The sequence below is a fragment of the Kribbella flavida DSM 17836 genome (assembly GCF_000024345.1).
Lineage (GTDB): Bacteria > Actinomycetota > Actinomycetes > Propionibacteriales > Kribbellaceae > Kribbella > Kribbella flavida.
In genome coordinates this window covers 6,499,861-6,722,156 of record NC_013729.1, presented here as the reverse complement: position 1 = coordinate 6,722,156, position 222,296 = coordinate 6,499,861, and the positions used below count along the sequence as shown (strand labels likewise).

Below are 222,296 nucleotides of genomic sequence, written 5' to 3'. Positions count from 1 at the left end.
GAGGAAGACGTTCGCCGCCGCGCCGACGACGCCCGCAAACTGCTCACCGACCTGCCCGAGGGCATCGCCCGCTCCGCCCTGGAATCCCTCTGCGACCTGGTGGTCACCCGCTCCGTCTGACCCCACCCACCCGCCCCCGCCGCCACCTGCACCCGCCCGCCGCCGCACCTCCGCACCCCCCGCATTTTGCGGGGATAACCCCGCAAGTTGTGGGTTCACCCGTCGTCATATCGGGGGATAACCCACAACTTGGCGGTCAGAGGGTGGGGGTGGGGGCGGCGGGGGTGAAGGTGAGGTGGTGGAGGTTGTTGGCCTGGGGGCGGGTGAGGACCACTGCTGAGGCTGCGCCCGGTACGACGTGGCTGGGGTCGACCGAGGCGAGCTCGACGAGTCGGGGCCAACGTCTGCTGTGCTTGGCCATGCTGCCGGCGCGTACGACGCGGTTGCGCGCCCGCTGTCCCAGCCGGGCCACGTCCTCCGGCACGTCCAGCATGATCAGGTGGACGGCCAGCCCGTTGTGCGACGCGGCCCGGCCGATCAACTGCCGCACCCACGGTCTCGTCGCGCAGTCGTGGATGACGAGCGGCCCGCCGTCGCGCATCGCCCGCAGCACCTGCACGTAGTACGCGAGGTGCATCAGTGGGCGCCAGAGCGGGTACGGGATCGCGCCGAGCGCCGGCTTCCACCGTGCGCGGACGGCGGCGGAGTCGAGCACTCGGACGTCGCTGCCGGCCGGGAACAGCCGGGCCAGCAGCGTGCTCTTGCCGGCTCCGGGAATCCCTGCCAGCACCACGAGCGAGTCCGCCGGGTAGCGCAGTTCGCCCGGGTCCGGATGCCCGGCCCGGTGCACCTCCGGCGCGACCATCAACTCTGTCAACGGAACTCCTTTCCTGGCCCGCAGCTCGCCGGTGACACCCGGACGTCCGCGCGGACCTTTCCATCGACAACGGCGGAGACCGCGAGCGGCGTTCCGCGAAACGGCGCGCGGGCGATAAGAAGCTGCTGTGAATCCGCTGAGAGCCACGTCCGATCCGTTCAAGACCGCGGCGGCGACGGCCGGATAGCGTCGCGGTCATGACGTCGATGACCCGGCACCTCAGCACTGTTGTCGATCGCCCGGCGGAGGTCGTGTACGACTACGCCTCCGACCCGGCGAACCTGCCCGCGTGGGCCGCCGGACTGAGCAGCTCGGTCGAGCGCGTCGGCGACCGGTGGTTCGCCGACTCGCCGATGGGCCGGATCGAGCTCAGCTTCGCGCCCCGCAACCCCTTCGGTGTGCTCGACCACACCGTGACGCTGCCGACCGGCGAGGCGACGTACAACCCGATGCGGGTGATTGCCGACGGCACCGGCTGCGAGGTCGTCTTCAGCCTGCGCCGCCGGCCCGGGATGACCGACGCGGAGTTCGAGGCCGACGCCACCGCAGTACAAGCCGACCTCGAAACCCTGAAAACCCTGCTGGAGAAGGACTGACCCGTACGCGCGCCCTGTCTATCCGCGCCGCCCACCGAATCTGAACCCGGCCCCGCCACTACCGCAGCCCACACCCGCCGAGGCCGCGCCCGGCCCGCCACCATCCGAACTCCGTACCCCACCTATCCGAATCCCGCACCCATCCCACCCACCATCCGAATCCCGCACCCCTCGCACCCCTCGCCCGATCGGCCCGCTTTGAGCACGGGCCAGTCGCCGTTTGAAGCTTGTGGTGACTGGCCCGTGCTCAAAGCGGGGTGGGATGGCCGGTGGAGGTGGAGGTCGCGGGCGGGGTTGCGCGGCACGGGCGGGGCCAGTGTTGTCGGGGCAGAGGCGAGGGTGGCCGGGGCCGGGTGGAGGCGAGGGTTGCCGGGATCGGGCGGCGGCAGGGCGGCGGGGGTTTGCCGGAGTGCGGGACTTTGGGCATCGGCTGGTCATCGGTGAAGGCGGTTGGTGGCTGGGTGGTGCTCAAGGTGGGGCGGGGTGGCTCGGGGTTTGCCGGAGTGCGGGACTTTGGGCATCGGCTGGTCATCGGTGAAGGCGGTTGGTGGCTGGGTGGTGCTCAAGGTGGTGCGGGGGTGGCCGCGGGCCTCGGGGGGTCGGCTGGCGGTAGGGGAGTGACGGGGTGCTCATCCGCTCCAGTGCGCCGAAGAAGAGGGCCGGACTGCCTCGCGTCGGCAGCCGCGTCCGAGCGCGACGAGGAAGTCGCGGGCCTGCGAAGGATCTGCTCGAACGTCCGCAGGGCCTGCTCCAGCGGGAGTACGGGGCTCAGCGGTTCTTCCAGGTCGGGCTGTCGACGTAGTGGTTGTCGAACTGGTCGCTGGTGGTGGCGAGTACCGCGGGGTCGGTCTCGCCGCGGTAGACGCCTTCGAGCAGGCGGTAGTAGTCGAAGCGCGGCTTGGCGTGGGTGAGTACGAAGAGCACCTCGGTCTGGTCGCCGCCGGCCGCCTCGAAGGCGTGCGGCGTGTTCGGCGGTACGACGAGGAAGTCGCCCTGGTCGAGCGTGATCAGCTGCTCGCCGGTCAGTACGCGCAGGCTGCCGGACAGGATGTAGAACAGCTCGGACGCCTCGCGGTGCAGGTGCGGGGGAGCACCTTCCTTGCCCGGCTGGAAGACCGACCGGTGGCTGGTCAGGTGGCCGTCGGTGGCGGGGGTGTCGGCGAGCAGCGTGACGCCGCTGGCGCTGAGCACCTCGGCCTGGGCGGCGCGGACGACGATCGGGGTGGTGGTCATGACAGTGCTCCTTAATTGGATATTGGATGTCCAGAATCGAGTCCTGAAACAGCTCAGGACTTCAGGTTGGCGAACCAGGCGCGGGTGCTCTCCGGCGACCGCGGGAACTGCCGCTCGACGTCGGCGACGATGTCGGCGATCGTGCGGGCGGCCAGTTCGCGCCGGTAGACCAGCTCGGCCTGGCGCATCGCCTGGGAGATCAGGCAGGTCGTGCGGTAGTCCTCCCGCGGGTCGGCGCCTGGTCCGGCCTTGAGGATCTCGGTGCAGCGGAACGCCTCGTCGGGTCCGTCGATGGCGACGACGATGTCGAGCAGGGTGATCCGGTCGGTCGGCCGGGCGAGCTGGAAGCCGCCTTTGGGGCCGGAGGTCGAAGAGAGGATTCCGGCCCGGGTGAGCGCTTGCAGCTGCTTGTTCAGGTACGCCGTGGGAAGCTCGTAGAAGGCGGCGAGCTTCTTGGCCGGCAGTGCCTCGCCGGGCATCCAGCTGAGGTTCACGCAGGTGTGCATGCCCCACTCGACGCCCTCGTTCATCTTCATAACCTAGATACTAAATGTCCAGGATCAAACCGTCAAGACCGCGTCGAGCGACCGGCGCTTGCTCCGACGTACCGGGCATGACGCAGCAAACGAGCACAGACGATGTCATCGCCCTGCCGCCGGTCGCCGACCGCGCCGCGTTCGAGGCCGAGGTCGCCCGGTTGCGGGCCCGGGAAAAGGCGCTTACGCGGGAGGAGGTCGCGATCGCGGCGGACCGTCGCCGGCTACCGATGGTCGAGGTGGACGCGACGCTGGAGCTGACCGGCCCGGACGGACCAGTCACCCTGCTCGACGCGTTCGAGGGCCGCAGGCAACTCATCGCCTACTTCTCCATGTGGCATGCCGGTCACCCCGCCCACGAGCAGTGCGCGGGCTGCACCTGGTGCAACACCCAGGTCGCCGAACTGGCCTACCTGCACTCGCGCGACATCACGTACGCCGTGTTCTGCCAGGGTCCGTACGCCGAGAGCAGCCGGTACCGGGACTTCATGGGCTGGACCATGCCGTGGTACTCCGCCGAGCCCTCCACGGAGAAGCTGCTTGTCGGGCGGGTCGTCGGCATGATGCACCTGGTCTGCTACGTCCGTGACGGTGACCGGGTGTTCGAGACGTACTGGACCACCGGTCGCGGCGTCGAGGTGATGGACAACAGCTACGCGCTGATGGACCTCACCGTGTACGGCCGGCAGGAACCGCACGAGGACTCCCCGAGTGGCTGGCCCCAGTCGTGGCGCAACGGCGACGGCGCCCACTACCACCGCATGAACGGCCGCCCCATCGCCCAGTGGTCCCGCGTGGAAGCCGGCCGCTCGGACGACCTCGGCACAGCAGGTCCGGCTCAGGTGAACCTGCACCACTCACCAAAGCCCGCCTAGTGCTCGACACGCCGCCTCCGCGGCGCTCGGGGCGGGTTGGTGAGTGGTGCAGGTCCTGGCTGGGGAGCGACGACGCCGTCGCTCCCCAGCCGGCCAGCGGTTCGGACGTCAGCTGCCGACGCGCCCGTTGTCCTTGCGCCACACGCAGGAGATCGCCGGTCGCGGGAACCGGTCGGTGTGCGGCCAGGTCGACGCCGGCTTCTCGAAGGTCGCGTCGTCGGTCTCACCCGGGTGCTGGACCGCGACGAACGCCGTCTTGTCGTCCTCGCTGATCAGCGGGCCGCAGGCCTCCGCGCCGAACGGCACCGACAGGAACTGCTTGACCTGACCACGCTTCGGGCCGGCGACGGGCACGGTGAAGATGCCGTCGTTGGAGCCGAGCACGTTGCCGTCGGTGGAGATCCACAGGTTGCCGGATCCGTCGAAGGCGACGTTGTCGGGGCAGGAGATCGGGCTGACCTTCGACTTGTCGTAGCCGCCGAAGTAGGTCTCCTGCGCGGCCGGGTCGCCGCAGACCAGGAACAGCGTCCAGAAAAAGCCGGTCTTGGCCGCGTCGTCACCCTCCTCGGTGAGCTCCAGGATGTAGCCGTTGCGGTTGCCGGACTTCTCCACCAGCGGTCCGCCGAAGGTGTCCCGCACGTGCGACTTGGCCAGCGGGTTGGCCTCGTCGACCGCGAACGTGCCGCCGCGGTTGGAGTTGTTGGTCATCGCGGCGTACACCCGGCCGTTGACCGGGTTGCGCTCGATGTCCTCGGGCCGGTCCATCCGGGTGGCGCCCACCTTGTCGGCGGCGATCCGGACGTCGATCAGCACGTCGGCGACCGACATGCCCTCGATGAACGACTTCTTGTCCGAGGTCAGCGGGATCCAGGTGCCGGTGCCGTCGTACAGGCCGTCCTCGGCGCCGTCGCCGGTGAACTTGGCGACGTACAGGGTGCCCTCGTCGAGCAGGCCGAAGTTGCGCTTGCGGTTGTCCGGGTCGTACTTGCCGGTGGAGACGAACTTGTAGACGTACTCGCCGCGCTCGTCGTCACCGAGGTAGACCGCGATCCGGCCGTCGGCGGTGATCGTGGTGGTGGCGCCCTCGTGCTTCATCCGGCCGAGCATGGTGAGCTTGCGCGGCGTCGCCCGCGGCTCGTACGGGTCGACCTCGACGATCCAGCCGGCGCGGAACGCCTCGGTCGGGTTCTTGCTCAGGTCGAAGCGCGGGTCGACGATGCTCCACTGGCGCGAGGACTTGGTCACCGTCGTCGGGACGCCGTACCGCTTGTAGCTGGTCGCGTACTCCGCCGGCACCGTGCCGGTCACGTCGAAGTAGCCGTTGAAGTTCTCCTCGCCGGACAGGATCGTGCCCCACGGGGTGACGCCGCCGGCGCAGTTGCCGAAGGTGCCGTAGGCAACCTTTCCGACGCGCTGGTCGGCGGCGGCCGGGCCGGACACCTCGAACTTGGTGGCGGCGGTGATCCGCCGGTTGTAGCGGCTGCCCTGCTTGTCGCGGCGCCACTGGCCGCTGCGGCCGACGCGCTCGATCTGGACCACCGACATACCGTGCGCGGCGATGCCGATCTTCGCCACCGTCTTGGCGTCGTACCGGCCGGTCGGCAGCATCAGCTTCTCGTCGGTGTACTCGTGGTTGCAGACGAGCAGCGCCTTCCGCTCGTCGCGCAGCGGCACGATCATCGTGTAGTCGTTGTTGTAGCCGAACTGCTTGGCCTGCGCCTCGGGCGTCAGCCGGTTCACGTCGAACCGCGGCGCGCCGTACTCGACCGGGTCGCCCCAGGCGATCATGACGGCCTGCTCGTAGCCCTTGGGCACGACGATGTCGTCCTTGCGGTTCGGCGGGACCACGCTGTGGGTCAGTTCACCCTGCGGGCCACCGAAGCCGGGGAAGGCGCCGTTGCCACGGTCGCCGCTCGCGGCGGTCGAGAAGTCGGCGGCGGCGGGCACGTTCGCGGCCAGTGTGGCGACACCGGCGACAGCGGCTCCGGCGGCACCGGCCTTGAGCATGTTGCGCCGGGAGAAGGCGGTCTGCAGCACGGTCTGGATGTGCTCGTTGCCGGAGGTGTTCGGCTCGGGGTGGTCACACTGGTTCGCGCACTTCAGCTCGCAGGTGCGGAACGACCGGGACCCGTGACGGGTGCCGATCTGGCTGATCAGCGGCAGCAACTTGGGGCTCACTCGCGGTACTCCGGTTCTCGCGTGAAGGGGTTCAGCAGTCGCCGCGAGGCTAGGGATCCGAAGCGGGAACGGGGTGAAGGTCAGGTGAACGTCACAAGGCTTAGGTTGACCTCAGTAGCGAAGCGCTGTGGAACGATCACGCAGCGGTAGCAGCGACCTCGAGCGAGACCGTCCGCCGGCGGCGCGTCAACCCGTCCAAGGTGAACAGCACCAGTGCGATCCAGACCAGCGCGAACCCGGCCCAGCGCATCGACGACATGTGCTCGTGGAACACCAGCACCCCGACCGCGAACTGCATGATCGGCGCGATGTAGTTCAGCAGGCCCAGCGTGGTCATCGAGATCCGGGTCGCGGCCGCACCGAACAGCAGCAGCGGTACGGCGGTGATCGGCCCGGTCAGCAGCACCAGGACCAGGTAGCCGGGTCCTTGCCCGGTCACCGTCGACTGCCCGTGCAGCGCCATCACCACGATCGCGATCAGCGCGACCGGCGCCATCGTGGCCGACTCGACCGCCATGCCCTCCAGCGCCCCGGCGCCGGCCTTCTTCTTCGCCAGCCCGTAGAAGCCGAACGACAAGGTCAGCGCGAGCGCGATCCACGGCGGCTGCCCGGCCTCGATCGTCAGGCCGACGACGGCGACGAAGGCGATCGCCAACGCGGTCCACTGCAGGACGCGCAACCGCTCGCCGAGCACGAAGACACCGAGCAGCACGGTGAACAACGGAGTGATGAAGTAGCCGAGCGAGGTCTCCACGACCCGGTTCTGCTCGACGCCCCAGATGTAGACGCCCCAGTTGACCGAGATCAGCACAGACCCGGCGATCAGCGGCCACCGGCGGCGCGGCTCGGCCAGCAGTGCCCGGACCTGACCGAAGCGACGCAGTACGACGACGAGCAGGGCGATCGTGACCAGCGCCCAGACGATCCGGTGGGCCAGCAGCTCGATCGCGCCGGACTCGTCGAGCAGTCGCCAGTACAGCGGGAAGAGGCCCCACAGCAGATAGGCGCTCAACCCCTGGATGAACCCTCTGCGCTGTTCCGGCACGGTGGCAGTCTAAGCGCGGAGTCAGGGACGTCCAACATTTTTGCTCATGACGTGAGATCGGACCGGGGGCAGCGCTGGTGCGATGGGGTTGGATGGACAGTGAGCACGAGGAGGCGTACGTGAGTGTGAGGACCGGTCTGGTCTCGGTGACGTTCCGGCAGCTGGGCGTCGAGCAGGTCGTCGAGGTCGCGGCACAGGCGGGGCTGGCGGCGATCGAGTGGGGCGGTGACGTGCACGTTCCGCTCGGCGACCTTCCGGCCGCGCGCAAGGCTCGCGCCCTCTGCGAGGACCACGGCCTGGCCGTCGCGGCGTACGGGTCCTACCTGCGGGCCGGCAGCGTCGACCGCGAGGAGATCCGGACGGCGGTGACCACCGCCGCCGAGCTCGGCGCACCCCGGATCCGGGTCTGGGCCGGCACGGTCGGGACCGCCGAGGCGGGCGTCGGCGACCGGATGGCGGTCACCCGCGGCCTGGCCGAGCTGGCGGACGTGGCGGCCGGGGCGGGCCTGGAGATCGCGATGGAGTTCCACCGCGGCACGCTGACCGACGAGGTCGACTCCACGATCACGCTGCTGCTGGACGTCGGCGCGCCCAACCTCACGACGTACTGGCAGCCTCCGGTCGACCTGGACGACGCTGCCTGCCTGGCGCAGCTGGAGTCGCTGATGCCCTGGCTGAGCACGGTCCACGTGTTCTCCTGGTGGCCGTCGAACAACCGCCTCCCGCTGTCCGGCCGGGAGTCCCTGTGGCGCCCGGTCCTGCAGCGCCTGGCCGCCGAGCCCCGGGAGATCAACGCGCTGCTCGAGTTCGTCGCCGACGACTCGGTCACCCAGCTCGCCGCCGACGCCGCCGACCTGCACGCCTGGGTCTGACCGCCTGCCTACTTCACGGGGGTGTAGATCCCGAGGATCAGCTTGCCCTTGGTCGGGCTGCCTCGGGTGATCTTGAGCGTGAGGGTCGTGCGAGGGCCGGGCCAGTGGCCGTCGGTGGACATGTCCCACCGGGGGCTGACGACCCCGCCGTGGTCGGTGCTGAGCATGGCTTGGCTGGACAGTCCGTCGAGCAGGCCGGACACGACTCCGGTGCCGCCCAGTGCGGAGCTCCCGTAGGTCACCAGGAACGGCGTGTCGGCCGGCGTACGGAGGGAGACCTCCCGGGTGCCGGCGGCGTCGACGGCCTTGATCTCGGCGAGTTCGTACGTCGTGCCGAGGTACTCCGTCCGCTCGTCCACGGCGACGTCGTCGTAGACCCGTTGCGGGCCCTTCTCGTAGACGGCGAAGCCGATCCGGGCGCCGGGTACGGTCACCTCGCGCCCGGCCTTGTCGACGAGTGTGACGGTCACGGCCACCGTCTCGCCGGGTGTGCCGACGCCGCCGATGCTGCCACCGGGGACCTTGCCGAGATCGGTCGAGAAGGCCGTGCAACTCGAGATCCGCGTCACGCCGTCGACGAGCACGCGCAGGTCGTAGCGGAAGTCCGGGACGCTGTCGTTCGCGGTGCAGAACTCGTGCACGGCGATCGGTCGGCCGGTGGCCGAGAAGCTGCCGGAGAGCTGGTTGACGCCGGGCTTGCCGCCGGCCGCGGCGAGCAGCGTGTCCCCGCCGACGGTGCCGCGGAACCGGAGTCCGTTCTGCTCGCGATCCCCCGGGCCCGGGGTCGGTGTCGCCTGGGTCGCGCCGGGCAGGTTGCGCTTGGCGGCGCGGTACAGGCCCACGCCGAGCTGCGCGCTGCTCGCCTCGATCACGCGGCCGTCGTCGTCGGTGAGCTGCACGGTCACCGTGGTCGGCTGGTTCAGCGGTACGTCGAGCCAGAGTGGCGAGTCCGGGCGGAACAGGGCGCCGTTGTACGGATCGCTCCCGGCTCCGCCGCACGCACCGGTGGCGGCGTTGCGACCACCGATCTGGACGGCGTACCGGGCGGTGCCTGGCGCGGCGCAGTAGGCGTACACCGCGATGTTCTGGGTCGTCGGCGTCCAGCTGAAGCTGCCTCTGGTCTCACCGAGGTTGCCGACCCAGGCCTTGTCCAGCCGGTCGGCGCCGAGCGTGCCGCTGATCCTCACCGAGTCCTTGACGTAGTCGGGCGGGGTGCTGTCGGCCGGCTCGGGGCCGGTCGTGGTCAGGCCGGGCGCGAGAGCGATGCCCAGGGCAACTACCGCGGCGAGGGCGGTGACCGAGCCGGCCACCCGGCGGCGCCTCGTGGTGCGGATCCGGCGCCGTACGCCGGGCAGCAGGTCGGGTGTCTCGACGGTGCCGGCACGCTGGGAGAGTTCGTCGCGCAGGTCGGTGAGATTCATCGCGAGGTCTCCTCGTCGGCGAGAGCGGCGGGGCGGGCGGCATCGGCGGAGCGGACAGTGGTGCGGCCGGTGGCGGGGCCGGGCTCGACCAGGTTGGGGTCGAGCCGGAGCTTGGCGAAGGCCTTGCTGGTCTGGCTCTTCACCGTGCCGATCGTGCAGCCGAGGATGCGGGCCGTCTCGGCCTCGCTCAAGTCCTCGTAGTAGCGCAGTACGACGACCGCGCGCTGCCGGCGGGGAAGCTGCTGCAAGGCGCGCCACAGATCCGTGCGCTCAGCCGTGCCGGCTCCGTCCGGTCCTACGGACTCGGGCAGGTCCTCGGTCGGCTGCTCCCCGTTCCACCGGCGGCGCCACCAGGTGGCGTAGGTGTTCACCAGCACCTTGCGCACGTACGGCTCCGGGTCGCCACCCTCGATCCGCGACCAGGCGAACCACACCTTGGCCAGCGCGGTCTGCAGCAGGTCCTCTGCCAGCGCGTGGTCCTGGGTGAGCAGGTAGGCGGTCCGCAGCAGTCTGCCGGACCGCGCGAGCACAAACGCGTCGAAGCTGTCCGCACCGGTCACCGATCGCCCCGTTTCACCGGCACGCAGCGTGAGCGTGCTCTCATCGATGGTCACATGATGGCTGACCAGTCGACCCGTGAGATTGGTTGCCTGTTGGGCGAAAAGTTTCCGGTGAGGACTGGTCAAGCGGTAGATAGTGGCGCGAAACTGGCCCGGACAGCGCGATCCGCCCCTACCGCGTCCCGGAGGTCCTCCGATGTCCGTTCGAACGTTCCTGTCCAAGCCACTGCCCAGAGTGCTGGCGATCCTGGCCCTGTTCGCCGCCGTCGCCGGTACGGCGGTCACCACGCAGGTCGTCACCGCCACCAAGGCCCACGCCGACGGCTGCTACACCTGGAGCCGCACGCTCAGCGAGGGTGCCAGCGGCGAAGACGTCCGCCAGCTCCAGGTCCGCGTCGCCGGCTATCCCGGGTACGGCGGCCACCTCGCGGCCGACGGCGCCTTCGGGCCGGCCACCAAGGCCGCGGTGACCCGGTTCCAGCAGGCGTACGGCCTGGCCGCCGACGGCATCGCCGGCTCGGCCACCTTCAGCAAGCTCTACGCGCTGCAGGACGACGACTGCACCCCGATCCACTTCACCTACGCCGAGCTCGACGACGGCTGCGGCGGCTCCGGGTACGACGGCGGCCCGCTGTCCGAAGCCGCCACCCGGGCGAACGCGCTGCAGACCATGTGGCAGCTGGAGGCGCTGCGGCACGCCCTCGGCGACCAGCCGCTGACCGTCACCAGCGGCTTCCGCAGCTACTCGTGCAACAGCTCGGTCGGCGGCGCCAGCAACAGCCAGCACCTGTACGGCCGGTCGGCCGACCTGGTCGGTGTCCACTCGCTGTGCACGCTGGCCAAGCAGGCCCGCTACCACGGCTTCGGTGGCATCTTCGGCCCGGGCTACGCCGGTCACAACGACCACACGCACCTCGACATCCGGACCAGCAACTCCTGGGCCGCCCCGAGCTGCGGGATCTGACCGTACGCCGGACGCGCCGGCTCAGCTGGTCGGTACCAGCTGAGCCAGCGTGACCCCGGCGGCCCGGTCCAGGTGCTCGGCGGCCAGCCCGGCCGCCCGGGCACCGAGCACGTCGAGCTCCAGGTTGTCGCCGATCATCAACGTGTCGGCCGGATCCACCCCGAGCTGCCGGCAGGTCAGCAGGTACGCCTCCGGCGCCGGCTTGCTGCAGCCGAGCGTCTCGGTGGTCGCGACCACGTCCACCAGCGGCGCCAGGCCGATGGCAGCCAGCTTCTTGTTCTGCTGGACCGTGCTCCCGTTCGTCAGCACGCCGACGCGCCAGCCGTTGCTGCGAGCAACTTCCACCGCCGGCCGGGCGTCGGGGAAGGCCGACCAGCTGGCCTCGTAGTGGCGAAGGTAGCCGGCGAAGACGTCGTCCAGTTCCGCGTCCTCGGCGGGGACCTGCTGGCCCAGCAAGGGCAGGAACGCCCGCAGCCGCGCTCGGCGCTGCCCCTGATGCGTCGTACGCCCGCTCAGCCAGCCGTCGTAGGCGATCCGCTCGATGGCGAACCAGTGGGCGATGAGCTCGTCCGACCACGGCACACCCAGTTCAGGGACCCACGCGCGCAGTCCGGTGACGGCCGACGCGCTGTGGTCGAACAGGGTGTCGTCGAGGTCGAAGATGACAGCTTTCACGCCCGGACCACCGAGTCGCGGTTCAGCTCGCGGTGGTTGGCGTAGCCGGACAGAGCGAGCGTGAGGTCGAGCTCGGCCAGCAGGCAGCGCAGGACGTGCTCGACGCCCGCCTGGCCGGCCAGCGCCAGGCCGTACAGGAACGGACGGCCGAGCAGGACGGCCTTCGCGCCCAGGGCCAGTGCCTTGGCGGCGTCGGCGCCGGTCCGGACGCCGGAGTCGAAGAGCACGGTGACCTGCTCGCCGACGGCGTCGGCGATCGCCGGCAACGCGTCCAGCGCCGCGATCGCGCCGTCCACCTGACGGCCGCCGTGGTTCGAGACCACCAGACCGTCGACGCCGTGTTCCGCGGCCAGCTTCGCGTCGTCGACCGAGGTGATGCCCTTCAGCACGATCGGGCCGTCCCAGTTGTCGCGCAGGAAGGACAGCTCGTCCCAGCCCAGCCCGACGTTCGGGAACATCTGCGCCCAGTGCATCACCGCGGCCGCCGGATCCTCGGCGACCGGCTTGGCCAGCTTGGCCCGGAACGCCGGATCGGTGAAGTAGTTCGCCAGCCCGTCACCCTTGAGGAACGGCAGGAACCCGCGGTCCAGGTCGGCCGGACGCCACCCGATGGTGCCGGTGTCCAGCGTCACCACGAGCACGGCGTACCCGTTGGCCCTGGCGCGTTCGAGAAAGCTCAGGCAGACGTCGCGGTCGGTCGGCCAGTACAGCTGGAACCACTTGCTCGCGGCCTCGATCTGCTCGAACGCATGGCTGGCCTGCGTGCTGTGCGTGTAGGTGAGCCCGAGCGCGTCCGCGGCCCGGGCGGTCGCCAGCTCACCGTCGGGATGCGCGAGCGTCTGCACACCGATCGGCGCGATCACCACCGGCGCCGGCATCTTCGTCCCGAGCACGGTGCAGGACAGGTCCCGCTCGGTCGACCCGCGCAGCATCCGCGGCACCAGCCGCCAGCGCTCGAACGCGGCCAGATTGGCCCGCGCCGTCGCGCCGCTGCCGGCACTCGGCACGATGTAGCCCATCGCTTCCGCGGACAGATTCGCGGCGGCCTGCGACTCCAGCCGGGACAGGTCGGTGGTGATCTCCGGGCGGGTGTCCTGGAACATCCCCTGCACGTAGATCGCAAGCTGGTGGTCACCGAAGTTCGCCATGGCGGGATGTTTTCACGGATCGGTGGTCGGGGGACCGAGTCGGGGGGTGTGGAGGGGGTGAGGGATCAGGTCGCGACCCGCCATCGCGAGCTTGAGGTCGTCCTCGTTCTGCGCCGGCCATGAGCGACGGCGGCGTGCACTGCGATCAGCGGGCCGACGTGCTCGTACTGGTCGGTGAACGCGCCGGTCCGCGGTGACAGCAGTGTGGTCGTGGAAGGTGATGGTTCAGTTTCCGGAGCCGACGATGGCGGTGACACGGATCTCCACGCGCATGGTGGCGAGGCCGAAGACGGTGACGCCGGTCTCGGTCCAGATCGGCGCGCGGCCGCCGAGGCGCCGGCGGAACTGCTCGGCCATGACCGTGTTGTGGTCGTCGCCGATGACGTCGTCTCCCGGGGCGACCTTGTGGTAGGAGTTGACGTGGATGACGTCCTTCCAGGTCGCGCCGACCGTGGCGAGCGTGCGCTCGACGTTGTCGAAAGCCCGGACGATCTCGTCCTCCAGCGAGTCGGGGATGACCAGATCGTCATCCACCCCGGCCTGGCCGGAGATCTCGACCCGGTCGCCGACGCGGACGGCGCCGCTGTAGCCGAGGGCGTCGTGCAGCTTCTGGCCGAAGCCCGGAGTGATGCCGAAGGTGACGGTGCTCATGATGCCTCTTCTTCCTGTCGCGGGTGTCACGTTCGCTCGGCTATGAGTTCACGCGTAAAGTGAGGCTAGCAGGTGATGACTTCAAGCTCAAAGTGATAGCGGCGTCGTCGGAGGGCGGAAAACATTCATGAGCAGCACGGGTGAGTCCAGCAGCGGTACCGGGAAGGGCGAGGGTGGTGAGGACGTGCGCTGGCTCGATGAGCAGGAAAAGGCGGCCTGGACGGGGCTGATCTCCCTCGTCCTGCTGCTCCCCGGCAAGCTCGAGTCGCCGCTGCGGCAGGAGCATGGACTCACCCTGTTCGAGTACCTCGTGCTCAGCCACCTCTCCGAGGCGCCGCAGCGCAAGCTGCGGATGGGAGAGCTGGCATTCCTCGCCAGCGGATCGCTCTCCCGTCTGTCCAACGTCGTCAAACGCTGCGAGCAGCGCGGCTGGGTCGTACGGTCACCCGACCCGGCCGACGGCCGGTACACCCTCGCCGCACTCACCAACGCCGGCTTCGACATGGTGCACCTGGCGGCACCCACCCACCTGCGCTCCGTACGCCGCATCGTCCTCGACTCGCTCACCGCCACCGACCAGAAGAACCTCGCCCGCATCGCGCAGAGACTCCACATCGTCCCCGACGACATCGGCTGACAGTCGTTCCCCCGCGGCGACCCGAGGTGAGCGGGCACCGAGATGCCGGGCCTGTTGCCGGCCAACGTGCGACGAAGCAGGCCGCGTGGGGCGACGTGCCGTCTCCAGCACAGTTTCGGCCCCACCAACCCCGATGCGACAATCAGGCGTGACAACTTCGGTGACTCCTGACACCCGCTCCCGTCACGTCGGGCTGGCTCTGCTGGCGCTGGCGACCGGTGGGTTCGCGATCGGGACGACCGAGTTCGTCACGATGGGTCTGCTGCCGCAGATCGCCGACGGGGTGGACATCTCGATCCCGACCGCCGGGCACGTCATCTCGGCGTACGCGGTCGGGGTGGTGGTCGGGGCGCCGCTGATCGCCGCGCTCGGTGCGCGGACCGGGCGGAAGCGGTTGCTGCTCGGGCTGATGGCCGTGTTCGTGCTCGGCAACCTGCTCTCCGCCGTCGCCGGCAACTATGAGCTGCTGATGGCCGCGCGGTTCCTCACCGGCCTGCCGCACGGCGCGTTCTTCGGCATCGGCGCGGTGGTCGGCGCCTCGCTGGTGGCAGCGAACCGGCGGGCCTGGGCGGTCTCGATGATCATGGTCGGCCTGCCGATCGCCAACATCGTCGGCGTGCCCGCGTCCACGCTGCTCGGGCAACGGTTCGGCTGGCAGATGCCGTTCCTGCTGGTCGGTGTGCTGGGGACGCTGACCCTGGTCGCGGTCTGGTTCTGGGTCGCGCCGCAGCCGGTCGGCAGCGAGGTGAACGTGCGCAGCGAGCTGAGCGCGCTGGCCCGGCCGCAGGTCTGGATGGCGTTGCTGGTCGGCATGGTCGGCTTCGGCGGCATGTTCGCCACCTACACCTTCATCACGCCGACGATGACCGAGCTGGCCGGCTTCAGCGAAGGCGCCGTCACGATCGTGCTGGCCGTGTACGGCGTGGGTATGACCGGCGGCACCCTGGTCGGCGGCCGGCTCGCCGACCGCGCCCTGATGCCCAGCCTGTACGGCGGCCTGGTCGCGGTGACGATCGTGCTCGGCACGTTCGGGTGGCTCGCGCAGAGCAAGCCGGGCGCGCTGCTCGGGGTGTTCGCGATGGGCTTCTCGGCCAGCATCCTGATCCCCGCGCTGCAGACCCGGCTGATGGACGTCGCGCACGAGGGCCAGTCGCTGGCCGCGTCGCTGAACCACTCGACGCTCAACGTCGCCAACGCGCTCGGCGCCTGGCTCGGCAGCGTCGTGCTCTCGGCGGGCTACGGGTACGAGTGGCCGAGCCGGGTCGGCGCGGTCCTCGCCGTCGCGGGTCTCGCGCTGGCGATCGTCTCCGGCGCGATGGACCGCCGGCCGGCCAAGGTCGCCGGCGCGGCCTCGTAGTACCGGCTCGAGGGGCGCGGCGGTACGGCGTACGGCGGAAGCGTCAGGGGGAGACCCGGCGGTTTCCTGACCCGGTCGTCACCGTGTCCTTGGTTGGATAGGGGCATGGCGACGACGATGACCTTGAGCGGGCCCGACCTGGTGCGGCGGCGGGGGCTGCGGCAGATGCGGGCGGTCGCACTCTCGCTGCTCGTGCTCGCGGCGATCGTCTACGTGCTGACTCTGCACCGCGACGGCGCCTGGGGGTACGTGAACGCGGCGTCCGAGGCGGCGATGGTGGGTGCGCTGGCCGACTGGTTCGCGGTCACCGCGCTGTTCCGGCACCCGCTCGGGCTGCCGATCCCGCACACCGCGATCGTGCCGACCCGGAAGAACAGCCTGGCCGAGAGCCTGGAGCAGTTCGTCACCGAGAACTTTCTGGCCGAGTCCGTGGTCGCTGAGAAGATGACGTCCGCGCAGGTGAGCCGCCGGGCCGGGGAGTGGCTGGCCGGCGGCAACCACGCCGAGCGGATCGTCGCCGAAGGCGCTCGCACGGTCGGCGTCGTGCTGCCGAAGCTCGGGGACGCCGACGTCACCGCCTTCGTCCGCAGTTCGCTGCTGCCGCGGTTCGCGCAGGAGCCGTTGAGCCCGATCGCCGGGCACTTCCTGGAGTCGGTCGTCGACGACGGCGCGCACCACGCGTTGTTCGACCTGGTCGTGGACGAGGCGTACGCCTGGCTGCGGGACAACCGCGACACCCTCGCCGACGTGGTCGGGCCGCGGGCGCCGCGCTGGTCGCCGCGCTGGGTCGACTCGCTCGTCATCGACCGCATCCACCGCGAGGCGCTGACCTGGCTGGCCGACGTCCGCGACAACCAGGACCACGCCGCCCGGCAGGCCGTCGACCGGCTGCTCGGCCAGTTCGCCGCGGACCTGCAGCACGACCCGGCGATGATGGAACGCTTCGAGGCGTTCAAGCGCCGGATGCTCGAGCACCCCGACCTCGCCCCCAGCCTCACCGCCGTCTGGGACGCCGTCCGGACCGCCCTCATCGACGCGATCGCGGACCCGTCGAGCACCTTGCAGACCCGCTCGGTCCAGGCGATCCAGGACCTCGGCAAACGCCTGCAGACCGACGACGCCCTCCGGGCCAGGGTCGACACCCGCGCGGCCGAGGCGGTCGGCTACGTCGTCCGCACCTACGGCAGCGAGATCGTCTCGGTCATCTCCGACACCATCGAACGCTGGGACGGCCGCGAGGCCTCCGCCCGGATCGAGCTGCACGTCGGCCGCGACCTCCAGTTCATCCGCATCAACGGCACCGTCGTCGGCGCCCTGGTCGGCCTGGTCATCCACACCGTTAGCGAATTCCTCTGACCAGGTCATAGCACATGTGCTACATTGCGAGCTGTGGACGCCTTGGGACTGCGCGAGCTGCGGCAGAACGCGAGTGACCTGGTCCGCCGGGCGGAAGCCGGGGAACATCTGGTGATCACCGTCTCCGGCCGGCCGGCCGCCGTGCTCGGACCGGCTGAGCGAGACCACTGGCGTCGGTACGACGAGGTCGCGGACGTCCTTCGGGTCCGGTCCGATGACGAGTGGGCCGCCGACCGCGAGCTCGTCGACGACGAACTGCGCGATCCCTGGACGGCGGTGGAGGACACGTGAGGGCGGTGTTGGACACCAGTGTCCTCATCGGCGGCCTTGCGGAACCGGTCGACGCCGAGCTGGCGATCAGTGCGATCAGCCTGGCCGAACTGCACTTCGGTGTTCTGGTGGCGAAGACCCCGCAGCTTCGGGCTGAGCGGCTGCGGCGAGTGGCCGCGATCGAGCGTGCCTTCGAGGCGCTTCCAGTCACTGCCGCTGTCGCCCGGACGTACGGCGCCCTGGCCGCGGCCGTCGTCGCCGCCGGACGGCAGCCCGGAGGCCGGTCCTTCGACCTGCTGATCGCGGCCACGGCCGTCACCCACGAGGCTGTGCTCTACACCTGCAACCCCAAGGATTTCCTGGGGCTCGACGACCATCTTCGGGTCGTCGCCGTCTGATCACCCGTACCTGGTGAGGACGCCGGTATGACGCTCGAGATTCCGCGGACCGAGTTCACCCGCCGGATCGGCAAGGTGGCGAACCGGGAGCTTGCCCTGAACGGGTACACGACGTACCAGGCGCTGACCCGGGTCAGCGCCGAGGAGCTGCTGAAGATCCACGGGATCGGCCCCAAGGCGATCAGGATCCTCGACGAGGAGCTGACCGCCCGGGGGCTGCGCTTCAGGTCCTAGCGGCCGGCGCGGACGGACTCCACGATCCGGCGGGCATGGGCCAGGTGGAGAAGCGCTCCGGACGGTTCCAGCAAGGCGACGGCTTCCCGGGCTGCTTCCTCGGCCGCGTCGGTGAGCTGCGCTGCCCTCCGCACTTCGGCCAGTGCGCTGAGGACCCGGCCACGCAGGACAGGCAGGTCCAGCTCGGCGGCGCGGGCAGCGGCGGCTTCCGCCAGGGGCAGCGCCGTTTCGACATCGGTCAGGCTCAGCCTTGCGGTGGCGTGGCCCAGAAGCGCCCGGACCTCGATCTCGGCCGAGCCGATACGTTCGGCGATCGACCCCGCGACGTCGTACTGCGTGATCGCGGCCTGCGGGCACCCCGCTCCCTGCAGCGTGTCGCCGAGGGTGGCCCGGGCGTGACACTCGACCAGCTGGTCGTTTACGTCGACCGCGGTGTCGACGGCCTCTTGGGCGATCTCCCGGGCCTGCTCGTACTCGCCGCGGTCGCGGTGGATCGCGGCCAGCCGGTCGAGCGACTCGCCCAGCGCCTGCCGTAGCTCGTGACGGCGTAGGGCGGCGACCTCCTCCTGCTGGAGGGCCAGGGCCTCGTCCAGCTCGCCGCGTTCCTGGTGGATGTGGGCGGCGGCGTGCAGGACGTACTGGCCGGGGAGAGGTCCCACCTGCTCGAACAACCGCATGGCTTCGCGCACCGCCGGCAGGGCCTCGTCCAGCCGTCCGGTCTGCCGCAACATCGCGGCCACGTTGAGCCTGGTGGTCGCCGCGTACCGCAGGTCGCCGGCCCGCGTGGCCAGCTCGGCCGCGTGTTGGAAGTAGCCGAGGGCAACAGAGCCGGACGACAGGGTGGCTTCGACGATGCCGAGATGGTTCACCGTGCGGTACTCGCCGACCAGGTCACCGGCTCGCCGGTACTCCTCCAGCGCGAGCAGCGCGGTCTCCCGGGACGACCGCAGGTCGCCGGTGCCGGAGAACATCATCGCCAGGGACCGGTGCATCGCCCCGAGCGCTTGGGTGTGCCCGGCCGCATCGGCGGCCCGCAGCCCGGCCTCGGCCGCCGTCCGCCAGTCCCCGGCGTGGCCTCGTCCGCTGAAGTACCCCATCAGCCGGTCCGCCAGTTGCCAGCCGAGCTCGTACGGCCCGTACCGCGAGGCGTCCGCGGCCGCCGCGACCAGGTTGGCCCGTTCGGCGTCCAGCCAGGCAAGCGCCTCGCCGACAGTACGCCGTACCGGGGGTGTTGGGCGCTGGACCGGCAGGAAGGCCGCCCTGGGTGCTATCACCGCGACTGCAGCCACCAGGTTGTCGAGGTAGTGGTGCAGCAAGCGAAGCCGCGCCGACTCACCGCTGGGGAGCGCCGCGACCTGTTCCTCGGCGTAGCTCCGGAGCAGATCGTGCATCACGTACCGGCCGGGGCGGTACTCGTCGACGAGCGAAGCCTCGGCCAGCTGCTGGAGCACCTCGGCGGCCGTCGCGTCCTTGGTGGCGAGCAGAGCGGCTGCCACGTCGACCGTGAAGTCCGGGCCGGCGACGAGCCCGAGCAGGTTGAAGAGTCGTGCCGCCGACGACCCGAGACTGCGGAAGGAGACGCCGAACGCAGCCCGTACGGCGATGTTCGGATCGTCGTCCAGAACCAGTCCGTCCAGCCTGCTGCCCTGCCGCAGGTCGTGCAGATGCCGGGACACGTCCGTCTCCACCAGCAGACGGGCAGCGGTGATCCGCAGCGCCAGCGGCAGATGGCCGCAGAGCTCGGTGAGCTCGTCCACCTCGGCCGGGTGAAGTCGGCCGGGCCCGACGAGCCCGGTGAGCAGAGTCGCCGACTCCTGGGCGGTCAGCTGGTTCAGATGACGTCCACGGGCACCGAGCAGCGCCGTCAAACCACTCAGCCGCCGACGGCTCGTTACGATCACGGCGGACGACTTCGTCCCCGGCAGCAGCGGTCGGACCTGGTCCGGATCGGCCGCGTCGTCCAGCACGATCAGGACCCGGCGGCGCGCCAGCCGGGCCCGCAGCAGCGCGGCCCGGGCGTCCAAGCCCTGCGGCACCTCGTGCGGACCGATCCCGCCGGCGGTCAGCAGATCGGCCAGCACCGGCCCCGGCTTCCGCGGCTCGCGACCCGCACCGCCCAGCGGCACGTACCACTGACCGTCCGGGAACAGCGGCGCCGCCTGGTGGGCGACCCGGATGGCCAAGGCCGACTTGCCCACTCCCGGTACACCGGACACCACCGCCACCGGGATGTCGCCGTCGGCGCCGGTGATGACGGCCTGCAGCTCTTTCGCCTCGTCCTCACGGCCACTGAAATGCGAAGGTGCCATCGGCAACTGGTTGCACACCTGCCAGTTCGCCGAGGCCGGTAGCTCGGTGCCGCCGGCAGCTTCCGACTCACCCAGCAGCACGGCCTGATGCGCGTCCTGAAGCTCACGCCCCGGCCGGATCCCCAGCTGGTCCGCAAGCAGCCGATCCACCTCCCGGTACGCTGCCAGCGCGTCGGACTGCCGCCCGCTGCGCGACAGTGCGAGCACCAGGTACGTCCACAGCCGTTCCCGCATCGGGTACTTCGCGGTCAGCGATCGAAGCTCGGGCACGATCTCGACGTGCCGCCCCAGGCCGAGGTCGAGGGCGATCCGCCGTTCCAGGGCGGTCAGCCGGCTCTCCCGGAGACCGGCCACCTCCTCCCGCTCCAACACGTCGGAGTCGAAGCCGGTCAGCGCGTCGTCGTCCCAGAGACCGAGGGCCGCCTGCAGCAGCTCCGCCTCGTGCTGCTCGTCACCGCTCGCGCCGGCCGAGGCCAGCAGCCGCTGGTACCGGAGCAGGTCGAGTTGGTCATCGGCCAGGGCGACCAGGTAGCCGCGGTCGGAGCTTCGAACCACCTCGCCGTGGTCGCCGAGCGCCGATCGGAGCCGGGACACGAGAGTCTGCACCGAGGCACGGACGTGCCGCGGCAACCGCTCACCCCACAGGATCTCCGCGAGCCGGCTGACCGGCACCGGCGTACCGGCTCGCAGCAGCAGGCCGAGGAGCAGCACCCGCGGTTTCGCCGCCAGGACGACTTCCGCGCCGTCGACGGTGACCAGCGGCGACCGGAGGACCTGGAAACGCAGCTCGCCTGTCACGAGAACCCCCAGCCACCTCGCCTGCGTGCCGCCGGCTCAGCGCCGGCCCCGAGAAGGGAAGAACCCACTCTAGGGGCACGGCGTCCAGGCCGCAGCCGCCGGCTTCCAGGTCGCGACTACCGCAGGCGGAGCGGTGGGGTCCTCAGGCGACGGTCCAGGTGTCCGAGCCGTTGACCAGGGCCTGCAGGTCGCCGTGGCCCTGGGTCTCCTGCGCGGTCTGCACCTGCTGGCGGACCAGGTCGTCGTACGCCGGGCGGTCGACGGCGCGGAAGACGCCGATCGGGGCCTGGTGCAGCACGCCGCCGTCGGTCAGGCGGGACAGCGCGAAGGCGTACGCCGGGTCGTCGGTGTGCGCGTCGTGCACGACCAGGTCGGCCTCGCCGTTCGGCAGGTCGGCGATCTCCTTCACCGCGAGCGAGGCGAAGCCGTCCCGGACGACGCCGAGCCGGCCGTCGGTGCCGAAACGGATCGGTTCCCCGTGCACCAGCGGGATGATCGCGTCGTCGCGGGTCTCGGGGTTCTTGAACGCGTCGAAGGCGTTGTCGTTGAAGATCGGGCAGTTCTGGTAGATCTCCACGAACGCCGTACCGCGGTGCTCGGCGGCGGCCCGCAGCACCGAGGTCAGGTGCTTGCGGTCGGAGTCGACCGTGCGCGCCACGAACGTCGCCTCCGCGCCGAGCGCCAGGGAGACCGGGTTGAACGGGTTGTCCACCGAGCCCATCGGCGTCGACTTCGTCACCTTGCCCGGCTCCGAGGTCGGCGAGTACTGGCCCTTGGTCAGGCCGTAGATCCGGTTGTTGAACAGCAGGATCTTCAGGTTCACGTTGCGCCGCAGCGTGTGGATCAGGTGGTTGCCACCGATCGACAGCGCGTCGCCGTCACCGGTGACCACCCAGACGCTCAGGTCCGGCCGGGCCACCGCCAGGCCGGTCGCGATCGCCGGCGCGCGGCCGTGGATCGAGTGCATGCCGTACGTCGACAGGTAGTACGGGAACCGCGAGGAGCAGCCGATCCCGGACACCATCGCGACGTTCTCGCGCTTGATCCCGAGCTCGGGCAGGAACCCCTGGAACGCGGCCAGTACGGCGTAGTCCCCGCAGCCGGGGCACCAGCGGACCTCCTGGTCCGACACGTAGTCCTTGCGGCTCTGCGGCTCCGTCGCGGCCGGGACGCCCCGTAGACCGCCCGGCAGGCTCGGCAGGCCGAGGTCGACCGTACTCATCTTGCTCCCTCCGAAGAGAACTGCTTCATTGTGCCCTCGGTTCGCTCGGTTCGTTCCACTACCGGCAGCGTCAGGTCGACCGTGCTCATCGTGCTCACTGTGCTGTCTGCTCCAGTTGTTCGCCGTGCTTGAGGTTGGCGGCGGCCTCGCCCAGGTGCCGGGCGTCGTCGTCGATGCCCTCGGTCTGCTCGACCAGGTTGCCGATCACCTCGGCCAGCTCCGCGGCGCCCAGCGGCATGCCGCGGACCTGCGCGTACGAGACGACGTCGACCAGGTACTTGGCCCGCAGCAGCATCGCCAGCTGGCCGAGGTTCATCTCCGGGACCAGCACCTTGTCGTACGCCTTGAGCACCTCGCCCAGGTTCGCCGGGAACGGGTTGAGGTGCCGCAGGTGCGCCTGCGCGACCTTGCCGCCGACCTTGCGGACCCGGCGCACACCGGCGCCGATCGGCCCGTACGTCGAACCCCAGCCGAGCACCAGCACCTTCGCGTCACCGTCCGGGTCGTCCACGACGATCGGGTCGATGCTGCGCGCGATGCCGTCGACCTTGGCCTGCCGGGTCCGGATCATCAGGTCGTGGTTGGCCGGGTCGTAGGAGATGTTGCCGGTCTTGTCCTCCTTCTCCAGCCCGCCGATGCGGTGGTCCAGTCCGGCCGTGCCGGGCACCGCCCAGGCGCGCGCCAGGGTTTCCGGGTCGCGCAGGTAGGGCAGGTAGACCGGCTCGCCCTTGTCGTTGGTCGCGTTCGGCGCGGTGGTGAAGTTCGGGTCGATCGTGACCAGGTCCTCGATCACCGGGATCCGCCACGGCTCGGAGCCGTTGGCCAGGTAGCCGTCGGACAGCACGATCACCGGGGTCCGGTAGGTGACCGCGATCCGGGTCGCCTCGATCGCGATCGCGAAGCAGTCCGCGGGGGACTGGGCCGCGAGCACCGGCAGCGGCGCCTCGCCGTTGCGGCCGAACATCACCTGCAGCAGGTCGGCCTGCTCGGTCTTGGTCGGCATCCCGGTCGACGGCCCGGCGCGCTGGATGTCGCAGACCACCAGCGGCAGCTCCAGCATCACGCCGAGGCCGATCGTCTCGGACTTCAGGCTGATGCCCGGACCGGACGAGGTGGTCACGCCGAGCGCGCCCGCGAACGACGCGCCCAGCGCCGCGCCGACGCCGGCGATCTCGTCCTCGGCCTGGATCGTGGTGACGTCGAACCGCTTCAGCTTCGACAGCTCGTGCAGCACGTCGGAGGCCGGGGTGATCGGGTACGCGCCGAGGACCAGCGGCAGGCCGGCCCGCCGGGCGCCCGCCACCAGGCCGTACGCCAGCGCGAGGTTGCCGGAGATGTTGCGGTAGGTGCCGACCGCCATCTGGGCCGGCTTCACCTCGTACCGGACGGCGAACTCCTCGGCGGTTTCACCGAAGTTGTAGCCGGCCCGGAACGCGGCGATGTTGGCGTCGCGGATGTCCGGCTTGCCGGCGAACTTGGTCTCCAGGAACTCGATCGTCGACTCGATCGGCCGCTGGAACAGCCAGGAGACCAGGCCCAGCGCGTACATGTTCTTGGCGCGGGAGGCGTCCTTGCGGGACAGCCCGAACTCCTTGACCGACTCGACCGTCATGCCGGTCAGGTTCAGACCGACGACGTGGTACGCCTCCAGCTCGCCGGTCTCCAGCGGGTTCGCGTCGTAGCCGATCCGCTTCAGGTTGCGGGCGGTGAAGTCGGCGGTGTCGACGATCAGCGTCGCGCCGCGCGGCACGTCCGGCAGGTTCGCCTTGAGCGCCGCCGGGTTCATCGCGATCAGCACGTCGGGCGCGTCACCCGGCGTCAGGATGTCGTGGTCGGCGAAGTGGAGCTGGAAGGACGAGACCCCCGGCAGGGTGCCGGCTGGTGCCCGGATCTCGGCCGGGAAGTTGGGCAGGGTCGACAGGTCGTTGCCGAACGACGCCGTTTCCGCTGTGAACCGGTCCCCCGTGAGCTGCATCCCGTCGCCGGAGTCGCCGGCGAAGCGGATCACCACGCGGTCGAGCTGCTTGACCTCGATGGCCATCTGTTCTGTCATCTCCAAGTCGAGCTTGGGCCGGCGGTCCTCCGGGGTCGAAGAAAGGCCGATCCCCCCAAGTCAGGGCGATACCTCAATGTTAGTTCGCCCTTAGTACAGAACCAGCCGCGAGCCCCGATGGTCCACAGCCTGGGACAGGTGGTACCGAAACCCACCAGTGTGACGTAAAGCAGTCGCTCGCTTGCCTTCCGCAGTCATCCCCGGCAGGGTGTCTTCATCAACTTGTGATCCACCCGGGCCATCCGTCCGGTCTCGAGGGAGTTCCACCATGGGCATGCGTCCCTTCCGCGGTCTGACCCTGGCTGTTTCCACCGGTACGACGCTGGCGGTGCTGCTGGTCGCCGGCTGCGCCGGCGCGATCGCACCGGCGCAGAGTGCCCTGATCGCCACCGAGACGGCGAAGACCGCCCAGGCGGCGCAGGCGGCCCCGGTCCGGACGGTCAAGATCACCAGTCTCCGGACCACCGACTACACCAAAGGCACGCTGACCGTGAGCGGCACGCTGACCCCGGCTCCGGCCGCCGGCTCGCGGGTCGCTCTGCAGCGCTGGGACGCCACGAAGGGCTGGCAGGAGATCGGCCACGGCACCCCGTCCGGCACAGCCGTCACGATCTCGTCGAACCAGCCCGGCTCGGTCCGCACCTACCGGCTCGCGATCGGCCCGCAGGCCCCGTACGCCGCGGCCGCGTCGGCGCCCGCGGGGTACTCGCACTACGTCTGGCGGGGCATCTTCAAGAAGCCGCTGCTGGCCTCCGGCGGCACGGGCCACCCGGCCTTCACCGTCGTCCCGCCGGCCGAGAGCCCGCGCCGGGCCGAGGCCGAATTGCTCGCCGACAAGGGCGGCGTGGTCTGGGGCGACGTGAACTCGGCCGGCTGCTCCTGGGTCAAGAACTGGCTCGGCAACCTCACCGACGGCACCGTCCGGACCTCCCTGCTGAACGGCGCGACCGTGCTCGGCAGCGTCGACCAGCCGCAGGAGAGCGAGACCTGGCTGAACCGCCAGATCCCCGGCGTCAACCGGCTCCGGGTTCAGGTCGCCGACCTGAGGTCCGGTTACGGCCCGCAGGTCGCACTCGACGCCATGCTGCTCTGCACCAACTGAGCGCCCGGCTGGCTTACAGTGAGCCACGTGTCGGAGGCCTACGGAGTTGTCGCGGCGATCATCGTGCTGGGTCTCGGCGGCCTGGTCGGCGCCTTCGCGCTGAACCGCGCCCTGACGATCACCTACTCGACGCCGGAGAAGCTCACGACGTACGAGTCGGGTGTCGACCCGGTCGGCGAGGGCTGGGCGCAGATCCACATCCGGTACTACCTGTTCGCCTACCTCTACGTGATCTTCGCCGTCGACGCCGTCTACCTGTTCCCGTGGGCCACCGTCTTCGCCGCCGTCGGCACGTCGTCGCTGATCGAGATGTTCGTCTTCCTCGCCTTCGTCACCGTCGGCCTGCTCTACGCCTGGCGCAAGAAGATCCTCACCTGGACCTGAGCGCCGCCTGACCGTCACCACGCCCTGGTCCCGCGTCCCGGACCGGCTCGCCGCCCACCACCCGGCGACCACCGCGCTGATCCATCCCGCCGGGGTGGCGGGCATCGGCGCCGTCGGAGTTGGACGACGGCTACCTGCGCTGGTTTCACGGTGTACGACTAGCCCTTGCTACAGATCAGTAGATTGCAATCGGCGAGGCTGAGTGGTCGGCTGGGCGGGACCTACGCTGGGGAGGCCGGATGAACGAGTTGCACCGGGCCGCGATCGTGGCCGACGCGCACAACGACCTGCTGATGCTGGTGGCCCGCCGCCCGAAGGAGGTGTGGGCGAGCTACTTCCGCGAGCACTGGGTTCCGCAGTTGCGGGCCGGCAACGTCGACGTGCAGGTGCTGCCGGTATTCATCGACGAAGAGTTCCGGCCCGAGGGCGCGCTGCGGGAGACGCTGCGGATGATCGAGGCGGCGCACCAGGTCGCCGAGGCGAACGCCGACGAGGTCGCGCTGTGCCGGACCGGCGAGGAGATCGACACCGCGGTCGCCGCCGGGAAGATCGCGCTGGTCCTCGCGCTCGAAGGCTGCCCGCAGATTGACAACGACCTCGAGCTGCTGCACACCCTGCACCGGCTCGGCGTCCGGATGATCTCCTTCACCCACTTCGGCCGCAGTGCGCTCGCCGACGGGTCCGGCGAGGACGCGGCCGGCAGCCGGCTGACCCGGGCCGGCGTCGAGGCGGTCGGGTTGCTCGAGCAACTCGGCGTGCTGATCGACGTCTCGCACGTCGGCCGTGGCGGCGTCGAGCACATCCTGGAGCTGGCCACCCGGCCGGTCGTCGCCTCGCACTCCAGCGCGTACGCCCTGCGCCGGCACCACCGCAACCTCACCGACGAGCAGCTCCGCGGCATCGCGGCGACCGGCGGCGTGGTCTGCGCGAACTTCTTCGCCGGCTTCCTGACCGAGGACGAGAAGCCGCAGCTCGGGCACCTGGCCGACCATCTCGAGCACCTGGTCGCGGTGGCCGGCGAGGACCACGTCGGACTCGGCAGCGACTTCGTGCAGGAGCTGTTCGCCGAGAAGATCCCGGTCTGCGACCTGCCGCTGATCATCGAGGGCCTGAACGCGCACGTCTACGTGCCGGGCCTGGAAGGTCCGGCCGGCCTGCCGCTGGTCACCGACGCCCTGCAGGACCGCGGCCTGCCCGAGACCACGATCCGCAAGATCCTGGGCGGCAACCTCGTCCGGGTCCTCGGCGCGATGCGCTGACGGTCGAGCCCTAGCACGGCGGGCACGAGCTCCTGCTGTTCCGGGACCCTCCGCGGTGACTGACAGTAGCGAACGGTGACAACCGCCGGCTTGTTGCTCCGGCCCCCCAAGTGATTGCGCTGGTCAACTGTTGTCGTCGGCAACGCCTGGAAAAGTCACGGATTGCGATGGAGCTATCGCCATCTTGTCAGGACGCGGTTACAGTGACTACTGGGGGGAACGGGGCGAATACGGGGTGGTGAGGTATGTCTTGGCAACTCTGGGTATTGGTTGCGGTGGCAGTCGTCGGAGCGGTGATGCTGCTGGTACTGCGGTTCCGGCGCGCGCAGCAGGTCTTCGACGGGCTGGTCAGCTCGGTCGACCACCGCGTGCACGAGGCCGATCCGCCGCGCGACACCCCGCCTGAGCACGGGCCGCAGATCGCTCCGCGGCCCGGCGACGAACTGTCCCGCCGGCGGGGCCGGCGCCATCCGCGACCGACGCTCAGCCCGCACACGGTGCACAGGCAGCGCACCGGTCACTGACCGGCCGCACCGTGGGCTGACCCGCCCGCCGCCGCAGGAAGGCCCTCAGTCGAGCAGGCCCCTCAGTCGAGCAGGCCGTCGCGGCGGGCCACGGCGGCGGCCTCGGTCCGGGAGCGGACTCCCAACTTGGCCAGGATGTTGGAAACGTGCACGCTCACCGTCTTCTCGCTGATGTAGAGCTCGCGCGCCAGTTGCCGGTTGGTCCGGCCTTCGGCCAGCAGCGCCAGTACTTCGGTTTCCCGGGCGGTCAGCGCGGCGGCCCCGGCCGGCTCGGCGGCGCTGCCGAGCTCTTCGAGCAACGGTTTCGCACCGAGCTCGCGCGCGGTCTCGGCCGCCAGCTGGGCCTGCTCGTTGGCGTCCGCGACCCGGCCGGCGGCCCGCAGCGCGTCCGACAGCCGCAGCCGCGACCAGGCCTGCTCGCTCACGTACCCGAAACCGAACGCGTCGACGGTCCGCTGCCAGGTGGCCACATGCTCCTCCGCGGTCGGCGGGTCGATGCCGGCCAGCCACCGCAGGCGCTCCCACTCCGCCTCCAGCCGCGCCAGCCAGGCGATTCCCTCGACGCCCAGCACCCGGCCCGGCGGCAGGCCCTTCTCCGCGGTCGCGTGGCCGTCGGCGAGCAGGTCCTGGCCGCGCGCCACCAGCTCGGCCGCCGCCGTCGGCTCGCTCACCACCCGCTGCGAGAGCAGCTGCAGCCCGAGCGTCGAGAACCGGATCCGGGCCATGAACCACTCGCTCTGGAACACGTCGGTCAGCAGCGCCGTCACGTCCGCGATCAGCTTCTCGGCCTCCGCGACCTGCCCGAGCTGCCGGTACGCCTCGACCGCGGGCTGCAGCCCGATCAGCGGCACCATCACGTCGAGCGTCCACCACTTGCGCAGCCGCTGCAGGTCCTCGGCGACCGAGGTGTCGCCGCGGCCGCCGCGCACCGTGAGGCCGACCGACCGCAGTCCCGCCTCGGCCGCCGCCGGGGTCATCGCGTCGGGCCGCGCGGTCGCCGCCGCCTCGTCCCACTCGCCGAGCGCGAAGTGGGTCAGCGCCAGCATCCGGCGCGCGTCGAACCCGTACGCCGCCCACTGCCGGCCCAGCTCGCCGGCCCGCCGCGCGGCGTACTGGAGGGCCGTCTTGGCGCTGACCAGGTCGCCGAGATCGTAGTGGTTGGCGCCGAGCAGGTAGCGGCTGCGGACCTCGGCCGCGGCGTCGCCGGACAACTGGGCCCGAACCGCGGCCTCCTCGAGCTGCTTCGCGGCGGCCACCGGGTCGCCGGCCCGTTTGCGCAGCTGGGCGAGCGTGATCCCGGCGTCGCCGGCCGCGGACTCCTGGCCGATCTCGCGGGCGATCTGCAACGCCTCGTGCGCCCACCGCTCCGCCTCCATCGGCCGGCCGAGCGCGTCCGAGACCCGCGCGTACAGCGCGACGACCTGGGCCTTGAAGACGCCGGCCGGTTCGTCGGCCATCAGCCGGAAGGCCTGCGAGATCGCCTCGTGCGCCTCGTTGTCGTGGTCGATGATCAGCGCGATGTCGGCCAGCGGGAGCAGCAGCTGGGCACGCTGCAGCTTCGGCGCGTCCGGACCGAGGTCGGCCAGCGACTTGCGCAGCAGCTTCACCGCCCGCAGGTGCTGCGACGACAGGGTCGCCGCCGTCGCGGTCTGCACAACCAGCCAGGTCTTGTCGATCGGGCTGTCGGCCGCTGCGTTCGGCAGCAGCTCCAGCGCCATCTCGAAGTGCTTGAGCGCCTCCTGCGGCGCCGCGACCGAGATCGCCTCCTGGCCGGCCCGGACCCGCGCCTCGAAGGCGGTGGCCAGGTCGTGCGACCGGGTGGCGTGCCCGGCCAGCTCGGCCGCCGTACCGGCGACGGTCTGGTCCTGCAGGGCCTTCGCGTACGCCGCGTGCTGGCGGACCCGCTCGCCCGGCAGCAGGTCGTCGTACACGGCCTCGGCGAGCAGGGCGTGGCGGAAGTAGTAGCTCGCGTTGCCCGGGTGCTCGATGATGTGCGCGTCGATCAGCTCGCGCAGCGCCGTCTCCAGCTCCCGCTCGGGCAGCCCGGCGACCGCGGTGAGCAACTGGTGCGACACCCGGCGGCCGGCCACCGCGATCACCCGGGCGACCTGCCGCGCGTCGTCGGACAGCGGGTCGAGCCGGACCAGCAGCAGATCGGCCAGGTCGGGCGGTACGGCGTCCGCGTCGCCCATCGAGGCGGCCGCGACCAGCTCCTCGGTGAAGAACGCGTTGCCGCCCGCGCGCTCCAGGATGCGCCGCGCCTCGGCCTCCGGCAGCGGCTCGGTGAGCAGCGCGGTCAGCAGCGCACGCGACTCGTCGGCGTCCAGCGGGTTCAGGCTGACCCGGCGGACCCGCGGGTTGCGGGACCACTCGCCGATCGGGCGACGCAGCGGGTGCCGCCGGTGCAGGTCGTCGCTGCGGTAGGAGACGATCAGCGCGAGGCGCTGCGAGGTGAGCCGGGTGAGCAGGAAACCGATCAGGTCCCGGGTCGAGTCGTCGGCCCAGTGCGCGTCCTCGATGATCACCACCAGCGGCTCACTGGTGGACAGCGCGGTGAAGGCGCCGAGCACCGCGTCGAAGAGCGCGGCCCGGTCGAGCTGGCCCTCCTGGGGCGACGGCTGGGCGCCGATCAGCCGGTGGGTGGGCAGCAGCCGGCCGATCGCCGGGAAGTTGGTGAGCACGCTGTCGACCAGGTCCGGGCGCTCGCCCGCAAGCCGGCCGAAGATCTCGCTGAACGGCAGGTAGGGCAGGCCGGCCTCGCCGAAGTCGGTGCAGTGCCCGACCAGGACGCCGAAGCCGCGCTCGTGCGCGCCGGTGGCCACCTCGTCCAGCAGGCGGGTCTTGCCGACGCCGGCGTCACCGGACAGCAGGATGGCGCCGGCGCGACGGGTCTTCGCGTCGTCGACGGCACTGAGCAGGGCGGCCATCTCGGTCGAGCGGCCGACGAGAGGTGTCGAGGTCCAGGGCACGTCGTCCATCTTCGCCCCTGGAGCCGACACAATTCGACGGCAGCCCGCCCGACGGCCGCCGGCCGCGAGCAGTACGTCCGGATCGCCGCCCGTCCGGCGACCGCCCGGGCGCTGGTCCGCGGACCAGGAAACGCTGTTCGGGGAGCCGTCCCCGGCCTCCGGCCCGGAAGTGCCGGTCACGGGACCTGAACCGCCCACGGCCGGTCCGGAACCGCCGTCCGGGGCAACGGAAACGCCGTCCCTGACCGGAAGCACCGGATCAGGGACGGCGTGCACGGCGGTCACGCCGCGGTGTTGGGTCGCAGGGACCGGCGCGCGTGCCGCGGAGCGGCGTGGTGCTGCCCCGGGGCGGTGCGCTGCTTGCGGGCGAAGGCCCGGAAGTCACGCTTGATCCGCTCCTGCCGGTAGCTGGTCTCCGCCTGGATCGACTGCTGCGAGATGAAGATCGACATGGTGTTTCCTCCTCTCAGGCGTTCCGGGTGAACAGGTGGACGAGGTGCCGGCGGGTCCCGGTGGTCCGGGCGGTCCGGCGGTAGTCCCGGGCGAGGCGCTCCCTGCGGTAGCTGACCTCGGCCTTGACGGACTCGGTGGTGAACATCTGGTGCCTCCTGGCTGGTGTGTCCTCGACTGGTTGTCGATGGCCCTAATCTGCGCGGCTGAGGAGGGCCGGCACATCGGAGTTCCTCCCTATCCCTGACCGGTGGGCTCCCTATCCGGTGCCTAGGGACCTCGTACGGCGGTCTAGGGAGGCCCGAACGCGGCAGCGCGACCGGGTTCCGGAGAACCGCGGTCGCGCTGGGTCGCAGGGGTCAGGGGGTGGCCGGGCCCTCACATCGCGTGCCGGCTCGGGACCAGGTGCAGCTTGGCGACGGGCTTGTCCGCCTTCTCCGCCCGTGAGCGGCGCAGCCAGCCCGGCCGCTGGAAGTCCCGCCTGAGCCGCTCCTGCCGGTAGGTGATCTCGGCCTGGACGGATTCGGTCGTGTGGAACAACATGCTGTCCTCCGGGAGTTCGTCGATGGCTCGACTGTGCTCGCCTGAGCAGTCCCGGCACATCCGCACTACTCCCTAGGCGGCCGCTCCCGACCCCTTAGAAACGACTCCAGCTCCGCCCGAGTGGGTCCGGTCGCCGGACCCCGCCGAGTCACCGCCAGCGCCGCCGCGGCGTTCGCCCACCAGGCCGCCTCCAGCGCGTCTTTGCCGTAGGCAAGTCCGGCCAGGAACGCCCCCGCGTGTGCGTCACCGGCCCCGTTGAGATCCACGGCCTCGACCGCGAACCCGTCGACCAGCCGGACCGGCCGCCCTCGCTCCCCGACCAAGCACCCACCGGCTCCCAACCGAACCAGCACGCCGGCGCCCGTGGGCAGGTCGTGGAGGAGGGTTTCGGCGGCGTCGTGGGGGTCCTGGTGGGTGGCGAGGGCTCGGGCCTCGGGGAGGTTGCAGCTGAGCCAGTTGGTTCGGGTGAGGGCGGTGTTCAGGGCGGCGCGGGGGATGTCGGCGACGAGCGGGCCGGGGTCGAAGAAGACGGTGGCGGGGGTGTGGGCGAGCCAGGGGACGACAGTGGCGCGGTTCGTGGGGTGGAGCAGGCTGTAGCCGGAGAGGTAGACGAGGTCGTCCGGCGTGGTCTCCGGGAGCGCGTCGGGGGTGAGAGTGGCTTCCGCGCCTGGGCTGGTGACGAAGGTGCGCTCGCCGGAGGGTTCCACGAGCGCGACGACGAAGCCGGTGTCGAGGTCGGGGCGGACCGGTCCGGAGGACTCGATGCCCTCCGCCCGGAGTGCCGCCCGGGCCTGGTCCGCGAAGGGCCCGGTGCCGAGCACCCCGCAGTACTGGGTGGGCAGGCCGAGGCGAGCGGCCGCGGCCATCACGTTGAAGCCGCCGCCGACCGCGTGCGTCGTACTGGACGCGAGCACGTCACCGCCGCGCACGGGCAGGGCGTCGACGGTGAGGACGAGGTCGACGACGACGTTGCCCAGGTGCAGCAGCCTCATCCGCGGCGGACCTCCAGCAGGTCGCGGGCCAGGCTCTCCAGGTCGAGGTCGTTGACCTCGGCGACCGTACGCCGTACGTCGGTGGGGAACGCGTCGATCCCGTGGCACGCGCCCGCGACGGCGCCGGCGATCGCGGCGATGGTGTCGGTGTCGCCGCCCAACGACGCGGCCAGCCGGACCACGAGCCAGGGGTCGTCGGGGAACGCGCTCAGTACGGCGAACGCCGCGGGGACGGATTCCTGGCTGGCCAGGCTGGTGCCGACCAAGTCGTGGACCAACACCGCCACAGCTGCCGGATCCGGAGCTGCCGCCGCAGCCGGATCCGGAGCCGCGGCCGCAGCCGGACCGGCGGTCGGAGAGGGAGGGGCGGTCAGGGAGGTGGACCAGGCGATGCGAGTGGCCACGTCGGCGCCCGCGACCCAGTAGCCGCGGGAGGCGGCGAGGCTGGCTGCGTCGATGGCAGCGGCGACTGCTTCCGGAACCGTGGCGCCGTCGACTCCGGCGCTGACGGCTGCGGCTACCGCGGCGGCGGCGGACAGGGCGAGGCCGGTGTTGTGGGTCGGCGCGCTGGCCGTGACGACTCGGTCCAGCAACAGAGCTGGGTCGGAGGAGGGCGTGGCGATGCCGACCGGAGCGATCCGCATAGCAGCGCCGTTGGTGGTGCCGTAGCGGCCGGTCCGGGTGATGTCGCCGCCGGCCAGCAGTTCGTCGAGAGCGCGTTTGGTGGACGGGCCCAGCAAGTCGAGCGAGCCGCGGGCTCGCAGGTCGTCCTCCCAGGCGATCAGCCGGCGGGCCAGCTCGGGCGCGTCGACCGTCCCATTGCCCTCGACAACGAGCCGGGCGAGCAGCAGCGCCTGCTCGGTGTCGTCGGTGACCGCTCCGGCCGGCATCCCGGCCGCCAGTGGCTGGTCCGGGGGAGCGGGGTGCAGGCCGTCGAGCAGTTCGCCGTACAGCTCGACGATGCGCGCCCTGGGCAACGACTGGGTCGGCATCCCCAGCGCGTCGCCGATCGCCAGCCCGTACATCGCCCCCGCCGCCCGCGCCTCAATGCCCGGGGTCACGGGGCGGGCTCGCTGTACGAGAGGCTCAGCTCGAAGTGCTGCGGGTCGAGCAGGCTGTCGACCTGCTCGGCGAAGCGGTCGTCGGCGGTCCAGCTGATCCGGCGGCTGTGCAGGAACCACGTACCGCGGGGGCGGTCCAGCAGTGCCGCCTCGGCGTCGTCCAAGGGCCGCCCTCGCAGGCGCTGCTCGCAGTGGTCGAGATGAAGCCCGGCGCGGCCCAGCGTGACGGTGATCGAGCCGTCGTCCAGCCCACGCTCGGGCAGGTCGCGCAGTACGCCGGTCGCGGGAAGGCAGCTGCGCTCCATCGAGATCGGCTCGCCGCCGACGATCGAGCGCAACCGTTCGACCACGATCACCTCCGGCGAGTCCAGGTCGACCCGCGCGGCCAGTTCGGGGTCCTCGGTGAGCTCCAGGCGCAGGACACGGACCTGCGTCTGGACTCCCTGCTCGGCCAGTGCGTGCGTCCAGCCGAGGTGGTCGTCCAGCGGCCGGCCGTCGAACAGCACGAACGATCCCTTGCCGGTCCGGGTGGTGATCAGCCCCTGCTCGCTGAGGACGGCGAGCGCCGAGCGCACGGTGTTCCGGCTGACCACGAACCGTTTGGCCAGTTCCACCTCGCCGGGTAGCCGGCTGCCGTGGCCGACCTGGCCCGAGCGGATCTCGCGGGCCAGGATCGCGGCGATCCGCTCGTGCTTGAGGGCGATGCCACGCAGCGCGCGGGACATCAGCGGCCGGCGCCCCGGGAGCGCAACTCGTCGACGGTGACGATCTCCAGCATCGGCGCGTACAACCGCATGATGTCGATCGCCTGGCGGTGGGCCTGCTCGTCGACCCCGGCGCAGGCGTCCTCGACGACCTGCACGTGCGCCCCGGCGTCCACCGCCGCGAGGGCCGTGGTGAGCACGCAGCACTCGGTGGTCACACCGGCCAGCACCAGCCGGCGCTCCGGCCCGGCCGCCTCGGCGAGCTCCTGGCCCCACTTGCCGAAGGTCGGTTTGTCGAGCGTCGGCGCGCCGCGGAACTCGTCGACCAGTTGGTACGCGTACGAGTCCGGCGGCTGCAGCGCGAACGGCCACTGCTCGTAGTACGGGACCCAGGAACCGGTCGGTTCCCCGGCCGGGGCGACGAACCGGGTGAAGACCACTCGCGGGGAGAACAGCTCGACCAGGTCCTGCGCCGGCTTCACCACCCGCTGGAAGTCCGGCGTCGCCCAGCCGCTGTCCGGTTCGGCGAAGATCCGCTGCAGGTCGATCAGCGCGAGCACCACCTCAGCTCACCTTCGCCCGCGCCGGCCGGGACGGCTGCGACTCCTGGCGCTCGACCGTCCGGCGGCCGGCCAGCAGCTGGACCAGGAAGCTGCCGACCAGCGCGACCAGGACGCCGAGGTTGGCGAACGCCCAGGCGCCTTCCTTGCCGCCGAGGCCCAACGGCTCCAGCAGGTAGCCCTGCCAGGTCAGCCAGTCGGCGCTGCCGTTCGTGACCAGGCCCCACCCGATGCCGGTGGCAACCAACATGATGCCGATCGGCAGCCACCGGACGTCGCCGTACCGGCCGCGACGGTCGAACAGCTCCGGGTCGGCGTAGTCGCGCCGGCGGCTCGCGACGTCGGCCAGCATGATGCCGCACCAGGCCGCCACCGGGACACCGAGCGTGATCAGAAAGCCCTGGAACTCGCCCAGGAACTCGTCGCCGAAGAACACGACGTACACGGTGCCGGCGATCATCACCAGACCGTCGACGAACGCCGCGACGTACCGCGGGACCGGGACGCCGAGGGACAGCAGCGCGAGGCCGGAGGAGTAGATGTCGAGCACCGCGCCGCCGACCAGGCCGAGCACGGCGACGATCACGAACGGCACCAGGAACCAGGTCGGCAGCGACTGGGCGAGCGCGCCGATCGGGTCGGCGGCGATCGCCGCGCTCAGGTCGGTCGAGGACCCGGCCAGCAGCAGGCCGAAGATCAGCAGCACGATCGGCGCGACCGACGAGCCGAAGGTGGTCCAGCCGACGACGCCGCGGCTGGACGCCGTGCGCGGCAGGTAGCGGGAGTAGTCGGCGGCCGCGTTCACCCAGCCGAGGCCGAAGCCGGTCATCAGGAAGATCAGTGCACCGATCAGTTGCTGGCCGGAACCACCCGGCAGCGCGGAGACCGTGCTCCAGCTGACCTGGTCGGCGACCAGCGCGATGTAGACGACGGTGAGCACGCCGGTCACCACGGTGATGATCGTCTGCATCCGCATGATCAGGTCGAAGCCGAGCACACCGCAGGCGACGATCAGGCTGCCGACCACGGCCAGCGCGACGACCTTGGTGACCGTGCCGCCGCCCCAGCCGAGCCGCTCGAACACGGTCGCGGTGGCGAGGGTGGCCAGGATCGTCAGCACGGTCTCCCAGCCGACCGTCAGCAGCCAGGACACCAGCGAGGGCAGTTTGTTGCCGCGGACACCGAACGCCGCCCGGCTGAGCACCATCGTCGGCGCCGACCCGCGCTTGCCGGCCAGCGCGACCAGGCCGCAGAGCAGGAACGAGAAGACGATGCCGACCAGACCCGCGACCACCGCCTGCCAGAACGAGATGCCGAAACCGAGCGCGAAGGCGCCGTAGCTCAGGCCCAGCACCGAGACGTTCGCCCCGAACCACGGCCAGAACAGCTGGCTCGGCCGGCCTCTGCGCTCGGCGTCGTCGATCACGTTGAGCCCGTTGCTCTCCACCGCCAGCGCCCGTGGTTCCGGCGCCCCCGTCTCCAGCATCTCGGCCATCGCCGTCTCCCGCCGCCAGAATGAACCTGTCCAGTCCTGTCCACTCGACGCTACGTCCGGCGCCCGGACGGGTCAAGGAACGTGCCGTCGCTGATCCGTTCCGCGCGGAAGCGGACCTGCACCACTCAGCAAGGGCGTCCGGAGGGGGCAACTCGCTGACCGCGAGCGTGCACGGTCCGGCGGCGGGTCTCTTGGTGAGTGCTGGACGCTCGCCTGCGACCTGGCCGGAGGCCCTAAGCTGACGTCATGGCTGATCATGCGGTCCATCTGCCGATGCCGACGGTGCGGCCGGCTGTGGGTGCGCTGGCCAAGCTCGCGCCCGAGCCGGTCCGGTACCTGCTGAACTGGGGCCGCAAGTACTCGCTCTGGGTGTTCAACTTCGGGCTGGCCTGCTGCGCGATCGAGTTCATCGCGGCGTCGATGGGCCGGCACGACTTCATCCGGCTCGGGGTGATCCCGTTCGCGCCGGGGCCGCGGCAGGCCGACCTGATGGTGGTGTCGGGCACCGTGACCGACAAGATGGCGCCCGCGATCAAGCGGCTGTACGACCAGATGCCGGAGCCGAAGTACGTGATCTCGTTCGGCTCCTGCTCGAACTCCGGCGGCCCGTACTGGGACTCGTACTGCGTGACCAAGGGCGTCGACCAGATCATCCCGGTCGACGTGTACGTGCCCGGCTGCCCGCCGCGGCCGGAGGCGTTGCTGCAGGGCATTCTCAAGCTGCAGGAGAAGATCGCCGGCGAGAACGTCACCAGCCGCTACGAGCCGTCCGCGCAGGCGCTGACCCGCGGGCTGGTGGAGCCGCGGTGACCGACCAGCCGGCCGCGGACCACCTGCTGACCGCGCTGACCGACGCCGGGATCGCGGCGACCCGGACCGACAGCTTCGGGCCGCCGACCCTCGACGTACCGGTCGAGGCGTGGGTGGTGGCGCACGAGCTGCTGCGCGACGAGGTCGGGATGACGTTCTTCGACTTCCTGTCCGCGAGCGACGAGCTGACCGACGGGTTCCGGGTGGTCACCCACCTGGCCGACTTCTGGGGCGGCGCGCACGTCGAGCACGTGCTGGTCCGGACGCTGGTGCCGCGGGCGAATCCCGAGCTGCCGACGCTGTCGGAGGTGTACGCCGGGGCGAACTGGCACGAGCGCGAGACCCACGAGATGTTCGGCATCGGCTTCGACGGCCACCCGAACCTGCTCCCGCTGCTGCTGCCCGACGAGTTCGAGGGCCATCCGCTGCGCAAGGAGTTCGTGCTCGCCTCCCGCGTCGCCAAGCCGTGGCCGGGCGCGAAGGAACCCGGCGAGTCCGACCACGCCCCCGCCGCCAAGGCCGGCGCCCCGTCCCGCCGCCGTACCCTCCCGCCCGGCGTCCCCGACCCCGAGACCTGGGGCCCCCGCCCACCCGGCTCCCCGGACCCCGACCCCCTCGCTCCGGCCCAAGCCGCCTCCACCCCCGCCCGCCCCCGCCGCGCCCCCGGCGACCGCCGCGCCCGCAAGCAGACTGCGCCTGCACCCGAAGCGGGCGACAGCGCGGCAAGTGGCACGCCGTCGCCCGGACCTTCGCCAGGTGACGAGCCGGGCGACCGTCAGACCTGAGAGAGACGTTCGACCGGTTGCCCGGTGATACCGGCGATCAGCTCGAAGTCCTCGTCGAGGTGCAGGACGGTCAGCCCGGCCAGCTCAGCGGTCGCCGCGATCAGCAGGTCCGGCACCGACGGAGCGCGATGTTGCCCGGTCGCGGCCAGCAACGCCTGCACGGCCACTGCCCGGCTCTCGATCGCCGGGGTCGAGTTGACCACCGGCATCGACGAGAGGGGCGGGAACTGCAGCGTCATCCGGTGCTCCTCGGCCGACCGGGTCGAGAAGCCGACCTCGAGCAACGTGACCGGCGTGATGTGCACCAGGCCGCGATCGATCCGATTCGCCCACTGGTCGATCTGTGGCCCGTCGCCGAGCCGAACGAGCGCGGACTTGTCGATCAGCCAGGTCGTCTCGGTCACGACCAGGCCTGGTCCATCACGTCGGGATCGTCGAGATCCCGGATCGCGTGCGACAACCGCCGCAGATGCGCGGCCGTCACGGTCTCACCGGACCTCTTCGCCTCCTGGCTGAGGCGGCGTCGAAGGTACTCGTTCCTGGACAGACCGAGGTGACGCGCGCGGCTGTCGAGCACCGCCAGTACGTCGTCCGGCACGTCGCGGATCAGCACATCGCTCATGGTGGACCTCCTTGATATCCCACGATATCAACCCAGGTCACGTGCCCGTCGACGCACGCGGAACGCGTCGAGGTGCTCGCGGACCCACGCTTCGTAGGTTCGGCCCGGGCGGCCGGTGAGTTCGGTGTACGTCGTGACGACGGGTTCCGGGTTTTCGACCAGCGACTCCCAGTACTGGATCGCCGAGTCGACGAACGCCGGGTCCGCACCGGCCGCGGACATCGCCTGCCGCGCCTGCTCGGTCGACTGCTCCTGCACGCGGAGCTCCTTGCCGAGCGCCGCGCCGATCGCCGCGATCTGCTCCTCCTGCGTCAGCACCCGCGGCCCGGTCAGCACGTACTTCTTGCCGCTGTGCGCCTCGTCCAGCAACGCGAGCACCGCGACGTCGGCGATGTCCCGCTCGTGGATCAACGACCGCCCCGCCCGCGGCGACGGCATCGTGACCACGGTCCCGGAGCGGATCTCCGCCGCCCACTCCAGCGTGTTCGCCGCGAACCCACCCGGCCGCAGAAACGTCCAGTCGGCGCCGGACTCCACCAGCAGCTGCTCGACCTCGCCCCAGACTCCGTTCAGCTCCGCCGGCTGCGAGTCGTCCACGTTCATCGCCGACAGGTACACAACCCGCGGCACCTGCTCGGTCAGCGCCGCGACGACCGGTGCCGCCCCGTCAGCGCTGTACGACGGCCAGAGCAGGAACGCCGCCTCCGTACCCGCAGCGGCCTTGCGGACCGCCTCCGGGTCGGTGAGGTCGCCGACGACCGGTTCCACGCCGTCGGGCAGCCCCGCCGGCATCGGCTGCCGGACCAGTGCCCGTACTTCGGCGCCTGCCGCCAGCAGCCCGGCGACGACGTTGCGTCCCACCTTCCCGGTGGCTCCGGTGACCAGAATCATGTCCACTCCTTCGCTTGATGGCCCCCAGCCTTCGACCTGAACGGTGGTTGAGGTCAAGCCGGACTCGATAGGGTGCGCACATGGTCGAGTTCGTACTGCGGGTCGCCGGCGTGCTGGTCGCGTTCCTGGTCGCGCCGCTGGTGGTCGGCCAGGCCGAGCACAAGGTGATGGCGCACATGCAGTCCCGGCTCGGCCCGATGTACGCCGGGGGCTTTCACGGCTGGGCGCAGCTGGTCGCCGACGGTGTGAAGTTCGTCCAGAAGGAGAGCGTCACCCCGGCCGCGGCGGACAAGCGGGTGTTCGAGTGGGCGCCGGTGGTCGCGATCCTGCCCTACATGGCCGCGATGGCCGCGATCCCGCTCTCGCCGGCACTGGTCGGCGCCCACCTCGACTCGGGCCTGTTCTTCGTGCTCGCGGTGATGAGCGTCGGAGTGCTCGGCTCGCTGATGGCCGGCTGGGCCAGTGGCAACAAGTACAGCCTGCTCGGTGGCCTGCGGGTCGCCGCCCAGCTGATGAGCTACGAGCTGCCGTTCGTGCTGTCGGCGGCCAGCGTCGCCGTCGCGGCCGGGACGCTGAGCCTGACCGGCATCGTCGACCAGTGGAACCCGTGGTGGCTGCTCTGGCAGCTGCCCGCCCTGGTGGTCTTCTTCATCGCCGGGCTGGCCGAGCTGCAGCGGCCGCCGTTCGACATGCCGGTGGCCGACTCGGAGGTCATCTTCGGCCCCTACACGGAGTACACCGGACTGCGCTTCGCCCTGTTCCTGCTCGCCGAGTACGCCGGCATCGTGGTGCTGGCCGGTCTGGTCACCGTGCTGTTCCTCGGCGGCTGGAGCGGCCCGGGCCCGGACTCGATCGGCTGGATCTGGTCGGTGCTGAAGATCGCGGCGGTGTCCTTCCTGGTGATCTGGGTCCGGGTCGCGTTCCCGCGGCTGCGGGCGGACCAGTTGCAGAAGCTGGCCTGGCAGGGCCTGGTGCCGGTGGCGCTGATCCAGCTCGCACTCACCGGCATCGGCGTCGTCGTCTTCCACTAGGACCTTGGTCCCAGGCCCGCCTACGGCGTGGCCAGCGCCTCGGTCGGGGAGAGCCGTGAGGCCCGGATCGCCGGATAGAGTCCGGCGACTCCACCGATCACCAGCGTCGCCCCGAAACCGCCGGCGACCGCCCAGAGCGGGATGACCGTCAGCCAGCCCTGGTACGCCGCGTAGCCGGCGGTCACCGCACTGCCCAAGGCGGCTCCGCCGAGTCCGCCGAGAGCCGACAGCAGCAGCGACTCGGTCAGGAACTGCGTCCGGATCTGGCCCCTGGTGGCTCCGAGCGAGCGCCGCAGACCGATCTCCGCGCGGCGTTCGAGCACGGAGATCACCATGATGTTGGCGACGCCGACCCCGCCGACCAGCAGGGCGACCGCGCCGAGTCCCAGCAGCAGACCGGTGAAGGCCTCGCCCGCGGCCTGCTGGGCGGCCAGTGCGTCGGACGGGCGCGACACCTCGACCTCGTTCGGCGCCTCCGGGTTGGCGGTCGGCCCCAGCACGGTGCGGACCGACTCGACCTGGCGGTCGGCCGAACGGGTGTAGATCTTGGTCGGGTGCCCGTCGAAGCCGAGCGTCGTACTGGCCGCGGGCCACCCGATCAGCACGGCCGCGTCCAGCTCGGGCGCCAGCGCGGCCGGGGCCAGGATGCCGAGCACGGTGAACCACTCGTCGCCGATCAGCACCTGGACGTCCGGGCCGGCGCGGCTGATCCCGAGGCGTTCGGCCGCACTCGCGCCCAGCACGGCCGCCGGGTAGGTGCCGGTCGCCGCGTCGAGCCACCGACCGCTGCGGACGGTGCCGCCGATGGTGTCCAGCAGGTCGGTCCGGGCCGCGTACGGCACGATGCCGTTGGTCTCCACCTCCGGGATCTTGTCGCTGCGGTAGACGTTCGCGTCGTCGACCCGGCCGATCGCGGACTGCGCCTGGACCGGGCCGATCCGCTCGACCATCGACTCGGCCGCCAGCGGCAGCTCGGCCTCCTCGCCGGTCAGCCGGGTGCCCGGCTGGACCGTCAGCAGGTTGGTGCCGAGGGCATCGAGCGTCGCGTCCAGCTCGGCCCGCGACGACGAGGAGATGCCGACCACCGCCACCATCGCGGCGATCCCGATCGCGATGCCCAGCGCGGACAGGAACGCCCGCATCGGCCGGGTCCGCAACCCGACCGCCCCCACCTTGACCACGTCACCGGGCCACAGCTTGGCCGGTCTCAGCCCGTCGTTCCTCCGCCGGGGCATCAGGCCACCTCGGCGGTGATGCGACCGTCGCGCAGGTGGATCTGCCGGGGCAGCGAGGCGGCGATGTCGCGGTCGTGGGTGATGACGACGACGGTGGTGCCGGCGGCGTTCAGGTCCCGGAACAGCTGCATGACCCCGGCGCCGGACCGGGAGTCGAGGGCGCCGGTGGGTTCGTCCGCGAGCAGGACCGCGGGCTCGCCGGCGACCGCCCGGGCGACGGCGACGCGCTGGCGTTCACCGCCGGACAGTTCGTGCGGCTCGTGGTCCAGCCGATGGGCCAGCCCGACCCGCTCCAGCGCCGCCGCGGCCCGTTTGCGCCGCTGCGCCGCCCGCAGGCCGGAGTACAGCAGGCCGTCGGCGACGTTGTCGACGGCCCGGACGCCGGAGGCCAGGTGGAACTGCTGGAAGACGAACCCGATCCGGCTCGCCCGCAGCGCCGACAAGCCGGCGTCGGACAGCTTCGCCACGTCGTAGGTGTCGATCCGGACGCTGCCCGAACTCGGCCGGTCCAGCGTGCCGAGCACGTTCAGCATCGTCGACTTGCCGGACCCGGAGGGCCCCACGATGGCGACCAGTTCGCCCTGGCAGATGCGCAGCGACACTCCGCCGAGCGCCGTCACCCCACCGGCGTACACCTTCGTCACGTCGGTCAGCTCAATCACTTCGGCACCCCCACCGCGAGGCCGGCCTTGATTCCCGGGCCGGAGATCTCCACCCGGCCGCCGGCGAACAGCCCGGTCTTCACCGGCACGTACTTCGTCCCGGTGTCGTCACTGACCTCGACGCCGAAGCCGCCCTCGCTGAGCGCGAGCAGCGCGGCGACCGGCACGGTCAGCACGTTTTTGCGCTCGGACGCAGTGAAGCTCACGTCGACGGAGGCGGTCGGGTAGCTCGCCAGCGCCTTCTGATTGTCGATGGCAACGATGACCTCGAGCTCGGTGGTTGCCTCCTCCTGACCGGACGCCGGCACGGCCTGGGTCGACACCTTCTCCACCCGGCCCTTGACCGTGCTGTCGTCGGGCAGGGTGACGTCCACCGCTGCGCCCTTCTTGGCCAGCCGCAGGTCGGCCGCCTCGAGCTTGACGGTGACGGCCTTCTTCGTGCCGCTGTAGCTGAGCACCGGCTGTCCCGGGCCGATCTGGGCGCCTTCCTGGGCCTGCACGCTCTCCACCCGGACGGCGCCGGCCGCAAAGAGCACCTGTCCCAGCTCGACGCTGCCGGTCTCGGCCAGACCGCGATCCTCCTGCCACTGCTCAACGGCTTCGGCGGTGTACAAGGTGTACTCGTCGTCCGCCGTGAACCCGTCGTACCCGAGCGCCTGGAGGTTCTGCTCGAGCTGGAGCACGTCGGGCCCCTCACTGCCGGAGGTGAGCCGCCGGTACGCCGGCAGTGCGCCGTACATCAACGTGGTCGGCTTGTTGTCGATCGAGTACAACGTCTGCCCGCGGTGGAACTGCTGACCGCTCTCGGGCAGTCCGGTGACGGTCCCAGGGCTGCGGCTGGAGGCTTTGCTGGTGGTGCCGTAGCCCAGCTCGCCGTCGGCGTCCTCGGTGTCCTTCAGCGTCTGCTGCGTGACCTTCGCGGTGTTAACCAGAGCGGCCGGACCGGACTGGTCCGTCGCCTCGCTGTTGTCCGTACGGGTGAGCAAAAGGGCAGTGAGCACTCCACCCGCGGCCAGGAGGGCCATGGCGGTCAGAGCGGTTCTGCCGCGACGGCGACGGGGCATCACCGGCCTGCCAGGATGCTCTGGCAGGCAGCCTGCGCCTTGTCCAGGTCCGGATCGCTGCCGGTCTCCTTGTCGATCTGGATGCCGCGCTGCCCGGGCTTGGGGTCTGGGAACTTCTCCACGCCGTTCGCGCGCATGCACTCGGCGTACTTGCGGCCGTTGGCCTCCTGCTCCGGGTTCGGCTTGCTGTCCGCCTGCGGGTTGTACTTGCGGCACGCCTCCATCGCCTGCTCCACCTTCTCGCGGCTCATCCCGGACTCCGGCCCGAACTTGAGCATCACGCCCTTGCCCGGTTCCGGGTCCTTCACGTCCAGCCCGTTCTCCCGCAGGCACTGGGCGAACTTGACGCCCTTCTCGTCCTGGCTCAGGTTCTCCACCGCGGCGTCGCCGCCACCGGTGCTCGCCTCCGGCTGCGCCGTGCCGCCCGAGGCGACCCCCTCGGCCTCGGGCTCGGCGCCGCAGCCGGTCAGCGCCAGGGCGGCCGTCAGGGCGATCGCGGCCAGCAAGGACTGTCGTCTCATGGTGTCTCCTCGAACGGGTTCGGTTTCGTCCCAGCCAAGCCAGCCGGCCGTTTCCGTGCCGTTTCGCCGATCGCAAACAGCACGGAAACACCGCGGTCGGCGATGATGGGTCCAACGGCGGAAGGCGGTGGGCGTGCGGGTGCTGGTGGTCGAGGACGAACCGTTGCTGGCGGCAGCGATCGCCGAGTGGCTCCGGGACCAGACCCATGCGGTCGACGTCGCCGAGCACGGCGCCGCGGCGCTGGAGCGCCTGGACGTCAACGAGTACGACGTGGTGGTGCTGGACCGGGACCTGCCCGTCGTGCACGGCGACGAGGTGTGCCGCCGGCTGGTGGAGTCCGGGTCGCCCACCCGGGTGCTGATGCTGACCGCCGCGGCGGCGGTCACCGACCGGGTCGAAGGGCTCGAGCTGGGCGCCGACGACTACCTGACCAAGCCGTTCGCCTTCGCGGAGCTGGCCGCCCGGGTGCTGGCTCTCGGCCGGCGCAGCCGCCCCGCCGATCCGCCGGTGCTGCGGCGTGCCGGGCTGACGCTGGATCCCGCGCGGCACGAGGTGTTCCGGGACGGGCGGTACGTGCCGCTGTCGAAGAAGGAGTTCGCCGTCCTGGCCGAGCTGCTGAGAGCGGACGGAGCGACCGTGTCGGCGGAGCAGTTGCTGGAGAAGGCGTGGGACGAGCACGTGGACCCGTTCACCGGAGCGGTCCGGCTGACCATTCTCAAGCTGCGCCGGAAGCTGGGCGAGCCGGGCCTGGTCGACACCGTCACCGGCGTCGGGTACCGGATCGCATGAGGCGGCTCACGCGGAAGCTGACGCTCAGGGCCCGGCTGACACTGATCTACGGCGGGCTGTTCATGGTCGCCGGGGTGCTGCTGCTCGGTGTCACGTACGCCCTGTTCAGCCAGCAGCTCGGCAGGGAGCAGCGAGTGCTCGTCCGGGGCACGTGGCAGGCACCGCCGACCGCCGCGCCGCCCGGCTCGCCCCCGACACCTGGGGCGACCGCGGCGCCGAAGACCCAGCGGAGCGGGCCGCCCAACCCGGTGGTCGTGCTCAACCAGAACGGCGACGTGCTGACCGGCCCCGCCGCCGAGCAGGTCTTGGAGGACCAGCGCCGGACCGTGGAGGCGGCGGCGACCAAGTCCCTGCTGGTCCAGGGCGGCATCGCGCTGGTGCTGGTCGGTGGTCTCGCGGCCGGCTTCGGCTGGCTCGTCGCGGGCCGGGTCCTGGCGCCGCTGCACCGGGTCACCGACACCGCTCGCCGGATCGCCGCCGCACCTGCGGCCGGGCGCGGGCTGCACGAGCGGATCGCGCTGGACGGCCCGGACGACGAGGTGAAGAACCTGGCCGACGCGTTCGACACGATGGTCGAGCGGCTGGACCACTCGTTCGACGGTCAGCGCCGGTTCGTCGCCAACGCCTCGCACGAGCTGCGCACACCGCTCACGCTCGGCCGGGCGCTGGTCGAGATCGCCATGCACCGCAAGACCGCGTCGCCGGACGTGCAGCAGCTCGGCGAGAGCTTGCTGGAGATCAACGCGCGGCACGAGCAGTTGATCAGCGGGCTGCTGGTGCTCGCTGACTCGGAGAAGGTGCTCACCGCCGTCTACCCGGTGAACCTGGCCGACGTGATCACCCATGTCGTCGCCCAGCTCGCCGATGAGGCGAGCGCGGCCGGCGTACGGGTGACGGCGGAGGCGGGGGACGCGCCGGCCATCGGTGACGCGCTGCTGCTGGAGCGGCTCGTGCACAACCTGGTCGAGAACGCCGTACGGCACAACGTCGCTGGCGGCGGCTGGGTGCGGGTGACCAGCCGGGCCGGCGCCGGCGACCGGGTCGAGGTGGAGGTGGAGAACACCGGGCCGGACGTTCCGCCGTACGAGGTGGAGGGGCTGTTCAAGCCGTTCCGGCGGCTGGGAGAGGATCGGTTGGTCGGGGCGAAGGGGGCCGGGCTGGGGTTGTCGATCGTCCGGTCGGTGGCGGAAGCTCATGACGGAACGGTGCAGGCGACGCCGCGGGACGGCGGCGGGCTGACGGTGGTGGTGTCGCTACCTGTCGATCCGGGCTGAGCCCGTTCGTGTAGTGGGTGACAGCACTCGCTCTTGGAGGTCGGGATGACGCAGTACCTGCTCAGCATCTACCAGCCGGACGGACCGGTGCCGGACGACGAGTTCCTGGCGCCGGTGATCAAGGAGCTGGCCGCCTGGAACGACGACCTGCGCGCGGCCGGGGCCTGGGTCTTCAGCGCCGGCCTGCACCCGCCGGAGTCGTCCACCGTCCTGCGGCGGCAGGGGGACGAGCTGCTGGTGACGGACGGGCCGTTCACCGAGGGCAAGGAGCACCTCGGCGGCTTCACGGTGATCGAGGTCGACGACCTGGACCAGGCGTTGTCCTGGGCGCGCCGGCTGGCCGAGATCCTGGTCGCGCTGCCGGTGGAGGTCCGGCCCTTTGCCGGCTGACAGCAGCACGCCCGCGGCCGTCTCGGCCGCTGACGTCGCGGCGGTCTTCCGGCGTGAGCACGGCCGGGCCGTGGCGGTGCTGGCCCGTGCCTTCGGCGATCTGGACATCGCCGAGGACGCCGTGCAGGAGGCGTTCGTGGCGGCCGTCGTCCGCTGGCCCGAGCTGGGGCGGCTGCCGCCGAGCCCGGCCGGCTGGATCATCACCACCGCCCGCAACCGGGCGATCGACCGGCTCCGGCGGGAGGCCGCGCGGGAGGACAAGCACGCCCAGGCGGCGCTGCTGCACGCTCAGGACGAACCAGTGGAGGAGGGACCCGTGCGGGACGACCGGCTGCGGCTGATCTTCACCTGCTGCCACCCCGCCCTCGCGCTGAACGTCCGGGTCGCGCTCACCTTGCGGCTGCTGGGCGGGCTGAGCACGGCCGAGATCGCCCGGGCGTTCCTGGTGCCGGAGCCGACGATGGCGCAGCGGCTGGTCCGGGCGAAGACCAAGATCCGGACCGCGGGCATCCCGTACCGGGTGCCGTACGAGGCGGACCTGCCTGAGCGGGTCCGCGGCGTACTGGCCGTCGTGTACCTGGTCTTCAACGAGGGGTACGCCGCGTCGTCCGGCGACGAGCTGATCCGCACCGATTTGTGCGCGGAGGCCATCCGACTCGGGCGACTCCTGGTCGAGCTGATGCCGGACGAGCCGGAGGCGGTCGGCCTGCTCGCGCTGATGCTGCTGCAGGAGTCCCGCCGGGCCGCCCGCACGACGGCTGACGGCTTGCTGGTTCCACTGCCGGAGCAGGACCGCAGCCGCTGGGACCAGCAGCTCGTCGCCGAAGGCCAGCAGCTCGTACGCCGCTGTCTGCGCCGCGACCAACCAGGTCCGTACCAGCTGCAGGCGGCGATCAACGCCGTGCACAGCGACGCCGCCACCGCAGCCGAGACCGACTGGGGTCAGATCGTCCAGCTCTACGACCACCTGATAGCCCTGACCGCGAGCCCGGTGGTCGCCCTCAACCGGGCTGTGGCCGTCGCCGAGTTGCGAGACCCCGCCGAGGCGCTCGAACTGGTCGACGCCCTGGACCTGGACAACTACTACCTTTTCCACGCCATCCGGGCGAACCTGCTCCACCGGCTGAACCGCCCGGCGGAAGCAGCTGCGGCGTACGAGTCAGCGCTGGCCCTCACCACCAACACCGCCGAACGCACCTTCCTGCACCACCGCCTCGCCGAGCTCGCCGACCAGTAAGGTCGTCGGTCATGGACGGCTTCGAGCTCATCTGCGAGGTAGAGCCACCGACCCGGCCGGACCTGACGAAGGTGCGGCACCAGATCGGTGTGCTGAGCCCGATCGCGGACGACTTTCTGATCCCGGACAACCACATCGGCCGCGCGACCGTCTCCAGCGTCGCGGTCGCCAACGAGGTCCAGGCGATGGGTGCGCGGGGAATCGCCTGCCTGAACTCCCGGGACCGCAACCTGCTGGGGCTGCGGCGTGACCTGCTCACCGCCGCGGCGTACGGGGTGGAGCAGTTCCTGTTCGTGCACGGCGACGACCCGAGCGAGGGCGGCCGGACCAGCCAGCTGACCGTCCGCACGATGATCGAGGAGACTCGCGGCACCAGCTTTCCCGGCTGCGGCCCGTTCCAGGTCGGAGCGACGGCCCGGCTCGGCAAGGTCCCGGCCTGGAAGGCGGAGGCCGACTTCCTCTACGTGCAGGTCAGCTTCGACCTGGACGAGCTGCTGCGCTGGCGGGACAGCGTGGACCTGAACATCCCGGTGTACGCCGGGGTGATGGTGCTGGCCAGCGCGAAGATGGCCCAGAACCTGGCCGGGCTGCCGCAGCTGGCGATTCCCGATGCCCTGGTCGAGGCGGTCGAGCGGGACCGGGACGCCGGGGTCGACGCCGCCTGTGAGCAGGTGCTCCGGATTCGCGAGAGCGGGGCGTTCGAGGGAGTTCACCTGGTGCCGGTGAGTCGCTACCGGCAGGTTGCAGCGCGGCTCGAGCGGGAACTGTGACACCGCTGGCTCCGTGCACGGCCGGAACCGGTTAGTGTCAGCGTTCAGAACCCACCGGACGGAGGAGGAGGCGTGGCACTACCTGGCAAGGGTCTGATCGACGGCCTGAAGGTCACCGCCAAGACGCTGTCCCGCCGCGCCGTCACCGAGCAGTACCCCGATGTCCAGCCCGAGCTGCCGCCGCGCAGCCGGGGCGTGATCGCGCTGATGGAGGAGAACTGCACCTCCTGCATGCTCTGCGCCCGGGAGTGCCCGAGCTGGTGCATCTACATCGACTCGCACACCGAGACCGCGCCGTCGGTCGGTGAGCAGGCCCGGGAGCGCAGCCGGAACGTGCTGGACCGGTTCGCGATCGACTTCTCGCTGTGCATGTACTGCGGAATCTGCATCGAGGCCTGCCCGTTCGACGCGCTGTTCTGGTCGCCGGAGTTCGAGTACGCCGAGACCGACCTGCGCAACCTGACCCACGAGAAGGACCGGCTCCGGGACTGGATGTGGACGGTGCCCGCGCCGCAGCCGATCGACCCGGGCCCGAGCGTGGTCGAGCCGATCGCCGCCGACGCGGCCGGAGCCGAGCTGTCGGAACCTGTGCCGCCGTCAGGATCTGTGCCGCCGGCCGGACCTGCGCGGCCGGCCGGACCTGCGCGGCCGGCGGGACGTGCGCGGCCGGCCGGGCCGCAGGCGGGGAGCTCGGCGCCGACCGGGAGCGACGAGTGACCACAGCGCTGTTCTCCGTCGCGGGAGCGGTGGCGCTGGTCGCCGCTGTGCTCGTGGTCACCTCTCGCCGGATCGTGCACGCCGCGCTCTGGCTGGTGGTCGCGCTCGGCGCCGTCGCCGGCTGCTTCGGCGCGCTGCACGCCGAGTTCGTCGCGCTGGTGCAGATCCTCGTCTACGTCGGTGCGATCGTCGTGCTGGTGCTGTTCGCGCTGATGCTGACCAAGGCGCCGACCAACCCGCTGCCCGCGCTGACCACCCGCCGCAGCCCGTTCGCGGCGGTGGTCGCCGGCGCGCTCGCCGTGCTGCTCGGCGCCGGCGTAGTGATTGCCTTTGGCAACGAGAAGATCGGTCCGGTGCCGGCCGGTTCGGCCGAGGCCGTCGGAACCTCGGTCTTCCGGATCTGGGTGCTGCCGTTCGAGGTGCTGTCGGTGCTGTTGCTGGCGGCCCTGATCGGCGCGATCGTGCTGTCCCACCGCAAAGTGTCCGAGCCGGCTGAGAAGGTGTCCTCCCCGGGGAAGGAGGACTGAGATGCCACTGGTTCTCCCGCTGCTGCTGGCCGTCGCACTCTTCTGCCTCGGCGTGTACGGCGTGCTCGCCCGGCGCAACGCGATCACGATGCTGATGTCGTTCGAGCTGATGCTGAACGCGGTCAATCTCAACCTGGTCGCCTTCGACGCCTGGCGGCTGGACGGCCTGGCCACCGGTCAGACGCTGGCGATCTTCGTGATCACGCTGGCGGCGGCCGAGATCGGCCTCGGGCTGGCGATCGTGCTGCTGCTGTTCCGCGGCCACGGGCACGTCGACGCGGACGCGGCCCGCGACCTGGTCGAGCAGGACCCGGCGGCACGGCTCGCCGGCGAGGGCCCGGCCACCGTCGCCGGGTCGACCGCCGGTGCGGATCCGGCCTCCGTCGAGAAGGCGGGCGGCCGGTGATCGCGACGGCCTGGCGGGTGGCCGGGGTCGGCTTCTCGCTGCTGGTGATCCTGAGCGCGATCCTGCTGGCGGGCGCCGATCCGCAGGTGACCTCGTTCCCGGGCACCGGGGCGGGTGACGCCTTCTGGACCTACGACCTGCGCACCGATGACCTGACCGTGCTGCTGCTGGCCGTCGTCGGCGTGGTCTCCGCCTGCGTCCAGGTCTACTCGATCGGCTACCTGCACGAGCGCGCGGCGTCGTACACGGCGCTGGTGACGCTGTTCACCGCCGCGATGGTGACCGTGGTGGTGTCGGACAGCCTCTTCCTGCTGCTGATCGGCTGGGAGGTGATGGGCGCCTGCTCGTACCTGCTGATCAGTCACTACTGGGAGCGACGCGACGCCCGCTCCGGAGCCGTCAAGGCCTTCCTGATCACCCGGCTGGCCGACGTCGCCTTCCTGTTCGGCATCTTCGTGCTCGGCCTCGGCTACGGCACCTTCCGGATCTCCGAGCTCGGCTCGAGCCCGATCTCCCCGGCCGCGCTGACCACCGGGACCGTGCTGCTGCTGGTCGGCGTGGTCGGCAAGTCCGCGCAGGTCCCGCTGCAGACCTGGCTCCCGGACGCGATGCCCGGTCCGAGCCCGGTCAGCGCGCTGATCCACGCCGCCACGATGGTGGCCGCCGGCGTCTTCCTGATCGCCCGCCTGTACGACGTGTTCGTGGCGGCCGGGACCACGTTGACCGTGCTCGCTGTCATCGCCTGCGTGACGATGCTGTTCGCCGCGCTCTGCGCGATGGCCGCGGTCGAGGTGAAGCGGGTGCTCGCCTGGTCGACGGTGAGCCAGCTCGCGATCATGTTCGCCGGTCTCTCGCTCGGCACGGCCGACGGACGGCACGCCGCGCTGTTCCACCTGGTCACGCATGCCGCCTTCAAGGGCTTGCTGTTCCTCTGCGCCGGCGTGCTGCTGCACCAGGTCGGCAGCGCAGCCTTCGTCGTACTGCGGCGCCACACCCGCCTCGGCGCGTCGCGCAAGGCGATGCCGGTGACCTTCGGGACGATGACGATCGGGTTGGCCGCGCTGGCCGGCGTCCCGGGGTTCGCCGGGTTCTTCTCCAAGGACGCGGTGGTGGAAGCTGCCTGGCACCAGGCCCGGGACGGCTCGGCCGTCGGCTGGGTGGTGCTGGTGTCGGTCTGCCTGACCGCCGCGCTGACCGCGTTCTACTGCGTGCGGCTGTGGCTGTGGGTGTTCTTCCGGACGCCCGCGCTGGCCGGGGCCGTCGACGCCTTCGAGGACGACGCGCCGATGGCCGATGTCGACGACCCGGCGACGGCGAAGCTGCGGGACGCCCCCTGGGTGATGCTCGCGCCGCTGATCCTGCTGGCGCTCGGCGCGATCGTGCTCGGGTACGCCGACGGCCTGCACCTGAACTGGGTCGTCGCCGCGCTGACCACCGTGCTGGCCGCGCTCGGCGCCTTGCCGGCGTACTCGCTGTGGCGGCGCGGAGCCGATCCGCGGCCGGCGGTGGTGGAGCGCGAGTTCGGTGTGGACGCGGCGTACGGGAAGGCGGTGGTCGTTCCGGTGCGGTGGTTCGCGAAGCTGGCGGTGCTCGGTGACCGCGACGTGATCGGCACCTACGTTCGCGCCGCCGGACGGACCGGGACGCTTGCCTCCCAGGGGTTCCGGCTGCTGCAGACCGGCAACGTGCAGACATACCTGACCTTCGCGGTCGCCGGAGTGGTCGCACTGGCGATCCTGGCGGGGGTGATCGGCGCGTGAACGGCGTCCTGCTGAGCATCCTCGCGTTGCCGCTGCTGGCGGCGCTGGCGTTGTGGGCGCTGCCGTCGTCCACCGGTGACCGGATCGCGGCGCTCTACGGGTCGGTGATCTCCGGGCTGGTGCTGGCCGGGTCGGTGGTGCTGTGGGTCGGTTATCTGCGGCGGCCCCGTGGAGCCGGCACCCTGGAAGCCGGCGTCATCGACTCCGACTCCGCCGACCGGGGTGAGGTGCCGGGCCGGCTGCAATCCTGGGCCGAGACCGACCTGACCTGGATCCCGGCCCTGGACGTGCGCTTCCACCTCGCGGTCGACGCCATCTCGCTCCCGCTCATCCTGCTGTCCGCGCTGCTGGTCTTTCTCTGCTGCCTGTACTCGCTGCGGATCACCCCGCGGATCGGCCGGACCCGCTCGCTGATCGCGCTGCTGCTGGTGATCGAGACCGGCGTGATCGGGACCTTCGCCGCCGCCGACCTGGTGCTGTTCTTCCTGTTCTTCGAGGTCGTGCTGATCCCGATGTGGCTGATCATCGACGTCTGGGGCGACCACCACGACCGGGCCGGCCGGCGCCGCGCCGCCACCACGTTCGTGCTGATGACCGTGCTCGGCTCGGCCGTCATGCTGGTCGGCTTCCTGCTGGTCTACCGGCAGGCAGGCACGTTCGACCTCGAGCTGCTCGGGCAGGACCCGGTCACCGGCGGGCACGGTGCCGCTCTGGCCGCGGCGATCCTGATCGCGCTGGGCCTGGCGGTGAAGATGCCGCTCTGGCCGTTGCACATCTGGCTTCCGGACGCGCACGCCAAGGCGCCGACGGTCGGCTCGGTGCTGCTCGCCGGGGTGCTGCTGAAGCTGGGCAGCTACGGCCTGGTCCGGATCCTGCTGCCGGTGCTGCCCGACGCGACCGTCACCATCGCGCCGTACCTGGCCGGCTTCTCGACGGTGGCGATCGTGGCCGGCTCGCTGGCCTGCCTCGCGCAGACCGACGTGAAGCGGCTGATCGCGTACTCCAGCGTCGGACACATGGGTTTCATCGGGCTGGGCATCGCGACGCTGTCCCCGGAGGGCGTCGCCGGCGCCCTGTTCGCGAACATCGCGCACGGCCTGATCACCGGCCTGCTGTTCTTCCTGGCCGGCGCGATCAAGGACCGCCACGACACCAGCGAGCTGCGGGCGATCGGCCGCGCCCTGTACGCCCGGCTGCCGCGGATCAGTGTGCTGCTCACCTTCGCCTGTCTCGCCTCGCTCGGCCTGCCCGGGCTGGCCGGGTTCTGGGGCGAGATGCTCGCGCTGATGGGCGCGTTCCGCCCGGCTGACGGACTGCCGCGCACGACGTACCTGGTGCTGATGGTGATCGCCGGTCTCGGCACGGTGCTCACCGCGGCGTACTTCCTCCGGCTCGTCCGCAACCTCTGCCAGGGGGACCCGGCCGAGTACCCGGCGACCGCGTTCGCCGTCGACCTGAGCCGGATCGAGCTGGTCGCCTGGGCGCCGCTGGTCGTGCTGACCGTCGTGCTCGGGCTGTGTCCCTGGCTGCTGCTCGACCACTGGACGTTGCTATGACGATCACCTGGACCGACTGGCAGGCGGTCGCCGTACCGCTGGTGCTCGCGCTCGGCGCGGTCGCCGCGTTGCTGGTCGACGGCTTCTGGGGCGCGGGCGGCAAACGGCTCCGGCACCTGAGCATCTCGCTGGTCAGCACCGGCGCGATCGGCTTCGGGCTGGCGTTCGTGCTCACCCAGCGCAACGCCTACCGGGCCGGTTTCTGCCGTCCGGCCGTCGAGGGACCGGCCGAGTGCAGCCTCATCTTCGAGCCGCTGACCGCCGGGCTCTGGGCCGTCCTGCTGATCGGCGGACTCGGCGTCGTCTGGCTCTCGGCGTACCAGTTGCTCGACCGCGACATCCCGGTGGGGGAGTACCACTTCCTCCTGCTCAGCGCGCTCACCGGCGCCACCGTGCTGGCCGGTGCCCGCGACCTCGGCACGGTTGTCATCGCGCTCGAGGTGGTCTCGCTGCCGAGCTTCGCGATGGTCGCGCTGCGCCGGGACCGCCGTGGCTCGGAGGGCGCGCTGAAGGCGTTCCTGGTCTCGGTGCTGTCGACCGCGGTGATGCTGTTCGGCATCTCCTACCTGTACGGCGTGACCGGCACGCTCTACCTGCAGACCCTCGCGGCCCGGCTGCCGGGGCTTGACCCGGATCTGCGCCGGGTCGCCTTCGCGGCCGGGTTGTTCGTGCTGGTCGGATTCGGCTTCAAGATCGCGGCCGTGCCGTTCCACGGTTGGCTGCCCGACACGTACGCCGGGGCGCCGGTCGAGGTGGCCGCCTTCCTGGCCGTCGTGTCGAAGTCCGCGGGCGTCGCCGGGTTGCTGGTGCTGGTCACCTACGGCGTCGCGCCCAGCGGTTCGGACCTGCGGATCGTGATCGCGATCCTGGCCGCGGTGACGATGACCGTCGGCAACATCGCGGCGCTGCGTCAGGTCGAGGCGGTCCGGCTGCTCGCCTGGTCGTCGATCGGGCAGGTCGGCTTCCTGCTCGCACCGCTGGCGGTCGGGGACGCGCAGGTGGTGGTCGCGTACCTGGCGGCGTACGTGGTGGTCACGTTGGGCGCCTTCGGAGCGGTCGCGGTGGTCCAGCGGCACCGGCCGGCGGGTGTCCTGGCCGACTACCGCGGCATGGTCCGCTCCGAGCCGGGGTTGGCCGTTGCGCTGGTGTTCTTCCTCGTCGTGCTGGCGGGTCTGCCGCCGGGGCTGGCCGGGCTGTTCACCAAGCTCGCGGCGTTCCAGTCGGTGATCGACGCGGACCTGCTCTGGCTGGCGGTCGTGATGGCGCTCAACGTGATGATCGGCCTGGCCGTCTACCTCCGCTGGATCGCCGAGCTCTTCCGGCTCCCCGCCGACAACCCGTTCTCGGTCAACATCGAGAACTCCGCCGTCACGGTCATCACCACCTGCACCGCCGTCGCGGTCGTCTTCTCGATCCTGCCCGCAACCCTCTTCGCGCTGCTCAACTGACGGCCTGGAGCTTCAGCCCCCGCGGATGACGGCGGCTACACCAACCGCCGTCCCGCGCTGGACGCGTACCTGAACCCGTCGACCTGCAGCCCCTCCCAGTCCCGCTACCCCCACCCGACCCGACCCTTGCCCTCCCGTCCCGTCGCAAACCACGCGCGCGGCCGGCCGAACTCTCAAGGGTTAACCCACCGGATGCAGGGTTGGCCAGTGGGAATTCGGTGGGCCAACCCTGCATCTGAGAGGTCAACCCGTCAGAGTTCCGAACCTGAACGAGACGCAGACGCGCAGCATGCTCAAGGGGTTCGGAGCCGAGGGCCGCGGTGGCGCGGGGGAGCTCGTACCTGCGGCAGCCCTGGTCAGCCCTGGTCAGCCCAGGCCGGCGCCTTGCACGGTGATCTCTGGGCCGGCAACGTCCACCTGTGCTCGATGGCGCTTGCCAGCATGGCGCCGTTCCTGTTCCGAACGCGGCGATGTTCGGCGCTTGCAGTGCGCGCATACCCAGTCACGGGGCCGCTGCCCGGGTCAACAAGGAGTCCCTCGTCATCGGCGGGCCGCTGGTCACCCGCCCGGGAGCGGGCGCCGTGCGGCACGGGCTGCTCTGCGGTGAGCGCCCGGGTGAACGTCGACGCGGCGCCCGCTACCCAACCTGCGGCCGGCTCAGCGTTCCTCGTGGAGGGCGGCTTCCTCGGCGGAGAGGCCGCCGCCGGCGGCGCCGGTGTCCTGGGCGATCTCGGTGCCTTCGCGGTCGGGGTGCGCGCCTTCGTCCGGGGCGACCAGGCGGCCGATGTCGGAAGGTTCGTCGTCCCACCGGGCGTCGGTGCCGTCGGCAACGACATCGCCGTCGGCGGGCAGCTCGTCCGCGGCGGGCAGTTCGTCCGCGCCGAGCAGCTCGGTCGGGTCCGGGATGGTCTCCTCGGAGCCGCCCAGCTCGTCGGTGTCGGTCGGGTCCGCCCCGGTCACGTCGACGAGGCCGTCGCTCGGGGCGCCGGTCAACGTGCCGTCCGGGTCCGGGCCGTCGCCAACGGCGTCAGGGCTCTCCGACAGACGACCAGCGCCCGCCGCGTCCACTCCGCCACCGGCCGCTCCGCCGGAACCCCCGCCAGTCCCGCCGGACGCGCCCGTCGTGTCGTCGAGGCCCGGGCTGGCACCAGGGGCGCCGGTGACGGCGATCGCGCCGCCTGCTTCGGGGTCGTAGTCCGGGTCGCTCGGGTCGACCGTGTCGTCGCCGGGATCAGGCCGGTCGGACACGTTTGCCGGGTCGGTCGGGTCCGTGGGGTCGGCCGCCTCGGCGTACGGGTCGGGCTCGGGAACTTCCCGGTCGAGCCGGTCGCTCAGCGGTTCGGCCGTCCGGGCCTCGGCGGGGGTGGTGCCGTAGTCGAGGGACGCGACCGGATGGTCGGCGGGCAGCGCCGCCGGGTCCGGTCCGTCCGCGACCCGGGCCGACTCGGTGTCGTCGTACGCCGTGGAGTCGTCGTCGGCCGTGCTCGGCAGGCCTTCGGCTTCCGGGTCGACGACGGGCGTGGTCTCGTTCTGTGCTTCGGACAACGGAATCTCCTCGTAGGGTCGTGATCGGCCTGGTCGCGGGAAACCGATCAGGTTCGCGGCTGCGACGGGTTCGTCGGGTCACCGTGCGCCGGCGGGTTGATCGCGGGACCGGACTCGGCCCCGACCACCGATCCACTGTCCGGCGGTCCCGCCGTCTCCGGCATGAACGCTGTCGGTGAACCCGAGGTCGGCTCGGCGCCGGCCTTCAGTTCGTCGCGACGGTGTTCGAGCAGCTCCAGGACCAGGATCCGCTGCGCGTGGTTGCGTTCGTACCCGATCAGCTGCTCCAGCTGCTGGATGTCCAGCGTCCGTACGCGTGCCGCCAGCGATCCGAACGGGATGTGGTCGTAGTCCGGCAGCGGCAGTGCGCCCTCGGGCCGGGTGGTCACGACGGTCCACCTCCCGGCCGGGCGTCGTCCGCGCTGCCGATCACACCGGACGCCGCAGCCGACGGTGGCTCACCCGACGGCGGCTCGGCCGGGCCGCCGCCGCTGACCTCTTCCGGCGCCCGAACTCGGTCGCCGTCGTTCTCCTCGTCGACCCGCAGCGTCTCGCCCACGGAGTCGACGATCTCGGTCTCGCTCGGATCGGCGGAAACCCGGACCCTGTCGTCGACGGAGTTCACCGCCAGCGCACTCGGATCGACGTCGTCCACGGTCGGGCGGTAGTCGTCGTTCTCGGACTCGCTCATCGCCTCGTCCTCCTCGGTCTCGTCGGCGTCCACAGGCCCTGGTAGTGCCCACCCGAGGCCCCTGAAAACTTCGCCGAGGCAACCATCGGTGGGTGTGGTTCCCGGCCGGGCCGGATGGGTACCCGCACGCATGACCGCGATGCACGAGAAACCCTGGTCCGTCCGCGCCCGGGCCCAAGCCCGGCGGCTGGCCGACCAGTACGGCGCCGAGCAGTCGCTGCGCGGCTACGCGGGCGCGATGACCGCGTTCACCGCGTACTGCGGGGCGCTGGCCGCCGCGGGACGGGTGGCCGGCCGGAAGCTCCCGGCCCGGGTCGAGCCGCTCGATCTGCTGGTCGGTGCCGCGGCCGTGTTCCGGGCGAGCCGGCTCGCGGCGAAGAACTCGGTGACGGCTCCGGTGCGCGCCCCGTTCACGCAGTACCGGGGGCCCGGTGCGCCGGCCGAGACCAACGAGGAAGCCCGGGGCACGGGCGTGCAGCGCACGATCGGCGAGCTGCTCACCTGTCCGTTCTGCGTGTCCGTGTGGGCCACGGCGACGTACTCGGCCGGACTCGTACTGATGCCGCGGGCCACCAGATTCACGGCGGCGGCGCTGGCCACGCTGGCGGGCGCGGACCTGCTGAACCTGTCCCACGGATACCTGACCCGGTTGGCGAGCGGTGACGACTGACCAACGACTACGACCGACAGTTCTGGTCGCGCCGCTGCGTTCTGTGGTCGGCGCGATCTTTCACACCCTGGCCCGGGTGCGCCGCGCGCCGGCCGTTCACCCGCGGGCGCAGAGCTTCGACGCGACGCTGGTGCTCGACGAGCAGGCGCACCCGTTCCCGACCGGCACCCATCGTGCCCTGGCCAAGCTGTCGAAGGGCGCGGGTACGCCCGGCTCCCGCGCGGACGTGCTCGGCATCGCCGTTCGGGCCGATCTCGGCACCGGCCTGTGGGACATCCTGTTCTCCACGGCCGGCCAGGGCCGTTTGACCCGCTGGCTGCCGCGCCCCGCCCGCAGCTGGGACAGCACGTCGTACTCGACCCTCAGCCCGTACGCCGTGGGTGATCGCCGGCTCTGGATGCGCCTGACGGCGACCGGCTCGGACCTTGGGCACGCCTCGGTGGAAGCGTTGACCAGGGAGGCGCCGAAGGAGTTCACCGTGTCCGTCGCCGGCCGGCGCGACGGCTGGAAACCTGTCGGTGTCCTCCGGCTCAGGTCACCGCGCCCGGACCATCCGGTGATCGACCCGGTGCTCAACCACCCGGCAGGCCTGGACCTGGCTCCCGCCTGGCTGCGGGAACTTCGCGAGCTCGCCTACAGCTCCAGCCGCCACGGCCGCAAAGCCGAGCTCTGACCCGGCTCAGTCCGGGATGAGGATCGTCGACAGCACCCGCCGGGTGCGATCCGGAGCGGGCGAGTGGGCGACGTACGGCGCCAGGAACTCGCCGAAGGCGGTCAGGAACTCGGCGAGCTCCTCGTCCGACAGGTTGAGCGCGGTCTGCCGAAAGGCGATGCCGTCGGCCAGCGGGTCGATCTGCTCGCGCTCCAGGTACTGGTCGAGGTGGCCGCCCACCCCGGCGACGAACACCGTGAACATCGTCCGCAGCCGGTCCGCGTCGACGCCGTCGTGGTCGGCGTCACCGGCCTGCGTGTTCAGGGTGTACGTGCGCTCGACGGCGCCGCGGACCTGGTGCTCGGCGGTCACCATCAGCACGCCGGCCTTCACCAGGATCCCGACCTGGCGGTAGAGCGTCGTCGTCGCGACGTCCGGCAGCAGTTCGGCGAGCTCGCGCGTCGTCAGCGAGCGGCCGATCAGCAGCTGGGTGATCCGCCACCGCAGCGGGTGGTGCAGCAGGTCCACGAGGGAAGAGGTCGCCGGCATCTGGCCTGTGGTTTCCATTCCTGGTAATGTTTCCACTATTGGAAACAATGTAGAGGAGCAGCGGACATGGCGACAGTACGTGTGCACGACCGAACCGTGATCATCCAGCTGGCCTGGTGGGAGCGGTTGTTCGCCGCCGGCCGGTCCCGGTTCGTCGTACCGGCCGACCTGATCGCCACCGTCGGCGTGGTCGACCAGCCGACGCGGTGGACCGCCACGCCGGGGGCTCGGTCGGGCCTCGTGGTGACCGGCGTGCTGAAGGTCGGCCGCTGGGGCATCGGTACCGGCGTCCGCCATTTCGTCAGCGTGCGGCGCGATCGGCCGGCGCTGCGGCTCACGACGACGGCGGAAGGCGCGGACCTGATCGGCTACCACGTGCTGCTCGTCAGTACGCCGGAAGCGCCCACGCTGGCGGCCGACCTGACCTCCGCGACACAGTCCACGTCCTGACCCGAGGATCGATAACCTCGAGACGTGAACCTCGAGGTACTCGACCAAGCAGCGACGTTGGCGGCCGCCGGAGAGCTGCGGCGTGTGTACGCGTCGGCTTTCGGAGCGCCCGGGTACGACGAGGATCCCGCGGCGGCCGACAGGTTCGTCACCGAGCAGTTGCCCCGGCATACCGAGCGGGACGGTTTCAAGCTGGTGGTCAGCCGACGTGCCGCGGACAACGCGATCACTGGATTCGCGTACGGCTACACGGGTGATCGGGGCCAGTGGTGGTCCGACCGGGTCGCCGAGCACGCGCCGCCGGAGATCGTCGCCGAGTGGGTCGGCGGCCACTTCGAGTTCGTCGAGCTGGCCGTCGCCACCGAGGTCCAGGGGCAAGGTGTCGGGGCCGGTCTGCACGACGCCCTGATGACGGACCTGCCGCACGCCCGGGCGCTGCTCACCACCTACACCGACGACCGGCCGGCTCCCCGGCTCTACCTGCGCAAAGGCTGGCAGATCCTGGTTCCCGAGCTCTGGCCCGACTCGGCCCTGTACGGCAAACGGCTGAACGAGTGAACCGCCAGGACCTGCTCGAGCGGATCACCGAGTGGCTCGAGAACGACGAGCGGGTGCGCGGCCTGTGGGTGATCGGCAGTACGGCCCGCGGCACGGACGACGAGTTCAGCGACCTCGATCTGGTGGCGGTGCTCGCTGACCACAAGCTCGAGGAATTCGTGGCCGGCTGGCCTGCGCTGGTTGAGCGGTCGCTGCCGCTGGTCTTCCACCAGACGATGACCTTCGGCCGGACGACCGTCTTCAACCAGGTCGTCGGCGAGGACTGGCTGCGCTTCGACCTGACGGCCGGACCGGAGGACGTGCTGCGCGGCCGCTCCCGGCGTACGGCGCGGGTGGTGTTCGACCGGGACGGCCTGGACGCGACGCTTCCGCCGACCGGGCCGATCGCCGGTCCGTCGCCGGAGGTGGTCGGCCGGCTCGTCCCGGAGTTCCTGCGGGTGGCCGCGTTGCTGCCGGTCGCGCTGGGCCGCCGAGACTACGTCGTCGCCGCATCCGGCTCGACGCTGCTGCGCACGATGCTGATCCAGCTCATGGTCGAGTCGGTCGAGGTGGAGGATCGAGGTGGCGCCCTGCACCTGTCGACGCTGCTCACCCCCGAACACTTCCACCTCGTCGAGTCCCTCCCGCCGATCGCCGCCACTCGCGAGTCCGCGATCGCCGTCCAGCAAGCCTGCCTCGATGCGTTCCTCCCCCTGGCCCGCGACCTCTGCCACCGCACCGCCGTCCCCTGGCCCACCGACTTCGCCAACGCCGTACACCGCCGCCTCGCCCCGTACTTCGCTGAGCAGCCCCCGCGCTGAGCCACCCACCCAGCTGCTCAAGAGACCTCGAACACCAACCGGAGGCCTTGAACAGGTCATGTCTTGGTCAAGGACCCGGCTTGGTGTTCACAGTTCCGCTGAATCGTCCGGATCGCGACCGCCTGCGGGTGCCGAGGACCGGCGGACCTGGCAGGGTGGGGGGATGACTTCGGAGCGGATCTACGTCGGGAGCTACACCAGTCAGGACGGCGGGGGGACCGGGATCGGGGCCGGGACCGTCGAGGCGATGGAGGTGGCGGTCGAGACGACCGATCCGTCGTTCCTGACCCGGTCGGCGGACGGGCGGTTCGTGTACGCGGCGAACGAGCTGGACGCGGGACGGGTGAGCGCGTTCGCGGTCGGGGCGGACGGTGGGCTGACGTTGCTCAACGACCAGCCGACCGGTGGCGCGCACCCGTGCCACCTGCAGATCGACCCCTCCGGCAACTACCTGCTGAGCGCCAACTACGGCTCCGGCTCGGTCGCGGTCCACCCGATCGCGGCCGACGGGTCGCTCGGCGAGGCGACCCAGTTCCTGCAGCGCGAGGGCACCGGCCCGAACGCCGCACGCCAGGAAGGCCCGCACTCCCACCAGGTCACCTTCGACCCGGCCGGGGAGTACGCCTTCGACGTGGATCTCGGCTCGGACTCCGTGCACGTCTCCAGGCTCACCCCGGACGGCCGGTTGGAGGAGGCCGGGCGGCTCGAGGTGCGCCCGGGCGCGGGACCGCGGCATCTGGTCTTCCACCCGAGCGGCGCCGCGGCGTACCTGATCACCGAGCTGGACTCCACCCTGATCGTCTGCAGCTACGCCGACGGCAAGCTGGCCGTCACCCAGACCGTGTCCACCCGCCCGGACGGCGCCGAGGGCGACAATTTCCCGGCCGAGGTGCTGGTCTCGCCCGACGGCCGGTTCGTCTACGGCTCGAACCGCGGCGACGACACGATCGCGGTGTTCGCGGTCGCCGGCGACGGCCTCGGCGTCGAGCTGGTCCAGACGATCGGTTCCGGCGGGAGCTGGCCACGGCACCTCGCGTTCAGCAAGGATGCGACCCAGCTGTACGCCGCGAACGAGCGTTCCGACGCCGTGGCGGTGTTCACCGTCGACCAGTCCAGCGGCGCCCTCACCGCAACGGGGACGCCGCTGTCCTGGCCGAAACCGGTCTGTGTCCTGCCGGTTTAGGCCTGCACCGTGACGAGCTTCTCGAAGAAGAACTCGTGCTTGAGGAACGACACGTCGTACTCGTGACCGGGCTGAGGCGGCAGCAGTTGCGCGGCCTGGAACAGCCGCCAGCCGTCCTTCAGCGCCTCCAGCCCGCTCGCGTACGGCGGAACGTCGGAGTCACCGGTCGTCGGTGCGGTCGCGCCGGTGCCGTCGTACGTCGACCAGCCGACCGTGCGCGAGTCCAATGCGGACGAGGCCAGGTAGAGCACGAGAACCTGCTGGCGGACGGTCTGCTGGCTTGTCTCGGGGGCCTGGACAGTCATGACATCTCCTTCGCCGCGTGCGGGTTGAGGCTGCGCTGGGCGACGACGCGCTGCGGGCGGTTCGACACCCGGGTGACCCAGTAGTCCGGGTCGAAGGTGTCGTCGCCGGTGAGTGCCTGCCAGAGCTTGATCCGGTTGTAGATCTCCAGCCGCCCGGTCGCGTTCTCGTACCAGGGGAAGGTCTGGCCGAGCTCGGCGGCCACCTGCTCGTCGTACAGGTCGTCGGTGTTCCACAGCCGGACCTGCCGGACGGTCGGGTTGAACCGGATCTTGAACATGTACCGGTCGATCGCGCTGTCGTTGCGCCGGCCGCCGTGCCAGATGCCGTGGTGCAGGAAGACCACTGTGCCGGCCGGGCAGGTGAGCCGGGTCTGACCGAGCAGGTTCTGGTACCGGCCGGTGTCGGACTCGTTGGTCCGGCGCAGGTGGCTGCCGGGCACGCTGAGGGTGCCGCCCATCTCGAGCGTCACCTCCTGCGGGTAATACATGAGCTGCACGTCGAAGGCGTCCGGCCGGACGTCGATGATCGCGTCGCCGTGCAGGTTCTGCGCCTCGCCCTCGTGCGCCTTGCGGATGTGCACCGCGTGGTGGTCGACGGTCGGCTCCGGGCCGACCAGGCTGTGAATCGCGCCGGCGACCTCCGGAAGCTGCACCAGCCGCTGGACAAACTCGCTGTCCACGAACGCCTCCGACAGCGGGGTGCCGTAGGGGACGCCGGGGATGCCGGCCTGGAGCACGTCGAGCGCCTGCTGGTTCAGCTCGGCAGGCACGACGGCGTCCATCCGCAGCGCGCCGGTGACGACGAAATGGGCCATCTGAACCGAGGTGAGCAGGTTCTTGCGCTGGGGATGAGGCATGTATCTCCCTGTCGGGGCGCCGGGTCCGTGGTGGTTTCTACTCGTCCAGGCTAGGTTCGGATGTCGTTGTTTCGCGTCGGTTGAGATCACCATTGGTGGTAGCTTTTCACCATGCTTCGGTTGCCGTTGGGCCTTCCGCCGGAGGTGGTCAACCTCGGCGCGGGAGTGCACGGCGTGCGCCACAGCCGCGACGTGTTCCGCCTGCCGGACCTGTGGCAGCTGCATCTGTACAGCTACTCCGCCGACCTCACCGTCGACGGCACGACGTACGCCGTCGCGCCGGGCTACGTCAGCCTGACGCCGGCCGGGGTGCCGGTGCAGTTCGACTACCGGGGCCGCTCGGAGCACCTCTACGTGCACTTTCGCCCGCGCCCGGGCGGCGACCCGTCGTACGTACCGGTCGTGCAGGACGCCGGCCCCGCCGCACCGCTGCTCACCGACCTGCTGCGCTCCGCGATCGAGGCCTCGCCGAGCGGCTCCGCCCGGGTGGCCGCGGAGGTGTGGACGGCGCTCTGGCGGATCGCCGAACTCGGTACCGGCGACGAGGACGGCCGCACCGGCACCCATCCCGCCGTGGCCGCCGCGATCGCGTACGTCGAGGCCAACCTGGCCCGGCCGTTGACCGTCCCGGAGCTGGCCCGGGTGGCCGGGATCTCGCACAACCACCTGACCCGGTTGTTCCACGCCGAGATCGGAACCACGGTGGTCGCCTACATCCGGCGCCGACGCCTGGCCCGCGCCCGGCACCTGCTGGTCGCGTCCACGCTCTCGATCCCGGCCGTCGCCGCCTCGGTCGGCATCCCTGATCTGCAGGCCTTCAACAAAGCCTGCCACCGCGAGCTGGGCGGATCACCGCGGGCGGTCCGAAATGCGGTGGTGGCGGGCGGCGCGTCGGCTTAGCGTCGAGCGCATGGACCAGCTGATCCGCGTCGCCGAGGCGCCAGAACTGCACACGGAGGCCGGTCGGGTGTTTCGTGAGGACTGGCCGGAGTTCATTTTCCACGACGAGGGCGTGCCGCCGTACGCCGATCGCCGGGCCGAGTACTTCGCCGACTGGGAGTTCTACCTGGTCGCGCAGGAGCAGGAGGACGCCGAGCCGGATCCGGCCGACGGGTGGGCTGGGACGCCGGGAGATGCCGACGCGACGGTAGGCCCGGGGACCCGGGGGCCGGATGATGTCCCGGCCGGCCGCCGCCTGATCGCCGGCTGCTGGGGTGTCGCGCTCGCCTGGGACGGCACGGTCGCGGATCTCCCCGGCGGCTACACCGACTCGCTCGCGCGCGCGGTCACGCAGTACGAGCGCGGCGTCGTGCCGAACACCTTCGTCCTGATGGCCGCCGCCGTCCGCACCGACGAACAGGCCAAGGGTCGCGCCGGCCAGCTCATCACCGCCGTCCGCGACCGCGCTGTCGCCGCCGGACTCACGCAGGTCATCGCGCCCGTCCGCCCCACCCTGAAGTCGCGCTACCCCCTCACCGACATCGCGACCTTCATGACCTGGATCCGCGCCGACGGCCTCCCGCTCGACCCCTGGCTCCGCACCCACGTCCGCCTCGGCGCCACCCTGCTGGCCCCTGCTCCGACCAGCCAAACCATGACCGGCACCGTCGCCGACTGGGAATCCTGGACCGGCATGCCGTTCCCCTCGACCGGCACCTACGTCATCCCCGACGGCCTCTCCGTCCTCCACATCAACCACGACCGCAACACCGGCGACTACCAGGAACCCAACATCTGGGTCCGCCACGCGTGACGCCTACAGCTGAGAGCTACACGCCTTCGGAGCAAGGCCGTCCGGGCCGAGTACGCCGCGGAGGATCGTGAGGGAGTCGGCGCGGTCCGGGCCGGTGATCGCCTGTTCGGCCCACAGCGCCACGTCCTCGAGAGCGCGAGCGTGGCGGTAGTACTGGAGGTTGTCCGGGTCGAGCTCCACCGGTCCGTAGCCGGCGAAAAACGCCTCCCGTTGCGCAGGCGACGTCGGGCCGAGCGAGCCCATGCCGCCGAGCAGGAAGAGCAGGTCCTGCTCACGCGGTGCCAGCACGACGTCGTCCCAGTCGATCAGGTGGATCGCTGTGCCGGTCGTGATCACGTTGCCCAGGTGCGGATCCGCGTGGCAGATCACCCGAGTCGTCTGCGGCGGCTGGAGCGTCGCAGCGAGCTCCAGCAGCCTGGCGATGGTGTCGTGGTTGGCGGCCCACACATCAGCCAGCTCAGCTTCGATCTCGTCGGCCGGGGCGGCAGTCGTCAGCCGTTGGTGCAGCTGCCGAGCTAGGGCCGGCATGCGCGCGTTGATCGGGTTCAGTCGGGGGAGTACGCGCTGAAGCTGCTCCGACGGCCCTGTGGAATGCACCTCAGCCAGCAGTACGCCGTACGCGGTCCACTGCTCGTCGCTGAGACCTGTCTCGGCGGCCTGGCGTCCCTTGACCCACGGCGCGACCGTGAGCCGCCGTCCCTCCCGCATGCTCCACAGCTGCCCGTCGCGCGTCCGCACCGGGGCCGGGACACCTTTGACGCCCCGGTCAGCCAGGTACGCCGCCGCGAGTGGCCCCGCGTCCGTGCCGCCGCCGGACCACTTCACGGCGTACAGGCTGTCGGTGGTCAGCGCCTTCCAGACGTCCGCGGCGAGGTCCGCCCCGGTATGCACCGGCGTGAGTTCGACCACAGCGAACCCGAAATCCTCACGCATCCATCGCCGCACCGCCGGGTTCTCCACGGCGCCAGGATGCCCGGCCGAGCGCCGGCGAGCGAGCGGTTTTGCGGCGGCAGGACGCCCGGCCGACGGTGCGGCCGGGCCGGCCCGCGGCCGGGTCAGCGGTAGTTGACGAACTGCACCGCGAAGTCCAGGTCCTGGCCCTTGATCAGCGACTGGACCGCCTGCAGGTCGTCCCGGCTCTTGCTGGACACCCGCAGCTCCTCGCCCTGGATCTGGGCCTTGACGCCCTTCGGCCCCTCGTCGCGGATCAGCTTGGACAGCTTCTTCGCGTTCTCCTGCGTGATGCCCGCGGAGATCGTGGCGACGATCTTGTAGACCTTGCCGGACAGCTTCGGCTCGTCGGCCTCCAGCCCCTTGAGCGAGATCTGCCGCTTGACCAGCTTGTCCTTGAACACGTCGAGCACGGCGTTCACCCGCTCCTCGGTGCTGGCCTGCATCTCGATCGACTCACCGGACCACTTGAGCTGCGCGTCCACGTTCTTGAAGTCGAACCGCTGGCTGATCTCCTTCGCCGCCTGGTTCACGGCGTTGTCCACCTCCTGGCGATCGACCTTGTTCACGATGTCGAAGGAGGACTCCGAAGCCATGGGCAGTTCCTTTCCGATTTGCTGTCAGGGGCACTGTCTGTTGTATCGTCTCTCACGCCGCTCTTCGGAGCAGCACCACCCTGGCAGGTTGCCCGAGCGGCCAAAGGGAGCAGACTGTAAATCTGTCGGCTTATGCCTACGCAGGTTCGAACCCTGCACCTGCCACAGGGCGTCAAACCGCCCCTGACCTGCGGAAACGCGGTCAGGGGCGGTTCTCGTTGTGGCCGGCCCGGTCAGCGACCTGAGTCGCCGGGCAGGCGGTCAGTCGGGGGAGGTTGTAGCCGGGGGCGTCGTGCGGGGTAGGCGTTGGGCCGTCAGGAGGAACAACGCGGTCAGGGCGATCAAGAGTCCGGCGAGGGTGGCGGTCAGGTCGATGATCGCGGTCTGGCGGGTGATGAGGTCCGACATCGGAGCGCGGGCCGCGAGGCTGAAGGTGCGCATCAGGCCCCAGGCGAAGAGTGTTGCGCTGCCGAGCCAGGTGAGGGCGACCGCGTGCCGGAGGCGGGGCAGCAGTCCGGCCAACGCCAGGACGCCGACCCCGGCGGCCAGCGCGAAGGCTCCTTCGGTGGCCTCGCTGAAACGGCTCGCGAAGGTCCAGTCCGACGCACGCCAGTCCGCCGGAGCCGCGATCGCCTCGAACAGCCGTGCCGCGCCGACAGCGCCCGCAGCCAAGGCGCCCCCGATGGCGACCACCCGGGCGCCGGGGACAAGTACAGACGTTCGGGTCTCGGTGAGCAGGTCCGGCCAGCGCCGGCGGGCGTGCAGTGCCAGCCCGATCGACAGGAGAGTTCCCTGAATGGCGAACGAGCTGTAGACGAGTGTGTAGGTCCAGGGTTCCACCAGACCGTCCCGCATGACGACTGGCTGTCCCTCGGTCAGCAGGCCGTGGGCGAACCCGGCCGTGACGATCAGGACCGTCGGTGCCAGCAAGCCCATTCCCGTCCACCCGGGAACGAGCAGCAGCCAAGCCGGCCACCGCCGGGCCCGGTCGGCGGCCAGTGCGAGTGCAGTCGCCACGGCGGCGAGGTCCAAGGCCAGCGTGACCAGGTTCGGGATGACGAAGTCCATCGCCGGCGACGTGTCCGGAATGCCGACCGGGTAGCCGAGAAGCCAGCAGACCTTGAGCACGGCGTACGGCGCAACGGCGACGATCATCCCGTAGCCGCAGCACCATTGCAGCGCGGCGAGACCCGGTCGGCCATGCGTGGCAGTGGGGGTGGCGAGCAGTCGCATGCGGACTCCGAAGTTGGTCGACGATGGGCTTCAGCGTCGCTCAGCCCGGCATGCGGCCGGTTCCCTCGTGCGGGTGAACCGCCTCCCTCGACCGGGTGATCGCGCCGCGGCCACCGGGTGGTCCGACGTTCGCAGGTGGCAGGTCCCGGACAGCGAGGGATGACGGCAAGCCGGTCGTCGGAGACTGGCTGTGACGAGGCCCGCCAGTGCGAGAGAGGGATCGATGAGTTACTCGCCGTACGCCGCCTGGCAGCCGCCGCAGCCGCAGCCGGCTCCCACACCTCCGGCGGACCCGCTTGCCGTTGCGGTCGGCAACGGATCGCTGCTCGGCATCGGCTATCTGATGCTGAGGCGCTGGCGTATGGCGACCGTCAACCTGATCGTGGTCGGCGCCCTGGTCGTCCTGCTGCTGGTCCTGAAGAAGCCGTGGTGCGAGAGCGCCCTGGCCGGATGGTGGGTCCTCGCCATCGCTCACGGCTGGTTCCTCGCGCACACCCAGCCCCGGAAGGCGACCGACGTCACCAAGCGGGTGCTGGCGCTCGGGATCACCGTGCCGCTCCTGCTGGCGGTGGGCCTGATCCGGTACGACGCCGGCCGGGTGGAGGACAGAGTCTCCGCTGCTCGGAAGGCGGGTGATTGCGCGGAGCTGACCGAGGCCCAGCGGGAGTTGTGGTTCGGTCACCGGATCGTCGACGCGCCAGGCACAGCGCAGGGAGCCGAGGAAGTCCGGTTGTGCAAGCGCCTGGAGGACGCCAAGGCCAAGTTGGAGACCGGGCTGCTCGGCGACCAGACCGCGCTGCGGCAAGGGTTCGACGTGCTCGGATCGGTGCTGGCCGCGCCGGGGCATGACAGGACCGTGGAAGTGACGTTGAGGGGCTGGCTCGGCGACCTGCCGGTCAAGGATCCGTGCCGGACCGTGCGGATCACCGACTGGCTGCGGCAGCGGAAGGCGACGAACGACGTTCTGGACCAGTCCCGTGCCGTTGTGCCGCAGTTGGCGCCGGCGGCGATCGCCGGGTGTGCGGGTCGGCTGATGACTCAGAAGAAGTGGGCGGACGCGAGGACGGCGTACCAGCAGCTGGTCGGTCAGTACCCGAAGGACGGGCGGGTCGCGAAGGCCAAGGCGGGGATCCGGCAGGCGACGTTGGCGCTCGAGCTGTTGAAGGTGCGCGACCTGCTCGCTCGCGACGACTACTGCTCGGCACCGGCGAGGTACAGCGGTGCGGCGCCGTACCAGCGCGGGCTGAACCGTGCGGTGTTCGAAGGCAGTGATGAGTACACCGCGCGGCTGCCGGCGAGTTGGCGGGCCGGGGACGTGAGCACCGCGGTTCTGGTGGTCTGCACGGAGCAGTCCACGCAGGGCGCCCCGGTACGCACCTGCCCGTACCACAGCGTGACGAGCCCGATGAACACCAGTGACGTCACGTTCTACAAGATCGCGGCGCCGGTGAAGGCGTACGAGTTGCGCACCGGCCGGCTCGTGTCGAACACCCGCGTGCAGATCAACGGCGCCGCGTGCCCGAGCCGCTTCTCGTACACGACGTACCTCCCCGGCTGGGACTACCCGCCGTCGTCCCAGCCGGTGAAGCCGTCGAACGCGAATGTGCAGGCAGCCTTCCGGTACCTGTTCGTGCGCTGAGCCGACAACCCGGAGGCCTGCCTCGGGGCGAGAGAAATCACCGGTCGGAAGAGACCGACGGAGCGTCGACGCATTGCAGGACGGCGTCGACGACTTCGTCGAGTGGGCGCGCGGTATTGATGATCGTGCCGTGGGGAATGTCTTCTTTGGTGGCGTGCAGGCGGAGTATCTGCGCTCGTTGGTCCTCGGTGCCGCCCCAGTCGTCGGCGGCTCGGGTGGCCAGTCGCTGCGTGAGGGTCTCGGTGTCCACGTCCAGCACGATCACCTGGTCGAACACGTCCAGGAACTGGTGGAAGTTCCGCGAACCGCCGCAGAAGAAGGCGACCTCGTCGTCCTGGTTCCCGGCGATTTCCCTGACCTTGGCGACGTCCCAAAGGTGGTTCTCGTGGCCGCCGACGCCGTGTAGTGGCCGACCGGTCTCCGGGTCGCCCTGATAGGCGAGTTCGTTGTCGCCGTCGACGGCCTGGTAGCCACGTTCGCGCAGCGCACGGAGTACGGAACTCTTGCCGGTTCCGGAACCGCCTTCGACGAGGTAATTGCGTTTCGCCACGGGGTCAGCGTAGTGATGATGCTCAACGAAGCGAGCCGATTTCTCCCCGACGGCCGCTCGTCCGGCGCCATACGGCCGCCTCGGTACGATGCCACCGCGACCTCCACCGCGTGCTGCCTGCGGGGAATAGGCCCGGCACGGCCGGGAGTTGGTGGTTGACGAGCGGGTTGTCGAGTGTGATCGAGGAGAGCGGGCGGATGAAACCCACCGAGTTCGTGAAGGTGAACAGTCAGTTCTGGGGGGAGCACCTCAAGGGTGTGAGTGACCACCTTCCCACCAGTCACCGGCGCGAGCTGCCCGGGCCGCTGCTGTACCCCCGGATGATGGTGCTGACCGAGACGCCGGACTGGAACATCCTCGAGCTGGTCGGGGTGAGCCGGGAGTACCGGTCGCTGGAGGTCAAGCGGCAGAAGGCGGAGAGCATCGACGAGTACTTCGGCGCGGGCGGGTCGTCCGCGGCCGAGGCGGTGGTGGTGCTGCCGGACGAGAGCTTCGTCAAGGACGCGACGATCGCGAGCGAGCGCGGGCGCAGCGTGTTCGGGGACAACTTCGTCGAGGCCGCGCGCCTGATCGGCAACGAGCTGGTCGGGCCGAGCGAGAAACTCCTGCAGTTCGCGCCGGGCAACTACGTGACCCTGCAGCGGGTGCTGCTCGCCCAGAGCGCGGGGTCGGCGGTGCGCCTGCACTGGACCTTCCTGGCGATCGCGATCCACCGGTCGGAGCCGGCCGACAAGTACCGCGAGTTCCTGCAGCGGCTGGTCAACTCGGCGGAGCACCTCGACCCGGTCGGCACGTTCAGCGTGGCGGGTGGTGAGGCCGAGCAGCTGCTCAAGGCCGCGCCGTTCGCGAGCACGTATCTGCACGACCTGCAGAAGCTGACGACGGCCGAGTTCCTCAACCAGCACGAGGAGATCCTGTTGTCGGCGTTCGGCGCGACCCGGGTCATCGCCGAGCCGTTCCTCGAGTGGCAGGACGGTACGCCGGGCGCGGACGAGGTCGCGGTGACGCCGGACTTCATCCTGGAACGTGCTGACGGCAGCCACGTCGTCGGCGACCTGGCCCTGGCGGTGCTCGAAACCTCCGGCGGCAAGAAGCGGCGCCGGTCCCTCGGCCTGCGCGACGGAGCCGAGCGCCTCGCCCGCTTCCAGGAGTACTTCGCCGGCCCCGAGAACCGCGCCTTCGTCCAGGCCAAGTACGGCGTCGAGGTCACCGACCCCCGCACCGTGCTGATCGTCGGCAGCCCGGACCTCCCCGTCGACTTCCACGAGGCAACCCACGCGACCGCCGTCGAGGTCGTCGACTACGACACCCTCCTCCAGATCTACCTCGCGTCGAAGTCCTGACCCTCACCCCACCAACGGCCGGGCACCCGCCCGGCCGTTGGCATGTCAGAAAGCCATTCAAAGCCAAAGCCGCGCCGGTCAGTGGTGGGTGGCGGTCAGGTCGAGGGTTCGCGGGGTGAGGTGGAGGACCAGAGCGGCGACGGCCAGAAGGAGTAGGCCGCCGGCCAGGCCGAACCACGTGAGGGAGTTGGTGAAGGCGGTTTGGGCGGTGGTGGCCAGGGTGGGGTCGCCGAGGGTGAGGGCGCCGGCGAGGGACTCGCGGGCCTGGGTGGGGGCGTCGCCGGGGAGGCCGGCGCGGTAGATGGCGGCGGCGAGGCTGCCGAGGATGGTGATGCCGAGGGCGGCACCGATCTCGTAGCTGCTCTCCTCGATGGCGGCGGCGCTGCCGGCCTGGTCGACGGGGGCGCCGGCCATGATGACGGCCGAGGCGACCGCGAGCGGGGCGGTGCCGATGCCGATCAGCGTGAGGGACGCGGCGATACCGGCGTACGTCAGCGGCTGGGGCAGGACGAAGAGCAGCAGGAAGCCGAGGGCGCCGACGGCCAAGCCGCCGACCAGGACTGTACGAGCGCCGATGCGCTGGGCGAGGGCGGGCGCGAGCGGCGAACCGATGAGCCCGCCGGCGGCCATCGGAAGCAGCGCCACACCGGAGGCCAGCGCCGACCAGCCCTGGACGAGCTGCAGCCACTGGGAGATCAGCAGCAGCGCGGCGACCATCGCGAAGCTGGTGATCAGCGCCGTCAGCACACCGGCGGTGAAGCCGCGACCGCGGAACAGGCGGATCTCCAGCATCGGTTCCGGAGCGCGCAGGCAGCGGCGTACGAAGGCGAACAGCAGAGCCGCCCCCAGTACGCCGACCAGCAGCACTTCCGCGGTGACCCCGTGCTTGCCGAGCTGCTTGATCGCGTAGACCAGGCCGACCATGCCCGCGATCGACAGCACCGTAGCGACCGGGTCGAGCCGGCCCGGGCGCTCCGAGCGGCTCTCGGGCAGCAGCAGGAACGCGGCGACGACCGCGGCGGCCATCACCGGCACGTTGACCAGGAACGCCGAGTGCCAGCTGAAGTTCTGCAGCAGCGCGCCGCCGACGATCGGTCCGAGCGCGCCGCCGACGGCCGCGGTGGCGCCCCAGATGCCGAGCGCGGTGGCGCGTTCGCGGGCGTCCGGAAACAGGGCGCGGATCAGCGACAGCGTCGACGGCATGATCATCGCGCCGCCGACACCGAGCAGCACGCGGACGGCGATCACCGTCGCCGGGCTGTCGGCCAGCAGGACGCCGAGCGAGGCGGCGCCGAAGATGACGAAGCCGGTGATCAGCATCCGGCGACGGCCCAGGCGGTCGCCCAGCGAGCTGGCCGTGACCAGCAGGCCGGCCAGCACCAGCGAGTAGATGTCGACGATCCAGAGCAGTTCGACCGAGCTCGGCCGCAGGTCCTCGGCCATGGCAGGCAGGGCCAGGTTGAGGATCGTCATGTCCATCACGACGAGCAGCAGGCTGGCGGACAGTACGGCGAGACCCGCCCAGCGCCGACGGTCGGCCCTCTGCGCGGTGACACGCTCGGGGGTGGTCCGGGTGGTCATCGGGTCTGCCTTTCGGATGCTGTGGGGGTCGCTCCCGTGCCGGTCAGGAACGTGGACAGGACGAGGCCCTCCAGGTCGCGACGTGCCACGTCGCCTCGGCGGAGGCCTTCGCGGGCGGCGATCATCAGCCCGTAGATGGTGTGCTCGATCCAGCGCGCCGGTACGTCGGACCGCAGGACGCCGGCTCGCTGGGCGGCGGCGTAGAACTCGACCTCACGGTCGGCCAGCACGTCGGCGCGCTCCACCAGTTCCGGCATCGCCTCGAGCCGGTTGTTCGCGAGCGCGTACGCGAACTCCTCCGCGTTCTCGACGAACCAGCGAGTCAGCTCGCGCAGGCAGTCCCGGATCGCCTCCGGGTCGCCGGACTCGGCGGCCTCGGCCATCCCGCTCTCCCGCTGGCTGCGGTCCCAGTGGTCGAGCGACCGCTCGCCGATCTCGCGCAGCAGCGCGTCGCGGCTGGCGAAGTGCCGGTTCAGCGTGGCCCGGCTGATGCCGATGGCGGCGGCGAGGTCGGCCATCGACGTGGTCGGGTCGGAGTTCAGCCGACGGACCGCCGCGTGCAGGACCTGGTCGCGAGTGAGCATGCCACCAGTAGACCAAATTGCCTCAGGTGAGACAAGATCGTCTCAGGTGAGGCATTGATCACTCAGGCGGCCTGGTGATTGTGGCGACGGCGGCGACGATCGCGTTGCGCTGCCCTGCCGGCAGGTTTCCGGTGAGCTCGGCGATGCGGTCCGTGTACGCCGAGTGCGCCTGGTCGGCCAACTCGGTCCCGGGCCCCGTCAGTGCGATCCGGCATGCGCGACGGTCGGCCGGATCCGGCAGCCGCTCGACCAGGGACCGCCGTTCCAGTCGGTCGACCATGCTGGTCAGGCTGGACCGCTCGATGCTCATGATCCGGCTGAGCTCGGTCATGCCGAGCGGGCCGGCCAGCAGTACGCAGAGCAGGTGAGCCTGCTGCGGGGTCAGGCCTAGCGGCCGGCTGGTCTCGGCGTACAGATCTTGCAAAACGTACATCAGCTGGACCAGGGAGCCGACGAGCTCCGTGTCCTGCGTTGTTCCGGCGGCCATGCCCCCATCGTAGTCCGATCAGCGGAATGTCAGCAGGCCGTATAGTCCGGCCTACTACTATTTAGATCTACGAACTAAATTGGAGGCCCTGATGACTGTTCACTTCGGCTACGGATCACCGCTCGACACCCGCTCGTTGCCCGACCTGCTCCGGTTGGCCGGGCAGGCCGACCGGGACGGCTTGGACCACGTGTCAGTGGCCGACCATCCGTACGGCGCGCACGCCCTCGACGCCTACGCGGCGATCGGGTTCGTGCTGGCCCGGACCGAGCGGCTTTCGGCGCTCGTCAACGTGAGCAACCTGCCGTTGCGTCCGGCCCCGATGCTCGCCCGGACGGCGTCCTCGCTGGCGGCGTTGTCCGGCGGCCGGTTCGTGCTCGGCTTGGGCGCCGGCGGCTCGCCCGACCACATCATGGCGATGGGCGGGCGGCGGCAGACTCCGCGGAAAGCGGTGGAGGCGTTCGAGGAAGCCATGGTGCTGATCCGTTCACTGACCACCGCGGGGCCGGCGGTGACGTCGGCGGGTCCGCACTACCCGGTGCAGGGGATTCCGCCGGTCGCGACGCCCGAGCTGCGGATCTGGACCGGCTCGGTCGGTCCGAAGTCGCTGGCCGCGACCGGGCGGCGGGCCGACGGCTGGATCCCCGGGCACGCGGCGGACTGGCTGAGCGAGCCGTACCGGACGTCGCGGGCGATCATCGACGAGGCGGCCGCCGCGGCCGGACGCAAGCCGAGCGAGATCGCCACGCTCTACAACTTCCCGGGCGCGATCACCGAGCACCCCCTCGACCGCCCGCGCGACGCCGAGGGCCGGTGGGTCGGCGGCTCGGTCGGCCAGTGGGCGGAGGAGCTGACCGGCGCGGTGCTCGAGCACGGCGCCGCGGGTTTCACGTACTTCCCCCGCGGCGACGCCTCGTTCGAAACGTCGCTCGCCCGCTGGTCCCGAGAGGTGGTCCCCGCTGTGCGCGCCGCCATCTCCTGAGGTCACGGTCCACGGCCGCCGCCCGCTCGGCGCCGGGGCCGGCCTGCGGCTCAGGCCGGTCCCGGTGAGGCGAGCGTCAGTTCAGGCCGGCGAGTTCTTCCGGCGTGAGCCGGAGGCCGGCCGCGGCGATGTTCTGCTCCAGGTGGGCGGGATTGCCGGTGCCGGGAATGGCCAGCACGTGCGGCCCTTGATGCAGCGTCCACGCGAGCCGGATCTGCTGCTCGGAAACGCCCTTCGCCGCGGCCAGCCGGCGTACGGCGTCGGCGTGGTCGGTGGTGGCCTGGCCTTCACGTGCCGGACCGGCGATGGCGAAGAACGGCACGTACGCGACACCGCGTTCCCCGCAGACCCGCAGGAACGTGTCGTCGTCGCGGTGGGTGTCGAGCGCGTACGAGTTCTGCACGCAGACCACCGGCGCGATCGCCTGCGCCTCGTCGAGGTGGTCGGGCCGCACGTTCGACAACCCGAGGTGCCGGATCAGCCCGGCGTCCCGCAGTTCCGCGAGGGCGCCGAACCGCTCGGCGACCGAGTCCGCGCCGGGCTTCTTCAGGATGCGCAGGTTGACCACGTCGAGGTGGTCCTTGCCGAGCTGGCGCAGGTTCAGCTCGACCTGGGCGCGCAGGTCGGCGGCGGACGTCGCCTGGTAGAAGTCGTGGTCCGGACCGATGCCCGGCCCGACCTTGGTGGTGATCACCAGGCCTTCCGGGTACGGCGAGAGCGCCTCCCGGATCAGCTCGTTGGCGAAGCGGGACGGGCCTTCGCCGATCCCCAGGGTTCCGCCGGGGGAGACGTAGAAGGCGGCGGTGTCGATGTGGTTCACGCCCAGCTCGACCGCGCGGCGCAGTACGCGGACGGCGAGGTCTCGGTCGGGGTTCGCGGTGATGCGCATCGCGCCGAACCCCATGCGGTGGATGGTGGAGTCGCCCAGCTTCCAGGTACCCGCGGCAGCCGCGGAGAGGTTTTCAGGCATCCGGCCACCCTATTCCTCGATCGCGCCACCTCTCGCGCGCAGATGCGCCCGGAAGGTCAGCGACGGATCGGCCGCCCGCGCCGCGAGGTAGTCGTCGAAGCCGACCTGCTCGCGCAACGTCGTACCGGAGGCGATTTGCGCGGCCTGGCGGCGCTCGGTGTCGCGGATCGTCTCGGCGAGCGTGAGCAGCTCGTCCAGCCGCGCGGCCGGTACGAACAGCACGCCGTCGTCGTCGGCCAGCACGACGTCTTCGTTGCTCACGGCCCATTGCCCGACGGTCGCCGTCGTCAGCGCGTCGGCCGGTAGCGGGTCGAGCCGCTGCGGCCCGGGCGGCAGCGCGCCGAGGCTGTAGACGGGCAGGCCGATCGCCCGGATGTCGGCGCTGTCGCGGTGCAGGCCCCAGACCACCACCCCCGCGATCCCGGCCGTCTTCGCCTCGAGCACGACCAGATCGCCGACGCAGGCCTCGTCCCGCCGGCCCGCGTTGTCGACCACCAGCACGTCGCCCGGCTCGGCGCTGCCGAAGGCCTCCAGGAAGATGTCCACGCTGCCGACGTGCCGGGCGGGCAGCACCCGTCCCGCGACCCGCCCGGGCAGGACGGCTGTCAGTCCCACGGCCCGGACCGGCACCTGCAGCCGTACGCAGGCGTCGGCAACGTGCGCCGTCGTCAGGGCGGCGAATCGCCCCGTCAGCTCATCCGGCTTCACCCATGACTCCTCACGTCGACCAGTCAGCCGACCATAGTCAGGTCGCCGGTACGCCGCCAGGGGTCTGCCGTACTGCGTGCTCGGGTCGCTCAGCGGGCGAGGAAGGCGAGAATCTCCGGCAGGTCCGGGCGGTAGCCGCCGGTCGTGTCGACGGTCAGGGTCGGCACCTGCAGCGCGATCGGGTCGAAGGATTCGTGCACCTGGCGGCGACGATCCGCGTCGTACTGCGCGTCCTCGTGCGCGGCCCGGGACGCTGTGCTGCCGGCGCGAAGGGTGATCCGCTTGTAGGCCACCTCGGCGGAGACGGTGCAGTGCACGATCCGGACGTCGGCGCGGCTCATCAGCGGCGTCAGTCCCGGCCGCCAGAGCCGGTCCTGGAACGCGGCCTCCGCGACCACCGACGTACCGCGGCCGACCAGCAGGCCGATCACGTCGAAGAACGTCGCCAGCGTCCGCATCGTCAACGGGTCGGCCGGGCCCGGCACGAAGCCGGGGGTGGCGTGCGCCATGCCTTCCTTGATCTCGTCGCGGCAGATCGCCGGGCAGCCGACGCCGGCGGCGATCCGGTGCGCCAGGGTCGTCTTGCCGGTTCCGGGCGGTCCGCTCACCACGATCAGCATCGGCTTCGTCAGCACCGCCGAACCTTAGCGGTTTCCCGGCGTCCCGTCCTCTTCATTATGATGCCTTAGGCAACAAACTGTCTCACATAGCAATATAAATAGTCTCATTTGTCAAGACGACCCGATAGATTGACTCGATGATCGAGGGACGAAGGAGTCCAGGATGAGCAACGTCTACACGCACGGCCACCACGAGTCGGTCCTGCGGTCGCACCGCTGGCGCACCGCGGAGAACTCGGCCGGGTACCTGCTGCCGAGACTGCGGCCGGGCCTGTCCTTGCTCGACGTCGGCGCCGGTCCCGGCACCATCACGGCCGACCTCGCCGCGCTGGTCGCGCCGGGACGAACCACCGCGCTCGAGGCGAGCGAGTCGGCGCTGGAGATCACCCGCGCGACGTTCGCCGAGCGCGGCGTGAGCTCGGTCGACTTCGTGGTTGGTGATGTGCACCACCTCGACCTGCCCGACGACTCGTACGACGTGGTGCACGCCCACCAGGTGCTCCAGCACGTCAGCGATCCGGTCCAGGCGTTGCGCGAGATGCGGCGGGTCTGCAAACCCGGCGGGATCGTGGCCGCGCGGGACTCCGACTACCACTCCTTCACCTGGTACCCGGAGCTGCCGGAGCTCGACGAGTGGATGGACCTCTACCAGCAGTTCGCCCGCGCCAACCAGGGAGAGCCGGACGCCGGCCGGCGGTTGCTGTCCTGGGCCAGGGCGGCCGGCTTCGAGCAGATCGAGGCGACCGCCGGCAACTGGACCTTCGCGAACCCGCAGGACCGGGCCTGGTGGGGTGGCATGTGGGCCGACCGGGTGCTGCAGTCCGCCCTGGCGACGCAGGCGCGGGCGTCCGGCGTACCGGAGGAGAAGCTGGAGCGGATCTCGGCCGCCTGGCGGGCGTGGTCGCAGGCACCGGACGGTTTCCTCAGTCTGCTGCACGGGGAGATCGTGGCGATCGCCTGACCCGATCAACCTCCGCGGCAGCGTGGTTGAGCGGTGAGCCGATAACTCGGTGTAACGATCGGCGGCGGGTGTCGATATACGGGCGTTGGCGGTACGCCGGCCGGGGGTCCCTGGGGAGGGAAGGGCCGGCGGAAGAGGCCGCCCTACGTTCCGAGGGGGACAACTCCATGCGTTTCAGATCCGCAGCTCTGGGGCTGGCGGTGGCGTCGCTCGCCGCCGTCAGCCTGACCTCGACCGCCCAGGCCGGGCCGGTCGCCGGCACAGCGAGTACGACGGCCGATGCGGTCGCCGCGACGAAGGTGGCCACGGCGGCCATCCGGTGGGGGCAGAATGGCGACGTCGCGGTACCGCGGCAGTACGTCGGCGACAGCAAGCTCGAGCTGGCGGTGTTCCGGCCGAGCAACGGGACCTGGTACATCCGCGGCGGCGCCACGATCAAGTTCGGCCAGGCGGGGGACATCCCCGTCGCGGCGGACTACACCGGTGACGGCCGTGCCGAGCTGGCGGTGTTCCGTCCGTCCAACGGCTACTGGTACATCCGTGGTGTCGGCCAGTTCGTCTGGGGCCAGGCGGGGGACATCCCGGTCGCGTCCAACTACGTCGGGGACGGCCGGGCCGAGGCGGCGGTGTTCCGCCCGTCGCTGGGCCGCTGGTTCATCCGGGGAGCCGCCCAGCTTGCCTGGGGAGTGAGCGGCGACATCCCGGCACCGGCGGACTACGTCGGCGACAGCCACAGCGACCTCGCGGTCTTCCGGCCGTCGCTGGGCCGCTGGTTCATCCGTGGTGGGGCTCAGGTCGCGTGGGGCGTCAACCGGGACGTCCCGGCACCGGCCAACTTCGTCGGCACCGCCAAGGCGGACCTGACCGTGTTCCGCCCGTCCACCGGCGCCTGGTTCATCCGCGGCGGCAGCACCCTCACCTGGGGCCAGAACGGCGACCGCGCCCTCCCCGGCAACTACGCCGGCACCACCGCCACCGACCACGCCGTCTGGCGCCCCAGCAACGGCACCTGGTACATCCGCTACCAGGTCCCGGTGACGCCGCCGCCTCCGCCGCCGAACTGCGACCCGTCGTACCCCGGGGTGTGCATCCCGCCGCCTCCGCCGGACCTGGACTGCGGCGACGTTCCCTACCGCAACTTCCGGGTGGTGGGCACGGACCCGCACAACTTCGACGGCAACAACGACGGGGTCGGCTGTGAGAGCTGAGCTCGCCTGAAGCAACCGGCCCCCGAGTAGCAGATCGGGGGCCGGTTTCCGTTGCGACCGGTCCGAGCTGTCCGGCTAGACGGGACCAGCTGCCGCAGTCTTGACCGCCTGGCCACGCTGCCGCGACGCCTCGTACAGCACCGCAGTCGCCGCGTTGGCCGCGTTCAGCGAGCTCGCCGCCCCGGTCATCGGGATGCGCACCAGCTCATCGGCCAGCTCCTTCCAGGCCGCGCTCAGCCCGGTCGTCTCGTTGCCGACCAGCAGCAGCGTCGGCTGCGTGAAGTCGAAGTCGTAGACGTCCACCGCCCCGTGCTCATCGGTGCCCACGACAACGATCGGTACGCCGGCCGCCCGGCGCGCCGCGACCCACTCCATCACCTCACGCTGCGACGGCACCCGGACGGCGGGCAGTGCGAACAGCGAGCCCGTGCTGGCCCGCACCGCCTTCGGGTCGTACACGTCGGCCGCATGCCCGGTGACGATCAGCCCGTCGGCGCCGAACGCGTCCGCCGACCGGATGATCGAGCCGATGTTGCCCGGCCCGGTCGGCCGGTCGAACACCACGCCGAGAAAGTCCGGCCCCGCCTCGATCCGCTCCAGGTCGTCCGGCGGCATCGCCACCACGGCGAGGATCTCGGCCTCGTCCTTCTCGGTCAGCTCCGCCAGCAGCCCGGGCGCCATCAGCACCCGCTCGGTGCTCTGCTGGTTCTGCAGCAGGTCACGTGCCCACTGCGACAGCGGCCGCTCGGCGTCGTGGATCAGTGTGTTGACCGTCCAGCCGTGCTCGACCGCCAGGCTGATCGGCCGCACTCCCTGCACCAGGAACTCGCCGGCCCGCTGCCGCTTGTTCCGGTTGCTCAGCAGCGCCTGCCACACCTGGAACCGAGCGTTCCGACTACTGACCCGCGTCGCCATTCACATCTCCGCACTCGTCGCCGGACCGGCGGCGTCAGGCCTCCGCCTCGGACCGCACCACAGTACGAGACCGGACCGCCGCCTCAGGCGGGTGTTCAGCTCAGCGACTCGATCAGCCCCAACTGGTTCCCGTCCGGGTCCTGGATGATCGACAGCCGCTGGCGGCCGGCGGAGACGACCTGCGGATCGGTCGAGGCGATGTTGTGGCCGGACAGCTCCGAGCGGGCCGCGTCCAGGTCGTCCACGGTGAAGTTCACCGCGGTCCGCCCGGCCCGGTCGGGCTCCTGGAAGACCTGCACGACTCCCAGTTCGCTCAGGTGCCACTCCGCCAGGCCGTCCATCGGCCGGGTGTCGGGCGGCTGCCCGAAGAACCCTTCGTACCAGGCGCACGACTTCTCGAACTCCGCCACCGGCACCACGGCCAGTACCGTCCGCATCCTCACAAGGCCTCCTCAATGGTCCTTCGGCTGGTGCCCAGATCTCCGAGCGAGCATCCGAATATGTGCCGACTGGCATACGGGCGGCCGCCGCGCAGAGGCCACGGACGAAGCAGGAGGCGGACTCAGAGGACGCGGGTGAGGAAGCCGTCCACCAGCGCGGCGATCTCGGCGGCGTGCGTCTCCAGGGCGAAGTGGCCGGTCGGCAGCAGGTGGATCTCGGCGTCGGGCAGGTCGCGCCGGAAGGCCTTCGCGCCGGCGGGCGGGAAGATCTCGTCGTTTTCGCCCCAGGCCGCGAGCAGCGGCACCTGGCTGGTCCGGAAGTACTCCTGGAACTGCGGGTACATCGCGAAGTTGGTCAGGTAGGTGCGCATCAGGTCGAGCTGGACCTGGCCGGCGCCGGGGCGGCTCAGCAGGGACAGGTCGTGCTGCCAGGTGTCAGGACTGACCAGCGACTCGTCCGGTACGCCGTGCAGGTACTGCCACTTCACCGCGTCCTCGCTCGCCGCTTCCAGGGCGGCCGCGGCCGTCTCCGGGGACGGGTCGGCGTCGTACGCGCGGATGTTCTGCCAAACCTGCTCGACGATGCCGTCCTCGTAGGCGTTGCCGTTCTGGGTGATGACGGCGCGGATGCGCTCGGGGTGCGCCAGGGCCATCCGCCAGCCGATCGGGGCGCCGTAGTCCTGGACGTAGATGGCGTACGCCGACAGGCCGAGCTGCTCGGTGAACTTGGTGGTCAGGTCGGCGAGCGCGGCGAAGCTGTACGCGAACTCGTCGGCGGCCGGCATCGCGGAGGAGCCGAAGCCGAGGTGGTCGGGGGCGATGAGGTGGTACTTGTCCGCGAGGCGGGGGATCAGGTCGCGAAACATGTGCGAGCTGGTCGGGAAGCCGTGCAGGAGCAGCAGGACGGGCGCGTCGGCCGGGCCCGCTTCCCGGTAGAAGATCTGGTGGCCGTCGACCGTGACGGTGCGGTGGTGCACGTTCATGCTGTCTAACTCCTTTGAATCATTTATCTGGTTAGGAGGCCAGCGAACACGATCGAGGGGTAACCTGTCAATATGGTCAATGGGGTTAGAGGGCGCGAGGTCGAGGTTTTGCTGGCGCTGCTCAACTCGAGCCCGATGGTCGACGGGCAGCCCACGGACGCGCTCCGAGGTGCTGGTGCCGAAGGGTGGCTGCGCGCTCAAGGCATTCCGGGCAGCGTGCGGTCGGCCCGCGAGGTGCGGGACGCGATCGCCTTGGTGGTGCGGGGGATGGCGCCGGCGGATTCGTTGCAGCGCTACCTCGCCGCGGTACGGCGGGTTCCTGTGCTCACTGCCGACGGCGAGGTCGAGTGGCGGACCACTGGCGGGGGAGTCGGTGCGCACCTGGTGCTCGCCTGGTCAGGCCTGAGGGATCGGATCAGACCGTGCGAGAACGACACGGAGTGCCGGTTGTTCTTGCTCGACCGCAGCAAGGCCAACGCTCGCCGCTGGTGCTCGATGTCCACCTGCGGCAACCGCCTGAAGGCTCGACGGCACCACCAGAGGATCAAGTCCGCCGAGGAGTAGGCGGCCGAGGTCGCCGGTAGGTCGTCGGCCCCGCTGGTCAACCGGCGAGCACCTCGAGGGCCGTGGGGTGCGGTCAGGTGCCGAGCGTGGATTCTCTCGGGATGAGGGTGGTGGGGATTTCCAGGCGCCCGGGGTGGGGGGTGCCGGCGATGGTGTCGAGCAGGAGTTGGGCGGTGCGGCGGCCCAGTTCTTCCAGTTGCAGGTCGACGGTGGTCAGGGGTGGGCGGCTGGCCAGGGCCATCACGGTCCAGTTGTCGTAGCCGGTGACGGCGATGTCGTCGGGGACGGCGCGGCCGAGCTCGCGAAGGCGGTCGCAGACGCCGCGGGCGATCTGGTCGCTGCCGCAGGAGATGGCGTCGAGGTCGGGGGTGCTGCGGAGCAGGACGTCGACGGCGTGCCGGCCCCAGCGTTCGCTCCACTCGCCGTGCATCGGTTCGCCGGCGATGGCGTCGCCGGCGGTCTCGACCGTCGCGGCCGCGCGGGTGACAGCGCTGAGGTGGGTCGCCGGACCGGTCACGTGCGCGATCCGTCGTCGCCCGAGGCTGAGCAGGTGCCGGGCCGTGGCGGCCGCGCCGCCGCGGTCGTCCATCACCACCGACGTGTCGGCCGGATCGGTCGACGGGCTCAACGCGTAGACCACCGGGATCGGTACGTCGATCGGCGCCCGCGGCTCGGTCCGCCGCCCGGTGACGATGATGCCGTCGACGCGCCGCGACACCAGTGAGCGCAGGTAGTGCGACTCCCGCAGCGGGTCGTCGCGGGTGTCGCACAGCACCAGCGCCATCTCGCCGGCGCTCAACGCGTCCTCCGCCCCGAGCATGATCGGGATGCTGAACCGCCCCGAGCTGTCCGTCGTGATCAGCCCGACCGTGTAGCTGCGACCCGACGACAGCGCCCGGCCGCGGCTGTCGGGAGTGAATCCCAGCTGTTCGGCCGCCCGCCGGACCCGCTCACGGGTCTCCGCGCGCAGCTGGCCGGTGTCGTTGAGCGCCTTCGACGCCGTACTGGTCGAGACCCCCGCGAGCGCGGCCACGTCGGTGATCCGCGGCAGGGCCGGCCCGCGTGCTGTCATCGCCGATTTCCTCTCCGAGCATTTCCGGACTTTCCGAAATCGTAGCTTGCGAGCCGCTCGCATGCCGCGCCGGCTCACGATCAAGCAGCCCCGGAGGGTTGACCAACGAGGGCAACGTCTCTACGTTCAGACAGGAAAACGTGTTCCTACATTTTCCGTCACTCGACCCCTCCAGGAGTCGCCGAATGACCACCTCACAGGAACCGGCGCCCACCTCGGTCAGCCCCGCCGCCACCACGCGCGGACGCCTTCGCCCGATCGGCCTCGGCCGGGCCCGAATCACCGGCGGCTTCTGGGCCCCGCGCCAGGCCCGGAACGCCGAGCGCGCGATCCCCGCCGGCCAGGACCAGCTCGAAGCGGCCGGGAACCTGTACAACCTCCGCCTGGCCGCGGGTATCGACGAGGGCGAGGCGATCGGCCCGATCTTCGCCGACTCCGATGTCTACAAGTGGCTGGAAGCCGTTGCGTGGGAGTACGGCCGCAACCCGTCCGACGACCTGCTCGACCGCCAGCGCAAGCTGACTGCGGTGGTCGCCGCGGCTCAGCGCGAGGACGGCTATCTCGACTCGGTCGTCCAGCTCCGGCAAGGCGTTGTAGGCCGCTACCGAGAGCTGGTCTGGAGCCACGAGCACTACTGCGCGGGTCACCTGATCCAGGCTGCCGTCGCCCAGATCCGCTGCACCGGGGACCGCGCTCTGCTGGACGTCGCGATCAAGCTCGCCGACCACCTGGTGGCGACCTTCGGCGACAGCGGTCAGGGCAAGATCCGCGACGTCGACGGTCACCCGGTGATCGAGATGGCGCTGGTCGAGCTGTACCGCGAGACCGGTACGACGGCGTACCTGGAGCTGGCCCGGTGGTTCGTCGAAGCGCGCGGTCACGGCATCATCGAGGGTCACGGACACCACCCGGCCTACTTCTCCGACCGCGTCCCCGTCCGCGAGGCGACGACGGTCGAGGGCCATGCCGTCCGGGCGGTCTACCTGGCGGCAGGCGCGGCCGACGTGGCCCTGGAGACCGGTGACGACGACCTGCTGCGGGTGCTCGAAGGTCAGTTCGCCCACATGTGGTCGACGAAGACCTATCTCACCGGCGGTCTGGGGTCTCGCTGGGACGGCGAGGCATTCGGCGACGAGTACGAGCTGCCGCCGGACCGGGCGTACGCCGAGACCTGTGCCGCGATCGGCGGCGTCCAGTGGGCCTGGCGGATGCTGCTGGCCACCGGCAACGCCTTCTACGCCGATGCGATCGAGCGCATGCTCTACAACGGCTTCCTGGCCGGCGTCTCGCTCGGCGGTGACGAGTACTTCTACGTCAACCCCCTCCAGCTCCGCGGCGCCGCGGAGCCCGACGGCAACCGGAGCCCGGCGCACGGCAGGCGCGGCTGGTTCGACTGCGCGTGCTGCCCGCCCAACATCATGCGGACCCTGTCCAGCCTCGACGGCTACCTCGCGAGCACCACCGACGGTGCGATCCAGCTCCACCAGTACGCCGAGGGCGCGGTCGCCGCCGACCTGCCCGCCGGTACGGTCGAGCTGCAGGTGGACACGGAGTACCCCTGGAACGGCAGCATCAAGGTGACCGTCCAGCAGACGCCCGACACGCCCTGGGCGCTGGAGCTGCGCATCCCGGGCTGGGCCGAAGGCGCGACGCTCAACGGCAAGCCGGTCGACGCCGGTCGGTACGCCCGCGTCGAACAGACCTGGGCCACCGGTGACACCGTCGAGCTTCAATTGCCGATGGCAACGAGAACGGTTGCGGCGGATCCCCGCATCGACGCCGTCCGCGGCTGCGTGGCGCTCGAACGCGGCCCGCTGGTCTACGCGGTCGAGCAGGTCGACCAGCAGACCGACGTCGACGACCTCCACCTGCTGGTCGGCGCACCCGTCACCGCGACGCACGAACCGGGCTTGCTCGACGGCGTCACCGTCCTCACCACCGAAGGCCGTCCCGGCACAGCACACACGCCGGACCACTGGCCCTACCGACCCGGCCTCGACGACAGCGTCGGTGACGAGGTCCCGGTCCGAGCCGTTCCCTACTACGCCTGGGCCAACCGCGAGATCGGCGCGATGCGGGTCTGGCTCCCGCGTGCCTGACCATCGCTGGGGCTGTGGAGGGGGCGGACCTGGGGTTTCCTCCACGCGGCGGCCACGCCCGCTCCTCCGTCGCGGGCTGCGCGCCGCTCTCGCTCGGTCAGGTGTGCGCGTGCTGGCGCCTGCTGGGGTGCGCGCTGGCGCGCGGGTTCCGCGCTGACGCGAAATGCGCGCTGGCACACGGGTCCGCGCTGACGCGCGAGGTTGGGCGCTCTCGCACGGCGTCTGTCCCGCCCAGTTGGGCCTGGCCTGGGTTGCACCGTCGTCGACAAGCGCGGGAGCGCGCAAACTGAAGCGTGGAAGCGTGTCGCAGCGTGCGGACGCGCGCACCCACCGGGTGCTAGCCCGCCCTGAACCCAAAGGGCGGGAGAAGGCACCGTGCGAGCGTCAGCGAGCGAGTCGCCCGCCTGGGTGGGCGCCTCGATCTACTGCAAGCATGTCCATGAGGGCGTTCTCCCCTCACCCCTGCCGACGAGGCCCCTGCAGCGGCGTCGGGTCCGGTCCCAGCACCGAGTCGTCCGGGTGCCGGCCGCTGGCGAGCGCGGCGTCGTGACTGAGGGCGGCGCGGCCGCAGAGCTCCAGCAGTTCGGGCTCGTTCTTGACGATCTGCTTGGCTTTCGGGCCGAGCTTGACGATGTGGTCGCGGGACTCGATCAACCGGCGGTAGATGCGCTCCCGTTCGACCGGGTCGCTGGTGTACTCCGAGTCCAGGTACGCGATGGCATCGCGGCGGGCGTTCGCCATCGCGGTCTGGGTGCGGCCGCGGGTGCTGAGCAGCGACGCCAGCACGGTGACCACCAGCACGGCCAGGATGACCGTGAGGGACAGGCCGGTGCTGATCTCGGCGACCTCGACGTGTTCGCCGTCGTTGATGAACGGCACGTTGTTCTCGTGCAGCGCGTGCAGCACCAGCTTCACGCCGATGAAGCCGAGGATCGCGGCCAGTCCGAAGGAGAGGTAGATCAGCCGGTCCAGCAGCCCGTCCAGCAGGAAGTACAGCTGGCGCAGACCGAGCAGGCTGAACGCCGTCGCGGTGAACACCACGAACACGTTCTGGGTCAGGCCGAAGATCGCCGGGATCGAGTCCAGCGCGAACATCAGGTCGGTGCCGGCGATCGCCACCATCACCAGCAGCATCGGCGTCATCACCCGGCGGCCGTTCTGGACGGTGAACAGCTTGTCGCCGTCGTAGTTGTCGGTGGTTCGGAACAGCCGGCGGCTCAGCCGGACCACCACGTTCTGCGCCGAGTGCGCTTCCTCGGTCTGCGGCCGCAGCATGTTGCCCGCGGTGATCAGCAGCACCAGGCCGAACAGGTAGAAGACCCAGGCGAAGGTGTTGATCAGCGCCGAGCCGAGCAGGATGAACCCGGTCCGGGCGACCAGCGAGAACATGATGCCGAACAGCAGCACCTTCTGCTGGTCCTCCCGCGGCACCCGGAAGCTGGTCATGATGATCAGGAACACGAACAGGTTGTCGACCGACAGCGCCTTCTCGGTGACGTAGCCGGCGAAGTACTCCGAGCCCATCGCGCCGCCGCCGAAGATCAGCGTGCCGACACCGAACAGCAGCGCCAGCCCGACGTACACGCTGGACCAGATCGCCGCCTCGCGCAGTTGCGGCACGTGCGCGCGGCGGACGTGGAAGAAGTAGTCGAACGCCAGCAGGCCCAGGATGCCGAGGATCGTCAGCGTCCAGACCAGCGGTGATACGTCCATGCGTCCTGAGTCCCCTCGGGAGTGGTCGGCGGGCGGCCGGGCCTACTCAATCACGCGAAAACCCGCCGTGTCGCCGCATCTCGAAAGGTTCCTTGACCAGCGCAACCAGATAGCGACAGGGCGTACCGGAGGGGTTGTGAAACGTGGTCGGCGAGGGCGGTCCGAGCTGCAGACAGTCGCCGGTCGCGAGCTCGTGGACCTGGTCGCCCTCGTGGAAGCGCAGCTGCCCGGCCAGGATCCACAGCTGCTGGTACTTGAAGATGTAGGCGTCGGCCGGGTACGACACCGACGCGCCGGGCGGCAGTTCGACCTCGACCAGCTCCAGCGGACCGCCGGCCGCGGGGGAGACCGCGCGCCGGCGATAGCCCGTCGCCGGGTCCGTCCAGAGCGGCTGGTCCTCGGCCCTGCGCAGCAGCTCGACCGTGCCGTCGGCCTGCTCGGCCCGGGCGACCAGCTCCGACAGGGTGAGGCCGAGAGCGCCCGACAGCCGGCCCAGCAGTACGGCGGTCGGCTGGGCCTCGCCGCGCTCGATCTTGCTGATCATCGCGCGGGAGACGCCGGAGCGCTCGGCCAACGCGTTGATCGAGAGGTTCCGGTCCACCCGGGCGGCCTGCAGCGTCGCGGCGAGCGAGACGGAGAGCGAGTCGGACATGCTTGCCACTATAGCGCTCGGTGTGACTACTATCGTGACATGTTGACGAAGGACCTGCTGATCCGGGATGCGATGCCGGAGCTGGACGCGGCCGCCTGTGCGGCGATCTACGCGCCGTACGTCCGGGAGACCGCGATCAGCTTCGAGCTCGAGCCGCCGACGCCGGCCGAGATGGCGGAGCGGATCACCGCCGCGCAGAGCACTCACGCGTGGCTGGTGCTGGAGGATGCCGGACGAGTCGTCGGGTATGCGTACGGCGGGCCGATGAAGGCCCGGGCGGCGTACCGGTGGTCCTGCGAGGTGAGCGTCTACCTGGAGTCCGGGCGACGGCGGACGGGTGGCGGGCGGCTGCTGTACGAGGCGCTCTTCGAGCGGTTGGCCGAGCGGGGATACCGAACGGCGATCGCCGGGATGACGCTGCCGAACGACGCCAGCGTGGGCCTGCACCGCGCCTTGGGTTTCGAGCCGATCGGCACCTACCGCCGGATCGGCTGGAAGCACAACGCCTGGCACGACGTGGCCTGGGCCCAGCGTGCTCTCGCCACCGGCGACGACCCACCCACCGAGCCCCGCTGACCTCTCAGCGGACGAGGATGGAGAGGTGAGCGACAACCGCGTGACCGTCCGCCGGGCGGTCGACTCCGACGAACCCGCCCTGCTCGAGATCGAGCTGACCGCCTGGGACGCGACGTCCGGCTTTCCGTCCCTGACCGCGGGCGGCCGGACGAACTTCTTCACCGAGCGCAGTGGTCCGGCCGCCCATCTGGTCGCCGAGCAGGACGGCCGGCTGGTGGGCTACATCCGGCTGCAGGACAAGTACCCGTTCGAGGAGGGCGCCGGGGTGCTGGCCGTGAACGGGCTGGCCGTCGCGGTCGACGCCCGCGGACGGGGCATCGGGTCGGTCCTGCTGGACGCCGTCACCGCGGAAGCACAACGCCGTGGCGCCCGCAAGATCGCCTTGCACGTGCACGGTGTGAACACCGTCGCAAGGCGGCTCTACGAGCGCCACGGCTATGTCGTCGAAGGAACCCACCCACGAGAGTTCCTCATCGACGGCCAGTACGTCGACGCGGTCGACCTGGCCTTGTACCTGGACGTCTAGGCGCTGACCCCGTGGTCGCGCAGCCACGGCTCGGGGTTGACCTGGGTGCTGCCGCCGAGCAGGACCTCGAAGTGCAGGTGCGGGCCGGTGGTGTTGCCGGTCACGCCGATCGCGCCGACCTCGGCGCCGGCCTCGACCGTGTCGCCGACGTTGACCGAGAACGACGACATGTGGCTGTACGACGTGACGGTGCCGTCCGCGTGCCGGACCTTGACCTGACGCCCGTACGCGCCGGCGAACTCGGCCTGGATCACCTCGCCGGACAGCACCGAGCGGATCGGCGTACCGATCGGGGCGGCGAAGTCCAGGCCGGTGTGGTTGCGGGCCCAGCGGCTGCCGCCCTGGCCGAAGTGCGCGGTCAGGCGGTACCCGGTGGTCGGCAGGACGACCCGCGGCGTGGCGGCCCGCTCCGCGGCGACGGCCTTGGCTGCACGGGCCTTCGCCTGCGCTGCTGCCTCCGCTTCGGCCTTGGCCTCGGCCTTCGCCTTGGCGAGCGCGGCGGCCTTCGCGGCGGCAGCTGCCCTGGCAGCGGCGGCGGCCTTCTTCGCGGCGGCCTCCTTGGCCGCGGCGAGCGCCAGCGCGCGGCGCTGGGTCAGAGTGGCATTCGCGGCCAGCTGGGCGGCCCGGGCCTTGGCAGCCTGCGCGGCCTTCGCCTCGAGGGCTGCCTTCTGCGACGCGGCCAGCGAGAGCTCGAACCGGGACAGGTCCCGCGACGCCAGGTCGCGCCGCTCGACGCGAGCCGCGGTCAGGGCCTCGGCCTGGCTCGCGCTGAGCGACGTGCCGGCCGTGGCCTCGGTGTTCTGGGTGGTGAGACCGACGGTGGTGGTGCCTGCCGCGGCGGCCAGCGCGGCGGTCAGGCCGACGAGGTGCAGCCCGCGAACCGGACTTCGCCGGGGGGAACGGTGCTTGGCCACCCGACGGGGAGCAGCCGAGCGACGAAGTGCCGGCCGTTCTGCCTCCGGCACGTCATGGTGAGGGGACACAGGGGACCTTCCGAAAGTCGAGTCGCCGCCGCGGTCCTCCGCAGCGGCCAACCGACCATAACGACGAGGTCACGAATGCCTCAAACCCGGTTTGCGAACACAGACCCGAAATCCGGTCACGGAACGTGATGATTCTCTGGCGTGTCGTGGCGGCTCAGGCGTAAACGTGACCGACGAGTAATTGAATATCACTGTGATCGGTATCACGTGCGTCGTGGCCGAAAACGGCCCCGACGAAGCGCTATAGCGCGCCGAGACGCGGCTGAAGGTGGTGCCGGCCCAGTCCGATGGGGAGCCGAAATCTGGTCGGAAGCACTCGCCGGAACCGGTATGCTTCTCTGGTCGGACAGAGGGGGCAGCACCGCCCGGAGCCTCGATTTCACATCGGGGCGAGGGACCGTGTAATCTCTCTCCTCGGCCCGCCCCTTTAGCTCAGTCGGCAGAGCGTCTCCATGGTAAGGAGAAGGTCTACGGTTCGATTCCGTAAAGGGGCTCTGAGAAACGATGTCCCACCCGGTCCGCCGGGTGGGGTGCCGGACTCTCGTGGCGGGGTAGCTCAGGTGGTTAGAGCACACGGCTCATAATCGTGGTGTCGCGGGTTCGACTCCCGCCCCCGCTACCCACCAACCAGCAATTCGAGAGCGTGCGTCACCCAGCACGCTCCTGACAAGAAGAGGCAGCAGTGGCCAAGTCAACGGACATCCGCCCGAAGATCACGCTGGCGTGCACCGTCTGCAAAGAGCGCAACTACATCACCAAGAAGAACCGGCGCAACGACCCGGACCGCCTGGAGATGAAGAAGTACTGCGCTCGCTGCAACGACCACACCGACCACCGCGAGACCCGCTGACCTCAGCAGACTTCCCGGAAGGGCCGCTTCGCACGTCGAAGCGGCCCTTTCGCTGTGCCCGGGACCGGTGTGGACCCGCGCCCGGCGAAACTCGTGCGGGCCCAGTTGTTGCATCGTTGTAGAAGCGGTGGTCAGACTGGCGCGGACGAACCAGGGAGGTCCCGGATGAGCAACGAAACCACGGTCACGCCGGCACCGCTGACGGACGAGCAGCGGGCCGCGGCGGTCGAGCAGATCCACACCGACGGCATCGTCGGGTTCCAGAGCGCGTTCTCCCGCGACTGGGTGCGGCAGCTCGGCGAGGACGTCGAGATCGCCTTCCAGGAGGCACTCGCCCGCCCCGGTGGGGCGGTCGGCCGCGGTCCGCAGCGGTACTACGTCGAGATCCACCCCGAGCAGCTGCGCGGCTTTGCCGAGCTGGCCGGGCACCCGTGGATCACCGCGGTCGCCGAGGCGGTGCTCGGGCCGGAGTACGAGATTGTCGAGGTCGGGTTCGACGTGCCGCAGCCGGGGGCGTTGTACCAGCCGTGGCACCGGGACTTCCCGATGCCGGAGGAGACCCGGACGCAGCAGCGGCTCACCTCGCTGGCGATCAACGTCACCACGGTGGACACCACCGACGAGATGGGCCCGTTCGAGATCGCGCCGGGCACGCAGTGGGAGCCCGGCGACAGCTTCGAGCACGAGATGTTCCCGCCGAAGTCGGAGTACGAGCGGTACCGCGAGCTCGCCGTGCGCAAGTACCCGAAGATGGGCGACATCTCGATCCGCTCGGCCCTGACCATTCACCGCGGCACCGAGAACCGGTCGCAGTTGTCCCGGCCGGTCCTTGTGCTCGGGCTGGACGCGCCGGGCGCCGGCAACGCGGAGCGACACGATCTCGCCGTCACCGAGGCGTACTGGGAGGAGCTGCCCGCGGTCGTGCGCGAGCACCTGCACTGCCCGGTCGTTCCGGAGCTGACGCCGATCACGCAGAAGCACACCATCGAAGGCTTGGTGATGGGCGACGCCGAAGGCTGAGTTCCTCAGACGGTGAGGATCGGCCGGCCCGCCTCGTACGCCGCCAGCCGTTCCTCCCGCGGCGTCAGGCAGCAGGAGCCGCACAGCGTGTTCGCGCCGTTGGTGCTGGAGTAGTAGAGACAGCAGGTGTTGCGGAGGTAGACGAGTTTGCCGCCGGCCTCGGCGACCTCGCCCAGGCGTGCGAGGCCGCCGGGCGCCTGGGCGACGAAGGTCTGCCACCGCTCCAGCAGATGGCGAAGCGGGACCGTCTCCTGTTCGCGGCTGGCGGCGCAGAATCCCATCGCGCAACCAGCCGCGACTCCGCCGTGCAGCTGACGGACACCCGCGCGGGTCCGGCGGTGGAGCTCGGCGGCGAGGGGGAGCAGGTGGTCCGTGAGCACCACGTCGTACAGGGTGCGCAGGCCGCCGGGCAGGAAGCGGGCGGAGCGGATGGCGATCGCGGCGAGGCCGTGGCCGTCGTTCGGTTTCACCCAGAGGTTGTGCGGGCGGACGTCGAGCACGCGGCCTTCGAGGGCCCAGAGCAGCAGTGCTGCCGCGGGGGCGCGCCCGGCGTAGAAGGAGATCAGGCTGAGCGCGTTCGCGTGCGCCGACGTGTGTCCGCTCGCGTCGTGGTCGCGTTTGAGCAACTCGGTCAGCGCAGGGCCGTCCGGCTCCAGGAGGTGATCGGCCCGCAACCACTCCGAGCCGCTCGGTACGCCGATCTGCACCGCGTAACGAGGTGCGTACCGGCTGAGAGCGGCCACTCCCGTGCGTTCTGCCGTCACAAGTCCTGCCCTTCCTGCGTGGATCCCCCAGTGATCTCGGCGGAGTGGGTGGCGGCACTCGGCTGCCCATCCTGCCAGTAGGGTTACTGGACATGACGATCGACGCCACGATGGTCGGCCGGAGCTACACGGCCGCCGAGACCTACCAGGTCGGCCGGGAGAAGATCCGGGAGTTCGCCGCCGCGATCGGCGACCCCAACCCGGCGTACACCGGTGACGACGCGGTCGCTCCGCCGACGTTCGCGTTCGTGCTCGGCAGCCGGGCGCTCGAGCAGCTGCTCGGCGACCCCGAGCTCGGCCTGCGGCTGGACCGGATCGTGCACGGCGCGCAGAAGTTCAGCTGGACCCGCCCGATCAAGGCCGGCGACGAGATCGCCGCGACCGCCACCATCACCACCGTGCGCAAGGCCGGTGACGTCGAGGTGATCATGTACGAGACCGCGCTGACCAGCGTCGCCGGTGAGCCGATCGCCACCTCCACGTCGACCATCTCGCACAACCGGGCGGACGCATGAGCACCGTCGAGGCGGGGCTCGAGCTGCCGGCGCTGACCGTCACGCTGCGCCGCGACGACCTGGTCCGGTACGCCGGGGCCAGTGGCGACTTCAACCCGATCCACTGGAGCGACCGGATGGCCGCGGCGCTCGGCCTGCCCGGCGTGATCGCGCACGGCATGCTGACGATGGCCTCGGCCGCGCGGGTCGTCACCGACTGGATCGAGGACCCGGCCGACCTGGTCGAGTACGGCGTCCGGTTCACCAAGCCGGTCGTGGTCCCGGACGACGACCAGGGCGTGACCGTCACCTTCTCCGCGACGGTGGACAAGGTCGCCGACGGTCTCGCGGAGATCGACATCACCGCGCTGGCCGGCGAGCAGAAGGTCCTCGGCCGGGCTCGGGCGACCGTGCGGGTCCGATGATGAGCAGTCCGGACGTCTCGTCGTCGCAGGGATCGGCCGTCACCCGGTCCGGCGTCGCCGCGCGGACCGACGTACGGCTGGCCGAGCTGACCACGCTGCGGATCGGCGGACCGGCCGACACGCTGGTCGAGGTGACCACCGAGGCCGAGCTGATCGAGACGGTCCGGGACGCCGACGCGGCCAAGCAGCCCGTGCTGCTGCTCAGCGGCGGCAGCAACGTGGTGATCGGCGACGAGGGCTTCCGTGGCACCGTCGTGAAGATCGCCACCACCGGCATCCGGGTCGACGCCGACGCCTGCTCGGGCGCGATGGTCCACGTCGCCGCCGGCGAGGACTGGGACGCGGTCGTGCAGCGCGCGATCGCCGAGCAGTGGAGCGGTCTGGAGTCGATGTCCGGCATTCCCGGCCTCACCGGCTCCACCCCGGTCCAGAACGTCGGCGCCTACGGTCACGAGGTCGCCGAGACGATCGCCTCGGTCCGCGTCTGGGACCGGACGGAGAACGCGGTCCGCACGATCTTCGCCGCCGACTGCGGGTTCGCCTACCGCACGTCGCGCTTCAAGGCCGACCCCAGCCGGTACGTCGTGCTCGAGGTCGCCTTCCAGCTCCGGCTCGGCGACCTCTCCGCCCCGGTCGAGTACGCCGAGCTGGCGCGGGTGCTCGGCGTCGAGCCCGGCGCGCGGGCGCCGATGACCGAGGTCCGCGAGGCCGTGCTCGGCCTGCGCCGCAGCAAGGGCATGGTGCTCGATGACGCCGACCCCGACACCTGGAGCGCCGGGTCCTTCTTCACCAACCCGATTCTCGACGCCGCCGCCGAGGTCCCGGCCGGGGCGCCGCAGTGGCCGCAGCCCGACGGGCGGGTGAAGACGAGTGCCGCCTGGTTGATCGAGCACGCCGGCATCTCGAAGGGCTTCGCGATCGGCAACGCGGCCGTCTCGTCGAAGCACACGCTGGCGCTCACCAACCGCGGCAACGCCACGGCCAAGGAACTGCTGGCCCTGGCCGGGCACGTCCGCGGTCAGGTGAGCCAGGCCTTCGGCATCACGCTGGTGAACGAACCCGTGCTGGTGAACTGCAGCCTCTGACACCTTCTGTTCGCTTCCGCTTCTGTCCTCGGACGGCCGGATGTGAATGAATGACGGCTTCCGCCGTCTTCTTGGAGGTTTCATGCCTAAGGTCTCCACGCCTCAGGTTTCCGGCGCGCTCGGGCGCCGGCACTTTCTCGGTCTGGCCGGCGCCGCGACGGTCGTCGGTGCGGTCGGCACGCTCGGTACGGAGGTGCCGGCCGAGGCGAGCCGCCCGCTCGGTGACGTGTTCACGCTCGGCGTCGCCTCGGGCGACCCGCACCCGGACGGGGTGGTGCTCTGGACCCGGCTCGCGCCCGAGCCGCTCGCGGCCGACGGCAAGGGTGGCATGCCGGACAAGCGGGTCGCGGTTCGCTGGGAGGTCGCGGAGGACCCGCGGTTCGGCAAGGTGGTCCGCCGCGGCGTCGAGCACGCCGTACCGGCGTGGGGGCACTCGGTGCACGCGGAGGTCCGTGGGCTGCGGCCGGACCGCGAGTACTGGTACCGGTTCGCGGTCGGTCACCAGCTCAGCCCGGTCGGGCGGACCCGGACGGCGCCCGCGGCGTACCGGCGGCTCAACGAGCTGACCTTCGCGTTCGCCAGCTGCCAGGCGTACCACGAGGGGTTCTTCACGGCGTACCGGCACATGGCGCAGGACGACCTGGACCTGGTCGTGCACCTCGGCGACTACATCTACGAAGGCAATTCGCAGGGCACGATCGGGCGCGGGCACCTGCCGGTCGCGGAGACGTTCAGCCTGGCCGACTACCGGGTGCGCTACGGGCAGTACAAGTCGGACCCGGACCTGCAGGCCGCTCACGCCGCCGCGCCCTGGGTGGTGGCCCCGGACGACCACGACGTGGAGAACAACTGGGCCGGCGACATCTCGCAGCTCGACAACGAGCCCGACCAGGATCCCGCCGTGTTCCGGCAGCGGCGGGCGGCGGCGTACCAGGCGTACTACGAGAACCTGCCGCTGCGCCGTACGTCGATGCCGCGCGGGCCGGAGATGCAGGTGTTCCGGCGTCTGACCTTCGGCAACCTGCTGCAGCTGAACGTGCTGGACACCCGGCGGTTCCGGACCGACCAGCTGGAGTGTGTGCGGGGCTGCGACGACCGGTTCGACCCGGCCCGCACGATGCTCGGCGCCGAGCAGGAACGCTGGCTGCTGGACGGACTCGGCCGCTCGGACGCCCGGTGGAACGCGCTCGGCAACCAGATCTTCGCCTTCGAGGCCGACCACGACGCGGGCCCGTCGGAACGGTTCGGCATGGACACCTGGGACGGCTACGCCGCCGCCCGGCAGCGGTTGTTCGACGGGGTGGTCGAACGGCGCGTCGACAACTTCGTGATGATCACCGGCGACGCCCACCGCAGTGTCGCCGCCGACCTGAAACTGAACTTCGCCGACCCGTCGTCCCGCACCGTCGGCACCGAGTTCCTCGGCACGTCGATCAGCTCCGGCGGCAACGGAACCGACACCGACGCCCTCGGCCACACCTGGCTCGCGGAGAACCCGCACATGCGCTTCCACAACAGCCAGCGCGGCTACCAGCGCTGCGTCGTCACCCCCACCCACTGGCGCACCGACTACCGGGTGGTCCCCAACGTCACCACCCCCGGCGGCCCCGTGATCACCCGCGCCTCAGTCACCGTCGAGTCCGGCCGCCCCGGCGTCGCCGAAGTCAGCAACTGATTGCCCGCAGCAACAGCCCCCTTGCCGCGGCCGGCTGCCGCTGCCGCTCTTCCCCCAGGCGCCTGCGGCCACTCTGAGGGGTTAACCCACCAGGTGAACGGTTGGCCCATCAGAATTTGGTGGGCCAACCATGGCTCTGATGGGTTAACCCCTCAGAGCACGGGTGTGCTGGTTCGTACGTTCTCAGCGGTTCGGCAGCCGTGCTGGCGCATCGCCGCGGATGGGCAAAGGGCCGGTGGCAGCGGCTCGCCCCCGGGTGCGTTGCCACGGCCTGCGGTCATCAAGCCCTCGCCTGCAGAGTGGTGGAGCGCCGCGGAAATCCGAGGGTGCTGAACGGCGGCGCAGCCGGCGAAAGCCGATGGCTGTTCGCGGACGCTACGAGCGAGGGCGACGGCGCGCATCGGCCGCTTGGGACGGCGAGCCGAAGGATCAGCTGGACTTGCGAAGGGGTGGTTCGGTGCCTGGCCGGGGATTCCTGGGGAAGGGATCGACCTCGGGCCGGCTGCGTCAGTGCGTGGTGGCGGGTTTGCGCCGGCGGCGGGGGGTGGGGCGCCGGACGTAGTCGCGGATGGCGTCGTAGAGGTGTTTGGCTTCCGGGGTGCTGCCGTAGGGGCCGCTGCGGACCTGGGCGGCGACCTCGGTGATGCGGTGCAGCAGCGGACGGACGCGGTACTCCGCGGGCACGGCGAGGACCGGCTCGACGGCGGCGGTGGCGCCGTCGAGCTGGCCCAGTTCGAGGTGCGCCTTGGCGAGCTGCAGCTGGACCATGCGCTCGGAGCCGTAGTTGCGCTGGGCATGCGGTGTCTTGGCGAACTGCTGGAGGCTCTGCTCGGCGAGCTCCAGCGTGAGCTCCGGCTGGCCGAGAGCGAGATGGGCGTCGGACCAGATCCCCTGCGTGCGTTCCGGTGTGCAGAGGAACGGACCGCCGATCTCCGGCGTCCACGGCGAGCCCGTGCGGTTCTTCGCCGTCGACAGCGCGTCGCGGGCCTCGGTCGTGCGGCCGGAGCGGGCCAGGTCGACCACCAGGACCCCCGACAGGAACAGCACCGACGAACCCTCTGCGTACCGCAACCCGTCGCGCGCGAACTCCGCCGCGCCGACGAAGTCGTCCTGCCAGAACGCCGCGGTGTGCTGGGTCGCCCGGACCCATGCTCGCAGCTCGTCGTGGTCGGCGGCGTCGGCGCAGGCCCACGCCGTCCGGGTGTGGCTCTCGGCAACGTCGGGTCGGCCGAGGTCCACCGACATCCAGGCCAGCGTGGTGAGCGACCACCCGGCGACGGCGTACAGCTCGCGGGTCTGCTTCGGTGGCTGCCGGCCGGCCAGCAGCTTGAACGCGCGGTCGCGGATCGCCTTGCTGCGCAGGAACAACGGCCGGGTCGGCACCTTCAGGTAGCTCTGCGCGATCCGGTGGATGTCGGCGTGCAGCTGCTCGACGGTGAGCTCGCCGACGTTCGACTCCTCGGCCAGCATCAGCAGCGACACCGACTCGTCGCCGGCGTCGATCAGGTCGTCGTCCAGCCCGACCGCGGGCGGCGGCGCCGGCTCGAGGTCGAACTGGGCCGGCTCGTTGCTCGGGCTGAAACCGAGTTCGATGTCGGTGGCAACGTTCAGTACGTGCCGCAGACCGGATCGGTACGCCGGCCCCGGCCACCGCACGGCACCGCGTTCCAGCTTGGCGAGGTAGTGGCCGTCCAGGTCGTACTTGACGTGGGTGGTCTCCCACAACCACGCGCACACCCGCTCGGCGAGCTCGCTGCGGGACATGTGCTCACCCGGGGCGCGTACTGACGGGGTCCGCTCCCGGGCGGCGCGGAGCAACTCGTTGGGCTCTGGCATGCCGGTAACTGTAGGTGTGCGAACACGCTCCGCAGCCGGGAAAACCGCCGCTGTGGACGAACTGCCCCGCGATGCCCCGGAATGCCCCGGGATGCCCCACCGATCTGCCCCGATCGGCGGCCCGCGCGGGGTCAGAGCAGCTCGTGACCGGGCTTGCCGGAGGTGGTCCGGTCTCGTTTCATCTCCGCCTCGCGCAGGTGTTTCACGCCGTCGGCCAGCTCCTCGCGGGCCCGGCGTTCGAGCGAGACGAACAGGTCGAAGTAGTTCTCGTCGTAGTCGTCGACGATCTGGAACGTCCAGTGCCGGTCGATCACGTTCCGGCCGAGCAGCTCGCGCTCGATGGTGGCGGCGAACTGCTCGTGACCCGCCGTGCGGAACAGCTCGACCACCTCGTCCAGCTCGTTGTCGGCGCGGCCGGTCAGCTCGTGGAAGCCGTACAGGTAGCCACGGGCGCGGATCACCGTCTCCATCGCGTGGGTGAGCCGGCCGATCGCCTGCACGGTCTCGTCGGTGACGCCCTCCGGGCGGGGACGTGGGGATGGCTTCTCTTCCATGCGGCCCCCGGTACCCGGGCCACTACAGTGAGAACCGTGGCAGAAGAAGCAGTCACGACGCTGCGGGCAGAGCTGGATCGCTTCGAGCGGGCGGAGGTCGCGTTCGCGCTGCTGGAGACGTTTCTCGAGGTGGCGGGCCCATGGCTCGGCTCGGCCGTGCTCGACCCGGAGGCCCTGGTACTGCCGGACGAGATGACCGAGGACCGCGCGGTCGTGCAGGGCCTGATCGAGGAGATCGAACGCGAGCCGCGATCACCGGCGCGACGACTGCTGGCCGTCACCGAACGCGCGTACGACCTGGCGGAGCCGCAGGCCCGCTGGGACTTCACCCGGCTGGCCTACTGCTCGAACCTGGCGACGGTGTGGAGCCCCGGCAGCCGGACCACGTACTTCGAGGTCGCCCACCGGGCCCGAGCGACGTACTGGCTGCCGGACAGTCTCAAGGAGCAGTACTTCGCGACGTTGTCGGCGAAGCGCTGGCAGATCCCGGAGGACTGGCTGGCCGCGGTCCCGAAACAGCCGAAGCCGTGGTGGAAACGCGGCCGCAGCTAGCTCCCAGCCGCAGCTTCCCCTGGCCGCGGCAGCCCCTTTGCCGCGGCCAGCTCCGGGCCGCACCAGCTCTTAGTGGACGGCGGGCAGCCGCTCGAGCGCGCGGGCGACCGAGGCCTGCAGCTCGGCGTCGTCCCAGGCCCGATCGGTGATCGCGCCGGACAGGTAGGCGTCGTACGCGGCCAGGTCGAGGTGGCCGTGGCCGCACAGCGCGGTCAGGATCACCTTCTCCTCGCCCGACTCCTTGCACCGCTGCGCCTCGTCGATCGCGGCGGCCAGCGCATGCGTCGGCTCCGGCGCCGGCACGATGCCCTCGGTCCGGGCGAACAGCACGCCGGCCGCGAAGCACTCCGACTGCGGCTTGGCGATCGCCTCGATCTCGCCGGTCTCGTACAGGTGGCTGATCAGCGGGCTCATGCCGTGGTACCGCAGGCCGCCGGAATGGATCGGGTCCGGCACGAAGTCGTGGCCGAGCGTGTGCATCTTCATCAGTGGCGTCATGCCGGCGGTGTCGCCGAAGTCGTAGGCGTAGGTGCCCTGGGTGAGCGACGGGCACGCCTCCGGCTCGACCGCGCGCACCACCGGCGACTGCCGGCCGGCCCACTTCTCCCGCAGGAACGGGAAGGCCAGACCGCCGAAGTTCGAGCCGCCGCCGGTGCAGCCGACGATCAGGTCCGGGGTCTCGCCGACCATTGCGAGCTGCATCAACGCCTCTTCGCCGATGACCGTCTGGTGCATCAGCACGTGGTTGAGCACCGAGCCGAGCGCGTAGTGCACCGTCTCGTCCTGGACCGCCATCTCGACCGCCTCGCTGATCGCGATGCCGAGCGAGCCGGTGGAACCGGGGTTCTCGGCCAGGATCTTGCGGCCGGCCTCGGTCAGCTCCGACGGGCTCGCGTGCACGGTCGCGCCGAACACCTTCATCATCGCCCGCCGGTAGGGCTTCTGGTCGTACGACGCCCGCACCTGCCAGACCTCGCACTCCAGCCCGTACTGCGCGCACGCGAACGCCAGCGCCGTGCCCCACTGGCCGGCGCCGGTCTCGGTGGTCAGCTTCCGGATCCCGGCCTTGGCGTTGTAGTAGGCCTGCGGCACGGCCGTGTTCGGTTTGTGCGACCCGGCGGGGGAGACGCCTTCGTACTTGTAGTAGATCCGGGCCGGGGTGTCGAGCGCCTTCTCCAGCCGGTGCGCCCGGTAGAGCGGGCTCGGCCGCCAGAGCCGGTACACGTCGAGCACCTCGCCCGGGATGTCGACGTACTGGTCCTGCGAGACCTCCTGCAGGATCAGGTCCATCGGGAACAGCGGCGCCAGGTCGTCCGGCCCGACCGGCTGCCCGGTGCCCGGGTGCAGCACCGGCGGCGGGGGCGTCGGCAGATCGTGCAGCACGTTGTACCAGCGGGTGGGCAGCTCGTCCTCGGGCAGCAGGATCTTCGTCGGCGTCGTCATGCAGCAAAACTAGGCCCGCGTGGGGTTCCCGGCAATGCACTGCGAACGAACCGAGGACGCACTTTCAGCGCACCCCGCCGAGCGGGGCGCAGCGAAGCCGACCGGTCAGTCGGTCGAGGTCGACCGTCCGCTGAGCCGGTCCCGGAGCCGGTCGACCATGCCGACGCCCGGGCCGGCGACCAGGTGGAACAGCTTCGAGTTCGGTGCGCCCGGGTGCGGCCGCGTGGGAGCCGCCTTCTTCGCCGTCTCCACCCTGTCCTTGAGGCTGACGAGCCGGTCGGCGGGGATGTTCGCGCGCAGCAACGGGAACTGCTCGCCCTCCTCGTCCAGCACGTGGTCGCGCAGCACACCCTCCAGCTCGCCGACGACCACCAGGAACTTCGGGTCCGCGGCGTCCAGGCCTTCCAGCCTCTTCATCAGCACCTCGAGCTCGTGGTGCTCCTGCTTGTCGTGCTCGACCACCTGGTCGCCGTTCGGCAGGTGCTCGCGGATCGCGGGGTAGACGAACATCTCCTCGGCCACCGCGTGCCGGACCAGCTCGGCGATCAGCACATCGGCCGTCTCCCGCCGCGCGGTCGGCGTGGGGCCGTCGGTGATCTGCACGATCAGCTGCTCGAACTCCCGGTGGTCCGCGGTCAGGACGTCGATCACGTCGTGGGCGGTGTCGGGCTGGCTGGCGTTCATCAGCTTCTCCTCGCGGGGTGGTCGGGTCGTCCACGCGGTACCCAGCGGCCCGCCTCCGCAAGCCCCGGGTACGCCCCCGCGAAGCTGCTAGTACGCCGGGGCGGTGGCCGGGGTGAGCACCTGCTGGCCCACGCCGAGCCACTCGTCGATCTCCGCCAGCAGTCGCTTGCGGACGTCCTCCGGCGCGGTCGACGCGAGCACCGAACCGCGGGCCAGCCCGGCCAGCTCCTCGTCGGTGAAGCCGTGCACCGCGCGGGCCGCCTCGTACTGCTCCGCAAGCCTCGAACCGAACAGCAGCGGGTCGTCGGCGCCCAGCGCGATCCGCGCGCCCGCCTCGTACAGCTGCCGCAGCGGCACGTCCTCCGGACGCTGGTAGACGCCCAGCGACACGTTGGACGCCGGGCAGACCTCCAGCGCGACCTGCGCGTCGACCACACGCTTCAGCAGCTCCGGGTCCTCGACCGAGCGGACGCCGTGCCCGATCCGGCCGGCGCCGAGCTCGTCCAGGCACGTCCGCACCGTTGCCGGGCCGCACAGCTCGCCGCCGTGCGGGACCGCCAGCAGGCCGGCGTTGCGCGCGATCCGGAAGGCGGGAGCGAACTCCGACGTGGTGCCGCGCCGTTCGTCGTTGGACAGGCCGAAGCCGACGACCCCGCGGCCGACGTACTGCGTGGCCAGCCGGGCCAGCGTCCGCGCGTCGAGCGGATGCCTGGTCCGGTTGGCGGCGATCACCACCTGGACGTCGATCCCGGTCGAGGCGGCCGCGTCGCGGGCCGCGTCCAGCACCAGGTCGGTGAACTCGGTGATGCCGTGGAAGCGGTTCGCGTAGCCGGACGGGTCGACCTGGATCTCCAGCCAGCGTGACCCGTCGGCCTTGTCGTCCTCGGCCGCCTCACGGACCAGCCGGCGGACGTCGTCCTCGGTGCGCAGCACGGACCTGGCGATGTCGTACAACCGCTGGAACCGGAACCAGCCCCGCTCGTCAGCGGCCGACAGGTCCGGCGGCCAGTCCGTGCGCAGCGCGTCCGGCAGCCGCACACCGTGCTTGTCGGCGAGCTCGACCAGGGTGAGGTGCCGCATCGACCCGGAGAAATGCAGGTGCAGATGGGTCTTCGGCAAGAGCCGCAGGTCGCGTTGCGCCATTACAGAAGGTTACCGACAGACCGCCCGGCGGAGGAAACCGGGCGGTCTGTCACCGGCTCAGCGGCCGGTCTTGTAGGCCCGGGTGATCTCCTGCTCGACCGTGTTGCCGCGGGAGTCCGCGGCGCGTGCCCGCAGCGACACGTACGACGCTGCTTGCGGCACGGTGACCACGGCGACGTACCGGCCGGCGCCGGTGGACCGTACGGAGGCGGTTCGCCAGGTCTTGCCGTCGTCGGTGGACGCCTGCACGGAAGGAGCGCGCAGCGTGCCGACGGCCGAACCACTCTGTGCCTGGGCAACGACCGGCACCAGGTGTGTCCGCCCGGTCCGCAGGACGTTGTGGTCGTCCACCGCAGGGGTGAACCGGAGCGCCCACAACGGCAGCGCCCGCACGCCCTCCAGTTCGGTGCCGGACTCGAACGTCCACGACGTGCGGACGGCCGTCGACAGCTCGCTCAGACCGGTGCCGGCCGTCTCCACGTCGACCTGGTACCGGCCCCGGCCAGGGGGAACGTCCAGCCGTGTGTCAGCCGGCCCCTGGAACGGATAGGGCAGGACGCCGACCTTCTCGCCGTCGCGGGACACCGTGATCGTCCCGCTGCCGGTGATGCCCTGGCCGTAGTGGCCATCGCTGTCCGACTGTGGCGGCGCGAGCTCCATCACGTCGTCGCTCCGCGAGGCCCAGTGGGAGTCGGAGCCGTTGCGGGGAAAGCCTGGTCCGAGCACTGCCTTCGCCCAGTCCTGGCGGTGGGTCCGGCCAGGCCGCACCGCAGCAGGACGGTCGTTGATGAACGCGGTGGCGTCGCCGCGGCGCAGGATCGCCATCCCGGCCCACTCGACGCCCTGGGTGGTGACGTGCACGACGGGCCCGGCCGGCAGTTCCTCGTACGGGTAGCCGTAGCCGAAGCCGCCGCCGATGGTCGGCGTCGTCGCCCAGCTGGTCCACACCGCGGTAGTGCCTGCTGCGTGCCGCGCGATCGTCGGCCGGATGGTGGCGAGCTCACCCGGCCGGACCGTCTTGCTGAGCCCGGTGAACCAACCGTCCTGCTTCGGCCACGCGAGAGCGTAGAGGTACGGGGTGTCGTTGAAGAACTCGCCACCGTTCGGGTCGGGCCGGGCCCACTGCGAGGTGGCGACGCTGCTCAGCTCCGGCACTGACTGGCCGACCTGGGCGGTGGACAACTGCTCGCGCGAGCTGGCCAGGAGCCCGCCCGACCAGGCATAGGCCGGAGTGCCCAGTTCGTACTCGACTGCGGTGAAGACATTGCGTGCAGTCGGTTCTGGTGTGCTGACCGAGACGGGCCGGGCCTGCCGGGCGTCCATGGTGACGACCTGATCCCTGGTGAGGTTGAGCTGCGGCTGGACCAGCAGTGCGGCCTCAGTGCGGTCCCGCTCGGTCCCGATGGTGGAGTCGAGCAGGTACCGGCCCTTCGGCAACCGGATGTTGGTGGTGCCGTCCTCCTCGCTCAGGAACAGCGGCATGTCCAGCTCGCCGGCGTCCCGGTTGACCAGGATGTCCAGGTAGTCCGCCGTCGCGGCACCGGCGCGGTCGAGGTGCTTGACGGTGAGGTCGTAGCTCTCCTGCTCGCGGTGGACCGACAGCGTCGTACGGAACGTGGTCGTGCCGGCCGTGGCGACGAGCTCTCCGACGTACCGGCCGTCGGGTCCGTCGTGCCGGGTGTCGGACGTCACCGTGACCGTGGCGGTGCCCCGTGCCGGGATGGTGACCGTCGAGGCGCTCAGCCGTACGGCGCTCGCGGGCGCCGGTTGACCGTCCGGTGCGGTGAAGGCGGCCGACAGCTCGAGGGCGAGTGGGGTCGCGCCGGTGTTGGTGTAAGTGATGTCCTTGCTCTCGGCAACATCATCGGTGCGCGGCCAGCGCTGCATCCCGAACGCCAGTACCCCGGCATCTGCGGTGACCGGCAGCTGGACGGCCTTGGCCGCGTCCACCCGCCCAGAACCCTGCGCCTGCACCCGTACGCCGGTGTCGCGCGCGGCCGATCCCATCAGCGCGGCCTTCAGCCGGTCGGCCTTCCAGTCGGGGTGTCGCTGGGCCAGCAGCGCGGCGACGCCGGCGACGTGCGGCGTCGCCATCGACGTACCGCTGAGCCGCAGGTACTCCGTGCCGACCGGCTCGCCGATCTGGCTGCCGGCCGCCTTCGCCGCGACGATGTCGACGCCCGGCGCGGTGAGATCGGGCTTGGGAGCGCCGTCGTCGACCGTCGGGCCACGGCTGGAGAAGTCGGCCAACTGGTCGTCCCGGTCGACCGCGCCGACGGTGAGTGCCGCCGCCGCGCTGCCCGGGGAGTCGATCGTGCGCTCGCTGGGCCCGCTGTTGCCTGCCGCGACGACGAACAAGGCACCGGACCGCGCGGTCAAGGTGTTCACCGCCTGCTCCAGCGGGTCCAGCCCAGGGGCGTCGTACCCGCCGAGGCTGATATTGACCACCTTCGCGCCTTGCTGGACGGCCCAATCCATCCCGGCCAGGATCCAGGAGTCGGCGCAGCCGTCGGCGACGCAGACCTTGCCGGACAGCAGTTCCGCGTCCGGTGCGACTCCCTTGTACCGGCCGTTCGACGCGGCCCCCGATCCGGCCACGATCGACGCGACGTGGGTGGCGTGCCCGTTCGCGTCCTCCGGTCCTTCGGGGCTGAAGTTGGCCGCCTGCAGCCGGCCGGCGAAGTCCGGGTGGGTGGCGTCGACACCGCTGTCCAGGACGGCGACCTTCACCCCGCGGCCGGTTGCGCCCGCCGCCCAAGCGGCCGGTGCCCCGATCTGCGGGACGCTGTGGTCGAGCCGCAGCGTGCGCTTCCCGTCGAGCCAGACCTTGGCGATGCCGGCGGTGGACCGGCGTCCAGGACCGGTGGGCACCAGATCCGCGAAGAACGAGGACAACTCGGCCTTCGGCAGGTGCGCGGCACGGCCGTTCACGGCGGGCAGGTCCCGCTGGGCCGTGGCTCCGGACTCCTGCAGGGCGGCTCGCGCGGTCGTCGGCGCACCGTCGTACGTGATGATCAGCGGAAGGTCCTTGCGGCGGGTGTCGTCGTAGCCGGCGGCGACCAGTTCGGTGACGTCGAACAGGCGCGGGTCGAGCCGGCCGGTGCCGAGCAGCGCGAGCGCGTCGGACGGGATGACCGAGACGTGACCGCCGGTGCGGTGGATGCTGAACGTGACGGTGCGGCCGGGGCCGGGCTCAGGCTGGACCCGCTGGTCCCCGAGAATCCGGACCCGGTCGCCGGTGATCAGCGTCACCGAACGGCCGGCGGCGGTGGGCGGAGCCGGCGGAGCTGTGCCGGCGGTGGGTGGTACGGCGGAGGACGTGGGCGGGCCGCCCTGGGCGGTCGGCAGCGCGGCGACGGTCAGCGCGACGGCAACCAGACCGATGCCGGCCGCCCGGAGCTGCAGAGGGAAAGGGCTCATGCCCTAGGGACGCCCTGGGGCCGCCGGGAAGTCACGGCCGCCGGGAACGGTCCGCCACCGACCACCAACCGTCCCGGCAACGAACAGCCCACCGACGGCGAACGGCTCACCGGAGGACCGGTGAGCCGTTCGTCTCGACGGAGCAGGAGGGGATCAGCCGAGCAGCTTGGCGATCCGGGAGACGCCTTCGGTCAGGTCGTCGTCACCGAGGGCGTACGACAGCCGCAGGTAGCCGGGGGCGCCGAACGCCTCACCCGGTACGACGGCCACCTCGGCCTCGTCCAGGATGATCTCGGCCAGCTCGGCCGAGGTGGTCGGCGTCCGGCCGTTGATCTCCTTGCCGAGCACGCCCTTGACCGACGGGTACGCGTAGAACGCGCCGGTCGGTTCCGGGCACTCGACGCCGGGGATGTCGTTCAGCATCTGCACCATCAGCTTGCGGCGCCGGTCGAACGCGACCTTCATCTCGTCGACCGCGCTCAGGTCGCCGGCCAGGGCGGCGATCGCGGCGCGCTGGGCGACGTTGTTCACGTTCGAGGTCTGGTGCGACTGCAGGTTGGTCGCGGCCTTGATGACGTCCTTGGGGCCGATCATCCAGCCCACCCGCCAACCGGTCATCGCGTAGGTCTTGGCGACGCCGTTCAGCACGACGGTCTGGTCGGCGATCTCGGGCACGGCCACCGGCAGCGAGGTGAACTTCGTGCCGCCGTAGGTGAGGTGCTCGTAGATCTCGTCGGTGATCACCCAGATGCCGTGCTCCAGCGCCCAGCGGCCGATCGCCTCGATCGCCTCCGGGCTGTCCACCGCGCCGGTCGGGTTCGACGGCGAGCAGAACAGCAGGGCCTTGGTCTTCTCGGTCCGGGCCGCCTCCAGTTGCTCGACCGTGACCAGGTAGTTCTGGCTCTCGTCGGCGAGCACCTCGACCGGGACACCGCCGGCCAGCTGGATGGTCTCCGGGTACGTCGTCCAGTACGGCGCCGGCAGCAGCACCTCGTCGCCCGGGTCGAGCAGCGTCGCGAACGTGTTGTAGACCGCGTGCTTGCCGCCGTTGGTCACCAGGACCTGGGCCGCCTCGATCTCGTAGCCGGAGTCCCGCTTGGTCTTCTCGACGATCGCCTGCTTGAGCTCGGGCAGACCACCGGCCGGGCTGTAGCGGTGGTTCTTCGGATCGCGGGCGGCCGCGACGGCCGCCTCCACGATGTAGTCGGGCGTCGGGAAGTCCGGTTCACCGGCGCCGAAGCCGATCACCGGGCGCCCGGCCGCCTTCAGCGCCTTCGCCTTCGCGTCGACCGCGAGCGTGGCCGATTCGGAGATTGCACCAATCCGTGCAGAGATGCGGGAAGCCATGCCCCCATCCTGGCACCACCACCGCGCGGGTGACATCTCGGTATCGGTTGCTGACACCGCGTGCTCCCGGACCATGAACAACTTGCGGTCTCCGACGACAGGTTCCGCGCTGTTCAGGATGCCGGCTTCGTGTTCACGGTGCCGGGGTGTGACGGGAACGATCGGGGGGTGTGTGGCGTTCGTACCCGGTGAAGGCTGTATGGTTCTGCTCGCGGTACGGCGCCCGGTGGGGGTCGTGGCGGGGCAGGCCTCAGTTCGACCAGGTGGCTTCCACCCCGTACACTCTTCTAGTCCGGGCGTAGATGGCCCTGATCCGGCATGCCCGAGATCAGGTCAGCGGCGTCCGGGAGAGATTGCAGAGGGCACTAGCTCAACTGGCAGAGCATCGGTCTCCAAAACCGAAGGTTGGGGGTTCAAGTCCCTCGTGCCCTGCAACTCCTGACCGGCGCAGGGCCGGTCAGGCCGCCGCTAGCGAAAGAGGTAGGTCGTGACGGAGACGCGCACCCCGGCACCGTCCGGCGCCGGCAAGCCTGCGGAGAGCAGGTCGGGCAACCGCCTGCTGCGCTTCTACCGCCAGGTGGTGGCCGAGCTCCGCAAGGTCGTCTGGCCGACCCGCAAGCAGCTGTCCACCTACTTCGTGGTCGTGCTGACCTTCGTGGTGTTCGTCATCGCGTTCGTGTCGGTGCTCGACCTGGCCTTCGGCTGGGCGATGTTCAAGATCTTCGGCTGACGCCGCCGCCGAGGCGATCCACGGCCGCGGTCCCGGGTCGACGACCTGACCGCTGTTGACAACACCCGATGCACAGATGACGGAGTACAACGTGTCCGAGCGTGACGACGAGGTCCTCGACTTCGAGGACGACTTCGACTTGTCCGCTGACGCCGACGACGACGTCGAGCTCGACCTGGACCTCGACCTCGACGACAGCACCGAGGACGACGACGACCTGTTCGTCGCCGACGACGACGACCCGTTCGTGGACGTCGCCGCCGAGGCGGAGTACTCCGCCGACGACGAGGCCGAGGACGGTGCCGAGGACGCGGACGACTCCGACGACGAGCCGGTCGTGATCGTCGCGGCGGCCAACGCCGCCGAGGACGACGAGGTGGTCACCACCACCGACGTCGAGGACACCACCGACGAGCTCGCCGCCGACGCCCCGGAGTCCGCCGACGAGCAGGCCGACGAGCAGGCCGACGAGGACGAGACCGTCGCCGCCGCGGACGTGGACGCGCCGGACGACGAGGACGACGACGAGGACGAGGCCGACGACGCGGACATGGACGCCTTCGCGGCGACCGCCGCCGCCTCCGCCGCGACCGCCTCCGCCGCGACCGACGACGACACCACCGACGAGGCCGAGCCAGAGGCCGAGCCGGAGGAGCCGGGCGACCCGCTGGAGGAGCTGCGCAGCACGCTGCGCTCGCAGATCGGCGACTGGTACGTGGTGCACACGTACTCAGGGATGGAGAACCGGGTCAAGGGCAACCTGGAGAACCGGATCAACTCCCTGAACATGGAGGACTACATCTTCGAGATCGTCGTGCCGACCGAAGAGGTCGCCGAGATCAAGAACGGGCAGCGCCGGATGGTGAAGCGCACCGTGCTCCCCGGCTACGTGCTGGTCCGGATGGACCTGACCGACGAGTCCTGGTCGACCGTGCGGCACACGCCGTCGGTGACCGGCTTCGTCGGCAACAGCCAGAAGCCAGTACCGCTCAGCCTCGAAGAGGTCGAGAAGATGCTCGCTCCGGCCGTCGTGGCGGCGGCCGAGGCGGCGGCAGCCGAGACCGGTGCCGCACCCACCAAGACCGCGGCCAAGAAGAAGGTCGAGGTCGCCGACTTCGGTGTGGGCGACTCGGTCATGGTCGTCGACGGGCCGTTCGCGACCCTGCACGCCACGATCACGGAGATCAACGCCGACGCCCAGCGGATCAAGGCGCTGGTCGAGATCTTCGGCCGGGAGACCCCGGTGGAACTCAGCTTCAGCCAGATCCAGAAAGTCTAAGGACCCGAAATGCCTCCCAAGAAGAAGATCGCTGCCCTGGTCAAGGTGCAGCTCAACGCAGGTGCCGCGACGCCGGCCCCGCCGGTCGGTACCGCGCTCGGTCCGCACGGCGTCAACATCATGGAGTTCTGCAAGGCGTACAACGCGCAGACAGAGTCCATGCGTGGCAACGTCGTCCCGGTCGAGATCACCATCTACGAAGACCGGTCCTTCACCTTCGTCACCAAGACGCCGCCGGCGCCGGAGATGATCAAGAAGGCCGCCGGTCTGCAGAAGGGCTCGCCGGTCCCGCACAAGGACAAGGTCGGCAAGATCACCAAGGACCAGGTCCGCGAGATCGCCACCACCAAGATGCCGGACCTGAACGCCCGCGACATCGACGCCGCGATGAAGATCATCGAGGGCACCGCCCGTTCGATGGGCGTCACCGTCGACAAGTGAGCCGTCCGGCGCACGCGTAGTACTCAGAACTCAGGCAGTTGTGGAAGGGCAGCGCGAGCTGTCCGCCATAACCACAACGGACGATGAGCCATCGTCCGCACACAGGAGAAAAGCAATGGCACAGCGCAGCAAGGCCTACCGCTCCATCGCGGAGAAGATCGACTTCGACAAGCTGTACACCCCGCTCGAGGCGATCAAGCTCGCCAAAGAGGCGGCCGGCAGCAAGAAGTTCAACTCGACGGTCGACGTCGCGATGCGGCTCGGGGTCGACCCCCGCAAGGCCGACCAGATGGTGCGCGGCACCGTCAACCTTCCGCACGGCACCGGCAAGACGGCACGGGTCCTCGTCTTCGCCACCGGTGAGAAGGCCGAGGCCGCCAAGGCCGCCGGCGCCGACTACGTCGGCGACGACGACATGATCAAGAAGGTGACCGACGGCTGGCTCGACTTCGACGCCGTCGTCGCGACCCCGGACATGATGGGCAAGGTCGGCCGGCTGGGTCGCGTGCTCGGCCCGCGTGGTCTGATGCCGAACCCGAAGACCGGCACCGTCACCCCGGACGTCACCAAGGCCGTCACCGACATCAAGGGCGGCAAGATCGAGTTCCGGGTCGACCGGCACGCGAACCTGCACTTCATCATCGGCAAGGCGTCGTTCGACGAGGCGCAGCTGGTGGAGAACTACGGCGCCGCCCTGGAGGAGATTCTCCGGCTGAAGCCCTCCAGCTCGAAGGGCCGCTACATCAGGAAGGCCGTCTTCTCGACCACGATGGGTCCGGGCGTCCAGGTGGACCCCAACATCACCCGCAACCTGCTCGAGGACGGCAGCGACGCCTGAGCCTCGGCTCCGGTTCACGCAGCACCGAAAGGCCCCGGTCGGCAGACCGGGGCCTTTTGCGTTGCCCGGTGTGCGACCTTGAGCACCGTCCAGCCGTTCTCCGCGGCGGTTGGTGACTGGTGGGTGCTCAAAGAGGGGACGGGACCACGAGGTCGGGGGTGAGGTCGTCGGGGTGGGGGACGCCGACAAGGGTGAGGGCGTGCGCGAGTTCGGCGTACAGGTCGGTGAGCAGGCGGGTGACGCCGGCGGAGCTGTCGGCGGTCAGCGCCCACAGGGCCGGGCGGCCGACGAAGACGGCGCGGGCGCCGAGGGCCAGCGCGGCCAGCACGTGCTCGCCGCGGCGGATACCGCCGTCGACGTAGACCTCGGTGCCGGTGCCGGCGACCGCCTCGACGACCTCGGGCAGCGCGTGCGCGCTGGCGATCGCGCCGTCGAGCTGCCGGCCGCCGTGGTTCGACACGATCAGGCCGGCCGCGCCCGCCGCGACGCAGCGCTGGGCGTCGTCGCCGCGCAGCACGCCCTTGACCACCACGGGAAGCCCGGTGCGTTCGCCGAGCCAGCCGATCACGTCCGGGGTCAGGTCGTCGGCCTTCGCCAGATCCTCGTCGGAGTACAGCTCCGCGTCGAGGTTCGCCCGCAGGTCGCCAGGGCCGACGGCTTGCCAGACCGTCGGCCCGTCGTCTTCCTTGCGTCCGACGACCGGGGTGTCGGCGGTCAGAACGACGGCGCGCGCGCCGGCGGCGACCGCCGCGTCGAGCATGCGCACGGTGATGTCGCGGTTGCGGGTCAGGTAGATCTGCAGCCACCACGGCGCCCCGGTCGCGCCGATCTCGGCGTACGTCGTACCGGCGTTGCTGGACACGCCGAGCAGCGACCGGGCCGTCGCGACGCCGGCGGCCATCGCCGCCTCACCGCCGGGATCGGCCAGGCGCTGCAAGGTGGTCGGGGCGACCAGCACCGGCCCGTCGACGGGCGTGCCGAGCACCGTCGTACTGGTACCGACCGTCGACACGTCGGTCAGCACCCGCGGCCGGAACCGGTACGACGACCAGGCGGTGACCGCCTCGCCCGCGCTGATGCCGCCCGCCGACCCCTGCCGGAAGTACCGGTGCACCGCCGCGGGCAGTCTCTCCGCCGCGGTCGCTTCCAACCCGTCGATCCATCGCATGAGGCCGATCCTCGCACCCTGGGGAAATCTCCGGACGGCGCTGCGCGCGCCGGGTACAGTAGGTCGCATGCAGCAGCACGGGCAGCGATTTCCGCGCCCCGGCCGGCACAGTGGTGCCGACGGGGTGGATCGCTGCCGCGTTCTCTCCCTGAGGTGACCACGACCGGTCGGGGTGTTCTGGCTCCCCGCACCTGCTCATCTCAGGAGATTCCCGATGGCTGTTCTCAGCACCCCGGAACTGCACGCCGCGCTGTCCCTGCGCGACCTCACCGATCCGGCCCAGGGCCCGCACGCCCTGCAGCTGATCGTCGACTCGCTCCGTACGACGCTCGGCCAGGCCTGGCCGTACACGGAGATCTGGACCCGGCGCGACCACCCGGTCGTGCCGCTCGCCGACAACTACGACAACCTCGGGTACGCCGCCGACGCGGTCACCCGGGACGCGCGCTACACCCGCTACGCCTCGGCCGGTGAGGTGCTGCGCAGCCACACGTCCGCGATGATCCCGCCGGCGCTGCGCGAGCTGGCGGCCTCCGGCTCGACCGACGTCCTGATGGTCTGCGCGGGGATCTGCTACCGCCGCGACTCGGTCGACTGGCAGCACACCGGCACCCCGCACCAGCTCGACCTCTGGCGGATCAGCCGCGACATCACCCTCGGCGAGCCCGAACTGGAGGCGATGATCGCGCACCTGGTCGAAACGGTGCTACCGGGTCAGACGTACCGGACGGTGCCCGCCGTCCACCCGTACACGACCCACGGCCGGCAGATCGACGTCCGGCTCGGCGACGACTGGATCGAGATCGGCGAGTGCGGTGTGGCGGCGCCGCACGTCCTGCGCCGAGCGGGCCTCGACGAGCGCTGGACCGGGCTCGCGATGGGCCCCGGCCTCGACCGGCTGCTGATGCTGCGCAAGGGCATCCGCGACATCCGCCTGCTCCGGTCCACCGATCCGCGGGTGGCCGGTCAGATGCTGGATCTGCTGCCCTACAAGGAGGTTTCCGCGATGCCCGCCGTACGCCGTGACCTGTCGGTCGTCGTCGGGCCGGACACCGATCTGTCTCCCGAGCTGCTGGGCGACCGGGTCCGGCAAGCGCTCGGGCCGGACGAGGAGGTGGCCGAGTCCGTCGAAGTGCGCGGCGAAACGGCGTACGACGAACTGCCGGAGGCGGCCCGGGACCGCCTCCAGCTGAGTCCGGGGCAGCGCAACGTGCTGATCAGGCTGGTCCTCCGGTCGGTCGATCGAACGCTGACCGATCCGGAGGCGAACCAGCTGCGGGACAAGGTCTACAAGGCCGTGCACGAAGGCCCGGTCCTGGAACTGATCACCTAGTCCAGGGCCGCGCAGAACGCCTGGGCCTTGGCGGTGATGCCGGACCAGCGGCCGGCCGCGACGTCGGCGGGGGAGACGACGTCGGTGCCGGCGCTGACCGCGAGCGCGCCCGCGTCGAGAAAGGCACGGGCGTTGCCGGCGTTCACCCCGCCGGAGGGAATCAGCGGTACGCCGGGGAACGGCCCGCCCAGGTCCTTGAAGTACTTCGGCCCGAACTGGTGCGCCGGGAAGATCTTCACCGCGTCCGCTCCGAGCGCGACCGCCGTCATCACCTCCGACGGCGTCAGCGCGCCGAGCACGATCGGTACGCCGGCGCCGTGCGCCGCGCCCACCACCTCGGCCGCCTCCGGTCCCTGGCCGGGCGTGACCAGGAACTGAGCCCCGGCCGCGACCGCGGTCCGGGCTTGGTCGGCGGTCTGCACGGTCCCGGCGCCGACCACGGCCCCGGTGTCACCGGACGCGGCCCGTTCCAGGTGCCGCGGCAGGTCCGGGGTGGTGAACGTCAGCTCGATCACGTGAATGCCGCCGGCCACGAGAGCCGCGCACAGGTCGCGCGCGTCGCCGATCTCCGGCGCCCGGACGACGCTCAGCACCCGGTCGGCGCGCAGCAGGTCCAAGGTGTTCATGCGGGGTCCTCTCACTGGGTGGGGGTACGCCGGACGGCGCGTCCCGGCAGGGCGTCGGTACGGTCACCGTTCTCGATCACCGGCACGCCGCCGACCAGGACCCACGGGATGCCTTCGGCCTGCTGCCGGGGGTTCGCGAAGGTGGCGGCGTCCCGCACGGTGGCGGCGTCGAACAGGACCAGGTCGGCGTGGTACCCGGTGCGGACCAGGCCGCGGTCGGTCAGCCGGAGCCGGCGCGCGGGGCGACCGGTCAGGTGGTGCACGCAGTCGGCCAGCTCCAGCACGCCCAGTTCCCGGACGTAGTGCGCGAGGTACCGGGGGAACGTGCCCCACCCGCGCGGGTGCGGCTTGCTGCCGACCAGGATGCCGTCCGAACCGCCGGTGTGGGTGGGGTGCTGCATGATCGCGCGCACGTTCTCCTCGTGGCCGACGTGCTGCAGGATCGTGCTGGCCAGGTCGTCGCGGAGCAGCAGGTCGAAGAACACCCAGGCCGGCGGCTTGCCGAGGTCGGCGGCGATCTGGGCCACGGTGTTGCCGACAGCCCCTTCCAGGGCAGGGTTCTTGACGCCACCGATCTCGATCGTGCGCCAGTCGGTGACGCAGCCGTGGCAGCCGTCGGTGCCGACCTGTTCGAGCTCGTAGGTGATTTGTTCCCGGTCGGCCGGGTCCCGCAGCCGGGCCAGCAGCGCGTCCGGCCCGCCCTCGGCCGTCCAGCTCGGCAGGATCGCGGCGAGCGTGGTTGCCCCCGGCAAGTACGGGTAGGTGTCGGTGGTGAGGTCGACACCGTCGGCCAAGGCTTGGTCGATCATCGCGAGCAGGTCACCGCCGCGGCCGCGGTTCGGCTCGAAGTTCATCGTCGCGTGGGTGAGGTGCAGCGCGCACCCGGACCGGCGCGCGACCTCCACCATCTCGCCGTACGCGTCCAGCGCGCCCTTGCCGTACGAGCGCTGGTGCGGGCTGTAGTAGCCGCCGTACCGGGCGACGACCGTGCACAGCTCGACGAGTTCCTCGGTGGTGGCGAACATGCCCGGGGTGTACGTGAGGCCGCTGCTCATCCCCACCGCCCCCTGCTCCAGGCCCTCGGCGAGCAGCCGCTTCATCTCGGACAGCTCGGTGTCGGTGGCCGGGCGGTTCTCGGTGCCGACGACCATCATCCGCAGCGTGCCCTGCGGCACCAGGTACGCCGCGTTGCAGGCGATGCCCTGGTCGAGCCGGTCCAGGTACCCGGCGACGTCGGACCAGGAGAAGTCGAAGTCGTCCGGTTCGCCGTTCCAGCCGGCGATCTGGCGGCGGATCGCGGCCCGGGTCGGCGTGTCGACCGGCGCGAACGAGAGACCGTCCTGGCCGAGCACCTCCAGCGTGACGCCCTGGCTGACCTTCGCCGTGTGCTCGGGGTTCGCCAGGATCTGCAGGTCGGAGTGCGCGTGCATGTCGATGAACCCGGGCGCCAGCACCAGCCCGTCCGCGTCGATCGTGCGCGCGGCGGCGGGCAGGTGGTCGCCGATGGCAACGATATGGCCGGCGTCGACCGCCACGTCGGCGACGTAGCCGGCAGCGCCCGTGCCGTCGAGCACGGTGCCGCCGGTGATCAGCAGATCGACCATCAGAAGAAGGTCCGGACCAGGTCGACCACGACCGGATCAGCGCCGTCGGGGTCGTCGATCACCGGAATCAGCCCCCACTTGTCGAAGGCCGTGCACGGGTGCGACAGCCCGACCCGCAGCTCGTCGCCGACGACCACCGGCGCGTCGCCGTCGAACCGCAGGAACCCGTGCTGGTCGTTCAGCTTGCTCACCGTCATCCCGGTCAGCGGGACCGGCGACTCACCCTCGCGCCGGGGACGCAGCAGCTGCGGTTCCGGCAGGCCCTCGTCGTACGGCAGGTCGCGCTTGCCCGCGTCGAAGATCGCCAGGCCCGGCTCGGGTTGCGAGGTGATCCGGACCCAGCCGTGCATGGCGGTGACGAGCCGCTCGCCGTCCGTCCGCGGCGCCGAACCCAGCGGGGAGACCTGCCGGTAGTAGCCGTCGTCGTGGGTGATGTACGCGCCGGACCGCAGGACCACCCGCGCCCCGGACCGGCCGAGCGGGGCAAGGACCTCCGCCACCTGCTCGAAGTACGCACTGCCGCCCGCGCTGACCACCGGGACCAGGCCGTCGTCGTACCGGCCGTCCTTCTGCAGCCGGGTGTGGACGCCGGCCAGCTCGCGCAGGTACGCCCGAACGTGTTCCAGCCCCGCCTCGTCGGCGCCGTGCGCGATCGCGCCCTCGTACCCCGCGACGCCCGCGAGCCGCAGCGTCGACGACCGGCCGATCGCGTCCGCGACGGCCAGCGCGGTGTCCGCGTCCCGGGCGCCGGTCCGGCCGTTCGCACCGCCGATCTCCACCAGGACGTCGAGGGGCCGGGCTCCGGGGTCGACGTACGGCGCGCGGGCGGCCTCGAGCTGCTCGACGGTCCGCACCGAGTCGGCCCAGACCATGACCTCGAAGGTCTCGTCGGCGGCCAACTGGTCCGCGATCCAGCGCAGCTGCAGCGGGGAGATGACCGAGTTCGCCACCATCACCCGGCGGACGCCGAACGCCCGGGCGACGCCGAGCTGGAAGGTGTTGGCGAGCGTGATCGCCCACGCGCCGGCGTCGAGCTGAGCTGCCCACAGCGTCGGCGCCATCGTCGTCTTGCCGTGCGGAGCGAGGTCGACGCCGTGGTCACGGCACCACCGGGCCATCGCGTCGAGGTTGTGCCGCATCCCGGCGGCTGACAGCGTGAGCAGGGGAGTCGGCAGCTCGGACAGCCGAGGGCGCTCCGCCACGATCTCGCGGACGGTGCGGCCCCACCACGCAGGCGGCAGGGCCTTGTCCTGCCAGGTGACCTGCCGGTCGGCGAGTGCCGCGACCGTGGCGGCGTCGTACGGGACGGGCATGCCGAGCTCCCTGAGCTGGAAATTGCGCATACTGCAACTCTCGTTGCGCATTCTGACTTGTCGGTTGTAGCATCGCGCCAGATCGTCCGTCAACGCACTGCGAGGGGACTCACGATGCCGCAGCTGCACGCCACCTGTCGTGTGGTCTGCGTCGGTGAGGCGATGATCATGCTCGCCGCCGGCACCGGTGCGCCGCTCGAGGACGTCGAGACGTTCCGGCGGTCCGTCGGCGGTGCCGAGTGCAACGTCGCGGGCGGAGTGGCCGGCCTCGGCATCCCGACCGGCTGGCTGTCCCGGGTCGGCGCGGACGGCTTCGGCCGCCACGTCCTGCGTGACCTGGAGCGACGCGGCGTCGACGTCGGCGGCGTCGAGCAGGATCCGCTGCGGCCGACCGGCCTCTACGTGAAGCACACGGCCGGCGGACGGACGCGGATGCACTACTACCGCACCGGCTCGGCTGCTGCCGCCATGGACGTCTCCTTCCTCGACCGCCCGGCTGTGCGGGACCGGCTGGCCGGTGCTGAGCTCGTGCACACCACCGGGATCACCGCGGCGATCTCCGCCACGGCTGCGGAGATGCTGGACCAGTTGGCGCTGCGCCGGGACACGCTGGGCTTCTCGTTGAGCGTCGACCTCAACTGGCGACCCGCGTTGTGGCGTGACCAGGACCCGGCGCCGCTGTGGCGCTTGCTGCGCGCGGCGGACGTCGTACTGGTCGGAGCTGACGAAGCGATGCTGTTCGCCGGGACGAGCGACCCGGCGCAACTGCGGGAGTTGCTGGGCCCGCGGGCGACGATCGTGCTCAAGTCGGATGCGCACGTGGCACTCGCGCTGGAGCCCGACGGCCGGCGTACGGAGGTGCCGGCGCTGACGGTGGACGTCGTCGAGCCCGTCGGCGCGGGGGACGCTTTTGCGGCCGGGTACCTCGCCGCGACGCTGCAGGGGCTGCCGATGGAGCAGCGGTTGCGGTCGGGACACTTGAGCGCGGCCACTGTGCTCGCCGTGCCGGAGGACCATGCTGAGCCGCCGCCCGGTGCCGTCCGGCAGGTCTTGCTGAGCTGCACGGATGAGCAGTGGGCCGGGACGAGAGTGGGCCCCGACGGCGTCGCGGTGGGAGGCCCGGCGTGAGTCAGAGCTTGGGCAGAGCCCTGCAGATTCTGGTGAGCCTGGGGGAGGGCGATCGGTCGCTGGACCAGCTCGCGACCGAGCTCGACGTGCACAAGACGACAGTGCTGCGGCTGCTGCGCACGATGGAGGCCGAGCGGTTCGTCCGGCGCGACGAGTCGCACCGCTACCGGCTGGGCTCGCGGCTGTTCTCCCTGGCCGACGCGGCGCGCGAGCAGCACGTCGTACGGGGCGTGGCGGCCCCGCATCTGCGGCAGCTGAACCAGCGGACCGGGCAGACCGTGCACCTGGCGGCGTACGAGAACGGGCAGGTCATCTACATCGACAAGCTCGACAGCGTGCAGTCGGTGCGGATGTACTCGCAGGTCGGCGTCCCGGCGGCCCTGCACTGTACGGCGGTCGGCAAGGTGCTGCTGGCCGCGCAGCCGAAGCGGCAGCGGGAGGCGTTGCTGGCGTCGATCGAGTACCACCGGTTCACGCCGAACACGATCCCCGGGCCGGACGAGCTGCGCGACGAGCTGGACAAGGTCCGGGCCCAGGGCTGGGCGCAGGACCGGGCCGAGCACGAGTCGTTCATCAACTGCATCGGCGCGCCGATCACCGAGCGCTCCGGCCGGGTGGTCGGCGCCGTCTCGATCTCGGTGCCGGACGTGCTGCTGAACTACGAGCAGGTCCTGGAGCTGCTGCCGGAACTGCTGGCTACCACCGCCGCCATCGGCGCCGACTACGACCACTGACCGAGAGGAACCCCGAATGTCCGACAAGACTGCCGTCTCCACCCCCGATGCCCCCGCGCCGATGCCTGTCTTCTCCCAGGGAGTGCGCAAGGGCAACCTCCTGCAGGTGTCGGGCCAGGGCTCGGTCGACCCGGCCAGCGGCGAGTTCGTCTTCGCCGGGGACGTGAAGGCGCAGACCACCCGGGTCCTGCAGAACGTCGAGGCGATTCTCGAGGCCGGTGGCGCGAGCTTCGACGACGTGCTGATGCTGCGTGTCTACCTGCCCTCGCGCGACCTGTTCGGCCCGATGAACGAGGCGTACGCCGAGTTCGTCGGCGCCCGCACCCCCAGCGGTGTGCTGCCGTCGCGGACCACCGTGTTCACCGGCCTGCCGCTGGAGCAGATGCTGGTCGAGATCGACGCCCTCGCCGTCCTGTCCTGACCGCCGTCGTCCCAGGTAGTTGAGGATGGGACGATAGCCGGGATGGATGCCCCGGTCAGTCTGTGGAAGATCGCGCCCTCGGTCTACCTGCCGGCGTTGCTCTACGGCATCGGTCAGGGGGCGATCGCTCCCGTGGTCGCCCTGTCGGCCCGTGACCTCGGCGCGTCGTTCGCGGTGGCCGGGCTGGTCGTCGCAGCGGCCGGCGTCGGCCAGGTCCTCGGCGACATCCCGGCCGGCACGCTGACCGCGAGGATCGGCGAACGCCGCGCGATGCTGCTGGCGACCGGCCTGGTCTCCGTCGCCCTGGCCGCCTGCCTGCTGGTGCCGACGGTCTGGGGTCTGGCCATCGCCATCGGTGCGACCGGCCTGGCCGCCTCGGTCTGGGGGCTCGCCCGGCAGGCGTACCTGAGCGAGGCCGTCCCGCTCGAACTGCGGGCCCGGGCGCTGTCCACGCTCGGCGGCGTGCAGCGGATCGGGTCGTTCCTCGGCCCGTTCATCGGCGCCTTCGTGATGCGCTTCCTCGGCACCGACGGCGCCTACTGGGTGCACCTGGTCGCCGCTGCCCTGGCCTGCGTCGTCCTGCTGAGCCTGCCCGACCTCGAGTCCGTACGCCGCAACCGCCGGGCCCGGCCGGTCGTCATGCAGTCCACCCGCGCGGTGATCCGCGAGCATCTCCCCGTGCTGCGGACCCTCGGCGTCGGCGCCCTGCTGGTCGGCGCCGTCCGGGCGTCCCGCCAGGTGGTGATCCCGCTCTGGGCCGAGCACATCGGCCTGGACCCGCAGACGACCAGCATCATCTTCGGCCTGTCCGGCGCGGTCGACATGCTGCTCTTCTATCCGGCCGGCTCGGTGATGGACCGCTTCGGCCGCAAGTGGGTCGCCGTACCGTCCATGCTCGTCCTCGGCCTGGCCCACCTGCTCCTGCCGCTCACGCACTCCGGGACCACGCTGACCGCGGTCGCCCTGCTGATGGGTCTGGGCAACGGCCTCGGCGCCGGCGTGATCATGACGCTCGGCGCGGACGCCTCTCCACCGGCCGGCCGGGCGCAGTTCCTCGGCGCTTTCCGGCTGTTCGCGGACTCCGGCAGCGCGGGCGGGCCGTTCCTGCTGTCGGCGGTCACCGCGGCCACGGCGCTGGGCCCGGCGATCCTGGTGATGGGCCTGACCGGCTGGGCCGCGGCGCTCGCCATGAACCGCTGGATCCCCGCCCGGCCACGACCGGTGGAGTGACCGATTTGGTGGGACCGGTGGCGGCGGTTACTCTTGACCTTGCCGAAGACCGCTGGTTGTCGTCCTGGTGTGAGCCAGGTGACTGAAGGTCCCACAGAGTGGGCGGCCCGCGCAGGTGACTTGGAAGTGAAACAGTTCGACATGTTCACGCCCTTGCGCCTGCGCAGGGGCGTTTTTGTTGTGTGGGTCGGCGGTGTGGCAGACAAGTCCAACTCTGTCGGAAGACAGGGCGGAAGGAGACCCATGGCGAGGCCGGACAAGGCCGCCGACGTCGCAGAGCTCACTGAGAACTTCAGGAACTCCAACGGCGCCGTGCTGACCGAGTACCGCGGACTCACCGTGGCGCAGCTGCGGCAGCTCCGCACTACGCTCGGTGACGACGTGAACTACGCCGTGGTGAAGAACACGCTGACCAAGATCGCGGCCAAGGACGCCGGGGTGGAGTCCTTCGACTCGCTCCTGCAGGGTCCGTCGGCCATCGCCTTCATCAAGGGCGACCCGGTGGTCGCGGCCAAGGGGCTGCGTGACTTCGCCAAGGCCAATCCCCTTCTCGTCATCAAGGGCGGTGTGCTGGACGGAAAGGCACTCGGCTCCGACGAGATCAACAAGCTCGCTGACCTGGAGTCGCGTGAGGTTCTCCTCGCGAAGCTCGCAGGTGCGATGAAGGCGGCTCCGCAGCAGGCGGTGTCGTTGTTCGCTGCTCCGCTGTCGCAGGCCGCGCGCCTGTTCGCGGCGCTGCAGGACAAGCTGCCGGCCGAGGACGCCCCCGCGGCGGCCGAGGCTCCGGCTGCGGAAGCGGTGCAGGACGCACCCGCCGACGCACCTGCCGAGGCGAGCACCGAGGAGACCGCGTCGGCTGACAGCTGACCCGTTCGACTCACGCAACACCCCATTCAGTGATCATCAAGTCAGACGTTCAGGAAGGACCGCCACCATGGCGAAGCTCAGCACCGAAGAGCTGCTCGGCCAGTTCAAGGAACTGACCCTGCTCGAGCTCTCCGAGTTCGTGAAGGCGTTCGAGGAGGAGTTCGGCGTGACCGCCGCCGCTCCCGTCGCCGTCGCCGCCGCCCCGGGCGCCCCCGGCGCCCCGGCCGAAGAGGCTGTCGAGCAGGACGAGTTCGACGTCGTTCTCGAGTCGGCCGGCGAGAAGAAGATCCAGGTCATCAAGGAGGTGCGTGGCCTCACGAGCCTCGGCCTGAAGGAGGCCAAGGACCTCGTCGAGAGCGCGCCGAAGGCCATCCTCGAGAAGGTCGACAAGGCCGCCGCGGAGAAGGCCAAGGAGGCCCTCGAGGGCGCCGGCGCCACCGTCACCCTCAAGTGACCTGTGCGGCGTGAGCCGCACACCCAGCAGTACGCCGAAGGGCGGTCCCGTCAGGGGCCGCCCTTCGTCATGTCACCGCCGCGCCGTCCGGCGGTCGGCGCGGCGGGCCAGGTCGAGCACCGCACGCCGAGCCGGTACGCCGACGTAGCGGTGAGCGCCGTCCGCGGCCAGGACCGTCAGGCCGATCCAGCCGAGGGCGAGCAGGGCGTTCGACACCGTGCCCGCGTGGACCCCACCGAAGCCGTGCACGACCAGCGCCTGCAGCAGGTACAGCGGATACCCGATCACGCCGAGCCGCACCAGGATCGGGGCAGTCAGCCAGCGAGTGGGCGCCGCCGTGAGCAGGCCGGGGGGCCGGGAGGCCAACGCCATCCCGAGCACGAAGACCGGCAACCAGCTGAACGGGACGCGGCCGAAGTCGGTCTCGGTGCTCAGGTGCAGGCCCAGCAGGATCGTGGCAATCACCAGCGCGCAGCCGGCCGCGATCGCGGGGGACGCGGCGATCGGCCGGGCCAGCAGTGGATAGACCAGGTAGCAGAGAGCCAGCGTGCCGACGAACCAGGTCTGCTCGGCGTACACGTCATGGACCCAGTCGCCCCCGTTCAGCTCACCCAGCAGCAGTACGGCCACTCCGACGACCACGAACAGCGGCACGATCCGGGCGATGCGTGCCATCGCGTACCGACCGAGTACCCGGCGCCCGGAGCCGAAGCCGAGCCCGGGGTAGTTGTAGGCCAGCACGAATCCGGACAGCAGGAAAAAGAACGGAAGCGTGACCGCGACCGCGTCCATCAGGTCGTTCAGGTACCACGGTGCCCCCCGCCACATCCCGACCGACGACGCGACCACCGCGAGGCCGGCCAGTCCGCGCAGACCGGTCAAGGCCAGAACCTCCGGCCGGGGATGGGACAGCGCCGCGCCCTCGGAGACCGATGTGAGACCGCTCACGCCGACACCTCCGTGCGGGCACGCTCCGTGATCACGGGAGGCGGTTTCGGGACCAGCCGCAGGACCAGCCGGCGCGCCGGGACCTCGATCAGCCGGTGGGCGCCTTCGCCGATCAGCAGGCACAGCCCGGCGACCACCACCACCCCGGCGTACGGCGCCCAGCCGGCCGGGTCCGCGACCATGCTGCCGCGGTCCTTGCCGAGGAACGACAGCAACGGCCGATGGGTCAGATAGACGGCGTAGCTGGCGGTCCCCAGCGTGACCAGCACCCGGGTCGCGAAGAACCGCGACAACCAGGCGGCCGGCGCCGCGGCCAGCGCCAGCAGCAGAACGGCGAACGGCACGGTCCAGATCGCGCCGTAGAACGCGGGCAGCATCCACCGGGCGTGGCTCGGCCCGAGCGCGGCGAGCACCAGCACCACCGTCACGCACCCGGCCTGCACCCAGCCGGCGACCCGAACGCGCAGCTTGAACCCGCGCAGCAGCAGGAGCGCCAGCGACATCCCGATCACGAACTCCGACAGTCGCGGCAGCGGATTGCGGTACAACCAGCGGTGCCCCGAGGACGGGTCCTTCACCGACAGGAACGCCCATCCCTCGGCGGTGAACAGCGCGACCAGGAACACCTGCACCGCGAACGCGACGGCGATCACGCCGACCAGCCCGGCGGCCCCGAACCGCTTGGAGACCAGCACGATCACCGGGATCAGCAACGGGAACACGGCGTACAGGAAGAGTTCGACGCAGATCGACCAGCCGGGCGGGTTGTAGCTGCCCTGGCCGATCGCGTAGTCGCCCGACCAGGCCTGGATCCCGAGCAGGTGCCGCCACAGCGAGTCCTGCGGTACGCCGTGCGCGGCGCGCTGGGCGACCAGGTACAGCAGGACGACCCAGTACAACGGCATCACGCGCGCGATCCGGGCGATGTAGAACCGCCACAGCCGGCTGCCCGAGGTGACCGTCAAGGTCGAGTAGTTCCAGGCCAGCACCAGCCCGGAGAGCATGAAGAACAGCGGTACGCCGATGTAGCCGGACTGGACCAGGTTGCGCAGCGGCTCCGGCGCCGAGGCCGGTACGCCGATGTGGTGCAGCACGACCGCGAGTGCTGCGGCGGCCCGGACGCCGGTCAGCGCCAGGATCTCCGAGCGCGGGTGGGGGAGCTGGTCCCCGTGCTGCGGCGAGGTGAGGCCTTGGGGCGGCCGGACCCGCAGTCGGCTCAACCAAGTAGCTGACCGCGGCACAAGTTCCTCCGGCGACTGGACTCTTCGTCACCTCGCAGGGCGACGCCAGGACTGTACCCGACCGGGCCTGTCCGGCCCGGGCACCGCGCAGCGTGACCTGCCCACGAGGTGTGACCGAAGCGTGACTCTGCGGTGTTTCATCACTTGACATACGGGGGTTACGTAATAAGTGACTCGTGCGTAACCTAGGGCCTCGCGCCCTCGTTGCACCGGTGAACGTCGTCGGTCGGGGCTGCCTGACAAACCCGTGAGGAGGACCGGTGGGCGTCGAAGTTCGCGTCGAGGGACTGACGAAGTCCTTCGGCAAGCAGCTGATCTGGGGCGACGTGTCGCTCACCCTGCCGGCCGGCGAGATCTGCGTGATGCTGGGCCCTTCCGGTACCGGGAAGTCCGTTTTCCTCAAGACGCTGATCGGCCTGCTCAAGCCCGACCAGGGCCACGTGCACATCGAGGGCACCGACATCGCCACCTGCTCCGAGCGGCAGCTGTACGAGGTGCGCAAGCTGTTCGGCGTGCTGTTCCAGGACGGCGCGATGTTCGGCTCGATGAACCTGTACGACAACGTCGCCTTCCCGCTGCGCGAGCACACCCGCAAGTCCGAGTCCGAGATCCGTTCCATCGTGATGGAGAAGATGGAGATGGTCGGCCTGGTCGGTGCGGAGAAGAAGCTGCCCGGCGAGATCTCCGGCGGGATGCGCAAGCGGGCCGGGCTGGCCCGCGCGCTGGTGCTGGAGCCGGAGATCCTGCTCTTCGACGAGCCCGACTCCGGGCTCGACCCGGTCCGGACGGCGTTCCTGAACCAGCTGATCATCGACCTGAACGAGATGACCCAGGCGACCTGCCTGATCGTCACCCACGACATCAACACCGCCCGGACGGTGCCGGACAACATCGGCCTGCTGTACCACCGGCACCTGGCGATGTTCGGTCCGCGCGAGATGCTGCTGTCCAGCGAGGAGCCGGTGGTCCGCCAGTTCCTGAACGCCCAGCGCGTCGGCCCGATCGGCATGTCCGAGGAGAAGGACGCCGACGAGCTGGCCCGCGAGGCCGACCAGGAACTGCCGCCCCTGCCGCCGATCCCGCTGCAGCAGCTGCCGAGCAGCGGCGTGATCCGGCCGACCCAGCGTCCGCCGGGCGAGTGGTGCGAGCAGAACGGGGTGACTCCGCCTCCGGGCTCCTTCGCCTCGGATGTCGTGGGGGCCACGTGACCGTGCTTTTGGCCGCGCCTCCGGCACGGCGGGTCGTGGGGCTTGAACTCCCGGTCTTCCCTCGTCGCTCCGGTCGCTTCGCTCCCTCCACTCCTCAGTCCAGACCGGGAGGCCCCACGACCTTCGGGGTGCTGCTCGATCGGGACCAGGAGGCCTCGTGACTGTGTCAGCTACTGCCCCGCTCAAACACGCCGGTTCGCTGTTCGCCTTCGCCCTGGACACCGCCCGGGCCTCGGTACGCCGGCCGTTCCAGCTGCGGGAGTTCCTCCAGCAGGCCTGGTTCGTGGCCAGCGTGACGATCATTCCGACCGCGCTGGTGGCGATTCCGTTCGGCGCGGTGATCGCGCTGCAGGTCGGCGGCCTGATCCAGCAGTTCGGTGCGCAGGCGTTCACCGGCTCGGCGGCCGTGCTGGCGGTGGTCCGGGAGGCCTCGCCGATCGCCACCGCGCTGCTGATCGCCGGTGCCGGCGGCTCGGCGATCTGCGCCGATCTCGGCTCGCGCAAGATCCGCGAGGAGCTCGACGCGATGATGGTGCTCGGCATCGACCCGATCCATCGGCTGGTGGTGCCGCGGGTGCTGGCCACGATGCTGGTCGCGTTCTTCCTGAACGGGTTCGTCAGCGTGGTCGGCGTGATGGGCGGCTACGTCTTCAACGTGGTGCTGCAGGACGGCACGCCCGGCGCGTACATCGCCTCGTTCACCGCGCTCGCCCACCTGCCCGACCTGTGGCAGGGCCAGGCCAAGGCGCTGGTCTTCGGCTTCATCGCCGCGGTCGTCGCGTCGTACAAGGGCGTGAACGCCGGCGGCGGCCCGAAGGGGGTCGGCGACGCGGTGAACCAGTCGGTGGTGATCACGTTCATGCTGCTGTTCGTCGCGAACTTCTCGATGACCGCGATCTACTTCCAGCTCGTCCCGCCGAAGGGGGCCTGACGATGGCCGCCCTGGACGTCCTGGTGAAGAAGCCGCTGAACTCGCTGGACCGGCTCGGCGAGCAGTTGGCCTTCTACCTCAAGGCGCTGGCCTGGTCGGGCCGCTCGGTCACCCGCTACCGCAAGGAGATCCTCCGGCTGCTGGCCGAGGTGACGCTCGGCACCGGCGCGCTCGCGGTGATCGGCGGCACCGTCGGCGTGATCACCTTCCTGGCGTTCTTCACCGGCACCGAGGTCGGCCTGCAGGGGTACTCGGCGCTGAACCAGATCGGCACCTCGGCGTTCGCCGGCTTCGTCTCCGCCTACATCAACACCCGCGAGATCGGCCCGCTGATCGCCGGGATCGCGCTCGCCGCGACCGTCGGCTGCGGCTTCACCGCACAGCTCGGCGCCATGCGGATCAGCGAGGAGATCGACGCGCTCGAGGTGATGGCGATCCCGTCGCTGCCGTTCCTGGTCACCACCCGGATCATCGCCGGCCTGATTGCCGTGGTGCCGCTGTACGTCGTCGGCCTGCTGTCGTCGTACTTCGCCACCCGGCTGACGGTGACCACGTTCTACGGCCAGAGCACCGGCACGTACGACCACTACTTCCATCTGTTCCTGCCACCGGGTGACGTGCTCTGGTCCTTCGGCAAGGTGCTGGTCTTCGCCGTGCTGGTGATCCTGGTGCACTGCTACCACGGCTACCACGCCAGCGGCGGCCCGGCCGGCGTCGGTGTCGCGGTCGGTCGCGCGGTCCGGACCTCGATCGTGGTGATCAACGTCGTGGACCTGCTGCTCTCGATGGCGATCTGGGGTACGACGACCACAGTCCGGCTGGCGGGGTGACGACACCATGACCAGACGTGTTCTCGGGGTCGCCTTCATCGGCTTTCTCTGTTTCCTGCTGTGGCTGACCTACGCCTTCTACGCGAAGGTGTTCACCGACACCGTCGACGTGCAGCTGAAGACCAGCCACATCGGCCTGCAGCTGAACCGGCACGCCGACGTCAAGCTGCGCGGCATCATCGTCGGCGAGGTCCGCGCGGTCTCCACCGACGGCGAGGAGGCGACCGTCGAGCTGTCGCTCAAGCCCGAGCAGGTCCAGCAGATCTCCAGCGGGGTCAGTGCCCGGATCCTGCCCAAGACGCTGTTCGGCGAGAAGTACGTCGCGCTGGTGCCGCCGCCGTCCGGCCAGTCCGGCCGGCCGATCCGGGCCGGCGACGTGATCGCCCGGGACAAGACCGCGGTCGGCATCGAGATCGAGAAGGTGCTCAACGACGCGCTGCCGCTGCTGCAGGCGGTCGACCCGGCCGACCTGAACGCGACGCTGAACACGCTGGCCACCGCGCTGGAGGGCCGCGGCACCGACATCGCCGAGACGCTCACCCAGCTGGACGGCTACCTGAAGAAGCTGAACCCGAGCGTGCCGAAGCTGATGGCCGCGCTGACCCGGCTGACCCAGGTCTCCCGGCTGTACGGCGATGTGACGCCCGACCTGGTCCGCGCGCTGCGCAACCTGACCGTCACCGGCAACACGGTGGTGGAGAAGGAGCAGCAGTTGCAGCGGTTCTTCACCGACGTCTCCACCCTGTCCGGTACGGCGAACGGCTTCCTCCGCGAGAACGAGGACCGGGTGATCCGGCTCGGCGAGGTCAGCCGGCCGATTCTCGACCTGCTGGAGCGGTACTCGCCGGAGTTCCCCTGCTTCCTCAAGGTGCTGACCGACACCGCGCCGATCCTCAACGACACGTTCCGCGACGGCGCGCTGCACATCAACCTGGAGCTGATCACCAACCAGCCCACGCCGTACCAGCCGCACGAGACGCCGAAGTACCTGGACAAGCGCGGACCGACCTGTGTCGGCAAGAACTACAGCCACCCGGGTGCGCACCCGGGCCCGTACAGCCAGGACAACCCGGCGCCGTACGTCGTGGCGGAGGACGGCACGGCCGGTGACCACAACAAGTCTGAGCGCTTCCCGCTGAACCTGCAGCTGAACCGCTCGGCTCCCGGCTTCGCCGTCGACGCCGGCTCGGCCGGCAGCCCGGCGGAGCAGGCGGTCGTCAGGTCTGTGGTCGGGCCGGTGATGGGTGTGGCGCCCGGCGACGTGCCGGACCTGACCACGCTGATGGTCGGCCCCCTGATGCGCGGAGGTCAGGTGAACCTCAGATGAAGCTGCTCGACAAGAAGACGTCGTTCGACAGCGTCCGGCTGGCGATCTTCGTGGTCGTCACCACGATCGCGACCGCGTTGCTGGCGGTCACCATCGGCAACATCAGCTTCACGCCGACCACGAAGTACAAGGCGGTCTTCACCGACGTGGTCGGGCTGAACCAGGGCGACGACATCCGGATCGCCGGTGTCCGGGTCGGCCAGGTGGACAAGATCGCGCTGCACGACGACACGCTGGCGATGGTCACCTTCAGCGTCGAATCCCAGCAGGTCCTGGACACCGCGACCCGGGCCACCCTGCGCTACCGGAACCTGGTCGGCAACCGTTACATCGCGCTCACCGAAGGCGTCGGCGGCGGCGAGCGGATGAAGGAGAACGACGTCATCGGCCAGGACCGGACCGCACCGGCGCTGGACCTGTCGGTGCTGTTCAACGGGTTCAAGCCGCTGTTCACCGCGCTCACCCCGGCGGACGTGAACCAGTTCGCGTTCGAGGTGATCAAGGTGCTGCAGGGCGAGGGCGGCACGATCGAGAGCCTGCTGGCCCGGACCGCGTCGCTGACCACCACGCTGGCCGACGCCGACCAGGTGGTCGGCGACCTGATCACCAACCTGACCTCGACGCTGCAGATCGTCTCGCAGCGGCAGCAGAACTTCTCCCAGCTGCTGGTCAACCTGCAGCAGTTCATCACCGGCCTGAGCAAGGACATCCAGCCGATCCTCGGCTCGCTCGGCTCGATCAACTCGCTGAACGGCAAGACGGCCGGCCTGCTGCAGCAGACCCGGGTGCCGATCAAGGCCGACCTGGACCGGCTCCGGCAGGTCTCCAGCACGCTCGACGACACCCAGGCGATCTGGGTGAAGACCCTGCAGAAGATGCCGGACAAGCTGAACACGATGACCCGGACCGCGTCGTACGGCTCCTGGTTCAACTTCTTCCTCTGCGGCTTCGACGGCAACGTCACCCTGCCGCTCGGCACCCGGATCCCGATCTCCTACGACAACAACTCGGCGAGGTGTCACCACTCGTGAAACCCTTCCGCGAGCAGAACCAGTTGACGATCGGCGTCGTCGGCCTGACCGTGATCGGGCTGATCATGCTGGCCGCGTTCAAGGCCCAGGACCTGCCGTTGATCGGCGGTGGCACGAAGTACTCCGCGCAGTTCTCCGAGGCCGGCGGGCTGAAGAAGAACGACGAGATCCGGGTCGCCGGGGTGCGGGTCGGCCAGGTCCGGGCGGTCGAGCTGGAGGGCACGCACGTCCGGGTCGACTTCGTCGTCGACCGCGGCGTGAAGCTGGGCGAGCGGACCGGCGCCGAGATGAAGATCAAGACGCTGCTCGGGCAGAAGTACCTCAAGCTCACCCCGGCCGGCGGCGGCGAGCTCAAGGAGGGCGCGCAGATCCCGCTGGAGCGCACGGTCTCGGCCTACGACGTGGTCGACGCGTTCACCGACCTCGCCACCACCACCGAGCGGATCGACACCGCCCAGCTGGCCCGGGCGCTGGACACGCTGTCCACCACGTTCAAGAACACCCCGGACGAGGTGAAGGCGTCGCTGACCGGCCTGTCCCGGCTGTCCCGGAACGTGGCCAAGCGCGACGAGGAGCTGAAGAAGCTGCTCCAGCACTCCGACACCGTGACCAAGATCCTGGCCGACCGCAACCAGCAGCTGATCACGCTGATGAAGGACGGCAACACCGTGCTGCAGGCGGTGCAGGCCCGCCGGGCGCTGATCCACCAACTGCTGGTCTCGACCCAGAAGCTGTCCGCCCAGGTGACCGCGCTGGTCCGGGAGAACCGCAAGGACCTGGCGCCGACCCTGCAGAAGGTGAACGCGGTGCTCGCGATCCTGCTGCAGAACCAGAAGTCCCTGGACGCCAGCATCCGCGGCCTGGCGCCGTACGCGCGGGTGTTCACCAACACGCTCGGCACCGGCCCGTGGTTCGACACCTACGTGCAGAACCTGGTGCCCGTGCCGGAGATCCCGCTGCCGCCGCTCCTGCCCGGGCTGCCGCCGATCCTGGGGGGTGCGGGCCGGTGAAGCGACCGGGGCGGTGGGGCGGGGAAAGTATCCAGTTGGCTGCGTGGTCCAGGATGATCGCGATCGGTGTGGTGCTGGTCGTGCTCGCGGTCAGCGTCGTCTCGCTGTGGCCGAACCCCGAGCGGGTCAGCGCCACGGCGTACTTCCCGCGCGCGATCAGCGTTTACCCCGGCTCCGACGTCCGGATCCTCGGCATCAAGGTCGGCGAGATCGAGAGCGTGACGCCGGCCGGGCGGACCGTCCGGGTGAAGTTCTGGTGGGACGCCGAGCACAAGGTGCCGGCCGGGGCCAAGGCGGTGATCGCGTCGCCGTCGGTCGTTGCCGACCGCTACATCCAGCTGACCCCGGCGTACTCGCAGGGCGCGGTGATGGCCGACGGCGCCGAGATCCCGGTCGAGCGGACGGCGGTACCGCTGGAGCTCGACCAGATCTACCAGAGCCTGAACGACCTGTCCGTCGCGCTCGGCCCGAAGGGCGCCAACGACCAGGGCGCGCTGTCGCGGCTGCTGGACGTCTCCGCGGCGAACCTGAACGGCCAGGGCGCGAAGCTGAACCAGACCATCACCGACGTCTCCACCCTGACCCAGACGCTCGCCGGCAACTCGAAGAGCCTGTTCGCCACCGTGCGCCAGCTGCAGACGTTCGTGTCCGCGCTGGCGGCGAACGACCGGCTGGTCAAGCAGTTCAACACCAACTTCGCCGCCACCTCGACCACCTTGGCCGGCGAGCGCAAGGACCTGGCCGCCGCGCTGAAGCTGCTGGCCACCGCGCTCGCCGAGGTGTCCTCGTTCGTGAAGGACAACCGGGCGCTGCTGAAGACGACCGTGGCCAGTGCGACCGACCTGTCGCAGATCCTGGTCAAGGAGAAGGCGGCGCTGGCCGAGATCATGGACACCGCACCGCTCGGCCTGGGCAACCTGGCCCGGGTCTACAACCCGCAGTTCGGCACGCTGGACCAGCGGATCAACCTCGCCCAGCTGGACGATCCGGCCACCTTCATCTGCTCGCTGCTCATCCAGGCGAACCAGCCGCTGTCCGCGTGCTCGGCGCTCAAGCCGGTCTTCGACGCCCTGCCGAAGCTGCCGCTGCTCAGCCAGCTCACCGGCGGCGCTCCGGCCGGCGGAGGTCCGGCCGGTACGCCGTGGGCGCCCGCGCCGGCGCCGAAGCTGCCGACCCCCGACCCGGTCGACCCGACCCTGGGTGGCCTCTTCCCGGGAGGGACCCGATGAGGCCTGTGACAAGGCTCAGCCGGACGGCGATCGTGGCCGGGGTGGTCGCGCTGGCCACCCTGGTGTCCGGCTGCGACTTCAGCGTCTACTCGCTGCCGCTGCCCGGCGGCGCGAAGATCAAGGGCCCGTCGTACACGGTCACGGTGGAGTTCACCGACGTGCTCGACCTGGTGCCGAAGTCGACCGTGAAGGTGGACGACGTCACCGTCGGCACGGTCGAGAAGGTCTGGCTCGACGGGTACGTCGCGAAGGTCAAGGTCAAGCTGCCGAAGAGCCTGGAGCTGCCGGACAACGCCCGGGCGACGATCCGGCAGACCAGCCTGCTCGGCGAGAAGTTCGTCTCGCTGGCGCCGCCGGCCGGCGCGGAGAAGCCGCGCGGCCGGCTGGAGAACGGCGAGCTGATCCCGCTGTCGCGGACCACCAGCAACGTCGAGGTCGAACAGGTGCTGTCGGCGCTGTCGCTGCTGCTGAACGGCGGCGGGGTGGCGCAGCTGCAGATCATCACCCAGGAGCTGAACAAAGCGCTGACCGGCAACGAACCGGCCATCCGCAGCGTGCTCACCCAGCTGAACACGTTCGTCGGCACGCTGGACGCGAACAAGCAGAAGATCGTCACCGCGATCACCGCCGTCGACGCGCTGGCGAAGAAGCTGAACGCGCAGAAGGCGACGCTGGCGACCGCGATCGACTCGCTGCCGAAGTCGATCAAGACGCTGGACCAGCAGCGCGCCGCCCTGGTGAAGACGCTGCAGGCGCTGGCCACCCTCGGCAACACCGCGACCCGGGTGATCACCGCCTCGCAGAAGGACCTGGTCGCCAACCTGCGGTCGCTCTACCCGGTGCTGACCAAGCTGGCCGAGGCGGGGGAGAACCTGCCGAAGTCGCTCGAGCTGCTGCTCACCTATCCGTTCCCCGACGCCGCCGCGGACGCCGTACAGGGTGACTTCACCAACCTGGTGATCACGCTGGACGTGAACACGCAGAAGGCGCTGCAGGGACTGCTCCAGCTCGACCTGCCGACCGTCGGCCCGACCGCGCTGCCGACGGCCAACCTCAGCCTGCCGGTGCACAACTCGCCGAAGTTCCCACCGAAGTCGCCGGGCCTGCCGCCGCTGCCGCTACCCACCGGGACGGCGACCACCTGCGTCACGGTGCTCGGCCTTCCGGTCTGCACGCCGACGCTGAACCGGCCCGGGTTCGACCCCGAACTGGCCAAGGTGCTGATGCCGGGGGTGGCCAAGTGATCATCACCAGAACCGTCCGGATCCAGCTGATGGTGTTCCTGCTGATCACCGTCGTCGGCATCGCGTACGTCGGCGGCAAGTACGCCCAGATCGACAAGTTGCTGTTCGACGACGACTACACCGTCAGCGCCAGCTTCGCCGAGTCCGGCGGTATCTTCTCCGGCGCCGAGGTGACCTACCGCGGCCAGCCGGTCGGCCGGGTCGGCGAGCTGCGGCTGCTCGACGACGGCGTCCAGGTCGACCTGGACATCGACCAGGAGGTGAAGATCCCGAACGACCTGGTCGCGGTCGTCGCCAACCGGTCCGCGATCGGCGAGCAGTACGTCGACCTGCAGCCACGCCGCGACACCGGGCCCTACCTGCAGGACCGGTCGACGATCGCCCGGGCCGACACCGCGGTGCCGATCGACACCACCGAGCTGCTGCTCAACCTCGACCAGCTGGTGAACTCGGTCGACAAGGACAGCCTGCGCACCACGGTCAAGGAGCTCGGCGACGCGCTGCGCGGCAAGGGCAGCGACCTGCAGCGCATCATCGACAGCTCCGGCCTGCTGATCGACGACGCGGACGCGAACATCGTGCAGACGGTCAAGCTGATCAACGACGGCAACACCGTGCTGGCCACCCAGGTCGCCAGCGGCGACGCGATCCGCACCTGGGCGAAGAACCTGGCCCTGCTGTCCGACACCCTGGCCGGCTCCGACACGGACCTGCGCACGGTGATCGACCAGGGCTCGGGCGCCTCCCAGCAGCTGACCGGGCTGATCGCGGAGAACCGCGCCGACATCGCCGTCCTGCTCGGCAACCTGCTGACGGTGAACGAGCTGACCGCCGTCCGCCTGGACGCCGTCGAGCAGCTGCTGGTGGTCTACCCCGCGGTGTCGATGGGCGGGTACGTCGTACCGGGCAAGGACGAGGGGACCGGGCACTACGACGCGCACTTCGGCCTGGTGCTCGGCTTCTCGCCGCCGGCCTGCCGGGCGGGCTACGGCAGCACCGGCAAGCGGGTCCCGCAGGACACCACCGACCAGCAGGCCAACACCAAGGCCTCCTGCACGGCCGGACCGGGCAGCGGCGTCAACGTCCGTGGCGCGCAGAACAAGCCGGCCCCGTCCGCACGCAAGGACCTGAACCGCACCGGGTACGGTGTCGGCTACGACCCCGCGACCGGCCAGGCCGGCGGCTCCGGCGGGATGCCCGAGCTGGTGCTCGGCTCGACCGGCGGGCAGGCCGACCTGCTCGGCAAGGACTCCTGGAAAGCCCTCATCCTCGGACCGGTGACCGGCAAGTGATCTCGTTCTCCCGTACGACCAAGGACTCCGCCGCGGCCCGGCCCGGCCGGGGGCCCGTGGCGCTGGCCTGGGCGCTCAGCGTGCTGCTGGTCGTCGCGCTGGCGGCCGCCACGGTGTCGATCCTCGCGCTGCGCCGGCAGGACGTCCGGGCCGAGGACCGGACCGGCGCGATGCAGGCCGCCCGGCAGCTGGCGCTGGACTTCACGACGTACAAGTACGACTCCTGGGACGCCGACGCGCAGCGGGTGCTGGACGACTCCACCGGGCAGTTCAAGGAGGAGTTCCAGTCGGGGGCGAACTCGGTCAAGACCGAGGTGGTGGCGAACAAGGCGACCTCCCGGGGCGACGTGAAGGAGGCCGCGGTGGTGTCGAACGACAAGGACTCGGCGCAGGTGCTGGTGATCGTGAACGCCGTCGTCACCAACACCGCGGCCAAGGACGGCGTCGAGCGCCGGTACCGGATCAAGCTCGACCTGGTCCGCGAGCAGGACCGCTGGCTGACCGCCGACCTCCAGGTGGTGGGCTGATGCCGGACCGCCCACGCAGCCGCCCCCGGATCGCCGGCCAGCGCCGCCGCGACGAGGACACCGGAGTCACCGAGAAGGTGACTCCCGCCACAACCGACGTCCTCGAAGAGCCGGTCGCCGAGCCTGAACCCGAGCCGGCGGTGACAGAAAGTGCTGAAGACACCGCGCCACCGGCGCGCACGAGCCGGGTCAATCTGGTGCTGACGGCGTCGCTCGCGGTGCTGATCGTGCTCGTGCTCGGGCTGGCCGGAGTGCTGGGAGTCAAGGCCTACCGCGGGCAGCAGGCCGAGGAGGCTCGGGCCGAGGCGGCGGCGGCCGGGCGGAAGGCGGCGGAGACGGCGCTGAGCTACGACTACCGGACGCTCGACAAGAGCTTCGCCGACGCGCGCGCCACGATGACGCCGGAGTTCGCGGCCACGTTCGACGAGACCGCCAAGGTGGCCGGCGAGCTGGCGACCAAGACCAAGGCCACCGTGCGGGCGGAGGTCCGCGAGGTCGGCGTCCGCGACGGCGACACCGACCGGGTCACCCTGGTCATCTTCGTCAACCAGACGACCACCAGCACGATCACGCAGGGTAAGCCCCGGGTCGACCTGAACCGGACCCGCTTCACGATGGCCCGCTTCGGCGCGCGATGGCTGGTCCAGGAGATCGTCGGACTGTAGTCTGCTGGTGACTTACGACAGGATGTGCCGGGCACCTCGCGGGTGTTTCCCGCTTGAGACCCCGGGTCGGTCCTTGACTGAGTGGGTGGTCCGACGGCATAGTGTTGGACCCCATTGGACAGCCTTGCCCTGATCGGGTAACCTATTGCTTTGCGCTGCCTTTACTCTTCACCCTGGCTCAGGTCAAGACTTGACTAGGGTGGTTCGGCGTGCGCTCCCAGCACCGAAGTGATTTCTGCGAGCCCGTGGAAGGACGCCCCTTGGTCGCCTCGCGCAACCCCCAGTCCGACAGTTTTACCGACGTTTCCACCTCCCGTCGCATCTCCTTCGCAAAGATCTCCTCACCCATCGAGGTGCCGGATCTGCTTGCGCTGCAGGTGGACAGTTTCGACTGGCTGGTCGGGAACGAAACCTGGCAGGCCCGGGTGGCCGCCGCCGAGGCCGAGGGACGGACCGAGCTGTCCGGCCCCTCCGGCCTGGAGGAGATCTTCGAGGAGATCTCCCCGATCGAGGACTTCAGCGGCACCATGTCGCTGTCGTTCCGCGACCACCGGTTCGAGCCCCCGAAGAACACGGTCGACGAGTGCAAGGAGCGTGACGTCACCTACTCGGCGCCGCTGTTCGTCACCGCCGAGTTCATGAACAACGAGACCGGCGAGATCAAGAGCCAGACCGTCTTCATGGGCGACTTCCCGCTGATGACGCGCAAGGGCACGTTCGTGATCAACGGCACCGAGCGTGTCGTCGTGTCCCAGCTGGTCCGCTCGCCCGGCGTGTACTTCGAGCGCACGCCGGACAAGACGTCGGACAAGGACATCTTCACCGCCAAGATCATCCCGTCGCGCGGCGCGTGGCTGGAGTTCGAGGTCGACAAGCGCGACATGGTCGGCGTACGGCTCGACCGCAAGCGCAAGCAGAACGTCACCGTGCTGCTCAAGGCGCTCGGCTGGACCGACGCGCAGATCCTCGAGGAGTTCGGCGAGTACGAGTCGATCCGGCTCACCCTGGAGAAGGACCACACGTCCGGCCAGGACGACGCGCTGCTCGACATCTACCGCAAGCTGCGCCCCGGCGAACCGCCGACGCGTGAGGCTGCGCAGGCGCTGCTGGACAACTACTACTTCAACGGCAAGCGCTACGACCTCGCCAAGGTCGGCCGGTACAAGATCAACAAGAAGCTCGGCCGCGACGAGATGCACGACACGGCCGTGCTGACGATCAACGACATCGTCGCCACGATCAAGTACCTGGTCGCGCTGCACGAGGGCAAGACCGAGCTGGCCGCCCCGACCGGCGAGATCGTGGTCGAAGAGGACGACATCGACCACTTCGGCAACCGCCGGCTGCGCACGGTCGGCGAGCTGATCCAGAACCAGCTGCGCACCGGCCTGGCCCGGATGGAGCGCGTGGTCCGGGAGCGGATGACGACCCAGGACGTCGAGGCGATCACGCCGCAGACCCTGATCAACATCCGTCCGGTGGTGGCGGCGCTGAAGGAGTTCTTCGGCACCTCCCAGCTGTCGCAGTTCATGGACCAGACCAACCCGATCGCGGGTCTGACCCACAAGCGCCGCCTGTCGGCGCTCGGTCCCGGTGGTCTGAGCCGAGAGCGGGCCGGCTTCGAGGTCCGCGACGTGCACCCGTCCCACTACGGCCGGATGTGCCCGATCGAGACCCCGGAAGGCCCGAACATCGGCCTGATCGGCTCGCTGGCGACCTACGGCCGGGTGAACCCGTTCGGCTTCGTCGAGACGCCGTACCGCAAGGTCGTCGACGGCCAGGTCACCGACGCCGTGGACTACCTGACCGCGGACGAGGAGGACCGGTTCGTCATCGCCCAGGCCAACGCCGCGCTGACCGACGACAACCGGTTCGCCGAGGACCGGGTGCTGGTCCGCCGGCGCCACGGTGAGGTCGAGCTCGTGCTGGTCGAGGACGTGGACTACATGGACGTCTCGCCGCGCCAGATGGTGTCGGTCGCGACGGCGATGATCCCGTTCCTCGAGCACGACGACGCCAACCGCGCGCTGATGGGCTCCAACATGCAGCGCCAGGCGGTGCCGCTGATCACCGCGGACGCCCCCCTGGTCGGTACCGGCATGGAGTTCCGCGGTGCGGTCGACGCCGGCGACGTGCTGGTGTCGGAGAAGGCCGGTGTGATCAAGGAGGTGTCGGCCGACCTGATCGAGGTCGCCGCCGACGACGGCACGTACCAGACCTACCGGCTGGCCAAGTTCCGTCGCTCGAACCAGGGCACCTGCATCAACCAGCGTCCGCTGGTCGACGCCGGGCAGCGGGTCGAGGTCGGCTCGCCGCTGGCCGACGGTCCGTGCACCGACGAGGGCGAGATGGCGCTCGGCCGGAACCTGCTCGTGGCGTTCATGCCGTGGGAGGGTCACAACTACGAGGACGCGATCATCCTCAGCCAGCGCGTCGTGCAGCAGGACCTGCTGACCTCGATCCACATCGAGGAGCACGAGGTCGACGCCCGCGACACCAAGCTGGGCCCGGAGGAGATCACCCGCGACATCCCCAACGTCTCCGACGAGATGCTGGCGGACCTGGACGAGCGGGGCATCATCCGGATCGGCGCCGAGGTCACCACCGGCGACATCCTGGTCGGCAAGGTCACGCCCAAGGGTGAGACCGAGCTGACCCCGGAGGAGCGGCTGCTGCGCGCGATCTTCGGCGAGAAGGCGCGCGAGGTGCGCGACACGTCGCTGAAGGTGCCGCACGGTGAGAACGGCACCGTCATCGGGGTCCGCGTCTTCGACCGCGACAACGGCGACGAGCTGCCGCCGGGCGTGAACCAGCTGGTCCGCGTGTACGTCGCCCAGAAGCGCAAGATCTCCGTCGGCGACAAGCTCGCCGGACGCCACGGCAACAAGGGCGTCATCTCGAAGATCCTGCCGGTCGAGGACATGCCGTTCATGGAGGACGGCACCCAGGTCGACATCATCCTGAACCCGCTGGGCGTGCCCGGCCGGATGAACGTCGGTCAGGTCCTCGAGACGCACCTCGGCTGGGTCGCCAGCCGCGGCTGGAAGGTCGACGAGACCAACACCGAGGAGTGGGCGCAGCGGCTGATCAAGATCGGCGCCGGCGAGGCCCCTCCGATGACGAACGTCGCCACCCCGGTGTTCGACGGCGCCAAGGAGGAGGAGGTCATCGGCCTGCTCGGCTCCACGCTGCCGAACCGCGACGGTGACCGGATGGTCGACCAGACCGGCAAGGCCCGGCTCTTCGACGGCCGCTCCGGCGAGCCGTTCCCCGAGCCGGTGGGCGTCGGCTACATGTACATGCTGAAGCTGCACCACCTGGTCGACGACAAGATCCACGCGCGCTCGACCGGCCCGTACTCGATGATCACGCAGCAGCCGCTGGGTGGTAAGGCGCAGTTCGGTGGTCAGCGGTTCGGCGAGATGGAGGTGTGGGCCCTCGAGGCCTACGGTGCCGCCTTCGCGCTGCAGGAACTGCTGACGATCAAGTCGGACGACGTGGTCGGCCGGGTCAAGGTGTACGAGGCGATCGTCAAGGGCGAGAACATCCCGGAGCCGGGTATCCCGGAGTCCTTCAAGGTTCTGGTCAAGGAAATGCAGTCCCTGTGTCTGAACGTGGAAGTGCTCTCGTCCGACGGAAGCCGGGTCGAGATGCGCGACAGCGAAGAGGACGTCTTCCGTGCCGCGGAGGAACTGGGGATCGACCTGTCCCGGCGTGAGCCGAACAGCGTCGAGGAGGTCTGAGCGGGTTGCCGCTTGAGATCAACAGCCAACTCACTCAGACAGCTTCAACTTTCAGGAGATAACACATCGTGCTCGACGTGAACTTCTTCGACGAGCTTCGGATCGGCCTGGCGACTGCGGACGAAATCCGCCAGTGGTCGCACGGCGAGGTCAAGAAGCCCGAGACGATCAACTACCGGACGCTCAAGCCGGAGCGTGACGGTCTGTTCTGCGAGAAGATCTTCGGTCCCACCCGGGACTGGGAGTGCTACTGCGGCAAGTACAAGCGCGTCCGCTTCAAGGGCATCATCTGCGAGCGGTGTGGCGTCGAGGTCACCCGGCAGAAGGTGCGCCGCGAGCGGATGGGCCACATCGAGCTGGCCGCGCCGGTCACCCACATCTGGTACTTCAAGGGTGTCCCGTCGCGGCTGGGCTACCTGCTCGACCTCGCCCCGAAGGACCTGGAGAAGGTCATCTACTTCGCGGCGTACATGATCACCGACGTCGACGAGGAGGCGCGGCACCGCGACCTCGCGTCGCTGGAGGGCCGGACGGACGTCGAGCGCAAGCAGCTCGAGAACCGGCGCGACAACGACATCGAGACGCGGATGAAGAAGCTCGAGGAGGACCTGGCCCAGCTCGAGGCCGAGGGCGCCAAGGCCGATGTCCGCCGCAAGGTCAAGGAAGGCGCCGAGCGTGAGGTCAAGCAGCTGCGCGACCGCGCGCAGCGCGAGATCGACCGCCTCGACGAGGTCTGGACCCGGTTCAAGAACCTGAAGGTCCAGGACCTCGAGGGCGACGAGATCCTCTACCGCGCCATGAAGGAGCGGTTCGGCAAGTACTTCGAGGGCGCGATGGGCGCCGCCGCGATCCAGCGCCGGCTGGAGACCTTCGACCTCAAGGCCGAGGCCGCCAACCTGCGCGAGACGATCAAGACCGGCAAGGGCCAGCGCAAGACCCGCGCCCTGAAGCGGCTCAAGGTCGTCACCGCGTTCCTGGCGACGAACAACAGCCCGATGGGCATGGTGCTCGACTGCGTCCCGGTGATCCCGCCGGACCTGCGGCCGATGGTCCAGCTCGACGGTGGCCGGTTCGCCACCTCGGACCTGAACGACCTGTACCGCCGGGTGATCAACCGGAACAACCGGCTCAAGCGACTGCTCGACCTGGGCGCGCCGGAAATCATCGTCAACAACGAGAAGCGGATGCTGCAGGAGGCCGTCGACGCGCTGTTCGACAACGGCCGCCGCGGTCGTCCGGTCACCGGCCCGGGCAACCGGCCGCTGAAGTCGCTGTCCGACATGCTCAAGGGCAAGCAGGGCCGGTTCCGTCAGAACCTGCTCGGCAAGCGCGTCGACTACTCCGGCCGTTCGGTCATCGTGGTCGGCCCGCAGCTCAAGCTGCACCAGTGCGGTCTGCCGAAGGCGATGGCGCTGGAGCTGTTCAAGCCGTTCGTGATGAAGCGGCTGGTGGACCTCAACCACGCGCAGAACATCAAGTCCGCCAAGCGGATGGTCGAGCGTCAGCGCGCCCAGGTCTGGGACGTGCTGGAAGAGGTCATCACCGAGCACCCGGTGCTGCTGAACCGTGCGCCCACGCTGCACCGGCTCGGCATCCAGGCGTTCGAGCCGCAGCTGATCGAGGGCAAGGCGATCCAGATCCACCCGCTCGTCTGCTCCGCGTTCAACGCGGACTTCGACGGTGACCAGATGGCGGTGCACCTGCCGCTGTCGGCCGAGGCCCAGGCCGAGGCGCGGATCCTGATGCTGTCGACGAACAACATCCTGAAGCCGGCCGACGGCCGTCCGGTCACGATGCCGACCCAGGACATGATCATCGGCATCTACTTCCTGACCATGCTGAAGGAAGGCGTCAAGGGCGAGGGCCGGGCGTTCAGCTCGGTCGCCGAGGCGCTGATGGCCTTCGACCGCGGCGAGCTGTCGCTGCAGGCGAAGATCACGCTGCGCCTCGACGAGGCGGCCGCGCCGGAGCACGCGCTGGAACTGGCCGACGGCGGCTTCTCGCTGGAGACGACGCTGGGTCGCGCCCTGTTCAACGAGGCGCTGCCGAGCGACTACACCTTCGTGGACGCCGAGGTCGGCAAGAAGCAGCTGGGCTCGATCGTCAACGACCTGGCCGAGCGCTACTCCAAGGTCCAGGTGGCGAACTGCCTGGACGCGCTGAAGGACCTCGGTTTCCGCTGGGCCACCCGGTCCGGTGTGACCGTGTCGATCGACGACTTCAGCACGCCGCCGAGCAAGCCCGAGATCATGGCGCGCTACGAGTCGCAGGCCGAGAAGGTCCAGAAGCAGTTCGAGCGGGGTCTGATCACCTCGTCCGAGCGGCGCCAGGAGCTGATCGAGATCTGGACCGGAGCCAACGCCGAGGTCGGCAAGGCGATGGAGGAGAACTTCGAGAAGGCCAACCCGATCTGGATGATGGTCCACTCGGGTGCCCGAGGCAACATGATGCAGATCCGGCAGATCGCCGGTATGCGTGGCCTGGTGGCCAACCCGAAGGGCGAGATCATCGCCCGGCCGATCAAGTCCAACTTCCGCGAGGGCCTGTCGGTGGTCGAGTACTTCATCGCCACCCACGGTGCGCGGAAGGGCCTGGCCGACACCGCGCTGCGGACCGCCGACTCGGGGTACCTGACCCGTCGTCTGGTGGACGTCTCGCAGGACGTGATCATCCGCGAGGAGGACTGCGGCACCGAGCGGGGCCTGCCGAAGAAGATCGGCGAGCCCGGTCCGGACGGCCGTACCGTGCACGCCGAGAACGTCGAGACCAGCGCCTACGCCCGCACACTGGCGCAGGACGTCACCGGTCGCGACGGGACCGTCGTACTGACCGCGGGCAGCGACCTGGGCGACGTGTCCATCGCCGCCCTGGTCGAGGCCGGGGTCGAGGAGGTCAAGGTCCGCTCCGTGCTGACCTGTGACGCCAAGACCGGGACCTGCGCGAAGTGCTACGGCCGTTCGCTGGCGACCGGCAAGCCGGTCGACATCGGTGAGGCCGTCGGCATCATCGCGGCCCAGTCCATCGGTGAGCCCGGTACGCAGCTGACGATGCGGACCTTCCACACCGGTGGTGTCGCGGGTGATGACATCACCCACGGTCTGCCGCGTGTGGTCGAGCTCTTCGAGGCCCGCCAGCCCAAGGGCAAGGCGCCGATCTCGGAGGCCGCCGGCCGGATCGCGATCGAGGACACCGACAAGACCCGCAAGCTGGTGCTCACCCCGGACGACGGTTCCGAGGAGGTCGCCTACCCGGTGTCGAAGCGTGGCCGGCTGCTGATCGAGGACGGTCAGCACGTCGAGGTCGGTCAGCAGCTGACGCAGGGTACGCCGGACCCGCAGGAGGTTCTGCGGATCCTGGGCATCCGCAAGGCGCAGGAGCACCTGGTGGACGAGGTCCAGGAGGTGTACCGGTCGCAGGGTGTGGCCATTCACGACAAGCACATCGAGATCATCGTCCGGCAGATGCTGCGCCGGGTCACGGTGATCGAGTCGGGCGACGCCCAGCTGCTGCCGGGTGAGCTCGCGGACCGGATCATGTTCGAGGCGGAGAACCGCCGCGTGGTCGCCGAGGGCGGTACGCCGGCCTCGGGTCGTCCGGTGCTGATGGGTATCACCAAGGCGTCGCTCGCGACCGAGTCGTGGCTGTCGGCCGCCTCCTTCCAGGAGACGACCCGCGTGCTCACCGAGGCCGCGATCCACGGCAAGTCCGACTCGCTGGTCGGTCTGAAGGAGAACGTCATCATCGGAAAGCTGATCCCGGCGGGTACCGGCATGGACCGTTACCGCAACATCCGGGTGGAGCCCACCGAGGAGGCGAAGGCCGCGATGTACTCGATGGTCGGCTACGAGTCGTACGACTACGACTTCGGCCCGTCCGCCGGGCAGTCGGTCCCGCTCGACGACTTCGACCTCGGTTCCTACAAGAACTGACCCGAAGCTCCATCCGCCGAGGGCGGCACCCCTACCCGGGGTGCCGCCCTCGCGGCGTTCCGGCGGGTCCTGGCGTGGGACAACTCGCCGGCACCACCGAGCTGCTGCGCCAAAAACCGGGGACGTCGGCACAGTCGCCGTCGTACGGCGAGCGCGCACTGCCGAACCACGAAGCCAACAACCGTTGCCAGCACTATGCCCGCCACCGCAAACACCATGGCCCACCGAGCAGTGCCGCGCCCGACTGGAAACCAGCCCAGCAGTCCGCCAACGAGGCTGACCCCGGCCGCAGTACTGCCGATCAGCAGGTACGCCATGGGGTCGTCGTCGCCCCAGGTCGTTCGGCTCCTGACGAGCAGCTTGGTCAAGGGCCGGGGGGACGGCTCAGCGGGCGTCCTGTCGAGGCCGACGGCCTGCCGGACCGCGATAGTGATCGCCTCGTCGGCGGGTCCGTCGACCGACAGTCTCAGGTTGACCGACAGGCACTCGTCCATCCGGTCGCGCAGTTGTGCCAGGCTTTCGCCGGATCGCCGGCCGGCCAGGACTTCGGCTGCGATCGGAGCAGCGAGCGCACCGGCCATCGGCGAGCGAACCCGCACCACCACCCCCGGCCACGCCAGCCCGGCACGCTCGTAGCGTTCAGCAGCGGCGGCTTCGAAGGAGACCCAATCGGTGTCGGGCAGTTCGTGGGCCACTGTGTGCAGTCTGGCCGCTCGGCCGGACCATCGCGCACCGCTGGCAGGAACTGGCCACTTCGTACCTGCCCACGGTCGAGGTTGAAGAGCGGGTGACCGATTCCTTCTGCCGGTGGCCGGGGTCTGTTCGGGTAAACCCGGTTCTCTGGAGGAACGCATGCGCAAGCTCAAGGTCGGTGCTCTGCTCTCGGTCGACGGGATCCACGGGGAGCCGCGCTCCTGGGTCGGCTCGTACTTCGACGACGAGGCGGCGGCCGAGTCGTTGGCGGAGCTTCGGCGCGCGGACGCGATGCTGATGGGCCGCCACACCTACGAGTACTTCGCCCCCGCCTGGCCGAACACCCCCGGCCCGTACGCCGAACGGGTCAACGCGATCGCGAAGTACGTGTTCTCCTCGACGCTGGCCGGCACCGACTGGAGCAACGCGACCGTCGTCGCGGCCGATCCGGTGAAGAGCGTGGCGGAGTTGAAGACGCAGGGCGACGGGGACCTGGTGATCTACGGCTTCGGCCGGCTCGCGCAGACCCTGCTCGAGCACGACCTGGTCGACGAGCTCAACTTCTGGCTGCACCCGGTCGTCGCCGGCAGCGGTACTCCGGTGTTCCGATCGGGCATCTCCAGCCGGCTGGACCTGGCCGAGGTCAGCCACCGGCCCAACGGCGTCGTCTCCCTGTCGTACACCAAAGCCCCCGCCTAACCCCCGAACCCGCACCCCCCTGCCTTTTCAGGGGATAACCCGCCAAATGCTGGGTCTACCCGTCCGTATGCGGTGGGAGAACCCAGCATTTGGCGGGTTATCCCCCGGAATGGCGTGGGGGTGGGGCGGGGGGTGTGGCGCGGGTGGGTGGGGTGGTTCAAACGCTTGGTGGGTAGGGAATGTGCGTTGTGACGGACAGTCTCGGGACGTGGCGCGGGGTGGCGGCTGCAAGTGTCCCCGGGATAGGCCAAGATTGCTCCATGACGGATCTCCCGCCCTCCCTGCGACCGTTCGTGCTACCGGTCGAGGACGCCGGACAGGTGCGGGTGGAAAGGGTCGGCCACGTCGACCTGTACCACCCGGCCGGCACCGCCAGGACGGGCGCGATCCTCTTCGTGCACGGGGGTCCGGGCCCGGACGGCCTCGAGGTGAGTCCTCGGGACTGGCCGGTCTTCACCGGGTACGCGACCGTCGCCGCCCAGCGCGGTCTGGTGGCCGCGGTCGTGGACCACGGGTTGATCCGTGGCTTCGACCAGCTGTCCACCGCAGCCGACGACGTGGAGGCCGCCGTCGGTGTACTGCGGGCCGATCCGCGGGTGGATCCGGGGCGCGTCGCGCTCTGGTTCTTCTCCGGGGCCGGCCTGCTCGCGGGGGAGTGGCTGGACAGCCGGCCGGACTGGCTGCGCTGCCTGCTGCTGACCTATCCCCAACTCGCCACCCCGCCCGGTGTCGACGAGCTGGTCAACGCTGCCGAAGTGATCGGCAGACACGACCGGGCCGGTGGGATGGGAAAGGTTTCACCTACAGACCTGCCGGTGCTGCTGACGAGGGTCGGCCGCGAGCGCGCCGAGCTCGCCGGTCCGGTGGCGGAGTTCGTCTCCGCCGGCGGCGCCGCACTGGACATCATCGACGTTCCGAAAGGGCAACACGGCTTCGACATGCTCGACCACACCGAAGAATCCCGCGCCGCGGTGACCAAGGCGCTGGACTGGGCCATCGCGCACCTGGGTGAGGAACCCGCCGGCCAGCTTCCTCTCCCGGCCGCCTCTGCCGCGACCGCCACCAGCACCCTGCCTCCCCGACCCTCTACCTCCACTCCTTCGACTTCCACCCCGGCCCGTCCGGCGACGTCCGCCGGCTCGCCGGCGAAGCGCGCCGAGCCGGCTTCCACCATGTCGGCACCTGCCGATCAGCCGACGGAAGCCGTAACAGCAACGCCGGCTGCCGCCGACTCCACTGCACCCGCGGAGCCGGCGCCGCTGCCGGCCGCGGTGGCGGACCTGACGGCCGCCGTCGCCGCCGCGTTCGCCGCCGAGACCCCCGCGTCGCGAGTGGTCGACCGCGAGCACGCGATGTACGCGGCGCACGACCTGGAGGCCTTCCTCGCGCTCTACTCGCCGACCGCTCAGCTGCAGCTGGCCGACGGCGCGGTACTGCGGGGCCGCCGGTCGCTGCGCGAGCACTACCGGCCGCAGTTCGAGGCCGGCCGGTGCAAGACCGAGCTGCAGCAGCGGATGACGCTCGGCGACTGGGTGGTGGAGCAGTCGATCCGGCACGACTCCGACCAGGGGCCGGTGCCGACGATCGTGCTGTACCGCGTCCAGGACGGCCTGGTCGTCGAGGTCCGTTTCCTTGCCTGACCGCCCGATGCTCGACTACCTGGCGGAGCTCGACCGCACCGCGGCGGAACTGGCGACGGTGCTCGACACCGTCGACCCGTCCGCCGCGGTGCCGAGCTGCCCCGGGTGGACGGTCGCCGATCTGGCCCTGCACATCGGCGCCGGTCAGCGCTGGTCCGCCGCCATCCTGCTCAGCGGCGTCGAGCAGCGCCGTCCCGACGTCCTGCGGACGACCATCTCCTGGTCCGACTGGTACGCCGGCACGACCGCGGCGCTGGTCGCCGCCATCCGGGCCGTCGATCCGGACGAACCGTGCTGGAACTTCGCCCCGGTCGAGCAGCGCGCGGGCTTTTGGGTCCGGCGGCGGCTGCACGAGACCGCCGTGCACCTGGTCGACGCGGTCCAGGCCGCCGTCGGACCGCAGACCGGGCCGGACACTGGTCTGGAAGTGATACCTGCCCCGGTCGCGGCGGACGGCGTCGACGAGGTTTTCGGGGTGTTCCTGCCCCGGCTGCTGGCCCGCGGCTTCGCGCCGGCGGTCACCCGGCCGATCGGCGTACGGGCGGTGGACACCGGGGACGCGTGGTCACTGGCGCCGGCCGGCGACAGCGAGCCGCCGAAGGTCGAGCGAGGCCGAGCCGACGGGGAGGCGGTGCTGACCGGCACGGCTGCGGAGCTTCTGCTCTGCCTCTGGAAGCGCCTGCCGACCGAGCGGCTGACCGTCGAGGGCGATGCGCAGGTCGCGGCTCGTTTCCTCGCCGAACGCTCGACCTCCTAGCGGAGACCTAGGCCATCACGCCCAGCGGAGTGGGCTTCCAGCCCGGGAAGACCTTGCCGGCCTGCGCCTGGCTGAGCCCGAGCCGGCTCATCACGACCTCGGACAGCACGTCGCGGTAGTCGTTGGTGCCCGGCACGTCGCCCTGGTCCAGGACCTTCGGGGCGAGCCCTTCCCAGCGCCCGTGCACGCCGCCCTTCACCTTGCCGCCGAGCACCAGCGCCACGCCGCCGTGGCCGTGGTCCGCGCCGCTGTTCCCGTTCTGCTCCACTCGCCGACCGAACTCGCTCATCGTCACCACCGTGGTGTTGTCGAGCTCCGGCCCGAGCTCGGCGGTGAACGCCGCGAGCCCTTCCGCCACGGTCTTCAGCGACCGGGTCAGGTCACCGTTGTCGACTGTGCCGATGTCGGTGTGCATGTCCCAGCCGCCCAGGTCCACCGCCGCGACCCGGACGCCGGCCTTGTTCTTGATCAGCTGGGCGAGCGTGGCCAGCGCCGACCCGAAGTCCCCCTCGGGATAGCCGCGATCCTTGGGCTGTCCCTGGGACTCCTGGTGGTAGCTCTGCGCCTTCGCCGACGCCTGCAGGGCCGCGAGCCCTTGCACGCCGAGCGGATGGTCGATCCCGGTGTAGAGGGTCTCCAGCGCGGCGAGCGTCTGCGGTGCGACACCGTCGATGCCCTTGACGGTGAAGTCCTTCAGCGACGTCAGCATGATCGGGTTCGTCGGCCCGAGCAGCGAACGGGTCATCCGCGCGCCGACCCCCAGCCCGCGGAACGTCGTACCGGGACCTAGCTGGCTCAGCACCCGGTCGAGCCAGCCGGACTGCACCGACGACCGCGCGGCGCCGCCACGTTCCAGACAGTCCTGCGCCTGGAAGTGACTGCGGGACAGGTCCGGCGTGGACACCGCCGGTACGGCGGCCAGCCGGCCCGAGGTGATCAGCGGCGTCAACGGAGCCAACGACGGGTGCAGCCCGAAGTCGCGGCCGAACGTGATCAGCGACGACGCCCGGACGGCGATGCCCGGCCGCGCCTTCAGCAGCTCCGGGTCGTCGGCCGGAACCAGGACGGACAACCCGTCCATGCCGCCGCGCAGGAAGATCACCACCAGCGTCCCGGTCGGATCGGCTCCCGGCGCGGCCCAGGAGATGCGGGTCGTCACCAGCTGGCCGGCCACCGCGGCGACGCCGACTCCGAGGCCGCCGGCGAGCAGCCGGCGCCGGGTGAAGCCGTGGCTCCACCGCTCCTGGCGGTCGTCGGTCTCGGTCGCCACAGCGGCGGCCTCGGCCCGGACGGCCGCATCGGCGGCGGTCGGTCCGAGCCGTTGCCAATCGGGGCAGTCGGGGTGCAGGGAGGAGAGGACGTCCTGATCGGGGCGGTTCATGTTCGCGGGAACTCCTGCCGGTAGTGCGAGGGGATCGGCCGGGTCACCGGCCGGAGTGGATTCGGTGGCGACGCGTCAGCGGGCCAGGAACTGCGGCGAGTCGAGGACCAGAGCGACGACGTGCCCGGCCTGCCACTGCATCCGGCCCTGGTCGACCCGCGCACTGGTCTTGGCGCCGACGAAGGTGGCGAGTGCGCTGCGCTGCCGGGCGTTCGGGCGCTGGCCGATCAGACGTTCGCCGAGCCGGTCGAACCACGCCCGGTAGGTGTCACCCGGGCGGGGACGGAGCTCGGCCGGGAGCTTCTCCCGCTTCAGGCCCTCCCACCAACCGTGCGACAGCGCCCGGTGGCTCGACCAGCGCTCCAGCATCTGGCCCGCCGACGACCAGGCGGGCGCCACGTCGGGATAGCCGTTCGGCGACGGCCAGGCCAGCGGAGCGTGGCCGAGGTTGTTGAGTTGCCAGTACATGGCTTCCAGGCCCTTGCCGGTACTCGGACCGAAGGGCAGGTCGAGCGCGCGGGCGGTCGAGACCACGTCCTCCAGCGGGCGCTTGGTCTTGCAGCCGAGCGAGTTCCAGAACTCCCCGCTGCGGAACAGCGCGGTCAGCACCGGCAGGATCGCGGTGTCGCTGCGCAGGTAGACGTCGGCCAGCCGGGCCACCAGGGCCGGCGGCGGGACGTCGTCGACGAAGCGGACCACCAGTTTGCGGGCGATCGTCCGGGCGGTGGCCGGGTGCTTGGCGAGGTAGTCGAGGTACCGGTCGCCCATCCGCAGACCGTCCTTGCCGGAGGTGTTCGCGGCGGACCAGTCGAGCACCTTCACCCGGCCGGTCCGGTGCCGCTCCGGCTTGTACTCGAACCGGCCCTGCTCGTTCGCGCCGCGCCCGCTCAGGACGTACGCGCTGCTGCGCATGTCCTTCTCGGTGTAGCCGGAGGAGACCCCGACGGTGTGCAGCTCGAGCAGTTCCCGGCCGAGGTTCTCGTTGACGCTCTCGCGGGTCGACGCGTCGTTGTCGAGGTAGCGCAGCATCGCCGGGTGCCGCATCGCCGCCTTCAGCATGTCGGCGTACCGGCCGAAGGCGTGCTTGCGGATCACGTCGGTCGCGTAGCCGGGGGCGACGTCCCAGCCGCGGTCCGACGGCGTCGCGACGTGCAGGTGGTTGGCGAACACGTCCACGACGACCTCGAACAGCTGCCGGCGGCCGAACACCTGCCGGCCCAGCGTGCCGAAGCCGGTCTGGAACATCGCGTCCCACGAGTACTTCGTGATCGAGCGCTGGATCGTGCCCGGGTCGGCGCCCGCCAGCTTGAACGCCCGCCAGGCCTGGTCTCCCGACGGGTCCTTCGCCGTCGGTGACAGCTGGGCGGCGAGCCAGCGATCGACGCCGAGCTCACGCAGGCTCTCCACGTCGGCCGGCCGAGGGCCGAAGGTGACCCGGTTGAGCAGGTGCCGCTGGGCCTGGGCGGTGCTGAGCGGTCCCGCCTTGGCGACGAGCAGGCCCGGTTCGGTGCGCCCGGCCTTGGCCGCCTGGGCGAATCCGGCGTAGTCGCGGGTGACGCCGGACTTGGCCGTGGTCGTCTTGGGCCGACGCTTCTCACCGGCGACGAAGCTGGAGTCGCGGTCGTCGTCGGGCGCCGCGAGCCCGGGCCGCTGGGCGACCGCCGCGCGGCTGGTCGGCGTACTGGGGCGAAGCGGAGCGCCAGGGGCGGCGGCGACCCGGTTCGCGAGGCTGTCCGGCCGGGACAGGAGTTCCACGGCCGTTCCGCCGGCAGCCAGTACGCCGGCCACCGCGCCGACCGCGGCCCGGCGGGTCACCGGAGACTTCGGGTCCTCCGGCGGCGGGCCGGGCGGGCCGGACCTGGCAACGGCGCGATGTCGAGGGGGACGGGGGACAGGGGGGTGATCCACGAAGGTGCTCCCGAGCGTGACGCGGTACGACAGGCTCCCCGTTATCGAGTCGTTACTCCCGATGGGCGTGACTATGCCGCAGCGGCCGCGCGGCCCCAACGGTCCGGGCCGGAGATTTACCGCGATCACACATTCACGTTCGTGATGGCCCGGGCCCGGTGTGGCGTGAGTGCGGCGGCAAGTCCGGTAGACTGGCGGTGCGGCCGCGTCCCGTCGTACTCACGGTGTTCTGTTTTGACCGTGCTTGGGGCAGCCGCTAGTCTTAACGATCGTGCCCGGGTCATCCTGGGCCGTCATGCGTGCCCCTCGCTCCACGGGTCAGCGCGCGTGGCACGGGACATCTGCCGACAGTCAGAGATTACGGCTCCGGTACACCCGTGCGCACGCGACACACCCGACTGCGGGGGTCGGGCGCGCAGCAACCGACCGGACGACAGAAAGAGACCTACGCGGTGCCCACCATTCAGCAGCTGGTCCGCAAGGGCCGCCAGGACAAGGTGTCCAAGAACAAGACGCCGGCCCTGAAGGGTTCCCCTCAGCGTCGTGGTGTGTGCACGCGCGTCTACACGACCACACCGAAGAAGCCGAACTCGGCGCTTCGCAAGGTCGCGCGTGTCCGCCTCACCAGCGGCATCGAGGTCACCGCCTACATCCCGGGTGTCGGCCACAACCTGCAGGAGCACTCGATCGTGCTCGTGCGTGGCGGCCGTGTGAAGGACCTGCCCGGTGTCCGGTACAAGATCATCCGCGGTTCGCTCGACACCCAGGGTGTGAAGAACCGGAAGCAGGCTCGCAGCCGGTACGGCGCGAAGAAGGAGAAGAGCTAATGCCGCGCAAGGGTCCCGCCCCGAAGCGGCCGGTCATCATCGACCCGGTCTACAGTTCGCCGCTGGTCACCCAGTTGATCTCCAAGATCCTGGTGGACGGCAAGAAGCAGATCGCGCAGAGCATCGTCTACACGGCCCTCGAGGGCACCCGGACGAAGACCGGCACCGACCCGGTCATCACGCTGAAGCGCGCTCTGGACAACGTGAAGCCCAGCATCGAGGTGAAGAGCCGCCGTGTCGGTGGCGCCACCTACCAGGTGCCGATCGAGGTCAAGCCCGGTCGCTCGACCACGCTCGCCCTGCGCTGGCTCACGTCGTACTCCCGTGCGCGTCGCGAGAAGACCATGGCCGAGCGTCTGATGAACGAGATCCTGGACGCGTCCAACGGTCTCGGTGCGTCGGTGAAGCGCCGTGAGGACACGCACAAGATGGCCGAAGCCAACAAGGCTTTCGCCCACTACCGCTGGTGAACCGGGGTCCGAACAGGACCCCAGGCCCACCCCTTTTTACGCACCACAGAAGCGAGAGGTAGACCACCGAGGTGGCCGTACAAATCACCACCGACCTGGCCAAGGTCCGCAACATCGGGATCATGGCGCACATCGACGCGGGCAAGACGACGACGACCGAGCGGATTCTCTTCTACACCGGTATCACCTACAAGATCGGTGAGGTCCACGAGGGCGCTGCCACGATGGACTGGATGGAGCAGGAGCAGGAGCGCGGCATCACCATCACGTCCGCCGCGACGACCTGCACCTGGAAAGACCACACCATCAACATCATCGACACCCCGGGTCACGTCGACTTCACCGTCGAGGTGGAGCGTTCGCTGCGCGTCCTGGACGGCGCCGTCGCCGTGTTCGACGGTGTCGCCGGCGTCGAGCCGCAGTCCGAGACGGTCTGGCGGCAGGCGGACCGGTACGGCGTACCGCGGATCTGCTTCGTCAACAAGCTGGACCGCACCGGCGCGGAGTTCATGCGCTGCGTCGACATGATCCGGGACCGGCTGGCCGCCGTGGCGCTGGTCATGCAGTTGCCGATCGGTGCCGAGTCGGACTTCATCGGCGTCGTCGACCTGGTCGAGATGCGGGCCCTGACCTGGCGTGGCGAGACCGTGATCGGTGAGGACTACACGGTCGAGGAGATCCCCGCCAGCCACACCGAGCTGGCCGCCGAGTGGCGCGACAAGCTGATCGAGACGCTGGCCGAGGCCGACGACGAGATCATGGAGATGTACCTCGAGGGCGAGCAGCCGACGGTGCCGCAGCTGAAGGCGGCCATCCGGCGGGCGACCCTGGGCAGCAAGCTGACCCCGGTGCTGACCGGTACCGCGTTCAAGAACAAGGGCGTCCAGCCCCTGCTCGACGCGGTCAACGACTACCTGCCGAGCCCGCTCGACGTGCCGGCCATCGAGGGTCACGACGTCAAGGACGCCGAGCAGGTCGTGCTGCGCAAGCCCGACGACAGCGAGCCGTTCTCCGCGCTGGCCTTCAAGATCGCGGCCGACCCGCACCTGGGCAAGCTGACCTTCATCCGGGTCTACTCCGGCAAGCTCGAGGCGGGTTCGCAGGTGCTGAACCCGACCAAGGGCCGCAAGGAGCGGATCGGCAAGATCTACCGCATGCACGCGAACAAGCGTGAGGAGATCGCGTCGATCGGCGCCGGCCACATCGTCGCGGTGATGGGTCTGAAGGACACCACCACCGGTGAGACGCTGAGCGACCCGGGCAACCCGGTCGTGCTCGAGTCGATGCAGTTCCCGGCCCCGGTCATCTCGGTCGCCATCGAGCCCAAGTCGAAGGGCGACCAGGAGAAGCTGGGCGTCGCGATCCAGCGGCTCGCCGAGGAGGACCCGACCTTCCAGGTCCGGACCGACGAGGACACCGGCCAGACGATCATCGCGGGCATGGGCGAGCTGCACCTCGAGGTGCTGGTCGACCGGATGAAGCGCGAGTTCCGGGTCGAGGCGAACGTCGGCAAGCCGCAGGTCGCCTACCGCGAGACCATCAAGAAGAAGGTCGAGAAGGTCGACTACACGCACAAGAAGCAGACCGGTGGTTCGGGTCAGTTCGCGCGTGTGATCATCAACATCGAGCCGACCTCGGCCGAGGCCGGTGGCGAGGGCGGGTACGAGTTCGTCAACGCCGTCACCGGTGGCCGGATCCCGCGGGAGTACATCCCGTCGGTGGACGAGGGTGCCCAGGAAGCGATGGAGTTCGGCGTCCTGGCCGGCTACCCGATGGTGGATGTCAAGGTCACCCTGACCGACGGCGCCTACCACGATGTCGACTCGTCCGAGCTCGCGTTCAAGATCGCCGGTTCGATGGCGTTCAAGGACGCCGCCCGGCGGGCGAACCCGGTCATTCTCGAGCCGATGTTCGCGGTCGAGGTCACCACGCCCGAGGACTACATGGGTGAAGTGATCGGCGACCTCAACTCACGCCGCGGCCAGATCCAGTCGATGGACGAGGGCCCCGGTGGCAGCCGGGTCGTGAAGGCCCTGGTGCCGTTGTCCGAGATGTTCGGGTATGTCGGCGACCTGCGGTCGAAGACCCAGGGCCGCGCGTCCTACTCGATGCAGTTCGATTCCTACGCCGAGGTTCCGAAGAACGTGGCGGAAGAGATCATCAAGAAGGCTCGCGGCGAGTAATCTCGCCCCGGACCAACCCACCCACAGCGCGTCGGCGTACGGCGTAAGTCAACATTTTCCAGGAGGGCCCCAGTGGCTAAGGCGAAGTTCGAGCGGACTAAGCCGCACGTCAACATCGGCACCATCGGTCACATCGACCACGGTAAGACCACTCTTACCGCGGCGATCACCAAGGTGCTGCACGACAAGTACCCGGACCTGAACGAGGCGTCGGCCTTCGATCAGATCGACAAGGCGCCGGAAGAGCGCCAGCGCGGTATCACCATCTCGATCGCGCACGTCGAGTACCAGACCGAGGCCCGGCACTACGCCCACGTCGACTGCCCGGGGCACGCGGACTACATCAAGAACATGATCACCGGTGCGGCTCAGATGGACGGCGCGATCCTGGTCGTCGCCGCCACCGACGGCCCGATGCCGCAGACGCGTGAGCACGTGCTGCTCGCCCGTCAGGTCGGCGTGCCGGCGATGGTCGTCGCCCTGAACAAGTGCGACATGGTCGACGACGAGGAGATCCTGGAGCTCGTCGAGCTCGAGGTCCGCGAGCTGCTCTCCGAGCAGGAGTTCGACGGCGACAACGCGCCGATCGTCCGCGTCGCCGCTCACCCGGCGCTGCAGGGCGACGCCAAGTGGGGCGAGTCGATCATCGAGCTGATGAACGCGGTCGACGAGTACATCCCGCAGCCGGAGCGCGAGATCGACAAGCCGTTCCTGATGCCGGTGGAGGACGTCTTCACCATCACGGGTCGCGGCACGGTCATCACCGGCCGGATCGAGCGCGGTGTCATCAAGGTCAACGAGACCGTCGACATCGTCGGCATCCGTCCGGAGAAGCAGACCACCACGGTCACCGGTATCGAGATGTTCCGCAAGCTGCTCGACGAGGGCCAGGCCGGTGAGAACGTCGGTCTGCTGCTTCGTGGCACCAAGCGCGAGGACGTCGAGCGCGGCATGGTCGTGATCAAGCCGGGTACGACCACCCCGCACACCAACTTCGACGCCTCGGTCTACATCCTGTCGAAGGAGGAGGGCGGCCGTCACACGCCGTTCTTCCAGAACTACCGGCCCCAGTTCTACTTCCGCACCACGGACGTCACCGGCGTCGTCACGCTGCCCGAGGGCACCGAGATGGTCATGCCGGGCGACAACACCGACATGTCGGTCGAGCTGATCCAGCCGATCGCCATGGAAGAGGGCCTGAAGTTCGCGATCCGGGAGGGTGGCCGCACCGTCGGCGCCGGCCGGGTCACCAAGATCGTCAAGTGATCTCACGAGGTCCGCGAGGGCTCGCTCTCTGAGCCCCCGCGGACCTCTGCTTTGCGCCAGGTCCGGCGCCCCTGAGGCACCGGATCCGGCGTGGAGCCACCCGATTGGCATTCCGATGCCGATCTCTGGCACAATATTCAGGTTGCTCAGGCGAGGCCGCCGGGGCGCGCCCCAGGACCGTTTTCCGGTCTGGCTGGTGCGCCGGACCGGAGACCATGCCGAGGTTCCGGTCCGAGACCGGGCCCCGATCACCATCCCAGGATCGAAGAGTTGCTGCTGGCGCACGTATGTGCCCCGGACGCGACACACCCGACCTCGGGGGTCGGAGCAACAAACGAAGACGATAGAGAAGGACGAAGCGAAGCGATGGCGGGACAGAAGATCCGCATCCGGCTGAAGGCCTACGACCACGAGGTCATCGACAGCTCGGCGCGCAAGATTGTCGACACGGTGACGCGTACTGGTGCGAAGGTTGCTGGCCCGGTGCCGTTGCCGACGGAAAAGAACGTGTTCTGCGTCATCCGCTCGCCGCACAAGTACAAGGACAGCCGCGAGCACTTCGAGATGCGCACCCACAAGCGGCTCATCGACATCATCGACCCCACGCCGAAGACCGTCGACTCGCTGATGCGGCTCGACCTCCCGGCCGGTGTCGACATCGAGATCAAGCTCTGAGGGAACGCAGACCTATGAGCAATCAGAAGAACACGCGAGGGCTGCTGGGCACCAAGCTCGGCATGACCCAGACCTGGGACGAGAACAACCGAGTCGTTCCCGTCACCGTGATCCAGGCCGGTCCGTGCGTGGTGACCGAGGTTCGCACCTCGGCCAGCCACGGCTACGACGGCGTCCAGATCGCGTTCGGCGACATCGACCCGCGCAAGGTGACCAAGCCCCTGCGCGGCCACTTCGAGAAGGCCGGTGTGACCCCGCGCCGGCACCTGCTGGAGCTGCGCACCGCCGACGCGAGCGAGTACACGCTCGGCCAGGAGATCAAGGCCGAGGCCTTCGCGGCCGGCGAGGTCGTCGACGTCTCCGCCACCAGCAAGGGCAAGGGCTTCGCCGGTGTGATGAAGCGGCACGGCTTCCACGGTCTGCGCGCCACCCACGGTGTGCACAAGAAGCACCGGTCGCCGGGCTCCATCGGCGGTTGCGCCACCCCCGGACGGGTCTTCAAGGGCCTCCGGATGGCCGGCCGGATGGGCAACGAGCAGGTCACCACGCAGAACGTGAAGGTGCACGCGATCGACGCCGAGCGCGGCCTGATCCTGATCAAGGGTGCGGTTCCCGGTCCCAAGGGCGGCCTCGTGCTGATCCGCAACGCCGCGAAGGGAGCCAGCAAGTGAGCACCGTCGACGTAGTCGTCGTCAAGGGCGACAAGGTGAGCAAGAAGGGCTCTGCCGAGCTCCCCGCCGAGCTGTTCGACGTCCAGGTCAACATTCCGTTGATCCACCAGGTCGTGGTGGCCCAGCTGGCCGCCGCCCGCCAGGGCACGCACAAGGTGAAGTCCCGCGGTGAGGTCTCCGGCGGTGGCGCCAAGCCGTACCGCCAGAAGGGCACCGGCCGCGCCCGCCAGGGGTCGACCCGGGCGCCGCAGTTCACCGGTGGTGGCGTCGTGCACGGCCCGACCCCGCGCAACTACAGCCAGCGGACCCCGAAGAAGATGATCGCCGCCGCGCTCCGCGGTGCGCTGTCCGACCGGGCCCGCGACGGCCGCGTGTTCGTCGTCGAGAACTTCGTCGACGGTGACACCCCGTCCACCAAGGCGGCCGTCAAGGCGCTGACCGAGATCACCGGCCTGGTCAAGGCGCTGGTGGTCATCGACCGCGACGACGAGCTGACCTGGCTGAGCCTGCGCAACGTGCCGACCGTGCACCTGATCGCGTACGACCAGCTGAACGCCTACGACGTGCTGTGCAGCGACGCGGTGGTCTTCACCCGCGCCGCGCTCGACGGCTTCGTCGCCGGCGCGCCGAAGGGCAAGTCCGTCAAGGCTGTCGCGACGTCGACCGAAGCCGAGCAGGAGACTGCGCTGAACGAGGAGGCGGGAGCATGAGCCACGGAGTCAACAAGGACCCGCGGGACGTGCTGCTGCGGCCGGTCGTGAGCGAGAAGAGCTACGGCCTGCTGGACGAGCAGAAGTACACGTTCGAGGTCGCGCCGGACGCCAACAAGACCGAGATCAAGCTCGCGGTCGAGAAGGTGTTCTCCGTCCGGGTCAAGGACGTCAACACGATCAACCGCAAGGGCAAGCGCCGTCGGACCCGTTCCGGCTGGGGCAAGCGCCCTGACACCAAGCGAGCGATCGTCAGCCTGTCCGGCGACGACCGCATCGACATCTTCGGAGGCCAGTCGTAATGGGTATCCGCAAATACAAGCCGACGACGCCGGGCCGCCGTGGCTCGAGCGTGGCCGACTTCGTCGAGCTCACCCGATCGACGCCCGAGAAGTCGCTGCTGCGTCCGCTGCCCAAGAAGGGCGGCCGGAACAACTCCGGCAAGATCACCACCCGGCACCACGGTGGCGGTCACAAGCGGGCGTACCGGCTGATCGACTTCAAGCGGTACGACAAGGACGGCGTGCCGGCCAAGGTCGCCGAGATCGAGTACGACCCGAACCGCACCGCGCGGATCGCACTGCTGCACTACGTCGACGGCGAGAAGCGCTACATCCTCGCCCCGTCGAACCTGAAGCAGGGCACGATCGTCGAGAACGGTCCGGCCGCCGACATCAAGGTGGGCAACAACCTGCCGCTGCGCAACATCCCGGTCGGTTCCACGGTCCACGCGGTCGAGCTGCGGCCGGGCGGTGGCGCCAAGATGGCCCGCTCCGCCGGTTCCAGCATCCAGCTGGTCGCGAAGGAAGGCCGGATGGCCACCCTGCGGATGCCGTCGGGCGAGGTCCGGATGGTCGACGTGCGCTGCCGCGCCACCCTCGGTGAGGTCGGCAACGGCGAGCAGTCGAACATCAACTGGGGCAAGGCGGGCCGGATGCGCTGGAAGGGCAAGCGCCCGACCGTCCGTGGTGTCGCGATGAACCCGGTCGACCACCCGCACGGTGGTGGTGAGGGTAAGACCTCGGGTGGACGTCACCCGGTGTCCCCGTGGGGCCAGCCGGAGGGCCGGACCCGCACCCGCAAGGAAAGCGACCGCATGATCGTCCGGCGCCGCAAGGCCGGCAAGAAGCGCTGATAGGGAGCCGGACAGATGCCACGCAGCCTCAAGAAGGGCCCGTTCGTCGACCACCACCTGATGAAGAAGGTGGAGGTGCAGAACGAGAAGGGCACCAAGAACGTCATCAAGACCTGGTCCCGCCGATCGATGATCGTGCCGGACATGATCGGCCACACGCTCGCGGTGCACGACGGCCGTAAGCACGTGCCGGTGTTCGTGACGGACGCGATGGTCGGGCACAAGCTCGGCGAGTTCGCTCCGACCCGGACGTTCAAGGGTCACGAGAAGGACGACCGCAAGGCACGGCGTCGCTGACCTCGGTCGACGACGAAGCGCAGAGCAGAAACCTACGGAGAGATTCGAACATCATGAGCGTTCAAGAGCGTAGGGCCGTCAGTGCCCGTCGCGAGAGCCTGCTGGGCGACGAGCCCGGGGCCTTCGCGGTCGCGCGCTTCGTCCGCGTGACGCCGATGAAGGCGCGCCGCGTGGTCGACCTGGTGCGCGGCATGGGCGTCGACGACGCACTCGCCACTCTGAAGTTCGCCCCGCAGGCCGCTGCCGCGACCGTGTACAAGGTCGTCGACAGCGCCGCGGCGAACGCCGAGGGCACCGAGCACCTGAGCCGGGCCGACCTGGTCGTGGTGAAGGCCTACGTGGACGAGGGCCCGACGCTGAAGCGTCACCGCCCCCGTGCGCAGGGCCGCGCCACCCGGATCGACAAGCGGACCAGCCACATCACCGTGGTCGTGGGCCCGCGTGCCGACGAGGAGCCAGCCAAGAAGGCCGACGGCAAGAAGGCCGCTGACAAGAAGGGCAGGACCCGCTAGTGGGCCAGAAGGTAAACCCGCACGGGTTCCGCCTCGGTATCAGCACGGACCACAAGAGCCGCTGGTACGCCGACAAGCTGTACAAGGACTACGTCGGCGAGGACGTCAAGATCCGCCGTCTGCTGAGCAAGGGCATGGAGCGCGCCGGCATCTCCCGCGTGGAGATCGAGCGCACCCGTGACCGGGTCCGGGTCGACATCCACACCGCCCGTCCGGGCATCGTCATCGGTCGCCGTGGCGCCGAGGCGGACCGGATCCGGGGCAGCCTCGAGGAGCTCACCGGCAAGCAGGTGCAGCTGAACATCCTCGAGGTCAAGAACGCCGAGGTCGACGCGCAGCTGGTCGCCCAGGGCGTGGCCGAGCAGCTGTCCGGCCGCGTGGCGTTCCGCCGCGCGATGCGCAAGGCGATGCAGACCACCATGCGTGGCGGCGCCCTGGGCATCCGGATCCAGTGCTCCGGCCGGCTCGGTGGCGCGGAGATGTCGCGCTCGGAGTTCTACCGCGAGGGCCGGGTGCCGCTGCACACGCTGCGCGCGGACGTGGACTACGGCTTCTACGAGGCCCGTACGACCTTCGGCCGGATCGGCGTGAAGGTCTGGATCTACAAGGGCGACGTCGCCGGCTCCCGGGCCGAGCGCGAGGCGCAGGCCGCGGCCCGCGCCGCGACGCAGCAGCGCCGTCCGGCCCGCCGGGACGACCGCGGTGGCCGCGGTGGTGAGCGCGGTGACCGTGGTGGCCGTCGCGACGACCGCCGGGACAACGCCCGCACCGAGGCCCCCAAGGCCGAGGCCGCGACCGCGCCGGCAGCCGACAAGCCCGCCGAGACGACCGGAACGGAGAGCTGAACCATGCTCATCCCCCGCAAGGTCAAGCACCGCAAGCAGCACCACCCGAAGCGCTCCGGCGCTGCCAAGGGTGGGACCACGCTGGCCTTCGGTGACTTCGGCATCCAGGCGCTGGAGAGCCACTACGTCACCAACCGGCAGATCGAGTCCGCTCGTATCGCGATGACCCGGCACATCAAGCGTGGCGGAAAGGTCTGGATCAACATCTACCCGGACCGCCCGCTGACCAAGAAGCCGGCCGAGACCCGGATGGGTTCCGGTAAGGGTTCGCCGGAGTGGTGGATCGCCAACGTGAAGGCCGGCCGGGTCATGTTCGAGCTCTCGGGCGTGCCCGAGGACATCGCTCGCGAGGCCATGCGCCGCGCGATCCACAAGTTGCCGATGAAGTGCCGCTTCATCTCCCGAGAGGCAGGTGAGAACTGATGGCTACCCTGACCGCCGCCGAACTGCGGAACCTCGGAAAGGACGAGCTTCTGGAGAAGCTCGGTAACGCCAAGGAGGAGCTGTTCAACCTCCGGTTCCAGGCTGCCACGGGTCAGCTGGAGTCCCACGGCCGGCTGCGCGCCGTCCGGAAGGACATCGCTCGCATCTACACGGTGCTGACCGAGCGCGCGCTCGGCATCACCGAAGAGGTGGACGCGCCGGCCGCCACCGAGGCTGAGGTAGAGGCCGAGGAGACCGCGGACGACAGCGAGAAGGCTGGGAGCAAGGCATGACCGAGAACGTAGCAAAGGACGAGACCGTGAGCACGACCCAGGCGCGAGGCCGCCGCAAGACCCGTGAGGGTCTGGTGCTGAGCGACAAGATGGACAAGACCGTCACCGTCGAGGTCGAGGACCGGGTCAAGCACAAGCTGTACGGCAAGGTCATCCGCCGTACCAGCAAGCTCAAGGCGCACGACGAGCAGAACGCCGCCGGCATCGGCGACCGCGTCCTCCTGATGGAGACCCGGCCGCTGTCGGCCACCAAGCGGTGGCGCATCGTCGAGATCCTCGAGAAGGCCAAGTAGGCCCGGCCACGAGGTCTCGGTCACGCCCAGCTGTACCCAATCGAAATCATTCGTTCCGCAAGGCTCACGTGAGTGAGAACCAGCGAGACAACCAGGAGATCAACAGATGATCCAGCAGGAGTCGCGACTGAAGGTCGCCGACAACACGGGTGCGAAGGAGATCCTTTGCATCCGCGTGCTCGGTGGCTCCGGTCGGCGCTACGCCGGTGTCGGCGACACGATCGTCGCCACCGTCAAGGACGCGATCCCGGGTGGTGGTGTGAAGAAGGGTGACGTCGTCAAGGCGGTCGTCGTGCGGACCGTGAAGGAGCGCCGGCGTCCGGACGGCTCCTACATCCGGTTCGACGAGAACGCCGCCGTCATCCTCAAGGCCGACGGCGAGCCGCGCGGCACCCGCATCTTCGGGCCGGTCGGCCGGGAGCTGCGCGAGAAGCGCTTCATGAAGATCATCTCGCTCGCTCCGGAGGTGCTCTGACCATGGCAGACCAGGCAGCCAACAAGTCGCAGCGCAAGCTGCACGTGAAGAAGGGTGATCTCGTTCGCGTGATCACCGGCAAGTCCAAGGGCCTCGAGGGCAAGATCATCTCGGTACAGCCCGACGCGGAGCTCGTCGTCGTCGAAGGCGTGAACCGGGTCAAGAAGCACACCAAGGTGCAGCAGGCCCAGCGCGGCGGCACCACGGGCGGCATCGTCACCCAGGAGGCACCGATCCACGTCTCCAACGTGATGCTGCTGGTCGAGGTCGAGAAGGACGGCAAGAAGCAGAAGGTGACCACCCGCGTCGGGTACAACCGCGTCGAGGTGCAGAAGCGGCGCCCCGACGGTTCGACGTACACCGGTTACCGGAGCGTCCGGATCGCGCGGCGTACCGGCGAGGAGATCTGATGACCACCGCAGTGACCGAGGCGAAGACACAGCCCCGGCTGAAGACCAAGTACCGCGAAGAGATCGTCGGCCAGCTGCAGGAGCAGTTCCAGTTCGAGAACGTCATGCAGGTGCCCGGGCTCATCAAGATCGTGGTGAACATGGGTGTCGGCGAGGCGGCGCGTGACTCGAAGCTGATCGACGGCGCGATCAAGGACCTGGCCGCGATCACCGGGCAGAAGCCCCAGGTGACCAAGGCCCGCAAGTCGATCGCGCAGTTCAAGCTGCGCGAGGGCATGCCGATCGGCGCGCACGTGACCCTGCGCGGCGACCGGATGTGGGAGTTCCTGGACCGGCTGCTGGCGCTCGCGCTGCCCCGGATCCGCGACTTCCGCGGTCTGTCGCCGAAGCAGTTCGACGGCAACGGGAACTACACCTTCGGCCTGACCGAGCAGGTGATGTTCCACGAGATCAACCAGGACCGGATCGACCGGGTCCGGGGCATGGACATCACCGTGGTGACCAGCGCCAAGAACGACGACGAGGGGCGGGCGCTGCTGCGGCAGCTCGGCTTCCCGTTCAAGGAGAACTGACGTGGCGAAGACAGCACTCAAGGTCAAGCAGGCCCGGAAGCCCAAGTTCGCGGTGCGCGGTTACACGCGCTGCCAGCGGTGCGGCCGGCCGAAGGCGGTCTTCCGCAAGTTCGGCCTGTGCCGGATCTGCCTGCGGGAGATGGCGCACCGGGGCGAGCTGCCCGGCGTGACCAAGTCCAGCTGGTGACCGACCTGTTCAGCACCGCACTTTTCTCCACCCACCATCTAGTCACCGTAGGTCGCCGGCCGGCGAAACCACGGCGGGAAAGAGGCCCCAGGCCATGACGATGACCGACCCGATCGCAGACATGCTGACGCGTCTGCGCAACGCCAACCAGGCGTACCACGAGTCGACCTCGATGCCGTACAGCAAGATCAAGCAGGGCATCGCCGACATCCTCCAGCAGGAGGGCTACATCTCCTCCTACAAGGTGGAGGAGCCCAAGGAGGGCACCGTCGGCAAGACCCTGATCGTCGACCTCAAGTTCGGGCCGAGCCGGGAGCGCTCCATCGCGGGCGTGCGCCGGATCAGCAAGCCCGGGCTGCGCGTGTACGCGAAGTCGACGAACCTGCCGAAGGTGCTCGGTGGCCTCGGCGTCGCGATCATCTCGACGTCGCAGGGACTGCTGACCGACCGACAGGCCAAGAACAAGGGCGTTGGCGGGGAAGTCCTCGCCTACGTCTGGTGACGAAGAACCGGAAGGAGGACCACATTCATGTCTCGCATCGGTAAGCTCCCGATCACGGTCCCGTCCGGCGTCGACGTCACGATCGACGGCCAGACGGTCACCGTGAAGGGTCCCAAGGGTCAGCTCTCGCACGTTGTTGCGGAGCCCATCGTGGTCAACCGGGACGAGGACGGCACGATCGCCGTCGTCCGCCCGGACGACCAGCGCAAGAGCAAGGAACTGCACGGCCTGTCCCGGACGCTGCTCGCCAACCTGGTGACCGGCGTGACGGACGGCTACGAGAAGAAGCTCGAGATCGTCGGCGTCGGCTACCGGGTCCTGGCCAAGGGCCCGACCCAGCTGGAGTTCTCGCTGGGCTACAGCCACACCATCACGGTGGACGCGCCGGAAGGCATCACCTTCGCGGTGGAGTCGCCGACCAAGTTCTCGGTGCAGGGAATCGACAAGCAGTCCGTCGGTGAGGTCGCCGCGAACATCCGCAAGCTGCGCAAGCCCGAGCCGTACAAGGGCAAGGGCGTGCGGTACGCGGGCGAGCAGGTCCGCCGCAAGGTCGGAAAGGCTGGTAAGTAACCATGGCGATCGGACTGCGTCACAACAAGCACGCGGCGAAGAAGACGGCCTCCCGGCTGCGTCGCCAGATCCGGGTCCGCAAGAAGGTCAACGGCACGGCCGACCGGCCGCGCCTGGTGGTCACCAAGTCGTCGAAGCACCTGTTCGCTCAGGTCATCGACGACGTGGCCGGCGTGACGCTGGTGTCGGCCTCCACGATGGAGGCGGACCTGCGCGGCGCGGAAGCGAACAAGACCGACAAGGCCAAGACGGTGGGCGGCCTGCTCGCCGACCGTGCCAAGGCCGCCGGTATCGACTCGGTCGTGTTCGACCGGGCCGGGAACAAGTACCACGGCCGCATCGCGGCACTGGCCGACGCCGCCCGCGAGGGCGGGCTCGGCTTCTGATGACGGCGACAAGGGAAGAAGGTAGTTCGAAATGAGCGGAGGCCAGCAGCGTCGCGGAGGCGGCGCCGGTGGTGAGCGCCGTGGCCGCGACGGTGGTCGCGGTCAGGCAGCTGACAAGACCGCCTACATCGAGCGCGTGGTTGCCATCAACCGGGTCGCCAAGGTCGTGAAGGGTGGTCGTCGCTTCAGCTTCACCGCCCTCGTGGTCGTCGGCGACGGTGACGGCACCGTCGGTGTGGGTTACGGCAAGGCCAAGGAGGTGCCCGCGGCGATCGCCAAGGGCGTCGAGGAGGCCAAGAAGGCGTTCTTCAAGGTGCCGAGGATCCAGGGCACCATCCCGCACCCGGTCCAGGGCGAGAAGGCGGCCGGCGTGGTCATGCTGCGCCCGGCTGCTCCTGGTACCGGTGTGATCGCGGGTGGTTCGGCGCGTGCGGTACTGGAGTGCGCCGGGATCCACGACATCCTCAGCAAGTCGCTGGGTTCGTCCAACGCCATCAACGTGGTGCACGCCACCGTCGAGGCGCTGCGCAGCCTGGAGACCCCGGAGGCGGTGGCCGCGCGTCGTGGCCTGCCGGTGGAGCACGTCGCCCCGGCGGCGCTGCTGAAGGCGCGGGCGGAGGTGGCTTCCTGATGGCTCGCCTGAAGGTGACCCAGACCCGTTCCGGCATCGGTGGCAAGCAGAACCAGCGCGACACCCTGCGGACCCTGGGCGTGAAGCGGATCGGCGACGTCGCCGTTCACGACGACCGTCCGGAGATCCGCGGCATGGTCCGCACGGTTCGCCACCTCATCACCGTCGAGGAGGTCGACTGACATGGCGCTGAAGGTTCATCACCTGCGTCCGGCGCCTGGCGCCAAGACCGCCAAGACCCGGGTGGGTCGTGGTGAAGGCAGCAAGGGCAAGACTGCCGGCCGCGGTACCAAGGGGTCGCAGGCCCGCAACAACATCCCCGAGTGGTTCGAGGGTGGCCAGATGCCGCTGCACATGCGGCTGCCGAAGCTCAAGGGCTTCAAGAGCAGGAACCGAGTCGAGTTCCAGGTCGTTAACCTGGACAAGCTCGGTCAGCTGTTCCCCGAGGGTGGTGAGGTCGGCGTGGCCGAGCTCGTCGCCAAGGGAGCGGTCCGGGCCAGTCAGCCGGTGAAGGTGCTGGGTGACGGCGAACTGACCGTGGCACTGCAGGTTTCGGCGCACAAGTTCTCGAAGTCCGCCAAGGAGAAGATCCAGGCGGCCGGAGGAACCACCACCGAGGTGTGAGTGCCAGGGCTCGTGCGAGCCAGCGCTGATAGTCTGCGCTGAGTTCGGGCGAGCCCTGGTTCGTCTTTTGCCCAGCTGCTTTGCTAGGCCCCTGCCCTGCCCGGGGCAAGGGAAACTTGTGGGAGGACAGGGTGTTAGGCGCCTTTGCCAACGCGTTCAAGACTCCGGACCTGCGCCGGAAGATCTTGTTCGTGCTCTTCATCGTCGTGATCTTCCGGATCGGCTCGGTCGTTCCGGCGCCTGGCGTCAACGTCCAGTCGCTGGACGTCTGTCTGCGGCAGTCCCAGACGGGGGCCAATGCCAACCTCTACAACCTGATCAACCTGTTCTCCGGCGGCGCGCTGCTGCAGCTCGCGATCTTCGCGCTCGGCATCATGCCGTACATCACCGCCAGCATCATCCTGCAGCTGCTCACCGTGGTCATCCCGCGGCTGGAGTCGCTGAAGAAGGAAGGCCAGGCGGGCCAGGGCAAGATCACCCAGTACACCCGGTTCCTGACCGTCGGCCTGGCGATCCTGCAGGCGACCGCGTTCGTCGCGCTCGCCCGGACCCCCGGCCGGCTGTTCCAGGGCTGTGACCTGCCGCTGCTGCACAGCGACAAGGTGTTCCCGGTCGTCGTGATGGTGCTCACCATGACCGCCGGCACCGGCGTCGTGATGTGGCTCGGTGAGCTGATCACCGACCGCGGCGTCGGCAACGGCATGTCGATCCTGATCTTCACCCAGATCGTCGCCACCTTCCCGACCCAGCTGTGGGCGATCCGCAAGGACCGCGGCGTCGGCACGTTCCTGGTCGTGATCGCGATCGGTCTGGTCATCGTGGCCGCGGTGATCTTCATCGAGCAGGCGCAGCGCCGGATCCCGGTGCAGTACGCCAAGCGCATGGTCGGCCGGAAGATGTTCGGCGGCACGTCGACCTACATCCCGCTGAAGGTGAACCAGGCCGGTGTGATCCCGGTCATCTTCGCCTCCAGCCTGATGTACCTCCCGGTGCTGGTCAGCCAGTTCCGCCAGGAGGAGAAGTGGGCCCAGTGGATCCAGGCGAACCTGGTCCGGGGCGACCACTGGATCTACATGGTGACGTACGTCGCGCTGATCATCTTCTTCACGTACTTCTACGTCTCGATTACCTTCAACCCGAAGGAAGTTGCAGACAACATGAAGAAGTACGGCGGCTTCATCCCGGGCATCCGGGCGGGCCGGCCGACCGAGGAGTACCTGTCCTACGTCCTGTCCCGCATCACGCTGCCGGGCGCGATCTACCTGGCGATCGTCTCGATGATCCCGCTGATCGCGCTGGTGCTCTTGAACGCCAGCCAGAACTTCCCGTTCGGTGGAACGTCGATCCTGATCATGGTCGGCGTCGGTCTGGACACGGTGAAGCAGATCGAGAGTCAGCTGCAGCAGCGTAACTACGAAGGGTTCCTGCGCTGATGAGAATGTTGCTGATGGGTCCGCCCGGGGCGGGCAAGGGCACGCAGGCAAAGGTGCTTGCGGAGCGGCTCGGCATCCCCGCGGTCTCCACCGGCGACATCTTCCGGCAGAACGTGAAAGACGAGACGGAGCTGGGTCTCGAGGCGAAGCGGTACATGGACGCGGGCAACTACGTCCCCGACGAGGTCACCAACGCGATGGTCCGGGACCGGCTGTCCGAGGCGGACGCCGGAGCCGGCTTCCTGCTGGACGGCTACCCCCGGACCCTGCCGCAGGTCGGCACGCTGGACGACCTGCTCGCCGAGCACGGGCACAAGCTGGACGCGGTGGTGGCGCTGGTCGCCGACACCGACGTGCTGGTGGACCGGATGCTGCGGCGGGCCAAGATCGACGGCCGGTCCGACGACTCCGAAGAGGTCATCCGGCACCGGCAGGACGTCTACACCGCAGAGACCAAGCCGCTGCTGCAGGTGTACGCGCAGCGTGGCCTGCTGGTCGAGGTGGACGGCGTCGGCGAGATCGACGAGGTCAGCGAGCGGGTTCTCGCGGCGCTGAAGACCGTCACCGAGTAGTTTCCCGGCCCGTCCGGTGCCCTCCGGGGTGCCGGGCGGGCCAGCCATTGTCCCGCCCGGCGCGACCGCCGGCCGGCGAGCCGGAGTACGGAGCCGATGATCTTCAAGGACCGCGGGATCGAGATCAAGACCCGCGAGCAGATCCTGGCCATGCGCAAGGCCGGCCTGGTGGTCGGCCGCACGCTGGAGCTGCTGCGCGGCGAGGTGAAGGCCGGCGTCAGCACCGGCGAGCTGGACGCGATCGCCGAGGACCACATCCGGTCCGCCGGCGCGACGCCGTCGTTCAAGGGCTACCACGGCTTCACCGGCTCGATCTGCGCGTCGGTCAACGACGAGATCGTGCACGGCATCCCCGGTGACCGGGTGCTGGCCGACGGCGACCTGATCTCGATCGACTGCGGCGCGATTGTCGACGGCTGGCACGGCGACGCCGCGATCACGGTCGGCGTCGGCGACGTCGCGCCCGAGCTGCTGGAGCTGGCCCGGATCTGCGAGGAGTCGATGTGGCGCGGCTTCGCGGCCGCGAAGCTGGGTGGCCGGCTGACCGACATCTCGGCCGCGGTCGAGGCGCACGTGCGAGCCAACTCGTCGTACGGGATCGTCGAGGACTTCGTCGGGCACGGCATCGGGTCGGCGATGCACCAGCCGCCGAACGTGCCGAACTTCGGCCGTCCCGGCAAGGGACCCAAGCTGGTCGAGGGGCTGGCGCTCGCGGTCGAGCCGATGCTGACGCTGGGCAAGCAGGACAACCACACGCTCGAGGACGACTGGACCGTGGTCACCGACGACGGGTCGGCTGCCGCGCACACCGAGCACACGTTCACGCTGACCCCGCAGGGTCCGTGGATCCTGACCGCGCTGGACGGCGGCGAGGCCAAGCTCGCCGAGCTCGGCGTCACCTTCGGCCCGCTGGCCGACTGAGCCGCACCGCCGGACCGTCGGTGGCCCGGTGAAGGCCGGGGTCCACCCCTCGGGGGACGCCGCTCAGGCCCGGGCTGAGGCACACTTGAGACATGCCCAGTCCGTACCAGCCACACCAGCGTTTCACCGAGGCCGACCGCGACAAGATCGCCGGGCGACTGCGGGACGCGTTCGCGGACGGCCGGCTGGACCAGCCCGAGTTCACCGCCCGGCTCGACCGGCTGTACGGCGCGCAGACCTACGGCGAGCTGGAGCCGCTGGTGCGTGACCTGCCGCCGGTGCGGACGTACCAGACGCCCGCCATGGTGGAGAACGTCAAGCCGGCCCCTGAGCCCGGCACCTTCCCGGAGCGGAAGAAGCCGAACCAGCCGCAGAACAAGGCGCTGCAGCACCTGACCGGCGGTTTCACCGGCGTGGTGCTGCTGAACGTGGTGATCTGGTTCGTCATCGGCCTGGGCAACGGCGGCGACTGGCCGGCGTTCTGGCCGGTCTGGCTGCTGATCCCGTGGGCGCTCTTCGCGTTCAGCAACCTCGGAAAGCGGCGGTGAGCGCGACCCCCGCCGGCGGCCACGTGCCCGGCCCCCGGCTGCGCCCGGACTGGGCGTGGCAGCTGCGCCAGGGGTCGGCGCTGGTCTACGTGCTCTGGTTCCTGGTCGCGGTTCCGCTGGTCGTCGTGGGCCTGCTGGTGGAGCCGCGCTGGGTGGGCTGGCTGGTCCTCGCGTGGTTCCTGGTGCTGGTCGCGCTGACCGCCGGGTTCCGGATCGCCGAAGGGCGGCAGCGCCGGGCCTGGAGCGACGCGGTCCGGCAGCTCGGCTGGCAGTTCAGCGCCGGTGATCCCGACCTGGTCGACCGCTGGCCGTTCCCGCCGTTCGACGTGGACCCGGCGGCCGAGGTGTACGACGTCACCACCGGCCGGCACCGGGGCCGCGAGCTGCTCACCGGCCGGTTCCGGCACAAGGTGCGGCACCGGCAGCTGGGCTTCGACTTCCTGGACCTGGAGGTGGACCGGCCGCTGCCCCCGCTGCAGCTGCTGCCCACTTCGCTGGCCCCGGTCGCGGCAGCCAGTCTGGTGCCGCTGAAGCTGACGGTGACCGGGCTCAGCGAGAAGTACTGCCTGTTCAACGGCCGCGAGGACCTGGCGCTGGAGGTGCTGAACCGGCGGGCCGTCGACGTGCTCGCCAAGGTGCCGCCGTTCGGCTTCAGCTGCGAAGGGCGGCGGTTCGTCGCGATCCTGCCGGCCTACCGCGACTCCGGCACCGCGCTGGCCCACCTGGACGCGGCCTGCGACCTGCTCGACCTGATGCCGGAACGGGTTTGGCAGGCCGGGGAGCAGTGGGCCGCCACCCACCACTCCTGACCGGCTCCGCCCTTCAGCGCAAGGTGGTTCAGCGCTCGGACAGCAGGCGGACGAGGGCGGCCAGGTCCTCGTCGCCGTGCCCCTGCTCGACCGCGCGCTTGAGCAGGTCACCCATCGGTGTCAGCAGCCCGGGGTCGACTCCCTGGCCCCGGGAGGCGTCGATGAGGTTGCCGAAAGCGGCCGCCTGCATCGCGAGGTTCGAGCCGGCGGCTCCCGGCTCCGCGCCGTACTCGAGATCCTTGGCGATCTGCTGGACCGTGCCGAGCATGGCGGTGAGCCAGGGGACCAGCAGGTCCTGGGTGAACGCGGTGGGGGAGACCTTCTCGCTCGACACCAGTGCGAGCGCGTGCGTGACGCCGGCGAACATGCCGTACATCCCGGTCAGCAGCGACAGGTCCTGCAGGGCCGCCAGTCCCGCGTCGCTGCCGACGAACAGCGGACGGGCCAGGACGGCGAGGGCCGGCTGGTACTTCTCGAAGGCGACGGGGGAGCCGCTGTAGAGGATGAACGCGGCCGGTCCGCCGATCATGTCCGGCACGGCCATGATCCCGCCGTCGAGGTAGTCCACGCCCTGTTGCGCGGCCCAGTCGGCCATCCGGCGGGCCTGCTCGGGGGTGCCGTTGGTGAGGTTCACCACGGAGCGGCCGGCGAGTTCCGGTGCGATGGGTTCCAGGGTGTCGTGCACCGTGTCGTTGGTGAGCAGGCAAACGACAACGAGCGGGCTGGCCGCGATCGCGTCGCCGATGCTCTTCGCGCGGGTCACGTCGGTGAGGTCGGGGGCCCGGCCCGGGGTCCGGTTCCAGACGGTGGTCGGGTGGCCGGCGGCGGCGAAGGCCCGGGCGAGGGCGGCGCCCATCGCGCCGAGGCCGAGAACGGTGACTGGTGTCTTCATGCCGTCCAGCCTGGCCCGGGCGCTTCAGGGCCGACAAGTACGGATTATAAAGTGGGGTACTCACCAAAAGGTAAGTGTCCAGGCCGGCCGTCCGGGAGCCGATTGGGTTTCCCGGCGGTAGGTGGCGTACACTCTTTCCTTGGCTCTTTGTAGCCTCTGGTTGTGCTGCCCGCGGCTGCTCGACGAGCACGGTTTCGTGCGTTCGTCGGGAGGGTGGCGTTCGGCCGGGGGTGTGTGGCGAGCCTGCACCATCAACCATTCAGTACGTCGTCTACAGAAGTGCGAGGACATGCCCAAAAAAGAGGGAGTCATCGAACTCGAGGGCACCATCGTGGAGGCCCTGCCGAACGCGATGTTCCGTGTTGAGCTGTCCAACGGGCACAAGGTGCTCGCGCACATCAGCGGCAAGATGAGGCAGCACTACATCCGGATCCTCCCCGAGGACCGGGTCGTCGTGGAGCTGTCGCCGTACGACCTCACCCGGGGTCGCATCGTCTACCGGTACAAGTAACCACCACCACCTGTCGAAGAAAGAAGCTCGATGAAGGTCAATCCGAGCGTCAAGAAGATCTGCGACAAGTGCAAGGTGATCCGCCGCCACGGCCGGGTCATGGTGATCTGCGAGAACCCGCGGCACAAGCAGCGGCAGGGCTGATCCAGCCCTACCTCGCGACACGGCACTGTCGCACCACAGCGCGCACGCTCGTCCGGCACCAGCACCTCGCCGGACGTCGCCCCCGGAACAGAGGCCGGGGCCTTGCCGGTGAAGCACAACGACTCACCGAGGCGGGCAAGGACGCGGCGCGCCACCACACCTCTGCCGACGAAAGGAACACCGCCACATGGCACGCCTCGTAGGGGTCGACCTGCCGCGCGACAAGCGCATCGAGGTCGCACTCACCTACATCTTCGGTGTAGGACGTACTCGCGCCCTGAAGACGCTCGAAGCCACCGGCATCTCCGGTGACAAGCGCGTCCACGAGCTGGGCGACGAGGAGCTGGTGAAGCTCCGGGACTGGATCGAAGGCAACTACAAGATCGAAGGTGACCTCCGTCGCGAGGTGACCGCGGACATCCGCCGCAAGATCGAGATCGGGTCGTACCAGGGTCGCCGGCACCGCAGCGGCCTGCCGGTGCGTGGTCAGCGCACGCGGACCAACGCCCGCAGCCGCAAGGGTCGTCGCAAGGCGATCGCCGGCAAGAAGAAGAAGTGACCCGGATGACTCGCAGCCTCGACCTTTCCAGGAGTAACTGACTTATGCCTCCCAAGAGCCGCACAGCGGCCGGCGCGAAGAAGGTGCGCCGCAAGGAGAAGAAGAACGTGGCCGCCGGCCACGCGCACATCAAGAGCACGTTCAACAACACGATCGTGACGATCACCGACCCGACCGGCGCGGTCATCTCGTGGGCTTCCGCGGGCACCGTCGGCTTCAAGGGTTCGCGCAAGTCCACCCCGTTCGCCGCGCAGATGGCCGCCGAGGCCGCCGGCCGGCGGGCGATGGAGCACGGCATGCGCAAGATCGACGTGTTCGTCAAGGGTCCCGGCTCCGGCCGGGAGACCGCGATCCGTTCGCTGGGTGCGGTCGGCCTCGAGGTCGGCACCATCCAGGACGTCACCCCGACCGCCCACAACGGTTGCCGCCCGCCCAAGCGGCGCCGGGTCTGACCCAGAGAAAGGTAGGCAGCGAAAATGGCCCGTTACACCGGACCCATGACCAAGAAGTCGCGCCGTCTCGGGGTCGACCTCGTCGGTGGCGACAAGGCGTTCGAGCGTCGTCCGTACCCGCCGGGTATGCACGGCCGCGGCCGTCCCAAGGAGAGCGAGTACCTGCTCCAGCTCCGTGAGAAGCAGAAGGCCCGCTACGCCTACGGCGTGCTGGAGAAGCAGTTCAGCCTGTACTACAAGGAGGCCTCGCGGCGTCCGGGTAAGACCGGTGACAACCTGCTGATCATTCTGGAGTCCCGCCTCGACAACGTCGTGTACCGCGCCGGTCTGGCCCGGACCCGTCGTCAGGCGCGTCAGCTCGTCGTGCACGGCCACTTCACCGTGAACGGCATCAAGGTGAACATCCCGTCGTACCGGGTCGCGGCCCACGACGTGATCGACGTCCGGCCGAAGTCGGCCGAGATGACGCCGTTCATCATCGCGCGGGAGACCCACTCCGAGCGGGTCGTGCCGGCGTGGCTCGAGGCCCTGCCGGAGCGGCTGCGGATCCTCGTGCACCAGCTGCCCACCCGGGCACAGATCGACACCCAGGTCGCCGAGCACCTGATCGTCGAGCTCTACTCGAAGAACTGATCCGGCTCCCGCCGGCGGCGTCCGCGCCGCCGGCGGGATCGGTCGTTCTTCGCCTCGCGACCTCAAATAGTGGTCGTCGCGAAATCGAAGAAGGAAGAAAACAGTGCTTATCGCGCAGCGCCCCACCCTGACCGAAGAGGTCGTCGGCGAGCACCGCTCGCGGTTCGTGATCGAGCCGCTCGAGCCGGGCTTCGGCTACACCCTCGGCAACTCCATCCGCCGTACCCTGCTGTCGTCCATCCCGGGCGCCGCCGTGACCAGCATCAAGGTCGACGGCGTGCTGCACGAGTTCTCGACGGTCGCCGGGGTCAAGGAGGACGCCACCCAGCTGATCCTGAACCTCAAGGACCTGGTCGTCTCCTCCGAGCACGACGAGCCGGTCACCATGTACCTGCGCAAGCAGGGCCCCGGTGACGTCACCGCCGCCGACATCGCGCCGCCGGCCGGTGTCGAGGTGCACAACCCGGACCTGAAGATCGCCACCCTGAACGAGAAGGGCCGGCTCGAGATGGAGCTGGTCGTCGAGCGGGGCCGCGGCTACGTGTCCGCGATCCAGAACAAGTCCGCCGACGCCGAGATCGGCCGGATGCCGGTCGACTCGATCTACTCGCCGGTCCTCAAGGTCACCTACAAGGTCGAGGCGACCCGTGTCGAGCAGCGCACGGACTTCGACCGGCTGGTCGTCGACGTCGAGACCAAGCCGTCGATGCTGCCCCGCGACGCCGTCGCGTCGGCCGGCAAGACGCTGGTCGAGCTGTTCGGCCTGGCCCGCGAGCTGAACGTCGAGGCCGAGGGCATCGACATCGGCCCGTCGCCGGTCGACGAGCAGATGGCGGCCGACCTGGCCCTGCCGGTCGAGGACCTGCAGCTGACCGTCCGGTCCTACAACTGCCTCAAGCGCGAGGGCATCCACACCGTGGGTGAGCTGATCTCGCGCAGCGAGCAGGACCTGCTGGACATCCGCAACTTCGGCTCCAAGTCGATCGACGAGGTCAAGCTGAAGCTGGCCGAGATGGGCCTGTCGCTGAAGGACTCGCCTCCTGGCTTCGACCTGCGTGCCGCCGCCGAGGCCTACGGCGACGACGCCGAGGACGAGGACGAGAGTTTCGCCGAGACCGAGCAGTACTGACCTTTCGACGGCCCTACGGCCCGATTTCCCCAAGGTCCGCACCCGGGCCTGAGATTTCTGGAGTTGGACAATGCCTACCCCTACCAAGGGTTCTCGCCTCGGCGGCAGCCCGGCGCACGAGAAGCTGATGCTCAGCAACCTCGCGACGTCGCTGTTCGAGCACGGCGCGATCACCACCACCGCGGCCAAGGCCAAGCGCCTGCAGCCGCTGGCGGAGTCGATGATCACCAAGGCCAAGCGCGGTGACCTGAACTCCCGCCGCCAGGTGATGAAGCGGATCCGGGACAAGAGCGTCGTGCACGTGCTCTTCACCGAGATCGGCGAGCGGTACGCCGACCGTTCGGGCGGCTACACCCGGATCATCAAGCTCGGCCCGCGCAAGGGCGACAACGCCCCGATGGTGAAGATCGAGCTGGTCGAGGCGCTGGCCGACGCGCCGGCCGCGAAGAAGGCTCCGGCCAAGAAGGCCCCGGCGAAGAAGGCGGCCGCGGCCGACGACGCGCCGGCCGCCGAGGCCACCGACGAGGTCAAGGACGAGGCCGTCCAGGACGTCGTCGCGGGCAAGTACGAGGGCTCCGCCGCCCCGACCGCCGACGGCTCCGCGCCGGAGGGCTTCGACATCAAGGGCAACGAGAACTCGATGAAGTACCACACCCCCGACTCGCCGTGGTACGAGCAGACCGAGGCCGAGGTCTGGTTCTCCACCGAGGACGCGGCCACGGCCGCCGGCTTCACCAAGGCCGGCGAGACCGAGGACAAGTAACACCTTTGCTCCGCAGCGCCCCGCCACCTCTTTCGGGTGGCGGGGCGCTGCTGCGTTAGATTGCCCTGTGCGCTGGCGGATAGACCTGAGGTACGACGGGACCGAATTCCACGGCTGGGCCCGTCAGGACGGCCTCAGGACCGTGCAGGGGGCCCTGGAGGAAGCGCTGGGCACCGTACTGCGCCTCCCGGACCGCCCGGCGGTCACCTGCGCGGGCCGGACCGACACCGGCGTGCACGCCCGCGGCCAGGTGACCCACGTCGACCTGGACGTCCCCGTCACGGGCAGGGACCTGCTGCGCCGGCTCAACGGCGTACTGCCTGATGATGTGGCCGTCACAGCGGTGGCGGAGGCGGCCGACGGGTTCGACGCCAGGTTCTCCGCGCTGGCCCGGCGCTACGTCTACCGGCTCTGCGACGACGCGGTCGGCTGGGATCCGCTGCGCCGCCGGGAGGTGCTGCGGGTCGTCCGCCCGCTGGACGTGGACCGGATGAACGCGGCCGCCGCCCAGTTGCTGGGGGAGCACGACTTCGCGGCGTTCTGCAAGAAGCGCGAAGGGGCGAGCACGGTCCGCGCCCTGCTGGAGTACTCGTGGGTCCGCGTCGGTCCCGGTCTGCTGGACGGCACCGTGATCGCCGACGCCTTCTGCCACTCGATGGTCCGTGCCCTGGTCGGCGCGCTGATCCCGGTCGGTGACGGGCGGCGGGACGTCGACTGGCCTGCCGCGGTCCTGGCCGGCAAGATGCGGGACTCCGCCGTCGCCGTGCTGCCGGCGCACGGGCTGACCCTGGAGGAAGTGCGCTACCCCGCGGACGAGGACCTGGCCGCGCGGGCTCTGCTGGCCCGGCAGGTCCGGGGCGAGGTGCACCGCCGTGGCTGACCACTTCTTCTCCGCGGACCCGGCCTCGGCCGACGTACGCCGTACCGTGCAGGCGCGGATCTGGGACCGCGACTACGAGTTCACCACCGCGAGCGGCGTCTTCTCCCGCGACCGCCTGGACATCGGTACGGCGGTGCTGCTGCGCGAGGTCCGGCCGACGCCCGGGCGCAAGGTGGTGCTGGACCTCGGTGCCGGCTACGGGCCGATCGCCTGCGGCCTGGCGGTCGAGAACCCCGACGCCGTCGTCTGGGCCGTCGACGTGAACAACCGCGCGCTGGAACTGACCGCGATCAACGCGGCCGCGGCGGGCGTCGGCGATCGGGTCCATCCGGCGCTGCCCGACGACGTCCCGGACGATGTCCGGTTCGACGAGATCTGGTCGAACCCGGCGATCCACATCGGCAAGCCCGAACTGCACAAGATGCTGCTGCGCTGGCTGTCCAGGTTGAAGCCCGGCGGTACGGCCTGGCTGGTGGTCGGCAAGAACCTGGGCGGCGACTCCCTGCAGCGCTGGCTGACCGAGCAGGGCTATCCGTGCGACCGGGTGGCCAGCGCCAAGGGTTTCCGGATCCTGCGGGCGACTGCAACGAACCCGGGCGGATCGCCGTCCTGAGGGTATGGAGGCAGCCTTGGCCCCGATGCAGACCGGCAGCGGTCCGCTCGACTTCGAGCTGTTCGTCAGCGAACGCGCCGACGCGCTGCTGCGGTTCGCCTACGTCCTGACCGGCGACGTCACGCTGGCCGAGGACGCGGTCCAGGACGCCCTGACGACGGCCTGCGCGCGCTGGGCCCGGGTCAGCCGGGCCGACGACCCGGAGGCGTACGTGAAGCGGATGGTGGTCAACGCGCACATCTCGTGGTGGCGCCGGTTCCGCCGCCGGGAGGCGCCGACCGCCGAGCCCACCCGGACGGCCGCCGCCGCACCGGACGGTGCGGCGGACCGTGCCGACGCCGAGGCCGTCTGGGAGCTCTGCAAGACGCTGCCGGACCGCCAGCGGGCAGCGGTGGTGCTCCGGTTCTACGAGGACCTGTCGTACGCCGAGATCGGCGCCCTGCTGCACTGCGCCGAGGCGACGGCCAGATCGCACGTCCACCGGGCCCTGGCGGTCCTGAAGAACACGCTGGCCAAGGAAGGAGCCGAGGATGCCTGACCAGGAAGAGGAACTCGGCCCCACGCTGGCCGACGCGTTCCAGACCATGGCGGACGGCGTCCGGGAGCTGCGAGACCGGGGCCTCGCGGCAGAGGCACGCCGCCGGGTCCGGCGCCGGCGGCAGGCCGTGTTCGGTGGGTCCGCGGCGATGGTGGTCGCGGTGGCCATCGGGGGAGTGTGGAGCGCGATCGGCGATGGTTCACCGGTCGACACTGCCACCAGCGGCAGCGCGGCGGACTCCAGCGCGGGCCGGGAGAATCCGGAGAGCTCGCCCGGAGGCAGCTGCGCAGAGCAGCACCCGATCCTCAGTGGTGACCTTGCCCCGTCGCCGAGCGCCGGGCTCGACCTGGAGACCCCGGTGTCCGGCCTGCTGGCCTGCCGCTACCGGCTGACGCCCGGTGCCACGACGCTGCTGGGCGCTGGAGTGTTCGACGCCACGACGGCCCAGCGAGTCGTCGACGCCATCAAGGTGCTGCCGGAACGCAACCCGGACCTTCCGGTGTTCAAGTGCACGCCCGAGCGGGCTCGTCCGACCGAGGCGATCGTGCTCCGCTTCGACACCCGGCAGGGCCCGCGCGAGGTCTGGGTCCAGTACGACGGCTGTGCCACCGCCGGCTTCCTCACCGGCACCAGGACGTACGGCCTGTACGCCGCCCCGCTCCAGCTTTTCCTGACCGGCTCGCTCCGCCCCACCGGCGGTGTCTACCTCGACCACCTGAAGGGGTGGTGAGGGGATAACCGTTCGCGGCCACCCGGGCGGGCCGGTCACACTGGGCGCATGGGTCATGTGGACGTGGCGGGGATCGGGTTCGAGCTGCCGGACGGGCGGGTGCTGCTGGACGACATCACGTTCCGGGTCGGCGACGGCGCGAAGGTGGCGCTGGTCGGGGCCAACGGGTCCGGCAAGACGACGCTGACCAGGATCATCGCGGGTGACCTGAAACCGCACAGCGGCAGCATCTCGCGGTCCGGCGGACTGGGCGTGATGCGGCAGTTCGTCGGCTCCGTGCGGGACTCCTCGACCGTGCGCGACCTGCTGCTCAGCGTCGCGCCGGAGCCGATCCAGGCCGCCGCGGCCAAGCTGGACAAGGCCGAGCTGGCGATGATGGAGGCCGACGACGAGAAGACCCAGCTGCGCTACGCCCAGGCGGTCTCCGACTGGGGCGAGGTCGGCGGGTACGACGCCGAGGTGCTCTGGGACGTCTGTACGACGGCAGCGCTCGGCATGCCGTTCGACCGGTGCCGCTGGCGGGAGGTGAAGACGCTGTCGGGCGGTGAGCAGAAGCGGCTCGTGCTGGAGGCGCTGCTGCGCGGTCCGGACGAGGTGCTGATGCTGGACGAGCCGGACAACTACCTGGACGTGCCGGGCAAGCGCTGGCTCGAGCAGGAGCTCAACGCGACGCAGAAGACCGTGCTCTACATCAGTCACGACCGCGAGCTGCTGGCCAACACCGCGACCCGGATCGTCACCGTCGAGCTCGGTGCCGCCGGCAACACCGCCTGGACCCACGGTGGCGGTTTCAAGACCTACCACGCGGCGCGCAAGCACCGGTTCGAGCGCTTCGAGCTGCTGCGCAAGGTCTGGGACGACGAGCACGCCAAGCTGCGCGCGCAGATGCTGATGTACAAGCAGAAGGCGGCGTACAACTCCGACATGGCGTCGCGCTACCGGGCCTCGCAGACCCGGCTGCGCAAGTTCGAGGAGGCCGGCCCACCGGAGGCGATCCCGCGCGAGCAGAAGGTCAGCATGCGGCTCACCGGCGGCCGGACGGGCAAGCGGGCGGTCGTCTGCACCGGCCTGGAGCTGACCGGTCTGATGAAGCCGTTCGACCTGGAGGTCTGGTACGGCGAACGCGTGGCTGTGCTCGGCTCGAACGGTTCGGGCAAGTCACACTTCCTGCGGCTGCTGGCCAACGGCGGCTCCGACCCCGACGTCGAGCACCAGCCGGTCGGCGAGATCGTGATTCCGTCGGTCGCCCACACCGGGACGGCGAAGCTGGGCGCGCGGGTCCGGCCGGGCTGGTTCGCGCAGACGCACGAGCACCCGGAGCTGGCCGGACGGACGCTGCTGGAGATCCTGCACCGCGGCGACGAGCACCGCGACGGGATGGGCCGCGAACTGGCCTCCCGCAAGCTCGACCGGTACGAGCTCGCGCACGCCGCCGAGCAGACCTTCGACGTTCTGTCCGGTGGTCAGCAGGCACGGTTCCAGATCCTGCTGCTGGAGCTGTCCGGGGCGACTCTGCTGCTGCTGGACGAGCCGACCGACAACCTCGACGTGGAGTCGGCCGAGGCGCTGGAGGAGGGCCTCGACGCCTTCGACGGAACGGTTCTCGCGGTCACCCACGACCGCTGGTTCGCCCGCGACTTCGACCGTTACCTGGTCTTCGGCTCCGACGGCTCGGTCTACGAGTCCGACGAACCGGTGTGGGACGAGGGCCGGGTCGAGCGCGCCCGCTGAGCTCCGGGCGCACAGCCGAACGCGACCGTCTCGCCGTGCCTGTTCAGGCGGCGGGGCGGTCGAGGCGGTAGACGTAGTGCAGCGGGTCGTCGACCGGGTTGTCCGGCTCCATCGGCCCTTCGGCGACGCGGCGGAAGCCGGCGCGTTCGAGGGCCCGCCAGGAGTTCCGGTTGGCGGCGACCACCGCGGCCAGTACCGCCGGCGTCGCCGGCAGCTCCGTCCAGATCTTCGCGACCATGGCGGCGATCATCGCCGTCCCCAGACCCTGGCCGGTGTGCTCCGTGGCGCCGATGAAGTAGTCCACGATCACCGCGCCGTCCGGTACGTCGGTCAGCTCGGCGAAAGTCTCCAGCTCTTCGGGGTAGTCGGTCAGCCGGCTCCGCTGGATCAGCCCGGCCGGCTGCTCGTCCACCAGCAGCAGGAAGTCCTCGGACGGCTCGCGTCCGTCGGCGCTCGCCCCGAAGTCCCGCTCGACAGCAGCCGGGTCGGTCTCGTGGTTCCACCAGCGCTCGACGTGCGGGTTGGCCAGCCATTGGGCCAGCAGCGGGAAGTCGTCGCGGGTCACGCGCCGGAAGGTCAAAGTGCTCATTTCCTCACCCATGCGTTGCGGTACGCGGTCCAGTGCTCGTCGGTCGCGGTGAAGTCGACGTACAGGGCCAGGCCGAAGTTCTGCCGCGAGGAGTCGCCGAGACCGAGGCGTGCGCCACGGACAGCGGCCTCGACGGTCTCAGCGTGCCCCCAGTGACTCGGATTGCTCTCCCAGTACGCCGGGAGGCCCATCAGCAGGTCCACGTGGTCCGGTGTCACCTCCAGCGCCAGCTTGGTCTGCTGGGCGACGTACCCGCCGTACAGGGACTCCAGCGGCATCGCGGTGTCGTAGGACATGACCGCGATCTGCTCCACCCGCCGGGCGACCTGACCGAAGTACTCCTGCGACCACCACTTGCCTTCGCCGGCGATGGCCAGCGGCAGGGCGTTCAGCTTGAACAGCGGGTCGATCTGCGCCGCCGCGACCGACAGCGGTACGCCGCGCCCAGTGGTGAGCGCGTGGACCTGGTCCAGCACCGCCAGGAAGCCCTTCGACCCCGAGTGCACCGGCTCGAAGTCGAAGTGGATGCCGTCGAACCCCTGGTCCAGCACAGCCGCCGACGACGCGGTCACCTGGTCCCGGACCGCCTGGCTGTCCAGGTCCATGCCCGGGTTCTTGGCCGGCAGGACCAGATCGCCGAGCCAGGCCTGCACCCGTACGCCGGGAGCGGCCTTGCTCATCGCGTCGGTGAACCAGCGGGCTTTCGGCGACACCTCGGCCAGCGGCAGGGTGCCGTCGTGCTCCAGCGGCCCGGCGTGCACGTAGAGGTCGCGGATGCCGGTACCGGAGAGTCGCTCCGCGAGTGCGGTGACGTCTGCGGCGGTCTTGCGGCCGTCGACCCAGGCGTGACCGAGCCAGAGCGCGTCCTGGTTGCGCGTCTGCGCTGTGGACGCGGGATCGCCGGCGTAGTGGATGCGCAGCGAGACCGCGTACGCGCCGAGCGGTAGAGGGACGAGCAGCGCGAAGACCAGCAGCAGTACGACGACCACGCGGCGTCGGCGGGACCAGCTCTGCCAGCGACGCCTCACGGAGTACGCCCAGGCCGCAGTCCGTCGTACAGGAGGTTCAGCATGCGGTCGCGGACGTCGGGAGCCAGTCCGAGAGCCGTTGCTCCCCGGGATGCGCTGACGAGCAGCGCGTACACCTCGGGCTGGTCCGCGTCCTGGCGTACGACGCCGGCGCGTTGGGCCTGGGTCAGCAGCTCGCCGAAGGCCTCGCGCAGCCCGGCTCCGGCCTTGTAGGCCTCCTCACCGACGGCGGCACCGGCCGCGGCGAGCGCGTCGGCGATCGCCAGCTTCGACGCCGCCTCACCGACCACCTGCGCGAAGAACGCGAAGAACGCCGTCCTCGGATCGCCGCTGCCGACCAGTTCCCGGGCCTGGTCGCGGAGCCGCTCCAGCCGCACGGTGAGCACGGCCTCCAGCAGCTCCAGCTTGGTCGGGAAGTGCCGGAACACGGTGGCGATCCCGACGCCGGCCAGCTTCGCGACGTCGTCGGTGGAGGCGGCCGGCGACCGCCCGAACACTTCCTCGGCCGCGGCCAGGATCCGCTCCCGGTTGTCCCGCGCGTCAGCTCGCACCCGGCCACCCTCCTTCGTCCCGCACAGCGTAGAAGACGCCGCGGACCACCGATCGGTTGTAAGCGAAGTCACTACTCCATATATTCGGAGTGGCAACTTCGCTTATCGCGCTGACGAGAGGAAGCACGTGACACCCAGTGAGGTCTTCCTGCGCCTGGTCCACGGGGTCGCGGACCGCGACTTCGCCGCCCTGCCCGGGCTCTACGCCGAGCAGACCGACGTCCGTCATCCGATGGCCCCGGGCGGTGACCGCCCGCTGCTCAGCCGGGACGCGCTGCGTGCGCACTTCGGCGGTACCGGTCCACGGGTCGCCGAGGCGATCCGCTTCCGGCCCCAGAACATCCGGATCCACCAAACCGCCGACCCGGAGGTGATCGTCGCCGAGTTCGAGTACGCCGGCACGGTGATCGCCACCGGTACGCCGTTCCGGGCGCCGTGCGTGTTCGTCCTGCGGGTCCGGGACGGGATGATCGTGGAATCCCGCGACTACATCGATCACATCGCGATGGCGCGGGCCCGTGGCACCCTCGAGCAGCTCTTCGCCGCAGCCCGGGAACCGCTCGATGGTGCCGCGGCGTCGTAGTCCGCAGCAGCGCAGTACGGCCCCGGTCCGCGGCAACCATGCCGGGCCGGGGCCGTCCCAAGTGCTCAACCCCGCAGGCCTTGCAGGGGTGCGGCGGCCAGCGCCTTCGCGGCGATCACCAGGCCGGCGGCAGCCAGGACGATGTCCTTCAGCACGTACTGCGCCTCCAGCGTCGGCGTGCCCGGGAACAGGTCGCCGAAGAACAGCACCAGCGGCGACATGATGCCCACCAGTGCCATCCCCAGCACCAGCAGTCCCGTTCGCAGGAACCGGCCGGTGAGCAGCGTGAGCCCGATGAAGCACTCCATCACCGCGGTCAGCACGACGGCGGTCTGGCCGCTGACCACGCCGAGCGTGAGGGTGTCGAGCGTGCGCATCACCAGCCCTTCGGCCGGACTCGCGCCGGGGAAGAACTTCAGCAGGCCGAAGCCGAGGAAGACCAGCCCGAGGCTGATCCGGAGGATGTCGACGCTGTGACGGCCGAGCCAGCCGGTGAGGCGGGTCGCGCCGGCCGACGCAAAGTCCTTTTGCAGCAGGGAATTCATGGTGGTTCTCCTGTCGTGGTCGATGTCCACCACAGCGTCGCGAAAACCACCCCTGCCGCGCGTCGGGCCGGTGGCGGCACCGGGACTACCTCCGCGGAGGTAGCCCGGCGTACCGGGCGGACCGGCGTACGGCGTACCGGTCAGGGTGTCCCGTAGGCCTGGCGGGTCAGGCCCGGAACGGGCGAAGGCCCTCTCGAGTCAGCTCGAGAGGGCCTTCGCGGGTGGTGCGTGGGGTCAGCGGTCGCCCATCGGCACGTAGTCGATGCCGCGGCCGCCGGTGTAGATCTGCTTCGGGCGGGCGATCTTCTGGTCGCCGTCGCCGAGCATTTCCAGCCACTGCGCCAGCCAGCCCGAGGTGCGCGGGATGGCGAACAGCACGGTGAACATCTCCGGCGGGAACTGCAGGGCCTCGTAGATCAGGCCGGAGTAGAAGTCGACGTTCGGGTAGAGCTTGCGGGAGACGAAGTACTCGTCCTCCAGCGCGATCTTCTCCAGCTCGACGGCGATCTTCAGCAACGGGTTGATCCCGGTCACCTCGAACACGTCGTCGGCGGCCTTCTTGATGATCTTGGCCCGCGGGTCGTAGTTCTTGTAGACCCGGTGGCCGAAGCCCATCAGCCGCTCTTCGCCGTTCTTCACGCCCTCGATGAACGACGGGATGTTGTCCAGCGTGCCGATCCGGCGCAGCATCTTCAGCACCGCCTCGTTGGCGCCGCCGTGCAGCGGGCCGTAGAGGGCTGCGATGCCACCGGTGACCGCGCTGTACGGGTCGACCTGGGTCGAGCCGATCGCCCGGACCGCGTTGGTGGAGGCGTTCTGCTCGTGGTCGGCGTGCAGGATGAACAGGATCTCCAGCGCCCGGACCAGCCGGTCGTCGGCGGCGTACTTGGGCTCGCTCATCTTGAACAGCATCGACAGGAAGTTCGCCGCGTAGCTGAGCTCGTTGTCCGGGTACACGTAGGGCTTGCCCTGCGCGTGCCGGAACGCGAACGCGCCGAGCGTCGGCATCTTGGCGATCAGCCGGCGGATCTGCAGCGCCCGCGACTCCTCGTCGAAGATGTTGCGCGACTCGGGGTAGAAGGTGGACAGCGCGCCGACCGAGGCCAGCAGCATGCCCATCGGGTGCGCGTCGTACCGGAAGCCCTGCATGAAGGTCTTCAGGTTCTCGTGCACGAACGTGTGATAGGTCACGTCGTGCGCCCAGGCCTCGTACTCGGTCTTGTTCGGCAGGCTGCCGTTGATCAGCAGGTAGGCGACCTCGAGGTAGTTCGACTGCTCGGCCAGCTGCTCGATCGGGTAGCCGCGGTACTCGAGAATGCCCTGGTCGCCGTCGATGAAAGTGACGGCCGAGCGGGTGGAGGCGGTGTTGACGAAGCCGGGGTCGTAGGTGGCCAGCCCCCCGTCTCCGTCGGAGGCGCTGATCTGCTTGAGATCGGCGGCGCGGATGGTGCCGTCGGTGATGGCAAGGTCGTAGTCCTTGCCGGTCCGGTTGTCCCGGACGGTGAGCGACTGTTCGGTCACAATGCCCTCTTCGGAAGCTGGCGTCATCGCCCGGTGAGTGAGGGTTATCGTCAGCCGGCGGGACGCGGTTCGGACTTCAATCTTCACCGCTAAACTAGTGCGGTCGGAGTTCGGTTCCAAGCCGGGGTCCCCCGGTCGGTCACGCTCACTTTGACCCCGACGTGTCCGCGCCGGTATTCTGGGCTGCTGTTGTGCGTTCCAGGTCAACACCGGTCACGGTGAACCGCTCGCCGACGCTCCAGTTTTGTCAACCTCTGAGAAACGAAGGTCAACGACCGTGCGCACGTACAGCCCGAAGCCTGCTGACGTCACTCGTGAGTGGCATGTGATCGACGCCACCGACGTCACGCTCGGTCGGCTCGCCGTCCAGATCGCCACTCTTCTGCGCGGCAAGCACAAGCCGACGTTCGCCCCGCACGTGGACGGTGGAGACTTCGTCGTCGTCGTCAACGCGTCCAAGGTCGCGCTGTCCGGCAACAAGCGGACCGACAAGCTGGCCTACCGTCACTCCGGCTACCCGGGTGGTCTGACCAGCACGCCGGTCGGCGAGCTGCTCGCCAAGGACCCGCGCAAGGTCGTCGAGAAGGCCGTCTGGGGCATGCTGCCGAAGAACCGGCTGAGCCGGAAGCTGCTGACCAAGCTGAAGGTGTACGCCGGTCCGGAGCACCCGCACGCGGCCCAGCAGCCGAAGACGTTCGAGATCACCCAGATCGCCCAGTAAGCGATCGACGAGCCAGGTAAACGAGGATTTCCAGCGTGAGCGACATCACCACCGAGACCGCCGAGTTCGACCCTGAGGTCCCCATCGACAGCGAGGGCCCGGTCGCCTACACCTCCGAGACGAACCCGAGCCCGGAGCAGCGCGCCGAGTCCGGCCGCGTCGCGGTGATCAACCCGGCCGGCGCGACCGGTCGCCGCAAGGAGGCCGTCGCCCGCGTCCGCCTGGTTCCGGGGACGGGCAACATCACCGTCAACGGCAAGCCGATCGACGTGTACTTCCCGAACAAGGTGCACCAGCAGCACGTGAACGAGCCGTTCGTCGTGGCCGGGCTCGAGGGCTCCTACGACGTGATCGCCCGGATCAACGGCGGCGGCATCACCGGCCAGGCCGGTGCGCTGCAGCTCGGCATCGCCCGCTGCCTGAACGCCGCCGACGAGGAGGCGAACCGTCCGGGGCTGAAGAAGGCCGGTCTGCTCAGCCGCGACGCGCGGATCAAGGAGCGCAAGAAGGCCGGTCTCAAGAAGGCCCGTAAGGCTCCGCAGTACAGCAAGCGCTGATCACCTGATGGCGCGTTTGTTCGGCACGGACGGCGTCCGTGGCCTGGCGAACGTGGACCTGACCGCGGAGCTGGCGCTCGACCTCTCGGTCGCCGCCGCTCACGTACTCGGCGAGGCCGGTGCCTTCGAAGGGCACCGGCCGCGCGCCGTTGTGGGCCGGGATCCGCGTGCCAGTGGTGAGTTCCTGGAAGCCGCCGTAGTGGCCGGTCTGGCCAGCGCAGGCGTCGACGTCTTCCGGCTCGGCGTCCTGCCGACCCCGGCGGTCGCGTACCTGACCGGTTCGACCGGTGCCGATCTCGGCGTGATGCTGTCGGCCAGCCACAACCCGATGCCGGACAACGGCATCAAGTTCCTGGCCCGCGGCGGAATCAAGCTCGACGACGCGATCGAGGACGCGATCGAGGGCCGGGTCGGCGAGCAGTGGCAGCGTCCGACCGGGGCCGCGGTCGGACGCGTGCTCGACGACGGGCAGGGCTTCGAGACCTACGTGTCGCACCTGGTCCGGTCCGCTCCGAACCGGTTCGACGGGCTCAAGGTGGTCATCGACTGCGCCAACGGCGCTGCCTCGCTGACCGCGCCGGAGACCCTGCGCCGGCTCGGCGCCGAGGTCATCACGTACGCCGCCAAGCCCGACGGCCTGAACATCAATCTCGACTGCGGCTCCACCCACATGGAGGGCCTGCGGCGCGAGGTGATCGGCCACCGCGCCGATCTCGGCATCGCGCTCGACGGCGACGCCGACCGCTGCCTGGCGGTGGACGCCGGCGGCGAGCTCGTCGACGGCGACCAGATCCTCGCGGTGCTGGCGCTGGCGATGCGCGACAGCGGGCGGCTGAAGAACGACACCGTGGTCGCGACCGTGATGAGCAACCTGGGCTTCGTCCAGGCGATGGTCCGGGAGCGCATCGCGGTCGAGCAGACCAAGGTCGGCGACCGGTACGTGCTCGAGGCGATGAAGGCCGGCGGCCACAAGCTCGGCGGCGAGCAGTCGGGCCACGTGATCCTGTCCGACCACGCGACCACCGGCGACGGCACCCTGACCGCGGTCATGCTGCTCGCCCGGCTGGCGCAAACCGGCAAGTCGCTGCGCGACCTGGCCGGCGTGATGACCCGCCTGCCGCAGGTCCTGGTCAACGTTCCGGACGTCGACAAGTCCCGCGCCGGTACCGACGCCACCGTGCAGGCTGCCGTCGCGGACGCGACCAAGCGGCTCGGCGACACCGGCCGGGTGCTGCTGCGGCCCTCCGGCACCGAGCCCTTGGTCCGGGTCATGGTCGAGGCGGAGTCGTCCGACACCGCCGACGAGGTCGCCCACTCGCTGGCCGACGTCGTCGCGAGCGCTCTCAAGCTGTAACTGCCGAAGTTCCCTGGCGCCTGCGCGGTGCCAGGGGACTTCGCTGTCTCCACCGGCGGCCCCGGCCGGCGCGATGGTTTCGACGAGCGAGCAAACGTTGGCTCGGTGAGCCGACGGCGTGGTTCTGTCTGGCTCATGCCTCGACTTTCCCGCCTGTTCGCCGCTGTCGCCGCTCTGCTGGTGCTGGCCCCGGTCGCGGCCGTCGCTCAGCCGCGTGCGGTCACCACGGTGCCGGTGATGACTTACAACATCCACCACGCCCAAGGCGTCGACGGTGTCCTGAACCTGGAGCGGATCGCGACCGTGATCGCCCAGTCCGGCGCCGCGGTGGTCGGTCTGCAAGAGGTCGACGTGCACTGGAGCGAACGCAGCAACTGGCAGAACCAGGCCGCCTGGCTGGCCACCCGGCTCGGCATGGAGTACCGGTTCGCCGCCAACCTCGACCTCGATCCGCTCGTGCCCGGCGAGCCGCGCCGCCAGTACGGCACCGCGATCCTGTCCCGCTACCCGATCACGAGCTTCAGCAACACCTTGCTGCCGCTGCACGCCGGCAGCGAGCAACGCGGTCTGGCCGTCGCCACCATCGACGTCGCCGGCCGGGACGTGCGCTTCGCCACCACCCACCTGTCCAAGCTGACCTCCGCCGAGCGCGTCGAGCAGTCGCAGCGGATCGTCCAGCTGCTCGCCGGTTCCACCACACCGACCTTGCTCACCGGCGACCTCAACGCCGTGCCGACCGCGCCGGAGATCAAGCACCTCACCACGGTCCTGAAGGACACCTGGCCCGAGGTCGGCTTCGGCCTCGGCTTGACCAACCCCGCCGTCCTGCCACTTCGACGGATCGACTACGTCCTGCACTCCACGGACTTCCGCGCCAAGTCCGCCCGCACCCCCATCACCCACGCCGCCGACCACCTCCCGGTCGTCGCGACCTTCGAACTGTGACCTCGAGTCAGCGCCGGACCTGGCGGAGGGGTGACGCCGTCACGGGAGGGTGTGACGGATCACGAACGTCGTCGACCTCCTGGCCCCCGCCGGCAACGATGATGCAGGCATGACCGGCACCGCGACTTCCCCTGTCCGCAGCACTGTCTCGAAGCCCCTCCGCGCGAGCCTGATCGCCATCGCCGTCGTACCGCTGGTCACCGGCCTCTTCGGGATCTTCGCCGGCCCCGCCCACCTTCCGGGCGGTGCGCCGGTGACTCCGACCGTCGACAGCGAGTTCCGTTTCGCCAACCTCTACTGGTTCGCCGCCGGTCTCCTCCTGCTGTGGTCCCTGCGCCGCCCCGTCGAACGAGCCCTCGCCACCCGAGCCGTTCTCGCCCTCGGGATCGTCGGCGGCCTCACCCGCCTCCTGTCGATCCTGCTCACCGACTGGCCCCACCCGGCCTACGTGGGCGCCCTGGCCGTCGAACTCACCGTCGTCCCCGCACTCCTGTGGTGGCACCACAAAGCCATCACCCCGTGACGAGCCGAACTGCCCCAAGCTGCCCCGGGATGCCCCGAGCTGCCCGGACGACGGCCGTGATCAAGCGGTTGATGGAGCGCGGTCTGTTGTCGCCGGCCGGAGCGGCGTGTTGGATGAGGTGTCCGTTTCCTCTTGACCCTGATCTGTGGCGTGGGTAACTTTCGCGTCCAGGGGGAACGTTGTAATTCAATTACCTGAGGGGTCGGTCATGTCCGCGTTGCGCCGCTCTGTTCTCACCACTCTCGCCTCTGCGACCGCTGTCGCCACCGTGGCCGCGCTGGTCCCGGCCGCCGCGGTCGCCGCGCCACCGCCCGAACCGAAGGGCCAGCCGCCGATCACGTCACTGCAGCAGGTCGCCACCGCGATGAAGGGCATGTCGCTGGAGGAGAAGATCGGGCAGATGTTCGTGCTGTTCGGCTACGGGCCGGACGCGCACAAGCCCGACCAGCGCAACACCAACCTGTACGGCGTCGCGACGCCGGCCGAGGTGGTCGCGAAGTACAAGCCGGGCGGCTGGATCTACTTCAACGCCCGCGACAACGTGCAGAACCCGACCCAGCTGGCGACGTACTCCAACCAGCTGCAGACGGTGGCCACCAGCACCGGCATCCGGGTGCCGATGACGATCGCCACCGACCAGGAGCAGGGCGTCGTGGTCCGGATCGGGCCGCCCGCCACCCAGTTCGGCGGCAACATGGCGCACGGCGCGGCCCGTAGTACGGCCGACGCCCGGACCGCGGCCGGCATCACCGGGCGCGAGCTGAAGGCGATGGGCATCCGGCAGGACTACGCCCCGGTCGCCGACGTCAACGTGAACGCGCTCAACCCGGTGATCGGCGTCCGCTCCTTCTCGTCGGACCCGCAGCTGGTGTCGGACCTGACGGTCGCGCAGGTGCAGGGCTACCAGAAGGACGCCGGCATCATCGCCACCGCGAAGCACTTCCCGGGCCACGGTGACACCGTCGACGACAGCCACACGTCGCTGCCGACGATCAACCACACCCGCGAGCAGTGGAACACGATCGACGCGCCGCCGTTCAAGGCCGCGATCAAGGCCGGCATCGACTCGATCATGACCGCCCACATCGTGATCCCGTCGCTGGACCCGTCCGGTGACCCGGCCACGCTGAGCAAGCCGATCATGACCGGTGTGCTGCGCAAGGAGCTCGGCTTCAAGGGCCTGATCATCACCGACGCGCTGGAGATGGCGGCGGTCCGGGCCAAGTACGGCGACGCCGAGGTGGCGGTCCGCGCGATCGAGGCCGGCGTCGACCAGCTGCTGCTGCCGCCCGCGCCGGACGTGCAGTTCCGGGCCGTCGTGGACGCGGTGAAGTCGGGCCGGATCAGCGAGCGCCGGATCGACGAGAGCCTGATGCGCATCCTGCTGCTGAAGCTGAAGAAGGGCGTGCTGTTCCACCCGTTCGTCGACCCGGCCAAGGTCGCCACCACGGTCGGTACGCCGGACCACCTGGCCACGGCGCAGCGCATCGTCGACAAGAGCATCACCCTGGTCAAGAACAACGCGAACACGCTGCCGCTCAGCAACCAGGCCCGCAAGGTGCTCGTCACCGGCTGGGGCGTCAACACCACCCAGGCGCTGGCCAACAGCCTCACCAAGCGAGGCGCGACCACGACCGTCGCGCAGACCGGCGCGGCACCGACCGACGCCGCGATCGCCGACGCGGTCGCCAAGGCGCAGGCCAACGACGTCACGGTCGTGCTGACCCAGAAGGCCTGGGACACCAGGGTCACCGACAAGCTGGCCAAGCAGCAGAAGCTGGTCAAGGACCTGCTCGCCACCGGCAAGACCGTGATCGTCGTCGCCGTCCGCGACCCGTACGACATCGCCTACTTCGACCAGGCGCCGACCTACGTGGCCACCTACGGCTACCAGGCGGTCTCGATGGAGTCGCTGACCAAGGTCCTGTACGGCGAGATCGCGCCGGCCGGCAAGCTCCCGGTCGACATCCCGGTCGCGGGTCAGCCGGCCACTGCGCTGTACCCGTTCGGCCACGGGTTGTCCTGGTGAGCCGTCCGACCCGGCGTACCGTCCTGGGCCTGGCTGCAGCGGCTGTTGCCGGTGCGGCCGGGCTCCGGCCCGGTGTCGCCGCCGCCTCGAACCCTGGCCGTGCCCACGGCTGGGCCACCGCGACGCTGGCGCGGATGACGCTGGAGGAGAAGGTCGGCCAGCTTTTCGTCACCTACGCCTACGGCGCCACCGCGCAGACCGCCGACCGGCGCAACGTCACGGCGTACGGCGTCGCGACGCCGGCGGAGGTGGTGGCCAAGTACAAGCTGGGCGGCGTCATCTACTTCGCCTGGACCGACTCGGTCGCCAACCCGCCGCAGATCGCCGCGCTGTCGAACGGGCTGCAGCAGGCCTCGCTCGCCGTCGGTGACAAGGTCTCGGTCCCGCTGCTGATCAGCACCGACCAGGAGCACGGCGTCGTGTTCCGGGTCGGTCCGCCGGCCACCCAGTTCCCGGGCGCGATGGCGCTCGGGGCGGGCCGCAGTACGGCCGACGCCCGGGAGGCCGCGGCGATCGCCGGGGCGGAGCTGCGGGCGGTGGGCGTCAACCAGGCCTACGCGCCGGTGGCCGACGTCAACGTGAACGCGCTCAACCCGGTGATCGGGGTGCGTTCGTTCTCGTCCGACCCCACGCTGGTCGCCGACCTGACCGCGGCCCAGGTGACCGGGCTGGAGGGCGGCGGCGGCATCGCCTCGTGCGCGAAGCACTTCCCGGGGCACGGTGACACCGTCGACGACAGCCACACGTCGCTGCCGACGATCAACCACACCCGCGAGCAGTGGAACACGATCGACGCGCCGCCGTTCGAGGCCGCGATCGAGGCCGGGATCGACTCGATCATGACCGCGCACATCGTGGTGCCGTCGCTGGATCCGTCCGGCGAGCCCGCCACGCTGAGCAAGCCGATTCTGACCGGCATCCTGCGCGAACAGCTCGGTTACGACGGCGTGGTGATCACCGACTCGCTCGCGATGGCCGGCGTCCGGCAGAAGTACGGCGACGCCGAGGTGGCGGTGCGCGCGCTCGAAGCCGGCTGCGACCAGTTGCTGATGTCGCCGGCGATGGACGTCGCCTACAACGCCGTGCTGGCGGCGGTCCGGTCCGGCCGGATCACCGAGAAGCGGCTCGACCAGAGCGTCTACCGGGTCCTGCGGCTGAAGCACCTCAACGGTGTCGTCGCCGACCCGATGGTCGACGTCGCGGCCGTGCCGTCGGTGGTCGGAACGCCCGAGCACTACGCGGCCGCGCAACGCATCGCCGACCGGACCACGACAGTGGTGAAGAACGAGGCGGGTCTGCTGCCGCTGAGTGCTGGTCCGCGCAAGGTGCTGGTGACCGGGTACGGCGTGTCCACCACCCAGACACTCGCCAACCGGTTGACCGCGCGCGGTGCCACGACGACCGTGCGACAGACCGGTGCGACGCCGTCGGACACCGCGATCGCCGGTGCGGTCGCGGCTGCGCGCGCCAACGACCTGACCGTCGTCCTGACCATGAAGGCCTGGGACACCGCGGTCACCGACAAGCAGGGCAAGCAGCAGAAGCTGGTCAAGGACCTGCTCGCGACCGGCAAGCCGGTGATCGTGGTCGCCGTGCGCGACCCGTACGACATCGCCTACTTCACCGCCGCGCCGACGTACCTGGCCACCTACTCGTACGCCGACGTGTCGATGGAGTCGCTCGCCAAGGTGCTGTACGGCGAGCTCAAGCCGGCCGGCAAGCTGCCGGTCGACGTCCCGGTCGCCGGGTCGCCGGCGACGAAGCTCTATCCGTTCGGGCACGGGCTGACATGGTGAGGAAACTGGCGGTCCTGGTCGCCGCGCTCACCCTGCTGACCGGAGTCACCCCGGCAGTTGCCGACGGCAACGCTCCGCCGGTGCCGCTGCGGGTGGCGACGTACAACATCCACGCCGGCGCCGGGCACGACAACGTGTTCGACCTGGACCGGACCGAGACCACGCTGCGGGCACTGGACGCCGACGTGATCGGCCTGCAAGAGGTCGACGTGCACTGGAGCGAGCGCTCGCAGTGGCGTGACCTGGTGTCCGAGCTCGCGCAGCGGCTCGGGATGCGCGCCGGCTTCGCCCCGATCTACGACTTCGACCCGCTGCGGGCCGGTGAGCCCCGGCGGCAGTACGGGCTCGCGGTGCTGTCGAAGGCGCCGATCCTCGAGGTGCAGAACCACAACCTGACCCGGCTGTCGACCCAGGATCCCGGTGCCGGCCCGACGCCGATGCCGGGCTTCCTGGAGGCGGTCGTCCAGGCCAAGGGTGCCCGCCTGCACTTCTACGTCACCCACCTGGACTACCGGGCCGACCCGTCGCTGCGGCGGACCGAGGTGGACGAGACGCTGAAGATCCTGGCCGACGACCCGGCGGGGGCCAACCAGGTCCTGGTCGGTGACCTCAACGCCGAACCGCAGGCGGCCGAGCTGGCCCGGCTCTGGCCTGCGATGACCGACGCCTGGACCGCGGCGCCGATCACCACGGGCAACCCGTTGACCTATCCGGCGGCGACGCCGGTCAAACGCATCGACTACATCACCGTGTCCGACGGCGTCGGAGTCCTCCGCGCCGAAGTACCGGCTTCCCCTGCTCTTCTTGCCGCGAGCGATCACCGGCCCGTCGTGGCCGACCTGGCGCTCGCCCGTGGATCGGAGGTCCACCCATGACCGTAGGACGTCGTAGTTTCCTGGCCGGCGCAGGTGCCGTCGGCGCCGCGCCGCTGCTCGGGGCCACCGCCGCCCAGGCCACCCCTGACCCGGCGAAGAAGCGCAAGGTGCGGACCGGCGCGCAGGTCCTGGCCGACTCCGGCTGGGACCCGCTGGCCGGCCAGCGGGTCGGGGTGTACAGCAACCCGACCGGCATCCTGAACGACCTGAGCCACATCGTCGACGCCATGCACGCCTCCGGCAAGGTCAACGTCGTCGCTGCGTTCGGTCCCGAGCACGGGTTCCGCGGCAGCGCGCAGGCCGGCAGCGCCGAAGGCGACCACGTCGACAAGCGGACCGGGATCATGGTGTACGACGCGTACGGCGCGAACGCGGCCAAGCTGCAGACCATCTACGCCAAGGCCGGCGTGGAGACGGTGGTCTTCGACATCCAGGACGTCGGGGTCCGGTTCTACACCTACATCTGGTCGATGTACGAGGCGATGGTGGCGGCCGCGAAGAGCGGCCTGAAGTTCGTCGTGCTGGACCGGCCGAACCCGGTCGGCGGCTCGGCCGACGGCACGATGATGCTGCCCGGGTACACCTCCGGCGTGGGCAAGGAGGAGATCATCCAGCAGCACGGCATGACGGTCGGCGAGCTGGCCCGGCTCTTCAACGCCGAGTACCTGGCGCTCGACACCGGCGGCCCCGTGGTGCAGGACCTCCAGGTGATCGAGGTCGAGGGCTGGAAGCGCGACCAGCTGTTCGCCGAGACCGGCCTGCCCTGGGTGCTGCCGAGCCCGAACATGCCGACGCCCGACACCGCCCTGCTCTACCCCGGCACCTGCCTGTTCGAGGCGACCAACATGTCCGAGGGCCGCGGCACCACCCGGCCGTTCGAGCTGATCGGCGCGCCGTACGTCGACTACCGCTGGGCCGAGGCGCTGCGGACCAAGAACGTGCCGGGCATCGAGTTCCGCGAGGCCTACTTCAACCCGTTGATCAGCAAGAACGCCAACAAGCTGTGCGGTGGCGTCCAGGTGCACATCACCGATCCCGAACGCGTCGAGCCGATCCTGGCGGCCACCCACATGATGATCGAGGCCAAGCGGCTGTACCCGGACTTCGCCTGGCGGGCGGAGAACCCGCCCGGCCGGTGGATCGACCTGCTGACCGGCTCGGACCGGTTCCGGACGATGTTCACCGCCGGGGCGTCGGCCGAGCAGATCGTCGCGGCCTGGCAGCCGGACGTCGCCGCGTGGAACGCGCGCCGGGCCCAGTACCTGCTCTACAAGGGCGGCAACCGATGAGGCGAGCGGCAGCGACCGCGGCGGTCGCTACCCTGATCCTCACCATGGCTACCCCTGCAGTTGCTGACAGCAACCGAACCGCCGGACGCTTCGACCGCCCCTTCGAGGGCTACGCCTCGAAGAACACCCTGCTGCGCGACACGACCCCGGCCAAGGCAGGCCTCGACCCCGCGCCGATCGACGCCGCGCTCGCCCAGGTCGAGGGCTGGACCAGGCCCAACGGCACCGCCAAGCCGCTGTACGCCGGAGCCGTCACGCTGCTCGGTCACGACGGCAAGGTGGTCACCCGGGAGGCGACCGGGCTGGCGGTGAAGTACGCCGACGGCGCCGGCACCGAGCTGCCGGCCGACCAGCAGATCCCGATGCGTACCGACACCATCTTCGACCTGGCGTCGGTGTCGAAGCTGTTCACCTCGATCGTGGTGATACAGCAGGTCGAGAAGGGCCGGGTCGACCTCGACGCCCCGATCGCGACGTACGTGCCGGAGTTCGCCGAGAACGGCAAGGCGGCGATCACCGTCCGGCAGGCGCTCACCCACACCACCGGCCTGCCGTCCTGGCTGCCGTTGTGGAGCGGCCAGCCGACTCCGGCCTTGCGGCTGCGGATGGCGCTGACCGCGAAGCCGACCAGCCCGGCCGGTACGCGGTACCTGTACTCCGACCTCAACCTGATCGCGCTCGGCGAGGTCGCCCACCGGGTCAGCGGCAAGACGCTGGACAAGTTGGTGGCCGACGGCATCACCAAGCCGCTGCAGATGCGCGACACCGGCTACAACCCGGACCCGAGGAAGAAGGCGCGGATCGCGGCCACGGAGTTCCAGAGCGCGCCGGCCCGCGGCATGGTCTGGGGTTCGGTGCACGACGAGAACGCCTGGTCGCTCGACGGTGTCGCCGGGCACGCCGGGGTGTTCAGCACCGCGGACGACCTGGCCGTGCTGGCGCAGGCCTTCCTGAACGGCGGCAGCTACCGGCACGCCCGGATCCTCAAGGAAAGCTCCGTCACCGCGATGATCACCAACTTCACCCAGGCGTTCCCGGGCAACGACCACGGGCTCGGCTTCGAGCTGAACCAGCGCTGGTACATGGCCGGGCTGTCCGGGCCGCGCACGGCCGGGCACACCGGGTACACCGGCACGTCGCTGGTGATCGACTTCGACTCCCGCTCGTTCGCGATCCTGCTCACCAACCGGGTGCACCCGAGCCGTAACTGGGGCAGCAACAACCCGGCCCGGCGGGCGGTTGCGCAGGGGCTGGCGCTGTCGCTCGGCGTTGCGCCGCGGCACGGCAAGGACGCCTGGTTCTCGGGCACCACCGACGCCAGTACGTCGACGCTCGCGCTGCCGGTCGCGGCTCCCGCGGGCGGGGCGAAGCTGGCCTTCGACCTGTTCGTCGACACCGAGGACACCGACCTGCTGTACCTGGAGTCCTCGACCGACGGGGTCACCTGGACGAAGGTCCCGTTCTCGCTGGTGGACCGGGGATCGGTGGTCGACACCGACGGCACGATCAGCGGGTCCGGCGACCGGCACTGGCACCAGGCGTCGGCCGACCTGGCCGGCGGTGACCAGACGATCCGCTGGCGGTACGCCTCCGACGCGCTCTACCAGGGCCGGGGGGTGTTCGTGGACGGGGTGAAGATCACCGACGGCCACCAGGTGATCTTCAACGGCGAACGCAGTCCGGAAGCCTTCACCGCGTCAGGTTGGAGACTTTCGCGTCGGTGACCCCGCTCGGTGCTCATTCGCCGTACCGTGGCGTCATGACTTCGATGACCTCTCCAGAACCCACGGGGCCGCTGCTGGTCCGGGTCCGCGCGGTGATGCCCGCGCTGGCCCCGGCCGAGCAGCGGGTGGCGAACGCGGTCCTCGCGGACCCGGGCGGAGTGGCGGCGATGACGATCTCCGAACTGGCCGAGGTGGCGTCCACCTCGGAGACCACGGTCATCCGGTTCTGCAAGCAGGTCGGCGTCCCGGGCTATCCGCAGCTCCGCCTGCAACTGGCGGCCCAGTCGGCGCAGGAGAACGTCCGACCCGAGGTCGGGGGTGACATCGAGCCGGACGACTCGCTGGCCGACGTGGTCGGCAAAGTCGCCTTCGCCGACGAGCGGGCGGTCCGCGAGACCGCCCAGCAGCTCGACGTGGACACGCTGGCCCAGGTCGTCGACGCGGTCGCCAAGGCGCCGCGCGTCGACCTGTACGGCTCCGGGGCGAGCGCCTTCGTGGCGCTCGACCTGCAGCAGAAGCTGCACCGGATCCGCCGGGTCGCGTTCGCGTGGTCCGACGTGCACGTGGCGCTGACCAGCGCGGCCCTGCTCGGCGACGGCGACGTCGCGATCGGGATCTCGCACACCGGCACCACCGTCGAGGTGATCGAGGCGCTGGAGGAGGCGGCCCGGCACGGTGCCACCACGGTCGCGGTGACGAACTTCCCGCGCTCGCCGCTCGCGCACGCCGCGGACCTGGTGCTGACCACCGCCGCCCGCGAGACGACGTACCGGTCCGGCGCGATGTCCAGCCGGATCGCGCAGCTGATGGTGATCGACTGCCTGTTCATCGGAGTGGCCCAGTCGGTGCTGCCGGACGCCCGCAAGGCACTCGAGGAAACCGCCAGCGCGGTCCGCGGGCATCGGATGAAGAGTTCTGTCAACGATCAACAGAATTGAAAAATGTTCAGTAGAAAACTAACATCGTAGCGTGATCACACCCACGGAGCAGCGCAACCCCCGGACGCTCGCGATCGATGCGGTGGGCACCCTCGAGATCCTCCGGATGGTCAACGCGGAGGACGCCCGGGTCGCGGGCGCGGTCGGTGCCGTCGTGCCGGAGCTGGCCCGGATCGTGGATGCCGCCGTGGACGCCGTCCGGAACGGGGGCCGGGTCCACTACTTCGGGGCCGGCACGTCCGGCCGGCTGGCGGTGCTGGACGCCGCCGAGCTGCTGCCGACGTTCCACGCGCCGGACGACCTGGTGGTCGCGCACCACGCCGGCGGCATGCCCGCGCTGCTGCGCGCGGTCGAGAACGTGGAGGACTCCGAGGAAGGCGGCGCGGCCGACGCGGCCGCCGTCACCGGGCTGGACGTGGTGATCGGTCTGGCCGCCTCCGGCAGTACGCCGTACGTGGCGGGCGCGTTGCGGCAGGCCCGGTCGGTCGGCGCCACCACGGCGCTGGTCACCTCGAACCCGGACGCCCCGCTCGCGCCCCTGGCCGACGTGCTGATCGCCGCGGACACCGGGCCGGAGGTCATCGCGGGGTCCACCCGGCTGAAGGCCGGCACCGCGCAGAAGATGATCCTGAACGCGTTCTCCACCACGCTGATGATCAAGCTCGGCCGGACCTGGTCGAACCTGATGGTCGACATGGTTGCCACCAACAACAAGCTGCGCGGCCGGATGCTGCGGATCCTGGCCGAGGCCACCGGCGCCGACGCGGACGCCTGCGCCGCCGCGCTGGCCGACTCCGACGGCGAGCTCAAGCCGGCTCTGGTGCACCTGCTGACCGGCAGCCCGGTCAGCGCCGCCCGGGAGGCACTGGCCGAGGCCGACGGCCGGGTCGCGGTCGCGCTGGGCAAGCTCGGCGCCCCCGCCTGAGGCGGTAAAGGGCTGGAGCGGTCGGCGCGCTGCTCCCTACAGTGGCCCGATGAGCACTCCGAAACGCGTCGACCCGCACGACACCGAGTCCTACAACGCCTGGTACGACGTCTACCGGCCGGCGCTCGACGACGGCCGGCCGTTCGCGGTGACCTGGACCCGCGAGGAGATGCGGGTCGGGCTGGTGCGCCCGAGCGCGTACTGGGCCAAGGAGATCTGGGCTGTCCGTGACGACGCCGGGCAGATCGCCGGAACGCTCTTCCTGGAGCTCCCGCTCACCGACAACACCTCCCAGCTGACGACCACCATCGCCGTACGGCAGGACGCCCGCCGGCAGGGTTACGGCCGGGCGCTGGCCCGCCTGCTCGACGAGCGCGCCGCCCACCACGCCCGCACCACCCTCGTCACCCAACTCGACATCCCCCTCCCCACCCCCGCCATTTCGGAGGAGAACCCGCCAAGTGCTGGGTTCACCGGCGGGTATTCGGGGGGAGAACCCAGCACTTGGCGGGATGGGGCGGGGGACGGCGTGCGGGCTGGGAGTGGCGGGCGGACGGCGGGGGAGGGGTTTGCGGCGGCGTTGGGGTTCTCGCCGGCGAACCACGAGGTGCACCGGGTGCTCGAGCTGCCCTTGGAGGACGCGTTCCTGGAGAAGCTGTGTGCCGAGGCCGCCGAGCGCCATCAGGGCTACCAGCTGCGCAGCTGGCAGGACCGGTGCCCGGACGAGCTGGTGGACGCGTACGCGGCGCTGCAGGCCACGTTCGCGCTGGAGGCTCCGCAGGGGGAGCTGGAGGTCGAGGCCGAGCGCTGGGACGCCGCCCGCGTCCGGTCCGTGGAGGAGCAGAGCCGGGCCCAGGGGCGGCACGGCTGGATCACCGTCGCGGTCGCTCCGGACGGCACGCTGGCCGGCAACACCGAGTTGTACGTCGGTGAGCACGACCCGGGCAAGGCGTTCCAGTGGGGCACGCTGGTGTCGCCCCCGCACCGCGGCCACCGCCTCGGCCTGGCTCTGAAAGCCCGCAACCACCTCGAACTGCAGCGGGTCCACCGCGAGCCCCTGGTCGTGCACACCTGGAACGGCGAGCAGAACACCGCCATGAACGCCGTCAACGCGCGCCTCGGCTTCCACCCGGTCGAACGCCACGAGGAGTGGCAGCGGCGGGGGTGATCGGGGGAGAAATTCTTGGTGGAAAACAGGTTCAAACGGAGATTTGACAACGTGCGGGTTCCCCTGCGGGGGAGCCCGCACTCGTTTATTTCCTAACCTTCGAGCTGGGTTCGAGTGGTTTGTGGAGTGATGGAGCGTTTGAGTTCTGGGCTTTTTGAAATGCAGCAGCATCGCTGATGCGAGGGCAAAAGAAAAGCGGTCCGGAACACAACGCGAAGGGTAGTGGGACCATCACTTTCGGTCCGTAGCGCACGCGGTGCGTCGTGTCGTATCGTCTGCGTCATCGCCAGGCCTTGGTGGGGGTGCTGGTGCTTCGAATCCTTTGTGTTCAAGGCGAATCTCGGAGCTCGGATGACCATGGACGGTGCTGTCGTGGTGCCCGGAACCACCGTGGGTGCCCAATGGGTCGATGATGTGCTGCTGGCCGGACCCACCAGTGACATCTGCTTTTCGTTACCCACTCCGGTGGACCGTGGAATGCTGCGGCGACTGGTGCGGGACCGGCAGGCGGAGTTGGCGGAATCCGGTTTGCGGGCGGGTGGAGCCGCCGCATTGCGGTTACCTCCGTCAATGGCTTTCGTGACCTATTTGCTGGCGGTTTGGCGCAGTGGCGGGCAGGCGATCCTGCTGGACCATCGGCTGACCGACTACGAGGTCCGGCGGGCGATCGAGCGGCTGGTGCCGCAGGTCGTCGTGTCGCCGCAGCGGCCGGTCGCCTCGGGGTTGCGCACGTTCGTCGACGTCGACGCCGACGTGGCCAGCTACTGCGGCCACCCGGCCGGTACGGCGCACGCTGTGGTGCAGCTCAGCTCGGGATCGACCGGGCCGTCGAAGGTGATCGGCCGGACCGCCGAGGACCTGATCGAGGAGGTCCTGCGCTACACGCAGCTGGACGGCGTACCGGAGCGGGGCGAGCGGATCGTGCTGCTGCCGTCGATGGTGCACGTGCTCGGCCTGGTCGGCGGGTTGCTGTACGGACTGCACGCGGGCGTCCAGCTGGTTCCGCCGGCCCGGCTCACCGGGGACGCGATCGTGCAGGCGATCGCGAGCGGCTCCAGCCCGGCGACGGTGCTCGGGGTGCCGTTCCACATCGGCTTGCTGGCCTCGGTGACCGAGCCGCCGAAGCTGCCCCAGTTCAAGCGGATGACGACCGGTGGCGAGCTGGTGCCGGCGTCGGTGGCGCACGCGTTCGAGACCAAGTACGGCGTACCGCTGGGCAACATGTACGGAATGACCGAGGTCGGGGTGATCGGGACCGACCTGCACGGCGCGCACCGGCCGGCGATCCGGCCGGCGCCCGGGATCGAGATCCGGGCGGTCGACGGCGAGCTGCAGATCCGGCGGCCGGAGTCGCCGTACCTCGGGCTGTCGGACCCGGCGCGCTGGTCCGACGGCTGGTTGCGGACCAAGGACGCCGGGGTGATCGACCCGGAGACCGGGCTGGTGTCGATCCGCGGGCGGCTGGACTCGCAAGTGTCGGTCGGTGGGTTGAAGGTGGACCTGACCGAGGTCGAGTACACGCTCGGGACGTTGCGCGGAGTCGAGGCGGCGGTGGTCGTGTTCGACGGCGCGATCACGGCGTACGTGCAGCTGAACGCGCCGCGCGGGGTGCCAGCGCTGGAGGCCGAACTGGCGCAGCTGCTGGCGTCGTACAAGCGGCCGCGGACGCTGCGGGTGCTCGGTCAGTTGCCGAGGACAACGACCGGGAAGCTTGTGCGCGACCTGACGGTGCTGCGCAAGGCGGCCCCGTGATGTTCGGTCAGCACGATCTCTCGCACACCGCGCGGGCAGGCGAGCGCCAGGACCGCATCGCACCGCAGAGGCACGTGAACCACCACAAGCTGGTCCTCGGACGGAACCGCGTGGGCGTGCAGGGTGCCCTTTCCGGTGGTCAGGGCCGGCATCCGGCGGCCGAGGCCGTTGGAGCGCAGGCCGCGGCCGAGGGCTTTGCCGACCGCCTCCTTGGCGGTCCAGAGCAGCAGGAAGGTTTCGACCGGGTCGTCGGCGGCTTCGACCAGCGCCGCCTCGGCGGGATCGAACCACCGCCGCGCCATCCCGGTCACCGCGAACGCACGCCGCACCTCCAGATCCACTCCCACCGGCCCGGCCACCGAGGCGGCGACCGCAACCAGCCCGTGCACGCCGCTCGCGGCGCGTCGCTCGGTGCCGACAGCTCCGGCGCCTGCGGCGCTTTGCTCGTCGCCGGAGGTCCGGGCGTGGCTGAGGCTCACGGACAGCCCGTTCAGGGTCGGGCGGCCGGTGGTTGCGTGACGAAGGGCAGCCGGAGTGCCCAGCAGCGAACTGCCGAGTTGTTCGAGCAGGCGGTGGGCGGCGGATCGCGGCTCGTCGCCGGTTGGTGTCACCCAGACGTGCACGGGTTCCGGACCGGGCCCCGGACGTTCATCCACAGAAAGAAGGTATCCCGATGAGGGACGAGGTTCGCGCGTTCGTGCTCGCGCAGCTGCAGGACATGAACTACGACGTCGAGGGCGTCGACGACCAGACCACGCTCGGCCCGGCCGGGGTGGACCTGGAGTCGCTGGCGCTGGCCGACCTGTCGGTGCGGGTGGAGGACCGGTTCGGCGTGCGGTTCTCCGACGACGAGTCCGAGCAGCTGGCCCTGATGACCGTCGGCGAGTTCACCGCCGAGGTGGCCGGCCGGGTCGCGCAGCAGGTCTGATGACCTCCTTCTCCCCGCCTTCGTCCGCTCTGCCCCCGCCGGGCAGAGCGGAGATCGCCGACTGGCTGGCCGGACTCGGCGAACGTCCGGCCGGTAGCGAGCGGATCGACTCGATGGAACTGGCCTGGCTGGTCCACCAGGTCGAGCAGCGGTACGGCATCGAGCTGACCGACGACCAGCTGGAGCGGATCCGGACCATCGACGACGCCGTCGCCGTGCTCGCGGAAGTCCTGACCAGCCATGTCTGACCTAACCTCGCACCAGGCACAGTCCGTCGGCCGGCCACGCGTCGCCGTACGGCGTCCGGTCGCTGTCACCGGGATGTCGGTGCTGAGCGCGCTCGGTCGGGGGCCCGAGGCTCAGCTGGCGGCGGCGCTGACCGGCGCAGCCGCCTTCACCGAGGTCCGGCGCTTCGACACTGCGCAGCGCAGGGTGACGAAGGCTGCGACGGCCAACAGCGCTCGTTCGCTCGAGCAGGAACTGCTCGACGCCGTCACCACCGCCTGCGCGGACGCCGGCCTGACGCCGGGGCAGCGGGCGACCACACCGTTGCTGCTCGCGGTCCACGGCCGGTGCGAGGCCCGCGCCTTGGCCACCCGTGCCGCCCGCATCTACACGAGCGCCTGCGTCTCAGCCAGTACGGCGGTCGCCGACGCCACCGCACTGATCAGCCGAGGCGCCGCCGACCGCATCATCGTTGCCGCCGGCTACTTGGTGGAGTCCGACCAGTTCGCGTTGTTCGACGCCGGTCGCGCCCTCGCGGACGACGGGGTGGTCCGCCCGTTCAGCAGGGATCGGCGCGGCCTGCTGCTCGGCGACGGGGTGGTCGCGGTGGTTCTGCAGGCCGGCGAAGGCATCGCCGAGGTCGCGGGCTGGGGTCGGGCCGGCGACGCGTACCATCCGTGCCGCCCCGATCCCGCGGGTCGCGGGCTCGCGACCGCGATCGAGTCGGCCCTGGACAAGGCCGGCCTGCCGCCGGAGGTGGTCGGCTACATCAACGCCAACGCGACCGGCACCGGCTTCAGCGACGCCTCGGAAGCGGCTGCGATCCGCCGGGTCTTCGCGAGCGACGTGCCGGTCAGTTCCACCAAGGCGGTGCACGGGCACGCGCTGGAAGCCTCCGGCCTGCTGGAGCTGGTGCTGACCGTGCAGGCTCTGCGGGAAGGCAAGCTTCCGGTCAACGCCGGTTTCACCACGCCCGATCCGGACTGCCCGCTGGACGTCATCGCCGACGCCCCGCGGCCGGCGGGTACGGCGTACGGGCTGACGCTGAACGCTGCCTTCGGCGGCGCCAACACGGCTCTGCTGGTGCGTGCGGGATGATCTCGACGCCCGGACTCCCGGACCCGGTCGTGGTCACTGCCAGTCACTGGCCGCAGCCGGGCGACGACGCGGTGGCAGGTCCGCCGCAGCTGCCCGGCTTCGTCGGGTCCTCGTTCAGCCCGCTGGTGGCGGTCGTCGCCGATCGGTGCTTCGCCCGGACCGCGCCAATGGAGCGGACCGCGCTGGTCCTGGTCAGCCGCACCGGTGACCTGGCCAGCGCCACCCACGTCCGCGAGGCGGTTGCCGATAGCAAGCGGATCGGACCGCTCTACTTCTTCCAGTCGGTGCCCAACGCCGTCGCCGGTCACGTCGCGGCGCGGTGGGGCCTGCGCGGTCCGGTGGTCTGCGTCAGCCCGTCGATCGACGCGCACCGGGCCGGCCTGGACGAGGCCGCGCTGCTGCTGGCCGACGGCGAGGCCGACCAGGTCCTGGTCGTCCTGGTCGAACAAGCAACCACCGGCGACACCGCAGTCGCCCTGTTGGTGAGTGGGGGAGAACAACTGTGAGAAGCCTGAGGGCACAGCTGGCCGCGGACCCGTCCGTCGGGACCGGCAACGTACTGGCCACGGTGATCGCGCACGGCGCCGACCTGGACGGGCCGGGTCTGACCTTCGACACGGCCGTCGACCAGTTCGCCGCCGAGCACCCGCTCACCCTCGGCGAGCTGGACGAGCGCGTCCAGGCCCGGACAGCGTGGCTGCACGCGCGGGGAATCGGCCGGCGGAACGTGGTGGCGATCTGGGCCACGGACGCGGCCGACATCGTGCTGAGCTTCCTGGCCCTGACCCGGGTCGGCGCGATTCCCGCCCTGCTGAACGGCAAGATGGCCCCGGCGATCGCGTCGGAGTACATCCGCCGGCTGCGCGTCGACGCCATCCTCGCCGACGCCGCGCACCGCGAGCTGCTGGCCGGCCAGTCGGACCAGCCGGATTCGTTGCACGGGGCACCGATCCTCGGTGAGCCGAAGGAGCTCGGCACCGGCAATCCCGGACGGGCGCCCGAGCACTACCGGCATCACCGCGACGACCCCGTCGTGATCACCCACACCAGTGGCACGACCGGCGTACCGAAGGCGGTGCTGCACACCCACACCACCCTGTACGCCGCGCTCAAGCACCTGCTGACGATGCCGCAGGCGCAGGGCACCGACAGGATCCTGAACGCGCTGCCGATCCCGCACACCGCGACGATCCTGATGGTCAACCAGGTGCTCGGCAACCGGGCCGAGATGCTGCTGCTGTCCAGCCAGGACGCGTCGGACGTGCTGGCCGCGATCGAGCGGTGGAAACCGCACGGTGTCTACGGCTTCGCGGTCACCTGGGCCGGGCTGGCCCGCGCCGACCTCAGCCGGTACGCCGTGGAGTCGGTGCGGCTGTGGTTCAACACCGGCGACTGCGCGCACGAGCCGCACATCCGCAAGCTGGTCGCAGCCGGCTCCCGGGAGACCGTCACCCGGGACGGCCGGGTCACGGTGCCGGGCTCGCACTTCATCGACGGCCTCGGCTCCAGCGAGATGGGCCACAACGGCTTCCACATCACGCACACGCCGGACACCGAGCACTACGGACGCTGCATCGGCAAGCCGTACCAGTTCGCCGAAGCCGCCGTGCTCGATGCTGACGGCAACGAGCTGCCGCCGGGCCGGCCGGGCTTGCTCGGGTTCCGCTCGCCGAGCGTGTCGCCGGGCTACTGGAACGACTCGGTGAACACGTTCCGGTTCCGGCTGAACGGGTGGTTCCTGACCGGTGACCTGGTGCACCGCGACGAGAGCGGGCACTACTTCCACCTGGACCGGGTGCCGGACGCGGTGGCCGGTTTCGAGGGGCCGCAGCTGTACACCTCGTTGTCGGAGGAGCGCATCCTGGCGGCGCTTCCGGAGGTGCTCGACTGCACGGTGATCGTGGTGCCGGACAACGGCAGCTACCTGACCGACGTCCTGCTGGAGCTCGCCCCGGACGCTGATCCGGCGCTGGACCGCACGGACCGGATCCACCAGGCGGTCGGGGCCGAGGTGGCCGCGACGATCCGGCGGATCGCCGTGATCGGGCAGGACGACGTACCGGTGACGGTGACCGGCAAGGTGCGCAAGGTCGCGCTGCGGCAGGACCGGCTCGCGGGGGTGTCGTCGTGACGGCCGTGACCATCACCGGGATGGGCCTGCTCACGCCGGTCGGCCGGGGAGTCGACGACGTGTTCGACGCGTTGCTGCACGGACGGTCGGGAATCGGCCGGCCGCCGGCGGGGCACCCGGTCGCGGAGTCGGTCGAGCTGGCTGGGTTCTTGCCCCCGGTCGACCCGGGCAAGATCGCCAGTGGCCCGGACGGCAAGGTGATGGACAGGACCGTGATCCTGGCCCAGCTGACCGCCGAGGACGCGCTGGCCGACGCCGGCCTGGTGGTCGGCGAGAACGTCGACCCGGACCGGATCGGCGTGATCATCGGCGGCGTCGGCGGCATGGCCACGCTGGAGAGCCAGGTGCTGGCGCGGGCCGCGCGGGGCCGGGCCGCGGTCAGCCCGTACCTGCTGACCGGGATCCTGCCGAACATGCCGGCCGCCCGGGTCGCGATCCGGTTCGGCCTGCGCGGCTACACCTCCTCGGTCGGTACGGCGTGCGCTTCCGGCGCCCAGGCGATCGCCGACGCCGTCCGGCTGATCCGCGCGGGCGAAGCCGATGTCGTGCTGTGCGGGGCCAGCGAGGCCCCGCTGTTTCCGACCTTCGCGGAGACGTTCGGCAACGCCCGGGCGCTGGCCCGCGGCTGGGACGACCCGACGGCCGCGAGCAGGCCGTTCGACCTGCGCCGGAACGGCTTCGTGCTCTCCGAAGGGGCGGCGCTGCTGGTCCTGGAGAGCGCCGAGCACGCGACCGCCCGAAGGGCCCGCGGGTACGCCGACGTGGCGGGCTACGGCGTCAACGCCGACGCGCACCACCCGACCGCGCCCCGGCCCGACGGAACCGGTGCGGCCGACTGCATGCGCAAGGCGTTCGCGAACGCGGGCGTCGTACCGGCGCAGGTCGGCTACGTGAACGCGCACGGGACGAGTACGAAGCTCGGTGACGTCGCGGAGTCGGTCGCGATCGGCCTGGCGTTCGGCGAGGCCGTCCCGGCGGTCAGCTCCACCAAGGCGCTGACCGGTCACATGCTCGGGACCTCCGGGGTGGTGGAGGCGGCCGCGAGCGCGCTGGCGGTGTCCCGCGGAGTACTGCCGCCGACGTACAACCTCGACGACCCGGACCCGGCCTGCCCGCTGGACCTGGTCCGGAAGGAGCCGCGCGAGCTGCGGCCGGAGTACGCGCTGTCGAACTCCTTCGGCTTCGGCGGCCAGAACGTGAGCCTGCTGTTCGGACCGGCGAGCACGCCGGCCACAGAGACAACAACTGAGGGGATGGCCTGGTGATGGAGATCTACGGGATCGACCACGTGGAGATGTACGTGGGCGACGCACGGCAGGCGGCGTTCTACCTGGGACACGCTTTCGGCTTGCAGGTGCACGGTCAGGGGGGACCGGAGACGGGCCTGACGGACCAGCGGTCGCTGCTGCTGCGGGAGAGCGCGGTACAGATCGTGCTGACGTCCGGACTGGCGGCGGACCACCCGGCCGCCGAGTACGTGCAGCGGCACGGCGACGGCGTCGCGGTGGTCGGGCTGGAGGTGGACAACGCCTCCGTCGCCTACACCGAGCTGATGGGCCGCGGCGCGGTGTCGGTCGCCGAGCCCACGACGTACAGCGACGAGCAGGAGACCACGGTGGTGGTCGCCGAGGTCGCCGGCTTCGGGGACGTGATCCACCGGCTGGTCGAGCGGCACGGGCCGCGGCGGGAGTTCCTGCCCGGCGCGTTCCAGATCACCGAGCCGGCCGGCGGGCCGGACGAGAAGCTGTTCAGCGAGATCGACCACCTGGCGATCTGCGTGCCGTCGGGACAGCTGAAGCCGACGGTCGACTTCTACGAGAACGTCTTCGGCTTCCTGCCGATCTTCGACGAGTACATCGAGGTGGCCGGTCAGGGCATGGAGTCGACGGTCGTGCAGAGCCCGTCCAAGCACGTGACGTTCACCTTGATCGAGCCGGACCCGAACCGCCGCCCGGGGCAGATCGACGACTTCCTCAGCTGGCACGCGGGCGCCGGCGTGCAGCACATCGCGCTGCGCACCAGCGACATCGTCGAGGCGGTCGGCACGCTGGCCGGGCGCGGGGTGAACTTCCTCGGTACGCCGGCCGCGTACTACCAGGCGCTGCCGGAGCGGGTCGGCGAGGTGGAGACGCCGATCGAGGACCTGCAGAAGCTCGGCATCCTGGTCGACCGGGACCACTGGGGCCAGCTGCTGCAGATCTTCACCGAGTCGATGCACGTCCGCCGGACGCTGTTCCTGGAGATCATCGAGCGGCGCGGCGCGATGACGTTCGGCAGCGGCAACATCAAGGCCCTGTACGAGGCCAAGGAGCGCGAGCTGCAAGGGGTCGAGCTGTGAGTGCTCTGGAGTTCCGCCTGTCCGAGGAAGAGATCGAGCTGCTGCCGTCCGACGAGGACGTGGCGTTCTACGCCGAGCACGGCTGGTACCTGTCGAAGAAGCTGCTGACCGACGACGAGACCGACGAGCTGGTCAACGCCAGTGAGCGGTACTACGCCGGCGAGCGTGACCGCACGTTGCCGGTCCGGCCGCCGAAGCTGGCCTACTGGGACCCGTCCAAGGGCGACGTGCAGCGGCACAACGACTACGTGCACTACGAGCACGACGGCCTGGCGAAGATCCTGCGCAAGCCGCTGATCGGCGCGGTCGCGGCCCGGCTGGCGCAGGTGGACGAGATCCGGATCTTCCAGTCCACGCTGATCTACAAGCCGCCGATCTCCGGCGAACCGTCGAACATCGTGCCCTGGCACTTCGACAAGCACTACTGGTCGTCCTCGTCGTCGGAGCGGATGCTGACCGCGTTCATCCCGTTCCACGACTGCCCGCCGGAGATGGGCACGATCACGATGGTCGACGGCAGCCACCGCTGGCAGGAGATCGGCAGCGACGACACCGTGGTCCGGCACTTCGCCGAGCGGGACCGGTCGCAGCTGGAGCAGATGCTCACCGAGAACGCGCGGCACAACGGCGTCGAGGTGGTCAAGGTGCCGATCACGATCCCGCGCGGGCACCTGAACTTCCACCACTGCCGGACGTACCACGGCTCCGGCGCCAACGTCAGCGACCGACCGCGCCGCGCGATCTCGCTGCACCTGCAGGACGGTGGCAACGCCTACCGGGAGTTCCCGCTGTCCGACGGCACGCTCGCGGCGTACAACCACGACGCGGTGGTCCGCCGGACCCCCGACGGGCGGCCCGACTACGCCGACCCCGACTTCTGCCCGACGCTCTGGGCCGATCGCTAGAAGGAGATCGTCATGTCACGCTACGACTGGGGTCAGACCCACCCGGGCATCGAGCAGCTGGAGAAGGCCGTCGGCGACGCCCGCGACAAGGTCGTCCAGCACCCGCTCTACGCGAACCTGGACACGCACGAGTCGCTGGTCACCTTCATGGAGCACCACGTCTTCGCGGTCTGGGACTTCATGTCGCTGCTGAAGTCGCTGCAGCGCGAGCTCACCTGCGTCACCGTGCCGTGGATCCCGACCGCGCACCCGGGCAGCCGGCGGCTGATCAACGACATCGTGATGGTCGAGGAGTCCGACGAGCTGGTCGTCGACGGCCAGGCGGGCTTCATCAGCCACTTCGAGCTGTACGTGAACGGGATGCGGGAAGCCGGCGCGGACACGACGGCGATCGAGCAGCTGATCGGCCTGCTGCGCGACGGCGGCTCGGTGGTCGAGTCGCTGCGGGCGGCCGGCGTACCGGAGGCGTCGATCGACTTCGCCGGCACCACCTGGGACATCATCGAGAACGCGCCGGTGCACTGCCAGGCGGCGGCCTTCGCGTTCGGCCGGGAGGACCTGATCCCGGACATGTTCACCCAGGTGGTCGCGGTGAACGAGCGGTCGAGAAAGCTCAACACGTTCGTCGACTACCTGGAGCGGCACATCGAGGTGGACGGCGAGTTCCACACCCCGATGGCGATGCAGATGGTCGCCGACCTGTGCGGCGACGACCAGGCCAAGTGGCAGCAGTGCGCGGACACCATCAACACCGCGCTCGCCGCCCGCGCCCGGCTGTGGGACGCCATTCTCGTGGCGATCAAAGGCTGACCTGGTGACCGCCGACCAGCTCTACCGGACCGTGCGGTTGATCCGGCGTTTCGAGGAGCGGGCGATCGGGTTCGTCCGGTCCGGTGAGATCGTCGGCGGCATCCACCCGTACGTCGGCCAGGAGGCGATCGCGGCCGGGGTGTGCGCGGCGCTGCGCCCGGACGACGTGATCACCAGCACCCACCGCGGCCACGGGCACGTGCTGGCCAAGGGGGCGGACCCGGCCCGGATGCTGGCCGAGCTGATGGGCCGCGAGAGCGGGCTGAACAAGGGCCGCGGCGGGTCCATGCACGCGGCCGACTTCGGGCTGGGCGTGCTCGGCGCCAACGCGATCGTCGGCGCGGCCGGCTCCATCGCGACCGGCGCCGCCTGGGCGTACCGCCGGCAGGGCCGCGACGTGGTGGCGGCCAGCTTCTTCGGCGACGGCGCGATGAACGAGGGCATGCTGCTGGAGGCCTTCAACCTGGCCGCGCTGTGGCAGGTCCCGGTGGTGTTCGTCTGCGAGAACAACGGCTACGCCACCACGATGCCGGTGCAGTCGGCGGTCGCGGGCAGCATCACCGGCCGGGCCCGGGCCTTCGGGATGCCGGCCTTCACCGTCGACGGACAGGACCCGGAGAAGGTGCTGGCAGCAACGTCCGCCGCCGTCGCCCGGGCCCGGTCCGGCCGGGGACCGACGTTCCTGGAGTGCACGACGTACCGCTTCGACGCTCACCACACCTTCGAGCACCGGACGCGGCTGAACTACCGATCGACCGAAGAGCTCTCGACTGGGCGGTCGCGGGACCCAGTGGAGATCCAGGGCGCACGGCTGGCTGCCGAGCTACGGGCAGCCGTGGATGCCGAGATCGAGGCCCTGCTCGACGCGGCGGCCGGGTTCGCGCTGGGCAGTGCCCATCCCGACCCGGCTGCCGCTCTCGAGTTCCTCTACGCGTCGCCGGAGGTGCAGCGCTGATGCCGAAACTGTCCTACCTGAAGGCGCTGAACCGGGCGCTCGGCGACGAGTTGGCCGCCGACGAGTCGGTGTTCGTGCTCGGCGAGGACGTCCGGGTGGCCGCCTCGAACCTGACCGCGGGGCTGGCCGACCGCTTCGGCCCGGAGCGGGTGCTGGACACGCCGCTGTCGGAGCAGGCGTTCACCAACTTCGCGACCGGGGCGGCGCTGGCCGGGCTGCGGCCGGTGATCGAGTTCCAGATCCCGTCGCTGCTGTTCCTGGTCTTCGAGCAGATCGCCAACCAGGCGCACAAGTTCTCCCTGATGACCGGCGGCCAGTGCACGGTGCCGGTGACGTACGTCGTGCCCGGGTCGGGCTCGCGGACCGGGTGGGCCGGGCAGCACTCGGACCACCCGTACAGCCTGTTCGCGCACGTCGGGGTGAAGACGGTCGTCCCGGCGACGCCGGCGGACGCCTACGGACTGCTGCTGTCGGCGATCCGGGAGAACGACCCGGTGGTGGTGTTCGCGCCGGCCGGAGCGCTCGGAATCCGCGACGACGTGGACTTCGAGCAGCTGGGGCCCGTTCCGTTGGGGGTCGGTCGCGTCGCCCGGGACGGCTCGGACGTGACAGTCGTTGCTCTCGGCCACTTGCTGCAGGATGCGCTGGCGGCCGCCGACGAGCTGGCCGGGGAGGGCATCTCGATCGAGGTGTTCGACCCGCGCACGGTCTATCCGCTGGACGTGGACGGACTGGCCGCCTCGGTGGCGAGGACCCGGCGGCTGGTGGTGATCGACGATTCGAACCGGACCAGCGGGTTCGCCGCGGAGGTTCTGGCGGTCGCTGCCGAGCGGTTCGACCTGGTCGCGCCGCCTCGCCGCGTGACCCGGCCCGACGGCGCCGTGCTGCCGTTCGCGCTGGCGCTGGACCGGGCGGTGCAGCCGGGCCGGGACCAGCTGCTGGCCACGATCCGCGCCGTACTGAAGGGGGAGCGATGACCGAACGACCGTCCGCGGCCGAGCTCTGGCCGGTCCTGCCCGCACCGGTGCGCGAGAAGCTGCTTGCCTACGGCCACAAGTACTGGCAGCAGGTGTACGACGACGTGGCGCTGCAGAACCAGAACTGGATCCCGCTGCGCTCCCCGGTCGCCTCGCACGCGGCGTACGCCGAGATGAACCGGGTCACCCAGCAGGTGGCACGGCTGGTCCTGGAGTGCTGCCGGCGGCGGGCCCGGACGGCCGGCGAGCTGCGCGAGGTGCTCGGGGTGCCGGAGGGACGGATCGAGCTGCTCGACGACAGCGAGCCGCTGACCGGGCGGCTGATCAACGCGATCCGTTCGGACCTGCTGCTGGAAGGCGGAGTCCCGCGGATGGTTGAGTGCAACGTGGAGAGCGCGCTCGGCGGGGTGCTGGACGCGGACGGCGTGATCAAGCGGTGGATGGAGGTGTACCGCGAGGAGCGCATGTTCGCCGACCTGCGGGCGGCCGCTCCGCCGTCGGCGATCGACGCACGCTTCGACGCGATCCGGGCCGACGTCGGCCCGGGCAAGGTGACCGGGATGCTGTTCACCGCCGGTGGCGGCTACCCGGGCGCGGACCGGCCGAACTACCTGATCAACCGGCTGCGCCCGTTCGCCGACCGCGGTCGCGAGCTCGGCGTGGACCTGGTGGTGCACCCTGTCGAGTGGATCGAGCAGGACGCCGACGGGCGGCTCACAGCCGGCGACCGGACGCTGGATGCCGTCTGGCGGATGTTCGTTCCGCCGTACGTCGCGGACAGTCCCGGGATGGCGGCGGTCCGGGCGGCGCACGCGGCCGGGACGTTCCGGATGTACCTGCCGAGCGCGGTGTGGCTGCTCAGCAACAAGACGATCTTCGCCTGGCTCTGGGAGGACCTGGACAACCTGCCGGCCGAGGACGCCGACGTCGTCCGGGCGCACATCCCGCGGACCTGGGTCTATGGCCCGCGGCTGCGGCAGCGGGCGATCGACGACCGCGAACGGCTGGTGCTCAAGCCGACCGACGACTACGGCGGGCACGGCGTCTTCATCGGACCGCTCACCTCCACCGAGGACTGGCTGGCCGCGCTGGACGCGGCGACCGGGCCGCACATCCTCCAGGAGCTGATCGAGGCCGACCCGCTGACCATGCAGTTCCTCGCACCGGCGACCGGCGAGGTCGTCGAGGCCGAGGTCTCGTACTGCGTGTCGACCTACCTGTTCGACCGGATCCCCGCGGGTGTTTTCACCCGCTTCTCGCCGCCGGGTGCGGGCGGCGTGGTGAACCTGACCCAGGGTGCGCTGACCGGCGGCCTGCTGCTCGTGGACGAAACGGAGCTGAAGCGATGGACCTGAGCTACGACTGGCGTGGCCGCCCTTTCGACGCCTGGCAGGAACTGCCGGCGGCGACCCGGGAGAAGGTGGTCGCGGCCGGGCACGAGGACTGGCGGCGGGTGTTCGACCGGGTGCTCACCTTCAACCGGTCCTGGCGGCCGCTGCGGCCGGTGCTGATCGACCGCGGCCGGTACGACGAGCTGGGCCGGGTGATGGACCGGCTGCTGGAGCTGGTCCTGCAGACCGCGTTGCGCCGGGCAACGACCGCCGGGGAGCTGCGGAAACTGCTCGGTACTCCGGACGGCCTGATCGAGTACCTGGACGACGACGAGGTGCTCGGCGAGCACCTGATCCAGTCCGGCCGGCCGGACGTGCTGATCAGCGACGGGATCCCGAAGTTCGTCGAGTTCAACATCGGCAGCGAGGTCGGCTGCGTCTGGGACACCGAGGGCGTGTCGACCCGGTTCCTGGAGATGTTCCGCAGCCACGGGCTCGACGAGCTGGTACTGGTGGACGCGCCGCCGTCGCCGGTCGACCAGCGGTACCGGGCGATCGTCGACCTGCTCGAGCTGGAACCGGGCAGCCGGCTGACGCTGGTGCTGCGGACCGAGGGGGACTACCCGGGCAGCGACAACATCCCGGCGATCCTCAAGCTGCTGGACCCGTTCATCGACCGCGGCAAGGCGTTCGGCCTCGACGTCGACGTGGCGCCGGTGCACTGGCTGGAGTCCGACGAGCAGGGCCGGCTGGTCAACCAGGGCCGGCTGGTCGACTCCGTCTTCCGGCTCTTCGTCTGCACGGACATGCCGCAGAACCCTGGCCAGGCAGCGCTCAAGGCAGCGGTCGAGGCGGGGACCTCCCGGCTGTTCACCTCGTCGGCGGGCTGGCTGCTGGCGAACAAGATCCTGCTCACCTGGCTGTGGGACGACATCGAGCTGCTGGACGCCGACGACCAGGAGCTCGTCCGCCGGCACGTGCCCTGGAGCCGGCTGCTGACCGCGGACGCGGTGCAGGACGCGACCGGGCGCCAGGCCGAGCTGGTCCTCAAACCCGCCGACGAGTACGGCGGTTCCGGCGTGCTGGTCGGGCACGAGTGCCCGGCCGACGAGTGGCGAGCGGGCCTGGCCGAGGCGACCTCGGGTGACGGCTCGTTCCTGCTGCAGGACTATGTGCGGCCGGACCGGCTCACGATGGACTTCGTCAACGTCGACTCCGGTGAGCAGCTGCAAGCCGAGGTGCCGTACTCGGTCGGGCAGTACACCTTCGGGCGACAGGCCGCCGGGTGCTTCCTGCGGGTGGGGTCGCACGAGCACGGCGAGGTGCTCAACCTCAAGCGCGCCGTGCACGTCACCGGCCCGTTGCTGGTCGACGACCGCCGATGACTGCCGACGACTGGGTGGACCGGCCCGGCTTCGACTGCTGGGCCGAGTTGCCCGACGACCTGCGTGCTGAGGTCCTGGCCGCCGGTACCGAGGGCTGGAAGTCGGTCTTCCACGAGATCGCGACGTACAACGAGACCTGGAAGCCGCTGCGGCCGGTCCTGGTCCGCAGGGACTGGCTGGACCGGCTCTACGGGCTCAGCGACCGTATGCTGCAGCTCGTCCTGGAGTGTTGTCTCCGCCGGGCGAGGACCGCAGGTGAGCTGCGGAAGCTGCTCGGGATCCCCGACGGCCGGGTCGAGTTCCTGGACGACGACGAGCTGCTCGGGGAGCACCTGGTGACGGCCGGACGGCCGGATGTGCTGCTGACCGGCGGTGTCCCGAAGTTCGTCGAGTTCAACATCGGCAGTGACGTGGGCAGCGTCTGGGACTCCGAGCAGGTGTCCGAGCGGTTCCTGCAACTGCTGCACCGGCACGAGCTGGCCGATCGACTGGCAGCCTCGGCCCCGCCGTCCGCGGTCGACGCCCGGTACGCCGCGGTCGGCGCGACGCTGGGCCTCGCGGAGCGGGACCGACTGACGATGCTCTTCCGGACCGACGGGGAGTACCCGGAGTCGCACGACCCGGCCCGGCTGGTCGAGCTGCTGGAGCCCTTCGCTCAGCGGGGCCGTGATTTCGGCTACGCGATGGACGTGCTGCCGGTCGACTGGCTGGAGCTGGATGCGGACGACCGGCTGATCGGGCGCATCCCTTCGGCCGACGGCACCTCCGAGGTGCGGCAAGTGGAGGCCATCCTGCGGCTGTTCGTCTGCTCGCAGATGCCACCGACGGTCGGTCTGCAGGCGATCAAGGACGCGCTGCGCGCCGGTACCGCGTCGCTGTTCACCTCGGCGGCGTCGTGGTTGCTCAGCAACAAGGTGGTCTTCGCCTGGCTCTGGGAGGACGCCGACCGGCTGCCCGCGGCGGACGCGGAGCTGATCCGCACCCACCTGCCGCGGACCTCCTTGCTGACCGCAAGCAACCGGCTGATGGCGCTGGCCGACCGGAAGCGGTTGGTGCTGAAGCCGGCGGACGAGTTCGGTGGCGAAGGGGTGCTGGTCGGCCGGGAGCAGTCGCCGGACGACTGGGCCGCGGCGATCGACCGGGGCGTCGCGGACGGATCGCACCTGCTGCAGGAGTACAGCCGACCGGACCGGCTGCTGATGGACTTCGTGCACCTGGAGTCCGGCCGGGTCGAGCAGGCCGAGATCCCGTTCTCGATCGGTCCGTACAGCTTCGGCCGCCGGGGTGCCGGCTGCTACGTCCGGATCGGCAGCCAGGACGAGGGCGAGGTGCTCAACCTGAAGCGCAACGTGCACGTCACCGGCGCCCTCGTGCTGGACGCCGGATGACCGGGCCGGTGGGGTCAGGCGGTGTACTCGAGGGCGCGGGGGCCGGCGGGTGGGGTGTGGATCGCGACCCGGCGCAGGCCGGCGGCGGCCGCCAGTTCGTCGTACTGGGTCAGGGAGCGTTCGCGGCCGTGGCCGAGCACCAGGACGATCAGGTCCATCGTCGTGAACGCCTCCTGGTGGGTGTCGGCCGCCTCCGCGACGAAGATCGCACCGCCCGGGCGCAGTGCCCGGCGGCACCGGCTCAGGGCCTCGACGGCCTGCTCGTCCTCGAACGAGTGCAGCAGCATCCGCAGCAGGAACGCGTCGGCCGCAGGCAGCTCCAGGTCGAACAGGTTGCCCGCGAGAATGTCGCAACGCCCGGTCAGCCCGGTGCCGGCCAGCTGGCGCTCGGCCGCCTCGACACTGGCGGGCAGCTCGACCAGAGTGCCGCGGGTCTGCGGGAAGGCGGTCAGGATAGCGCCCAGCTGGACCCCTGTGCCGCCGCCGACGTCGACGATGTGCTCGAACCGGCCCCAGTCGATCGCCCGGACCAGCAGCGGCGCCTCGTTGCGGGTGTTGGCCGCCATCAGCTGGTCGTACGACGCGGCGGCGGTCGCGTCCAGGCTGGTCTTGTTGGCCGCCTCGACCGGTCCGCCGCGGCGGACGATGCCGAGCAGGTCCAGGTGGGCCCGGTCCATCGTGGCGCCGTAGCCGTCCTGGTCGAGCCAGCGGCGCGCGGCGCTCGGGTCGTCGTCCAGCATCCAGCGCGCCGTACCGCCCAGCTCGAACCGGTCGTCGGCGAGCGCGACGAAGATGCCGCGGGCGGCCAGGTACCGCAGCACCCGGCCGAGGGCGTCGGCGTCGCAGCTCGCCGCCACCGCCAGGTCCTTGAGGTCGCGCGGCCCGCCGGCCAGCAGGTCGGCGATCCGCAGGGTGGCGACGGTCCGCAGCGCCATCGGCGTGACCAGGTCGGTCATCGCCCAGAACTCGAGCAGTCCGAGCGCTTCGGGGCGGTCGTTCATCGGTGCCCTCCCAGAGGTTTGTCGGCCGCCTTCCGGCAGCGTGTGGTGGTGGCGGTCGGCGGGTTTCCCTGACGCCGGCCGGCGGGAATCTGCGGTTGCTTTCGGATGATTGGTTCCGGTGATCCGCCCGCAATTCGATCCATTCGAATTGATTGCACCGTCCGGTCAATTCGTCGTGTCATTTTCCGGTCTTCGTGACGTGCATTTCCCGGCGACCGGACAAATGCCGGCCGAGAAGTCGCAAGGTCTCCGCGGTGGCGACCGCGTCGCTGCGGGCGTTGCCATGCCGGCCGTCGGCGCTGTACAGGCCCGGATCGGTCGACAGCGGGTGGGTGGTCAGGTGCACGTGCAGGGTGCCGAGCCGCTGGGCCAGCGCCCGGGTGCGCTCCGACAGCCGGCGCATCCGCTCGTGCAGCCCCGGGCGGAGCCAGTCCGCGACCGCCGGGCTGGCGGACACGTCGAACATGCCGAGCGTGATCACGTCGGCACCGGCCGCCTGCAGCGCGGTCACCATCGCCTCCAGCTCGGCATCCACCCGGTCGGCGTCGTACCGGGCGCCGAAGGCGTCGTTGCCGCCGCCGACCACCAGGGCCAGGTCCGGCCGGAACGCCAGGGCGCGGTCCAGTTGCGTCGCGTGGATCTCGTGGGCGCGGAGCCCGCTCACGCCCAGGTTGAGGTACTCCAGACCGGGCGCTGAGGCGCTGAGCTCGGCCGCCAGGCGGTCAGCCCACTGCAGGTCGCTGTAGCCCTCCACCGGCTCGCACAGCCCCTCCGCCACGCTGTCACCCAGGACGACGAAGCGACGCCAGGGATGCCCGGCGAGCAGCTCCGCGCTCTCGCCGGGGCGCAGGCAGTAGGGGTCGTTGGTCTCCCTCACGCGGCCTCCTCGGTCTTGGGGCTGGTGGTGGCGCCGTAGGTCGGGATCGAGAGCGGCCGGCGGTACATCTGGACGACCGGGATCAGGGTGGCGAGCAGGAAGAGGCCGCCGGCCAGCAGCAGGGCCGGGCGCAGGCCGAACAGGGCCACGCTCCAGCCGCCGAGCAGGCTGCCCACCGGGATGCCGGCGAAGGTGATCGCGCCGATCACGCCGAACACCCGGGTCTGCAGCGCCGGCGGGACCCGCTCGTACAGGGTGACGCCGATGACCGGGTTCAGCGAGGCGTTGGCGATGCCGCACAGGAAGCTGACCGACACGACCAGCCAGACCTGGTCGGACAGCCCCATCGTCAGCAGCCGCGGAGCGCCGCCGACCAGCGCGCCGATCACGAACGCCCGGTACGGCGGGATCCGGTCGGCGTACACGGTGAAGATCAGGTTGCCGAGCAGCGCGCCACCGGCGAAGCCGCCGAACAGCAGGCCCAGCACGACCGGCGACCCGACCACCTCCTCGACCCACAGCGGGGTGAAGACGGCGCCACTGGCCTGGCTGAAGACGTTGATCGCGAACGTCATCACCATCATGCCGATCAGGACCTGGTCGGCCCGCAGGAAGCTGAACCCGCCGCGCAGCGCGGTCCAGTACGGCTCCCGGGCGGGCGCCTCCACCTCCGGCGACTGCTCGGGGGGCAGGGCGACCAGGGCGGCGACCAGGGCGGCGCAGACGGCGAAGGAGACGGCGTCGGCCCACAGCGCCCCGTTCGTGCCGAGCCAGGCGATCAGCAGCCCGCCGAGCGGCGCCCCGACCAGTGTCGCCGCCCGGCTCAGCCCTTCGTAGAGCGAGGTGATCCGCAGCATCTGGACGCCGCACTGCTCGGCGAGCGGCCGCAGCATCACGTGCTTGACCCGGTCGCCGATCCCGCGCAGCGCACCGCCGATCGCGACCAGCGCGGCCAGCTGGAGGAACGACGACCCCGGGCTGAGAATCACCGTGACCATCGCCAGCGCGCTGCCCGCGTCGGTGACGATCGAGGTCCGGCGCAGGCCGAAGCGGTCCGCGAGCGGCGCCGCGAGTACGCCGGTCAGCGCGTACGGCAGCATCTCGGCGGCGGCGATCAGGCCCATCTTGGCCGCGCTGCCGGTGGTCATCAGGACCAGCCAGGGAATCGCCACGGCCGACACCCGGGTGCCGAGCGCGGAGAGGATGTCGGCGGCGAACAGGGTGACCAGGGAGGTCCTCGGCGTCGGCCTCATACCGGACCGCGCGCTGCCCCGGCGGCCGCGGACCGCAGCGCCACCTTGTCGACCTTGTGCGCCGACGTCAGCGGCAGCGCGTCGACGAACTCGATCCGGCGTGGCACCCACATCGCGTTGTACTCGTCCCGGACCGCCTCCTGCAGCGCCTCGGCCGTCACCGCGGCGTCCGGGTAACGCGCGACGTACGCGTGCGGCACCTCGCCGAACTCGTCGTCCGGTACGCCGATGACAGCGGCCGCGCGGATCCCGGGCTGAGCCTGCAGCAGGTCCTCGATCGGGCGGCAGTAGACGTTCCAGTTGCTCGCGCCGGTGACGATCGTGTCCTGCACCCGGTCGACGACGTACAGGTAGCCGTCGGCGTCCAGGTAACCCAGGTCACCGGTCCGGACCCAGCCCTCGACGATCGCCCGCTCGGTGAGGTCCGGGCGGCCCCAGTAGCCGGCGAAACGCAGCTTGCTGGTCGCGTAGATCTCACCCGTCTGGCCGGGCGGCAGCCGGTGGCCGTCGGCGTCGCGGATCTCCACCCGCACGTCCCCGTACGGCGTACCGGAGGAGCGCAGGCGTTCCGGGTGCTCCGGGTCCTCGGTCAGGCCCGGCTGGGCGGTGACGACGATGACCTCGCTCAGGCCGTAGACGATGCGCAGCACCGGGCCGAACCGGGCGATCGCCTGCCGCAGCCTGGACGGCGCGGCCGGACCGGCGCCCACGTTGAGCATGAACAGGCTGCTCACGTCGGTGGTCGCCAGGTCCGGGTGGTCCAGCAGCTGGTAGAGCAACGGCGGTGACACGTACGTCGAGTTGATCCGCTCGCGCTCGATCGTGGCCAGCGCGCGGCCCGCGTCCCACTCGTTCTCGAGGAACAGCACGCCGCCCAGGAACAGGTTGAAGAAGCTGGTGATCTGCCCGCTGGCGAACGCCATCGGCGAGTGCGACAGGTGCCGCAGGACCGGCAGCCCGGCGGCCAGGTAGTCGGCGGCCAGCGTGAGGATCTGCTCGTAGAACGCCTGCCGGTGGTGCACCAGCTTCGGCTCGCCGGTGGTGCCGCTGGTCTGCAGGCAGGTGGCCGGCTCCACGTCGTCATGCTCCGGCTCGAACCGGGTGGCTCCGTCCGGCCGCGGCCGCAGCAGGTCCGGCCCCAGGCCACCCGGACCCAGGCAGTGCACCGGTACGCCGAGCTGGACGGCCAGGCGCTCGCCGAGCACGGCCTTGCTGGTCGCGTCGTAGACGAACACGTCCGGCTGGGACAACCGGGCGAACGCCTCGATCTCCCGGCGGCCCGCGATCGGGGCGATCCACATCGTCCGGGCGCCGACCAGGTGCAGCGCCAACTGGAGAGCGGGCAGCTCGGCCGTGTTGCCGGCCAGCACCAGCACACCGGTGCCGGCACCGACGCCGCGCTCCTGCAGGGTGGCGGCCAAGTCGAGCACTTGGGTCCGCAGCCCGGCGTAGCTCAGCCGGTGGTCCCCGGCCACGATCGCAGTCCGCTCGCCGTAGCGGGCAAAAAGCTCCAGCGCGGTCACGACGTACGACCTGGAATGCGCCAGATTCCCGTCCGGCACGACATCGACCGACATGGCTCCCCACCCTTCTCGATCCGGGCAGGACTGTACTGCGGGAATTTCACCGCGACCAGCGTTCGGAGAAATTCAAATGGCCGATTCAGGATGCCCGTTGACGCATCAGGAATCCCGAACTAGGTTGCCGTCACCGCCATGCGTGCGGCAATTGTCTGTGGTCGCGCGCCAACCCGTTGGGGGGTTGTTCCATGCGTATTTCCCGTTCCGTCCGTTCGGCCGCGGTGGCCGCGGCCGTCTCGCTGGCCGGCTCGGCGCTGGTTTTCACCGGCACCGACTCGCAGGTCTCGTCCTCGGGCCCGGGGGGCCGGCCCGAGTGGGTGGGCAGCTGGTCGACCGGGGTGACCCGGCCCGAGGCGGCCGGCTTCACCGCCACCGGCCTCACCAACCAAAGTGCCCGCTACGTCGTCCGCGCCTCCGCGGGCGGTGACCAGGTCCGGATCCGGTTCTCGAACATCTACGGCGACCGCCCGGTCCGGATCGGCGCCGCGACCGTCGCGTTCGGCAACACCGCGACGCCGGTGCAGTCCGACATCGACGTGGCCAGCAAGCGCGCGCTGACCTTCGGCGGCCGGCCGACGGCGGTGATGAACAAGGGCGCCGAGCTGCTCAGCGACCCGGTCGCGCTGAAGGTCCCGGACCTGAGCACGCTGGTGATCAGCGTCTACTACCCCGCCGCGACCGGCCCGACCAGTTGGCACGCGTCGTCGAACCAGCAGAACTTCTTCGGTCCCGGCGACCTGACCGACGCCGCCGACGGTACGCCGTACGTCACCACCCGGGCCTGCTGCTGGACGTTCCTGTCCGGCGTCGACGTACGGACCGAGCGGTCCGACGGCGCGGTGGTCGTGCTCGGCGACTCGATCGCGGACGGCACGCTCAGCACGCTGAACGCCAACAACCGCTGGCCCGACCAGCTCGCCGAGCGGCTGGCCACCGACCGGCGCCCGGGCATGCCCGGCGTACTCAACGTCGGCTTGGCCGGCAACCGGCTGAACCGCGACGGCACCGACCCGATCCTGGGCGGTCCCGGTGTCGAGCAGCTCGGCCTGAACGCGCCGGCCCGGCTGAACGAGGACGTCTACGGCCAGACCAAGCCGAAGGCCGTGATCACCCACCTGGGCATCAACGACCTGTGGATGGACAACGCGCCGGCCGACCAGATCATCGCGACGCTGCGGCAGATCAACGCGCAGCTGCGCCAGCACGGCATCCGCAGCATCGGCGCCACCATCACGCCGTACGAGGGCTTCGCCACGCCCGGCGGCTGGACGGCGGAGAAGGAGGCGACCCGGCAGGCGGTCAACCAGTGGCTGCGCGGCCAGCACGAGTTCGACGGTCTCGTGGACTTCGACAAGGCCGTCCGTGACCCCGGCGCGCCGTCCAAGCTCCGTCCCGAGTACGACGGTGGCGACCACATCCACCTGAACGACACCGGCTACCAGGCGATGGCCGACGCGGTCCCGCTGCACCTGGTGCGATGACGGACCCGGTGGCCACCGCCGTCGCCGCGGTGGCCACCGGCCGGCTCGACCCGCGCTGTCCCGTGACTGTTCGGAAGGTGAGGTGCAGCATGCCGCTGGATCCGCAGGTGGAGGCGATGCGCGCCCAGCGCGCGGCCGAGAACGTTCCGCAGCTGTACACCCGGACGCTGGCCGAGGCGCGCGCCGCCGACCTCGCCGCCATCCAGGCGGCAGGCGGTGAGGTCGAGCCGGTTCACTCGGTCGAGGACGTTGTCGTCGACGAGCTGGGCCTGCCGCTGCGGGTCTACCGGCCCGCGGGCGACGGGCCGCTGCCGACGCTGGTCTACTTCTTCGGCGGCGGCTGGACGCTGGGCAGCATCGAGACGGCGGACGGGATCTGCCGCCGGCTGGCCAATGCCGTGCCGTGCCAGGTGATCACGGTCGGCTACCGGCTGGCGCCGGAGAACCCGTTCCCCGCGGCGGTTCTCGACTGCCACCGGGCGACGGAGTGGATCGCGAAGTCCTGGCTGGTCGACGCCGACCGGGTCGTGGTCGGCGGCGACAGTGCCGGCGGCAACCTCGCCGCCGCGACGACTTTGCTTGCCCGGGACAACGGTCCCGCGCTGGCCGGCCAGCTGCTGGTCTACCCGAACACGCTCTACGGCTCGGACACCCCGTCGATGCGCGCCGGAGACGATCCGTACCTGTTCAACCGGACGTCGGTCGGCTGGTACTGGGACCACTACCTGACCGACCCCGCGCAGGGCCGCGACCCGCTGGCCTCGCCGCTGCTCGCGACGTCGCACGCCGGATTGCCGCCCGCGCTGGTGATCACCGCGGAGTACGACCCGCTGCGCGACGAGGGCGAGTTCTACGCCGAGAAGCTGCACGCGGCCGGGGTGCCGACCGTGCTCAGCCGGTACGACGGGATGGTGCACGGCTTCTTCGCGATGTCCGGGGTCCTGGACGGCGGCCGCCGGGCGATCGGGGAAGCCGCCGACTGGCTGCGCGGGGTCTTCGCCGATGGGTGACGGAGGTGGCCTGGCCACGGCTCCCGACCCCGCCGCGGTGGGACGCGGAGCGGCGCAGGCCTGCTGCCTGGACGACTACGAGCGGTTCGCCGCGGACGTGCTGCCCACGCCGGTGCGCGACTTCGTCGCCGGCGGCAGCGGGACCGAGACCACCTTGCGAGACAACCGCGCGGCGCTGGATTCCGTGCACCTCACCCCACGCGTGATGGCCGGCGTCGAGGCAGCGGACCCGTCCACCAGGCTCGTCAACACAGCGGCGGCGATGCCGGTCGCCGTCGCACCGATGGCCTATCAGCGCCTGCTTCACCCCGACGGAGAGCTGATGCTTGCCCGGGCCGCGGCCTCCGCGGGGATTCCGTACGTGATCAGCACGCTGAGCAGCTACCCGCTGGAGGAGATCGCCGGTGCAGCGCCGACCTGGTTCCAGCTGTACTGGCTGCGCGATCGTGCAGTCGTCGAGTCGCTCGCCGAGCGTGCCGCCGCCGCGGGGTGCTCGGCCCTGATGGTCACCGTCGACGTCCCGGTGATGGGTCGCCGCCTGCGCGACGTACGGAACGCCTTCGCGCTGCCCGCGGACGTCGTCGCCGCCAACCTGGCGACCAAGGTGCACCAAGCACACACCGCGGTTCCAGGTCTGTCGGCCGTCGCCGCGCACACCGCCTCCGCCTTCTCGCCGACCGTCTCCTGGGCGGACCTGGAGTGGTTGGGTGCCAGATCGGACCTCCCCCTGGTGGTGAAGGGAATCCTCGACCCGCGCGACGCCCGCCGAGCCGTCGAGGTGGGTGCCACCGGCATCGTCGTCTCGAACCACGGCGGCCGCCAGCTCGACGGCGCAGTTCCCTCCGTCGACGCGCTACCGGCGGTGGTCGATGCCGTCGGCAACTCCGCTCAACTGCTGCTGGACAGTGGGATCCGCAGCGGCACCGACGTACTGCGGGCGCTCGCGCTCGG

General features: G+C 70.3%; 233 protein-coding genes, 4 tRNA genes and 1 pseudogene (2 of these 238 only partly in view). 158 read left to right on the top strand and 80 right to left on the bottom strand.

Annotation, left to right across the window (positions count from 1 at the left end; genetic code table 11):
• Positions 1–120: the 3' portion of a polyprenyl synthetase family protein gene (locus KFLA_RS31210; RefSeq protein ID WP_012923840.1), read on the top strand. The gene continues 903 nt to the left of window position 1, outside the view; the window shows 120 of its 1,023 coding nt (coding positions 904–1,023); its start codon lies beyond the left edge, outside the window; its stop codon occupies positions 118–120.
• 136 nt (positions 121–256) lie between these two features.
• Here the strand turns inward: KFLA_RS31210 and KFLA_RS31205 are convergent, their stop codons facing one another.
• On the bottom strand, positions 257–877 hold the full coding sequence (locus KFLA_RS31205) for an AAA family ATPase (RefSeq protein WP_012923839.1): 621 nt from the start codon (positions 875–877) through the stop codon (positions 257–259).
• A 197-nt stretch (positions 878–1,074) separates the two neighbouring features.
• Between KFLA_RS31205 and KFLA_RS31200 the strand changes: the two genes are divergently transcribed.
• A complete protein-coding gene (locus tag KFLA_RS31200) occupies positions 1,075–1,473 on the top strand; it encodes an SRPBCC family protein (RefSeq protein WP_012923838.1) in 399 nt (132 codons plus the stop codon).
• Positions 1,474–2,241: 768 nt separating this feature from the next.
• Here the strand turns inward: KFLA_RS31200 and KFLA_RS31195 are convergent.
• Together KFLA_RS31195 and KFLA_RS31190 are read right to left on the bottom strand one after the other, a co-directional pair.
• Positions 2,242–2,706, bottom strand: coding sequence for a cupin domain-containing protein (locus tag KFLA_RS31195; RefSeq protein WP_012923837.1), 465 nt, complete (start codon positions 2,704–2,706; stop codon positions 2,242–2,244).
• Between the two features lie 53 nt (positions 2,707–2,759).
• On the bottom strand, positions 2,760–3,242 hold the full coding sequence (locus tag KFLA_RS31190; protein ID WP_041289562.1) for an RrF2 family transcriptional regulator: 483 nt from the start codon (positions 3,240–3,242) through the stop codon (positions 2,760–2,762).
• 77 nt (positions 3,243–3,319) lie between these two features.
• Between KFLA_RS31190 and KFLA_RS31185 the strand changes: the two genes are divergently transcribed.
• Positions 3,320–4,117, top strand: a complete 798-nt coding sequence (locus KFLA_RS31185; protein WP_012923835.1) for a DUF899 family protein — start codon at positions 3,320–3,322, stop codon at positions 4,115–4,117.
• Between the two features lie 108 nt (positions 4,118–4,225).
• Here KFLA_RS31185 and KFLA_RS31180 read toward each other — a convergent pair whose 3' ends face one another.
• Positions 4,226–6,295, bottom strand: coding sequence for a PhoX family protein (locus tag KFLA_RS31180; RefSeq protein WP_012923834.1), 2,070 nt, complete (start codon positions 6,293–6,295; stop codon positions 4,226–4,228).
• Between the two features lie 136 nt (positions 6,296–6,431).
• Positions 6,432–7,340 (bottom strand): EamA family transporter RarD, encoded by a 909-nt coding sequence (gene rarD / locus KFLA_RS31175; protein WP_012923833.1) that lies wholly within the window; start codon positions 7,338–7,340, stop codon positions 6,432–6,434.
• Positions 7,341–7,432: 92 nt separating this feature from the next.
• On the opposite strand from rarD, the gene KFLA_RS31170 reads away from it, so the two are divergent.
• On the top strand, positions 7,433–8,212 hold the full coding sequence (locus KFLA_RS31170; RefSeq protein WP_012923832.1) for a sugar phosphate isomerase/epimerase family protein: 780 nt from the start codon (positions 7,433–7,435) through the stop codon (positions 8,210–8,212).
• An 8-nt stretch (positions 8,213–8,220) separates the two neighbouring features.
• On the opposite strand, the gene KFLA_RS31165 is transcribed toward KFLA_RS31170, so the two are convergent.
• On the bottom strand, positions 8,221–9,633 hold the full coding sequence (locus KFLA_RS31165) for a hypothetical protein (RefSeq protein WP_012923831.1): 1,413 nt from the start codon (positions 9,631–9,633) through the stop codon (positions 8,221–8,223).
• A complete protein-coding gene (locus KFLA_RS31160; protein ID WP_012923830.1) occupies positions 9,630–10,247 on the bottom strand; it encodes a SigE family RNA polymerase sigma factor in 618 nt (205 codons plus the stop codon). The genes KFLA_RS31165 and KFLA_RS31160 overlap by 4 nt, the downstream gene beginning before the upstream one ends.
• A 142-nt stretch (positions 10,248–10,389) precedes the next feature.
• Between KFLA_RS31160 and KFLA_RS31155 the strand changes: the two genes are divergently transcribed.
• The gene (locus KFLA_RS31155; RefSeq protein ID WP_012923829.1) at positions 10,390–11,157 is read left to right on the top strand and encodes a D-Ala-D-Ala carboxypeptidase family metallohydrolase; all 768 of its coding nucleotides are present in this window, start codon (positions 10,390–10,392) and stop codon (positions 11,155–11,157) included.
• 21 nt (positions 11,158–11,178) lie between these two features.
• Here the strand turns inward: KFLA_RS31155 and KFLA_RS31150 are convergent, their stop codons facing one another.
• From KFLA_RS31150 to KFLA_RS31140, 3 genes are all read right to left on the bottom strand, one after another.
• The gene (locus KFLA_RS31150) at positions 11,179–11,832 is read right to left on the bottom strand and encodes an HAD family hydrolase (protein ID WP_012923828.1); all 654 of its coding nucleotides are present in this window, start codon (positions 11,830–11,832) and stop codon (positions 11,179–11,181) included.
• Positions 11,829–12,980, bottom strand: coding sequence for an alpha-hydroxy-acid oxidizing protein (locus KFLA_RS31145; RefSeq protein WP_012923827.1), 1,152 nt, complete (start codon positions 12,978–12,980; stop codon positions 11,829–11,831). The genes KFLA_RS31150 and KFLA_RS31145 overlap by 4 nt, the downstream gene beginning before the upstream one ends.
• Positions 12,981–13,205: 225 nt before the next feature.
• The gene (locus tag KFLA_RS31140; protein ID WP_012923826.1) at positions 13,206–13,631 is read right to left on the bottom strand and encodes a Rid family hydrolase; all 426 of its coding nucleotides are present in this window, start codon (positions 13,629–13,631) and stop codon (positions 13,206–13,208) included.
• Positions 13,632–13,758: 127 nt separating this feature from the next.
• Here KFLA_RS31140 and KFLA_RS31135 point away from each other — a divergent pair, with 127 nt between their 5' ends.
• The 6 genes from KFLA_RS31135 to KFLA_RS31110 all read left to right on the top strand — a co-directional run bounded on the left by KFLA_RS31135 (position 13,759) and on the right by KFLA_RS31110 (position 17,883).
• The gene (locus KFLA_RS31135; RefSeq protein ID WP_012923825.1) at positions 13,759–14,268 is read left to right on the top strand and encodes a MarR family winged helix-turn-helix transcriptional regulator; all 510 of its coding nucleotides are present in this window, start codon (positions 13,759–13,761) and stop codon (positions 14,266–14,268) included.
• 148 nt (positions 14,269–14,416) lie between these two features.
• Positions 14,417–15,625 carry an MFS transporter gene (locus KFLA_RS31130; protein WP_237706637.1) on the top strand — a complete coding sequence of 403 codons (1,209 nt, stop codon included), beginning with the start codon at positions 14,417–14,419 and terminating at the stop codon, positions 15,623–15,625.
• A gap of 105 nt (positions 15,626–15,730) precedes the next feature.
• Positions 15,731–16,981: a DUF445 domain-containing protein gene (locus tag KFLA_RS31125; protein ID WP_012923823.1), complete on the top strand. Its 1,251-nt coding sequence runs from the start codon at positions 15,731–15,733 to the stop codon at positions 16,979–16,981.
• Positions 16,982–17,014: 33 nt separating this feature from the next.
• Positions 17,015–17,272 (top strand): type II toxin-antitoxin system Phd/YefM family antitoxin, encoded by a 258-nt coding sequence (locus KFLA_RS31120; RefSeq protein WP_012923822.1) that lies wholly within the window; start codon positions 17,015–17,017, stop codon positions 17,270–17,272.
• On the top strand, positions 17,269–17,649 hold the full coding sequence (locus tag KFLA_RS31115) for a type II toxin-antitoxin system VapC family toxin (RefSeq protein ID WP_012923821.1): 381 nt from the start codon (positions 17,269–17,271) through the stop codon (positions 17,647–17,649). Before KFLA_RS31120 ends, KFLA_RS31115 begins: the two co-directional genes overlap by 4 nt.
• A gap of 27 nt (positions 17,650–17,676) precedes the next feature.
• Positions 17,677–17,883 (top strand): helix-hairpin-helix domain-containing protein, encoded by a 207-nt coding sequence (locus KFLA_RS31110; protein ID WP_012923820.1) that lies wholly within the window; start codon positions 17,677–17,679, stop codon positions 17,881–17,883.
• Here the strand turns inward: KFLA_RS31110 and KFLA_RS31105 are convergent.
• The 3 genes from KFLA_RS31105 to KFLA_RS31095 form a co-directional block, all read right to left on the bottom strand.
• Positions 17,880–20,990: an AfsR/SARP family transcriptional regulator gene (locus KFLA_RS31105; protein ID WP_012923819.1), complete on the bottom strand. Its 3,111-nt coding sequence runs from the start codon at positions 20,988–20,990 to the stop codon at positions 17,880–17,882. The two genes, KFLA_RS31110 and KFLA_RS31105, sit on opposite strands and share 4 nt — an antisense overlap.
• A gap of 142 nt (positions 20,991–21,132) precedes the next feature.
• Positions 21,133–22,212 (bottom strand): 2-oxoacid:ferredoxin oxidoreductase subunit beta, encoded by a 1,080-nt coding sequence (locus KFLA_RS31100; RefSeq protein WP_012923818.1) that lies wholly within the window; start codon positions 22,210–22,212, stop codon positions 21,133–21,135.
• A gap of 94 nt (positions 22,213–22,306) precedes the next feature.
• Positions 22,307–24,253, bottom strand: a complete 1,947-nt coding sequence (locus tag KFLA_RS31095; protein ID WP_012923817.1) for a 2-oxoacid:acceptor oxidoreductase subunit alpha — start codon at positions 24,251–24,253, stop codon at positions 22,307–22,309.
• Positions 24,254–24,533: 280 nt separating this feature from the next.
• Between KFLA_RS31095 and KFLA_RS38035 the strand changes: the two genes are divergently transcribed.
• From KFLA_RS38035 to KFLA_RS31075, 4 genes are all read left to right on the top strand, one after another.
• The gene (locus KFLA_RS38035; RefSeq protein WP_012923816.1) at positions 24,534–25,367 is read left to right on the top strand and encodes a hypothetical protein; all 834 of its coding nucleotides are present in this window, start codon (positions 24,534–24,536) and stop codon (positions 25,365–25,367) included.
• 27 nt (positions 25,368–25,394) lie between these two features.
• Entirely contained in the window at positions 25,395–25,751 is a 357-nt protein-coding gene (locus KFLA_RS31085; RefSeq protein WP_148256781.1) for an NADH-quinone oxidoreductase subunit A, read from the top strand.
• 239 nt (positions 25,752–25,990) lie between these two features.
• Complete coding sequence (locus KFLA_RS31080) at positions 25,991–27,010, top strand: dipeptidase (RefSeq protein WP_012923814.1); 1,020 nt, start codon at positions 25,991–25,993, stop codon at positions 27,008–27,010.
• 275 nt (positions 27,011–27,285) lie between these two features.
• Positions 27,286–27,534 (top strand): hypothetical protein, encoded by a 249-nt coding sequence (locus tag KFLA_RS31075; RefSeq protein ID WP_041289559.1) that lies wholly within the window; start codon positions 27,286–27,288, stop codon positions 27,532–27,534.
• A 62-nt stretch (positions 27,535–27,596) separates the two neighbouring features.
• Here KFLA_RS31075 and KFLA_RS39490 read toward each other — a convergent pair whose 3' ends face one another.
• The 9 genes from KFLA_RS39490 to KFLA_RS31040 all read right to left on the bottom strand — a co-directional run bounded on the left by KFLA_RS39490 (position 27,597) and on the right by KFLA_RS31040 (position 36,308).
• Positions 27,597–30,512 carry a helix-turn-helix transcriptional regulator gene (locus KFLA_RS39490; RefSeq protein ID WP_012923812.1) on the bottom strand — a complete coding sequence of 972 codons (2,916 nt, stop codon included), beginning with the start codon at positions 30,510–30,512 and terminating at the stop codon, positions 27,597–27,599.
• A 272-nt stretch (positions 30,513–30,784) separates the two neighbouring features.
• Positions 30,785–30,955 (bottom strand): hypothetical protein, encoded by a 171-nt coding sequence (locus KFLA_RS38030; RefSeq protein WP_012923811.1) that lies wholly within the window; start codon positions 30,953–30,955, stop codon positions 30,785–30,787.
• Between the two features lie 14 nt (positions 30,956–30,969).
• A complete protein-coding gene (locus tag KFLA_RS39485) occupies positions 30,970–31,101 on the bottom strand; it encodes a hypothetical protein (protein WP_012923810.1) in 132 nt (43 codons plus the stop codon).
• 230 nt (positions 31,102–31,331) lie between these two features.
• On the bottom strand, positions 31,332–31,496 hold the full coding sequence (locus tag KFLA_RS38025) for a hypothetical protein (protein WP_012923809.1): 165 nt from the start codon (positions 31,494–31,496) through the stop codon (positions 31,332–31,334).
• Between the two features lie 65 nt (positions 31,497–31,561).
• Positions 31,562–32,488: a PfkB family carbohydrate kinase gene (locus tag KFLA_RS31060; RefSeq protein WP_012923808.1), complete on the bottom strand. Its 927-nt coding sequence runs from the start codon at positions 32,486–32,488 to the stop codon at positions 31,562–31,564.
• Positions 32,485–33,549 carry an ADP-ribosylglycohydrolase family protein gene (locus KFLA_RS31055; RefSeq protein WP_012923807.1) on the bottom strand — a complete coding sequence of 355 codons (1,065 nt, stop codon included), beginning with the start codon at positions 33,547–33,549 and terminating at the stop codon, positions 32,485–32,487. Before KFLA_RS31055 ends, KFLA_RS31060 begins: the two co-directional genes overlap by 4 nt.
• Complete coding sequence (locus tag KFLA_RS31050) at positions 33,546–34,274, bottom strand: GntR family transcriptional regulator (protein ID WP_012923806.1); 729 nt, start codon at positions 34,272–34,274, stop codon at positions 33,546–33,548. Before KFLA_RS31050 ends, KFLA_RS31055 begins: the two co-directional genes overlap by 4 nt.
• On the bottom strand, positions 34,274–34,816 hold the full coding sequence (locus KFLA_RS31045) for a cysteine hydrolase family protein (protein WP_012923805.1): 543 nt from the start codon (positions 34,814–34,816) through the stop codon (positions 34,274–34,276). Before KFLA_RS31045 ends, KFLA_RS31050 begins: the two co-directional genes overlap by 1 nt.
• A 1-nt stretch (position 34,817) precedes the next feature.
• Entirely contained in the window at positions 34,818–36,308 is a 1,491-nt protein-coding gene (locus KFLA_RS31040) for a purine-cytosine permease family protein (RefSeq protein ID WP_012923804.1), read from the bottom strand.
• A 246-nt stretch (positions 36,309–36,554) separates the two neighbouring features.
• Between KFLA_RS31040 and KFLA_RS31035 the strand changes: the two genes are divergently transcribed.
• A complete protein-coding gene (locus KFLA_RS31035; RefSeq protein WP_041289557.1) occupies positions 36,555–37,118 on the top strand; it encodes an NADH-quinone oxidoreductase subunit B in 564 nt (187 codons plus the stop codon).
• Entirely contained in the window at positions 37,115–37,903 is a 789-nt protein-coding gene (locus KFLA_RS31030) for an NADH-quinone oxidoreductase subunit C (RefSeq protein ID WP_012923802.1), read from the top strand. Before KFLA_RS31035 ends, KFLA_RS31030 begins: the two co-directional genes overlap by 4 nt.
• On the opposite strand, the gene KFLA_RS31025 is transcribed toward KFLA_RS31030, so the two are convergent.
• From KFLA_RS31025 to KFLA_RS31015, 3 genes are read right to left on the bottom strand one after another with little or no spacing between them, the layout of a single operon-like run.
• Positions 37,894–38,307 carry a PIN domain nuclease gene (locus KFLA_RS31025; protein WP_012923801.1) on the bottom strand — a complete coding sequence of 138 codons (414 nt, stop codon included), beginning with the start codon at positions 38,305–38,307 and terminating at the stop codon, positions 37,894–37,896. The two genes, KFLA_RS31030 and KFLA_RS31025, sit on opposite strands and share 10 nt — an antisense overlap.
• Positions 38,304–38,525: a type II toxin-antitoxin system VapB family antitoxin gene (vapB, locus tag KFLA_RS31020; protein WP_012923800.1), complete on the bottom strand. Its 222-nt coding sequence runs from the start codon at positions 38,523–38,525 to the stop codon at positions 38,304–38,306. Before vapB ends, KFLA_RS31025 begins: the two co-directional genes overlap by 4 nt.
• Positions 38,526–38,552: 27 nt before the next feature.
• Positions 38,553–39,416 (bottom strand): SDR family oxidoreductase, encoded by an 864-nt coding sequence (locus KFLA_RS31015; protein WP_012923799.1) that lies wholly within the window; start codon positions 39,414–39,416, stop codon positions 38,553–38,555.
• An 80-nt stretch (positions 39,417–39,496) separates the two neighbouring features.
• Here KFLA_RS31015 and KFLA_RS31010 point away from each other — a divergent pair, with 80 nt between their 5' ends.
• The gene (locus KFLA_RS31010) at positions 39,497–40,447 is read left to right on the top strand and encodes a complex I subunit 1/NuoH family protein (RefSeq protein WP_012923798.1); all 951 of its coding nucleotides are present in this window, start codon (positions 39,497–39,499) and stop codon (positions 40,445–40,447) included.
• A 20-nt stretch (positions 40,448–40,467) separates the two neighbouring features.
• Here KFLA_RS31010 and KFLA_RS31005 read toward each other — a convergent pair whose 3' ends face one another.
• Genes KFLA_RS31005 through KFLA_RS30990 form a run of 4 tightly spaced genes read right to left on the bottom strand, consistent with a single transcriptional unit; the run spans position 40,468 to position 43,929 of the window.
• A complete protein-coding gene (locus tag KFLA_RS31005) occupies positions 40,468–41,682 on the bottom strand; it encodes an ABC transporter permease (RefSeq protein WP_012923797.1) in 1,215 nt (404 codons plus the stop codon).
• Entirely contained in the window at positions 41,682–42,344 is a 663-nt protein-coding gene (locus KFLA_RS31000) for an ABC transporter ATP-binding protein (protein WP_012923796.1), read from the bottom strand. Before KFLA_RS31000 ends, KFLA_RS31005 begins: the two co-directional genes overlap by 1 nt.
• Complete coding sequence (locus tag KFLA_RS30995) at positions 42,341–43,369, bottom strand: efflux RND transporter periplasmic adaptor subunit (protein WP_012923795.1); 1,029 nt, start codon at positions 43,367–43,369, stop codon at positions 42,341–42,343. Before KFLA_RS30995 ends, KFLA_RS31000 begins: the two co-directional genes overlap by 4 nt.
• A 38-nt stretch (positions 43,370–43,407) precedes the next feature.
• Complete coding sequence (locus tag KFLA_RS30990) at positions 43,408–43,929, bottom strand: hypothetical protein (protein WP_012923794.1); 522 nt, start codon at positions 43,927–43,929, stop codon at positions 43,408–43,410.
• Positions 43,930–44,062: 133 nt separating this feature from the next.
• Between KFLA_RS30990 and KFLA_RS30985 the strand changes: the two genes are divergently transcribed.
• From KFLA_RS30985 to KFLA_RS30935, 11 genes and pseudogenes are all read left to right on the top strand, one after another.
• Positions 44,063–44,719: a response regulator transcription factor gene (locus tag KFLA_RS30985; RefSeq protein WP_012923793.1), complete on the top strand. Its 657-nt coding sequence runs from the start codon at positions 44,063–44,065 to the stop codon at positions 44,717–44,719.
• Positions 44,716–45,993 (top strand): sensor histidine kinase, encoded by a 1,278-nt coding sequence (locus KFLA_RS30980; protein ID WP_012923792.1) that lies wholly within the window; start codon positions 44,716–44,718, stop codon positions 45,991–45,993. Before KFLA_RS30985 ends, KFLA_RS30980 begins: the two co-directional genes overlap by 4 nt.
• Before the next feature lie 45 nt (positions 45,994–46,038).
• On the top strand, positions 46,039–46,383 hold the full coding sequence (locus KFLA_RS30975; protein ID WP_012923791.1) for a YciI family protein: 345 nt from the start codon (positions 46,039–46,041) through the stop codon (positions 46,381–46,383).
• Positions 46,373–47,620 carry an RNA polymerase sigma factor gene (locus KFLA_RS30970; RefSeq protein WP_012923790.1) on the top strand — a complete coding sequence of 416 codons (1,248 nt, stop codon included), beginning with the start codon at positions 46,373–46,375 and terminating at the stop codon, positions 47,618–47,620. The genes KFLA_RS30975 and KFLA_RS30970 overlap by 11 nt, the downstream gene beginning before the upstream one ends.
• An 11-nt stretch (positions 47,621–47,631) precedes the next feature.
• The gene (locus tag KFLA_RS30965) at positions 47,632–48,390 is read left to right on the top strand and encodes a methylenetetrahydrofolate reductase (protein ID WP_012923789.1); all 759 of its coding nucleotides are present in this window, start codon (positions 47,632–47,634) and stop codon (positions 48,388–48,390) included.
• Between the two features lie 207 nt (positions 48,391–48,597).
• Positions 48,598–48,813 (top strand): annotated as a pseudogene (locus KFLA_RS39130) (4Fe-4S binding protein); the annotation flags it as partial.
• A gap of 290 nt (positions 48,814–49,103) precedes the next feature.
• Positions 49,104–49,634 carry an NADH-quinone oxidoreductase subunit J family protein gene (locus KFLA_RS30955; RefSeq protein ID WP_012923787.1) on the top strand — a complete coding sequence of 177 codons (531 nt, stop codon included), beginning with the start codon at positions 49,104–49,106 and terminating at the stop codon, positions 49,632–49,634.
• A 1-nt stretch (position 49,635) separates the two neighbouring features.
• The gene (gene nuoK / locus KFLA_RS30950) at positions 49,636–50,040 is read left to right on the top strand and encodes an NADH-quinone oxidoreductase subunit NuoK (protein ID WP_012923786.1); all 405 of its coding nucleotides are present in this window, start codon (positions 49,636–49,638) and stop codon (positions 50,038–50,040) included.
• Complete coding sequence (locus KFLA_RS30945; protein ID WP_012923785.1) at positions 50,037–51,800, top strand: NADH-quinone oxidoreductase subunit 5 family protein; 1,764 nt, start codon at positions 50,037–50,039, stop codon at positions 51,798–51,800. Before nuoK ends, KFLA_RS30945 begins: the two co-directional genes overlap by 4 nt.
• Positions 51,797–53,356 (top strand): complex I subunit 4 family protein, encoded by a 1,560-nt coding sequence (locus tag KFLA_RS30940; RefSeq protein ID WP_012923784.1) that lies wholly within the window; start codon positions 51,797–51,799, stop codon positions 53,354–53,356. The genes KFLA_RS30945 and KFLA_RS30940 overlap by 4 nt, the downstream gene beginning before the upstream one ends.
• Positions 53,353–54,804 carry an NADH-quinone oxidoreductase subunit N gene (locus tag KFLA_RS30935; protein ID WP_012923783.1) on the top strand — a complete coding sequence of 484 codons (1,452 nt, stop codon included), beginning with the start codon at positions 53,353–53,355 and terminating at the stop codon, positions 54,802–54,804. Before KFLA_RS30940 ends, KFLA_RS30935 begins: the two co-directional genes overlap by 4 nt.
• Positions 54,805–55,461: 657 nt before the next feature.
• Here KFLA_RS30935 and KFLA_RS39480 read toward each other — a convergent pair.
• The 3 genes from KFLA_RS39480 to KFLA_RS30920 are packed head-to-tail and all read right to left on the bottom strand — an operon-like array spanning position 55,462 to position 57,073.
• Positions 55,462–56,349 (bottom strand): DUF5709 domain-containing protein, encoded by an 888-nt coding sequence (locus KFLA_RS39480; protein WP_012923782.1) that lies wholly within the window; start codon positions 56,347–56,349, stop codon positions 55,462–55,464.
• A 47-nt stretch (positions 56,350–56,396) separates the two neighbouring features.
• Positions 56,397–56,738: a DUF8129 domain-containing protein gene (locus KFLA_RS30925; protein ID WP_012923781.1), complete on the bottom strand. Its 342-nt coding sequence runs from the start codon at positions 56,736–56,738 to the stop codon at positions 56,397–56,399.
• Positions 56,735–57,073 carry a hypothetical protein gene (locus KFLA_RS30920; RefSeq protein ID WP_041289556.1) on the bottom strand — a complete coding sequence of 113 codons (339 nt, stop codon included), beginning with the start codon at positions 57,071–57,073 and terminating at the stop codon, positions 56,735–56,737. The genes KFLA_RS30925 and KFLA_RS30920 overlap by 4 nt, the downstream gene beginning before the upstream one ends.
• A 106-nt stretch (positions 57,074–57,179) precedes the next feature.
• Between KFLA_RS30920 and KFLA_RS30915 the strand changes: the two genes are divergently transcribed.
• Positions 57,180–57,710 carry a DUF1360 domain-containing protein gene (locus KFLA_RS30915; protein ID WP_041290677.1) on the top strand — a complete coding sequence of 177 codons (531 nt, stop codon included), beginning with the start codon at positions 57,180–57,182 and terminating at the stop codon, positions 57,708–57,710.
• On the top strand, positions 57,700–58,383 hold the full coding sequence (locus KFLA_RS30910) for a hypothetical protein (RefSeq protein WP_148256779.1): 684 nt from the start codon (positions 57,700–57,702) through the stop codon (positions 58,381–58,383). Before KFLA_RS30915 ends, KFLA_RS30910 begins: the two co-directional genes overlap by 11 nt.
• Before the next feature lie 6 nt (positions 58,384–58,389).
• On the opposite strand, the gene KFLA_RS30905 is transcribed toward KFLA_RS30910, so the two are convergent.
• The gene (locus KFLA_RS30905; protein ID WP_012923777.1) at positions 58,390–58,929 is read right to left on the bottom strand and encodes a helix-turn-helix domain-containing protein; all 540 of its coding nucleotides are present in this window, start codon (positions 58,927–58,929) and stop codon (positions 58,390–58,392) included.
• A 48-nt stretch (positions 58,930–58,977) separates the two neighbouring features.
• Here KFLA_RS30905 and KFLA_RS30900 point away from each other — a divergent pair, with 48 nt between their 5' ends.
• The 4 genes from KFLA_RS30900 to KFLA_RS30885 all read left to right on the top strand — a co-directional run bounded on the left by KFLA_RS30900 (position 58,978) and on the right by KFLA_RS30885 (position 61,902).
• On the top strand, positions 58,978–59,361 hold the full coding sequence (locus tag KFLA_RS30900; RefSeq protein WP_012923776.1) for a hypothetical protein: 384 nt from the start codon (positions 58,978–58,980) through the stop codon (positions 59,359–59,361).
• Positions 59,362–59,385: 24 nt separating this feature from the next.
• Positions 59,386–59,919 (top strand): GNAT family N-acetyltransferase, encoded by a 534-nt coding sequence (locus tag KFLA_RS38020; RefSeq protein WP_012923775.1) that lies wholly within the window; start codon positions 59,386–59,388, stop codon positions 59,917–59,919.
• The gene (locus KFLA_RS30890; protein ID WP_012923774.1) at positions 59,916–60,719 is read left to right on the top strand and encodes an aminoglycoside 6-adenylyltransferase; all 804 of its coding nucleotides are present in this window, start codon (positions 59,916–59,918) and stop codon (positions 60,717–60,719) included. Before KFLA_RS38020 ends, KFLA_RS30890 begins: the two co-directional genes overlap by 4 nt.
• 163 nt (positions 60,720–60,882) lie before the next feature.
• Positions 60,883–61,902, top strand: coding sequence for a lactonase family protein (locus tag KFLA_RS30885; RefSeq protein WP_012923773.1), 1,020 nt, complete (start codon positions 60,883–60,885; stop codon positions 61,900–61,902).
• Here the strand turns inward: KFLA_RS30885 and KFLA_RS30880 are convergent.
• A complete protein-coding gene (locus KFLA_RS30880) occupies positions 61,899–62,207 on the bottom strand; it encodes a hypothetical protein (protein ID WP_012923772.1) in 309 nt (102 codons plus the stop codon). The two genes, KFLA_RS30885 and KFLA_RS30880, sit on opposite strands and share 4 nt — an antisense overlap.
• On the bottom strand, positions 62,204–63,064 hold the full coding sequence (locus KFLA_RS30875; protein ID WP_012923771.1) for a phytanoyl-CoA dioxygenase family protein: 861 nt from the start codon (positions 63,062–63,064) through the stop codon (positions 62,204–62,206). The genes KFLA_RS30880 and KFLA_RS30875 overlap by 4 nt, the downstream gene beginning before the upstream one ends.
• Positions 63,065–63,175: 111 nt before the next feature.
• On the opposite strand from KFLA_RS30875, the gene KFLA_RS30870 reads away from it, so the two are divergent.
• Entirely contained in the window at positions 63,176–63,964 is a 789-nt protein-coding gene (locus tag KFLA_RS30870; protein ID WP_012923770.1) for an AraC family transcriptional regulator, read from the top strand.
• A 10-nt stretch (positions 63,965–63,974) separates the two neighbouring features.
• A complete protein-coding gene (locus KFLA_RS30865) occupies positions 63,975–64,817 on the top strand; it encodes a hypothetical protein (RefSeq protein ID WP_012923769.1) in 843 nt (280 codons plus the stop codon).
• A gap of 3 nt (positions 64,818–64,820) precedes the next feature.
• Here KFLA_RS30865 and KFLA_RS30860 read toward each other — a convergent pair whose 3' ends face one another.
• Together KFLA_RS30860 and KFLA_RS30855 are read right to left on the bottom strand one after the other, a co-directional pair.
• Positions 64,821–65,750, bottom strand: a complete 930-nt coding sequence (locus KFLA_RS30860; protein WP_063822794.1) for a phosphotransferase enzyme family protein — start codon at positions 65,748–65,750, stop codon at positions 64,821–64,823.
• Positions 65,751–65,872: 122 nt separating this feature from the next.
• A complete protein-coding gene (locus tag KFLA_RS30855) occupies positions 65,873–66,364 on the bottom strand; it encodes a YajQ family cyclic di-GMP-binding protein (protein WP_012923767.1) in 492 nt (163 codons plus the stop codon).
• Positions 66,365–66,446: 82 nt separating this feature from the next.
• On the opposite strand from KFLA_RS30855, the gene KFLA_RS30850 reads away from it, so the two are divergent.
• A tRNA-Tyr gene (locus KFLA_RS30850) sits at positions 66,447–66,529 on the top strand.
• Positions 66,530–66,625: 96 nt separating this feature from the next.
• Here KFLA_RS30850 and KFLA_RS30845 read toward each other — a convergent pair.
• Complete coding sequence (locus KFLA_RS30845; RefSeq protein ID WP_012923766.1) at positions 66,626–67,597, bottom strand: hypothetical protein; 972 nt, start codon at positions 67,595–67,597, stop codon at positions 66,626–66,628.
• 223 nt (positions 67,598–67,820) lie between these two features.
• Between KFLA_RS30845 and KFLA_RS30840 the strand changes: the two genes are divergently transcribed.
• Complete coding sequence (locus KFLA_RS30840) at positions 67,821–69,236, top strand: hypothetical protein (protein WP_012923765.1); 1,416 nt, start codon at positions 67,821–67,823, stop codon at positions 69,234–69,236.
• A 37-nt stretch (positions 69,237–69,273) separates the two neighbouring features.
• On the opposite strand, the gene KFLA_RS30835 is transcribed toward KFLA_RS30840, so the two are convergent.
• Positions 69,274–69,786 carry an AAA family ATPase gene (locus tag KFLA_RS30835; RefSeq protein WP_012923764.1) on the bottom strand — a complete coding sequence of 171 codons (513 nt, stop codon included), beginning with the start codon at positions 69,784–69,786 and terminating at the stop codon, positions 69,274–69,276.
• Positions 69,787–69,983: 197 nt separating this feature from the next.
• Here KFLA_RS30835 and KFLA_RS30830 point away from each other — a divergent pair, with 197 nt between their 5' ends.
• Positions 69,984–71,129: a hypothetical protein gene (locus KFLA_RS30830; protein WP_012923763.1), complete on the top strand. Its 1,146-nt coding sequence runs from the start codon at positions 69,984–69,986 to the stop codon at positions 71,127–71,129.
• 78 nt (positions 71,130–71,207) lie between these two features.
• On the opposite strand, the gene KFLA_RS30825 is transcribed toward KFLA_RS30830, so the two are convergent.
• Genes KFLA_RS30825 through KFLA_RS30815 form a run of 3 tightly spaced genes read right to left on the bottom strand, consistent with a single transcriptional unit; the run spans position 71,208 to position 73,781 of the window.
• On the bottom strand, positions 71,208–72,710 hold the full coding sequence (locus KFLA_RS30825) for an MFS transporter (protein WP_012923762.1): 1,503 nt from the start codon (positions 72,708–72,710) through the stop codon (positions 71,208–71,210).
• Complete coding sequence (locus tag KFLA_RS30820; RefSeq protein WP_012923761.1) at positions 72,707–73,294, bottom strand: TetR/AcrR family transcriptional regulator; 588 nt, start codon at positions 73,292–73,294, stop codon at positions 72,707–72,709. The genes KFLA_RS30825 and KFLA_RS30820 overlap by 4 nt, the downstream gene beginning before the upstream one ends.
• Before the next feature lie 58 nt (positions 73,295–73,352).
• Positions 73,353–73,781: a MarR family winged helix-turn-helix transcriptional regulator gene (locus KFLA_RS30815; protein ID WP_012923760.1), complete on the bottom strand. Its 429-nt coding sequence runs from the start codon at positions 73,779–73,781 to the stop codon at positions 73,353–73,355.
• A 91-nt stretch (positions 73,782–73,872) separates the two neighbouring features.
• On the opposite strand from KFLA_RS30815, the gene KFLA_RS30810 reads away from it, so the two are divergent.
• Positions 73,873–74,763 (top strand): LLM class flavin-dependent oxidoreductase, encoded by an 891-nt coding sequence (locus KFLA_RS30810; RefSeq protein WP_012923759.1) that lies wholly within the window; start codon positions 73,873–73,875, stop codon positions 74,761–74,763.
• Between the two features lie 76 nt (positions 74,764–74,839).
• On the opposite strand, the gene KFLA_RS30805 is transcribed toward KFLA_RS30810, so the two are convergent.
• The 3 genes from KFLA_RS30805 to KFLA_RS30795 form a co-directional block, all read right to left on the bottom strand.
• The gene (locus tag KFLA_RS30805) at positions 74,840–75,733 is read right to left on the bottom strand and encodes an aldo/keto reductase (protein WP_012923758.1); all 894 of its coding nucleotides are present in this window, start codon (positions 75,731–75,733) and stop codon (positions 74,840–74,842) included.
• Between the two features lie 9 nt (positions 75,734–75,742).
• Positions 75,743–76,441, bottom strand: a complete 699-nt coding sequence (locus KFLA_RS30800; protein ID WP_012923757.1) for an RraA family protein — start codon at positions 76,439–76,441, stop codon at positions 75,743–75,745.
• Positions 76,442–76,530: 89 nt separating this feature from the next.
• The gene (locus KFLA_RS30795) at positions 76,531–77,076 is read right to left on the bottom strand and encodes a P-loop nucleotide/nucleoside kinase family protein (RefSeq protein WP_148256778.1); all 546 of its coding nucleotides are present in this window, start codon (positions 77,074–77,076) and stop codon (positions 76,531–76,533) included.
• 148 nt (positions 77,077–77,224) lie between these two features.
• Here KFLA_RS30795 and KFLA_RS30790 point away from each other — a divergent pair, with 148 nt between their 5' ends.
• Both KFLA_RS30790 and KFLA_RS38520 read left to right on the top strand, forming a co-directional pair.
• Entirely contained in the window at positions 77,225–78,022 is a 798-nt protein-coding gene (locus tag KFLA_RS30790) for a class I SAM-dependent methyltransferase (RefSeq protein ID WP_012923755.1), read from the top strand.
• Between the two features lie 167 nt (positions 78,023–78,189).
• Positions 78,190–79,230, top strand: a complete 1,041-nt coding sequence (locus KFLA_RS38520; RefSeq protein WP_012923754.1) for a hypothetical protein — start codon at positions 78,190–78,192, stop codon at positions 79,228–79,230.
• Between the two features lie 75 nt (positions 79,231–79,305).
• On the opposite strand, the gene KFLA_RS30780 is transcribed toward KFLA_RS38520, so the two are convergent.
• The 3 genes from KFLA_RS30780 to KFLA_RS30770 all read right to left on the bottom strand — a co-directional run bounded on the left by KFLA_RS30780 (position 79,306) and on the right by KFLA_RS30770 (position 81,568).
• Complete coding sequence (locus KFLA_RS30780) at positions 79,306–80,145, bottom strand: RNA methyltransferase (protein ID WP_012923753.1); 840 nt, start codon at positions 80,143–80,145, stop codon at positions 79,306–79,308.
• A gap of 95 nt (positions 80,146–80,240) precedes the next feature.
• Complete coding sequence (locus KFLA_RS30775) at positions 80,241–80,588, bottom strand: VOC family protein (protein ID WP_041289552.1); 348 nt, start codon at positions 80,586–80,588, stop codon at positions 80,241–80,243.
• Between the two features lie 119 nt (positions 80,589–80,707).
• Positions 80,708–81,568: an alpha/beta fold hydrolase gene (locus KFLA_RS30770; protein ID WP_012923751.1), complete on the bottom strand. Its 861-nt coding sequence runs from the start codon at positions 81,566–81,568 to the stop codon at positions 80,708–80,710.
• Positions 81,569–81,640: 72 nt separating this feature from the next.
• Between KFLA_RS30770 and KFLA_RS30765 the strand changes: the two genes are divergently transcribed.
• Entirely contained in the window at positions 81,641–82,132 is a 492-nt protein-coding gene (locus KFLA_RS30765; RefSeq protein WP_012923750.1) for a CGNR zinc finger domain-containing protein, read from the top strand.
• A 73-nt stretch (positions 82,133–82,205) separates the two neighbouring features.
• Here KFLA_RS30765 and KFLA_RS30760 read toward each other — a convergent pair whose 3' ends face one another.
• Positions 82,206–83,204 (bottom strand): LacI family DNA-binding transcriptional regulator, encoded by a 999-nt coding sequence (locus KFLA_RS30760; RefSeq protein WP_012923749.1) that lies wholly within the window; start codon positions 83,202–83,204, stop codon positions 82,206–82,208.
• A gap of 185 nt (positions 83,205–83,389) precedes the next feature.
• On the opposite strand from KFLA_RS30760, the gene KFLA_RS30755 reads away from it, so the two are divergent.
• Positions 83,390–85,303 (top strand): glycoside hydrolase family 127 protein, encoded by a 1,914-nt coding sequence (locus KFLA_RS30755; RefSeq protein WP_012923748.1) that lies wholly within the window; start codon positions 83,390–83,392, stop codon positions 85,301–85,303.
• 456 nt (positions 85,304–85,759) lie between these two features.
• Here the strand turns inward: KFLA_RS30755 and KFLA_RS30750 are convergent, their stop codons facing one another.
• Both KFLA_RS30750 and KFLA_RS30745 read right to left on the bottom strand, forming a co-directional pair.
• Complete coding sequence (locus KFLA_RS30750; protein ID WP_012923747.1) at positions 85,760–87,016, bottom strand: TerC family protein; 1,257 nt, start codon at positions 87,014–87,016, stop codon at positions 85,760–85,762.
• Positions 87,017–87,062: 46 nt separating this feature from the next.
• Positions 87,063–87,668 carry a helix-turn-helix domain-containing protein gene (locus KFLA_RS30745; protein ID WP_012923746.1) on the bottom strand — a complete coding sequence of 202 codons (606 nt, stop codon included), beginning with the start codon at positions 87,666–87,668 and terminating at the stop codon, positions 87,063–87,065.
• Between the two features lie 39 nt (positions 87,669–87,707).
• On the opposite strand from KFLA_RS30745, the gene KFLA_RS30740 reads away from it, so the two are divergent.
• Positions 87,708–88,244, top strand: coding sequence for a GNAT family N-acetyltransferase (locus KFLA_RS30740; protein WP_012923745.1), 537 nt, complete (start codon positions 87,708–87,710; stop codon positions 88,242–88,244).
• Between the two features lie 25 nt (positions 88,245–88,269).
• Complete coding sequence (locus tag KFLA_RS30735) at positions 88,270–88,770, top strand: GNAT family N-acetyltransferase (RefSeq protein ID WP_012923744.1); 501 nt, start codon at positions 88,270–88,272, stop codon at positions 88,768–88,770.
• Here the strand turns inward: KFLA_RS30735 and KFLA_RS30730 are convergent.
• Positions 88,767–89,684 carry a M23 family metallopeptidase gene (locus tag KFLA_RS30730; RefSeq protein WP_012923743.1) on the bottom strand — a complete coding sequence of 306 codons (918 nt, stop codon included), beginning with the start codon at positions 89,682–89,684 and terminating at the stop codon, positions 88,767–88,769. The two genes, KFLA_RS30735 and KFLA_RS30730, sit on opposite strands and share 4 nt — an antisense overlap.
• A 490-nt stretch (positions 89,685–90,174) precedes the next feature.
• On the opposite strand from KFLA_RS30730, the gene KFLA_RS30725 reads away from it, so the two are divergent.
• The 4 genes from KFLA_RS30725 (at position 90,175) to KFLA_RS30710 (ending at position 91,623) form a co-directional block, all read left to right on the top strand.
• Positions 90,175–90,247, top strand: a tRNA-Thr gene (locus KFLA_RS30725).
• A gap of 51 nt (positions 90,248–90,298) precedes the next feature.
• A tRNA-Met gene (locus tag KFLA_RS30720) sits at positions 90,299–90,372 on the top strand.
• 63 nt (positions 90,373–90,435) lie between these two features.
• On the top strand, positions 90,436–90,603 hold the full coding sequence (gene rpmG / locus KFLA_RS30715; protein ID WP_012923742.1) for a 50S ribosomal protein L33: 168 nt from the start codon (positions 90,436–90,438) through the stop codon (positions 90,601–90,603).
• Between the two features lie 165 nt (positions 90,604–90,768).
• Positions 90,769–91,623: a phytanoyl-CoA dioxygenase family protein gene (locus KFLA_RS30710; protein WP_012923741.1), complete on the top strand. Its 855-nt coding sequence runs from the start codon at positions 90,769–90,771 to the stop codon at positions 91,621–91,623.
• A 5-nt stretch (positions 91,624–91,628) separates the two neighbouring features.
• Here the strand turns inward: KFLA_RS30710 and KFLA_RS30705 are convergent, their stop codons facing one another.
• Positions 91,629–92,387, bottom strand: a complete 759-nt coding sequence (locus tag KFLA_RS30705; protein WP_012923740.1) for a hypothetical protein — start codon at positions 92,385–92,387, stop codon at positions 91,629–91,631.
• A gap of 92 nt (positions 92,388–92,479) precedes the next feature.
• Here KFLA_RS30705 and KFLA_RS30700 point away from each other — a divergent pair, with 92 nt between their 5' ends.
• The 4 genes from KFLA_RS30700 to KFLA_RS30685 all read left to right on the top strand — a co-directional run bounded on the left by KFLA_RS30700 (position 92,480) and on the right by KFLA_RS30685 (position 96,066).
• Positions 92,480–92,902, top strand: a complete 423-nt coding sequence (locus tag KFLA_RS30700) for an FAS1-like dehydratase domain-containing protein (protein WP_012923739.1) — start codon at positions 92,480–92,482, stop codon at positions 92,900–92,902.
• A complete protein-coding gene (locus KFLA_RS30695) occupies positions 92,899–93,306 on the top strand; it encodes a MaoC/PaaZ C-terminal domain-containing protein (protein ID WP_012923738.1) in 408 nt (135 codons plus the stop codon). Before KFLA_RS30700 ends, KFLA_RS30695 begins: the two co-directional genes overlap by 4 nt.
• Positions 93,303–94,391, top strand: a complete 1,089-nt coding sequence (locus tag KFLA_RS30690) for a UDP-N-acetylmuramate dehydrogenase (protein ID WP_012923737.1) — start codon at positions 93,303–93,305, stop codon at positions 94,389–94,391. Before KFLA_RS30695 ends, KFLA_RS30690 begins: the two co-directional genes overlap by 4 nt.
• Positions 94,392–94,473: 82 nt before the next feature.
• Positions 94,474–96,066, top strand: coding sequence for an alkaline phosphatase D family protein (locus tag KFLA_RS30685; RefSeq protein ID WP_012923736.1), 1,593 nt, complete (start codon positions 94,474–94,476; stop codon positions 96,064–96,066).
• Between the two features lie 507 nt (positions 96,067–96,573).
• Here KFLA_RS30685 and KFLA_RS30680 read toward each other — a convergent pair.
• Both KFLA_RS30680 and KFLA_RS30675 read right to left on the bottom strand, forming a co-directional pair.
• Entirely contained in the window at positions 96,574–97,902 is a 1,329-nt protein-coding gene (locus tag KFLA_RS30680) for an NsdA family TPR-like regulatory protein (protein ID WP_012923735.1), read from the bottom strand.
• Between the two features lie 131 nt (positions 97,903–98,033).
• The gene (locus KFLA_RS30675) at positions 98,034–98,456 is read right to left on the bottom strand and encodes a hypothetical protein (RefSeq protein WP_012923734.1); all 423 of its coding nucleotides are present in this window, start codon (positions 98,454–98,456) and stop codon (positions 98,034–98,036) included.
• Positions 98,457–98,492: 36 nt separating this feature from the next.
• On the opposite strand from KFLA_RS30675, the gene KFLA_RS30670 reads away from it, so the two are divergent.
• Entirely contained in the window at positions 98,493–99,008 is a 516-nt protein-coding gene (locus KFLA_RS30670; protein ID WP_012923733.1) for a hypothetical protein, read from the top strand.
• 69 nt (positions 99,009–99,077) lie between these two features.
• Here KFLA_RS30670 and KFLA_RS30665 read toward each other — a convergent pair whose 3' ends face one another.
• The 5 genes from KFLA_RS30665 to KFLA_RS30645 all read right to left on the bottom strand — a co-directional run bounded on the left by KFLA_RS30665 (position 99,078) and on the right by KFLA_RS30645 (position 107,045).
• On the bottom strand, positions 99,078–100,451 hold the full coding sequence (locus KFLA_RS30665; RefSeq protein WP_012923732.1) for a TrpB-like pyridoxal phosphate-dependent enzyme: 1,374 nt from the start codon (positions 100,449–100,451) through the stop codon (positions 99,078–99,080).
• Positions 100,452–100,556: 105 nt separating this feature from the next.
• Positions 100,557–101,135, bottom strand: a complete 579-nt coding sequence (locus tag KFLA_RS30660) for a hemerythrin domain-containing protein (RefSeq protein ID WP_012923731.1) — start codon at positions 101,133–101,135, stop codon at positions 100,557–100,559.
• An 87-nt stretch (positions 101,136–101,222) separates the two neighbouring features.
• A complete protein-coding gene (locus KFLA_RS30655) occupies positions 101,223–102,278 on the bottom strand; it encodes an adenosine deaminase (RefSeq protein WP_012923730.1) in 1,056 nt (351 codons plus the stop codon).
• 57 nt (positions 102,279–102,335) lie between these two features.
• Complete coding sequence (locus KFLA_RS30650) at positions 102,336–105,698, bottom strand: S8 family peptidase (protein WP_012923729.1); 3,363 nt, start codon at positions 105,696–105,698, stop codon at positions 102,336–102,338.
• A gap of 153 nt (positions 105,699–105,851) precedes the next feature.
• Complete coding sequence (locus KFLA_RS30645) at positions 105,852–107,045, bottom strand: pyridoxal phosphate-dependent aminotransferase (protein WP_012923728.1); 1,194 nt, start codon at positions 107,043–107,045, stop codon at positions 105,852–105,854.
• Positions 107,046–107,404: 359 nt separating this feature from the next.
• Between KFLA_RS30645 and KFLA_RS30640 the strand changes: the two genes are divergently transcribed.
• From KFLA_RS30640 to rplA, 5 genes are all read left to right on the top strand, one after another.
• Positions 107,405–107,477: transfer RNA gene (locus KFLA_RS30640), tRNA-Trp, on the top strand.
• Between the two features lie 55 nt (positions 107,478–107,532).
• Positions 107,533–107,775, top strand: a complete 243-nt coding sequence (gene secE / locus KFLA_RS30635) for a preprotein translocase subunit SecE (protein WP_012923727.1) — start codon at positions 107,533–107,535, stop codon at positions 107,773–107,775.
• 376 nt (positions 107,776–108,151) lie between these two features.
• Positions 108,152–109,054: a transcription termination/antitermination protein NusG gene (nusG, locus tag KFLA_RS30630; protein ID WP_049797651.1), complete on the top strand. Its 903-nt coding sequence runs from the start codon at positions 108,152–108,154 to the stop codon at positions 109,052–109,054.
• Between the two features lie 9 nt (positions 109,055–109,063).
• Entirely contained in the window at positions 109,064–109,495 is a 432-nt protein-coding gene (rplK, locus tag KFLA_RS30625; protein ID WP_012923725.1) for a 50S ribosomal protein L11, read from the top strand.
• Between the two features lie 115 nt (positions 109,496–109,610).
• Positions 109,611–110,333, top strand: coding sequence for a 50S ribosomal protein L1 (gene rplA / locus KFLA_RS30620; protein WP_012923724.1), 723 nt, complete (start codon positions 109,611–109,613; stop codon positions 110,331–110,333).
• A 127-nt stretch (positions 110,334–110,460) separates the two neighbouring features.
• Here the strand turns inward: rplA and KFLA_RS30615 are convergent, their stop codons facing one another.
• Positions 110,461–111,501, bottom strand: a complete 1,041-nt coding sequence (locus KFLA_RS30615) for an alpha-hydroxy acid oxidase (protein WP_012923723.1) — start codon at positions 111,499–111,501, stop codon at positions 110,461–110,463.
• A gap of 214 nt (positions 111,502–111,715) precedes the next feature.
• On the opposite strand from KFLA_RS30615, the gene srmL reads away from it, so the two are divergent.
• Positions 111,716–112,834: a PheS-related mystery ligase SrmL gene (gene srmL, locus KFLA_RS30610; protein WP_012923722.1), complete on the top strand. Its 1,119-nt coding sequence runs from the start codon at positions 111,716–111,718 to the stop codon at positions 112,832–112,834.
• Here the strand turns inward: srmL and KFLA_RS30605 are convergent.
• Genes KFLA_RS30605 through KFLA_RS30595 form a run of 3 tightly spaced genes read right to left on the bottom strand, consistent with a single transcriptional unit; the run spans position 112,831 to position 116,407 of the window.
• Positions 112,831–113,460: a bifunctional 4-hydroxy-2-oxoglutarate aldolase/2-dehydro-3-deoxy-phosphogluconate aldolase gene (locus tag KFLA_RS30605; protein ID WP_012923721.1), complete on the bottom strand. Its 630-nt coding sequence runs from the start codon at positions 113,458–113,460 to the stop codon at positions 112,831–112,833. The genes srmL and KFLA_RS30605 overlap by 4 nt on opposite strands.
• An 11-nt stretch (positions 113,461–113,471) precedes the next feature.
• A complete protein-coding gene (locus tag KFLA_RS30600) occupies positions 113,472–115,064 on the bottom strand; it encodes an N-acyl-D-amino-acid deacylase family protein (RefSeq protein WP_012923720.1) in 1,593 nt (530 codons plus the stop codon).
• Positions 115,064–116,407, bottom strand: coding sequence for a type III PLP-dependent enzyme domain-containing protein (locus tag KFLA_RS30595; protein ID WP_012923719.1), 1,344 nt, complete (start codon positions 116,405–116,407; stop codon positions 115,064–115,066). The genes KFLA_RS30600 and KFLA_RS30595 overlap by 1 nt, the downstream gene beginning before the upstream one ends.
• A gap of 84 nt (positions 116,408–116,491) precedes the next feature.
• Here KFLA_RS30595 and KFLA_RS30590 point away from each other — a divergent pair, with 84 nt between their 5' ends.
• The 6 genes from KFLA_RS30590 (at position 116,492) to rplL (ending at position 121,211) form a co-directional block, all read left to right on the top strand.
• Positions 116,492–117,505, top strand: a complete 1,014-nt coding sequence (locus KFLA_RS30590) for a sugar kinase (RefSeq protein WP_012923718.1) — start codon at positions 116,492–116,494, stop codon at positions 117,503–117,505.
• A complete protein-coding gene (locus tag KFLA_RS30585) occupies positions 117,502–118,239 on the top strand; it encodes an IclR family transcriptional regulator (protein ID WP_012923717.1) in 738 nt (245 codons plus the stop codon). The genes KFLA_RS30590 and KFLA_RS30585 overlap by 4 nt, the downstream gene beginning before the upstream one ends.
• Positions 118,240–118,255: 16 nt before the next feature.
• Positions 118,256–118,660 (top strand): RidA family protein, encoded by a 405-nt coding sequence (locus KFLA_RS30580; RefSeq protein ID WP_012923716.1) that lies wholly within the window; start codon positions 118,256–118,258, stop codon positions 118,658–118,660.
• A 42-nt stretch (positions 118,661–118,702) separates the two neighbouring features.
• Positions 118,703–119,890 carry an MFS transporter gene (locus tag KFLA_RS30575; RefSeq protein ID WP_012923715.1) on the top strand — a complete coding sequence of 396 codons (1,188 nt, stop codon included), beginning with the start codon at positions 118,703–118,705 and terminating at the stop codon, positions 119,888–119,890.
• A 243-nt stretch (positions 119,891–120,133) separates the two neighbouring features.
• Positions 120,134–120,757, top strand: coding sequence for a 50S ribosomal protein L10 (gene rplJ / locus KFLA_RS30570; RefSeq protein WP_012923714.1), 624 nt, complete (start codon positions 120,134–120,136; stop codon positions 120,755–120,757).
• A 67-nt stretch (positions 120,758–120,824) separates the two neighbouring features.
• A complete protein-coding gene (gene rplL / locus KFLA_RS30565; protein ID WP_012923713.1) occupies positions 120,825–121,211 on the top strand; it encodes a 50S ribosomal protein L7/L12 in 387 nt (128 codons plus the stop codon).
• A 72-nt stretch (positions 121,212–121,283) separates the two neighbouring features.
• Here the strand turns inward: rplL and KFLA_RS30560 are convergent, their stop codons facing one another.
• Both KFLA_RS30560 and KFLA_RS30555 read right to left on the bottom strand, forming a co-directional pair.
• Positions 121,284–122,159, bottom strand: coding sequence for an acyltransferase family protein (locus KFLA_RS30560; protein WP_012923712.1), 876 nt, complete (start codon positions 122,157–122,159; stop codon positions 121,284–121,286).
• Positions 122,156–123,379 (bottom strand): acyltransferase family protein, encoded by a 1,224-nt coding sequence (locus KFLA_RS30555; protein WP_041289551.1) that lies wholly within the window; start codon positions 123,377–123,379, stop codon positions 122,156–122,158. The genes KFLA_RS30560 and KFLA_RS30555 overlap by 4 nt, the downstream gene beginning before the upstream one ends.
• A gap of 281 nt (positions 123,380–123,660) precedes the next feature.
• On the opposite strand from KFLA_RS30555, the gene KFLA_RS30550 reads away from it, so the two are divergent.
• From KFLA_RS30550 to KFLA_RS30490, 13 genes are all read left to right on the top strand, one after another.
• Entirely contained in the window at positions 123,661–124,608 is a 948-nt protein-coding gene (locus KFLA_RS30550) for an ABC transporter ATP-binding protein (protein ID WP_012923710.1), read from the top strand.
• 157 nt (positions 124,609–124,765) lie between these two features.
• The gene (locus tag KFLA_RS30545) at positions 124,766–125,539 is read left to right on the top strand and encodes an MlaE family ABC transporter permease (protein WP_012923709.1); all 774 of its coding nucleotides are present in this window, start codon (positions 124,766–124,768) and stop codon (positions 125,537–125,539) included.
• Positions 125,540–125,541: 2 nt separating this feature from the next.
• The gene (locus tag KFLA_RS30540) at positions 125,542–126,369 is read left to right on the top strand and encodes an MlaE family ABC transporter permease (protein ID WP_012923708.1); all 828 of its coding nucleotides are present in this window, start codon (positions 125,542–125,544) and stop codon (positions 126,367–126,369) included.
• 7 nt (positions 126,370–126,376) lie between these two features.
• Entirely contained in the window at positions 126,377–127,696 is a 1,320-nt protein-coding gene (locus tag KFLA_RS30535; protein WP_012923707.1) for an MCE family protein, read from the top strand.
• Positions 127,693–128,727, top strand: a complete 1,035-nt coding sequence (locus KFLA_RS30530) for an MCE family protein (RefSeq protein ID WP_012923706.1) — start codon at positions 127,693–127,695, stop codon at positions 128,725–128,727. Before KFLA_RS30535 ends, KFLA_RS30530 begins: the two co-directional genes overlap by 4 nt.
• On the top strand, positions 128,724–129,737 hold the full coding sequence (locus KFLA_RS30525; RefSeq protein WP_012923705.1) for an MCE family protein: 1,014 nt from the start codon (positions 128,724–128,726) through the stop codon (positions 129,735–129,737). The genes KFLA_RS30530 and KFLA_RS30525 overlap by 4 nt, the downstream gene beginning before the upstream one ends.
• Positions 129,734–130,966 carry an MCE family protein gene (locus KFLA_RS30520; protein ID WP_272941269.1) on the top strand — a complete coding sequence of 411 codons (1,233 nt, stop codon included), beginning with the start codon at positions 129,734–129,736 and terminating at the stop codon, positions 130,964–130,966. The genes KFLA_RS30525 and KFLA_RS30520 overlap by 4 nt, the downstream gene beginning before the upstream one ends.
• Complete coding sequence (locus KFLA_RS30515) at positions 130,963–132,210, top strand: MCE family protein (protein ID WP_012923703.1); 1,248 nt, start codon at positions 130,963–130,965, stop codon at positions 132,208–132,210. Before KFLA_RS30520 ends, KFLA_RS30515 begins: the two co-directional genes overlap by 4 nt.
• Positions 132,207–133,502 (top strand): MCE family protein, encoded by a 1,296-nt coding sequence (locus KFLA_RS30510; RefSeq protein ID WP_012923702.1) that lies wholly within the window; start codon positions 132,207–132,209, stop codon positions 133,500–133,502. The genes KFLA_RS30515 and KFLA_RS30510 overlap by 4 nt, the downstream gene beginning before the upstream one ends.
• Positions 133,499–134,029 carry a hypothetical protein gene (locus tag KFLA_RS30505; protein ID WP_012923701.1) on the top strand — a complete coding sequence of 177 codons (531 nt, stop codon included), beginning with the start codon at positions 133,499–133,501 and terminating at the stop codon, positions 134,027–134,029. Before KFLA_RS30510 ends, KFLA_RS30505 begins: the two co-directional genes overlap by 4 nt.
• Positions 134,029–134,694, top strand: coding sequence for a hypothetical protein (locus KFLA_RS30500; RefSeq protein ID WP_012923700.1), 666 nt, complete (start codon positions 134,029–134,031; stop codon positions 134,692–134,694). The genes KFLA_RS30505 and KFLA_RS30500 overlap by 1 nt, the downstream gene beginning before the upstream one ends.
• A 260-nt stretch (positions 134,695–134,954) precedes the next feature.
• Positions 134,955–138,437 carry a DNA-directed RNA polymerase subunit beta gene (rpoB, locus tag KFLA_RS30495; protein WP_012923699.1) on the top strand — a complete coding sequence of 1,161 codons (3,483 nt, stop codon included), beginning with the start codon at positions 134,955–134,957 and terminating at the stop codon, positions 138,435–138,437.
• 68 nt (positions 138,438–138,505) lie between these two features.
• A complete protein-coding gene (locus tag KFLA_RS30490; RefSeq protein ID WP_012923698.1) occupies positions 138,506–142,366 on the top strand; it encodes a DNA-directed RNA polymerase subunit beta' in 3,861 nt (1,286 codons plus the stop codon).
• On the opposite strand, the gene KFLA_RS30485 is transcribed toward KFLA_RS30490, so the two are convergent.
• Positions 142,354–143,061, bottom strand: coding sequence for a hypothetical protein (locus KFLA_RS30485; RefSeq protein WP_041289550.1), 708 nt, complete (start codon positions 143,059–143,061; stop codon positions 142,354–142,356). The two genes, KFLA_RS30490 and KFLA_RS30485, sit on opposite strands and share 13 nt — an antisense overlap.
• A gap of 157 nt (positions 143,062–143,218) precedes the next feature.
• Between KFLA_RS30485 and KFLA_RS30480 the strand changes: the two genes are divergently transcribed.
• The 3 genes from KFLA_RS30480 (at position 143,219) to KFLA_RS30470 (ending at position 146,155) form a co-directional block, all read left to right on the top strand.
• Entirely contained in the window at positions 143,219–143,758 is a 540-nt protein-coding gene (locus KFLA_RS30480; RefSeq protein ID WP_012923697.1) for a dihydrofolate reductase family protein, read from the top strand.
• 260 nt (positions 143,759–144,018) lie between these two features.
• Positions 144,019–145,398, top strand: a complete 1,380-nt coding sequence (locus tag KFLA_RS30475; protein WP_012923696.1) for a nuclear transport factor 2 family protein — start codon at positions 144,019–144,021, stop codon at positions 145,396–145,398.
• Positions 145,391–146,155 (top strand): maleylpyruvate isomerase family mycothiol-dependent enzyme, encoded by a 765-nt coding sequence (locus KFLA_RS30470; RefSeq protein ID WP_148256775.1) that lies wholly within the window; start codon positions 145,391–145,393, stop codon positions 146,153–146,155. Before KFLA_RS30475 ends, KFLA_RS30470 begins: the two co-directional genes overlap by 8 nt.
• Positions 146,156–146,162: 7 nt before the next feature.
• Here KFLA_RS30470 and KFLA_RS30465 read toward each other — a convergent pair whose 3' ends face one another.
• A complete protein-coding gene (locus KFLA_RS30465; RefSeq protein WP_012923694.1) occupies positions 146,163–147,536 on the bottom strand; it encodes a DUF1501 domain-containing protein in 1,374 nt (457 codons plus the stop codon).
• Between the two features lie 75 nt (positions 147,537–147,611).
• On the bottom strand, positions 147,612–149,351 hold the full coding sequence (locus KFLA_RS30460; protein ID WP_012923693.1) for a DUF1800 domain-containing protein: 1,740 nt from the start codon (positions 149,349–149,351) through the stop codon (positions 147,612–147,614).
• Positions 149,352–149,896: 545 nt separating this feature from the next.
• Between KFLA_RS30460 and rpsL the strand changes: the two genes are divergently transcribed.
• The 30 genes from rpsL to KFLA_RS30310 all read left to right on the top strand — a co-directional run bounded on the left by rpsL (position 149,897) and on the right by KFLA_RS30310 (position 168,684).
• Positions 149,897–150,271 carry a 30S ribosomal protein S12 gene (gene rpsL / locus KFLA_RS30455; RefSeq protein WP_012923692.1) on the top strand — a complete coding sequence of 125 codons (375 nt, stop codon included), beginning with the start codon at positions 149,897–149,899 and terminating at the stop codon, positions 150,269–150,271.
• A complete protein-coding gene (gene rpsG, locus KFLA_RS30450; RefSeq protein ID WP_012923691.1) occupies positions 150,271–150,741 on the top strand; it encodes a 30S ribosomal protein S7 in 471 nt (156 codons plus the stop codon). The genes rpsL and rpsG overlap by 1 nt, the downstream gene beginning before the upstream one ends.
• Positions 150,742–150,863: 122 nt before the next feature.
• Positions 150,864–152,924 (top strand): elongation factor G, encoded by a 2,061-nt coding sequence (fusA, locus tag KFLA_RS30445; protein WP_049797650.1) that lies wholly within the window; start codon positions 150,864–150,866, stop codon positions 152,922–152,924.
• Positions 152,925–152,996: 72 nt separating this feature from the next.
• A complete protein-coding gene (tuf, locus tag KFLA_RS30440; protein WP_012923689.1) occupies positions 152,997–154,190 on the top strand; it encodes an elongation factor Tu in 1,194 nt (397 codons plus the stop codon).
• A gap of 366 nt (positions 154,191–154,556) precedes the next feature.
• Positions 154,557–154,865 carry a 30S ribosomal protein S10 gene (rpsJ, locus tag KFLA_RS30435; RefSeq protein WP_012923688.1) on the top strand — a complete coding sequence of 103 codons (309 nt, stop codon included), beginning with the start codon at positions 154,557–154,559 and terminating at the stop codon, positions 154,863–154,865.
• A 14-nt stretch (positions 154,866–154,879) separates the two neighbouring features.
• Positions 154,880–155,536 (top strand): 50S ribosomal protein L3, encoded by a 657-nt coding sequence (rplC, locus tag KFLA_RS30430; RefSeq protein WP_012923687.1) that lies wholly within the window; start codon positions 154,880–154,882, stop codon positions 155,534–155,536.
• Positions 155,533–156,246: a 50S ribosomal protein L4 gene (gene rplD, locus KFLA_RS30425; RefSeq protein WP_012923686.1), complete on the top strand. Its 714-nt coding sequence runs from the start codon at positions 155,533–155,535 to the stop codon at positions 156,244–156,246. The genes rplC and rplD overlap by 4 nt, the downstream gene beginning before the upstream one ends.
• The gene (rplW, locus tag KFLA_RS30420; protein WP_012923685.1) at positions 156,243–156,548 is read left to right on the top strand and encodes a 50S ribosomal protein L23; all 306 of its coding nucleotides are present in this window, start codon (positions 156,243–156,245) and stop codon (positions 156,546–156,548) included. Before rplD ends, rplW begins: the two co-directional genes overlap by 4 nt.
• Positions 156,548–157,381: a 50S ribosomal protein L2 gene (rplB, locus tag KFLA_RS30415; RefSeq protein WP_012923684.1), complete on the top strand. Its 834-nt coding sequence runs from the start codon at positions 156,548–156,550 to the stop codon at positions 157,379–157,381. Before rplW ends, rplB begins: the two co-directional genes overlap by 1 nt.
• A gap of 15 nt (positions 157,382–157,396) precedes the next feature.
• Complete coding sequence (gene rpsS / locus KFLA_RS30410) at positions 157,397–157,678, top strand: 30S ribosomal protein S19 (RefSeq protein ID WP_012923683.1); 282 nt, start codon at positions 157,397–157,399, stop codon at positions 157,676–157,678.
• Positions 157,679–157,731: 53 nt separating this feature from the next.
• Positions 157,732–158,190, top strand: coding sequence for a 50S ribosomal protein L22 (gene rplV, locus KFLA_RS30405; RefSeq protein WP_012923682.1), 459 nt, complete (start codon positions 157,732–157,734; stop codon positions 158,188–158,190).
• Positions 158,190–159,035 (top strand): 30S ribosomal protein S3, encoded by an 846-nt coding sequence (rpsC, locus tag KFLA_RS30400; protein WP_012923681.1) that lies wholly within the window; start codon positions 158,190–158,192, stop codon positions 159,033–159,035. Before rplV ends, rpsC begins: the two co-directional genes overlap by 1 nt.
• Positions 159,036–159,038: 3 nt before the next feature.
• Complete coding sequence (rplP, locus tag KFLA_RS30395; protein ID WP_012923680.1) at positions 159,039–159,458, top strand: 50S ribosomal protein L16; 420 nt, start codon at positions 159,039–159,041, stop codon at positions 159,456–159,458.
• Positions 159,458–159,751 (top strand): 50S ribosomal protein L29, encoded by a 294-nt coding sequence (rpmC, locus tag KFLA_RS30390; RefSeq protein WP_012923679.1) that lies wholly within the window; start codon positions 159,458–159,460, stop codon positions 159,749–159,751. The genes rplP and rpmC overlap by 1 nt, the downstream gene beginning before the upstream one ends.
• Positions 159,748–160,044: a 30S ribosomal protein S17 gene (gene rpsQ / locus KFLA_RS30385; protein WP_012923678.1), complete on the top strand. Its 297-nt coding sequence runs from the start codon at positions 159,748–159,750 to the stop codon at positions 160,042–160,044. The genes rpmC and rpsQ overlap by 4 nt, the downstream gene beginning before the upstream one ends.
• 106 nt (positions 160,045–160,150) lie before the next feature.
• Positions 160,151–160,519, top strand: coding sequence for a 50S ribosomal protein L14 (rplN, locus tag KFLA_RS30380; protein WP_012923677.1), 369 nt, complete (start codon positions 160,151–160,153; stop codon positions 160,517–160,519).
• Positions 160,520–160,521: 2 nt separating this feature from the next.
• Positions 160,522–160,929: a 50S ribosomal protein L24 gene (gene rplX, locus KFLA_RS30375; protein ID WP_012923676.1), complete on the top strand. Its 408-nt coding sequence runs from the start codon at positions 160,522–160,524 to the stop codon at positions 160,927–160,929.
• Positions 160,929–161,501 (top strand): 50S ribosomal protein L5, encoded by a 573-nt coding sequence (gene rplE / locus KFLA_RS30370; RefSeq protein WP_012923675.1) that lies wholly within the window; start codon positions 160,929–160,931, stop codon positions 161,499–161,501. The genes rplX and rplE overlap by 1 nt, the downstream gene beginning before the upstream one ends.
• Position 161,502: 1 nt before the next feature.
• Positions 161,503–161,688, top strand: coding sequence for a type Z 30S ribosomal protein S14 (locus tag KFLA_RS30365; protein ID WP_012923674.1), 186 nt, complete (start codon positions 161,503–161,505; stop codon positions 161,686–161,688).
• A gap of 94 nt (positions 161,689–161,782) precedes the next feature.
• A complete protein-coding gene (rpsH, locus tag KFLA_RS30360) occupies positions 161,783–162,190 on the top strand; it encodes a 30S ribosomal protein S8 (RefSeq protein ID WP_012923673.1) in 408 nt (135 codons plus the stop codon).
• A 27-nt stretch (positions 162,191–162,217) separates the two neighbouring features.
• Complete coding sequence (gene rplF / locus KFLA_RS30355; RefSeq protein WP_012923672.1) at positions 162,218–162,760, top strand: 50S ribosomal protein L6; 543 nt, start codon at positions 162,218–162,220, stop codon at positions 162,758–162,760.
• Positions 162,761–162,762: 2 nt separating this feature from the next.
• The gene (rplR, locus tag KFLA_RS30350) at positions 162,763–163,146 is read left to right on the top strand and encodes a 50S ribosomal protein L18 (protein ID WP_012923671.1); all 384 of its coding nucleotides are present in this window, start codon (positions 162,763–162,765) and stop codon (positions 163,144–163,146) included.
• Positions 163,147–163,177: 31 nt separating this feature from the next.
• A complete protein-coding gene (gene rpsE / locus KFLA_RS30345) occupies positions 163,178–163,777 on the top strand; it encodes a 30S ribosomal protein S5 (protein WP_012923670.1) in 600 nt (199 codons plus the stop codon).
• Positions 163,777–163,959, top strand: coding sequence for a 50S ribosomal protein L30 (rpmD, locus tag KFLA_RS30340; RefSeq protein WP_012923669.1), 183 nt, complete (start codon positions 163,777–163,779; stop codon positions 163,957–163,959). The genes rpsE and rpmD overlap by 1 nt, the downstream gene beginning before the upstream one ends.
• Position 163,960: 1 nt before the next feature.
• Positions 163,961–164,401 carry a 50S ribosomal protein L15 gene (gene rplO / locus KFLA_RS30335; RefSeq protein ID WP_012923668.1) on the top strand — a complete coding sequence of 147 codons (441 nt, stop codon included), beginning with the start codon at positions 163,961–163,963 and terminating at the stop codon, positions 164,399–164,401.
• 131 nt (positions 164,402–164,532) lie between these two features.
• Positions 164,533–165,834, top strand: a complete 1,302-nt coding sequence (gene secY, locus KFLA_RS30330; protein WP_012923667.1) for a preprotein translocase subunit SecY — start codon at positions 164,533–164,535, stop codon at positions 165,832–165,834.
• Positions 165,834–166,406, top strand: a complete 573-nt coding sequence (locus tag KFLA_RS30325; RefSeq protein WP_012923666.1) for an adenylate kinase — start codon at positions 165,834–165,836, stop codon at positions 166,404–166,406. The genes secY and KFLA_RS30325 overlap by 1 nt, the downstream gene beginning before the upstream one ends.
• 96 nt (positions 166,407–166,502) lie before the next feature.
• On the top strand, positions 166,503–167,327 hold the full coding sequence (map, locus tag KFLA_RS30320) for a type I methionyl aminopeptidase (RefSeq protein WP_012923665.1): 825 nt from the start codon (positions 166,503–166,505) through the stop codon (positions 167,325–167,327).
• 92 nt (positions 167,328–167,419) lie between these two features.
• Entirely contained in the window at positions 167,420–167,875 is a 456-nt protein-coding gene (locus KFLA_RS30315; RefSeq protein WP_012923664.1) for a DUF1707 SHOCT-like domain-containing protein, read from the top strand.
• Entirely contained in the window at positions 167,872–168,684 is an 813-nt protein-coding gene (locus tag KFLA_RS30310; protein ID WP_012923663.1) for a type III secretion system chaperone family protein, read from the top strand. Before KFLA_RS30315 ends, KFLA_RS30310 begins: the two co-directional genes overlap by 4 nt.
• A gap of 28 nt (positions 168,685–168,712) precedes the next feature.
• On the opposite strand, the gene KFLA_RS30305 is transcribed toward KFLA_RS30310, so the two are convergent.
• Entirely contained in the window at positions 168,713–169,576 is an 864-nt protein-coding gene (locus KFLA_RS30305; RefSeq protein WP_012923662.1) for an NAD(P)-dependent oxidoreductase, read from the bottom strand.
• 289 nt (positions 169,577–169,865) lie between these two features.
• Here KFLA_RS30305 and infA point away from each other — a divergent pair, with 289 nt between their 5' ends.
• The 12 genes from infA (at position 169,866) to KFLA_RS30245 (ending at position 178,259) form a co-directional block, all read left to right on the top strand.
• Entirely contained in the window at positions 169,866–170,087 is a 222-nt protein-coding gene (gene infA, locus KFLA_RS30300) for a translation initiation factor IF-1 (protein WP_012923661.1), read from the top strand.
• Between the two features lie 30 nt (positions 170,088–170,117).
• Complete coding sequence (rpmJ, locus tag KFLA_RS30295; RefSeq protein ID WP_008361054.1) at positions 170,118–170,231, top strand: 50S ribosomal protein L36; 114 nt, start codon at positions 170,118–170,120, stop codon at positions 170,229–170,231.
• Positions 170,232–170,418: 187 nt separating this feature from the next.
• Positions 170,419–170,790, top strand: coding sequence for a 30S ribosomal protein S13 (gene rpsM, locus KFLA_RS30290; protein WP_012923660.1), 372 nt, complete (start codon positions 170,419–170,421; stop codon positions 170,788–170,790).
• 44 nt (positions 170,791–170,834) lie between these two features.
• Positions 170,835–171,242: a 30S ribosomal protein S11 gene (gene rpsK / locus KFLA_RS30285; protein WP_012923659.1), complete on the top strand. Its 408-nt coding sequence runs from the start codon at positions 170,835–170,837 to the stop codon at positions 171,240–171,242.
• A gap of 24 nt (positions 171,243–171,266) precedes the next feature.
• On the top strand, positions 171,267–171,875 hold the full coding sequence (gene rpsD, locus KFLA_RS30280; RefSeq protein WP_012923658.1) for a 30S ribosomal protein S4: 609 nt from the start codon (positions 171,267–171,269) through the stop codon (positions 171,873–171,875).
• A gap of 103 nt (positions 171,876–171,978) precedes the next feature.
• A complete protein-coding gene (locus KFLA_RS30275) occupies positions 171,979–173,004 on the top strand; it encodes a DNA-directed RNA polymerase subunit alpha (RefSeq protein ID WP_012923657.1) in 1,026 nt (341 codons plus the stop codon).
• 70 nt (positions 173,005–173,074) lie between these two features.
• Entirely contained in the window at positions 173,075–173,767 is a 693-nt protein-coding gene (gene rplQ, locus KFLA_RS30270; protein WP_012923656.1) for a 50S ribosomal protein L17, sunset domain variant, read from the top strand.
• A gap of 67 nt (positions 173,768–173,834) precedes the next feature.
• The gene (gene truA, locus KFLA_RS30265; RefSeq protein WP_012923655.1) at positions 173,835–174,647 is read left to right on the top strand and encodes a tRNA pseudouridine(38-40) synthase TruA; all 813 of its coding nucleotides are present in this window, start codon (positions 173,835–173,837) and stop codon (positions 174,645–174,647) included.
• Positions 174,640–175,260, top strand: a complete 621-nt coding sequence (locus KFLA_RS30260) for a class I SAM-dependent methyltransferase (RefSeq protein WP_012923654.1) — start codon at positions 174,640–174,642, stop codon at positions 175,258–175,260. Before truA ends, KFLA_RS30260 begins: the two co-directional genes overlap by 8 nt.
• A gap of 4 nt (positions 175,261–175,264) precedes the next feature.
• Positions 175,265–175,798 carry a SigE family RNA polymerase sigma factor gene (locus tag KFLA_RS30255; protein WP_012923653.1) on the top strand — a complete coding sequence of 178 codons (534 nt, stop codon included), beginning with the start codon at positions 175,265–175,267 and terminating at the stop codon, positions 175,796–175,798.
• The gene (locus tag KFLA_RS30250; protein ID WP_012923652.1) at positions 175,791–176,528 is read left to right on the top strand and encodes a hypothetical protein; all 738 of its coding nucleotides are present in this window, start codon (positions 175,791–175,793) and stop codon (positions 176,526–176,528) included. Before KFLA_RS30255 ends, KFLA_RS30250 begins: the two co-directional genes overlap by 8 nt.
• Before the next feature lie 48 nt (positions 176,529–176,576).
• Positions 176,577–178,259: an ABC-F family ATP-binding cassette domain-containing protein gene (locus tag KFLA_RS30245; protein ID WP_012923651.1), complete on the top strand. Its 1,683-nt coding sequence runs from the start codon at positions 176,577–176,579 to the stop codon at positions 178,257–178,259.
• 43 nt (positions 178,260–178,302) lie between these two features.
• On the opposite strand, the gene KFLA_RS30240 is transcribed toward KFLA_RS30245, so the two are convergent.
• The 3 genes from KFLA_RS30240 to KFLA_RS30230 are packed head-to-tail and all read right to left on the bottom strand — an operon-like array spanning position 178,303 to position 180,427.
• Entirely contained in the window at positions 178,303–178,848 is a 546-nt protein-coding gene (locus KFLA_RS30240) for a GNAT family N-acetyltransferase (RefSeq protein WP_012923650.1), read from the bottom strand.
• On the bottom strand, positions 178,845–179,876 hold the full coding sequence (locus KFLA_RS30235) for a glycoside hydrolase family 18 protein (protein ID WP_148256774.1): 1,032 nt from the start codon (positions 179,874–179,876) through the stop codon (positions 178,845–178,847). The genes KFLA_RS30240 and KFLA_RS30235 overlap by 4 nt, the downstream gene beginning before the upstream one ends.
• Positions 179,873–180,427: a TetR/AcrR family transcriptional regulator gene (locus tag KFLA_RS30230; protein WP_012923648.1), complete on the bottom strand. Its 555-nt coding sequence runs from the start codon at positions 180,425–180,427 to the stop codon at positions 179,873–179,875. The genes KFLA_RS30235 and KFLA_RS30230 overlap by 4 nt, the downstream gene beginning before the upstream one ends.
• 127 nt (positions 180,428–180,554) lie before the next feature.
• Here KFLA_RS30230 and KFLA_RS30225 point away from each other — a divergent pair, with 127 nt between their 5' ends.
• Complete coding sequence (locus tag KFLA_RS30225; RefSeq protein WP_012923647.1) at positions 180,555–181,010, top strand: nuclear transport factor 2 family protein; 456 nt, start codon at positions 180,555–180,557, stop codon at positions 181,008–181,010.
• 65 nt (positions 181,011–181,075) lie between these two features.
• Here KFLA_RS30225 and KFLA_RS30220 read toward each other — a convergent pair whose 3' ends face one another.
• Positions 181,076–181,555 carry a DoxX family membrane protein gene (locus KFLA_RS30220; RefSeq protein ID WP_012923646.1) on the bottom strand — a complete coding sequence of 160 codons (480 nt, stop codon included), beginning with the start codon at positions 181,553–181,555 and terminating at the stop codon, positions 181,076–181,078.
• Between the two features lie 234 nt (positions 181,556–181,789).
• Complete coding sequence (locus KFLA_RS30215; RefSeq protein WP_012923645.1) at positions 181,790–183,076, bottom strand: citrate synthase; 1,287 nt, start codon at positions 183,074–183,076, stop codon at positions 181,790–181,792.
• Positions 183,077–183,353: 277 nt separating this feature from the next.
• On the opposite strand from KFLA_RS30215, the gene rplM reads away from it, so the two are divergent.
• The 14 genes from rplM to KFLA_RS30145 all read left to right on the top strand — a co-directional run bounded on the left by rplM (position 183,354) and on the right by KFLA_RS30145 (position 199,672).
• Positions 183,354–183,797 (top strand): 50S ribosomal protein L13, encoded by a 444-nt coding sequence (gene rplM / locus KFLA_RS30210; protein WP_012923644.1) that lies wholly within the window; start codon positions 183,354–183,356, stop codon positions 183,795–183,797.
• A 35-nt stretch (positions 183,798–183,832) separates the two neighbouring features.
• Positions 183,833–184,354, top strand: coding sequence for a 30S ribosomal protein S9 (rpsI, locus tag KFLA_RS30205; protein ID WP_012923643.1), 522 nt, complete (start codon positions 183,833–183,835; stop codon positions 184,352–184,354).
• A 7-nt stretch (positions 184,355–184,361) separates the two neighbouring features.
• Positions 184,362–185,708 (top strand): phosphoglucosamine mutase, encoded by a 1,347-nt coding sequence (gene glmM, locus KFLA_RS30200; protein WP_012923642.1) that lies wholly within the window; start codon positions 184,362–184,364, stop codon positions 185,706–185,708.
• A gap of 135 nt (positions 185,709–185,843) precedes the next feature.
• Positions 185,844–186,653 carry an endonuclease/exonuclease/phosphatase family protein gene (locus KFLA_RS30195; RefSeq protein WP_012923641.1) on the top strand — a complete coding sequence of 270 codons (810 nt, stop codon included), beginning with the start codon at positions 185,844–185,846 and terminating at the stop codon, positions 186,651–186,653.
• A 109-nt stretch (positions 186,654–186,762) separates the two neighbouring features.
• The gene (locus tag KFLA_RS30190) at positions 186,763–187,176 is read left to right on the top strand and encodes a DUF4345 domain-containing protein (protein WP_012923640.1); all 414 of its coding nucleotides are present in this window, start codon (positions 186,763–186,765) and stop codon (positions 187,174–187,176) included.
• Between the two features lie 208 nt (positions 187,177–187,384).
• Positions 187,385–189,205 carry a glycoside hydrolase family 3 protein gene (locus KFLA_RS30185; protein WP_012923639.1) on the top strand — a complete coding sequence of 607 codons (1,821 nt, stop codon included), beginning with the start codon at positions 187,385–187,387 and terminating at the stop codon, positions 189,203–189,205.
• Positions 189,202–191,001 (top strand): glycoside hydrolase family 3 protein, encoded by a 1,800-nt coding sequence (locus tag KFLA_RS30180; RefSeq protein WP_012923638.1) that lies wholly within the window; start codon positions 189,202–189,204, stop codon positions 190,999–191,001. The genes KFLA_RS30185 and KFLA_RS30180 overlap by 4 nt, the downstream gene beginning before the upstream one ends.
• Positions 190,995–191,876 carry an endonuclease/exonuclease/phosphatase family protein gene (locus KFLA_RS30175; RefSeq protein WP_012923637.1) on the top strand — a complete coding sequence of 294 codons (882 nt, stop codon included), beginning with the start codon at positions 190,995–190,997 and terminating at the stop codon, positions 191,874–191,876. Before KFLA_RS30180 ends, KFLA_RS30175 begins: the two co-directional genes overlap by 7 nt.
• Positions 191,873–193,165, top strand: a complete 1,293-nt coding sequence (locus KFLA_RS30170; RefSeq protein ID WP_012923636.1) for an exo-beta-N-acetylmuramidase NamZ family protein — start codon at positions 191,873–191,875, stop codon at positions 193,163–193,165. Before KFLA_RS30175 ends, KFLA_RS30170 begins: the two co-directional genes overlap by 4 nt.
• Positions 193,166–193,209: 44 nt before the next feature.
• Positions 193,210–194,889 carry a serine hydrolase domain-containing protein gene (locus KFLA_RS30165; protein ID WP_237706634.1) on the top strand — a complete coding sequence of 560 codons (1,680 nt, stop codon included), beginning with the start codon at positions 193,210–193,212 and terminating at the stop codon, positions 194,887–194,889.
• A gap of 35 nt (positions 194,890–194,924) precedes the next feature.
• Positions 194,925–195,827, top strand: a complete 903-nt coding sequence (locus KFLA_RS30160; protein WP_012923634.1) for a MurR/RpiR family transcriptional regulator — start codon at positions 194,925–194,927, stop codon at positions 195,825–195,827.
• A gap of 31 nt (positions 195,828–195,858) precedes the next feature.
• Positions 195,859–196,752 carry an N-acetylmuramic acid 6-phosphate etherase gene (gene murQ, locus KFLA_RS30155; protein ID WP_012923633.1) on the top strand — a complete coding sequence of 298 codons (894 nt, stop codon included), beginning with the start codon at positions 195,859–195,861 and terminating at the stop codon, positions 196,750–196,752.
• Between the two features lie 49 nt (positions 196,753–196,801).
• Positions 196,802–197,920 (top strand): GNAT family N-acetyltransferase, encoded by a 1,119-nt coding sequence (locus KFLA_RS38515; protein ID WP_012923632.1) that lies wholly within the window; start codon positions 196,802–196,804, stop codon positions 197,918–197,920.
• 351 nt (positions 197,921–198,271) lie between these two features.
• Positions 198,272–199,672: a class I adenylate-forming enzyme family protein gene (locus KFLA_RS30145; protein WP_012923631.1), complete on the top strand. Its 1,401-nt coding sequence runs from the start codon at positions 198,272–198,274 to the stop codon at positions 199,670–199,672.
• On the opposite strand, the gene KFLA_RS30140 is transcribed toward KFLA_RS30145, so the two are convergent.
• Positions 199,603–200,328, bottom strand: a complete 726-nt coding sequence (locus tag KFLA_RS30140; RefSeq protein ID WP_085956237.1) for a 4'-phosphopantetheinyl transferase family protein — start codon at positions 200,326–200,328, stop codon at positions 199,603–199,605. The genes KFLA_RS30145 and KFLA_RS30140 overlap by 70 nt on opposite strands.
• Before the next feature lie 17 nt (positions 200,329–200,345).
• Between KFLA_RS30140 and KFLA_RS30135 the strand changes: the two genes are divergently transcribed.
• Genes KFLA_RS30135 through KFLA_RS30070 form a run of 14 tightly spaced genes read left to right on the top strand, consistent with a single transcriptional unit; the run spans position 200,346 to position 214,143 of the window.
• The gene (locus tag KFLA_RS30135) at positions 200,346–200,600 is read left to right on the top strand and encodes an acyl carrier protein (protein ID WP_012923629.1); all 255 of its coding nucleotides are present in this window, start codon (positions 200,346–200,348) and stop codon (positions 200,598–200,600) included.
• Complete coding sequence (locus tag KFLA_RS30130) at positions 200,600–200,848, top strand: acyl carrier protein (RefSeq protein ID WP_012923628.1); 249 nt, start codon at positions 200,600–200,602, stop codon at positions 200,846–200,848. Before KFLA_RS30135 ends, KFLA_RS30130 begins: the two co-directional genes overlap by 1 nt.
• Entirely contained in the window at positions 200,841–201,923 is a 1,083-nt protein-coding gene (locus tag KFLA_RS30125; RefSeq protein ID WP_148256773.1) for a beta-ketoacyl synthase N-terminal-like domain-containing protein, read from the top strand. Before KFLA_RS30130 ends, KFLA_RS30125 begins: the two co-directional genes overlap by 8 nt.
• Positions 201,920–202,429 (top strand): beta-ketoacyl synthase chain length factor, encoded by a 510-nt coding sequence (locus KFLA_RS30120; protein WP_012923626.1) that lies wholly within the window; start codon positions 201,920–201,922, stop codon positions 202,427–202,429. Before KFLA_RS30125 ends, KFLA_RS30120 begins: the two co-directional genes overlap by 4 nt.
• Positions 202,426–204,054, top strand: coding sequence for a class I adenylate-forming enzyme family protein (locus KFLA_RS30115; protein WP_012923625.1), 1,629 nt, complete (start codon positions 202,426–202,428; stop codon positions 204,052–204,054). The genes KFLA_RS30120 and KFLA_RS30115 overlap by 4 nt, the downstream gene beginning before the upstream one ends.
• A complete protein-coding gene (locus tag KFLA_RS30110; protein WP_012923624.1) occupies positions 204,051–205,319 on the top strand; it encodes a beta-ketoacyl-[acyl-carrier-protein] synthase family protein in 1,269 nt (422 codons plus the stop codon). The genes KFLA_RS30115 and KFLA_RS30110 overlap by 4 nt, the downstream gene beginning before the upstream one ends.
• Entirely contained in the window at positions 205,319–206,392 is a 1,074-nt protein-coding gene (gene hppD / locus KFLA_RS30105) for a 4-hydroxyphenylpyruvate dioxygenase (RefSeq protein ID WP_012923623.1), read from the top strand. The genes KFLA_RS30110 and hppD overlap by 1 nt, the downstream gene beginning before the upstream one ends.
• Positions 206,389–207,297 (top strand): phytanoyl-CoA dioxygenase family protein, encoded by a 909-nt coding sequence (locus tag KFLA_RS30100; RefSeq protein ID WP_012923622.1) that lies wholly within the window; start codon positions 206,389–206,391, stop codon positions 207,295–207,297. Before hppD ends, KFLA_RS30100 begins: the two co-directional genes overlap by 4 nt.
• A 12-nt stretch (positions 207,298–207,309) precedes the next feature.
• Positions 207,310–208,107 carry a DUF3050 domain-containing protein gene (locus KFLA_RS30095; RefSeq protein WP_012923621.1) on the top strand — a complete coding sequence of 266 codons (798 nt, stop codon included), beginning with the start codon at positions 207,310–207,312 and terminating at the stop codon, positions 208,105–208,107.
• Positions 208,108–208,111: 4 nt separating this feature from the next.
• Positions 208,112–209,062: a thiamine pyrophosphate-dependent dehydrogenase E1 component subunit alpha gene (locus KFLA_RS30090; RefSeq protein WP_012923620.1), complete on the top strand. Its 951-nt coding sequence runs from the start codon at positions 208,112–208,114 to the stop codon at positions 209,060–209,062.
• On the top strand, positions 209,062–210,039 hold the full coding sequence (locus KFLA_RS30085) for an alpha-ketoacid dehydrogenase subunit beta (protein WP_012923619.1): 978 nt from the start codon (positions 209,062–209,064) through the stop codon (positions 210,037–210,039). Before KFLA_RS30090 ends, KFLA_RS30085 begins: the two co-directional genes overlap by 1 nt.
• Positions 210,036–211,394 carry a glutathionylspermidine synthase family protein gene (locus tag KFLA_RS30080; RefSeq protein WP_012923618.1) on the top strand — a complete coding sequence of 453 codons (1,359 nt, stop codon included), beginning with the start codon at positions 210,036–210,038 and terminating at the stop codon, positions 211,392–211,394. The genes KFLA_RS30085 and KFLA_RS30080 overlap by 4 nt, the downstream gene beginning before the upstream one ends.
• Positions 211,385–212,755: a hypothetical protein gene (locus KFLA_RS30075; protein ID WP_012923617.1), complete on the top strand. Its 1,371-nt coding sequence runs from the start codon at positions 211,385–211,387 to the stop codon at positions 212,753–212,755. Before KFLA_RS30080 ends, KFLA_RS30075 begins: the two co-directional genes overlap by 10 nt.
• Complete coding sequence (locus KFLA_RS30070) at positions 212,752–214,143, top strand: ATP-grasp domain-containing protein (RefSeq protein ID WP_012923616.1); 1,392 nt, start codon at positions 212,752–212,754, stop codon at positions 214,141–214,143. Before KFLA_RS30075 ends, KFLA_RS30070 begins: the two co-directional genes overlap by 4 nt.
• A 14-nt stretch (positions 214,144–214,157) precedes the next feature.
• Here the strand turns inward: KFLA_RS30070 and KFLA_RS30065 are convergent, their stop codons facing one another.
• The 4 genes from KFLA_RS30065 to KFLA_RS30050 form a co-directional block, all read right to left on the bottom strand.
• Entirely contained in the window at positions 214,158–215,144 is a 987-nt protein-coding gene (locus KFLA_RS30065) for a methyltransferase (protein ID WP_012923615.1), read from the bottom strand.
• 178 nt (positions 215,145–215,322) lie between these two features.
• Positions 215,323–216,021 (bottom strand): SGNH/GDSL hydrolase family protein, encoded by a 699-nt coding sequence (locus tag KFLA_RS30060; RefSeq protein WP_012923614.1) that lies wholly within the window; start codon positions 216,019–216,021, stop codon positions 215,323–215,325.
• Positions 216,018–217,274 (bottom strand): MFS transporter, encoded by a 1,257-nt coding sequence (locus KFLA_RS30055; RefSeq protein ID WP_012923613.1) that lies wholly within the window; start codon positions 217,272–217,274, stop codon positions 216,018–216,020. Before KFLA_RS30055 ends, KFLA_RS30060 begins: the two co-directional genes overlap by 4 nt.
• Positions 217,271–218,851, bottom strand: a complete 1,581-nt coding sequence (locus tag KFLA_RS30050; RefSeq protein ID WP_012923612.1) for a class I adenylate-forming enzyme family protein — start codon at positions 218,849–218,851, stop codon at positions 217,271–217,273. The genes KFLA_RS30055 and KFLA_RS30050 overlap by 4 nt, the downstream gene beginning before the upstream one ends.
• A 191-nt stretch (positions 218,852–219,042) precedes the next feature.
• Between KFLA_RS30050 and KFLA_RS30045 the strand changes: the two genes are divergently transcribed.
• The 3 genes from KFLA_RS30045 to KFLA_RS30035 form a co-directional block, all read left to right on the top strand.
• Complete coding sequence (locus tag KFLA_RS30045) at positions 219,043–220,335, top strand: SGNH/GDSL hydrolase family protein (RefSeq protein WP_012923611.1); 1,293 nt, start codon at positions 219,043–219,045, stop codon at positions 220,333–220,335.
• An 89-nt stretch (positions 220,336–220,424) separates the two neighbouring features.
• The gene (locus KFLA_RS30040) at positions 220,425–221,345 is read left to right on the top strand and encodes an alpha/beta hydrolase (RefSeq protein ID WP_041290654.1); all 921 of its coding nucleotides are present in this window, start codon (positions 220,425–220,427) and stop codon (positions 221,343–221,345) included.
• Positions 221,338–222,296 carry the 5' portion of an alpha-hydroxy acid oxidase gene (locus KFLA_RS30035; protein WP_012923609.1) on the top strand. 169 nt of this gene lie beyond the right edge of the window, so only the first 959 of its 1,128 coding nucleotides appear in the window; its start codon is at positions 221,338–221,340; its stop codon lies off the right edge, out of view. Before KFLA_RS30040 ends, KFLA_RS30035 begins: the two co-directional genes overlap by 8 nt.

Excerpts from the sequence above, each read along its gene's own strand:
- KFLA_RS30965 (WP_012923789.1), top strand. The coding sequence starts at position 47,632 with ATGGACGGCTTCGAGCTCATCTGCGAGGTAGAGCCACCGACCCGGCCG.
- KFLA_RS30845 (WP_012923766.1), bottom strand. The coding sequence starts at position 67,597 with ATGCGACTGCTCGCCACCCCCACTGCCACGCATGGCCGACCGGGTCTC.
- KFLA_RS30660 (WP_012923731.1), bottom strand. The coding sequence starts at position 101,135 with ATGAACGCCAGCCAGCCCGACACCGCCCACGACGTGATCGACGTCCTG.
- rpmD (WP_012923669.1), top strand. The coding sequence starts at position 163,777 with ATGGCTCGCCTGAAGGTGACCCAGACCCGTTCCGGCATCGGTGGCAAG.
- rpsS (WP_012923683.1), top strand. The coding sequence starts at position 157,397 with ATGCCACGCAGCCTCAAGAAGGGCCCGTTCGTCGACCACCACCTGATG.
- KFLA_RS30935 (WP_012923783.1), top strand. The coding sequence starts at position 53,353 with ATGACGATCACCTGGACCGACTGGCAGGCGGTCGCCGTACCGCTGGTG.
- KFLA_RS39485 (WP_012923810.1), bottom strand. The coding sequence starts at position 31,101 with ATGTTCACCACCGAGTCCGTCAAGGCCGAGGTCAGCTACCGCAGGGAG.
- KFLA_RS31095 (WP_012923817.1), bottom strand. The coding sequence starts at position 24,253 with ATGGCCATCGAGGTCAAGCAGCTCGACCGCGTGGTGATCCGCTTCGCC.
- KFLA_RS30805 (WP_012923758.1), bottom strand. The coding sequence starts at position 75,733 with ATGCCTGAAAACCTCTCCGCGGCTGCCGCGGGTACCTGGAAGCTGGGC.
- KFLA_RS30770 (WP_012923751.1), bottom strand. The coding sequence starts at position 81,568 with ATGAACGTGCACCACCGCACCGTCACGGTCGACGGCCACCAGATCTTC.
- KFLA_RS30120 (WP_012923626.1), top strand. The coding sequence starts at position 201,920 with ATGATCTCGACGCCCGGACTCCCGGACCCGGTCGTGGTCACTGCCAGT.
- KFLA_RS30085 (WP_012923619.1), top strand. The coding sequence starts at position 209,062 with ATGCCGAAACTGTCCTACCTGAAGGCGCTGAACCGGGCGCTCGGCGAC.
- KFLA_RS31040 (WP_012923804.1), bottom strand. The coding sequence starts at position 36,308 with ATGGCCGAGATGCTGGAGACGGGGGCGCCGGAACCACGGGCGCTGGCG.
- KFLA_RS38035 (WP_012923816.1), top strand. The coding sequence starts at position 24,534 with ATGGGCATGCGTCCCTTCCGCGGTCTGACCCTGGCTGTTTCCACCGGT.
- rplP (WP_012923680.1), top strand. The coding sequence starts at position 159,039 with ATGCTCATCCCCCGCAAGGTCAAGCACCGCAAGCAGCACCACCCGAAG.
- KFLA_RS30840 (WP_012923765.1), top strand. The coding sequence starts at position 67,821 with ATGAGTTACTCGCCGTACGCCGCCTGGCAGCCGCCGCAGCCGCAGCCG.
- KFLA_RS31125 (WP_012923823.1), top strand. The coding sequence starts at position 15,731 with ATGGCGACGACGATGACCTTGAGCGGGCCCGACCTGGTGCGGCGGCGG.
- KFLA_RS31080 (WP_012923814.1), top strand. The coding sequence starts at position 25,991 with ATGAACGAGTTGCACCGGGCCGCGATCGTGGCCGACGCGCACAACGAC.
- KFLA_RS31190 (WP_041289562.1), bottom strand. The coding sequence starts at position 3,242 with ATGAAGATGAACGAGGGCGTCGAGTGGGGCATGCACACCTGCGTGAAC.
- KFLA_RS39490 (WP_012923812.1), bottom strand. The coding sequence starts at position 30,512 with ATGGACGACGTGCCCTGGACCTCGACACCTCTCGTCGGCCGCTCGACC.
- KFLA_RS30680 (WP_012923735.1), bottom strand. The coding sequence starts at position 97,902 with ATGCCAGAGCCCAACGAGTTGCTCCGCGCCGCCCGGGAGCGGACCCCG.
- fusA (WP_049797650.1), top strand. The coding sequence starts at position 150,864 with ATGGCGCACATCGACGCGGGCAAGACGACGACGACCGAGCGGATTCTC.
- KFLA_RS31140 (WP_012923826.1), bottom strand. The coding sequence starts at position 13,631 with ATGAGCACCGTCACCTTCGGCATCACTCCGGGCTTCGGCCAGAAGCTG.
- srmL (WP_012923722.1), top strand. The coding sequence starts at position 111,716 with ATGGCTGTTCTCAGCACCCCGGAACTGCACGCCGCGCTGTCCCTGCGC.
- rpsK (WP_012923659.1), top strand. The coding sequence starts at position 170,835 with ATGCCTCCCAAGAGCCGCACAGCGGCCGGCGCGAAGAAGGTGCGCCGC.
- KFLA_RS30135 (WP_012923629.1), top strand. The coding sequence starts at position 200,346 with ATGAGGGACGAGGTTCGCGCGTTCGTGCTCGCGCAGCTGCAGGACATG.
- KFLA_RS30175 (WP_012923637.1), top strand. The coding sequence starts at position 190,995 with ATGGTGAGGAAACTGGCGGTCCTGGTCGCCGCGCTCACCCTGCTGACC.
- KFLA_RS30130 (WP_012923628.1), top strand. The coding sequence starts at position 200,600 with ATGACCTCCTTCTCCCCGCCTTCGTCCGCTCTGCCCCCGCCGGGCAGA.
- KFLA_RS31170 (WP_012923832.1), top strand. The coding sequence starts at position 7,433 with ATGGACAGTGAGCACGAGGAGGCGTACGTGAGTGTGAGGACCGGTCTG.
- KFLA_RS31185 (WP_012923835.1), top strand. The coding sequence starts at position 3,320 with ATGACGCAGCAAACGAGCACAGACGATGTCATCGCCCTGCCGCCGGTC.
- KFLA_RS30865 (WP_012923769.1), top strand. The coding sequence starts at position 63,975 with ATGGACCAGCTGATCCGCGTCGCCGAGGCGCCAGAACTGCACACGGAG.
- KFLA_RS30190 (WP_012923640.1), top strand. The coding sequence starts at position 186,763 with ATGACCGGCACCGCGACTTCCCCTGTCCGCAGCACTGTCTCGAAGCCC.
- KFLA_RS30325 (WP_012923666.1), top strand. The coding sequence starts at position 165,834 with ATGAGAATGTTGCTGATGGGTCCGCCCGGGGCGGGCAAGGGCACGCAG.
- KFLA_RS30790 (WP_012923755.1), top strand. The coding sequence starts at position 77,225 with ATGAGCAACGTCTACACGCACGGCCACCACGAGTCGGTCCTGCGGTCG.
- KFLA_RS31200 (WP_012923838.1), top strand. The coding sequence starts at position 1,075 with ATGACGTCGATGACCCGGCACCTCAGCACTGTTGTCGATCGCCCGGCG.
- KFLA_RS30315 (WP_012923664.1), top strand. The coding sequence starts at position 167,420 with ATGCCCAGTCCGTACCAGCCACACCAGCGTTTCACCGAGGCCGACCGC.
- KFLA_RS30500 (WP_012923700.1), top strand. The coding sequence starts at position 134,029 with ATGCCGGACCGCCCACGCAGCCGCCCCCGGATCGCCGGCCAGCGCCGC.
- KFLA_RS30900 (WP_012923776.1), top strand. The coding sequence starts at position 58,978 with ATGGCGACAGTACGTGTGCACGACCGAACCGTGATCATCCAGCTGGCC.
- rplQ (WP_012923656.1), top strand. The coding sequence starts at position 173,075 with ATGCCTACCCCTACCAAGGGTTCTCGCCTCGGCGGCAGCCCGGCGCAC.
- KFLA_RS30575 (WP_012923715.1), top strand. The coding sequence starts at position 118,703 with ATGGATGCCCCGGTCAGTCTGTGGAAGATCGCGCCCTCGGTCTACCTG.
- rplB (WP_012923684.1), top strand. The coding sequence starts at position 156,548 with ATGGGTATCCGCAAATACAAGCCGACGACGCCGGGCCGCCGTGGCTCG.
- KFLA_RS30195 (WP_012923641.1), top strand. The coding sequence starts at position 185,844 with ATGCCTCGACTTTCCCGCCTGTTCGCCGCTGTCGCCGCTCTGCTGGTG.
- KFLA_RS30750 (WP_012923747.1), bottom strand. The coding sequence starts at position 87,016 with ATGGACGTATCACCGCTGGTCTGGACGCTGACGATCCTCGGCATCCTG.
- KFLA_RS30980 (WP_012923792.1), top strand. The coding sequence starts at position 44,716 with ATGAGGCGGCTCACGCGGAAGCTGACGCTCAGGGCCCGGCTGACACTG.
- rpsJ (WP_012923688.1), top strand. The coding sequence starts at position 154,557 with ATGGCGGGACAGAAGATCCGCATCCGGCTGAAGGCCTACGACCACGAG.
- KFLA_RS30860 (WP_063822794.1), bottom strand. The coding sequence starts at position 65,750 with ATGCGTGAGGATTTCGGGTTCGCTGTGGTCGAACTCACGCCGGTGCAT.
- rplX (WP_012923676.1), top strand. The coding sequence starts at position 160,522 with ATGGCAGACCAGGCAGCCAACAAGTCGCAGCGCAAGCTGCACGTGAAG.
- KFLA_RS31060 (WP_012923808.1), bottom strand. The coding sequence starts at position 32,488 with ATGAGGCTGCTGCACCTGGGCAACGTCGTCGTCGACCTCGTCCTCACC.
- KFLA_RS30050 (WP_012923612.1), bottom strand. The coding sequence starts at position 218,851 with ATGTCGGTCGATGTCGTGCCGGACGGGAATCTGGCGCATTCCAGGTCG.
- map (WP_012923665.1), top strand. The coding sequence starts at position 166,503 with ATGATCTTCAAGGACCGCGGGATCGAGATCAAGACCCGCGAGCAGATC.
- glmM (WP_012923642.1), top strand. The coding sequence starts at position 184,362 with ATGGCGCGTTTGTTCGGCACGGACGGCGTCCGTGGCCTGGCGAACGTG.
- KFLA_RS31100 (WP_012923818.1), bottom strand. The coding sequence starts at position 22,212 with ATGAGTACGGTCGACCTCGGCCTGCCGAGCCTGCCGGGCGGTCTACGG.
- KFLA_RS30700 (WP_012923739.1), top strand. The coding sequence starts at position 92,480 with ATGACGATCGACGCCACGATGGTCGGCCGGAGCTACACGGCCGCCGAG.
- KFLA_RS30070 (WP_012923616.1), top strand. The coding sequence starts at position 212,752 with ATGACTGCCGACGACTGGGTGGACCGGCCCGGCTTCGACTGCTGGGCC.
- KFLA_RS30515 (WP_012923703.1), top strand. The coding sequence starts at position 130,963 with ATGAGGCCTGTGACAAGGCTCAGCCGGACGGCGATCGTGGCCGGGGTG.
- infA (WP_012923661.1), top strand. The coding sequence starts at position 169,866 with ATGCCCAAAAAAGAGGGAGTCATCGAACTCGAGGGCACCATCGTGGAG.
- KFLA_RS30185 (WP_012923639.1), top strand. The coding sequence starts at position 187,385 with ATGTCCGCGTTGCGCCGCTCTGTTCTCACCACTCTCGCCTCTGCGACC.
- KFLA_RS30690 (WP_012923737.1), top strand. The coding sequence starts at position 93,303 with ATGATGAGCAGTCCGGACGTCTCGTCGTCGCAGGGATCGGCCGTCACC.
- KFLA_RS30880 (WP_012923772.1), bottom strand. The coding sequence starts at position 62,207 with ATGACTGTCCAGGCCCCCGAGACAAGCCAGCAGACCGTCCGCCAGCAG.
- KFLA_RS31110 (WP_012923820.1), top strand. The coding sequence starts at position 17,677 with ATGACGCTCGAGATTCCGCGGACCGAGTTCACCCGCCGGATCGGCAAG.
- vapB (WP_012923800.1), bottom strand. The coding sequence starts at position 38,525 with ATGAGCGATGTGCTGATCCGCGACGTGCCGGACGACGTACTGGCGGTG.
- KFLA_RS30685 (WP_012923736.1), top strand. The coding sequence starts at position 94,474 with ATGCCTAAGGTCTCCACGCCTCAGGTTTCCGGCGCGCTCGGGCGCCGG.
- KFLA_RS31010 (WP_012923798.1), top strand. The coding sequence starts at position 39,497 with ATGGTCGAGTTCGTACTGCGGGTCGCCGGCGTGCTGGTCGCGTTCCTG.
- KFLA_RS30710 (WP_012923741.1), top strand. The coding sequence starts at position 90,769 with ATGAGCAACGAAACCACGGTCACGCCGGCACCGCTGACGGACGAGCAG.
- KFLA_RS31015 (WP_012923799.1), bottom strand. The coding sequence starts at position 39,416 with ATGATTCTGGTCACCGGAGCCACCGGGAAGGTGGGACGCAACGTCGTC.
- KFLA_RS30650 (WP_012923729.1), bottom strand. The coding sequence starts at position 105,698 with ATGAGCCCTTTCCCTCTGCAGCTCCGGGCGGCCGGCATCGGTCTGGTT.
- KFLA_RS38520 (WP_012923754.1), top strand. The coding sequence starts at position 78,190 with ATGCGTTTCAGATCCGCAGCTCTGGGGCTGGCGGTGGCGTCGCTCGCC.
- KFLA_RS30825 (WP_012923762.1), bottom strand. The coding sequence starts at position 72,710 with ATGACCACCCGGACCACCCCCGAGCGTGTCACCGCGCAGAGGGCCGAC.
- KFLA_RS30870 (WP_012923770.1), top strand. The coding sequence starts at position 63,176 with ATGCTTCGGTTGCCGTTGGGCCTTCCGCCGGAGGTGGTCAACCTCGGC.
- KFLA_RS30165 (WP_237706634.1), top strand. The coding sequence starts at position 193,210 with ATGGCTACCCCTGCAGTTGCTGACAGCAACCGAACCGCCGGACGCTTC.
- KFLA_RS30255 (WP_012923653.1), top strand. The coding sequence starts at position 175,265 with ATGGAGGCAGCCTTGGCCCCGATGCAGACCGGCAGCGGTCCGCTCGAC.
- rplV (WP_012923682.1), top strand. The coding sequence starts at position 157,732 with ATGAGCGTTCAAGAGCGTAGGGCCGTCAGTGCCCGTCGCGAGAGCCTG.
- KFLA_RS30145 (WP_012923631.1), top strand. The coding sequence starts at position 198,272 with ATGACCATGGACGGTGCTGTCGTGGTGCCCGGAACCACCGTGGGTGCC.
- rpsD (WP_012923658.1), top strand. The coding sequence starts at position 171,267 with ATGGCCCGTTACACCGGACCCATGACCAAGAAGTCGCGCCGTCTCGGG.
- KFLA_RS30040 (WP_041290654.1), top strand. The coding sequence starts at position 220,425 with ATGCCGCTGGATCCGCAGGTGGAGGCGATGCGCGCCCAGCGCGCGGCC.
- KFLA_RS30480 (WP_012923697.1), top strand. The coding sequence starts at position 143,219 with ATGCGCAAGCTCAAGGTCGGTGCTCTGCTCTCGGTCGACGGGATCCAC.
- KFLA_RS30595 (WP_012923719.1), bottom strand. The coding sequence starts at position 116,407 with ATGCGCAATTTCCAGCTCAGGGAGCTCGGCATGCCCGTCCCGTACGAC.
- KFLA_RS30615 (WP_012923723.1), bottom strand. The coding sequence starts at position 111,501 with ATGCGATGGATCGACGGGTTGGAAGCGACCGCGGCGGAGAGACTGCCC.
- KFLA_RS30780 (WP_012923753.1), bottom strand. The coding sequence starts at position 80,145 with ATGGCGACGCGGGTCAGTAGTCGGAACGCTCGGTTCCAGGTGTGGCAG.
- KFLA_RS30885 (WP_012923773.1), top strand. The coding sequence starts at position 60,883 with ATGACTTCGGAGCGGATCTACGTCGGGAGCTACACCAGTCAGGACGGC.
- KFLA_RS30995 (WP_012923795.1), bottom strand. The coding sequence starts at position 43,369 with ATGGCCCTCCTGGCCGCGGGTGGAGTGCTCACTGCCCTTTTGCTCACC.
- rplE (WP_012923675.1), top strand. The coding sequence starts at position 160,929 with ATGACCACCGCAGTGACCGAGGCGAAGACACAGCCCCGGCTGAAGACC.
- KFLA_RS31145 (WP_012923827.1), bottom strand. The coding sequence starts at position 12,980 with ATGGCGAACTTCGGTGACCACCAGCTTGCGATCTACGTGCAGGGGATG.
- KFLA_RS30475 (WP_012923696.1), top strand. The coding sequence starts at position 144,019 with ATGACGGATCTCCCGCCCTCCCTGCGACCGTTCGTGCTACCGGTCGAG.
- KFLA_RS30540 (WP_012923708.1), top strand. The coding sequence starts at position 125,542 with ATGGCCGCCCTGGACGTCCTGGTGAAGAAGCCGCTGAACTCGCTGGAC.
- KFLA_RS38030 (WP_012923811.1), bottom strand. The coding sequence starts at position 30,955 with ATGTCGATCTTCATCTCGCAGCAGTCGATCCAGGCGGAGACCAGCTAC.
- KFLA_RS30580 (WP_012923716.1), top strand. The coding sequence starts at position 118,256 with ATGTCCGACAAGACTGCCGTCTCCACCCCCGATGCCCCCGCGCCGATG.
- rplC (WP_012923687.1), top strand. The coding sequence starts at position 154,880 with ATGAGCAATCAGAAGAACACGCGAGGGCTGCTGGGCACCAAGCTCGGC.
- KFLA_RS30695 (WP_012923738.1), top strand. The coding sequence starts at position 92,899 with ATGAGCACCGTCGAGGCGGGGCTCGAGCTGCCGGCGCTGACCGTCACG.
- KFLA_RS30055 (WP_012923613.1), bottom strand. The coding sequence starts at position 217,274 with ATGAGGCCGACGCCGAGGACCTCCCTGGTCACCCTGTTCGCCGCCGAC.
- KFLA_RS31155 (WP_012923829.1), top strand. The coding sequence starts at position 10,390 with ATGTCCGTTCGAACGTTCCTGTCCAAGCCACTGCCCAGAGTGCTGGCG.
- KFLA_RS30990 (WP_012923794.1), bottom strand. The coding sequence starts at position 43,929 with ATGAGACGACAGTCCTTGCTGGCCGCGATCGCCCTGACGGCCGCCCTG.
- KFLA_RS30250 (WP_012923652.1), top strand. The coding sequence starts at position 175,791 with ATGCCTGACCAGGAAGAGGAACTCGGCCCCACGCTGGCCGACGCGTTC.
- rpsQ (WP_012923678.1), top strand. The coding sequence starts at position 159,748 with ATGACCGAGAACGTAGCAAAGGACGAGACCGTGAGCACGACCCAGGCG.
- KFLA_RS31195 (WP_012923837.1), bottom strand. The coding sequence starts at position 2,706 with ATGACCACCACCCCGATCGTCGTCCGCGCCGCCCAGGCCGAGGTGCTC.
- KFLA_RS30975 (WP_012923791.1), top strand. The coding sequence starts at position 46,039 with ATGACGCAGTACCTGCTCAGCATCTACCAGCCGGACGGACCGGTGCCG.
- KFLA_RS30745 (WP_012923746.1), bottom strand. The coding sequence starts at position 87,668 with ATGTCCGACTCGCTCTCCGTCTCGCTCGCCGCGACGCTGCAGGCCGCC.
- KFLA_RS30755 (WP_012923748.1), top strand. The coding sequence starts at position 83,390 with ATGACCACCTCACAGGAACCGGCGCCCACCTCGGTCAGCCCCGCCGCC.
- KFLA_RS30305 (WP_012923662.1), bottom strand. The coding sequence starts at position 169,576 with ATGAAGACACCAGTCACCGTTCTCGGCCTCGGCGCGATGGGCGCCGCC.
- KFLA_RS30125 (WP_148256773.1), top strand. The coding sequence starts at position 200,841 with ATGTCTGACCTAACCTCGCACCAGGCACAGTCCGTCGGCCGGCCACGC.
- rplJ (WP_012923714.1), top strand. The coding sequence starts at position 120,134 with ATGGCGAGGCCGGACAAGGCCGCCGACGTCGCAGAGCTCACTGAGAAC.
- KFLA_RS30220 (WP_012923646.1), bottom strand. The coding sequence starts at position 181,555 with ATGAATTCCCTGCTGCAAAAGGACTTTGCGTCGGCCGGCGCGACCCGC.
- KFLA_RS30675 (WP_012923734.1), bottom strand. The coding sequence starts at position 98,456 with ATGGAAGAGAAGCCATCCCCACGTCCCCGCCCGGAGGGCGTCACCGAC.
- rpsG (WP_012923691.1), top strand. The coding sequence starts at position 150,271 with ATGCCGCGCAAGGGTCCCGCCCCGAAGCGGCCGGTCATCATCGACCCG.
- rpmJ (WP_008361054.1), top strand. The coding sequence starts at position 170,118 with ATGAAGGTCAATCCGAGCGTCAAGAAGATCTGCGACAAGTGCAAGGTG.
- KFLA_RS31035 (WP_041289557.1), top strand. The coding sequence starts at position 36,555 with ATGGCTGATCATGCGGTCCATCTGCCGATGCCGACGGTGCGGCCGGCT.
- KFLA_RS38515 (WP_012923632.1), top strand. The coding sequence starts at position 196,802 with ATGAGCACTCCGAAACGCGTCGACCCGCACGACACCGAGTCCTACAAC.
- KFLA_RS30915 (WP_041290677.1), top strand. The coding sequence starts at position 57,180 with ATGCACGAGAAACCCTGGTCCGTCCGCGCCCGGGCCCAAGCCCGGCGG.
- KFLA_RS30045 (WP_012923611.1), top strand. The coding sequence starts at position 219,043 with ATGCGTATTTCCCGTTCCGTCCGTTCGGCCGCGGTGGCCGCGGCCGTC.
- KFLA_RS31050 (WP_012923806.1), bottom strand. The coding sequence starts at position 34,274 with ATGTCCCGCGCGCTGCGTGGCATCGCCCTCAAGCACGAGCGGATCGCC.
- KFLA_RS30875 (WP_012923771.1), bottom strand. The coding sequence starts at position 63,064 with ATGCCTCATCCCCAGCGCAAGAACCTGCTCACCTCGGTTCAGATGGCC.
- rplK (WP_012923725.1), top strand. The coding sequence starts at position 109,064 with ATGCCTCCCAAGAAGAAGATCGCTGCCCTGGTCAAGGTGCAGCTCAAC.
- rplL (WP_012923713.1), top strand. The coding sequence starts at position 120,825 with ATGGCGAAGCTCAGCACCGAAGAGCTGCTCGGCCAGTTCAAGGAACTG.
- KFLA_RS30465 (WP_012923694.1), bottom strand. The coding sequence starts at position 147,536 with ATGAACCGCCCCGATCAGGACGTCCTCTCCTCCCTGCACCCCGACTGC.
- rplO (WP_012923668.1), top strand. The coding sequence starts at position 163,961 with ATGGCGCTGAAGGTTCATCACCTGCGTCCGGCGCCTGGCGCCAAGACC.
- KFLA_RS30535 (WP_012923707.1), top strand. The coding sequence starts at position 126,377 with ATGACCAGACGTGTTCTCGGGGTCGCCTTCATCGGCTTTCTCTGTTTC.
- rpsE (WP_012923670.1), top strand. The coding sequence starts at position 163,178 with ATGAGCGGAGGCCAGCAGCGTCGCGGAGGCGGCGCCGGTGGTGAGCGC.
- KFLA_RS30530 (WP_012923706.1), top strand. The coding sequence starts at position 127,693 with ATGAAGCTGCTCGACAAGAAGACGTCGTTCGACAGCGTCCGGCTGGCG.
- rplN (WP_012923677.1), top strand. The coding sequence starts at position 160,151 with ATGATCCAGCAGGAGTCGCGACTGAAGGTCGCCGACAACACGGGTGCG.
- KFLA_RS30645 (WP_012923728.1), bottom strand. The coding sequence starts at position 107,045 with ATGGCTTCCCGCATCTCTGCACGGATTGGTGCAATCTCCGAATCGGCC.
- KFLA_RS30855 (WP_012923767.1), bottom strand. The coding sequence starts at position 66,364 with ATGGCTTCGGAGTCCTCCTTCGACATCGTGAACAAGGTCGATCGCCAG.
- KFLA_RS30815 (WP_012923760.1), bottom strand. The coding sequence starts at position 73,781 with ATGGCCGCCGGAACAACGCAGGACACGGAGCTCGTCGGCTCCCTGGTC.
- KFLA_RS30905 (WP_012923777.1), bottom strand. The coding sequence starts at position 58,929 with ATGGAAACCACAGGCCAGATGCCGGCGACCTCTTCCCTCGTGGACCTG.
- KFLA_RS30240 (WP_012923650.1), bottom strand. The coding sequence starts at position 178,848 with ATGAGCACTTTGACCTTCCGGCGCGTGACCCGCGACGACTTCCCGCTG.
- rpsM (WP_012923660.1), top strand. The coding sequence starts at position 170,419 with ATGGCACGCCTCGTAGGGGTCGACCTGCCGCGCGACAAGCGCATCGAG.
- KFLA_RS30080 (WP_012923618.1), top strand. The coding sequence starts at position 210,036 with ATGACCGAACGACCGTCCGCGGCCGAGCTCTGGCCGGTCCTGCCCGCA.
- KFLA_RS30655 (WP_012923730.1), bottom strand. The coding sequence starts at position 102,278 with ATGGCGCAACGCGACCTGCGGCTCTTGCCGAAGACCCATCTGCACCTG.
- KFLA_RS30760 (WP_012923749.1), bottom strand. The coding sequence starts at position 83,204 with ATGACAGCACGCGGGCCGGCCCTGCCGCGGATCACCGACGTGGCCGCG.
- KFLA_RS30830 (WP_012923763.1), top strand. The coding sequence starts at position 69,984 with ATGAAACCCACCGAGTTCGTGAAGGTGAACAGTCAGTTCTGGGGGGAG.
- rplW (WP_012923685.1), top strand. The coding sequence starts at position 156,243 with ATGAGCCACGGAGTCAACAAGGACCCGCGGGACGTGCTGCTGCGGCCG.
- rplF (WP_012923672.1), top strand. The coding sequence starts at position 162,218 with ATGTCTCGCATCGGTAAGCTCCCGATCACGGTCCCGTCCGGCGTCGAC.
- KFLA_RS31135 (WP_012923825.1), top strand. The coding sequence starts at position 13,759 with ATGAGCAGCACGGGTGAGTCCAGCAGCGGTACCGGGAAGGGCGAGGGT.
- KFLA_RS30245 (WP_012923651.1), top strand. The coding sequence starts at position 176,577 with ATGGGTCATGTGGACGTGGCGGGGATCGGGTTCGAGCTGCCGGACGGG.
- rplA (WP_012923724.1), top strand. The coding sequence starts at position 109,611 with ATGGCACAGCGCAGCAAGGCCTACCGCTCCATCGCGGAGAAGATCGAC.
- KFLA_RS30600 (WP_012923720.1), bottom strand. The coding sequence starts at position 115,064 with ATGGTCGATCTGCTGATCACCGGCGGCACCGTGCTCGACGGCACGGGC.
- KFLA_RS31005 (WP_012923797.1), bottom strand. The coding sequence starts at position 41,682 with ATGCCCCGGCGGAGGAACGACGGGCTGAGACCGGCCAAGCTGTGGCCC.
- nuoK (WP_012923786.1), top strand. The coding sequence starts at position 49,636 with ATGCCACTGGTTCTCCCGCTGCTGCTGGCCGTCGCACTCTTCTGCCTC.
- KFLA_RS30665 (WP_012923732.1), bottom strand. The coding sequence starts at position 100,451 with ATGACGACGCCGACGAAGATCCTGCTGCCCGAGGACGAGCTGCCCACC.
- KFLA_RS30075 (WP_012923617.1), top strand. The coding sequence starts at position 211,385 with ATGGACCTGAGCTACGACTGGCGTGGCCGCCCTTTCGACGCCTGGCAG.
- KFLA_RS38025 (WP_012923809.1), bottom strand. The coding sequence starts at position 31,496 with ATGTTGTTCCACACGACCGAATCCGTCCAGGCCGAGATCACCTACCGG.
- KFLA_RS30065 (WP_012923615.1), bottom strand. The coding sequence starts at position 215,144 with ATGAACGACCGCCCCGAAGCGCTCGGACTGCTCGAGTTCTGGGCGATG.
- rpsH (WP_012923673.1), top strand. The coding sequence starts at position 161,783 with ATGACGATGACCGACCCGATCGCAGACATGCTGACGCGTCTGCGCAAC.
- KFLA_RS31165 (WP_012923831.1), bottom strand. The coding sequence starts at position 9,633 with ATGAATCTCACCGACCTGCGCGACGAACTCTCCCAGCGTGCCGGCACC.
- KFLA_RS30590 (WP_012923718.1), top strand. The coding sequence starts at position 116,492 with ATGCCGCAGCTGCACGCCACCTGTCGTGTGGTCTGCGTCGGTGAGGCG.
- KFLA_RS30765 (WP_012923750.1), top strand. The coding sequence starts at position 81,641 with ATGGTCAATGGGGTTAGAGGGCGCGAGGTCGAGGTTTTGCTGGCGCTG.
- KFLA_RS30820 (WP_012923761.1), bottom strand. The coding sequence starts at position 73,294 with ATGCTCACTCGCGACCAGGTCCTGCACGCGGCGGTCCGTCGGCTGAAC.
- rpmC (WP_012923679.1), top strand. The coding sequence starts at position 159,458 with ATGGCTACCCTGACCGCCGCCGAACTGCGGAACCTCGGAAAGGACGAG.
- KFLA_RS30810 (WP_012923759.1), top strand. The coding sequence starts at position 73,873 with ATGACTGTTCACTTCGGCTACGGATCACCGCTCGACACCCGCTCGTTG.
- KFLA_RS30095 (WP_012923621.1), top strand. The coding sequence starts at position 207,310 with ATGTCACGCTACGACTGGGGTCAGACCCACCCGGGCATCGAGCAGCTG.
- KFLA_RS30170 (WP_012923636.1), top strand. The coding sequence starts at position 191,873 with ATGACCGTAGGACGTCGTAGTTTCCTGGCCGGCGCAGGTGCCGTCGGC.
- hppD (WP_012923623.1), top strand. The coding sequence starts at position 205,319 with ATGGAGATCTACGGGATCGACCACGTGGAGATGTACGTGGGCGACGCA.
- KFLA_RS30605 (WP_012923721.1), bottom strand. The coding sequence starts at position 113,460 with ATGAACACCTTGGACCTGCTGCGCGCCGACCGGGTGCTGAGCGTCGTC.
- KFLA_RS30160 (WP_012923634.1), top strand. The coding sequence starts at position 194,925 with ATGACTTCGATGACCTCTCCAGAACCCACGGGGCCGCTGCTGGTCCGG.
- KFLA_RS30740 (WP_012923745.1), top strand. The coding sequence starts at position 87,708 with ATGTTGACGAAGGACCTGCTGATCCGGGATGCGATGCCGGAGCTGGAC.
- rplR (WP_012923671.1), top strand. The coding sequence starts at position 162,763 with ATGGCGATCGGACTGCGTCACAACAAGCACGCGGCGAAGAAGACGGCC.